184 protein-coding genes, 1 tRNA gene and 1 riboswitch (2 of these 186 cut by a window edge) are annotated in these 230,686 nt (G+C 63.8%); of the genes, 82 read left to right on the forward strand and 103 right to left on the reverse strand.

Translation table 11 applies throughout. The features are described 5' to 3' along the window. The 6 genes from EJV47_RS01790 to EJV47_RS01815 all read right to left on the reverse strand — a co-directional run. Positions 1–525 carry the 5' portion of a WD40/YVTN/BNR-like repeat-containing protein gene (locus EJV47_RS01790; RefSeq protein WP_126691422.1) on the reverse strand. The gene continues 396 nt to the left of window position 1, outside the view, so the window shows 525 of its 921 coding nt (coding positions 1–525); it begins with the start codon at positions 523–525; its stop codon lies off the left edge, out of view. Between the two features lie 141 nt (positions 526–666). Further along, complete coding sequence (locus tag EJV47_RS01795; protein ID WP_126691423.1) at positions 667–2,454, reverse strand: acyl-CoA dehydrogenase family protein; 1,788 nt, start codon at positions 2,452–2,454, stop codon at positions 667–669. Positions 2,455–2,803: 349 nt separating this feature from the next. Then, entirely contained in the window at positions 2,804–3,982 is a 1,179-nt protein-coding gene (locus tag EJV47_RS01800; RefSeq protein ID WP_126691424.1) for an acetyl-CoA C-acyltransferase, read from the reverse strand. Between the two features lie 192 nt (positions 3,983–4,174). Beyond that, positions 4,175–6,580 carry a 3-hydroxyacyl-CoA dehydrogenase/enoyl-CoA hydratase family protein gene (locus tag EJV47_RS01805; RefSeq protein ID WP_126691425.1) on the reverse strand — a complete coding sequence of 802 codons (2,406 nt, stop codon included), beginning with the start codon at positions 6,578–6,580 and terminating at the stop codon, positions 4,175–4,177. Between the two features lie 113 nt (positions 6,581–6,693). Beyond that, positions 6,694–7,170, reverse strand: a complete 477-nt coding sequence (locus EJV47_RS01810) for a MarR family winged helix-turn-helix transcriptional regulator (protein WP_126691426.1) — start codon at positions 7,168–7,170, stop codon at positions 6,694–6,696. Between the two features lie 278 nt (positions 7,171–7,448). Continuing rightward, positions 7,449–9,233 carry an AMP-dependent synthetase/ligase gene (locus EJV47_RS01815; RefSeq protein ID WP_126691427.1) on the reverse strand — a complete coding sequence of 595 codons (1,785 nt, stop codon included), beginning with the start codon at positions 9,231–9,233 and terminating at the stop codon, positions 7,449–7,451. Positions 9,234–9,390: 157 nt separating this feature from the next. Between EJV47_RS01815 and EJV47_RS01820 the strand changes: the two genes are divergently transcribed. The 4 genes from EJV47_RS01820 (at position 9,391) to EJV47_RS01835 (ending at position 12,712) form a co-directional block, all read left to right on the forward strand. Further along, the gene (locus EJV47_RS01820) at positions 9,391–10,533 is read left to right on the forward strand and encodes a formimidoylglutamase (protein ID WP_126691428.1); all 1,143 of its coding nucleotides are present in this window, start codon (positions 9,391–9,393) and stop codon (positions 10,531–10,533) included. 19 nt (positions 10,534–10,552) lie between these two features. Next, positions 10,553–10,852 (forward strand): cytochrome b5 domain-containing protein, encoded by a 300-nt coding sequence (locus tag EJV47_RS01825; RefSeq protein ID WP_126691429.1) that lies wholly within the window; start codon positions 10,553–10,555, stop codon positions 10,850–10,852. A 104-nt stretch (positions 10,853–10,956) separates the two neighbouring features. Beyond that, on the forward strand, positions 10,957–11,760 hold the full coding sequence (gene murQ, locus EJV47_RS01830) for an N-acetylmuramic acid 6-phosphate etherase (RefSeq protein WP_126691430.1): 804 nt from the start codon (positions 10,957–10,959) through the stop codon (positions 11,758–11,760). A gap of 382 nt (positions 11,761–12,142) precedes the next feature. Beyond that, a complete protein-coding gene (locus tag EJV47_RS01835) occupies positions 12,143–12,712 on the forward strand; it encodes a hypothetical protein (protein ID WP_126691431.1) in 570 nt (189 codons plus the stop codon). Positions 12,713–12,847: 135 nt separating this feature from the next. On the opposite strand, the gene EJV47_RS01840 is transcribed toward EJV47_RS01835, so the two are convergent. The 3 genes from EJV47_RS01840 to era form a co-directional block, all read right to left on the reverse strand. Then, positions 12,848–13,102, reverse strand: a complete 255-nt coding sequence (locus tag EJV47_RS01840) for a hypothetical protein (protein WP_126691432.1) — start codon at positions 13,100–13,102, stop codon at positions 12,848–12,850. 169 nt (positions 13,103–13,271) lie between these two features. After that, on the reverse strand, positions 13,272–14,594 hold the full coding sequence (gene der, locus EJV47_RS01845; protein ID WP_126691433.1) for a ribosome biogenesis GTPase Der: 1,323 nt from the start codon (positions 14,592–14,594) through the stop codon (positions 13,272–13,274). Positions 14,595–14,794: 200 nt separating this feature from the next. After that, positions 14,795–15,694, reverse strand: coding sequence for a GTPase Era (era, locus tag EJV47_RS01850; RefSeq protein WP_126691434.1), 900 nt, complete (start codon positions 15,692–15,694; stop codon positions 14,795–14,797). 139 nt (positions 15,695–15,833) lie between these two features. Here era and EJV47_RS01855 point away from each other — a divergent pair, with 139 nt between their 5' ends. Both EJV47_RS01855 and hemH read left to right on the forward strand, forming a co-directional pair. Next, a complete protein-coding gene (locus tag EJV47_RS01855; protein ID WP_165903578.1) occupies positions 15,834–16,541 on the forward strand; it encodes an HAD family hydrolase in 708 nt (235 codons plus the stop codon). Positions 16,542–16,673: 132 nt separating this feature from the next. After that, positions 16,674–17,720 (forward strand): ferrochelatase, encoded by a 1,047-nt coding sequence (hemH, locus tag EJV47_RS01860; RefSeq protein ID WP_126691436.1) that lies wholly within the window; start codon positions 16,674–16,676, stop codon positions 17,718–17,720. A 65-nt stretch (positions 17,721–17,785) separates the two neighbouring features. Here hemH and EJV47_RS01865 read toward each other — a convergent pair whose 3' ends face one another. Next, positions 17,786–18,535: a hypothetical protein gene (locus tag EJV47_RS01865; RefSeq protein WP_126691437.1), complete on the reverse strand. Its 750-nt coding sequence runs from the start codon at positions 18,533–18,535 to the stop codon at positions 17,786–17,788. A gap of 247 nt (positions 18,536–18,782) precedes the next feature. Then, positions 18,783–18,875: riboswitch (SAM riboswitch) on the forward strand. A gap of 336 nt (positions 18,876–19,211) precedes the next feature. Between EJV47_RS01865 and EJV47_RS01870 the strand changes: the two genes are divergently transcribed. The 9 genes from EJV47_RS01870 (at position 19,212) to EJV47_RS29030 (ending at position 32,602) form a co-directional block, all read left to right on the forward strand. Further along, positions 19,212–19,967 (forward strand): phosphoadenylyl-sulfate reductase, encoded by a 756-nt coding sequence (locus tag EJV47_RS01870; RefSeq protein WP_126691438.1) that lies wholly within the window; start codon positions 19,212–19,214, stop codon positions 19,965–19,967. 216 nt (positions 19,968–20,183) lie between these two features. Beyond that, positions 20,184–21,098, forward strand: coding sequence for a sulfate adenylyltransferase subunit CysD (gene cysD / locus EJV47_RS01875; RefSeq protein WP_126691439.1), 915 nt, complete (start codon positions 20,184–20,186; stop codon positions 21,096–21,098). A gap of 131 nt (positions 21,099–21,229) precedes the next feature. Next, complete coding sequence (locus EJV47_RS01880; RefSeq protein WP_126691440.1) at positions 21,230–22,501, forward strand: sulfate adenylyltransferase subunit 1; 1,272 nt, start codon at positions 21,230–21,232, stop codon at positions 22,499–22,501. 183 nt (positions 22,502–22,684) lie between these two features. Next, positions 22,685–23,473, forward strand: coding sequence for a uroporphyrinogen-III C-methyltransferase (gene cobA, locus EJV47_RS01885; protein ID WP_126691441.1), 789 nt, complete (start codon positions 22,685–22,687; stop codon positions 23,471–23,473). A gap of 45 nt (positions 23,474–23,518) precedes the next feature. Further along, complete coding sequence (locus EJV47_RS01890; protein WP_126691442.1) at positions 23,519–25,342, forward strand: assimilatory sulfite reductase (NADPH) flavoprotein subunit; 1,824 nt, start codon at positions 23,519–23,521, stop codon at positions 25,340–25,342. Between the two features lie 51 nt (positions 25,343–25,393). Continuing rightward, the gene (locus EJV47_RS01895; RefSeq protein WP_126691443.1) at positions 25,394–28,303 is read left to right on the forward strand and encodes a TonB-dependent receptor; all 2,910 of its coding nucleotides are present in this window, start codon (positions 25,394–25,396) and stop codon (positions 28,301–28,303) included. Positions 28,304–28,522: 219 nt separating this feature from the next. Next, the gene (locus EJV47_RS01900; RefSeq protein WP_126691444.1) at positions 28,523–29,317 is read left to right on the forward strand and encodes a DUF2490 domain-containing protein; all 795 of its coding nucleotides are present in this window, start codon (positions 28,523–28,525) and stop codon (positions 29,315–29,317) included. Between the two features lie 70 nt (positions 29,318–29,387). Next, a complete protein-coding gene (locus tag EJV47_RS01905) occupies positions 29,388–31,094 on the forward strand; it encodes an NADPH-dependent assimilatory sulfite reductase hemoprotein subunit (RefSeq protein ID WP_126691445.1) in 1,707 nt (568 codons plus the stop codon). Continuing rightward, positions 31,091–32,602 (forward strand): TSUP family transporter, encoded by a 1,512-nt coding sequence (locus tag EJV47_RS29030; protein WP_126691446.1) that lies wholly within the window; start codon positions 31,091–31,093, stop codon positions 32,600–32,602. Before EJV47_RS01905 ends, EJV47_RS29030 begins: the two co-directional genes overlap by 4 nt. A gap of 341 nt (positions 32,603–32,943) precedes the next feature. Here the strand turns inward: EJV47_RS29030 and EJV47_RS01915 are convergent, their stop codons facing one another. Both EJV47_RS01915 and EJV47_RS01920 read right to left on the reverse strand, forming a co-directional pair. Further along, the gene (locus tag EJV47_RS01915) at positions 32,944–33,489 is read right to left on the reverse strand and encodes a PRC-barrel domain-containing protein (RefSeq protein WP_126691447.1); all 546 of its coding nucleotides are present in this window, start codon (positions 33,487–33,489) and stop codon (positions 32,944–32,946) included. A gap of 27 nt (positions 33,490–33,516) precedes the next feature. After that, positions 33,517–34,197, reverse strand: a complete 681-nt coding sequence (locus EJV47_RS01920) for a hypothetical protein (RefSeq protein ID WP_126691448.1) — start codon at positions 34,195–34,197, stop codon at positions 33,517–33,519. Positions 34,198–34,368: 171 nt separating this feature from the next. Here EJV47_RS01920 and EJV47_RS01925 point away from each other — a divergent pair, with 171 nt between their 5' ends. Together EJV47_RS01925 and EJV47_RS01930 are read left to right on the forward strand one after the other, a co-directional pair. After that, entirely contained in the window at positions 34,369–35,367 is a 999-nt protein-coding gene (locus EJV47_RS01925) for a DUF2157 domain-containing protein (RefSeq protein ID WP_126691449.1), read from the forward strand. Then, complete coding sequence (locus EJV47_RS01930) at positions 35,364–36,545, forward strand: hypothetical protein (RefSeq protein WP_126691450.1); 1,182 nt, start codon at positions 35,364–35,366, stop codon at positions 36,543–36,545. The genes EJV47_RS01925 and EJV47_RS01930 overlap by 4 nt, the downstream gene beginning before the upstream one ends. A 161-nt stretch (positions 36,546–36,706) precedes the next feature. On the opposite strand, the gene EJV47_RS01935 is transcribed toward EJV47_RS01930, so the two are convergent. Further along, positions 36,707–37,879 carry a cysteine desulfurase family protein gene (locus EJV47_RS01935; protein WP_126691451.1) on the reverse strand — a complete coding sequence of 391 codons (1,173 nt, stop codon included), beginning with the start codon at positions 37,877–37,879 and terminating at the stop codon, positions 36,707–36,709. Between the two features lie 303 nt (positions 37,880–38,182). Then, positions 38,183–39,571: a phosphoglucosamine mutase gene (gene glmM / locus EJV47_RS01940; protein WP_126691452.1), complete on the reverse strand. Its 1,389-nt coding sequence runs from the start codon at positions 39,569–39,571 to the stop codon at positions 38,183–38,185. 237 nt (positions 39,572–39,808) lie between these two features. Between glmM and mazG the strand changes: the two genes are divergently transcribed. The 9 genes from mazG (at position 39,809) to EJV47_RS01985 (ending at position 47,996) form a co-directional block, all read left to right on the forward strand. Continuing rightward, the gene (gene mazG, locus EJV47_RS01945; protein ID WP_243650973.1) at positions 39,809–40,663 is read left to right on the forward strand and encodes a nucleoside triphosphate pyrophosphohydrolase; all 855 of its coding nucleotides are present in this window, start codon (positions 39,809–39,811) and stop codon (positions 40,661–40,663) included. Positions 40,664–40,932: 269 nt separating this feature from the next. Next, positions 40,933–41,826 (forward strand): MotA/TolQ/ExbB proton channel family protein, encoded by an 894-nt coding sequence (locus EJV47_RS01950; RefSeq protein ID WP_126691453.1) that lies wholly within the window; start codon positions 40,933–40,935, stop codon positions 41,824–41,826. Positions 41,827–41,907: 81 nt separating this feature from the next. Further along, positions 41,908–42,507: an ExbD/TolR family protein gene (locus tag EJV47_RS01955; protein WP_243650974.1), complete on the forward strand. Its 600-nt coding sequence runs from the start codon at positions 41,908–41,910 to the stop codon at positions 42,505–42,507. Positions 42,508–42,513: 6 nt separating this feature from the next. Beyond that, positions 42,514–43,038 (forward strand): ExbD/TolR family protein, encoded by a 525-nt coding sequence (locus EJV47_RS01960; protein WP_126691455.1) that lies wholly within the window; start codon positions 42,514–42,516, stop codon positions 43,036–43,038. Continuing rightward, positions 43,035–43,862 (forward strand): energy transducer TonB, encoded by an 828-nt coding sequence (locus EJV47_RS28860; RefSeq protein ID WP_279389051.1) that lies wholly within the window; start codon positions 43,035–43,037, stop codon positions 43,860–43,862. The genes EJV47_RS01960 and EJV47_RS28860 overlap by 4 nt, the downstream gene beginning before the upstream one ends. 235 nt (positions 43,863–44,097) lie before the next feature. Further along, positions 44,098–44,928, forward strand: a complete 831-nt coding sequence (locus EJV47_RS01970; RefSeq protein WP_165903579.1) for an energy transducer TonB — start codon at positions 44,098–44,100, stop codon at positions 44,926–44,928. 181 nt (positions 44,929–45,109) lie between these two features. Then, positions 45,110–45,361, forward strand: coding sequence for a hypothetical protein (locus EJV47_RS01975; protein ID WP_126691457.1), 252 nt, complete (start codon positions 45,110–45,112; stop codon positions 45,359–45,361). Then, on the forward strand, positions 45,348–46,325 hold the full coding sequence (locus tag EJV47_RS01980) for a PstS family phosphate ABC transporter substrate-binding protein (RefSeq protein WP_126691458.1): 978 nt from the start codon (positions 45,348–45,350) through the stop codon (positions 46,323–46,325). Before EJV47_RS01975 ends, EJV47_RS01980 begins: the two co-directional genes overlap by 14 nt. A 57-nt stretch (positions 46,326–46,382) precedes the next feature. Then, a complete protein-coding gene (locus EJV47_RS01985; RefSeq protein ID WP_126691459.1) occupies positions 46,383–47,996 on the forward strand; it encodes a tetratricopeptide repeat protein in 1,614 nt (537 codons plus the stop codon). 75 nt (positions 47,997–48,071) lie between these two features. Here EJV47_RS01985 and EJV47_RS01990 read toward each other — a convergent pair whose 3' ends face one another. The 14 genes from EJV47_RS01990 to EJV47_RS02055 all read right to left on the reverse strand — a co-directional run bounded on the left by EJV47_RS01990 (position 48,072) and on the right by EJV47_RS02055 (position 61,828). Next, positions 48,072–49,133 carry an RluA family pseudouridine synthase gene (locus EJV47_RS01990; RefSeq protein WP_126691460.1) on the reverse strand — a complete coding sequence of 354 codons (1,062 nt, stop codon included), beginning with the start codon at positions 49,131–49,133 and terminating at the stop codon, positions 48,072–48,074. Positions 49,134–49,215: 82 nt separating this feature from the next. Further along, the gene (locus tag EJV47_RS01995) at positions 49,216–49,884 is read right to left on the reverse strand and encodes an OmpH/Skp family outer membrane protein (RefSeq protein ID WP_126691461.1); all 669 of its coding nucleotides are present in this window, start codon (positions 49,882–49,884) and stop codon (positions 49,216–49,218) included. 34 nt (positions 49,885–49,918) lie between these two features. Beyond that, positions 49,919–50,596, reverse strand: a complete 678-nt coding sequence (locus EJV47_RS02000; protein ID WP_126691462.1) for an OmpH/Skp family outer membrane protein — start codon at positions 50,594–50,596, stop codon at positions 49,919–49,921. A 36-nt stretch (positions 50,597–50,632) separates the two neighbouring features. Continuing rightward, the gene (gene bamA / locus EJV47_RS02005) at positions 50,633–53,245 is read right to left on the reverse strand and encodes an outer membrane protein assembly factor BamA (RefSeq protein ID WP_126691463.1); all 2,613 of its coding nucleotides are present in this window, start codon (positions 53,243–53,245) and stop codon (positions 50,633–50,635) included. A gap of 10 nt (positions 53,246–53,255) precedes the next feature. Next, entirely contained in the window at positions 53,256–54,002 is a 747-nt protein-coding gene (locus EJV47_RS02010; RefSeq protein WP_126691464.1) for an isoprenyl transferase, read from the reverse strand. Between the two features lie 67 nt (positions 54,003–54,069). Further along, positions 54,070–54,813, reverse strand: a complete 744-nt coding sequence (gene porG / locus EJV47_RS02015; protein WP_126691465.1) for a type IX secretion system protein PorG — start codon at positions 54,811–54,813, stop codon at positions 54,070–54,072. A 36-nt stretch (positions 54,814–54,849) separates the two neighbouring features. Next, positions 54,850–55,773: a DUF6089 family protein gene (locus EJV47_RS02020; protein WP_126691466.1), complete on the reverse strand. Its 924-nt coding sequence runs from the start codon at positions 55,771–55,773 to the stop codon at positions 54,850–54,852. Between the two features lie 129 nt (positions 55,774–55,902). After that, complete coding sequence (locus EJV47_RS02025; RefSeq protein ID WP_126691467.1) at positions 55,903–56,793, reverse strand: NAD kinase; 891 nt, start codon at positions 56,791–56,793, stop codon at positions 55,903–55,905. 29 nt (positions 56,794–56,822) lie between these two features. Next, complete coding sequence (locus tag EJV47_RS02030; RefSeq protein WP_126691468.1) at positions 56,823–58,298, reverse strand: POTRA domain-containing protein; 1,476 nt, start codon at positions 58,296–58,298, stop codon at positions 56,823–56,825. 3 nt (positions 58,299–58,301) lie between these two features. Beyond that, entirely contained in the window at positions 58,302–58,982 is a 681-nt protein-coding gene (locus EJV47_RS02035; protein ID WP_126691469.1) for a CBS domain-containing protein, read from the reverse strand. Between the two features lie 146 nt (positions 58,983–59,128). Further along, positions 59,129–59,911 (reverse strand): alpha/beta fold hydrolase, encoded by a 783-nt coding sequence (locus tag EJV47_RS02040; RefSeq protein ID WP_126691470.1) that lies wholly within the window; start codon positions 59,909–59,911, stop codon positions 59,129–59,131. Next, entirely contained in the window at positions 59,895–60,566 is a 672-nt protein-coding gene (locus EJV47_RS02045) for an anthranilate synthase component II (protein ID WP_341539243.1), read from the reverse strand. The genes EJV47_RS02040 and EJV47_RS02045 overlap by 17 nt, the downstream gene beginning before the upstream one ends. A gap of 119 nt (positions 60,567–60,685) precedes the next feature. After that, the gene (locus EJV47_RS02050; protein WP_126691471.1) at positions 60,686–61,204 is read right to left on the reverse strand and encodes a CvpA family protein; all 519 of its coding nucleotides are present in this window, start codon (positions 61,202–61,204) and stop codon (positions 60,686–60,688) included. Positions 61,205–61,366: 162 nt separating this feature from the next. Continuing rightward, positions 61,367–61,828, reverse strand: coding sequence for a GatB/YqeY domain-containing protein (locus EJV47_RS02055; protein ID WP_126691472.1), 462 nt, complete (start codon positions 61,826–61,828; stop codon positions 61,367–61,369). 197 nt (positions 61,829–62,025) lie between these two features. Between EJV47_RS02055 and EJV47_RS02060 the strand changes: the two genes are divergently transcribed. The 10 genes from EJV47_RS02060 (at position 62,026) to EJV47_RS02105 (ending at position 70,828) form a co-directional block, all read left to right on the forward strand. Beyond that, positions 62,026–62,745, forward strand: coding sequence for a pyridoxine 5'-phosphate synthase (locus EJV47_RS02060; protein ID WP_126691473.1), 720 nt, complete (start codon positions 62,026–62,028; stop codon positions 62,743–62,745). An 87-nt stretch (positions 62,746–62,832) separates the two neighbouring features. Next, positions 62,833–63,849, forward strand: a complete 1,017-nt coding sequence (gene mnmH / locus EJV47_RS02065) for a tRNA 2-selenouridine(34) synthase MnmH (RefSeq protein ID WP_126691474.1) — start codon at positions 62,833–62,835, stop codon at positions 63,847–63,849. A 22-nt stretch (positions 63,850–63,871) separates the two neighbouring features. Continuing rightward, positions 63,872–64,309 carry a hypothetical protein gene (locus EJV47_RS02070; protein ID WP_126691475.1) on the forward strand — a complete coding sequence of 146 codons (438 nt, stop codon included), beginning with the start codon at positions 63,872–63,874 and terminating at the stop codon, positions 64,307–64,309. Between the two features lie 24 nt (positions 64,310–64,333). Next, positions 64,334–64,723: a VOC family protein gene (locus EJV47_RS02075; protein ID WP_126691476.1), complete on the forward strand. Its 390-nt coding sequence runs from the start codon at positions 64,334–64,336 to the stop codon at positions 64,721–64,723. Between the two features lie 98 nt (positions 64,724–64,821). Beyond that, positions 64,822–65,496 (forward strand): peptidase associated/transthyretin-like domain-containing protein, encoded by a 675-nt coding sequence (locus EJV47_RS02080; RefSeq protein WP_126691477.1) that lies wholly within the window; start codon positions 64,822–64,824, stop codon positions 65,494–65,496. 53 nt (positions 65,497–65,549) lie between these two features. Then, complete coding sequence (gene selD / locus EJV47_RS02085; protein WP_126691478.1) at positions 65,550–66,623, forward strand: selenide, water dikinase SelD; 1,074 nt, start codon at positions 65,550–65,552, stop codon at positions 66,621–66,623. After that, a complete protein-coding gene (locus EJV47_RS02090) occupies positions 66,624–67,208 on the forward strand; it encodes a PH domain-containing protein (RefSeq protein ID WP_126691479.1) in 585 nt (194 codons plus the stop codon). A 90-nt stretch (positions 67,209–67,298) separates the two neighbouring features. After that, complete coding sequence (locus EJV47_RS02095; RefSeq protein WP_126691480.1) at positions 67,299–69,209, forward strand: ATP-binding protein; 1,911 nt, start codon at positions 67,299–67,301, stop codon at positions 69,207–69,209. A gap of 36 nt (positions 69,210–69,245) precedes the next feature. Beyond that, on the forward strand, positions 69,246–70,025 hold the full coding sequence (locus EJV47_RS02100; RefSeq protein WP_126691481.1) for an alpha/beta fold hydrolase: 780 nt from the start codon (positions 69,246–69,248) through the stop codon (positions 70,023–70,025). A 101-nt stretch (positions 70,026–70,126) separates the two neighbouring features. Next, complete coding sequence (locus tag EJV47_RS02105; protein WP_126691482.1) at positions 70,127–70,828, forward strand: SAM-dependent methyltransferase; 702 nt, start codon at positions 70,127–70,129, stop codon at positions 70,826–70,828. Between the two features lie 184 nt (positions 70,829–71,012). Here the strand turns inward: EJV47_RS02105 and feoB are convergent, their stop codons facing one another. Together feoB and EJV47_RS02115 are read right to left on the reverse strand one after the other, a co-directional pair. Beyond that, positions 71,013–73,184, reverse strand: coding sequence for a ferrous iron transport protein B (gene feoB / locus EJV47_RS02110; protein WP_126691483.1), 2,172 nt, complete (start codon positions 73,182–73,184; stop codon positions 71,013–71,015). 9 nt (positions 73,185–73,193) lie between these two features. Further along, positions 73,194–73,454 carry a FeoA family protein gene (locus EJV47_RS02115; RefSeq protein ID WP_126691484.1) on the reverse strand — a complete coding sequence of 87 codons (261 nt, stop codon included), beginning with the start codon at positions 73,452–73,454 and terminating at the stop codon, positions 73,194–73,196. Between the two features lie 202 nt (positions 73,455–73,656). On the opposite strand from EJV47_RS02115, the gene EJV47_RS02120 reads away from it, so the two are divergent. Beyond that, positions 73,657–74,556, forward strand: coding sequence for a carboxypeptidase-like regulatory domain-containing protein (locus EJV47_RS02120; protein ID WP_126691485.1), 900 nt, complete (start codon positions 73,657–73,659; stop codon positions 74,554–74,556). Between the two features lie 169 nt (positions 74,557–74,725). Here the strand turns inward: EJV47_RS02120 and EJV47_RS02125 are convergent, their stop codons facing one another. The 7 genes from EJV47_RS02125 to EJV47_RS02155 all read right to left on the reverse strand — a co-directional run bounded on the left by EJV47_RS02125 (position 74,726) and on the right by EJV47_RS02155 (position 87,467). Then, positions 74,726–75,367, reverse strand: a complete 642-nt coding sequence (locus EJV47_RS02125) for an OmpA family protein (protein WP_126691486.1) — start codon at positions 75,365–75,367, stop codon at positions 74,726–74,728. A 74-nt stretch (positions 75,368–75,441) separates the two neighbouring features. Continuing rightward, positions 75,442–76,827, reverse strand: coding sequence for an alpha/beta hydrolase family protein (locus tag EJV47_RS02130; RefSeq protein ID WP_126691487.1), 1,386 nt, complete (start codon positions 76,825–76,827; stop codon positions 75,442–75,444). Positions 76,828–76,978: 151 nt separating this feature from the next. After that, positions 76,979–79,798, reverse strand: a complete 2,820-nt coding sequence (locus EJV47_RS02135; protein ID WP_126691488.1) for a TonB-dependent receptor — start codon at positions 79,796–79,798, stop codon at positions 76,979–76,981. Between the two features lie 382 nt (positions 79,799–80,180). Next, positions 80,181–82,688 (reverse strand): bifunctional UDP-N-acetylmuramoyl-tripeptide:D-alanyl-D-alanine ligase/alanine racemase, encoded by a 2,508-nt coding sequence (locus EJV47_RS02140; protein ID WP_126691489.1) that lies wholly within the window; start codon positions 82,686–82,688, stop codon positions 80,181–80,183. 365 nt (positions 82,689–83,053) lie between these two features. Next, complete coding sequence (locus tag EJV47_RS02145) at positions 83,054–85,702, reverse strand: DUF5686 and carboxypeptidase regulatory-like domain-containing protein (RefSeq protein ID WP_165903580.1); 2,649 nt, start codon at positions 85,700–85,702, stop codon at positions 83,054–83,056. A 109-nt stretch (positions 85,703–85,811) separates the two neighbouring features. After that, positions 85,812–86,729: a ferritin-like domain-containing protein gene (locus EJV47_RS02150; RefSeq protein ID WP_126691491.1), complete on the reverse strand. Its 918-nt coding sequence runs from the start codon at positions 86,727–86,729 to the stop codon at positions 85,812–85,814. A 30-nt stretch (positions 86,730–86,759) separates the two neighbouring features. Beyond that, the gene (locus EJV47_RS02155; RefSeq protein ID WP_126691492.1) at positions 86,760–87,467 is read right to left on the reverse strand and encodes a ferritin-like domain-containing protein; all 708 of its coding nucleotides are present in this window, start codon (positions 87,465–87,467) and stop codon (positions 86,760–86,762) included. A gap of 641 nt (positions 87,468–88,108) precedes the next feature. Between EJV47_RS02155 and EJV47_RS02160 the strand changes: the two genes are divergently transcribed. Next, positions 88,109–88,615 carry a regulatory protein RecX gene (locus EJV47_RS02160; protein WP_126691493.1) on the forward strand — a complete coding sequence of 169 codons (507 nt, stop codon included), beginning with the start codon at positions 88,109–88,111 and terminating at the stop codon, positions 88,613–88,615. Positions 88,616–88,655: 40 nt separating this feature from the next. Here the strand turns inward: EJV47_RS02160 and EJV47_RS02165 are convergent, their stop codons facing one another. From EJV47_RS02165 to EJV47_RS02185, 5 genes are all read right to left on the reverse strand, one after another. Then, positions 88,656–89,063 (reverse strand): hypothetical protein, encoded by a 408-nt coding sequence (locus EJV47_RS02165; protein ID WP_126691494.1) that lies wholly within the window; start codon positions 89,061–89,063, stop codon positions 88,656–88,658. Positions 89,064–89,189: 126 nt separating this feature from the next. Next, positions 89,190–89,816 (reverse strand): DUF4230 domain-containing protein, encoded by a 627-nt coding sequence (locus EJV47_RS02170; protein WP_126691495.1) that lies wholly within the window; start codon positions 89,814–89,816, stop codon positions 89,190–89,192. A 198-nt stretch (positions 89,817–90,014) separates the two neighbouring features. Beyond that, positions 90,015–90,935: a 1-aminocyclopropane-1-carboxylate deaminase/D-cysteine desulfhydrase gene (locus tag EJV47_RS02175; RefSeq protein WP_126691496.1), complete on the reverse strand. Its 921-nt coding sequence runs from the start codon at positions 90,933–90,935 to the stop codon at positions 90,015–90,017. A 217-nt stretch (positions 90,936–91,152) separates the two neighbouring features. Continuing rightward, positions 91,153–91,566, reverse strand: coding sequence for a hypothetical protein (locus EJV47_RS02180; RefSeq protein WP_126691497.1), 414 nt, complete (start codon positions 91,564–91,566; stop codon positions 91,153–91,155). A gap of 208 nt (positions 91,567–91,774) precedes the next feature. Further along, positions 91,775–92,398, reverse strand: coding sequence for a helix-turn-helix domain-containing protein (locus EJV47_RS02185; protein WP_126691498.1), 624 nt, complete (start codon positions 92,396–92,398; stop codon positions 91,775–91,777). 1,020 nt (positions 92,399–93,418) lie between these two features. Between EJV47_RS02185 and EJV47_RS02190 the strand changes: the two genes are divergently transcribed. The 3 genes from EJV47_RS02190 to EJV47_RS02200 all read left to right on the forward strand — a co-directional run bounded on the left by EJV47_RS02190 (position 93,419) and on the right by EJV47_RS02200 (position 99,099). Continuing rightward, the gene (locus EJV47_RS02190) at positions 93,419–96,067 is read left to right on the forward strand and encodes a hypothetical protein (RefSeq protein WP_126691499.1); all 2,649 of its coding nucleotides are present in this window, start codon (positions 93,419–93,421) and stop codon (positions 96,065–96,067) included. A 112-nt stretch (positions 96,068–96,179) separates the two neighbouring features. Beyond that, positions 96,180–97,595: a T9SS type A sorting domain-containing protein gene (locus tag EJV47_RS02195; RefSeq protein WP_165903581.1), complete on the forward strand. Its 1,416-nt coding sequence runs from the start codon at positions 96,180–96,182 to the stop codon at positions 97,593–97,595. 10 nt (positions 97,596–97,605) lie between these two features. Continuing rightward, on the forward strand, positions 97,606–99,099 hold the full coding sequence (locus tag EJV47_RS02200) for a T9SS type A sorting domain-containing protein (RefSeq protein ID WP_126691501.1): 1,494 nt from the start codon (positions 97,606–97,608) through the stop codon (positions 99,097–99,099). 123 nt (positions 99,100–99,222) lie between these two features. Here the strand turns inward: EJV47_RS02200 and EJV47_RS02205 are convergent, their stop codons facing one another. The 4 genes from EJV47_RS02205 to EJV47_RS02220 all read right to left on the reverse strand — a co-directional run bounded on the left by EJV47_RS02205 (position 99,223) and on the right by EJV47_RS02220 (position 103,880). Continuing rightward, positions 99,223–102,054 carry a YfhO family protein gene (locus EJV47_RS02205; RefSeq protein WP_126691502.1) on the reverse strand — a complete coding sequence of 944 codons (2,832 nt, stop codon included), beginning with the start codon at positions 102,052–102,054 and terminating at the stop codon, positions 99,223–99,225. A 186-nt stretch (positions 102,055–102,240) separates the two neighbouring features. After that, positions 102,241–102,558: a DUF4834 family protein gene (locus EJV47_RS02210; protein WP_126691503.1), complete on the reverse strand. Its 318-nt coding sequence runs from the start codon at positions 102,556–102,558 to the stop codon at positions 102,241–102,243. Further along, positions 102,555–103,328: an FkbM family methyltransferase gene (locus EJV47_RS02215; RefSeq protein WP_126691504.1), complete on the reverse strand. Its 774-nt coding sequence runs from the start codon at positions 103,326–103,328 to the stop codon at positions 102,555–102,557. Before EJV47_RS02215 ends, EJV47_RS02210 begins: the two co-directional genes overlap by 4 nt. A gap of 90 nt (positions 103,329–103,418) precedes the next feature. After that, on the reverse strand, positions 103,419–103,880 hold the full coding sequence (locus tag EJV47_RS02220; RefSeq protein ID WP_126691505.1) for a hypothetical protein: 462 nt from the start codon (positions 103,878–103,880) through the stop codon (positions 103,419–103,421). 163 nt (positions 103,881–104,043) lie between these two features. Between EJV47_RS02220 and EJV47_RS02225 the strand changes: the two genes are divergently transcribed. Next, positions 104,044–104,116: transfer RNA gene (locus EJV47_RS02225), tRNA-Thr, on the forward strand. 95 nt (positions 104,117–104,211) lie between these two features. Here EJV47_RS02225 and EJV47_RS02230 read toward each other — a convergent pair. Both EJV47_RS02230 and EJV47_RS02235 read right to left on the reverse strand, forming a co-directional pair. Beyond that, the gene (locus EJV47_RS02230) at positions 104,212–104,469 is read right to left on the reverse strand and encodes a hypothetical protein (RefSeq protein WP_126691506.1); all 258 of its coding nucleotides are present in this window, start codon (positions 104,467–104,469) and stop codon (positions 104,212–104,214) included. Positions 104,470–104,582: 113 nt separating this feature from the next. After that, positions 104,583–104,981 (reverse strand): hypothetical protein, encoded by a 399-nt coding sequence (locus EJV47_RS02235; RefSeq protein ID WP_207895809.1) that lies wholly within the window; start codon positions 104,979–104,981, stop codon positions 104,583–104,585. Positions 104,982–105,287: 306 nt separating this feature from the next. On the opposite strand from EJV47_RS02235, the gene EJV47_RS02240 reads away from it, so the two are divergent. Both EJV47_RS02240 and EJV47_RS28345 read left to right on the forward strand, forming a co-directional pair. Next, a complete protein-coding gene (locus EJV47_RS02240; protein ID WP_126691507.1) occupies positions 105,288–105,875 on the forward strand; it encodes a C40 family peptidase in 588 nt (195 codons plus the stop codon). A 185-nt stretch (positions 105,876–106,060) separates the two neighbouring features. Beyond that, the gene (locus tag EJV47_RS28345; protein ID WP_207895810.1) at positions 106,061–106,843 is read left to right on the forward strand and encodes a YkvA family protein; all 783 of its coding nucleotides are present in this window, start codon (positions 106,061–106,063) and stop codon (positions 106,841–106,843) included. 109 nt (positions 106,844–106,952) lie between these two features. Here EJV47_RS28345 and EJV47_RS02250 read toward each other — a convergent pair whose 3' ends face one another. The 6 genes from EJV47_RS02250 to EJV47_RS02275 all read right to left on the reverse strand — a co-directional run bounded on the left by EJV47_RS02250 (position 106,953) and on the right by EJV47_RS02275 (position 116,040). Continuing rightward, the gene (locus EJV47_RS02250) at positions 106,953–107,228 is read right to left on the reverse strand and encodes an acyl carrier protein (protein ID WP_126691508.1); all 276 of its coding nucleotides are present in this window, start codon (positions 107,226–107,228) and stop codon (positions 106,953–106,955) included. A 210-nt stretch (positions 107,229–107,438) separates the two neighbouring features. Then, on the reverse strand, positions 107,439–110,882 hold the full coding sequence (locus EJV47_RS02255) for an efflux RND transporter permease subunit (protein ID WP_126691509.1): 3,444 nt from the start codon (positions 110,880–110,882) through the stop codon (positions 107,439–107,441). Between the two features lie 182 nt (positions 110,883–111,064). Further along, positions 111,065–112,189 (reverse strand): efflux RND transporter periplasmic adaptor subunit, encoded by a 1,125-nt coding sequence (locus tag EJV47_RS02260; protein WP_126691510.1) that lies wholly within the window; start codon positions 112,187–112,189, stop codon positions 111,065–111,067. Between the two features lie 101 nt (positions 112,190–112,290). Then, positions 112,291–113,964 carry a TolC family protein gene (locus tag EJV47_RS02265; protein ID WP_126691511.1) on the reverse strand — a complete coding sequence of 558 codons (1,674 nt, stop codon included), beginning with the start codon at positions 113,962–113,964 and terminating at the stop codon, positions 112,291–112,293. Between the two features lie 33 nt (positions 113,965–113,997). After that, complete coding sequence (locus EJV47_RS02270; RefSeq protein ID WP_126691512.1) at positions 113,998–114,612, reverse strand: TetR/AcrR family transcriptional regulator; 615 nt, start codon at positions 114,610–114,612, stop codon at positions 113,998–114,000. 213 nt (positions 114,613–114,825) lie between these two features. Further along, positions 114,826–116,040 carry an FAD-dependent monooxygenase gene (locus EJV47_RS02275; RefSeq protein WP_126691513.1) on the reverse strand — a complete coding sequence of 405 codons (1,215 nt, stop codon included), beginning with the start codon at positions 116,038–116,040 and terminating at the stop codon, positions 114,826–114,828. A gap of 186 nt (positions 116,041–116,226) precedes the next feature. Between EJV47_RS02275 and EJV47_RS02280 the strand changes: the two genes are divergently transcribed. From EJV47_RS02280 to EJV47_RS02300, 5 genes are all read left to right on the forward strand, one after another. Beyond that, the gene (locus tag EJV47_RS02280; RefSeq protein WP_126691514.1) at positions 116,227–116,856 is read left to right on the forward strand and encodes a MarR family winged helix-turn-helix transcriptional regulator; all 630 of its coding nucleotides are present in this window, start codon (positions 116,227–116,229) and stop codon (positions 116,854–116,856) included. Positions 116,857–116,939: 83 nt separating this feature from the next. Next, a complete protein-coding gene (gene ispF / locus EJV47_RS02285) occupies positions 116,940–117,419 on the forward strand; it encodes a 2-C-methyl-D-erythritol 2,4-cyclodiphosphate synthase (protein ID WP_126691515.1) in 480 nt (159 codons plus the stop codon). A 99-nt stretch (positions 117,420–117,518) separates the two neighbouring features. After that, positions 117,519–119,213 carry a M28 family peptidase gene (locus EJV47_RS02290; RefSeq protein ID WP_243650976.1) on the forward strand — a complete coding sequence of 565 codons (1,695 nt, stop codon included), beginning with the start codon at positions 117,519–117,521 and terminating at the stop codon, positions 119,211–119,213. Between the two features lie 190 nt (positions 119,214–119,403). Then, positions 119,404–121,059 carry a M28 family peptidase gene (locus tag EJV47_RS02295; RefSeq protein ID WP_126691516.1) on the forward strand — a complete coding sequence of 552 codons (1,656 nt, stop codon included), beginning with the start codon at positions 119,404–119,406 and terminating at the stop codon, positions 121,057–121,059. 86 nt (positions 121,060–121,145) lie between these two features. Then, positions 121,146–122,849 (forward strand): M28 family peptidase, encoded by a 1,704-nt coding sequence (locus EJV47_RS02300; protein ID WP_207895811.1) that lies wholly within the window; start codon positions 121,146–121,148, stop codon positions 122,847–122,849. Between the two features lie 90 nt (positions 122,850–122,939). Here the strand turns inward: EJV47_RS02300 and EJV47_RS28350 are convergent, their stop codons facing one another. Then, positions 122,940–123,317 carry a hypothetical protein gene (locus tag EJV47_RS28350; protein WP_126691517.1) on the reverse strand — a complete coding sequence of 126 codons (378 nt, stop codon included), beginning with the start codon at positions 123,315–123,317 and terminating at the stop codon, positions 122,940–122,942. A gap of 44 nt (positions 123,318–123,361) precedes the next feature. Here EJV47_RS28350 and EJV47_RS02310 point away from each other — a divergent pair, with 44 nt between their 5' ends. Continuing rightward, complete coding sequence (locus EJV47_RS02310; RefSeq protein WP_126691518.1) at positions 123,362–124,750, forward strand: LutB/LldF family L-lactate oxidation iron-sulfur protein; 1,389 nt, start codon at positions 123,362–123,364, stop codon at positions 124,748–124,750. Positions 124,751–124,879: 129 nt separating this feature from the next. Here EJV47_RS02310 and EJV47_RS02315 read toward each other — a convergent pair whose 3' ends face one another. Then, positions 124,880–125,653 (reverse strand): hypothetical protein, encoded by a 774-nt coding sequence (locus EJV47_RS02315; protein ID WP_126691519.1) that lies wholly within the window; start codon positions 125,651–125,653, stop codon positions 124,880–124,882. 730 nt (positions 125,654–126,383) lie between these two features. On the opposite strand from EJV47_RS02315, the gene EJV47_RS02320 reads away from it, so the two are divergent. Next, positions 126,384–133,694: a proprotein convertase P-domain-containing protein gene (locus EJV47_RS02320; RefSeq protein WP_165903583.1), complete on the forward strand. Its 7,311-nt coding sequence runs from the start codon at positions 126,384–126,386 to the stop codon at positions 133,692–133,694. Positions 133,695–133,817: 123 nt separating this feature from the next. Here EJV47_RS02320 and sdaAA read toward each other — a convergent pair whose 3' ends face one another. Further along, positions 133,818–134,723 (reverse strand): L-serine ammonia-lyase, iron-sulfur-dependent, subunit alpha, encoded by a 906-nt coding sequence (sdaAA, locus tag EJV47_RS02325; protein WP_126691521.1) that lies wholly within the window; start codon positions 134,721–134,723, stop codon positions 133,818–133,820. 302 nt (positions 134,724–135,025) lie between these two features. Here sdaAA and EJV47_RS02330 point away from each other — a divergent pair, with 302 nt between their 5' ends. After that, on the forward strand, positions 135,026–135,469 hold the full coding sequence (locus tag EJV47_RS02330; RefSeq protein ID WP_126691522.1) for a GNAT family N-acetyltransferase: 444 nt from the start codon (positions 135,026–135,028) through the stop codon (positions 135,467–135,469). Between the two features lie 60 nt (positions 135,470–135,529). Here EJV47_RS02330 and EJV47_RS02335 read toward each other — a convergent pair whose 3' ends face one another. The 3 genes from EJV47_RS02335 to EJV47_RS02345 form a co-directional block, all read right to left on the reverse strand. After that, positions 135,530–137,407 (reverse strand): M48 family metallopeptidase, encoded by a 1,878-nt coding sequence (locus EJV47_RS02335; protein WP_126691523.1) that lies wholly within the window; start codon positions 137,405–137,407, stop codon positions 135,530–135,532. Between the two features lie 88 nt (positions 137,408–137,495). Next, positions 137,496–137,954: a peptide-methionine (R)-S-oxide reductase MsrB gene (gene msrB, locus EJV47_RS02340; protein WP_126691524.1), complete on the reverse strand. Its 459-nt coding sequence runs from the start codon at positions 137,952–137,954 to the stop codon at positions 137,496–137,498. Between the two features lie 354 nt (positions 137,955–138,308). Continuing rightward, on the reverse strand, positions 138,309–139,100 hold the full coding sequence (locus EJV47_RS02345) for a M949_RS01915 family surface polysaccharide biosynthesis protein (protein WP_126691525.1): 792 nt from the start codon (positions 139,098–139,100) through the stop codon (positions 138,309–138,311). A 317-nt stretch (positions 139,101–139,417) separates the two neighbouring features. On the opposite strand from EJV47_RS02345, the gene EJV47_RS02350 reads away from it, so the two are divergent. Further along, positions 139,418–140,932 (forward strand): NAD(P)H-hydrate dehydratase, encoded by a 1,515-nt coding sequence (locus EJV47_RS02350; protein ID WP_126691526.1) that lies wholly within the window; start codon positions 139,418–139,420, stop codon positions 140,930–140,932. 96 nt (positions 140,933–141,028) lie between these two features. Here EJV47_RS02350 and EJV47_RS02355 read toward each other — a convergent pair whose 3' ends face one another. The 4 genes from EJV47_RS02355 to pafA form a co-directional block, all read right to left on the reverse strand. Beyond that, positions 141,029–141,940: a UbiA prenyltransferase family protein gene (locus EJV47_RS02355; protein ID WP_126691527.1), complete on the reverse strand. Its 912-nt coding sequence runs from the start codon at positions 141,938–141,940 to the stop codon at positions 141,029–141,031. A 157-nt stretch (positions 141,941–142,097) separates the two neighbouring features. Further along, complete coding sequence (locus EJV47_RS02360; protein ID WP_243650977.1) at positions 142,098–142,781, reverse strand: DUF6766 family protein; 684 nt, start codon at positions 142,779–142,781, stop codon at positions 142,098–142,100. A gap of 157 nt (positions 142,782–142,938) precedes the next feature. Next, the gene (locus EJV47_RS02365) at positions 142,939–143,511 is read right to left on the reverse strand and encodes an inorganic diphosphatase (RefSeq protein ID WP_126691528.1); all 573 of its coding nucleotides are present in this window, start codon (positions 143,509–143,511) and stop codon (positions 142,939–142,941) included. A gap of 161 nt (positions 143,512–143,672) precedes the next feature. Further along, positions 143,673–145,391, reverse strand: a complete 1,719-nt coding sequence (pafA, locus tag EJV47_RS02370; RefSeq protein ID WP_126691529.1) for an alkaline phosphatase PafA — start codon at positions 145,389–145,391, stop codon at positions 143,673–143,675. A gap of 220 nt (positions 145,392–145,611) precedes the next feature. Here pafA and EJV47_RS02375 point away from each other — a divergent pair, with 220 nt between their 5' ends. Then, positions 145,612–146,337 carry an HAD family hydrolase gene (locus tag EJV47_RS02375; protein WP_165903584.1) on the forward strand — a complete coding sequence of 242 codons (726 nt, stop codon included), beginning with the start codon at positions 145,612–145,614 and terminating at the stop codon, positions 146,335–146,337. A gap of 63 nt (positions 146,338–146,400) precedes the next feature. On the opposite strand, the gene EJV47_RS02380 is transcribed toward EJV47_RS02375, so the two are convergent. The 11 genes from EJV47_RS02380 to EJV47_RS02430 form a co-directional block, all read right to left on the reverse strand. Beyond that, positions 146,401–147,960: a LamG domain-containing protein gene (locus EJV47_RS02380; protein WP_165903585.1), complete on the reverse strand. Its 1,560-nt coding sequence runs from the start codon at positions 147,958–147,960 to the stop codon at positions 146,401–146,403. After that, positions 147,957–149,201, reverse strand: coding sequence for an Ig-like domain-containing protein (locus tag EJV47_RS02385; protein WP_481249172.1), 1,245 nt, complete (start codon positions 149,199–149,201; stop codon positions 147,957–147,959). The genes EJV47_RS02380 and EJV47_RS02385 overlap by 4 nt, the downstream gene beginning before the upstream one ends. Further along, positions 149,195–149,881, reverse strand: a complete 687-nt coding sequence (locus tag EJV47_RS29105) for a SprB repeat-containing protein (protein WP_126691533.1) — start codon at positions 149,879–149,881, stop codon at positions 149,195–149,197. Before EJV47_RS29105 ends, EJV47_RS02385 begins: the two co-directional genes overlap by 7 nt. Before the next feature lie 319 nt (positions 149,882–150,200). Further along, positions 150,201–151,094 (reverse strand): ATP synthase F1 subunit gamma, encoded by an 894-nt coding sequence (atpG, locus tag EJV47_RS02395; RefSeq protein ID WP_126691534.1) that lies wholly within the window; start codon positions 151,092–151,094, stop codon positions 150,201–150,203. A gap of 90 nt (positions 151,095–151,184) precedes the next feature. Then, positions 151,185–152,768, reverse strand: a complete 1,584-nt coding sequence (gene atpA, locus EJV47_RS02400; RefSeq protein WP_126691535.1) for a F0F1 ATP synthase subunit alpha — start codon at positions 152,766–152,768, stop codon at positions 151,185–151,187. Positions 152,769–152,777: 9 nt separating this feature from the next. Then, positions 152,778–153,335: an ATP synthase F1 subunit delta gene (gene atpH / locus EJV47_RS02405; protein ID WP_126691536.1), complete on the reverse strand. Its 558-nt coding sequence runs from the start codon at positions 153,333–153,335 to the stop codon at positions 152,778–152,780. Between the two features lie 103 nt (positions 153,336–153,438). Further along, entirely contained in the window at positions 153,439–153,930 is a 492-nt protein-coding gene (atpF, locus tag EJV47_RS02410; protein WP_126691537.1) for a F0F1 ATP synthase subunit B, read from the reverse strand. Positions 153,931–154,070: 140 nt separating this feature from the next. Further along, the gene (gene atpE, locus EJV47_RS02415; protein WP_111479763.1) at positions 154,071–154,331 is read right to left on the reverse strand and encodes an ATP synthase F0 subunit C; all 261 of its coding nucleotides are present in this window, start codon (positions 154,329–154,331) and stop codon (positions 154,071–154,073) included. A gap of 69 nt (positions 154,332–154,400) precedes the next feature. Continuing rightward, the gene (gene atpB / locus EJV47_RS02420; protein WP_126691538.1) at positions 154,401–155,486 is read right to left on the reverse strand and encodes a F0F1 ATP synthase subunit A; all 1,086 of its coding nucleotides are present in this window, start codon (positions 155,484–155,486) and stop codon (positions 154,401–154,403) included. Between the two features lie 32 nt (positions 155,487–155,518). Beyond that, a complete protein-coding gene (locus EJV47_RS02425; protein WP_126691539.1) occupies positions 155,519–155,926 on the reverse strand; it encodes a hypothetical protein in 408 nt (135 codons plus the stop codon). A 72-nt stretch (positions 155,927–155,998) separates the two neighbouring features. Then, positions 155,999–156,220, reverse strand: coding sequence for an AtpZ/AtpI family protein (locus EJV47_RS02430; RefSeq protein WP_126691540.1), 222 nt, complete (start codon positions 156,218–156,220; stop codon positions 155,999–156,001). A gap of 277 nt (positions 156,221–156,497) precedes the next feature. Between EJV47_RS02430 and porW the strand changes: the two genes are divergently transcribed. The 3 genes from porW to uvrC all read left to right on the forward strand — a co-directional run bounded on the left by porW (position 156,498) and on the right by uvrC (position 163,948). Then, positions 156,498–159,482, forward strand: a complete 2,985-nt coding sequence (porW, locus tag EJV47_RS02435) for a type IX secretion system periplasmic lipoprotein PorW/SprE (RefSeq protein WP_126691541.1) — start codon at positions 156,498–156,500, stop codon at positions 159,480–159,482. Between the two features lie 102 nt (positions 159,483–159,584). Continuing rightward, entirely contained in the window at positions 159,585–161,933 is a 2,349-nt protein-coding gene (locus tag EJV47_RS02440) for a penicillin-binding protein 1A (RefSeq protein ID WP_341539244.1), read from the forward strand. Between the two features lie 194 nt (positions 161,934–162,127). Then, positions 162,128–163,948 carry an excinuclease ABC subunit UvrC gene (gene uvrC, locus EJV47_RS02445; protein ID WP_126691542.1) on the forward strand — a complete coding sequence of 607 codons (1,821 nt, stop codon included), beginning with the start codon at positions 162,128–162,130 and terminating at the stop codon, positions 163,946–163,948. 117 nt (positions 163,949–164,065) lie between these two features. On the opposite strand, the gene porN is transcribed toward uvrC, so the two are convergent. The 10 genes from porN to lipB all read right to left on the reverse strand — a co-directional run bounded on the left by porN (position 164,066) and on the right by lipB (position 174,451). Then, positions 164,066–165,046, reverse strand: coding sequence for a type IX secretion system ring subunit PorN/GldN (porN, locus tag EJV47_RS02450; RefSeq protein WP_126691543.1), 981 nt, complete (start codon positions 165,044–165,046; stop codon positions 164,066–164,068). A gap of 49 nt (positions 165,047–165,095) precedes the next feature. Continuing rightward, a complete protein-coding gene (gene porM / locus EJV47_RS02455) occupies positions 165,096–166,676 on the reverse strand; it encodes a type IX secretion system motor protein PorM/GldM (protein WP_126691544.1) in 1,581 nt (526 codons plus the stop codon). Positions 166,677–166,747: 71 nt separating this feature from the next. Next, positions 166,748–167,551 carry a type IX secretion system motor protein PorL/GldL gene (gene porL / locus EJV47_RS02460; RefSeq protein WP_126691545.1) on the reverse strand — a complete coding sequence of 268 codons (804 nt, stop codon included), beginning with the start codon at positions 167,549–167,551 and terminating at the stop codon, positions 166,748–166,750. A 65-nt stretch (positions 167,552–167,616) separates the two neighbouring features. After that, on the reverse strand, positions 167,617–168,633 hold the full coding sequence (gene porK, locus EJV47_RS02465) for a T9SS ring complex lipoprotein PorK/GldK (RefSeq protein ID WP_126691546.1): 1,017 nt from the start codon (positions 168,631–168,633) through the stop codon (positions 167,617–167,619). A gap of 233 nt (positions 168,634–168,866) precedes the next feature. Continuing rightward, positions 168,867–169,856, reverse strand: a complete 990-nt coding sequence (locus EJV47_RS02470; protein ID WP_126691547.1) for a PorP/SprF family type IX secretion system membrane protein — start codon at positions 169,854–169,856, stop codon at positions 168,867–168,869. 158 nt (positions 169,857–170,014) lie between these two features. Further along, entirely contained in the window at positions 170,015–170,845 is an 831-nt protein-coding gene (locus EJV47_RS02475) for a uroporphyrinogen-III synthase (RefSeq protein WP_126691548.1), read from the reverse strand. 70 nt (positions 170,846–170,915) lie between these two features. After that, positions 170,916–171,848 carry a DUF4271 domain-containing protein gene (locus EJV47_RS02480; RefSeq protein WP_165903587.1) on the reverse strand — a complete coding sequence of 311 codons (933 nt, stop codon included), beginning with the start codon at positions 171,846–171,848 and terminating at the stop codon, positions 170,916–170,918. Positions 171,849–172,068: 220 nt separating this feature from the next. Next, positions 172,069–173,136, reverse strand: coding sequence for an MraY family glycosyltransferase (locus EJV47_RS02485; RefSeq protein ID WP_243650979.1), 1,068 nt, complete (start codon positions 173,134–173,136; stop codon positions 172,069–172,071). 54 nt (positions 173,137–173,190) lie between these two features. Next, positions 173,191–173,607: a hypothetical protein gene (locus EJV47_RS02490; protein WP_126691550.1), complete on the reverse strand. Its 417-nt coding sequence runs from the start codon at positions 173,605–173,607 to the stop codon at positions 173,191–173,193. A 46-nt stretch (positions 173,608–173,653) separates the two neighbouring features. Further along, positions 173,654–174,451 carry a lipoyl(octanoyl) transferase LipB gene (gene lipB, locus EJV47_RS02495; protein WP_126691551.1) on the reverse strand — a complete coding sequence of 266 codons (798 nt, stop codon included), beginning with the start codon at positions 174,449–174,451 and terminating at the stop codon, positions 173,654–173,656. A gap of 64 nt (positions 174,452–174,515) precedes the next feature. Between lipB and EJV47_RS02500 the strand changes: the two genes are divergently transcribed. Beyond that, the gene (locus EJV47_RS02500) at positions 174,516–174,869 is read left to right on the forward strand and encodes a YraN family protein (RefSeq protein ID WP_126691552.1); all 354 of its coding nucleotides are present in this window, start codon (positions 174,516–174,518) and stop codon (positions 174,867–174,869) included. A 90-nt stretch (positions 174,870–174,959) separates the two neighbouring features. On the opposite strand, the gene EJV47_RS02505 is transcribed toward EJV47_RS02500, so the two are convergent. The 3 genes from EJV47_RS02505 to EJV47_RS02515 all read right to left on the reverse strand — a co-directional run bounded on the left by EJV47_RS02505 (position 174,960) and on the right by EJV47_RS02515 (position 178,637). After that, complete coding sequence (locus EJV47_RS02505) at positions 174,960–175,931, reverse strand: toxin-antitoxin system YwqK family antitoxin (protein WP_126691553.1); 972 nt, start codon at positions 175,929–175,931, stop codon at positions 174,960–174,962. Between the two features lie 228 nt (positions 175,932–176,159). Next, complete coding sequence (gene htpG / locus EJV47_RS02510; RefSeq protein ID WP_126691554.1) at positions 176,160–177,992, reverse strand: molecular chaperone HtpG; 1,833 nt, start codon at positions 177,990–177,992, stop codon at positions 176,160–176,162. 204 nt (positions 177,993–178,196) lie between these two features. Continuing rightward, positions 178,197–178,637, reverse strand: coding sequence for a hypothetical protein (locus tag EJV47_RS02515; RefSeq protein WP_126691555.1), 441 nt, complete (start codon positions 178,635–178,637; stop codon positions 178,197–178,199). A gap of 409 nt (positions 178,638–179,046) precedes the next feature. Here EJV47_RS02515 and EJV47_RS02520 point away from each other — a divergent pair, with 409 nt between their 5' ends. The 11 genes from EJV47_RS02520 (at position 179,047) to EJV47_RS02570 (ending at position 191,897) form a co-directional block, all read left to right on the forward strand. Further along, positions 179,047–179,385 (forward strand): hypothetical protein, encoded by a 339-nt coding sequence (locus tag EJV47_RS02520; protein WP_126691556.1) that lies wholly within the window; start codon positions 179,047–179,049, stop codon positions 179,383–179,385. 126 nt (positions 179,386–179,511) lie between these two features. Further along, positions 179,512–181,908: a TonB-dependent receptor gene (locus EJV47_RS02525; protein ID WP_126691557.1), complete on the forward strand. Its 2,397-nt coding sequence runs from the start codon at positions 179,512–179,514 to the stop codon at positions 181,906–181,908. Positions 181,909–182,028: 120 nt separating this feature from the next. Continuing rightward, the gene (locus EJV47_RS02530; RefSeq protein WP_126691558.1) at positions 182,029–182,586 is read left to right on the forward strand and encodes a hypothetical protein; all 558 of its coding nucleotides are present in this window, start codon (positions 182,029–182,031) and stop codon (positions 182,584–182,586) included. A 253-nt stretch (positions 182,587–182,839) separates the two neighbouring features. Beyond that, positions 182,840–185,326 (forward strand): TonB-dependent receptor, encoded by a 2,487-nt coding sequence (locus EJV47_RS02535; protein WP_126691559.1) that lies wholly within the window; start codon positions 182,840–182,842, stop codon positions 185,324–185,326. Positions 185,327–185,644: 318 nt separating this feature from the next. Beyond that, a complete protein-coding gene (locus EJV47_RS02540; protein ID WP_126691560.1) occupies positions 185,645–186,634 on the forward strand; it encodes a hypothetical protein in 990 nt (329 codons plus the stop codon). Between the two features lie 218 nt (positions 186,635–186,852). After that, positions 186,853–187,791: a cation diffusion facilitator family transporter gene (locus EJV47_RS02545; RefSeq protein WP_126691561.1), complete on the forward strand. Its 939-nt coding sequence runs from the start codon at positions 186,853–186,855 to the stop codon at positions 187,789–187,791. A 230-nt stretch (positions 187,792–188,021) separates the two neighbouring features. Beyond that, positions 188,022–189,290 carry an MFS transporter gene (locus EJV47_RS02550; protein WP_126691562.1) on the forward strand — a complete coding sequence of 423 codons (1,269 nt, stop codon included), beginning with the start codon at positions 188,022–188,024 and terminating at the stop codon, positions 189,288–189,290. Between the two features lie 76 nt (positions 189,291–189,366). After that, positions 189,367–189,648 carry a hypothetical protein gene (locus EJV47_RS02555; protein WP_126691563.1) on the forward strand — a complete coding sequence of 94 codons (282 nt, stop codon included), beginning with the start codon at positions 189,367–189,369 and terminating at the stop codon, positions 189,646–189,648. 51 nt (positions 189,649–189,699) lie between these two features. Beyond that, on the forward strand, positions 189,700–190,143 hold the full coding sequence (locus EJV47_RS02560; protein WP_126691564.1) for a DUF6526 family protein: 444 nt from the start codon (positions 189,700–189,702) through the stop codon (positions 190,141–190,143). An 88-nt stretch (positions 190,144–190,231) separates the two neighbouring features. After that, positions 190,232–190,534 carry a DUF4286 family protein gene (locus tag EJV47_RS02565; protein WP_126691565.1) on the forward strand — a complete coding sequence of 101 codons (303 nt, stop codon included), beginning with the start codon at positions 190,232–190,234 and terminating at the stop codon, positions 190,532–190,534. 103 nt (positions 190,535–190,637) lie between these two features. Beyond that, entirely contained in the window at positions 190,638–191,897 is a 1,260-nt protein-coding gene (locus tag EJV47_RS02570) for a sterol desaturase family protein (protein ID WP_207895812.1), read from the forward strand. Positions 191,898–192,074: 177 nt separating this feature from the next. On the opposite strand, the gene EJV47_RS02575 is transcribed toward EJV47_RS02570, so the two are convergent. From EJV47_RS02575 to EJV47_RS02590, 4 genes are all read right to left on the reverse strand, one after another. After that, a complete protein-coding gene (locus EJV47_RS02575; protein ID WP_165903588.1) occupies positions 192,075–192,593 on the reverse strand; it encodes a GNAT family N-acetyltransferase in 519 nt (172 codons plus the stop codon). A 183-nt stretch (positions 192,594–192,776) separates the two neighbouring features. Then, entirely contained in the window at positions 192,777–193,007 is a 231-nt protein-coding gene (locus EJV47_RS02580; protein ID WP_126691566.1) for a hypothetical protein, read from the reverse strand. Positions 193,008–193,160: 153 nt separating this feature from the next. Beyond that, on the reverse strand, positions 193,161–195,377 hold the full coding sequence (locus EJV47_RS02585) for a prolyl oligopeptidase family serine peptidase (RefSeq protein ID WP_126691567.1): 2,217 nt from the start codon (positions 195,375–195,377) through the stop codon (positions 193,161–193,163). Between the two features lie 75 nt (positions 195,378–195,452). Further along, the gene (locus EJV47_RS02590; protein WP_126691568.1) at positions 195,453–197,003 is read right to left on the reverse strand and encodes a hypothetical protein; all 1,551 of its coding nucleotides are present in this window, start codon (positions 197,001–197,003) and stop codon (positions 195,453–195,455) included. 241 nt (positions 197,004–197,244) lie between these two features. Here EJV47_RS02590 and EJV47_RS02595 point away from each other — a divergent pair, with 241 nt between their 5' ends. The 8 genes from EJV47_RS02595 to EJV47_RS02630 all read left to right on the forward strand — a co-directional run bounded on the left by EJV47_RS02595 (position 197,245) and on the right by EJV47_RS02630 (position 208,723). Further along, on the forward strand, positions 197,245–198,636 hold the full coding sequence (locus EJV47_RS02595) for a hypothetical protein (protein WP_126691569.1): 1,392 nt from the start codon (positions 197,245–197,247) through the stop codon (positions 198,634–198,636). Between the two features lie 16 nt (positions 198,637–198,652). Further along, positions 198,653–199,063, forward strand: a complete 411-nt coding sequence (locus tag EJV47_RS02600; RefSeq protein ID WP_126691570.1) for a hypothetical protein — start codon at positions 198,653–198,655, stop codon at positions 199,061–199,063. A gap of 159 nt (positions 199,064–199,222) precedes the next feature. Further along, entirely contained in the window at positions 199,223–200,719 is a 1,497-nt protein-coding gene (locus EJV47_RS02605) for a hypothetical protein (RefSeq protein ID WP_126691571.1), read from the forward strand. A 43-nt stretch (positions 200,720–200,762) separates the two neighbouring features. Next, positions 200,763–204,251, forward strand: a complete 3,489-nt coding sequence (locus EJV47_RS02610; protein WP_126691572.1) for a hypothetical protein — start codon at positions 200,763–200,765, stop codon at positions 204,249–204,251. Further along, positions 204,251–205,576 (forward strand): hypothetical protein, encoded by a 1,326-nt coding sequence (locus EJV47_RS02615; RefSeq protein ID WP_126691573.1) that lies wholly within the window; start codon positions 204,251–204,253, stop codon positions 205,574–205,576. Before EJV47_RS02610 ends, EJV47_RS02615 begins: the two co-directional genes overlap by 1 nt. Positions 205,577–205,597: 21 nt before the next feature. Further along, the gene (locus tag EJV47_RS02620) at positions 205,598–207,334 is read left to right on the forward strand and encodes a hypothetical protein (RefSeq protein WP_126691574.1); all 1,737 of its coding nucleotides are present in this window, start codon (positions 205,598–205,600) and stop codon (positions 207,332–207,334) included. Positions 207,335–207,342: 8 nt separating this feature from the next. Then, positions 207,343–208,011 (forward strand): hypothetical protein, encoded by a 669-nt coding sequence (locus tag EJV47_RS02625; RefSeq protein WP_126691575.1) that lies wholly within the window; start codon positions 207,343–207,345, stop codon positions 208,009–208,011. A gap of 250 nt (positions 208,012–208,261) precedes the next feature. Further along, entirely contained in the window at positions 208,262–208,723 is a 462-nt protein-coding gene (locus EJV47_RS02630) for a hypothetical protein (protein WP_126691576.1), read from the forward strand. Positions 208,724–208,956: 233 nt separating this feature from the next. On the opposite strand, the gene EJV47_RS02635 is transcribed toward EJV47_RS02630, so the two are convergent. Then, entirely contained in the window at positions 208,957–209,970 is a 1,014-nt protein-coding gene (locus EJV47_RS02635; protein ID WP_126691577.1) for a sugar phosphate nucleotidyltransferase, read from the reverse strand. Positions 209,971–210,243: 273 nt separating this feature from the next. Here EJV47_RS02635 and EJV47_RS02640 point away from each other — a divergent pair, with 273 nt between their 5' ends. From EJV47_RS02640 to EJV47_RS02650, 3 genes are all read left to right on the forward strand, one after another. Beyond that, positions 210,244–210,822 (forward strand): LemA family protein, encoded by a 579-nt coding sequence (locus tag EJV47_RS02640; RefSeq protein WP_126691578.1) that lies wholly within the window; start codon positions 210,244–210,246, stop codon positions 210,820–210,822. Between the two features lie 106 nt (positions 210,823–210,928). Then, on the forward strand, positions 210,929–211,384 hold the full coding sequence (locus EJV47_RS02645; RefSeq protein ID WP_207895813.1) for a TPM domain-containing protein: 456 nt from the start codon (positions 210,929–210,931) through the stop codon (positions 211,382–211,384). Then, a complete protein-coding gene (locus EJV47_RS02650; protein WP_126691579.1) occupies positions 211,381–212,199 on the forward strand; it encodes a TPM domain-containing protein in 819 nt (272 codons plus the stop codon). The genes EJV47_RS02645 and EJV47_RS02650 overlap by 4 nt, the downstream gene beginning before the upstream one ends. A gap of 182 nt (positions 212,200–212,381) precedes the next feature. Here EJV47_RS02650 and EJV47_RS02655 read toward each other — a convergent pair whose 3' ends face one another. The 5 genes from EJV47_RS02655 to EJV47_RS02675 all read right to left on the reverse strand — a co-directional run bounded on the left by EJV47_RS02655 (position 212,382) and on the right by EJV47_RS02675 (position 221,860). Continuing rightward, positions 212,382–213,020, reverse strand: coding sequence for a DUF1684 domain-containing protein (locus EJV47_RS02655; protein WP_126691580.1), 639 nt, complete (start codon positions 213,018–213,020; stop codon positions 212,382–212,384). A 76-nt stretch (positions 213,021–213,096) separates the two neighbouring features. Continuing rightward, the gene (locus EJV47_RS02660) at positions 213,097–213,738 is read right to left on the reverse strand and encodes an exonuclease domain-containing protein (protein ID WP_126691581.1); all 642 of its coding nucleotides are present in this window, start codon (positions 213,736–213,738) and stop codon (positions 213,097–213,099) included. Between the two features lie 245 nt (positions 213,739–213,983). Then, positions 213,984–216,494: a T9SS type A sorting domain-containing protein gene (locus EJV47_RS02665; RefSeq protein ID WP_126691582.1), complete on the reverse strand. Its 2,511-nt coding sequence runs from the start codon at positions 216,492–216,494 to the stop codon at positions 213,984–213,986. A gap of 114 nt (positions 216,495–216,608) precedes the next feature. Then, positions 216,609–219,113: a T9SS type A sorting domain-containing protein gene (locus EJV47_RS02670; protein WP_165903589.1), complete on the reverse strand. Its 2,505-nt coding sequence runs from the start codon at positions 219,111–219,113 to the stop codon at positions 216,609–216,611. A 185-nt stretch (positions 219,114–219,298) separates the two neighbouring features. Continuing rightward, on the reverse strand, positions 219,299–221,860 hold the full coding sequence (locus EJV47_RS02675) for a T9SS type A sorting domain-containing protein (RefSeq protein WP_126691584.1): 2,562 nt from the start codon (positions 221,858–221,860) through the stop codon (positions 219,299–219,301). A gap of 252 nt (positions 221,861–222,112) precedes the next feature. On the opposite strand from EJV47_RS02675, the gene polA reads away from it, so the two are divergent. Further along, positions 222,113–225,001: a DNA polymerase I gene (gene polA / locus EJV47_RS02680; protein ID WP_126691585.1), complete on the forward strand. Its 2,889-nt coding sequence runs from the start codon at positions 222,113–222,115 to the stop codon at positions 224,999–225,001. 391 nt (positions 225,002–225,392) lie between these two features. On the opposite strand, the gene EJV47_RS02685 is transcribed toward polA, so the two are convergent. Beyond that, positions 225,393–225,842, reverse strand: coding sequence for a lipocalin family protein (locus tag EJV47_RS02685; RefSeq protein WP_126691586.1), 450 nt, complete (start codon positions 225,840–225,842; stop codon positions 225,393–225,395). Positions 225,843–226,018: 176 nt separating this feature from the next. Beyond that, positions 226,019–226,480, reverse strand: coding sequence for a hypothetical protein (locus EJV47_RS02690; protein ID WP_126691587.1), 462 nt, complete (start codon positions 226,478–226,480; stop codon positions 226,019–226,021). Positions 226,481–226,747: 267 nt separating this feature from the next. Here EJV47_RS02690 and EJV47_RS02695 point away from each other — a divergent pair, with 267 nt between their 5' ends. Continuing rightward, complete coding sequence (locus EJV47_RS02695; RefSeq protein ID WP_126691588.1) at positions 226,748–227,734, forward strand: YpdA family putative bacillithiol disulfide reductase; 987 nt, start codon at positions 226,748–226,750, stop codon at positions 227,732–227,734. Positions 227,735–227,810: 76 nt separating this feature from the next. On the opposite strand, the gene EJV47_RS02700 is transcribed toward EJV47_RS02695, so the two are convergent. The 3 genes from EJV47_RS02700 to EJV47_RS02710 all read right to left on the reverse strand — a co-directional run. Beyond that, positions 227,811–228,293, reverse strand: coding sequence for a hypothetical protein (locus EJV47_RS02700; protein WP_126691589.1), 483 nt, complete (start codon positions 228,291–228,293; stop codon positions 227,811–227,813). Between the two features lie 259 nt (positions 228,294–228,552). Beyond that, entirely contained in the window at positions 228,553–229,863 is a 1,311-nt protein-coding gene (locus tag EJV47_RS02705; RefSeq protein WP_126691590.1) for an SGNH/GDSL hydrolase family protein, read from the reverse strand. A 22-nt stretch (positions 229,864–229,885) separates the two neighbouring features. Further along, positions 229,886–230,686, reverse strand: partial view of an OmpP1/FadL family transporter gene (locus EJV47_RS02710; RefSeq protein ID WP_126691591.1) — the 3' portion only. It continues 477 nt past the right edge of the window; 801 of the gene's 1,278 nt are visible here — the last part of the coding sequence; the start codon falls outside the window, past its right edge; its stop codon occupies positions 229,886–229,888.

The raw sequence follows: 230,686 nt of genomic DNA on the forward strand, positions 1-230,686 counted from the left end.
CTTCCATTTCTGGCCTTCAGCATCACCCATGTGGTGTATTTGTCCATTATAAGTGATTATCTGAACAGGTTGCCGAGCACAAGAATAAAATTTATATGGAAAAAATATTCGTGGGTTAAACTCCCGCCGTATCCACGTCTTACCAAAGTCCGTGGAATATGCCATGCGAGAATAAGGAGGCTCATGAACACCTGGCCAGCTATCTAAACCCCACAACACATAGTTGTGGTCGATAGTAAGGTACTTGATGTATAGAAAATCCGGCTTATCGCGCTGATCATGCAAGTGTTGCCACGTCTGACCAGCATTTGTAGTTATTGCCAGCCCTCCATGCCACTTCACGGCTATTAATGTATCACCACTCACAGGCAACAAGTCATGAACTGCATGATCAGCCTTCCTTGTACGTTGGCGAAGGTCTGTTTTATCAGACAATACTGACGGTGCCTTCTGTTTATCTTGTTCTTGCTGCTGCGAGCAAGCTCCAACTGCTACTCCCAATACCAATATCCAGTATCTCATCATCAGGTTTTTGGTCAGATTCTTTAACCGTAATAACGACAAAAGGGCCGCCCCGATACCGGAACGGCCCTTCTTAGTTTTCCCCCATCGGGAAATAACAACCGGCCGTTTCCCCGCGGCCAGTTGCTGCTGATGCGCTCTGGGTTAGAACGCGTATTCGTTGGCCTGGATGAGCACGTCGGCGATGCGGCGACGGGCGTCCTTGGCGTTGTAGAGGTCGGCTTTGGTGAAGCGTTTCAGGCCCAGGGCCAGCAGGCGCTGCTCGTCGCCTTCGGTCATGGAGGCAATGGCCTCCTTGCCGAACTTGTTCACGTGGTCCACCGTGTCGGAGAGGTACACGCGGGCAATGTCGATTTGCTGAGCCACGGCCTCTTCGCCCTTCACGCCGGCTTCCTTCTGCACGCGCAGAATGGTGCTTTCGGCGGTGTAGACTTTGATGGCCATGTCGGCAATGTTCATCAGCACTTCCTGCTCCTTGGCCAAGGAGTTCATGTACTTCTGCACGGCCGTGCCGGCTACCATCAGGATGGCCTTTTTCAGCTTGGCAATGGTGCGCAGCTCGGCGGCGAACAGGCTGTTGTCCTCGTCGGTGTTGAAGTCCGGAATGGCCATCAGTTCCTGCTGCACGGCCTGGGCCGGGCCCATCAAATCCAGCTCGCCTTTCAGACCCTTCTTCAGGATCATGTCGACGGCCAGCATGCGGTTGATTTCGTTCGTGCCCTCGAAGATGCGGTTGATGCGCGAGTCGCGGTAGGCGCGGTCCATCGGGTAGTCGGCCGAGAAGCCATAGCCACCGTACACCTGCACGCCTTCATCCACCACGTAGTCAAGCACTTCCGAGCCTTCAACTTTCAGGATGGCGCACTCCACGGCAAACTCGCGGGCGGCTCCCAGCAGGGCCTCGTTGTGGCTCTGGCCTTTGCTCAGCAGCTCCTGCTCCATGCGGGCAATGTCCATACTCGCGCGGTAGATGGCCGACTCGACGGCGTAGATGCGGATGGCCTGCTCGGCCAGCTTGTACTTGATGGCGCCGAACTTGCTGATCGGCAGCTTGAACTGCACCCGCTCGTTGGCGTAGCGCACGCTCAGCGTGGCGGCCATTTTGGAGGCGCCCAGACAGGCGGCGGCCAGCTTGATGCGGCCGATGTTCAGGATGTTGAAGGCAATCAGGTGGCCCTTGCCGATTTCGCCCAGGATGGCCGACTTCGGCACCTTCACGTCGGACAGGAACACCTGGCGGGTCGAGGACCCTTTGATGCCCATCTTGTGCTCCTCGTTGCCGAGGCTCAGGCCGGGCGTGTTTTTCTCCACGATGAAGCCCGTGAACTGCTCCCCGTCAATCTTGGCGAAGACCACGAACACGTCGGCAAAACCACCGTTGGTAATCCACATTTTCTGGCCGTTGAGCACGTAATGCTCCCCGTCCTCGGTCAGCACGGCCTTGGTTTTGGCCCCCAGCGCGTCGGAGCCCGAGCCGGGCTCGGTCAGGCAGTAGGCGCCCATCAGCTCCCCGGAGGTCAGGCCGGGCAGGTACTTCTGCTTCTGCTCCTCGGTACCGAAGTACAGAATCGGCAGCATAGCAATGCCGGTATGGGCCGCAAAGGCCACCGGGAACGAGTGGCCGCCACCCACGCCTTCGGTTACCCGCAGGGAGGTGGGGAAGTCCATGTTCAGCCCGCCGTACTCCTCCGGGATGCTCACGCCGAACAAACCTAGCTGCCCGGCTTTTTCCATCAGCTCACGCATCAGGCCTTCCTCGTGGTTGTCGAGGCGCTCCAGCAAGGGCTGCACCTCTTTCTCCACGAAGTCGAGGGCAGTCTGGTGCATCATGTTTTGCTCCTCCGAGAAATCGGCGGGCGTGAATACGTCGTGGGCGTCGGTCGGCTTGATGATGAACTCGCCGCCTTTGACAAGCTTGTTGGTTACTTCCATGGCCGTTTTGGGAATGTTGAGGTGGGGAAACTGTTCGGCTTGCCGACTATTTAGGGCCGGCAAGCGCCGGCTGTTTGTGGATACCGAAAGGTAAGAAAAAATGTTATGCGTGCCGACTACTTTCCGAAAAAGAAACCCCGAAAAGACGGGGCTTCTGCCAGTTGCAATATCAGAACGCGAGAATATGTGGTCTGGTTCGGCGATGAGGCTTGTTTATCAAGCTCGTCATGTCGAGCGAAGTCGAGACATCTCGCCAGATAGTAATACTCTCGTTGAATGATGAGGCTACTATCAGGAGTCAGCACGCGAGATTCCTCGGCTTCGCTCGGAATGACGTTCTGATTAGCGGTTACTTCAGTAGCTCGTAGATGCCCGCTACGCCCTGGCCGCCGCCCACGCAGGCGGTGACCATGCCGTACTTCTTATTGCGGGCCCGCAGCTCGTGGAAGAGCTGAATCGAGAGCTTAGCGCCGGAGCAGCCCAGCGGGTGGCCCAGGGCAATGGCCCCGCCGTTCACGTTGAGCTTGTCCGGGTCGATGCCCAGCTCGCGCACCACGGCAATGGACTGCGAGGCAAAGGCTTCGTTCAGCTCGATGAGGTCGATGTCCTCGAGCTTCATGCCGGCTTGCTTGAGCACTTTCGGCACGGCCTTGATCGGGCCCATGCCCATGATGCGCGGGTCGACGCCCTCGGTGGCGTAGTTCACCATGCGGGCAATGGGCTCCAGGTTCAGCTCCTTCACCAGCCGCTCCGACATGACGATGACGAAAGCCGCGCCGTCGGAAGTCTGCGAGGAGTTGCCGGCCGTGACCGAGCCGTTGGCGGCGAATACCGGGCGCAGCTTGCCCAAGGCTTCCACCGAGGTGTCAGCGCGGGGGCCTTCGTCGGTATCCACTACGTAAGAGCGGGTTTTCTTCTTGCCGGTGGCCGCGTCGAGGTAGGTTTCCTCCACGGTAATCGGCACGATTTGCTCCTTGAACTTGCCCTCGGCCAGGGCCTTGATGGCTTTTTGGTGCGAGTTGTAGCTGAACTCGTCCTGGTCCTGCCGGCTGATTTTGTAGTCCTGGGCCACGGCTTCGGCGGTGAGGCCCATGCCGAGGTAGTAGTCGGGGTGCTGCTGGGCCAGCTTGTAGTTCGGCACGGTCTTCCAGCCGACGGTGGGCACCAGGCTCATGCTTTCGGTGCCGCCGGCGATGATGCAGTCGGCCATGCCAGCCTTGATTTTGCCCACGGCCATGGCAATGGTTTCCACGCCCGAGCCGCAGTAGCGGTTTACGATGAGGCCCGACACGTTCATCGGCAGGGCCAGCAGGGAAATCAGGCGGCCCATCTGCAGGCCCTGCTCGGCCTCCGGCACGGCGTTACCGACGATAACGTCGTCGACGCGGGTGGGGTCGAGCTGCGGCACCTCTTTCATCAGGTGCTTGATTACCTCGGCGGCCAGGTCGTCGGGGCGGGTGAAGCGGAAACCACCGCGGGGCGCCTTGCCCACGGCCGTGCGGTAACCAGCTACGATATATGCTTCCATGTTCGGTTGGTTCTTGAAGAGAGGGTGGGAATCGAAGCTAGAGCTAGTCTAGGATTAGCTCCCCTCCTCAGATGAGGAGGGGTTAGGGGTGGTTGATTCCCGTCCGGGTAACAACTAGAACTACGACTTAATTCTAGCTTGTCAACCACCCCTAGCCCCTCCTCATCTGAGGAGGGGAACTAACCTTTAGCTCTAGTTGCGCAGCGGCTTGCCAGTCGTGAGGATGCTTTGGATACGCTCCAGCGTTTTCCGTTCGCCGGTCAGCGAGAGGAAGGCTTCGCGCTCCAAATCCAGCAGGTACTGCTCCGATACTTCCGTGGGGGCCGACAGGTCGCCGCCGCACATGATGTAGGCTAGCTTGTTGGCAATTTTCAGGTCGTGGTCGGAGATGTAGTTGCCGGCGCGCATGGCGTGCACGCCGGTCATGAACATGCCCAGGGCGCCCTTGCCGTGCACCTTGATGTTGGTTTTCTGCACCGGCATGGTGTAGCCATCCTCGGCCAGCTCGATGGCGGCGGCTTTGGCCTGGGCAATGACGCGGTTGCTGTTGACCACCACTTCGTCGCCGCGGCGCAGGAAGCCCAGGTCGAAGGCTTCGTGGGCCGAGGTCGACACCTTGGCCATGGCAATGGTCATGAAGGCGTTGCGCAGCAGGTTGTATTCCGGCTCCCCTTCCTCGTACTTGAGGGCGGTGCGCAGGGTCATTTCCTTGGAGCCGCCGCCGCCCGGAATCAGGCCCACGCCGAACTCCACCAGGCCGATGTAGCTTTCGGCCGCCGCTACTACTTTGTCGCAGTGCAGGTTCAGCTCGCAGCCGCCGCCCAGGGTAAGGCCGTGCGGGGCGCCCACCACCGGGATGGAGCTGTAGCGCATGCGCATCATGGCCTGCTGGAACTGCGCAATCATCATGTTCAGCTCGTCGTAGTCCTGCTCCAGCGCGAACATGTACACCAGCCCGAGGTTGGCGCCGGCCGAGAAATTCGGCGCGTCGTTGCCCACCACGAGGCCGCGGAAGTCCTTTTCGGCTAGTTCCACGCCCTTCAGCAGGCCCTGGATGACGTCGGAGCCCAGCGCGTTCATCTTGGAGTGGAACTCCACGTTCAGAATCCCGTCACCGAGGTCAATGACGGAAGCGCCCGAGTTCTTCCACACCACCTTGCCCGAAGCACGCAGGTTGTCGAGGATGATGAAGTTCTCCACACCCGGAATCGGCTGGTAAGCCTTGGACTCGGCGTCGTAGAACTTCTTCACGCCGCCTTCCACCTTGTAGAACGAGGCGTTGCCAGCGGCCAGCATTTCCTCCACCCACGGGGCCAGCTGCTTGCCTTCGGCCTGTACCAGCTCCACGCCTTTCTGCACGCCCAGGGCGTCCCAGGTCTCGAACGGGCCCATTTCCCAGCCGAAGCCGGCGCGCAGGGCGTCGTCGATTTTGTAGAGCGCGTCGGTGATTTCCGGAATGCGGTTCGACACGTAGGCGAACAGCCCGGCAAACGACTTGCGGTAGAATTCCCCGGCCTTGTCCTTGCCGGCCACCAGCACCTGGAAGCGGTCGGCCAGCTTCTCGATGGGCTTGGTGGTTTCCAGCGTGGCGAACTTCACCTTGGCGCTGGGCTTGTACTCCAGCGTATTGAGGTCCAGGGCCTGAATTTCCGACTTGCCGCCTTCGCCCTTCACCTTCTTGTAGAAGCCCTGACCGGTTTTGTCGCCCAGCCACTTGCTTTCCACCATCTTCTTGAGGTAGTCCGGCAGCTGGAATACGGCCTTGGCCTCGTCGTTGGGCAGGTTCTGCGCCAGGCCGTTGGCCACGTTCACCAGCGTATCCAGGCCCACCACGTCGGAGGTGCGGAAGGTGGCCGACTTGGCGTGGCCGATAACCGGGCCGGTCAGCTTATCCACTTCCTCCACCGTCAGGCCCACCTGCTGCATTACCTGCAGCACGTCCATGATGGCGAAAACGCCCACGCGGTTGGCAATGAAAGCGGGCGTGTCCTTGGCCAGCACGGTGGTCTTGCCCAGGTACAGGTCGCCGTAGTGCATCAGGAAATCCACCACCGCCTGGTCCGTATCCGGCGTCGGAATGATTTCCAGCAGCTTCAGGTAGCGCGGCGGGTTGAAGAAGTGGGTGCCGCAGAAGTTCCGCTTGAAGTCCTCCGAGCGGCCTTCCGACAGCAGGTGAATCGGGATGCCCGAGGTGTTGGAGGTGATGAGCGTGCCGGGCTTGCGGTACTGCTCCACCCGCTCGTACAGGCTCTTTTTGATATCGAGCCGCTCCACTACGACCTCAATCGTCCAGTCGCAGCCGGCAATGTCCTTGAGGTTGTCGTCGAAGTTGCCGGTCTTGATGCGACTCACGTCCGGCTTGCGGTACAGCGGCGAGGGGTTGGCCTTCACCGCCGCGTCGAGCGAGGCGTTGACGATGCGGTTTTTGACGGCCGGCGAGTCGAGCTTGAGGCCCTTGGCTTCTTCGGCCGGCAGCAGCTCCTTCGGCGCGATGTCGAGCAGCAGCACCTGCACGCCGATGTTGGCGAAATGAGCCGCGATACGCGAACCCATCACGCCCGAGCCCAGCACGGCGACTTTCTTGATGGTACGGTTCATCCTCTTTGTCTGGAAGTAGATGAGTGGGAATGGTTTTAGATATTGGGGATGAAGGATAAAAGGATGAGAGATGAAAGACCATGCGGGTCCCTGATCATTCATCCTTCCATCCTTTATCTTTTTTCCGCCGGTTTCATGGGCTTAATCTTAAAGCCCTCGAAAATGCTCTTGCTGTCAATCAGCCCGTTGATTTGCCCAACCACGCGGAAGAATACCTCCAGCTGCTCGGCCGGGACTTTCTCGCGGATTTTCTGGTTGAACTGCCGCACCGTCTGCCGCGACACCTCCTTTTTCGTCAGGCCTTCTTCGGTCAGGAAGATGCGCACCGAGCGTTTGTCCTGCTGGTCGGCCTGCTTATAAATCAGCCCCTTCTCCTCCATCGACCGCAGAATGCGCGTGAGGGAGCGGGTTTCCAGGCCCAGCAGCGGCGCGATTTTGGTCGCGGGCGTACCGTTTTCCTGGTCGATGTTCAGCAGCACGAAGCCGATGCTCGTGGTGATGTCGTGCTTGGCGGCCTGCACATTGTACATGCGCGAAATAGCGTGCCAGGCTACTTTGATGTTGTAGTCAACGGTTTCTTCGGGCTTCATCTCGGGGTCGATGTCCGGTAAACGTACGCAAATTTGTTATGCTTGCATACTACTTTACGAAAATTTTATCGAACCCGTTCTGGCAGGCGAGTGATGAAGCACTTACCCAGCAGTGAGGCCCCCAAAACCAGAACGTCATTCCGAGCAAAGCGAAGAATCCCGCGTGCATCGTCCAATAGTTGCTTTCTCGTTGAACGAGTATTCTACTATCCGACGTCAGCACGCGAGATTCTTCGCTTTGCTCGGAATGACGTTTCTGGTATGCTCGTCCTGGTCCGTTACCGCTGCGAGTCGGCGTTGTAAAGGCTGTCGATGATGGCCTTGTTGTTTTCGCTGATGGCTTTGCGCTTGACCTTCATGGTGGGCGTCATTTCGCCCGATTCCACGGTCCAGAGCTTGGGCAGGATGGCTTCTTTCTTCACCTGCTCCCACTGGGCAAAGCTCTGGTTGTACTTCGTCACCAGGTCGTGGAACATTTTCTTCACCTGCTCATTCTGCACCAGTTCCTCGTTCGAGCCGCCCGCGGGCACATTGTTGCGCTTGCACCACGATTTCAACTCGTCGAAGGCGGGCACCAGCAGCACGGCGGGGAATTTCTGTCCGTCGCCGACCACCATGGCCTGCTCGATGAGCGGCGACTCCTTGAGCTTGCCCTCGATAACCTGCGGGGCTACGTACTTGCCGCCGGAGGTCTTGAACATCTCCTTTTTGCGGTCGGTGATTTTCAGGAAGCGGCCCTTCACAAACTCGCCAATGTCGCCGGTGTGGAACCAGCCTTCCGCGTCGATGGCCTCTTTGGTGAGGTCGGGCTTGTTGTAGTAGCCCTTCATCACGGAGGCCGAGCGGGTCAGGATTTCACCGTCGGCGGCAATTTTCACCTCCACGTTGTCGATGAGCGGGCCCACGGTACCGATGAGGTTATTTTCCGGCTCGAAGCCGCCCACGGCAATAACCGGGGACGTTTCGGTGAGGCCGTAGCCTTCCATCACGCGGATGCCGGCGGCCCAGAACACCCGGGCCAGGCGCGGCTGCAGGGCCCCACCGCCCGACACGATAACGCGGATGTTGCCGCCCAGCGCCTCCTGCCACTTCGAGAAGATGAGCTTGCGGGCGAGGTTGAGCTGGGTGTTGTAGAAGAAGCCTTTGTCGTCCTGAGTGTCGTAGTCCAAGCCCAAGTTGAGGGCCCAGAAGAACAGGCTTTTCTTCACCCCGCTCAGGTCGTGGCCCTTGGCCACAATCTTGTCGTAGACCTTTTCAAGCAGGCGCGGCACGGTGGTGAAGATGTTGGGCTTCACCTCGCGCAGGTTGTCGGCAATGGTTTCCATGCTCTCGGCGTAGTAGATGCTCACGCCGTTGATCATGTAGAGGTAAGTCACCATCCGCTCGAAGATGTGGCAGAGCGGCAGGAAGCTCAGGGCCGTGTCGTCCTTGGTGACGGGCACGAAGGACTGGGAGCTGCGGCAGTTGCTCAGGATGTTGTCGTGGGTGAGCATTACGCCCTTGGGTGAGCCGGTGGTGCCCGAGGTGTAAATCAGCGTGAGCAAATCGTCGGGCTGCACGGCGGCGCGCAGGGGCTCTAGGTCGGCCACGTTGCCCTTACGGCCCATTTCCAGCAGCTCGTCGAAGTGGCGGCCGCCGTCGATTTTATCGAAGGTGAAGATGTGCTCGTCGTCGATATCCAGCTCGGCAGTGGCCGCTTTCACCTTGTCGTACAGCTCCTGGTTGGCCACAAATACCGCCTTGACGCCCGCATCGGCGAAGATGTACTTGTAATCCTCGGTGGTGATGGTGGGGTACATGGGCACCGTCACGGCCCCGAGCTGGGAGATGCCGAAGTCGGCAAACATCCACTCCGGGCGGTTCATCGAGATGATGGCCACCTTGTCGTCCTTGGCAATGCCGAGCTGGCGCAGGCCCAGGCTGACGAGGTTGGCGGAGTCGAGCACTTGCTGGGTGCTGAATTTCTGCCACTCGCCGTTGCGCTTGGCGGCGAGGCAATCAGCTTTGGGGGCGGTGGCCAGCTGGTGGGGCAGAACATCGAAAGCGCGGCGGGGAGCTTGCATGGGAAGCAGAATTCGGGAGGGAAAAGCAGGTGAAATAAATGGATTTTTCGGCGCAAAGCCTATTAATGCGCTTTAAGCCTCATACGCAAGGTTGGGTTTTTCAGTAGTTTTGACCTGCGCCTCCGCGGGCCCCTGCGCCGCGGCAGCCACCTTTGCTATGAATCTGGCCCTGTTCTTCGACCCGCTCACCGACGACGTAGTCGCCGGCCCCGGCACCACGCTGGGCGCCCACGTCGCGCGCTTCGTGGACACTTTCCCGGATTGGCGCGGCGCCGATTTGGCCATTATTGGCCTGAACGAGTGGCGCGGCAGCGCCGCCGGTACGCCCGCCACTTCTGCCCCCGACGCCATCCGGCCGCGCTTCTACCAGCTGCAGCGCGGTACCGGTCCCTGCCGGTTGGTGGACCTCGGCAACCTGCGCAACGGCCTGACCTTGGAGGACACCTACCTGCGCCTGCGCGAAATCGTGGCGGCCTTGCTGGAGGAAAAAACGGTGCCCATCCTGCTGGGCGGCTCCCACGACCTCGGCATCGGGCAGTTTCTGGCCTACGAAACCCTGGACCGCGCCGTGAGCCTGACCTGCATCGACGCGCGGGTGGACATGGTGGAGGAAGCCGGGGTACCGGCCGAGGACAGCCACCTGCGCCGCATCCTGATGCACGAGCCGAACTTCCTGTTCAACTTCGGGCAGCTGGCGCACCAGCAGTACCTGGTGCCGACGAGCGTGCTGGCCGCCCTGGAAAAGCTGCACTTCGAGACCCTGCGCCTGGGCCAGATCCGCGACGACGTGCGCCAGGCCGAGCCGCTGCTGCGCCAAGCCGACCTCATCAGCTTCGATTTGACGGCCCTGCGCTGGCCGGAGTTTCCGGGCTATTTGCCCGCCTCCCCGTTTGGCCTCACGGCCGAGGAAGCCGCCCAGCTGTGCTGGTACGCCGGCCACAACGACCAGCTGACCAGCATCGGCCTCTACGGCTACCGCCCCGACCACGACCTGCTGGGCCTGGCCGCTTCCACGGCCGCTACCATGCTGTGGTACTTCGTGGAAGGCTACTACCACCGCCGCTACGAGACGGACTTCCAGAGCCGGCGCTTTATCCGCTACGCCGTGGGGCTGCCCGGCAACCCGGCCAAGCTGGTGTTCTACAAGGCCAAGCGCACCGAAAAGTGGTGGATGGAAGTGGAAAGCATGTCGGACCACTCGGTGCGGCGCATCGTGCCCTGCAGCTACCAGGATTACCTGCGCGCCGCCCAGGGCGACCTGCCGAACCGCTGGATCCTGACGCAGGCGCTGCTGGGGTAACTCAATTAAAAATTAAAAGATGGCTGAGGACTCCGGGATTCCGCACGTACCGAGCACTGCCGACGGGCAGCCGGTGGAGGCGCTGCCGGAGTACTCCAAGCATCAGCTGGCCCTGCGCAACGGGCAGGACCGCGACGAAATCTGGTTTGCCTACCGCGGGCTGATTTACGACGTGACGAAGTCCCGCCTCTGGCGCCGCGGCAACCACTACGAACACTGGGCCGGCCAGGACCTGACGGCCGAGCTGGAAAAAGACGCCCCCCACACCGTGAACGTGCTCGACAAGTTCTACGTGGTGGGACGGCTGAAAATTGGGTGACAGGTAACAAGTGACACGTGACAGGTACAAGTTGATGGTTGTGACCTGTCGCGTGTCACTTGTTACCTGTCACCCAAAACCTGTCACTTGTCACCCCAAAAACAATGAGCACCACCGAAACCGCCTCGCTCTTCGATAACCTCGAAACCCTGCCTACCGCCCAGCTGCTGGCCGGCATGAACCAGCTCGACCAGACCGTACCGCTGGCCGTGGAGAAGGCCCTGCCGCAGCTGGAGAAGCTGGTGGAAGCCACCGTGGCCCGCCTGCGCGAAGGTGGTCGGCTGTTCTACATTGGGGCTGGTACGAGCGGGCGGCTGGGCATTCTGGACGCGTCGGAGTGCCCGCCCACGTTTGGGGTGCCGCAGGGGCTGGTCGTCGGGCTGATTGCCGGCGGCGACTCGGCCATCCGCAAAGCCGTGGAAAACGCCGAAGACGACGCCGAGCAGGCCTGGCGCGACCTGCAGGCCCACGATATCAATGCCAAGGACGTGCTGGTGGGTATTGCCGCCTCGGGCCGCACGCCCTACGTTATCGGCGGGCTGGAGCAGGCCCGGCAGCACGGCCTCACTACCGGCTGCATCGTGTGCAACGCGGGCTCCAAAGTGGCCGCGGCGGCGGAGTTTCCGGTGGAAGTGCTGACGGGCCCCGAGTTCGTGACGGGCAGCACCCGCCTGAAAGCCGGCACCGCCCAGAAGCTGGTGCTCAACATGCTCACCACGGCCACCATGATCCGACTGGGCCGGGTGAAGGGCAACAAGATGGTGGACATGCAGCTCACCAACGCCAAGCTGGTGGACCGCGGGGAGCGGATGCTCATGGACGAGCTGGGCATCGGACAGGACAAGGCGGCCGAGCTGCTGCAGCGGCACGGCTCGGTGCGGGCAGCACTGGCAGCGCAGAACGGTTAGCCAACAGCTCACCTGATGTCTGTAATGTCATTGTACCGGCGCTATAGCGGCTGGGCTACACTAGGCTTGCTGCTTGTTCAGATACCGGTTTGGCAGTATATCGTGCAACTGGAGCCAACGGACCTGCCTATGAGCGTAACCGACGCTGGTGTCCTGGTCTTGCCCTTCGCTCTGATGCTGCTGACGGCTTCCGCAGACGCGCTACGCTGCAGGCGCTGGCTGCCAGGCTCACTAACGTTGCTTTTCGGCTTGGCTGAGCTGCTGATTGGTAGCTGGTCCATTTATATGTGGACGCTTTAGCAACTTCTGTTTGCCTGAACACATTATCCGTTCCTGCCGTTTTGGTGGTGAAGCAACCATAGCCTGTCCTTTAGCCAGCCTCATGCACACCATTGAACCCCACTACGCCTGGCTGGAGCAGTACCAGGCTTCCGAGGACGAACGTTCCCCGCTTTACGGGGCCGAAAACAACCTCGACAGCTACGTCAATACCATCTACGGCTACTTCATTCACCCGCAGTGGGACGATATGGAGTCGGATACGCTGTTCCTGAAGATTCTCTTCGTGGACTACGACGAGCGGGTAGCCGTCATCGAGTTCATCGGGGAGTGGAATGACGCCATTGAAAACGACATCATGCAGCTCAAGCGGCAGATTATCGACCCGATGGTGCACGAGGGCATCCGCAAGTTCATCCTCATTGGCGAAAACGTGTTCAATTTCCACGGCTCCGACGACTCGTACTACGAGGAGTGGTTTGAGGATGCGGAGGATGGCTGGATTGCGGGCGTCAACTTCCAGGAGCACGTTTCGCGCGAAATGCGCCAGTACAACATCGACAGCTACGTGAACTTCGGCGGACAGCTGGACGAGCTGCCCTGGCGCACCTACCCACCCAAGAAACTGGTCCACGTCGTCGACGGGCTGCTACAGCGGCGACTGGGCGCCTAAGGGCGTTTTTCGTTGTTTGTTATTCGTTTTTCGGCCAGCCACCGGCGCGTTGATGCTGACAAGAAAAAAGGGCGCCCCGCACAGTGCGGGGCGCCCTTTCTGGCTTCCAGGACCGAAGTCCGGAGCCGGCTATAATTACTGAGCCGGGGTGGTAGCGGGAGCCGGGGTAGCCTGGCTCGGGTTAGCATCAGCAGCGTCCTCCATGGCATCAGCCTTAGCATCGGCCGAGTCACGTACGGCGTCAGCCTGGTCTTCCATAGCGTCAGCTTTGGCTTCGCCGGCAGCTTCTACGTTGTCAGCAGCTTGCTCCTGGTTGTTTTCTTTCTGGCTGTCGCACGAAGCGAAGGTGAACGAAGCAGCGGCCAGGGCGAGGAACAGAACCTTTTTCATGGTAAGTTGGTGTGGAGAAAATGTGAGTTGAGTTTTCTTTTTCAGGTTTCACCGCCCTGCGGCAGCGAAATCTGCAGCTTTATACCTCCCCACTGTCCAGGTAACCCGTTGAGCTAAAAAAATTTCGGGCAGACCTTCGAAAAGGCCCGCCCGAAGCTGGAAACGCCGATTATTTTTTGCGGTACACGATACCGATGGGCACGCCGGTGAAGTCGAAGTTCTCGCGCAGGCGGTTTTCGAGGTAGCGGGTGTACGACTCCTTCACGTACTGCGGCAGGTTGCAGAAGAAGGCAAAAACCGGGTTGTGCGTGGGCAGCTGCGTCACGTACTTGATGCGCACCATCTTGCCCTTGGTGGAGGGCGGCGGGTAGGCCTCGATTTCGCGCAGCATCACCTCGTTCAGCTCCGACGTCGGCACCTTCTTGCGCTTGTTTTCATACACCTGCATCACCGTTTCGATGGCCTTGTGCACGCGCTGCTTGGTGACGGCCGAGGTAAAGATGATGGGCGGGTAGCTGATGGGCTTGATCATGTCGTAGATCTTGTCCTCGAACTCCTTGGCGGTATTCGATTCCTTGTTCTCGATCAAGTCCCACTTGTTGACCAGGATAACGATGCCCTTGCGGTTGCGGTCGGCCAAGCCGATGATGTTCACGTCCTGCGACTCGATGCCGCGGGTAGCGTCGAGCATCACGATGACCACGTCGGACTCCTCCATGGCCCGCAGGGAGCGAAGGTTGGAGTAGAACTCGATGTCCTCATCGACCTTGGCTTTGCGGCGCAGGCCGGCCGTGTCGATGAGGATGAACTCGTTGCCGAAGGCGTTGTAGCGGGTGTGAATGGCGTCGCGGGTGGTGCCGGCAATGTCCGTCACGATGCTGCGCTCCTCGCCCAGCAGCACGTTCACCAGCGAGGATTTGCCCACGTTCGGGCGGCCCATCACGGTGATGCGCGGAATGCCCGCGTCGGGGTCTTCCACGCCCTCTTCCTCGAAGTGGCTGATGACGGCATCGAGCAGCTCGCCGGTGCCGGAGCCCGACTGCGAGCTGATGGGGAAAATGTCGCCGGTGCCGATGCCCAGGGCGTAGAACTCGCCGGCGGCCTGGAACCGGGCCGTGGAGTCAGCCTTGTTGGCCACCAGGTAAATCGGTTTCTTGTCCTCGTAGCGGCGCAACACGTTGGCGAATTCCTCGTCCAGCGGGTGCAGCCCAGCGTCCACGTCGACCATGAAGAGGACCACGTCGGCCTCGTCGATGGCCAGCTTCACCTGCTTGCGGATGCTCTCCTCAAACACGTCGTCGGAGCCCACGACGTAGCCGCCGGTGTCGATGACGGTGAAGTATTTGCCCGTCCACTCGCCGTAGCCGTAGTGCCGGTCGCGCGTGACGCCCGACTGGTTGTCCATGATGGCCTTACGCTCGCCGACGAGGCGGTTGAACAGGGTGGACTTGCCCACGTTCGGGCGGCCCACAATGGCAATGGTATTTTGCATGGTGCTGACCCCAGCCGCCGCTCCGACCATGTGCGGCAGTGCCCGGGGTAGTTAAGTGAGTTTGAGGGTCGGATTTATTCAGCTGTCATCCTGAGCAAAGCGAAGGACCTTATGCCGGTTGAACGGCAGGCGTTGGATAGTCGCTATCTGACGTGGTAAGGTCCTTCGCTTTGCTCAGGATGACAGACGATTTTCGTTCGTTACTCCGGCCGGTAGCCGAAGCGGTTGAGCATCTTGGGGTCGGCGCGCCAGTTCTCGTTGACTTTGACGTGCAGCTCCAGGAACACCTTTTTCAGGAAAAACTTCTCCATTTCCTCCCGGGCCCAGGTGCCGACTTTCTTCAGCGCGGCGCCGCCCTGCCCGATGATGATGCCCTTCTGCGAGGCCCGCTCGGTGTAGATGATGCCGCGGATGCGGATGATCTGCTCGTCTTCCTTGAACTCCTCGATGACCACCTCGGTGCTGTAGGGCACTTCCTTCTTGTAGAGCTTGAAGATTTTCTCGCGCACCATCTCGGCGGCGAAAAAACGCTCCGGCTTGTCGGTCAGCTCGTCCTTGGGGTAGTAGGCCTCGTGCTCGGGCAGGCGGTCCAGAATGTGCTGGAACACCTGCTCGGTGTTGAAGGCGTTCAGGGCCGAAATCGGGATGATTTCGGCGGCGTTGGGCATCTGCTCGCGCCAGTAGGCCATTTTGGCCTCCACCTCCTCCTGAGTGGCCTGGTCGATTTTGTTGATGAGCAGCAAGATGGGCACCTCCGAGCGGCGCAGGCGCTCCACCACGGGCTCCTCGTCGTGCTTCTCGTAAATGTCGGTGACGAACAGGATGACGTCGGCATCTTCCAGGGAGGAGTACACGAACGACATCATGGCCGACTGCAGCTCGTACTTGGGCTGAATGATGCCGGGCGTGTCGGAGTAGACGAGCTGGAAGTCGGGGCCGTTCAGGATGCCCAGGATGCGGTGGCGCGTGGTCTGGGCCTTGCTGGTGATGATGCTGAGCCGCTCGCCGACCAGCACGTTCATCAGCGTGGACTTGCCCACGTTGGGCTTGCCAATGATGCTCACGAAGCCGGCGCGGTGCGGTTTGGGGTCGGTAGTCACAGCAGGTAATCAGTTAAGGGGCACAAAGGTACGGCTTTCGGCCCGCTTGGGCAGCATGGGCTCAGTAATAGCGGCTTACGGGCCGGTACGGCCGATGGCTGCAGGACATGGTGCAAGGCCCAAGTACCTTTGCCGCATCATGCCCCTGACCACCGTTCTGTTCGACCTCGACGATACGCTCTTCGACCACGCCGCCACGGCCCGGGCCGCGCTACAGGCCAGCACGGCGCAGTTCCGCTTCGAGCCGACGGTGACGCTGGATGAGCTGTACCGGCGCTACAGCGAGCAGCTGGAGGCAATGCACCCGCGGGTGCTGGCCGGCGAAATCGACCACCGAACGGCGCGGCGCCTGCGGTTTCAGCAGCTGCTGGCTCCCTACGGCGTGCTGCCCAACGAAGCGGCGGCCGAGGAGTTTGCCGGCTTCCACTACGGGCACTACCGCCGCCTGCGCCGGCCCATTGCCGGCGCCCTGGCCCTGCTGAAGGCGCTGAAACCGCAGTACCGCCTCGGTATCGTGACCAACAACCGCACTGAGGAGCAGCAGGACAAACTGCAGGCCCTGGGCATGACGCCCCTCATCGACGCGCTGATTACTTCCGAGGACGTGGGCGCGACCAAGCCCGACCCGCGCATCTTCCGGGTGGCGCTGGAGCGGCTGGGCGCCCGGCCCGAAGAAGCCGTGCTCGTCGGCGACAACTGGACGGCCGACGTGCTGGGGGCGCGGGCGGCGGGCATCCGGCCGGTGTGGCTGAACCGCTTCGGGGCCGCCTGCCCCGATGCCACGGTGACGATGATTACCAGCCTGGAGCCGCTGGCCGAGGTGCGGCGGCTGATTGTCGGGGCGTAGGCCGCTGGCCGAAAACCTGACGGAAATCAGCCGGGAATGGTGGCCGGGCCCAAACCTTCGCGGGCCTACCTTTGTATCTGCAATCCAACGCGTCGGCCCGACTTTGTGCAATCCGCCGCGCTGCTCCCTTTTATGCCCGCTTCTCCTGTTTCCTCCAAAGGCCGCATCGGCGTGCTGCTCGTCAACCTGGGCACGCCCGATTCCCCGAGCACCTCGGACGTGCGCCGCTACCTCAACGAGTTCCTGACCGACGCCCGCGTCATCGACATGCCCGCGGCCCTGCGCTACCCGCTCTTTCAGGGCCTGGTAGTGCCGCTGCGCGCCCCGAAGTCGGCCAAAATCTACCAGCAGCTCTGGGATGAGCGCGGCTCCCCCCTGCTCTACCACGGCCTCGATTTGCAGAAACTGGTGCAGGAAACGCTCGGCAAGGAGTACCTGGTGGCCTTCGGCATGCGCTACCAGAACCCCAGCATCGAGTCGGCCTTGCAGCAGCTGCGCGACGCGGCGGTGGACCGCATCATCGTGCTGCCGCTGTTTCCGCAGTATGCGGCGGCCAGCACCGGCTCGGTGCAGGAAAAGGTGATGGACATCGTGAAGGACTGGTGGGTGGTGCCCAGCATCAACTTCATCAGCACCTTTGTGGAGGACCCGGGCTTTATCGGCACCTTCGCCACGCTGGGCAAGGAAGAAATGGCCAAGCGCGACTACGACCACGTGGTGTTCAGCTACCACGGCATTCCGGAGCGCCACGTGCTGAAAGGCAGCCACAAGGGCTACTGCAAGCTGGGCAACTGCTGCAACAGCTACAACAAGAACAACCGCTACTGCTACCGGGCGCAGTGCTTCGAAACCTCCCGGCAGCTGGCGGCGGCCCTGGGCCTAAGCCCCGAGCAGTACAGCACCACCTTCCAGAGCCGCCTCCAGAGCCGACTGCGCGACCCGTGGCTGCAGCCCTACACCGACGAGGTGCTCAAGACCCTGCCGGCCAAGGGCATCAAGAACGTGCTGGCCTTCAGCCCCGCCTTCGTAGCCGACTGCCTCGAAACCACCATCGAAGTGGGCGAGGAGTTCAAGGAGATGTTTGAGGAGGCCGGCGGCGGACACTGGCAGCTGGTGCCTTCCCTGAACTCGCACCCGCAGTGGGTGCAGGCCGTAGCCGACATGATCCGGCGCAACTAAGCAGCAGAACACGCACGCCAGCCGCCCGGAACTTCAATTCTGGGCGGCTGGCGCTTTTTTGGGCCCTACTCCGCCTTGGGCCGGCCGCCGAAGTAGCACTGCAGGCCTAGGCCGGTAGCCACGTACATAAGCGGCGGGAGCCGGTCCTCTTCCAGGGGCAAAAAGAAACTTTGGCTGACCAGCAGCTGCAGGTGCGGGGTAAGGCCGATGGCAAGATTGTAGCCGGGCTGCAAGGTGAGCCCCCCGAAACCCGGCCGCTCTACCGTAGTCGTATTCGTCCCGGTAAAGGTGGGGTCGTTGGGGTCATACACCAATCGGTAGGTGGAGGCCCGCCACCGCAACAAGTCAAACGCCGCAACTTTCAGGGCTATGCCCAGGCCAAAATTCCGGCTGGGCGTGAAGCGAAAAGTGGGCTGCAGGTAGCCATACCCGTACCGTACGCGGTGGTGGGTTGCGGGCCCGTCGTCCTCGAGCCCGCCCGTCTCGAATACATAACCCGCCCCGTAGCCCAGGCCGCCGTAGATGGCCCACTGATGACGGACCCGGCTCCAGCCATAGCCCGCGCCCGCCTCGCCGGTGTAGGCCCAGTGGCCGTGCTTTGGGCGGATGCGCTGGTGGCCGCTGGCCGTGAGCGTCAGGCGGTTTGTCAGGGCGTGGGCGGCCTGCACGTCGGTGCCGTGCAGGCCGATGTTGGCGCTCAGCTCGGTTTCGCCGCGTTGCTGCACCAGGGGCGTTTGCAGGGTATGGGGCACCACGGCGGCGCAGCTGCTGAGCAGGGCGGCGGTAGCAAACACAGTAATAATTCGTACGGGCATCGGGCTGAAACGGCAGATAGTTTGGGGTAAGAGCCGCACGTGAGCAGAATGGTTGTCAGGGCATTCTACGCCCGTTTTTTTACCGGTTCGCACTTCCGATTCTACCAGCCCGCCAGGATTTTCAGGCAGACATTTTTTGCCGTTCCGAAAACCCTGGCCCGTTGATTGCGGTTGAAGCCCCGTAAAATATTTGCAATTCTGGAATTGCGGCCGCTACCTTTGCCGCAGCAATTCTGCTGAAGGATTGTTTTTATACAGAGGCGTGGAGAGACAGGCTCCGTGAAGCGCCGGCAACCATCGGGACAGTCCCGAACGGTGCCAATTCCTGACCATATAAAAACGCCGACGTCGTGAACACCGACCTCAACTCCCGCGCACTTCTGGCTGGCACCGCTGCTCCGCAGTCGGGCCTCTTCGGCTTCAACGGCTGCTGTTGCTGTTGTATGCCGATGCGCGGCGCGTGTTGTTGAGGTTCTGCACGACCTCTTTTCCGTTTGCTGGAAACAACTCCTACGCCGCGTCCGCACCAGTTCGGAACGCGGCGTAGTCGTTTGTAGCCGGGCCGCTTGAGCTAGCCTCGCCGCCCCGCTGCCCAGCTTCTCCCCTTTCTTCATTCTACCGTTGATGCCCGCGCCACTTCCGCTGACGCGCATCCGGTTTCAGTTATACACTGCGCATGTCCGACCTCCTCGATGCACAGGTAAGCCACTTACGCCAGCAGCTCCACGGGGCCGACCCCTTGGATGTGCTGCGCGCCGTGGCCGATCAGTTTGCCGGCAAAGCCGCTTTTTCCACCTCGTTCGGGCTCGAAGACCAGGTCATCACCCACCTGATTTTTGCCCACGATTTGCCCATCGAGGTATTCACCCTCGACACCGGCCGCAACTTTCAGGAAACCTATTCCACCTGGAGCAAAACCGTGCTGAAGTACGGTAAGACCATTCGGGCCTACTACCCCAATCAGGACGAAGTAGCCGCCCTAGTGGAGCGGCAGGGGCCCAACGGCTTCTACGAAAGCGTGGACGCCCGCAAGGCCTGCTGCCACGTGCGCAAGGTGGAGCCGCTGAGCCGCGCCCTGGCCGGCCAAGCCGCCTGGGTGACGGGCATTCGGGCCGAGCAGTCGGCCAACCGCACCGGCATGCAGCTGGCCGACTGGGACGAAACCTACCAGCTCTTCAAGGTGAACCCGCTGCTGGACTGGACCTGGGAGCAAACCTGGGCTTTTGTCCGCGAATACTCCATTCCGCACAACCCGCTGCACCTGCAGGGCTTCGTGAGCATCGGCTGCGCACCCTGCACGCGGGCCATCAAGCCGGGCGAGGACTTCCGCGCCGGCCGCTGGTGGTGGGAAGACCAATCGGCCAAGGAGTGCGGTCTGCACCACGCAGCCGCCCCGGCGGAAGCCTCTGCACCTGCGTTGACCACACAATAAAAGTCCATCATGTCGAGCAACGCGAGACATCTCGCGTGCTGACTTCCCCAAGTAATTTCTTCGTCCAACGAGCAAATTACTATCCAGCGAGATTCTTCGCTCCGCTCTGAATGACGTGCTGAATTAGTCGTTCTAACGTCTCCTACCCCGCATTCCCCGCCTTTCCTGACTTCTCAAAATCGGCCTTTTCGGGCCGGACAGGCACCTTTTTGCCGTATGCCAACGCTCCCTAAGTTAGACTACCTCGACCGGCTCGAAGCCGAAGCCATTCATATTCTGCGCGAAGTGGCCGGTCAGTTTCAGCGCCCGGCCCTGCTGTTTTCGGGCGGCAAGGATTCCATTGCGCTGGTGCACCTGGCCCGCAAAGCCTTCCGGCCGGGCAAGTTTCCCTTCCCGCTGGTGCACATCGACACCGGCCATAATTTCCCGGAGGTGCTGCAGTTTCGCGACGAGCTGGCCGCCGAGCTGGGCGAGCAGCTGATTGTGCGCCGGGTGGAGGACACCATCAAGCAGCGCGGCCTGCGGGAGCCCGGCGGCAAGTTTCCGAGCCGCAATGCGCTGCAGACTTACACCTTGCTGGATACCATCGAGGAGTTTGGCTTCGACGCCTGCATCGGCGGGGCGCGGCGCGACGAGGAAAAGGCCCGGGCCAAGGAGCGCATCTTCTCGGTGCGCGACGAGTTTGGGCAGTGGGACCCGCGCCGGCAGCGGCCCGAGCTGTGGAACATCTACAACGGGCAGATTCAGCTGGGCGAAAACGTGCGCGCCTTCCCCATTTCAAACTGGACGGAGTTGGACGTGTGGAATTACATCCAGCGCGAGCATATCCCGCTGCCCAGCATCTACTTCGCCCACGAGCGGCGCTGCGTGGTGCTGCCCTCGGGCCAGCTGCTGGCCGTGACCGAGCACCTCACCCTCGACGCCACCGACGAGCTGACCACCCGGCAGGTACGCTTCCGCACCGTGGGCGACGCCACCTGCACCGCCGCCGTGGAAAGCGACGCCGACACGCTGGAGGCCATCATCGAGGACATCGTGCAGGCCAAAGTGAGTGAGCGGGGCGCTACCCGCCTCGACGACAAGATTTCGGAAACCGGCATGGAAGACCGGAAGCGTAACGGCTATTTCTAGTGGGGTCTTGGGGGCTCGGGGGCTTAGGGTCTTGGCTGCTGTTCAAGACTTCCGATTCCCGCTCGGCTCACCCCAACTATCCTCACTTCAAAAACCAAGACCCCAAGCTCCTAAGACCCCAAGACCCTAACATGGACCTTCTCCGATTCATCACCTGCGGCAGCGTCGACGACGGCAAGAGCACGCTCATCGGGCGGCTGCTGTATGACTCCGACGCCGTTTCGCTGGACGTGCTGGCGGCCCTGGAAGAGCAGAACCGCACTTCGGCGGCCGGCACCGTGGACCTGGCTCTGCTCACCGACGGGCTGCGCGCGGAGCGCGAACAGGGCATCACCATCGACGTGGCGCACAAGTACTTCACCACGGCGCGGCGCAAGTTCATCATCACCGATACGCCCGGCCACGTGCAGTACACCCGCAATATGGTGACGGGCGCCTCGAACGCCGACCTGGCCATCGTGCTGGTGGATGCGCGGCAGGGCGTGGTGGAGCAGACGCGGCGGCACAGCCTGGTGGCGGCACTGCTGGGCATCCGCCACTTCGTGCTGGCCGTCAACAAGATTGACCTGGTAGGCTACTCCGAGCAGGTGTTCCGCGACATCGTGGCCGACTACGCCGCCGTGGCCGACCAGCTGGGCATCCGGCAGGTCACCAACATTCCGCTCAGCGCCCTGAACGGCGACAACGTGGTGAAGGCCTCGGCCAACCTGCCCTGGTATCAGGGCCCGAACCTGCTGGCGCACCTCGAAACCGTGGACGTAGCCCGCGAAGCCAGCACCGACGCCGGCCGCTTCCAGGTGCAGTACGTCATCCGGCCCCAGACCGCCGAGCTGCCCGACTACCGCGGCTACGCCGGCCGCATTCAGAGCGGGGTGTACCGCGCGGGCGACCGGGTAGTGGTGCTGCCCGCCGGCATCGAAACCACCCTCGAGGCCATCGAAATCAATCAGCAGCCGGTGGAGGCAGCCGTGGCCCCGCAGGCCGTGGTGTTGCGCCTCACCGACGACGTGGACGTGAGCCGCGGCGACACCATCGTGCCGCTGACGCAGGCGCCGGAGCCGAGGCGGGAGCTGGAAGCTACGCTGTGCTGGATGGACGAGCGGCCCTTGCGCCCCGGCCGCAAGCTGCTGGTGCAGCACCACGCGGCCAAAACCCGCGCCTTGGTACAGGCCATCGTCTCGAAGACCAACGTGCAAACGCTAGAGCAGCAGGACGCCGACGAAGCCCGCCTGAACGACATCGTGCGGGTGCGGCTGAAAACCGCCGCCCCGCTGGCCGCCGACGCCTACCGCGACAACCGCACGACCGGCGCCTTCATCCTGCTCGATGAGCAAACCGGGGCCACCCTGGCCGCCGGGCTGATTGAGCAGACGGCGCTGGCCGAACCGGAATTCGAGATTTAGAAGCGGCCATTTTCCACGGGGCTTTCGTCGCCGACGAGAAGCCCCGCCCCCGAAGCCTCACTGTTTTTATCTGCTTAAGCCCTTGGCTGACTGTAGAAGCTCACCCGCAACCCCTTAACTGCCTGTGCCGCCGTGGCCGCCAGCTCTTCGGAGCCGGCCCTGGGGGTGGAGGCTCCCCCTGCCATGTCTGCATTTGTTGTTCCCCGCCTGACCGTCGTAGGCGCCGGCCCCGGCGACCCGGAGCTGATAACCGTGAAGGGCGCCCGCGTGCTGGCCGAAGCCGACGTGGTGCTCTACGACGCGCTCAGCAACGCCGAGCTGCTGAGCTACGCCCGCCCCGACGCCAAGAAAGTGTACGTGGGCAAGCGCAAAGGCAACCGCGCCTACCTGCAACAGGAAATCAACGACCTCATCGTGCTCTACGCCCGCGTCCACGGCCACGTGGTGCGGCTCAAGGGCGGCGACCCGTTCGTGTTCGGCCGCGGGCGGGAGGAAATGCTTTTTGCCCAGCGCCACGGGCTGCTGACGGCCTACGTGCCGGGCATCAGCAGCGCGGTGGCCGTGCCGGGCAGTCTGGGCATCCCCGTCACGCACCGGGGCGTGAGCGAAGCCTTCCGGGTAATTACCGCCACCACGGCCAGCGGCGAGTTGTCGGAAGAAGTCATCAAGGCCGCGCAGGCGCCCAAGGCCACGGCCGTCATTCTGATGGGCCTGAGCCAGGTAGCGGCCATTGCCGACGCCTACGTGCACTTCGGGCACGGCGGGCGGCCGGCGGCGGTCATTCAGGACGGCACGCTGCCCACGGCCAAGCTGCTGCAAACCACGGTGGCCGAGCTGCCCCGCCGCGTGGCCGAATCCGACCTGACTTCGCCCGCCATCATCGTCATCGGCGAAGTGGTCGACCTGGCCTCGGCCCCGCTGGCGGCCGACCTGGCCCCGCAGCTGGCGCCCCTGTACGCGGCCGTGGCGTAGCCGCTCGGCCCTCTTTTCCACTACCCTACCGCCTTTCTCAACGCCATGTCTACTTCCGACACCGGCCAGCGCCTGCCCATCGGCTTCGACGATAACACGCTCCGGCAGCTTACCGGGGACTTCACCGAGCAGCAACTGCTGTGGCTGAGCGGCTACTTCTACGGCCGCTACGCCGCCGGCCCCGGCGCGGCGCCCCAGCTGACGCCTACCGCTGCGGCCACCACTGCGGCCGTGGCGGCTACGGCCCCGGCCACCAAGCCGCGCATCACGGTGCTGTACGGCTCGCAGACGGGCAACAGCAAGAAAGCGGCCCTGCAGGCCGTAGAAGCGGCTAAGCATCGCGGCTTCGAAGCCACGGCCCGCGACATGAACGACTACCAAGGCCGGGAGCTGAGCAAGGAACAAGTGCTGCTGGTGGTCGTCAGCACCCAGGGCGAGGGGGAACCGCCAGTAGCCGCCGAGGAACTGCACCAGTTTCTGGCCAGTAGCCGGGCGCCGAAGCTGCCCGAGCTGCGCTACAGCGTGCTGGCCCTGGGCGACCGGAGCTACCTGCACTTCTGCCAGACCGGCCGGGAGTTCGACGAGCGGCTGCTGCGGCTGGGCGCCACGACCCTGGCCCCGCGCGTGGAGTGCGACCTGGAGTTTCAGGCCGACGCCCGGCAGTGGATTGAGGCGGTATTGCAAACCCTCGGCGGCGCGGCGGCGCTGGTCATGGTGAACGGAACGAGTAGTGCGCCGGCGCCGCTGTCCGTCGAGGAATATTCGCGCCAGCACCCGCTGACGGCCGAGGTGCTGGAAAAGATTCAGCTCAACGGCCGCGGCTCAACCAAGGAAACCTACCACCTGGAACTCTCGCTGGCCGGCTCAGGCCTGCGCTACGAGCCGGGGGATGCGTTGTCGGTGGTACCGAACAACTCCGAGGCGCTGGTGGAAGAAGTGCTGCGCGCCACCCAGCTCGACGCCACCGCCCCGGTGCAGCTCAAGGGCGAAACCGTGCCCCTGCTCACGGCCCTGACCGAGCGGCTGGAGCTGAGTACCCTCTCGCGCGACGTGCTGGAGCGCTACGTCCAGCACCACCCCGCACCCAAGCTGCGCGAGCTGGCCGGCGCCACCGAGCAGCTGCAATCCTACCTCTACGGCCGCGACGCCGCCGATTTGCTGGTGGACTACCCCGCCGAGCTGTCGGCCCAGCAGCTGGTGGATACGCTGCGGCCGCTGCCGGCCCGGGCCTACTCCATTGCGAGCAGCCTGCTGGCCCACCCCGACGAGGTGCACCTGACCGTGGGGGCCGTGCGCTACGCCGCCCACGGCCGCCAGAAGCAGGGCGCCTGCTCCTGCTACCTGGCCGACCGCGTGGCCATCGGCGACTCGGTGCGGGTGTTCGTGGAGCGCAACGAGTACTTCAAGCTGCCCCAGAACTCCGACGCCAACATCATCATGGTGGGCGCGGGCACGGGAGTGGCGCCCTTCCGCGGCTTCGTGGAAGAGCGGGCCGAGCTGGGGGCCGGCGGGCTGAACTGGCTGATTTTCGGCAACCCGCACTTTACCACCGATTTCCTGTACCAGACGGAGTGGCAGCAGCACTTCCGGCGCGGTACGCTGTCCAAACTCCACGTCGCGTTTTCGCGCGACCAAAAAGAGAAAATCTACGTGCATAACCGACTCCTGGAATACGCCCGCGACGTGTACGACTGGCTCGAAAACGGCGCCTACCTCTACGTCTGCGGCGACAAGCAGCGCCTGGCCGCCACGGTGCACAAGGCCCTGGTGAGCGTGGTGCAGCTGGAAAGCGGCGCCTCGCTGGAAGAAGCCGAAGCCTACGTGCGCGGCCTGAAAAAGCAGCGCCGCTACCTGGAGGACGTGTACTAGCGTGCGTCCTCCCTACCTGCCCTTCTCTCTCCTTAGCCAAACTCCCTGATTATGAAGAAGCACTACGCTTCATCCTGGCTGGCTATTGCCGCCGTGCTGGCCGCTACCGCCCCGGCTGCGGCCCAGCAGCAGATACTTGCCATCAAAGGCACCGTGCGCGAAGCCGGCACGCAGCAGCCGCTGCCCGGCGTGAGCGTGAGCATCAAGGGCGGCACGACCGGCACCGTCAGCGACGCCAGCGGACAGTTTCAGCTGCGCGACAAGCTGCAGTTTCCCTTCGTGCTGGTGTTTAACATGATTGGCTACGAGCCCAAGGAAATCAGCATTCTGGACGCCAAGACGCCGATTACCGTCGGGCTGGAATCCAAGGCGGTGTTGACCAATGAGGTGGTGGTATCGGCGTCGCGGGTGGAGGAAAGCCGGCTGAAGTCGCCGGTGGCCATCGAGAAGCTGGACATCCGGGCCATCAAGGAAACACCCGCGCCGAGCTTTTACGACGCGCTGGAAAACGTGAAGGGCGTGCAGATGACGACCTCGTCCTTGACCTTCAAGGTGCCCAACACGCGCGGCTTCAACATCCCGAACAACTTCCGCTTTATGCAGCTGGTGGATGGCGTGGATATGCAGGCCGCCACGCTGGGAGTGCCGCTGGGCAACGCCATCGGCCCGACGGAGCTGGACGTGGCCTCGGTGGAAATTACGCCCGGCGCAGCCTCGGCCCTCTACGGCATGAATGCCATCAACGGCATGGCCAACCTCACGACGAAGAGCCCCTTCACCTACCAGGGCCTGAGCGTGTACCAGAAATTGGGCGTCAACCACGTCGATGGCAAGGACCGGGACCCGAGCGTGCTGACCGAAACGGCCGTGCGCTGGGCGCAGACGCTGGGGCCCGCCCAGCGCTGGGCCTACAAGGTAAACCTGAGCTATTTGCGCGGCACCGACTGGCTGGCCAACACCCAGACCGACCAGAACCCGCAGAACCTCTCGTCGGCCAACCCGCGCTTCCCGGAGCTGAGCGGCTCGAACAACCCGGCGGCCGACCTCTGGAACCGCTACGGCGACGACAACGCCGGCAACGTGAGCATCACCATCCCCTACAACGGCCGCAACGAAACCTTCAACGTGCGCCGCACCGGCTACTACGAGCGGGACCTGACCAACCCCATCGTGCGCAACATCAAGGCCGACGCCAGCCTGCACTACAAGCTCACCGACAAAATGGAGCTGAGCTACGGCTACCGCTTCGGGCTGATGGACGGCGTGTTTCAGCGCGGCAACAAGATTCAGCTCGACGGCGTGACGGTGCAGAACCACAAGCTGGAGCTGCGCGGGCAGGATTTTACCCTGCGCGGCTACATGCTCATCGAAAACACCGGCGACTCCTACAACCTCAACCCGCTGGCCCTGAACCTGGACCTGCAGAACGGCTCGAACGCGGTGTGGGGCGGCAAGTTCCGCACGGAGCTGCTGAGCCAGATCAACAACGGCACCAGCCTGGCCGACGCCATGCGCGCCGCCCGCACGGTAGCTGATGCCGGCCGCGCCCAGCCCGGCACGCCGGAGTTCAACGCGCTGAAAAACCAGATTACCCGCACCAACAACTGGGACAGCGGCGTGAACGTGCCGGGCGCGCCCATCCCCGGCGGGGCGGCCCTCACCCAGCGCAGCCACACCTACCACGCCGACGCGCTCTGGAACCTGGGGCCGCGGGTAAAGTTCGTGGACGTGGTGCTCGGCGCCGACGCCCGCCTCTACGCCGTGCGGCCCGACGGCAATAACTTCGTGGACTTCGGCCGGCCGCTGGCGGAGCGCAACCAGCCCGGCGGTGCCAACCAGTACTACAAGAAAATCGGTGGCTTCGCCCAGGCCACCAAGCTGCTCTTCAATGACCGGCTGAAGCTCACCGGCTCGTTGCGCCTCGACTACAACCCCGAGTTCAGCCCCAAGCTCAACCCGCGGGTGGCGGCCGTGTACTCGGCCGGGGCCCAGCAGAACCACAACTTCCGCGCCTCTTACCAGAACGGCTGGCGCTTCCCCTCGCTGTTTGAGGCCCTGTCGTTCGTCAACAACGGCAACGTGCGCCGGGTGGGCGGCCTGGCCCGGGTCAACGAGGGCCTGAACTACCTCGACAACTCCTACACCCTCACCTCGATTTCGCAGTTCAACGCGGCCGTGAATGCCTACGTGGCCGCCAACGCCGGCACCACGGCCAGCCAGGCCGCGCTGCGCCCCGAAATCCGCTCCCTGCTGCAGGTCGGCAACCTGCCCACCGAGCAGCCCGAGCAAATCAATGCCTACGAGGTGGGCTACCGCAGCGTACTGCTCGACAACCGCCTGTCCCTCGACGTGGATGCCTACTACAACATCTACTCCGGCTTCCTGGGCCAGGTGGAAGTGAGCGTGCCCAAGGACGCCAACGGCCAGCAGGTGCAGGTCGGCAGCGACGATGCCGTGCTGGCCGCGCTGAACACGAACCGCGCCGCCCGCCAGGACCGCTACCGCGTGTACACCAACGCCCGCAACGACTACCACAGCTACGGCTCGACGCTAGGCCTGACTTACAACGTCATCCAGAAGTTTACCCTGGGCGGCAACGTGAGCTACAACGCGCTGTCGGCCAACGACGAGGCCGACATCTTCGTGACGGGCTTCAACACCCCGAAGTGGGTAACCAACGTGACCTTCGGCAACCGCGAGGTGGTGCGCAACGTGGGCTTCAACGTGGTGTGGCGCCGGCAGACTTCCTTCTACTGGGAAAGCCCGCTGGCCAACGGCCAAGTGCCCGCTTACCAGACCGTCGACGCGCAGGTGAACGTGCGGGTGCCGGCGCTGAAGTCGACCATCAAAGTCGGTGGGGCCAACCTGCTCAACAACCGCTACATCCAGTACGCCGCCGGCCCGACCATCGGCGGGCTGTACTACGTGGCGCTGACTTTCGACGGCACGGTGCTGCGCTAGAGAAAAGGGTTTACAACGAAAAACGCAGCAAATAAGAACGTCATCCTGACGAAGGAAGGACCTTCCTCGCACCCCGCAGTTACTTCCAAGCGCAACCACCAACGCCCTGACGTCAGAGCGTCGTCACCAAGACTCAACCCAGCAGTGCAGGGCTTGAGGAAGGTCCTTCGCTCCGCTTTGCTGCGCTCAGGATGACAGACGACTTACCGCTCTACCCAGATGAAACGCCTTTTTCTCTCCTTCACGCTTCTTCTGCTGCTCGCGGCCCCGGCCGTACGGGCCCAGAAGCAGTTTGTGCGCGAGCAGCAAACCTGGCTCGGCGTGTTCAACCAGACGCGCTTCTCCCAACGCTGGGGCACCTGGACCGACCTACACCTGCGTCTGCACGACCGGTTCGTGCAGGACATGTACCAGACGGTGGCGCGCGTGGGACTGACCTACTACCTCACCGACGACGTGCGGCTGACCGGCGGCTACGCCTACGTGCACCACTTCCCCGACGGGGCCCGCACCATCGGGCAGGCCGAGCACCGGCCCTGGCAGCAGGTGCAGTGGTTCACGAAGTTTCCGCAGGCCCGGCTGACGCAGTGGGTGCGGCTGGAAGAGCGGTTCCGGCGCCACATCGTCAGCAATGAGCGCACCGACGAGTTCGACTTCAACTGGCGCACCCGCTACAACCTGGCCCTGTTCCTGCCGCTGACCCGGCGCAAGTTCGAGCCCGGCGGCCTGCAGTTCTTGCTAAATGACGAACTGATGGTGAACCTGGGCAAGGAAGTGCGCTACAACTACTTCGACCAGAACCGCGCCTTCGCCGGGGTGGTGTACCAGGTCAGCAAACACGCGCAGCTGCACCTGGGCTACATGCACCTGTTTCAGCAGCTGCCCGCCGGCAGCACCTACCGCAATCAGCACACCATCCGGGTTTTCTACTTCCACAACCTGGATTTCCGCCCCGCACCGGCCGCCGTGCCGCCCGCTCCCCCAATTCCGCCGGCCGGCATCAGCGGCTCCTGATAGCCCCACTGCCCCGGCCCACCTGCCTCCACCATCCAACTTTCCGCGGAACCTGCTTCCGCCCACCGATATGACCGACAAGTCCCAGCTTTCCGAAGTCGAGCACGTCAAGGATGCCAGCAACTACCTGCGTGGCACCTTGCGCGAGAGCGTGCAGAACCCGATTACGGGTGCCCTCTACCCCGACGACACTCACCTGATCAAGTTTCACGGCTCCTACCAGCAAACCGACCGCGACCTGGAAAGTGAGCGGAAGCGCCAGAAGCTGGAGCCGCTCTACTCCTTCATGATCCGGGTGCGCGTGCCCGGCGGCGTGGCCTCGCCCGAGCAGTGGCAGCGCATGGACGACCTCGCCAACGAGTACGCCAACGGCACCCTCAAGCTCACCACGCGCCAGACCTTTCAGCTCCACGGCGTGCTCAAGCGCGACCTGCAGCAGACCATCCAGGGCTTCAACGCGGTACTAATGGACAGCATTGCCGGCTGCGGCGACGTGAACCGCAACGTGATGTGCGGCGCCAATCCGCACGAGTCGCAGCTGCACGCCGAGGTGTATGAGGTGAGCCGGCAGATCAGCGCGCACCTCACGCCCCAGACTACCGCCTACTGGGAGCTGTGGCTCAACGGCGAGCAGCACCTCTCGACCGAGCCGGCCGAGGACGCAGAGCCGATTTACGGCAAGACCTACCTGCCGCGCAAGTTCAAGATTGCCCTGGCCGTGCCGCCCTACAACGACACCGATATCTTCGCCAACGACATCGGCCTGATTGCCATCGAAGAAAACGGCCGGCTGGTGGGCTTCAACGTGGCTATCGGCGGCGGCATGGGCATGACGTTCGGCATGCCGGACACCTACCCGCGGCTGGCGGACCTCATCGGCTTCGTGCCGACGGCGCAGGTAGTCGACGTGTGCGAGAAAATCGTGACGATTCAGCGCGACTGGGGCAACCGGCAGAACCGCAAGTTCTCCCGCCTGAAGTACACCATCGACCGCGTGGGCCTCGACACGTTCGTGGCCGAGCTGCAGCAGCGCCTGGGGTACGCGCTGGAGCCCACCCGCGCCTACCGCTTCGAGACGTCGAGCGACAATTTCGGCTGGATGCAGGGCCCAGATGGCAAGCTGCACCTGGGTTTGTTTGTGGAAGGCGGCCGGGTGAAGGATACCGACGCTGTGCAGCTCAAAACCGCTCTGCGCGAAGTGGCCGGCTTCCACACCGGCGAGTTCCGGCTGACGGGCAACCAGAACCTCATCATTGCCAACATCGAGCCGGCGCACCGCCCGCAAATCGAGCAGGTGCTGGCCCGGTACGGCGTGCTGGGCCCGACCATCGAGCGGACCGCGCTGCGCCTTGGCGCGCTGGCCTGCGTGGCCCTAAATACTTGTTCACTAGCTTTTGCCGAAGCGGAACGTTATCTTCCCCAGCTCCTCGACCGCCTCGATACCGTTATCCGGGCCCATGGCCTGGCCGACGCGGGCATTCAGATTCGCATGACCGGCTGCCCCAACGGCTGCGCCCGCCCCTACCTCGGCGAAATCGGGCTGGTGGGCAAGGCCGTCGGGCGCTACAACCTCTACCTCGGCGCCAGCCACAGCGGCGAGCGGCTGAACAAGCTCTACCGGGAGATGTTAGACGAAGACGGCATCATCCGGGAGCTGACGCCGCTGCTGGCCGCCTACGCCCAAGACCGCCTGCCCGCCGAACGCTTCGGCGACTTTGTCATCCGCCAAGGCTACGTTCAGCCCACTACCCACGGCCAAAACTTCCACGCTGCATGAGTTCATCCGCTTTGCCGCTTCACCTGGCCACCGGCCCACCCGCCGACCGCCCCGCGCCCCAGGCCGGCAACACGCTGTTTCCGGTGTTTCTGAAGCTGGAGCACCTGCGGGTGCTGCTGGTGGGCGGCGGCGCCGTGGGCCTCGAAAAGCTCACGGCTATGCTGCGCAACAGCCCCGCCGCCAGCATTACGGTGGTCAGCGAGGCTATTTCCCCCGAAATCCGCACGCTGGCGGCCCAGCACCCCGCCGTGCAGCTGCACGAGCGGCCCTACCAGCTCACCGACCTGCTCGGCCACGACCTGGTGCTCATCGCCACCAACGACCGGGCGCTGAACAGCCGCATCAAGCAGGAAGCTGCCGGCCACGGCCTGCTGGCCAACGTGGCCGACACGCCCGACGAGTGCGACTTCTATCTCGGCTCCATCGTGCAGAAAGGCGACCTGAAAGTGGCCATCAGCACCAACGGCAAGTCGCCGACGGTGGCCAAGCGCCTGCGCGACGTGCTGGGCGAGGTGCTGCCCGACGAGCTGAACTCGGTGCTGCAGCACATGGGCGTCATCCGCAGCCGCCTGGCCGGCGACTTTTCGCAGAAAGTCCGGGCCCTGAACGAGGTGACGGCCGAGCTGGCCGAGTCGCCCGAAACGACGATGTGGCGGCGCATTGCCACGTTTTCGCTGATGGCTTTTGCCTTGCTGCTGGGCATCAACGTGCTGTCGATTTACTACACCTGGCCCGAGGTCTGGGGCGTGGTCAGCCATGCCCGCACCTTCTACATCTTCATGGCCGTGGGCTTCGCCGCCCAGCTCGTCGACGGGCTGCTGGGCATGGGCTACGGCGTGGTTACGGCCATCAGCCTGATGTCCTTGGGGCTGAACCCGGCGGCTGTCAGCGCCAGCATCCACACGGCCGAAATGTTTGCGGCCGGCGCCTCGGGCTACAACCACTACCGCTTCGGCAACGTGAACCGCCGCCTGTTCCGGGCCCTGCTGATTCCGGGCATCCTGGGCGCGGTGAGCGGGGCTTTCCTGCTCTCGAAGCTCGGGGAGGAATACGCCGGCTACGTCAAGCCGGTGCTGGCCGCGTACCTGCTGCTGCTGGGCGTGCGCATCATCACCAAAGCCTTCCGCAAGCCCGACCTGCGCAAGCGCAAGGTGAAGCACGTGGGCTGGCTGGCCGGCGCCGGCGGCTTCCTCGACTCGTTCGGCGGCGGCGGCTGGGGCCCTTTGGTTACCAGCACGCTCATTTCGCAGGGCCGCACGCCGCAGTACGTTATCGGCTCGGTGAGTTTGACGGAGTTCTTCGTCACCTTCGCCAGCGCCCTCACCTTCTTCGCTACCATCGGCATTTCGCACTGGCAGGTGGTGCTGGGGCTGATTGTGGGCGGGGTGGCCGCCGCGCCTTTCGCCGCCCGCCTAGCCGGCCGCATTTCCACCCGCTTCATGTTCCTGGGCGTGGGCCTGATGGTCATCATCTGGAGCCTGTGGGCCCTGCGGAAGGTGTTTTTCTAGTTATTCCCACCGGGGCGCCTCCCGCCAAAAAGAGGACCAGCCAGCAAACGTAAGATGCTGTTACGAGTAGCCGTAACGGCATCTTACGTTTGTAATCCTGCCTTACGACTACTCGTAACGGCATCTTACGCGTGTAAGATGGCACCACGAGCAGTCGTATCAGCATCCGACGCGTGTCGGATGGCACTACGAGAAGTCGTATCGGCACCTTTCGCGTGTAAGATGGGCTTACGATAGGTCGTAGCGGCATCTTACGTTTGCTGGCCAGGCCTGCATTTTCTTGCATCGGCGGCCGACGCTCAACATCCGGCGTTGCGGCAGCGGGAGGCCGTATGCCGCGGCTAGTTCAGCTCGCCTTTCGGCGGCACGTTCACGTCGGGGCGGGGGCGAAAGGCGCTGGGCAGCTCACTGGGGCGGCGGCGGTGGTAGAAGTGCTGCTCGTCGTAGCCGGGGCCGTCGTAGAAGGGTGACTGGGCTTCGCGGGTGGGTACGGGCAGGCTCAGGGCGCGTAGCATGGCCTCTTCGTAGTCGCGGCTGATGCTGATTTCCTGGTAGGGCGGGTAGTTCAGCACCGATTCGCTGGTCAGGGCGGGCACGAATACGTTGTCGCCGTCGTCATCCAGTGCCGCGGCCCCGATGGGCACCAGGATGTGCCGCTCGTGCTGGTTGATGTTCAGGCCGGCGTCCAGCTCCACGTCGAGGTAGCGCACTTTCATGGCGGCGGGTTCCACAATCAGCTCGTGCACGTCGCCGAACCGCTTGCCGTCGGCGCCGCGCACGGCCCAGCCGCGCACGTCGGGGCTGCCGTCGGCTACTTCAAAATCGTGCAAATCGCGCAGGCGCGTCAGGTGCATGCCTTCGGCGCTGGGGACGGGGGTAGTTTCCATTGACTTCGCGTTAGGAGGTAATCCGGGCTAGGCGGCGGGCTTTTCGAGCACGCGCAGCACGTTGGCGGCCTGCTGAAAAAACTCCTGGGTGGCCTGTTGCTCGGCGGCGGTGGCGGTGCGGCCGCTGAGCTGCGCGGCCTGGTCCACCAGTTTTTTCACGTCGCGCTCCAGGGTGGCGTAGCCGCGGCGCTGCATCTCCTGCATCAGCTCGGCGGCAGCTACCAGCCCGGGGCGCAGGGAGCCGCCATCGGCCACGCGGCTGGTGGCGCTGGTCAGGTCGTTGCGCTTTTCTTCCACGGCGGGGTTGCGCAAATCGGTGCGGTCGGCCAGGCCCACCAGCACGTTGGTGAGCAGCCCCAGCCCACGGCGGGCGTAGGTGCTGCTGGTCGGGTCGTCGGCCACGAAGGCGTAGAAGTCGGCGGGCTCGGCGCCGGTGTCGTCGGCGGCGGCACCTTCGCCGGCCAGCGCACCCACCGACGGGTCACCGGTTGGGGCGTCGGGGTTGGTGGTCGTGGCCGCGTCGCCGCTGGGCACGCTCACGGTATCGGCGGGGGTGGCGGCCGGCGCCCCAGGCTCGGGCGCGGCGGCCGGGCCCCGGTCGCGGCTGACGAGGAACCACGCGCCCAGGGCCAGCACCACCAGCACCGCCACGATGAGCGGCCAGGGGCTGAGCCGTTTTTTCTTTCGTTGAATGTTGATTTCAGCCATAGTGCCAGGTTGCAGACGAGCGGAACGTATGGGCTTGCCATACGCAGCCGGGGCCAAAATAGATAGGCCGGCGCTAATCCTGCCGACCATGAGCCGGAACGCCGCGCAAACGCTACCATATAAGTCCCGCCCCGAACGCGTTACTTACGGCCCCAACCGCCGTTGCCGTCTATGTCCCCCGAATCCATCCTGGCCGAGCTGCAGGCCCAGCACCTGCTGCCGCCCGAACAGGCCGCCCTCATCCGCGCCGACGAGGCCCGCCGCCCCTTTTCCCTGCACCGCGAGCTGCGCCTCGTGCTGTACCTGGGCATCGTCACGCTCAGCGGCGGCCTGGGCGTGCTTATTTATGAGAACATCGACTACATCGGCCACGGCGTGGTGGTGGCCGGCATTGCCGGGCTGATGCTGCTTTGCCTGGGCTACGCCTTCCGGCACCGGCAGCCCTTCACCTGGGCCGAAGCCCCTAAAGCCGGCTTTCTGCCCGACTACGCCCTGCTGCTCGGCTGCCTGCTCTTCGTCAGCCTCGAAACCTACCTGCAGGTGCAGTACGGCGTCTTCGGCACGCGCTACGGGCTGGCCACGCTGCTGCCGGCGCTGGTGTTTCTGCCCCTGGCCTACCGCTTCGACCACCGCGGGGTGCTGGCCATGGGCATCACCGCCCTGGCCGCCTGGGTGGGCGTGAGCATTCAGCCGCTGTCGGCCTTCGTCACCAACGACTTCTGGCACTCCCGGCTGAGCACGGCGGCCATGCTGCTGGGCCTGGGGCTGATGGCGGCGGGCCTGCTGTCGGAACAGCACGGCCGCAAGGCGCACTTTGCCTTCACCTACCTTTCGCTGGGCAGCAACCTGCTGCTCATTGCCGCCACCGCCACCCTGCTCGCCTTCACGCCCGATGACGCGGGTTTGCCGCCCCTGGTGCTGGTGCCGCTGATTTTGCTGGTGTGCGCCGCCCTGGTGTGGTACGCCCGGCGCACCCATTCCTACCTGCTGCTGCTCATGGGCGTGGGCTACGCCTACGTGGCCGTCACCTACACGCTGGTCCGGCTCATCGACGCCGTCGGCGGGTTCAATGAGGCCGGCTTTACGCTCATGCTGCTCTACATCCCGCTGTCGGCCTTCGGCGTGGTGTGGCTGTTTCTGAACATCAAGAAGATTCTGCGCCTGAAATGAGCCTGCACGCCTACAACCCCGACTGGCCCCGGCACGAAGCCCTGCAGGCCCAGGCCCGGCGCTGGCACCGCCGCGGCCTGCTCACGGCCGAGCAGCTGGCCGCCGTCGAAGCCCGCTTCCCGCTGGATTTCTACCGCCCGCACCTGTTTCTGCGCATCGGCCTGTTTCTGTTCACGGTGCTGGGCGCCCTGGCCAGTGTAGGCTTCTGGGGCATGACAACGCAGTTCGACTTCCTCGGCACCTTGATTCCCTGCCTGCTTATCGGCGCGGTGGTGCTGGAGCTGGTTATTCGCCGCAAGCGGCTCTACCACTCCGGCGCCGACAACGCCCTGCTCTACCTGGAGCTGCTGGGCCTGGTCACGCTGATTGGCTACGTGGTTTTCGAGAAGCTCGACCAGGAGCCCGGCCCCGGTACCGCCAGCCTCACGGTGGTTTTGCTGCTCATCCTGGCCTTGCTGGTGCTGGCTACCCTGCGCTACGCCGACGTGCTCGTGGCCGTCGTGGCCTACCTCTGCGCCCTGCTCCTGCTGGGCAACGTGCTGCTGGCCCTGCCCTTCGGCACGCTGCTGCTACCGTTCGTCCTCGGCGCCGCTTCGGCCGGTGCCTACGCCTGGTTTACCCGGCAGCTCCGCCGCCCCGACCGGCTGTACTACCGCCGCTGCCTCGCCTGGCTGCGCGGCCTGGCCCTGGGCACGGCCTACCTGGCCGTCAATTACTGGGCCGTGCGCGAAGGCAACGCCGCCCTGCTATCCGGCTACGCGCCGGAGTCGCCGCAGATTCCGCTGGCCTGGCTGTTTTGCCTGCTCACGGCGGCTATTCCGCTGCTGTACCTGGTGCAGGGCCTGCGCCGTCCCGACCGCACCTGGCTGTGGCTGGGCTTGCTCACGGCGGCGTTTTCCGTTTTCACCCTGCGCTACTACCGCAGCCTGCTGCCCGCCGAAACGGCCGCCACCCTGGCCGGCGCCTTCCTCACCGCCCTGGCGGTGTGGGCTACCCGCTACCTGCACCCCGCGCGCCACGGCCTCACCTCCGCCCCCGACGAAGCCGAAGACCAACAACTCAACCTTGAATCCTTGGTGGTGGCCCAAACGGCCCATTCCGCGCCGGATGCGGCCCCGGCCGGCGTGCAGTTTGGCGGCGGGCACTCGGGCGGCGGCGGGGCCACGGGCAGCTACTAAGGACCACAGATGGCTGACGGATGCAGGGGCGGATAAAACGGATTCGTTCTGGCTGTCCACAATTTGCCGTCGGCACTTAACAGCGAAGCCACGCTTCCCGGTGAAACGTGGCTTCGCTGTTAAGTGCCGGCGGTACGCCAGAACGAATCCGTTTTTATCCGTTAATGCATCCGTGCAATCTGTGGTCGGTACATCTTGGCCAGCTGTTCCACGGCGTAATCCACTTCCTCGGCCGTGTTGTACTTGCTCATGGAGAAGCGCACGGCGCCGCGCTGCGGGTCGCAGCCCAGGGCTGTCAGCACGTGCGAACCGATGTTGGAGCCGCTGGTGCAGGCCGAGCCGCCCGAGGCCGACACGCGGTTGATGTCGAGGTTGAACAGCAGCATCTCGTTGAACTCCGAGGGTGGCAAGCTCACGCTCAGCACCGTGTACAGGCTCTGCTCGGCGTCGGCCGACAGCCCGTTGAACTGCACGTCCTCGATTTCAGCCCGCAGCTTCTCGATAAACCGGTCCTTGAGCCCCTGAATGTAGCGCTGGTGCTCGGCCATGTCGCGGTAGGCAATTTCCAGCGCCTTGGCCAAGCCCACGATGCCGTACACGTTTTCGGTGCCGGCGCGCACGTTGCGCTCCTGCGCCCCGCCGTGAATCAGCGGCTGCACCTGCAGGCCCGAGGCGGTGTACAGGAAGCCCGAACCTTTGGGTCCGTGAAACTTGTGGGCCGAGCCGACGAGGAAGTGGTTCTGCAGCTGGCGCACGTCGTGGCGGTAGTGGCCCATGGTCTGCACCGTGTCGGTGTGGAAGATGGCGCCGTGCTGCCGACACAGCTGCCCGATGGCCTCGATGTCGTTCAGGTTGCCGATTTCGTTGTTGGCGTGCATCAGGCTCACGAAAGAGCGGGTGTGCGTGCCCAGCAGCTCGTCGAGGTGCTCCAGGTCCAGCTTGCCCTGTTCGTCGAAGCGCACGAAGCTCAGCTCAATTTCGCCCAATTTTTCCAGCGCCTCCAGCGTGTGCAGCACCGCGTGGTGCTCCAGCTTGGAGGTAATGGCGTGCTTCAGGCCCAGCGTGCGGATGGAGCCAAACGCGGCGTAATTGTCGGCTTCGGTGCCGCCCGAAGTAAAGCTGATTTCGGCCGGCGCGGCGCCAATCAGGTGGGCAATGGTCTTGCGGGCGTTTTCGATGGCCGCGCGCACCTTGCGGCCGTGGCCGTGGATAGAGCTGGGGTTGCCGAAGTGCTCCTTCAGGAAGGGCAGCATGGCGTCCAGTACTTCCGGATCCAGGGGGGTGGTGGCGGCGTTGTCGAAGTAAACCGAAGGCGTAGCGTGGTGGGGCGTCATGCGCAGGCACGTTCAGGGGTGGACTGCAAAAATAACGGATTGGATATTGTCCCGCGTTACCCGCAGCCGCCCAGCCAGTTTTGCCCGCTTCGCGCCCAACTTTACACAAGCTTAATATTGACCAAAAACAAGACGTCTGCGCGATGCGGCGGCTCGGGGCCGTAGTGCCACTACGAATAAGCTGCCCGTAATTTCAATCGTACCCCTGTTCACACGGCGCGGCTTAAAAACAGTGGTGCCACGACTTTTAGAGTCGTGGCACCACCTGTTAAGTTGCCCAAAAAATCAGCGCAATCAACGAAATCAGCGACTAATGATTTCCTTGATGTCGCCGATGATTTTCTGCGCCAGGTGGTCGGCCGTGGCGTTCGAGTCCGATTCGGCGTAGATGCGGATAATCGGCTCGGTGTTCGACTTGCGCAGGTGCACCCACTCCTTGTCAAACTCGATTTTCACCCCGTCGATGGTATTGACCGGCTGCTTGGCGTAGCGCTTCTCCATCTGCGCCAGCACTTTATCGGTATCAATATCCGGCGTCAGCTCGATTTTGTTTTTCGAGATGAAATAGTTCGGGTAGGAGGCGCGCAGGCGCGTCATCGTCTTGCCCGACTTGGCCAGGTGCGTCAGAAACAGGGCAATGCCCACCAGCGCGTCGCGGCCGTAGTGCAGCTCGGGGTAAATGATACCGCCGTTGCCCTCGCCGCCGATAACGGTGTTGGTTTCCTTCATTTTGGTCACCACGTTCACCTCGCCCACGGCCGCGGCGGCGTAGCTCCCGCCGTGCTTCTCCGTCACGTCGCGCAGGGCGCGGGTGCTGCTCAGGTTGCTCACGGTGTTGCCGCCGCCCAGCTGCCCCAGCACGTAGTCGGCCACGGCCACCAGGGTGTACTCCTCGCCGAACATGGTGCCGTCCTCGTTGATGAGGGCCAGGCGGTCCACGTCGGGGTCCACCACGATGCCGAGGTCAAACGAGCCCTTTTCCAGCACTTTAGCAATGTCGCGCAGGTTCTCGGGCAGCGGCTCGGGGTTGTGGGCAAAGTCGCCGGTTGGCTCGCAGTACAGCTTCTCGATTTTCTCCACGCCCAGCGCCTCCAGCAGCAGCGGCACGGCAATGCCCCCCGAGGAGTTGACGGCGTCGACCACCACCCGGAAGTTCTTGGCCTTGATGGCTTCCACGTCCACGAGCGGCAGCGCCAGAATGGCCTTGATGTGCTTTTTCAGCGCCGAGTTGTCGGTCGTCACCTGCCCCAGCTTGGTCACGGCGGCGAAGTCGAAAGCTTCCTGCTCCGCAATTTCCAGCACCTGCTTGCCGTCGGCGTCCGAAATGAATTCGCCCTTCTCGTTCAGCAGCTTCAGCGCGTTCCACTGCTTGGGGTTGTGCGAAGCCGTCAGGATGATGCCGCCGGCGGCTTTGCGGGCCGGCACGGCCATTTCCACCGTCGGCGTGGTCGAAAGACCCAGGTCAATGACGTCGATACCCAGCCCCTGCAGGGTGCCGATGACCAGTTTATTGACCATGTCGCCCGACAGACGGGCGTCGCGGCCTACTACGATGGTGCGGTTTTGCGACTGGGTCAGGGCCCAGGTGCCGAAGGCTGCCGTGAACTTAACCACGTCGATGGGGGTGAGAGCCTCGCCCGCCCGGCCGCCGATGGTGCCCCGGATGCCCGAGATGGATTTGATCAGTGCCACAAGAAATGTCGGTTTTTCAGGCGGCAAAAGTAGTGAATCCCCCCCGCCCCGCCTACTGCCCAGCTCCGGCCGGGCCGATTCCCAGGTCAGGAACGGCCCGTGTTCTGGTTTTTACCTGCAGCTTGTGGCTTTTGGCTAACCGATGCATCAAAAATCTATCCTGACTCCTGCACAGGTAATCAGCGCACTACCGCATTCTACCTTTGTGGGTGGGCACTCACTCCGCCGGTTTTTAACATGCGCCGTATATTTGAGTCAATGGAGTACAACACGCCCGACCGCCGGCCCGAGCAGCTGGCTGCTTTCGGCCGCTTGCTCGATGTGCTGGACCGTCTGCGGGCCGAATGCCCCTGGGACCGGAAACAGACCATGCAGAGCCTGCGCCACCTCACCATCGAGGAAACTTACGAGTTGGCCGATGCTATCCTGCGCGAGGATTTGCCCGATGTGCAAAAGGAGTTGGGCGACGTGATGCTGCACCTGGTTTTTTACGCCAAAATTGCCAGCGAACAGGGCCGCTTCGACGTGGCCGACGTACTCAATGCCCAGTGCGACAAGCTGATTCACCGTCACCCGCACATCTACGGCGACGTGCAGGTGCAGAACGAGGAGGATGTCAAGCGCAACTGGGAGCAGCTCAAGCTCAAGGAGAAGGGCAACGATTCCGTTCTGGGCGGCGTACCAGTGTCGCTGCCGGCGCTGGTGAAGGCCATGCGCATCCAGGAAAAAGCGCGCGGCGCCGGTTTCGATTGGGAAGAAAAAGCACAGGTATGGGCCAAAGTGCAGGAAGAGCTGGCCGAGTTCGGCGCCGAATTTCGCGACGGCGACGTGGTCGATTCGGCCCGGGCCACCGCCGAGTTTGGTGACCTGTTATTCTCGCTCGTAAACTTTGCCCGCTTCGCCGGCATCAACCCCGAAGAAGCCCTGGAGCAGACCAACCGGAAGTTTATCCGCCGCTTCCGCTACCTCGAAACCGAAGTAGCCCGCTCGGGCCGCCACCTGCCCGACCTCACCCTCGCCGAGATGGATCAGTACTGGAATGCAGCCAAACACCTGCCTCCGGACCCCATTGAACCAATTGCAACGAAATAGCCTTTTTTCGGGGCTGATGCCGGTTTAAACGCTTTAGGACTCCTTTTAATTTGGCGGCGCCAAGCCTTTTGTTTAGGTTTGCCAAGGATAGACCTACTACGGACGAAGGCCCCGCACACGAGCAGACCCACAGTTTTGGCTTCTTTTCCCTGAGCCAGTTTGTGAGGGTGAGCGGGGCTCCGCCGTCTTAGGGCTTTCGGTTGTTTAAACCATTTCCAACCACAGTCAACCTTTTTCACCAACCAACCCTTTTCTTAATCTCCGGAACAATGGAACAAAAGAATGTCCCGAACAAGCCGGCTACGGCTCCCCGGCCTGCCGCTCCTGCAGCGCCGAAGACTGGCGAGGCTAAAGGCGGTTCGGCACTGGCCGCTATCGTTATTCCGCTGGCACTCGTTCTCAGCTACGTAGTTTGGAAGTTCGTCATGGGCGACGGCAGCCACTTCCAGGGCGGCAACAACCACAACAACCCCTTGCCCGGTGATTACCTCGGCATTGTGTACAAAGGCGGTGTTATCGTACCGATCCTGATGTCCATGTTCCTGATTGTGGTGACCTTCTCCATCGAGCGTTTCCTCACCATCAGCCGCGCCAAAGGCTCGAAGAGCATTGAGTCGTTTGTACGCACCGTGCGTCAGAAGCTGAACGTGAACGACATCACCGGCGCCATTGCCACCTGCGACCAGCAGAAAGGCTCGGTAGCCAACGTAGTGAAGTCGGGCCTGCTGAAGTACCAGGAAATGGCTCGTGAGCGTGGTATGGACAAAGACCAGAAGATCCTGGCTATCCAGAAGGAAATCGAAGAATCGACCGCTCTGGAGCTGCCCATGCTGGAGAAAAACCTGGTTATCATCTCGACCCTCGCTTCGGTTGCTACCCTGGTAGGTCTGCTCGGTACCGTATTTGGTATGATCAACGCATTCGCCGCTCTGGCAAACGCCGGTGCTCCGGATGCAGTAGGTCTCGCCAACGGTATCTCGGAAGCACTGATCAACACCGCTCTGGGTATCTTGACCTCGGCCATTGCCATCGTGATGTACAACTTCTTCACGAGCAAAATTGACGAGCTGACCTACAGCATCGACGAAGCTGGTTTCTCCATCATTCAGACCTTCGCCTCGCAGCACGGCGACAACGGCGTAGCAAATCCGACGGTTGCGTAAACTAAACGCGCAACCTCGTACGTTACTGAATCAAAGAAACCTCTGAACTAGCCAGAAATGCCAAAAGTAAAACCTCACCGCGTGTCGCCATCGTTGGACATGACTCCGATGGTAGACCTGGCCTTCTTGCTGGTGACTTTCTTCATGCTCACCGCTACGCCCACGGAGGATACCGCCGTGGTCGTAGATACTCCTTCCTCCGTGTCGGACAAGCAGCTGCCCGATAAAGGCGTGCTGCAAATCAGCATCGACAAGGAAGGCCGCGTGTTCTTCAGCTCCGACTCGCAGCCGGTGAAGATTGCCGCCCTGGAAAAGGTTGGCGCCAAGTACGGGCAGAGCTTCTCCGCCAAGGAGAAGAAGCAGTTTGCGCTGCTGCCCGACTTCGGCCTGCCCGCCCAGCAGCTGAAATCTTACCTGAACCTGCCGGCTGAGCAGCGCAAGGCGGTGAAGCAGCCCGGCATCCCGGTGGACTCGCTGAACAACCAGCTGGCCGAGTGGGTAATGGCTGCACGGGCGGAGAACATCCGCACGTTCAACTCGGCCCCCTATATCGCCATCAAGGGCGACGGTACGGCCGATGTGCCCACGGTGAAGAACGTCATCAAGATTCTGCAGGAGAAGAACCTGAACCGCTTCTATCTCGTCACGGATCTGGAAACCAAACCGGTAGCCAGCAACTAAGCAGCAATGGCAGAAATTCAACAACAGGCCGACTCCGGTAAAGGAGGTAAGAAGCGGGCCAAGAAAATGTCGACCAAAATCGACATGACCCCGATGGTGGACTTGGCCTTCCTGCTCCTTACCTTCTTTATGCTCACCACGACGTTTGCAAAGCCCAAGGTGATGCAGATTTCGATGCCGGTAAAGCCGAAGGACGAAACCGAAGAGCAGAACGAGCTGAAGGCCTCCGACGCCTTCACCATCCTGCTCGGCGAAAACGACAAGATCTACTACTACGAGGGCCTGCTCGACGCTACGACCAAACCGCAGCTTCAACTGAGCAACTACTCGGCAGATGGTATCCGCAAGACGCTGGTGGACCGCCGCGCCCAACGTCCTACTACGGTAGTGATGATTAAAGCCGACGACAAAGCCAACTACAAGAACATGGTGGATATCCTCGACGAAATGACCATCACCGGGCAGAAAAAGTACGCTCTGGTGGACATCACGAAGGAAGATACGGACCTTATTAAATCCTCTGGCTTATGATGGATAACGCCCAATTGGCACGGGCATCTTTCGAAGACATTGTGTTCGAAGGCCGGAACAAAGCCTACGGCGCCTATGTACTGCGCAAGCTGTACAGCAAGCACGTAACGCGGGCGTTCCTGGTAGCCATGATCTTCTTCGCGCTGATGATCGGCGGCCCCCTGCTGGCCCGCATGCTCACGCCGAAGGAGGACACGAGCAAGCCTAAACTGGACACGGAGGTGGTGCTGGAAGCACCTCCCCTGGACAAGACGGAGCCGCCACCCCCTCCCCCGCCCCCCTCGGCACCGCCCCCCCCTCCGCCCAAACTCTCCACGGTGAAATTCACTCCGCCCGTCATCAAGAAGGACGAAGAGGTGAAAAAAATCGAGGAAATTCCCGACCAGGAAGAGCTGGAGGACAAAGTGGTAGCCACCAAGACGGTGGAAGGCAACACCAACAACCTCGCCGTTGACCTGAGCGGCCTCGGCGACGAGGGCAACAAGGTGGTTGAGGAAGTGGTAGAGGCAAAAGTCTACACCTACGTAGAACAGATGCCCCAGCCCCCCGGCGGCATGGAAGGCCTGATGCAATACCTCGGTAAAAACATCAAGTACCCGGCCCTGGCTCTGCGCAACCAGGTAGAAGGCAAGGTGTTCGTAAACTTCGTAGTGGGTCCGAGCGGCCAGATTACGGATGTGAAAGTGACCAAAGGCATTGGTGCCGGCTGCGACGAAGAAGCAGTTCGCGTTATCAGCAAGATGCCGGCTTGGTCGCCGGGCAAGCAGAACGGCCGGGCCGTGAGCGTGTCCTACACCGTACCGGTAACCTTCACCATCAAGTAAGCTTACCCGACTGCCCCGGCAGTCAAGACTAAAACCCCGAATCAGGCTCCGGCCGGGTTCGGGGTTTTGCTTTTTTCGCCTTAGCTGGAAAAATTCCAGCTAAGCGCATACCAACGGTGGAAGCAGCGGCGTTTTGCGGGCGAAGGTCAGGCAGTGTAGTCGATTGGAGCTGAGTAAATAAGGGTCGGGCCTCATGAAATACGCACCATCGTTCACTTCAATCCACACACTCACCATGACTCCGCTACAACTTCGTCCCAGCAGCCTCGACGAAATCATCTTCGAGGGCCGCAACAAAGCCTACGGGGCCTTCGACCTTCGGCAACACTATAATGTGCACCTGCGCCGGGCCCTGGCACTTGCGCTGATGCTGTTTGCCCTGCTGGCCGCCTCGCCCATGATCAGCCGCCTGTTGTGGCCCGCCAAACCGATTGCGCCGCCAGTCATCTACGACCCAACGATTGAACCGCAAATCATCGACGCTAAACCCATCAAACCCGTCAAGCCCGAAGAAATAGCCCAGCCCAAGACCGAAATCAAAAATCCGCCGATGCAGGCATTGCCCACCAAGGTGAAGCCTGATGAGTTGGTGCAGGACAAGCCTGTGACTGTAACCCCGCCGGACGTAATGTTTGGCCCCGTTGATATGCCGGGTGACAGCGGCGCCGTTCCGAACGACGGTAGAGTAACCAAACCCGGCGTAGGCGCTCCGGGCGGCACCGGCACCGAAACGGCTACTCCGGCCAAGCCCGAGGTTTTCGTGTACGCGGAGAAGATGCCGGAATTCGAAGGTGGCGCGGAGGCCATGCTGAAGTTCCTGCGCAAAAACATGCGCTACCCGGCCATGGCCTTGCGCAGCCAAGTCGAAGGCAAGGTTTTCGTGGCTTTCACCGTCAGCTCAACCGGCGACATTGTGGACGTGCAAGTACTGAAGGGCTTAGGCTACGGCACCGACGAAGAAGCTCTGCGCGTGGTGAAGCTGATGCCCCGCTGGCAGCCCGGTGCCCAGAATGGCCGCAACGTGGCCGTGCGCTACACCCTGCCGATTACGTTCACCGTCAAGTAAGGCGGCTTGCTGAGCAATAGTTGCACTCTGCGTACCCAAAAGCCCGTTTGAGCCCGGTTCTCGAACGGGCTTTTGGCTTTTTTTCCTTATCCTGAGCATTAGATTCCCGTAATACAGCGAACAAACGTTCTACTTTTACACGTTAAGCAGTAGCAGCCCGTGTAGCTGCCTTTTCCCAACCATGCTCAATACCAACGCAGATGAGCGCATTAACAGTCGGCGCGGCCAGCGGACGACTCGGCGCTACTTCACCATGCTGATGGCGCTGGTCTACATCGGGCTGGGGGCGTTTCTGATAGCGGCCCCTCCGGGTGTATTCGTCCTGGCGCTGACTACCCGCCGCATCGTCGGTGGCCTGTTCATCCTGTACGGATTACTTAGATTTGTTCGTGAGTTCCGTCAGCATTTCCGCAAACGACATGACACTTTTTAGTGCAACCCGGCAGTTCATCGGGGCGGCGCTGCTGCTGGGCGCGGCCCTGCTGAGCAGCTGTAACGGGGGCGGCTCCAACGCCTCTACGGCCGACGCCGACTCCGATACGCCCACCAGCGGCAACATCAAAGTCAGCATCGACAACACCTTTGAGCCCATCCTGAAGTCGCACGTCGACACCTTCCAGAAGCTCTACCAGTACGCCCACGTGCAGGCCGCCTACAAGCCCGAGCGGGAAGCCATGAAGGACCTGCTGGAGGACAAGGTGCGCGCCATCATCATTGCCCGCGGGCTGAAGCCCAACGAGCAGGCCGTGTTCGACCAGCTCAAGATCATTCCGCGCGTCACGCACGTGGCCACCGACGGCGTGGCCATCATCGTGCATCCCTCGAACCCGGATTCGCTGCTCTCCCTTACGCAACTGCACGACATCTTCACGGGTAAGCTGAAGCAGTGGAAACAGGTCAGCGGCAAGGCTTCGGCCCTGGGCACTATCAGCGCGGTATTCGATCAGAACAACTCCAGCACCACCCGCTACGTGCAGGACTCGGTGACGCGTGGCGCGGCCCTGGCCGGCGACGTCTTCGCCAGCGAGTCGAACCCTAAGCTGATTGATTACGTTGCTACCCATCCGAACGCAATCGGCGTAATCGGTGTTAACTGGATTAGCGACTTGGATGATGATAAAGTAAAAGGCTTCCTGAACCGGATTCGGGTGGCCAGCGTGGGGAAAGTAGCCCAGCCCACCCGCCCCAGCGACTACGTACAACCTTACCAGGCCTATCTGGCCACCAAGGAGTACCCGCTCCGGCGCGACCTTTACGTCATCAGCCGCGAGGCCCGCGCCGGACTTGGCACCGGCTTTGCATCCTTCGTTGCGGGCAACCAGGGTCAGCTGATTTTCCTGAAGTCGGGCCTGATGCCGGCCATCGGCCAGGTTCGTCTGGTACAGGCTAATCAATAGCCCGGTCCGCGCCCGTTAAAATTGTCTCTCACCTTCCTTTTCACTTACCCTTACCTCATGATCAATAAGCCCTGGAAGCTCTCGCTCCTCGCTGCTTTTTCGCTCGCCGGTCCGGCTGTGTTTGCTCAAAACCTGCCGGCCGCTCGCCAATCCATCGAACTGGAACGCTACAGCGAGGCCAAGCGCCAGCTGCTGCCCAACCAGTCGAATGCTGAAGCAGCGTATGAGTTGGGACGTCTGTACACGAAGCAGGAGAAAGCCGACTCGGCTGCCTACTTCTTCAACATGGCTTCGCGCGACACCAAGTTCCCGCTGGCCATGGTAGCCACGGGCCGCGCTCTGCTGGCTCAAGGCAAGAAAGCGGAAGCCGATGCGCAGTTTGACGCCGCCATCAAGGCTTCGAAAAGCAAGGATGCCAAGGTATTCGCCGCCATCGGTCAGGCTTACGCCGAGTCCGACATCAAGGACAACCAGAAAGGCGTGGATGCCATCAATCAGGCCATCAAGCTGAACAAAAAGGATGATCCGACCTGGCTGGTATGGCTGGGCGACATCTACCAGAAGCGCGACAACGGCGGCGGCGACGCCATGAACGCCTACGACCGCGCCCTGGCGGCCGATGCCGGCTACACCCTGGCCTACTACCGCAAGGGCCAGCTGAACGTTCGTTCGCGCAACGGTAACGAGGCGCTGACCAACTTCAACAAGGTCATCAACATGAACGCGAACTACGCTCCGGTGTACCGCGACATGGCTGAAATGTACTACTACGGCAACCAGTACGACCAGGCCTCGCAGACGATGAAGAAGTACACGGATATGTCGGAGAAGACCCCGGCTACCCAGGCTACCTACGCGGCCTTCCTGTACCTCAATAAAAAATACCCCGAAGCTCTGACGCAGATTGACGAGGTGTTGGCCAAAGACCCCAACAACCTCACCATGAACCGTCTGCGCGCCTACACGCTCTACGAAACCAATCAGAACGATCAGGCCGTAGCCGCCATTGACAAGTACATGAAGATGGCCCCGGCGGACAAGATCATCACCGAGGACTATGTGTACCAGGGCAAGATTCTGACCAAAGCCGGCCGCTCGGATGAAGGTATTGCCATCATCGAAAAGGCTATTGCCGCCGATCCGAAAAAGGCCGATGAGCTGACGAACGACCTGGCTCAGGCCTACCTGATCAAGAAGGACTACCCGAAGGCCATTGCCACCATCAAGCGCAAGATGGGTGACAAGCCGCAGCTGGCCGACCAGGTTCGTCTGGCAACCATCTACAGCATGAACAAGCAGTACCCGCAGACCGATAGCCTGGCGAACATCGTAATTACGGCTCGTCCGACCTACATGCCGGCCTACCTGCTGCGCGCCCAGGCCAACTCGCTGCAAGACCCCGAAATCAAGCAGGGCTTGGCCAAGCCGCACTACGAGAAGTACATCGAAGTGGCCAAGGCTGACCCCGCCAAGAACAAGGAAGGTCTGGCCGAAGCCTACCGTTACCTGGGCTCGTATTACTCCATCAAGGGTGACAAGGCCCAAGCCCTGAGCAACTTCCAGCAGGCCGTGGCCGTGAAGCCGGAAGACACCCAGGCTGCCGATGCGGTGAAGCAGCTCAGCGCCCCCACCAAAACGGCCAGCAAAGCCGCTCCTACCAAGAAAAAGTAAGCTGAGCTTACTCCATATTGAAAAAGCCCGCTGCGTGCTGCAGCGGGCTTTTTTATGCCCTTTATTGGCCAATGACTAATGGGGCTGGGCTGCATATTTCTCCCAGCGCGCCAAAGCTTGCTGAAAATCCTCGGGTAACTCGGCCTCAAACTGCATCTGCTGCCCCGTCGACGGGTGCACGAAGCCCAGGGACTTGGCGTGCAGGGCCTGCCGCGGCATCACCTCGAAGGTGTTTTCCACGAAGCTTTTGTAGGAACCGGTGCGCTGCCCGTACAGAATCTTGTCGCCACCGTAGGCCGCATCGGCGAAGAGTGGGTGGCCGATGTGCTTCATATGCGCCCGTATCTGGTGGGTGCGACCGGTTTCGAGGTTGCACTGCACCAACGCCACCGGGCCGAAGCTCTGCAGCACTTTGTAGTGCGTCACGGCGTGCTTGCCATGCTCACTGCCTTCGGGGAATACGGTCATCAGCTTCCGGTCCTTGGGGTGCCGGCCGATGTTGCCGCGGATGGTACCGGTTTCCTCCTTGGGTGTGCCCCACACCAGCGCCAGGTAAGTCCGCTCAATGGTGTGGTAGAAGAACTGATTCGACAGATGCGTCATAGCCCATTCCGTCTTGCCAATGACTAGCAGGCCGGAGGTGTCCTTGTCGATGCGGTGGATGAGGCCGGGGCGAATTTCGCCGTTGCGGCCGGTGGGCAGGTTCTGCAGGTGCCAGGCCAGCCCGTTGACCAGCGTGCCATTCCAGTTGCCGTAGGCGGGGTGCACCACCATGCCAGCGGGCTTGTTCACCATCAGCAGCTGCTCGTCTTCGTAGCGAATGTCGAGGGCCATGGGCTCGGGCACCACCTTGCCTTCGCGCGGCGGCTCGGATAGCACCACCGTCACCACGTCGCCGGCCTTCACTTTGTAGCTGGATTTGGCCGGCTTACCGTTCACCTGCACCGCTTCCGCCTCGATGCCCGCCTGCACCTTGGTGCGCGACACGTTGGGCAGGCGGTTGAGCAGGAATTTGTCGAGCCGCATGGGCTCCTGCCGCCCGTCGGCCTGAATGCGGTGGTGCTCGTACAGCTCGTCTTCTTCGGCGAGGCTGGAGGAGCCGTCGGGCAGCAGATCAGGGTCGAGTTCGTGCGTCATGGCGGCGGGTACTGGGGCTCAAAAATAGGAAAGCCGGAACCTGCGGGCAGGTTCCGGCTTTCGGGTATTGGTTAGAAGAGGCTTACTTCTTCTTCACTTTGGTTTTGCTGGGCGCAGAGGCAGCCGGAGTAGCGGCCGGAGCGGGCGTAGTGGTAGCGGGCTTGGCGGCCGGCGCGTTGTTCTGACCGGGCGTTACGCCCATTTCCTTCAGCACAAGGTCCGAAATGTCACCGTCCTTGGGGCCGTGCAGCAGGATGGGCGTGGTGCCGAACCCAGCGTCGGAGTTGAACACGTAGGTGTAGCCGTTCTTCTCCGATACGGCGTCGATGGTCTTCTGCAGCTTGTCGTACACCGGCTTCAGCAGGGTCTGCTGGCGCTGCTGCACCGACTGCTCGGCGCTCTGCTGAAACTCCTGGATGGAGTTCTGCAGGGTCTGCAGCTCTTTTTCCTTGTCGGCGCGGATAGCGTCGGGCGTGGTAGCCGGCAGGGCTTGGTAGACTTCGCCCTTCTTGCGGTAATCGGCAATTTTAGCATCCAGCTGATTCTTCAGCTGGGTGCTGTAGTCTTTCAGCTGCGACTCAATCTGCTTGCTCTCCGGCATCTGGCTGATAACGTAGTCTACGTTAGTGTAGCCAATTTTCAGGGGGCCAGCGTTGGTGGCCGGAGCAGTTTGGGCCAGGGCGGCGGGTGCGGCGGTCAGCGTCAGGGCCGCGGCGGCCAGCACGAGGCGAAACTTGCGGGTCAGGGTCATTGAGCGAAAAAGTCAGGGGGTTAGATGCACAAAGTTAATTATTCCGCGGAGTCGGCTTGGAGGTAGCCTTGCTCTTGGAGGCCGGAGCGGCTTTCGTCGCGGGGGCGTCGTCGCCAAATTCCGGGTCGGCGGGGGTTTGAGGCGGCGTTACGGTCTTCACAGCACCTTTCGGGCCAGGTTGGTTACGGTCCTCAGAAGCTAAACCCAATTCTTCCAAGACAAATTCCGTGTAATCGTGCGCGGGGTTGGTATAGAGCATGGTCAAGTCGCCAGCTTTGTCGAACACAATAGCCAGCTGCTTTTTCTTGGCCACCTTTTCCACCGCCTCGAACACTTGGTCCTGGATGGGCTTGGTTAGTTCCTGCCGCTTTTTGAACAGTAGCCCCTCGTAGCCGAACACCCGGTTCTGGTAGGCCTTGGCGTCCTGCTCCTTTTTCAGAATCTCGTCCTGCCGCTTCTTCTTCATCGGCTCCGTCAGCAGCACTTCCTCGGCCTGATAGGTGCGGTAGAGCCGGTCAATATCCTTCTTCTGCGCTTCTACTTCCTTCTGCCAGGTCTGCGACGCGGTGTTCAGCTCCTGCTGGGCCTGGGCGTAGGCCGGCATCTTAGTCATGATGAACTCCGTGTCGACGTAGCCGAACTTCTGGGCCCGTGCCAGCACGGGCAGCAACGCCAGCCACAGCACGGGCAGCGCAAACAATAGTCGTTTCATATGCTACTGAACGCCGGCCCCCGGCTGTTTGGTGCCTTAGCGGATCTGCTGACCAATGATGAAGTGGAACTTGCTCTTGTCCTGCCGGTCGGAGGTGCCGAGCGGAATCGGCACGTTGTCGAAGCCGTAGCCGTAGTCGAAGCCGAGCAGACCGAAGGCCGACATAAAGATACGCGCGCCCACGCCCGCCGAACGGTACAGCTTGAAGGGGTTGTACTGGTTGTAGTTGTCGAAGGAGTTACCCGCTTCGGCGAAGCCCAGCACGTACACCGTGGCGGCCGGGTTGAGCGACACCGGGTAGCGCAGCTCCATCACGTACTTGTTGTAGGCAATGCCGCCGCTTTCGTTCTGCCGCGCCGTCGGAATGGCGAAGGCGTCGTTCGGGTCGTCGTAGCCGCGCAGACCCACAAATTCGGTGCCCACCAGGAAGTTGGACGCCCCGCCGAAGCCCAGACCGGCGCCGCCGAGCTTGAAGCGTTCAAACGGCCCGTAGGCGCGGGTCTTGTTGTAGCGGCCGATGAAGCCGAAGTGGGCGCGGGTGTTCAGCACGAACTTCGAGCCCAGCGGCGTAAACCACGAGGCGTCGAACATCCACTTGTGGAACTCCACCCACTCGTTCACGTCCGGGTGCGAGCCTTTGAAGATGGAGTAGGGCGGCGTCAGGTTCAACGACAAGGACAGGGCCGAGCCACGCCGCGTGAACGTGGGGTTGTCGGTGCTGTTGCGCGCCAGCGTGGTGTTGAAGGTAATGTTGTTGGCGTTGCCGGTGCTGAAGCCGCTGAAGTACGGATAGTCCTTCAGCTTGTACTGGCTGATCGACAAGCTGTTGCTCAGCGTGAAGTAGTCGTCCGGCCAGCGCAGGCGGCGGCCCAGGCCCACCGAGGCGCTGTTCACCTTGATGAAGCTGCCGTTGCGGATGGACGCCGCGTCGAAAGCGCCCGAAGTGGAGTAGCGCTGAATGCTCTTGTTCAGGGTCACCGTCAGCGAGTTGGGCTTACGCCCGCCCAGCCAGGGCTCCGTAAACGACAGGGAGTACGACTGGTACTGCAGCCCGTTGGCCTGAATGTTCAGGGCTAGGCGCTGCCCGTCGCCGCCGGGAACGGGGCGCCAGTTGTGGAAGTCCTTGGCCTTGCGCAGCGAGAAGTTGTTGAACACCAGGCCCACCGTGCCGATGAAGCCGGCGTAGCCACCCCAGCCGCCCGACAGCGTAATCTGGTCCGAGGGCTTTTCCGATACGGTGTAGTTGATGTCCACCGTCCCGTCGGCCGGGTTCGGCACCGGGTTCAGGCCCACCTTTTCCGGGTCGAAGTAGCCCAGCGAGGCAATTTCGCGCTGGGAGCGGATCAGCAGTTCGCGGTTGAACTTGTCGCCCGGCAGGGTGCGCAGTTCGCGGCGGATTACGTGGTCCGAAGTCTTGGTATTGCCGGCGATGTTGACCTCCTTAATGCGGGCCTGCACGCCCTCGGAGATGCGCATCTCGATGTCAATCGAGTCGCCCTCCACGCGGGTTTCCACCGGGTCGATGGAGAAGAACAGGTAGCCGTCGTTCATGTAGAGCGACGTCACATCCTGGCCCGTGGGGTTATAGTTCAGGCGCTTGTCCAGCGACTCTTTGCTGTACGTGTCGCCCTTCTTGATGCCCAGGACCGACGACAGCGTGCGGTCGTCGTACAGGTAGTTCCCGTTCCAGGCCACGTTGCGGAAGTAGTACTTCGGTCCTTCGTCCACGTGCAGGCGCAACACAAGCTTGTCGGCTTCGCGCTCCGTTACCTTGTGAATGCCGAATTTGCCGTCCTTCTTCCCGATAAAGCGCCGCGTGTGCTCCGACTGCACCGTTATCAGCGAGTCGCTGGTAATGATGGCGTCGCGGTAGCCCTGGGCGTTGTAGTAGTCGATGACCTTCTGCTTGTCGGCCTCGAACTCGGTTTTGTTGAACTTGCCGGAGTTGAGGAACTTGTAAGCCTTCTTCTCCTTGGTCTTCTTCATCTGCCCCTTCAGCTTGCCATCCTTGATGGCCTCGTTGCCGATAAAGCTGATGTCCGAGATGCGCACCTTGTCGCCCTTGTTCACGTCGATGACCAGCTCCACGCTGTTGGGCAAGGACGAATCCGGCTCCTGCGTGATGTTAACCTTCACGTTCATGAAGCCCTTGTCGACGTAGAACTTCCGCACCGCCTGCTTCGTATTGCTGAGCAGTGCGTCCGTTACCACTTTGCCGCGCACAATCTTGATCTTGTTGCGCAGCTCGTCGGCCTGGGTCTTGTTGATGCTGGTGAAGTAGATTTTCGACAGGCGCGGCCGCTCCTTCAGCTGGAAGTCCAGGAATACGCGGTTGCCCTCGATACGCTCCACCGCCACGCTCACGTCACCCAGAATGCCCTGGTCCCAGAGCCGGCGAATGGCGCGGCCGATTTCCTCACCGGGCAGCGAAATAGGGTCCCCGACCTTCAGGCCGGTCAGGCCAATGATGGTATTGGGGTCGAGGTAGCGGATGCCGCTGATGGTAATACCACCGACTTCGTAACGCTGCGGCTCCTGGCCCTGGGCACCGGCAGCCGGCACGTTCTGGGCGTGGATGGTACCAGCCGTCAGCCCCAGCAGCAGCCCCGTCAGCATAGCGCCGCGGAGCCGGGGGAAAAAAGAACTCATCGAAAAAAACTTACGAAACGGTCAGTTGCTCACTGGTCTTGCCGAAGCGTCTTTCCCGGCTTTGGTAAGCCAGGATAGCCTCGTAGAAATGCTCCCGCCGGAAATCCGGCCACAGCAAATCGGTAATATACAGCTCGGTGTAAGCCAGTTGCCACAGCAGAAAATTGCTGATGCGCTGCTCTCCGCTGGTCCGGATCAACAGCTCCGGATCGGGCATGCCCGCCGTCGACAGGTAACCCGCCAGTACGTCCTCCCCTACGCTGCCGGCCTCCACTTTGCCCGCCGCCACGTCCAGGGCCAGCTGTCGGGCGGCCTGGGCCAGGTCCCAACGGCCGCTGTAGCTCAACGCCAGTACCAAGGTGGTGCGGGTGCCACCGGCCGTCAGCTCCATGGCTTCCGCCAGCTCCCGCTGGCACGAAGCCGGCAGCTGGCTAGTGTCGCCAATGGCCTGCAGCCGAATATTGTTCTTGAGCAACGTAGGCGTTTCCTGCCGGATGGTATGCACCAGCAGCTGCATCAAGGCCATAACCTCGTGCGTGGGCCGGCCCCAGTTTTCCGTCGAGAAGGCGTAGAGCGTCAGGTACTGCACCCCAAGCTCGGCAGCAGCCTCTACCGTGTCGCGAACAGCGGTAATGGCGCTTTGGTGCCCGAAGATGCGCAGGCCCCCACGTTTCTTGGCCCACCGGCCGTTTCCGTCCATAATGACGGCAACGTGAGCGGGGATGCGGGCAGGGTCAATAGCGGTGCGGGCGGACATGCGAACTGTTTGCGTAAAAGAGGCCGCAAGTTACGCAAATGGTTGCACACGCCCGGATGTGAGTGCGTTAGCGCAGCAGTTTTGGGTCCGCCTTGTAAGGGTCCGGGCAGTTGATTTTATAGAACGTATAAGAGACGCTCAAGCCCGTGTAGTAGTACCAGTCCTGGTCAAAGCGGTTGGCAAAGGCCGGGCTCTGATCCTTCACGTGGTCAATCAGATCGGTAAATGCCTTACGGGCGCCGGTTTCCAGGCCCAGGTTCCAGTGCCGCGACAGGGCCAGCTTTAACCCCACGCCCGCCGGGACGGCAATGCCCAGGGTATTCTCGTTTTTGGTGAAGCCGGTTTGGGCCCCGGTGGTTTCGGTAAAGGCCATAAACCCCGCCATCCCTACGAACACGTAGGGCGTCAGGTGAATTTTGTCGCGGCGGTTGTGATAGTCGAAGAAGTTATACTCCAGCGTGCCGGCCAAATCAAGCAAGGAGCCTTTCATGCTGGCCTGCCGGTAAGCGGGCAACGGCAATTGGTTGCCGCTTTCCCCTTTCACATCCGTATCGTTGGCCCGCAGCAAGCCATAAGTCACGGTGCCGCGCAGCGTCACGGGTGCCGAAATATCCTTCCGGTAAAAGGCCGATACGGCCGGGCGGTTGTTTAGCACCCGGTACTCAGGGGCCAGTTCGCCTTTGTAATTAAGCGCGCCCAAGCCGAGGCCGACTTCGCTGGTGTTTTGTGCGGCTGCCTGGTGGGCAAAAAAAACGCTCCCTGCTTGCACGGAGCAAACAAGGAGCGTTTTGAAGAGAAGTTGCTTGGTCATCAGGTGAAGGCTGCGTTGGCGGCAGCCAACGACTGATTAACGGAATTTGGGGCTCTTGATGCGGGGAGCGAGGATGTAGTTCAGCGTAAGACCCGTAACGATGTACCAGTCTTTTTCATTGCTCTTGCCGCGCATGCTGCCAGCATTATCGAAGCCAGCGAATTCGCCGCTACGGCTGCGGGTGATGCCGCGGCCAAAATAATTGGCAGCGTCGCCCTGCAGTTGGGACGGATCGGCGTAGTTGCCGCTCACGTCGTCAAGATAGTCGGTAAAAGTTTTGCGCCAGCCAATTTCCAGGCCCAGGTCAAAGCTTTTGTTGAGTTTGTAGCGTACGCCACCGCCGAAGGGGATAGAAACCTGCCACAGACCGTAGGTGCCTTCGCCGTTCAGGCGTTGACCTTCCGTGCCCAGGGGCTGCAGCGCGATGTAATCACCCGAGTTCAGGCTAGCCGGGGCGGGCGTGCCATCGGGGCCAACCAGCCCTTTGGGGTTGTGGTGGAATACGGCCACACCAGCGAATACGTAAGGAACGAAGTCCGGGCGCTTCAGGTAGTTGTTGCGGTTTTCGATCAGGTCGAACACCCCTACGGCCGACAGCTCGATGATGTCGTTGCGGAAGCTCATGTTCCGGTTGTAGCGGAATTTGGCGTCCACGTCGGTGTCGTCAGCAGCTTTGAAGTCGTCGCCGGTGATGCGGCCGTACGAGAGAGCAGCGCGGGCCGAAATCCGCGGAGCAAAGCGGCGGGTGAAGCTTACGCCGACATTGGGGCGCGTAGCGGCAAAACGCAGGCTGGTGATGCTGGGCTTGGGAACGACGTCGCCAAAATAGTTCATGGCGTTCAGCGTCAGACCAACGGAGTTGTACTGCTTCCGCTTGCTGAACTGCTGCGCACTCGCCTGGTTGGCTACTAGCACCAACGCCAGTACCAGCATCAGGGTGAGGGTCAAGAGTTTCTTCATACTGTGGAGCAAGGTTATGATATCAAAGTTCAGGAAAGCGGTTTTACCGCGCGGACACGGTTGCAGTCGAAAGCAAAAGTAGCAGGCGACAGGAATATTAAAAACATTCCATAAAAAAAATCCGATGTATTACACCGAAAATCCTGCTGGGTTCCGCCGGTCGAGGCCCCAATTGAGTTTGCTGCGTAAGGTGCTCAAAAAATTTACGTGGTTCAACTTAATCAGTTTGGCGTCGAAGGCCTCGCGCCGTACGGCTACCTGAATGCCAGCGTCGACGGTGACGGAGCGGGAGTCGAGGGAGAGCAAGAAGTTATTGCTACGTCCCTCAATCTCAAAGGATATTACGCTCCGGTCCGGCACAATCAGCGGCCGCACGTTCAGATTGTGGGGGCATACGGGGGAAATAACAAAATTGTTGGTGTGAGGCAGCATTACCGGGCCGCCACAGCTGAGCGAGTAACCGGTGGAACCCGTTGGTGTTGAAACGACTAGCCCGTCGGCCCAGTAGGAGTTTAAATATTCGCCGTCGATGTAGGTGTGTACCACAATCATCGCGGAGGTGTCGCGCTTGAGGATGGAAAACTCATTCAGACCGAAATCGAGGCCGCCGAACGCATCGGGGTCGGTGTCGGCGTGGATGAGGCTGCGGTTTTCGAGGGTGAAGTGCCCGCGAAACAGCGCGTCGAGGGCCTGCGGAATCTGCTCGGGCGAGACGGTGGAAAGAAAGCCCAGCCGGCCGGTATTGATGCCTAGAATGGGAATCTGCAGGCGGCCGACGTAGGTGACCGTGTCGAGCAGGGTGCCGTCGCCGCCGATGCTCAGGGCGTAATCGGTGCCGAGCAGGTTGTCGCCGCGGTCGAAGACAGTGAGGTTGTCGGGCAGGCGAAGCTGCTGCAGGCTTTCGTAGAAGGACTTGGCTACGGCGATGCGAACCTGCCGGGCGGCCAGCTCATCAAACAGGCCTTGCAGGTGCGGCGCCATATCGGCGTCGAAGGGCTTACCCAGAATGGCGATGCGCATACGTAAGGGGGCGGCCGCGACGGACCACGTTAGAACGGAAACTGCGTGCGGACAAAGAAACCACCGAATCCGTGAATGGTGCGGGTGTATTCGAGGGTGAAAACCCTGTCGTAGTAAGTAACCAGGTGCAACCCGAGGCCGGCGCTGGCCAGCAGTTCGTTGGGCAGGCGGTTGGTGGCCGGCACGGAGCGTTCGGCCACGAAGCCCGCATCAGCAAAGGTATTCAGGTACAGCACTAAGGGCACTCGGTCGAGTCGCTGGTCTTTCAGCACCGGCAAATCAAGCCAGCCCGCATCGAAGATGCGCAGCGACAGGCCCTGCCGCAGCACCGCGTAGTGCCGGCCGTCGACTACGTAAGCGTCGTAGCCGCGCACCAGGGACTGGCGGTAGCCCAGGGCGTGGCTGTCGGCGTAGGCCAGGCGGCGCGAGAGGCGCAGGCGGCCCTCGACGCCGCCGCCGTAGTAGAAGCCACGGCCGAGGTCGAAATAGCGGGCGTAGGTGAGCTGGGCCGTGGTCAGCGGCGGGCTGGGTGAGGAAAGGTAGAAGCGCTGCGTGAGGCTGGCCTGCAGAAAGGAGCCGGTGAGCGGGTAAGCGAAGGTGTTGCGCTTGTTGAGGGTGCGCGTCAGTACCACATCGAGGTACTCGCGCCGGGTGGCGTTGAGAAAGTACTCGGGGTTCAGCAGCCGTACCGAGTCGCTGATACGCTCCTGCCCATACAGCGCTTCGAGGGTGGTAAGGCGCTGCACGGTACGGCGCCAGCGCAGGCCGCCCGTCACATACCAGCGCTGAATAGGAAAGCCGTGCCGGGGCCGGTGCGTAAACAGACTGTCGCGCCCGGTGCGGTAGTCCAGGGCCCGGCTCTGCTGCAGCGAGGCGCCGACGGACAAGCCCAGGCGGTGGTGCCCCAGCGTAGGCGTGATGTAGAACAGCTCGTACTTGCGGTTGAAGCCCAGCTGCAGGTTGCCGTAAAGCTGCTCGTTGCGGCCGCGGAAGTTGGTGCGCGTCAGGTGCAGGCCGTAGTCGATGCGGCGCCAACGGTCGGGGCGGTGGCGCCAGGTATCGAAGTTGCGGTCGGCCAAAGAGAAGATGGGCACGGGGAAGGTGTACCACCGCTCCTGCAGGCCGAACAGCACAATGATTTCCCCGTCGCGGCAGGTAGCCTGTACGCCCACCTGGTTGAACAGCTGCAGGTTGAACAGGCGGCGGCGGTTCAGTTCCAGGCGGCGGCCCAGTTGGGCCGCGGGCAGGGTGTCGCCCTCCCGGATGTCCAGTTCGGCGCGCAGCACCCGCTCCTTGGTCACGTTGTTGCCTACGAACAGCACCTGCCCGATGCGCACGACGGCGTAGCCGGGGCACTGGGCGCGCAGCAGGCTGTCGAGGTTGGGGCGGCGGGCGGAATCGGGCGGACTGATGCCGGCGGGCCGCGCCAGCGCAGCGGCGGGAGCGGCCCAGGCCAGAGCGGTAGTGACCAGCCACAAAGCGGCGGCCAGCCAGGCGAGGCGCACCGCTTACAGGTTCAGGTAGCGTAGCAGCGCGTCGAGCCGCTCCTGGTCGGCGCCGGTGACTTCGTCGGTGCCGCTGAACTGAGCCGTAATGACGTAGCCGAAGCGCTCCAGCGTGGCCACGATGCGGTTCAGGTTGCTGGTGTTGATTTTGAGCGTCAGCCGGATGCGGCGCGTGTCATCGGCGTCTTCCGAGACGTGGGCGCTGAGCACCTTGGCGTTGTTTTCCTCGATGTAGCGGCTGATCTGGCTCAGGGAATAGTCCCGGTCGTCCATGGCCAGTACGATGATGCCGTTGCCGGCAGCGCTGCCGGGCGTCTGACCGAAGGCGGCCAGGGTATCCCCTACCGTCACCACGCCGAGGTACTCGCGCTGGTCGTCGAGCACGGGCACCAGCTGCACCTTGTTGCGGATGGCCAGTTCCATGACGGTGTAGAAGTGCTGGTCGCGCTGCACGTGCACGTCGGAGAAGCCGAAGGGCACGCCTTCGAGCAGCTGCTCGGGGTCGGCGGCCACGTCGATGAGGTCGGCTTCGGTAATCATGCCGCGGTACTGCCGGTTTTGCACCACCGGCAGCTGGTCCACGTGGAATTCTTCCAACCAGCGGGCAGCCTTGCCGGCGGAGTCGGACACCTTCAGCGGCGGAATCATCTGGTTGAGCAGGTCTTCGGCGAGCATCGAATGCATGGCGACGCGGGTAAGCGGTGAGGAAAGGCGTCGCAACTCAGGTATATAGAAGCGACAAAGGGCCGGCAAGGTTGCAAGGCCGCCCGGCTACGGAAGCCAGCGGCCCGGCGGCCAGCCGGGAATCTACGGGCGGGCGGGCAAAAATGCTACGCGCCGACGGGGGCCGTGGCGGCGGCCGGCTCCAGGAAGCGGCGCAGCAGCCGGTTGAAGGCCTGCGGACGCTCCATCATGGGGGCGTGGCCGCAGTGGTCGAGGAAGTGCAGCTCGGCGTTGGGCAGCAGGCGGTTGAACTCGTGGGCCACCATCGGCGGGGTGATGGTGTCGTTCAGCCCCCAGATGAGCAGCGTCTTGGCCTGAATACGCCCCAGGTCCTTGGTGAGGTTGTGCCGCTGAGCCGAGCGCGCAATGGCGATGATGCGCAGGCACTTGGCGTTGGAATTGGTGACGTTGAAAACCTCGTCGACCAGGTCCTTGGTGGCTACGTGCGGGTCGTAGAAGGTGTAGGCCACCCGCTCCTGCACGTAGGCGTAGTCGCCGCGGCGGGGGAAGGAGCCGCCCATGCTGTCCTCGAACAGGCCGCTGCTGCCCGTCAGCACCAGGCGCTGCACGCGGGCGGGGTTGCGCAGGGTGTACACCAGCGCCACGTGGCCGCCCAGGGAATTACCGAGCACGGTGGCCGGCTCGGTGAGCTGCATGGCCTTGGTGAAGTCCTCCACGAATTCGACCAGGCCCGAAATACCGGCCCGGGTGAGCGGCATATCGTACACCGGCAGCATGGGAATAACCACGCGGTGGGTGCGGGCAAACTCATCGACGACGCCCTGCCAGTTGCTCAGCGCCCCGAACAGGCCGTGCAACAGCAGCAGCAGGGGGCCCTGGCCTTCGTCGACGTACTTAAAATCGTGGTGCTGTTTAATCTGCAATTCCATCGTGGGGTAGTGGCGCCGGGGACGCGGCCGGGGGAACGGCCCTATTCGTGCAATGATACGCAATCCGGACCCAATTGCGCAGGAGGGCCAGGCCGTGCGGGGTAAGCAAAGCCTCGGGGTGAAACTGTACCCCGTAGAGCGGTAAGGTACGGTGGCGGAGCACCATCAGTTCGGCGTGCTCGTCGGCGGTGCGGGCCAGCGGCAGCAGCGCCGGGGGCAACTCCCCGAGCACCAACGAGTGGTAGCGCGTAACTGGTATACGGGCCGGCAGGTCGTCAAACAGCGGCTCGGGCGTTTGGTTTGGTGCCGCGCTCAAGTCGATTTCCGTCACCTTGCCGTGCATGGGGCGGGCGGCGCGGCGCAGCTCGGCCCCGAAAAACTCGCCCAGCGCCTGATGCCCCAGGCACACGCCCAGCACCGGCACGCGCTGGTGTACGGCGTCGAGGAACGGCATCAGCCCGCCCGCGGCCCGCGGCGTGCCCGGCCCCGGCGACAACACCACCGCGTCGAAGTCGAGGGCCAGCAGCTCGGCCAGCGGGGTATCGTTGCGGCGCACCAGCACCTCGGCCCCCAGCTGCCGGAAGTAGTCCAGCAGGTTGTAGGTAAAGGAGTCAAAGTTGTCGAGCAGCAGCAGGCGCATCTTCTGAACGGTCAAATGGTTGAATGGCTAAATGGCTGGTCGTGCTGGTTTGCTAAATGGTTAAATGGCTAAATGGTCAAATGGCTGGTCGTTCAAGAACAATCAACCATTTAGCCATCCAGCCATTTAACCATTTAAAACACGTTCCGCAGGGTGCTGAGCAGCTCGGCGGCGAAGGGCATGACCACGCCGACGATGTTCAGGGCGACGGGGGTGGCTTCGCGCACGATGGGCAGTACCAGGGAATCCTGGGTGAGCTGGGCACCGAGGGGCAGACCGGCCAGGCCGGTGGCGTAAAGCAGTAGGCTCAGGCCCAGCACCCACTTCAGCACCCCGGCCGCGCCGCCGAGCAGGTTGTCGAGCATGCCCAGCGGGGTGAGGTGCAGCATGGTTTTGAGCAGGCCGCCGGCTAGGTGCACCCCCCAGGCAATGAGGGCGAAGACCAGCAGAAACGACACCAGCGGCAGCATCCCGAAGGCCTCGCCCACGTAGTGCCGCACCAGCGGAATGGCCGTGCCCAGCAGCTTCAGCCCGCCGATGACGCCGAGCACGAAAGCCAGCAGGGAAACCACCTCCAGCACGATACCGCGCCGGAAGCCCTTCACCGCCCCCACCGCCAGGGGCATCAGCAAGAGCAAGTCGAAGCCGGACATTTTTGGGGTCTTAGGGTCTTGGGGGCTTGGGGTCTTGGGGTCTTAACCAGGCTATCCATACAATAGCTTGGCCTCTGCGGGGCTTGGAGTTTGAAAGCCTGGGGACGTAACCAGGCCATCCGAACGACAACCAAGCCCCTAAGACCCTAAGCCCCCAAGACCCTAGAAATTCGTATTGTTCAGCAGGCGGTTGACTTCCTGGGAAATAGCGCGGCCATCGGCCTGGCCGGCCAGCTCCTTGGCGGCGACACCCATGACCTTGCCCAGGTCGGAGGGGCCGGCGGCGCCCACGCGCTGGATGATGGCCACGAGGCGCTCGGTGAGGTCGGCCCCGGACAGCTGGGCGGGCAGGTACTCCTCGATGATGGCCAGCTCGGCCAGCTCGATTTCCTCCAGGTCGGAGCGGAACTGCTGCTGGTAGGTTTCGGCGGCTTCGCGGCGCTGCTTGGCGGCTTTGTTCAGCAGCTTCAGCTCCGTGTCGGACGTGATGGCGCCGTGGGCACCTTCGGCGGTTTCGGCCAGCAGGATCTGCGACTTGATGCTGCGCAGCGCGGTCAGGCGCACTTTGTCTTTGGCCAGCATGGCCTTCTTGATATCGGCGTCGATGCGCTCTTTCAGGGACATAGGTGGTGAAATGGTGAATTCGTGAAATGGTGAGTTGACGGCCCGGCGGCGCGGGAATGCAGTGCCGGCTCTTGCCTCAGGCTGGTGAAAAGGGCAGATGATGCGCGGATATGTGTCATCGGAACGACACTCACCATTTCACAATCTCACCATTTCACCACCTTTGGGGCGGCAAAAGTCCGCTAAATCCGGGATTCATGACGAAGCTAAGCGTAAACATCAACAAAATTGCCACGCTGCGGAACGCCCGCGGCCACAACCGCCCCGACGTGCTGCAGGTCGCGCGCGACTGTGAGCGGTTTGGGGCCCAGGGCATCACGGTGCACCCGCGCCCCGACGAGCGGCACATCCGCTACCAGGACGTGCGCGACCTGAAGCCGCTGGTTACCACCGAGTTTAACATCGAGGGCAACCCCACGCCGGACTTCATCGAGCTGGTGCGCGCGGTCCGACCCGAGCAGGTGACCTTGGTGCCCGACGCGCCCGACGCCATTACCTCCAATGCCGGCTGGGACACCATTCGCCACCAAGAGTACCTGCGCGGCATCGTGCAGGAGTTTAAGCAAATGGGCTGCCGCGTGAGCATCTTCCTCGACCCCGTGGAGGAACTGGTGCGCGCCGCCGCCACCACCGGCACCGACCGCATCGAGCTGTACACCGAGGCCTACGCCACCGGCTACCACCAGGACCGCGAAGCCGCCGTGGCCCCCTACCGCGAAGCCGCCGCCCTGGCCCAGCAGCTCGGCCTGGGCGTGAATGCCGGCCACGACCTGGACCTCGACAACCTCGCCTTTCTGCACCAGCAGCTGCCCGGCCTGGCCGAAGTCAGCATCGGCCACGCGCTGGTGTGCGACGCGCTGTACCTGGGCCTGGAAAACACCATTCAGCTGTACTTGCGTCAGTTAATTAATAATTAAGAATTAGTAATGAATAATGACCGACCTCTCCAGGAAGCCGGTCATTATTCATTACTAATTCTTAATTATTAATTATTAATTCCCTCCATGCCCCGCCTTCCCCTTTCCGACTTTCTTTCCGGCCCGGCCGATGCGCCCATTTTTGATGCGCGGGCGCCGCTGGAGTACGCCCAGGGGCACATTCCCGGGGCGGTGAGCTTCCCCATTTTCTCCGACGAGGAGCGGGCCCAGATTGGCACGGCCTACAAGCGCATCAGCCAGGACAAGGCCGTGCTGATGGGGCTGGACTTCTTCGGGCCGAAGATGAGCCGGATGGTGAAGGCCGCGCAGAAGCTGGCCCCGAACAAGGAAGTGCGCCTGCACTGCTGGCGCGGCGGCATGCGCTCCGGGGCCATGCAGTGGCTGCTGGAGCTGGCCGGCTTCCGCGTCCACCTGCTCGACAAGGGCTACAAGGATTACCGCCGCTGGGCGCTGGCGCAGCTGGAGCAGCCCCGGACGCTGCGGGTGCTGGGCGGCCTCACCGGCTCGGGCAAGACCGACGTGCTGCACGCCCTGGCCCGCCGCCGGGAACCGGTCGTCGACCTCGAAGGGCTGGCCCACCACAAGGGCTCCTCGTTCGGGGCCATCGGGCAGGCGGCGCAGCCCAGCAACGAGCAGTTTGAGAACGAGCTGGCCCTGCAGCTGCACCAGCTCAGCAGCGCCGGCCGCGTGTGGGTGGAGGATGAAAGTCGCACCATCGGCGCGGTGGCCTTGCCCGCCGGCTTGTTTGAGCAGATGCGCCGGGCGCCGCTGCTGGTGCTGGAGGTGCCGCGGGCCGTGCGGGTGCGCAAGCTGGCCGAGGAGTACGGCCGCCACAACCCCGCCGAGCTGGCCGCCGCCATCCTGCGCCTGCGCAAGCGCCTGGGCGGGCTGGCCACCAAGGAAGCCCTGGGCGCTATCGGCGAAGACGACATGGAGAAGATGGTGTCCCTGGTGCTCGACTACTACGACCGGACTTACCTGCACGGCCTCGAAGGCCGCCCCGACGTGCTGCGCGTGCCCACCGACACCTGCGACGCGGAAACCAACGCCGACCGGGTGCTGGCGGCGCTGGGGCAGGGCTGAGCCGATTCTTCCGTAGCCGACCATGCTGCCCCGCCGCCTGCTTGCCGTCCTGCTGCTGCCGCTGCTCCCGTTGCAGGGCTGCACGATGGTGTTCCGGCTGTTCGTGCGCAACCTCAGCGCCGAGCCGCTCACGCTGCGGCTGTACCCCAAGAAGCCGGAGCAGTTCACCCCGGGCTACCTGCCGATGGCCCCGCAGGTGCTGAAACCCCGCTACCGCAACCTGCGGCTGCTCACCGATTCGGTGGCGCTGCAGCGGCAGGGCCCGGCGCTGGTCGTGACCATGCCGCCGCACTCCACCGCTACCTTCGACGGGAACTGGATTGCCATTCCGAACCTCGACTCCGTGCGGGTGGAGCGCCCCGGCCACCCCGCGCAGGTCTTCGATGAACAAACACTGGCCGGACCCTACGACAGCCGCCTGGGCCCGGGTGGGGGTACGGTGTGGCTGGATTTTCCTTGAGCTTCCCGCCTCTATCCTCCTCCCATGTACCCCGTTCTGCGCGTTGCCCGCCCCACCAACGACCTGGCCGCCCTGCTCCCCTTCTACCGCGACGGACTGGGCTTTGCCGTCGTTGGGCAGTTCGAAGACCATGCCGGCTTCGACGGGCTGATGCTGGGCCATGCGCAGGCGCCCTACCACTTGGAGTTTACCCGGGAGCGGGGGCAAATAGCCGGCGGAGCGCCCTCGGCCGATCATCTGCTGGTGCTGTACCTGCCCGACGCGGCCGAGTGGACGGCGGCGGTGCAGCGGATGCGGGCTGCCGGTTTCGCGCCGGTGCCGGCCCACAACCCGTACTGGGACCAGCAGGGCCTGACCTTCGAAGACCCCGACGGCTACCGCGTGGTGCTGCAGCGGGCCGCCTGGACGCAGTAGCCGCCCCAGGGGCCAGGGCTTTTCGGCGGGCGGGCATGCAACCGTTGATAGCGGATGCTGCTCGTTTTCAAGCCACCACTGGTTTATTGCCGTCGTTTATGAAGCTATTCTACTCCACCGCTGCGCTGCTTTTCTGGCTGCTGCTGCTGGCCAACTGCACCAAGCATAAAGACCCTACTCCAACTGCCACGGTAGAATATGCCGGGCGCATCGAAGATTACTGGAGCGGCCGGCCGGTCCCGGGGGCTACCGTCTACCTCGGCAAAGGTACCTGGCTGCTGCTGGGCGCTTTCGGCACCGGCGACAGTCAGCCCCTCGACAGTGCTGTGACCGATGCGCAGGGCCGCTTCCGGGTGCAGGCCGTGGTCCCGCGCGGGCTACGCAACCTCCTCGACAGCTACGGCTGCCGGCTGCGGCCGCCGGCGGGCTGGTATTTCCCCGCGGGGCAGGCATTCGGGCAGCAGCAGGGGCAGTCAAATACCGACCTGACCGTCCGCCTGGAGCGGCGCTACGAGCTGCAGATTCAGCCGCGGGTGCTCAACGCGGCCGTCGACTCGTTTACCGTTACTATCCGCCGGCCGGGCGTATCGGCCCCCTATCAGGTGCGTTGCAGCCGCCGTTACCCCCAGTGGCCCTGCCCCATCGACCTAAGCATCGGGCACGACACCACCCGGGTGGTGCGCCTGACGTACCAGACCTTCGCCCGGCGGCAGCTGCTGCGCACCGACAGCACCACGGCCACGGGCACCCGCTACCAACTGCTGCTGCGCTAGCCGGCAACTCCAGGGAAGGCGCCGCGGTTATTCCCCCGTAACTTCGCCTTTCTATGAACGCCGATACTCCCGCCCCCACCGCCGACGAGGCCATCCGCCTGACCCAGTACAGCCACGGCGCCGGCTGCGGCTGCAAAATCGCGCCCGCGGTGCTCGACAAGATTCTGCACACCACCGTGCCCCAGCAGCCCGACGCCAACCTGCTGGTCGGCAACGCCTCCCGCGACGACGCGGCCGTGTACGACCTGGGCACCGGGCAGGCCCTGATCAGCACCACCGACTTCTTCATGCCCATCGTCGACGACGCGTACGACTTCGGGCGCATTGCGGCGGCCAACTCCATTTCGGACGTGTACGCCATGGGCGGGCGGCCGGTGCTGGCCATTGCCGTGCTGGGCTGGCCCGTCGATAAGCTGGCGCCCGAGGTGGCGCGGCGCGTCATCGAGGGCGGGCGCAGCATCTGCCAGGAGGCCGGCATTGCCCTGGCCGGCGGCCACAGCATCGACTCGCCCGAGCCCATTTTCGGCCTGGCCGTGAACGGGCTGGTCGACATCCAGAACCTGAAGCGCAACGACACCGCCACCGAAGGCTGCCTGCTGTACCTGACCAAGCCCCTGGGCGTGGGCATGCTCACCACGGCCCAGAAAAAAGGCCTGCTGCGCGCCGCGGATGCCCAGCTGGCTCCGCGGCAGATGATGCAGCTCAACAAGCTGGGTGAGCCGCTGGGCCGCCTGGCCGAAGTAAAGGCCATGACCGACGTGACCGGCTTCGGCCTGCTGGGCCACCTGGCCGAAGTGGCCGAGGGCTCGGGCCTCACCGCCGAAGTGGACTTCGCCCGCGTGCCCCGCCTGGAAGCGGCCGAAAGCTACCGGCAGCAGGGCGCCATTCCGGGCGGTACCCACCGCAACTGGGCCTCCTACGGCCACAAAGTAGCCCCCATCACCGAGGAGCAGCGCCACTGGCTCTGCGACCCGCAAACCTCCGGCGGCCTGTTGGTGTGCGTGACGCCCGCCGGCCAGGCACAGGTGGAAGCCCTGCTGCGCGAAGCCGGCGTGCCGGCCGAGCCGTTCGGCCATCTGCGCGCCCGGCAGAGCGCCGACGAGCCGGCCATCATCGTGCGGGGGTAGGTGCGGCGCGTCCTCGTTCCGCTGCTGCAGCTGGCCGTGGCCGTGGGCGCGGCCAGCTTCCTGCTGCAATGGGTGCTGCGGCTCTTTGGTCGGCGGCGCACGGTGTTTCAGGTCACGTACTGGCGCGGGGTGCAGCTGCTGCTCTGGCCGCTGGCTAGCCTGTGCGTGGCCCTGCCCCTGCTGCGCCCCTTGCTGGTAGGCCCGCAGCAACCCTGGGAATGGGGGCTGTTTGGGGTGCTGCTGGCCGGCCTGCTGGGCTTCGCCCTGCCCAGCCTGCTGCTGCACTGGCAGTACTACCGCCGCAACCGCCACACCACCCTGCTTTTCGACCCCAAGCAGAACATTCTGGAGGTGTACGAGGGCGCCGAGCCGGTGCCCTTTCAGCGGCCCGATATCCGCCGGGTGGAGTACGGGCAGTGCCGCGCCCGGGGCGTGTTCTGGAGTAATTACGAGTACCTGCGCCTGCACCTGCACGACGGCCGCCGGGTGGAGCTGACTTCGCTGCTGACCAACCTGCAGCCCCTGGCCGGGTTTCTGCGCCACACCAGCCTCGAAACCCGAAGACGCTGGTTTTGTTGGTTGTAGCCCGGCCGGCCCGAAAGCTACCGCCCGGTCCTTATCTTCCCCGCGGCTTCGGCCTTCCGCTCCGCTTACCTCTACTCCCTATTGCACTGCATGCGGTGGTTTCCGCTCTGGTTGCTCCTGCTCGGAAGCGTGCTGCCCGCGCGTGCCCAGGATACGCTTGCCCTGACCCGGCTGCGGCAGCACCTGCGCGCCCTCCCCGCCGATACGGCTCGGGTGCGCGTGCTCAGCCAGCTCTGCTACGCCCTGCACGACCGCGCCCCCACCCGCGCCCTGCCCTACGGTGAGCAGGCCGTGGCCCTGGCCCGCCGCCTGGGCGACGAGCCCGGCCTGGTGCGGGCCCTGCTGAACCTGGCCAGCTGCTACGCCAACCTCTCCGACGGCCCCCACGCCCTGCAGCTGCAGCAAGAGGCCCTCAACCTGGCCCTGCGCCGCCGCGACGCCGACGGTATCGTGCGCGGCTACGCGGCCGTGGGCGGCATCCACCACGAGCGGGGCGACACCACCAGCGCCCTGCGCAACTACCGCCTGGCCCTCGGCCACCTGCGCGCCCGCGGCGTGAGCACCCGCACCCAGCTCATGCTCTACGGCAACCTCGGCGGCCTCTCCTTCTACATGGGCCGCACCGCCGATGGCCTGCTCTACACCCGCCGCGCCATGCAGCTGGCTCACCGCGCCGGCGACCTGGCCGGCGAAGCGGTGCACGTGGGTCACCTGGCTACTCACTACCTGCGCGAGGGCCGCTACGAAGTGGCCGAGGGGCTGATGCGCAAGGCCCTGGCGCTGAGCGAAACCTCGGGCAACCCGCGCGTGCAAACCAGTCAGCTCACCCTGCTGGCCACCACCCTGCTGATGCAGGACAAGCTCGACGAGGCCGAGGAGCTGACGCGCCGCGCCCTGCGGCTGGCCCGGCAGATTGGCTTTCCCGAGCGCGTGCTGGATGCCTACGACCTGATGGCGGGCATCAATCAGAGCCGGGAAGACTACGAGCAGGCCTACGGCTGGCGGCAGCTGTACGTGGGCCTGAACGACACGCTCAACAGCCGCGCCCGCCTCAGCACCCTCTCGGCCCTGCAGACGCGCTACGAAACCCGCGCCAAGGAAAACCAGATTCGGATGCTCACCCAACGCACCGAGCTGCAGCAGCTGCGCAACCGGGTGCTCTGGGTCGTGGTGGGCACGCTGGTGCTGGGCTTGGTAGGTGCCGGTGCCCTCACCTGGAAGCTGCGCCGCAGCCAGCAGGCCCTGGCGGCCAACCACGCCGCCCTGGAGCGGGCCAACGCCACCACCCGCCAGCTGGCCGCCAGCAAGGACCGCCTTTACTCCATCGTCGCCCACGATTTGCGCGGGCCGGTCACCTCCTTCGTGGGCGTGACGGAGCTGATTGACTTCTACCTGCGCACCGGCGACGAGGCGGGCCTGCGCCGGCTGCCCCAGCAGGTGCGCCAGTCGGCCCAGCACCTCAACGGCCTGCTCGACAACCTACTGAGCTGGGCCGTGAGCCAGAACGGGGAGCTGGCCTTCGAGCCGGAGCCGCTGCCGCTGCCCGAGCTGCTGCACGACGCCACCGAGCTGTTTCGCCCGGCCGCCGAAGCCCGGCAGGTCACGCTCACGGTCACCGCCCCCGACGACCTCACGGCCCTGGCCGACGCGCACATGACGCGCACCATCCTGCGCAACCTGCTCAGCAACGCCCTGCGCGCCACGCCCACGGGCGGCAGCATCCGCCTCAGCGCCGCCCGCGCCCCCCACGAGCCCGCCCGGGCCTTGCTGACCGTAGCCGACACCGGCCGCGGCATGACCAGCGAGCAGGTAGCGGCCCTGCTGCATCCTGCCGAAGCGCCGGCGGCCCCGGCCCCGCGCAGCCACACCCGCACGGGTACCGGGCTGGGCTGGCCGCTGTGCCAGGCGTTCGTGCAGCGCCACGGCGGGCAGCTGAGCGTGAGTAGTCAGCCGGGCGCGGGCACCACGGTGGAGTTTACCTTGCCGCTGGCCCGGGGCTGAGCCGCTTATTGCGCCGCGCTTCCGACCTTTGCCCGCATGACGATTCCGCTTCACTACCGCGAACAGGGCCAGGGCCGCCCGCTCGTCGTGCTGCACGGCCTGTTCGGCACCCTCGACAACTGGCAGACGCTGGCCCGGCGCTGGGCCGAGCAGTTCCGCGTAATCCTGGTGGACTTGCGCAACCACGGCCGCTCGCCTCACTCCGAGGAGCACAGCTACACCCTCATGGCCCAGGACGTGCTGGCCCTGTTCGAGCAGCTGCAGCTGCCGGCCGACACCACCTTGCTGGGCCACTCGATGGGCGGCAAAGTAGCCATGCGCTTCGCCCTCGATAACCCCGAGCGGGTGCGGCAGATTGTGGTGGTCGACATTGCCCCGCGCTTCTCCGATATGGAGCATCAGGACGAGGTTATTGAAGGCCTGAACGCGCTGGATTTCAAGTCCATCGAAAACCGCCAGCAGGCCGACGACGCCCTGGCCCAGCACATCCGCCAGGTTGATACCCGGCAGTTTCTGCTCAAAAACCTGTACCGCCGCGAGGACAACTCCTTTGCCTGGCGCATCAATCTGCCCGTGCTGACGGCCGCCGTGGCCGCTCTGGGCGAGGAAATCAAAGCCGACCAGCCCTTCCTCAAGCCGGCCCTGTTTATCCGCGGCGGCAAGTCCGACTACGTTACCGCCGAGGACAAGCTGCACGGCATTCCGGCCCTGTTCCCAAACTCGCAGGTGGAAACCGTCGTCGACGCCGGCCACTGGGTGCACGCCGAAAAGCCGGAGGAAGTATACCAGCTGGTGACGGCGTTTGTGAATAGCTAAATAGCTAAATGGCCAAATGGCTGGATGGCTAAATGGCTGGTCGTTCCGCTTGCGTCGAACAATCAACCATTTAGCCATCCAGCCATTTAACAATCCAACCTTTGCCTACCCTCTACCTCATTCCCACGGTGCTGGCCGACGATACGGCCGCGCAGGTGCTGCCCCCGCAGGTGCCGGCCCAGGTGGCCGCGCTGCGGTATTTTCTCGTGGAAAACGCCCGCACGGCCCGGCGCTTCATCAAGCAGGTGGCGCCGGAGCAGGTGATTGAGGAGCTGCGCCTCACCGTCATCGACAAGGACTCGACCGAGGCCCAGGTGCGGGCGGCCGTGCAGCTGATGGTGCAGCAGAACCTGGATGCGGGCGTGTTGTCGGAGGCGGGCTGCCCTGGCATTGCCGACCCCGGCGCCCTGCTGGCCCGCGAGGCGCACCGCGCGGGCGTGCGGGTGGTGCCGCTGGTCGGGCCCTCTTCCCTGCTGCTGGCGCTGATGGGCTCGGGCCTGAACGGGCAGAGCTTTGCCTTCCACGGCTACCTGCCCATTGAGCGCGGCAAGCGGGTGGCGGCCATTAAGCAGCTGGAGCGACAGGCCCCGCAGCAGACCCAACTTTTCATCGAAACGCCCTACCGCAACGGGCAGCTGCTGCAGGATTTGCTGGCCACGCTGCAGCCCGGCACCCGCCTCTGCATTGCCGCCAGCCTCACCGCTCCCGAGGAATACCTCCGCACCGATACCGTAGCCGGCTGGAAAAAGCACGGCCTGCCCGACATCCACAAGCAGCCGGCGGTGTTCCTGATTGGGGCCTGATGCGGCTGGCGCCGGTTTAGCGAGTGAAGCGAGTGTAACCGGTGCCGAAAATAAAGCAGGCTTTCAGCCTGCCGCCGGCGCCCGGACTACTGTTCTGACCCGCCGGAGCAACGTTCCACGCAGGTTGAAAACCTGCTTTATGATGGGCAGCGGTTACGCCGCTGCGCGACTAAACCGGCACCAGCTACTTTAGAATCTGGTACGTCAGCAGGGCCAGTACGTAGGCCAGGCCGCTCATGTACACCAGCTGCAGCAAGGGCCAGGTCCAGCCTTTGGTTTCGCGGTAGGTGGTGGCCAGGGTGCTCACGCACTGCATGGCAAACACGTAGAACACCAGCAGCGAAGCGGCCCGGGCCGGGGTAAAGAAGGGCTGCCCGTTCTCGTCCTTTTCGGCGCGCAGCTTGTCCTGCACGGTGCTCATGTCGGCGTCCTGCCCCACGCTGTAGATGGTCGACATGGTGCCGACGAATACCTCCCGGGCGGCAAACGAGGTCAGCAGGGCAATGCTCACCTTCCAGTCGAAGCCCAGGGGCCGCACCACCGGCTCGATGCTGCGGCCGAACACGCCGGCGTAGGAGTTTTCGAGCTTGTGCGAGGCCACCAGGTTTTCGGTCTGCTCGGGCGTGAGCTGCTGCCGGGCGGCTTCGGTCTTGGCCTGCTGCTCGGCCTGGTCCAGGGCGTCGCCGGGGCCGTACGAGGCCAGCACCCACAGCAGCACCGAAATGGCTACAATGACCTTACCGGCCTGAAACACGAAGGCTTTCACCTTCTCCACGATGGTCAGGCCCACGTTTTTCCAGCGCGGCCAGCGGTACACCGGGAATTCCATGATGAAGAAGCTGCGCTCCTTGGCCCGCAGCACCGTCTTGAGCGTCCAGGCCGACAGCACCGCCGACACGAAGCCTAGCAGGTACAGGCCCATCAGCACCACGCCCTGCAGGTTGAAGATGCCCAGCACTTTCTCGTCGGGCACCACCAGGGCCACCAGCACCGTGTACACCGGGATGCGCGCCGAGCACGACATCAGCGGCACCACGAAAATGGTGATGATGCGGTCCTTCCAGCTCTCGATGGTGCGCGTACTCATAATGGCCGGCACGGCGCAGGCCATGCCCGAAATCAGCGGCACCACGCTCTTGCCGTTCAGCCCGAACTTGCGCATGATCTTATCCATCAGGAAGGTCACGCGCGCCATGTAGCCCGACTCTTCGAGCACGGCAATGAAGGCGAAGAGCAGGGCAATCTGCGGAATAAACATCAGCACCCCGCCCAGGCCGGCAATGATGCCGTCGGACAGCAAATCAATGAGCGGCCCTTCCCCCAGCAGCTTCACCTGCGCGCCCAGCCAGGCCACGCCCTGGTCGATGAGGTCCATGGGGTACTCGGCCCAGGCGAAAATGGCCTGAAACAGCATGAACAGCACCCACAGGAAAATCAGGTAGCCCCAGATTTTGTGGGTCAGCACGCGGTCCAGCCGGTTGCTGGCCGACTCATTCTCTTCGGCCCGCGTTACGCGCACCACGTCCAGCAGCAGCTCCGAAATGCGGGCGTACCGGTCGATGGTTTCCTGGGCCTGCAGGCCGATGGAGTCGAACTGATACTGCTCGCGCAGCTCGGCCAGGTAAGCCCGGTCGTCGGCGGAGAGGAAGCGCAGCCGGTCGCCCTGGTGGGCGTAGTGCAGCGCCAGGTAGTCGTTGTGCAGGTTGAAGTAGTAGCGGATCTGCCGGATCATCGGCAGCAGCTCGTCGGAGGGCTCGTAGAAAGTCTGCGCCGGCGGCCCCAGCTCCTGGGCCATGACGATTTTCAGCGCCGTCACGCCCACGCCCTTGCGGGCATTCATCGGGATGATGGGCACGCCCAGCTGCCGCTGCAGCTCCTCCACGTCGATGTGAATACCGTGCTGTTCGGCCGTATCCATCATATTGAGGGCCAGCACCATGGGCAGCTGCAAGTCGGCCAGCTGGGTGAACAGCAGCAGGTTGCGCTTCAGGTTCGAGGCGTCGGCCGTCACGACCACAAAGTCGGGGTAGCCGTCGGCGCCCTTGTCGTAGAGCAGGTCGGTAATGACCTTCTCGTCGAGGCTTTTGGGGTAGAGCGAGTAGGTGCCGGGCAGGTCGATGATTTCGGCCCGGTGCTGCGGAGTGAGCTGGGCCGCGCCGGTTTTGCGGTCCACCGTCACCCCCGGGAAGTTGCCGACCTTCTGATTCAGCCCCGTCAGCTGGTTGAACAGCGAGGATTTGCCCGAGTTGGGGTTGCCAATCAGGGCAATGCGCGTGTGCCGCGCCGCCCCGGTTCCCACCGACACTGCTACTGGCCCCGTCTGGGGCACGCTATCTACCACTTCCGCCCGCGCCATTCGCTCTGCTTAGTCTTTCAGCATAATCGTCGCCGCCTCGCTCACGCGCAGCGAGAGGGTATACTCCCCGTCGACATTCAGCGTGATGGGGCAGCCCAGCGGCGCCCGGCCGCTCAGCTTCACCCGCGTGCCGGGGATGCAGCCCATTTCCAGCAGCTTCAGCGCCATTTCGGGGTCCTTGAGGCAGCAGATGGTACCCGTTTCGCCGAGGCGCAGGTCCTTGACGCTGCGCTGCGTCTTGGTGGCGGGGGTAGAAACGAGGGTGGGCACGGGCGGGCGGGTTTATTTAGACATGCTATAAACAAAGGTAGCACCTACAAAGGTTTCGGCCAAAAGGCGGACGTTGCCGGGAGCGGCAGATGGATTAAGGTTAGCACTTAGGGCCGCCCAAATTGTATTCTTATAAATATTCTTAGCGGACTTGCAATTCACGGCCTGATTGCTTGTATTTTTGGGGTATAATCCAACGCTTATGCTCAGACGCTTACTTTTCTTCGTTGCGCTAGGTTGGTTGCTTCCGCAGTTGGCAAGTGCGCAGGATAACCGCATCACGGGTCGCGTAGTCGATTCGAAAACCAAAGAGCCCATTCCTTTCGCCTCCATCGGCCTGAAGGAGGAAGCAACCGGCGCGTTGACCAACGAGTACGGCTTCTTCCAAATGGCCAAGCCGGAAAAGACGGCGCAGGACTCGCTCATTGTGCAGGCCCTGGGCTACCTGCGCAAAGCCGTGCACGTGAACCGCGCCGATAAGCTGGAAGACCTCATCATCGAGGTGGAGAAGCGCAACATCGTGCTGAGAAACGTCGAGGTAGCCGCCAACAAGGTGAAACCCAGCGACATGGGCTCCAACAAGAACACGCCCGGCGAGGGCATGATTCAGGGCATGCCCGGTAGCCAGTACGCCTTCTTCGTGAAAAACGAGAAGGGCAAGAAGCTGGGTATGATTCGCACCGTGTCGTTCTACATCGGGGAGCACGGCTTCCCCAAGGAGCCGTTCCGCGTGCGTATCTACAAGAACGACGGTGACTACAACGCGCCCAACACCGACCTGCTCACCGAAAACGTGGTAGTATCGGCGCCGGGCGGCGGCGCCTGGTTTACGGTCGACATGGCGCCCTACAACATTCCAGCCCCCGACGAAGGATTCTTCGTGGCCATGGAGTGGATTGTGGCCGGTGAGAAGTTCTACACCACCAACTTCATGGACAACTACACGCCCTACGGCCAGATCATGCGCCCGACCTTCGAGTTCAAGGAAAGCCGCACCTGGACCTACACCATGGGCAAGGGCTGGAGCCTGATTACGATGACCAACGGCTCGGGCCTGCGCTACAACGCCATGATCAAAGCCGAGGTCGACGTGTACAAATAGGCTAAACGGTTAAATGGTCAAATGGCTGGTCATTCTGACCGAGCCATTGCCCCAACAAAAAAGCCGGCTCTGGACAGAGCCGGCTTTTTTGTTGGCAGTCGTAGCGGTTGTCGGGGCCGGCAAAATTCATTTGCCCGCTCAACAATCAACCATTTAGCCCTTCAGCCATTTAGCTGTTTTTGACCACGATTTCGACGCGGCGGTTCTGCTGACGGCCAGCAGCCGTAGCGTTGGAAGCAGCGGGAGCTTCTTCGCCCATGGGCTCCAAGCTCACCCGGCTCCCGTCGATTTTACCGTTTTGCACCAGCCAGTTCTTCACGGCCTCGGCCCGCTGGGCGCTAAGCTCTTTGTTGTAGTTTTTGTCGCCGCGCGAGTCGGCAAAGCCCATCACGCGAACCTGCTTATCGGCGAAACGCTTGCCGATAGAACCGGTAATCTGCTCCAGCGTCGTCTTAGCAGTGGGCTTCAACTCGCTCTTATCGGTATCGAAGAATACTGCTTCATCCACCGAATACACGCTGTACCGCTCGTCGCCGCGCACGGTCACGTCCTTGGTGGTAATCTCCTCGAAGCGTGCGTCGGGCAGGTCGACGTCGATGTCCCAGCGGTCAGCCGCGTTGCCGACGGCCGCACCGGTAGCGGCAGCGGCGTCTGCGGCGGCGTCTGCGGCCGATTTGCCGTCCCGGTACACGACGGCGGTATCCTGAGTGGCTTCCTGGGGCTCGTCCTTGGTCTGGGGCTTGTTCAGTCCGTCGCAGGCGCCCAGCGCAATAGTCAGGGCGGCCAGGGGTAATAAAAGGTGCTTTTGCATGGTTGGGAAAAGAGAAGAAGGAGGGAATGCTGCATCATACGCAGCATTCCCTCCCTCCGTTGAGCTTGCCCGCTTTATTGCTTCTTGGACTGGGCGATAATCCAGGCGCGAATCATTTCCTGGGCCTGGGGCGAAAACGTTTCGCGGGGCTGGCCGGCCACAATGGGCCACTCGGCGGGGTCTGCCTGGAACAGGTGGTTGACGCCGGGCAGCTTCTTGGTTTCCACGTTTTTGTTGCCGCGCAGGCCTTTGGCCAGGGGGGTCATGTTGGCATCGGCGGCGGCGTAGGTGTCGGCGGTGCCGTGGAGCAACAGCACGGGGCAGCTCACGCCGGCCAGCTTCTCGGCGGGGTTGAAGCTGAGAAACTGGCGGTAGCGGGCCGAGGTCAGCTCGGCGGCGCTGGCCTGGGCCGTAGCCTGGTCGATGGCCTCGTTGTTCTGGCGCAGCATGTTGGCCACGATGGCCTGAGCCTGGGTGTTGTCGGTGGTCTGCTGGATGATGTCGAGCATGGCCTGCTGGCGCTTGGAGGCGGCTTCAATCTGGGCGGGCTCGGTGCCCAGGGAGCGGAGTGTGTTGGCCTGCTGCTGCACTACGATGTCGCGGCCGGGCAGGCCGTGGGCGGCCAGCGTCACTACGAAGGCCGGCGGCAGGGGCTGGGTAGCCGTCAGCAGGGCCACGTTGCCGCCTTCGCCGTGCCCAATCACGCCGAGGTGCGCCAGGTCCACTTCCGGGCGGGTGCGCAGGAAGTTCAGGGCGGCCTGCACGTCGGTTACCAGCTCGGTGGTGGTAGCACTGGCGGCCGTACCGGTCGACTGGCCCACGCCCCGGTCATCGACGCGGAGCACGGCAATGCCGCGGCGGGTCAGGAAATCGGCCAGGGCACCCATGGGTCGGTAGTCACCCACGGTAGCGTCGCGGTCCTGGGCGCCGGCATCCGATACCAGCACCACGGCCGGGAAGGGACCTTTGCCGGGCGGCACGCTCAGCATACCGGCCATGCGCAGGTTCACCGGAATGTTGCTGAAGGCCACTTCCTCCTCGCGGTAGGGCGGCGTCAGGCGCACTTTGGTGCCGGTGGTAGTGGGCGGCACGGTGTACTGCAGCGTCATGGGCGCTTTCAGGCCGGGTTGCTGCCAGGTGCCCTCCACCTGCTTGCCGTCGGCCGAAATGCGGCCCACGAACTGGCTCGCGGCTTCTTCCGCCGAAAACATGATGGTGTCGCCGTGCAGGGTCACGTCCACGCTCATGCGGCTGACCTTCTGCATGGGCACGTCGAGGGTGGCGAAGTACTTGCCGCCGGTGAGGGTAACGACGCGGAAAATAACTTCCCACTGGCCCCCGGGCACCTTGAGCGGCCCTTTCCAGAGGCCGTCCAGTGCCGGGGCAGCCTGGCTGCTCAGGGCGGAGAGCAGCGCCAGCAGGCAAAGCGTGATTTTAGGGAGTAAATGTAGTTTTCTCATTGCTAGGTGTAGGCAGAAAACCAAAGGTCGGGCAGAACTCGAATAGCCCTAGGCCATCCGGCCTACGAATATAAGTCAAACTTTTTAATGGAAAAAACTCATTATGCCAGATTACCTCAATGGTAGCTTACCCTGTTTGAAGGGACCGAAATCATAGCCCGACGTTATAGGCGGCCTTCAGGTAGAAGAAGCGGCCGTTGAAGGGCATCTGCTGCGACTGGTAGGGCAGGATATCGAAGTCGTAGGGCAGGTTGGAGGGGCGGCCGTACTTGTTTTCGAAGTACTGGTTGAATTCGGCGAAGGAGCGGAAGCCCACCGGCGGCCGGCCGTTCTTGAAGGCAGCCGTGGTGATGTCGTCGGGGTACACGTTCAGCAGGTTGTTCACGCCGGCGGTGAGCATCAGTGCCTTGGTGGGGCGGAACGTGAGCAGCAGGTCGGTGGAGGTTTTGGGGCGGAACGACATGTACACGCTGCCTTCCTCCAGCGGGTCGAAGTTGAAGTCGTAGGTGTGCACGCTGCCGAAGTACACGTTGCGCAGCAGCACGTTGAACTTGCCGATTTCGTAGCCCGTGTTCAGGATGATCTTGCTGGCCGGGTTGCCGGTTTCAATCAGCGAGAGTTGGCGCTGGTCGATATAGTCGTTGCCGGGCAGCGCGTCGGTTTGCAGGGGCTGGAAGGTGGTGGGCACCTGCACCGAGCGGATTTTGGTGTGGTTGAAGTTGGCGGCTAGGCTCACGCTCAGCGTGCCGCGGCCTAGCCCGTTGCGGTAGGTAGCCACCAGGTCGAGGCCGCGGGTGCGGGTATTCACGGCGTTGGTAAAGAACTGCGCGTTGTCGGCGTTGGCCCGCACCAGGGCCTGGTTGAAAGACTGGCGGACGCCGGTGCTGTCGTAACCGAAGATGCCGGAGAGGATGATCCGGTCGTCGATGTCAATCTGGTAGGCGTCGGCCGTGAACGTGAGCTTGGGCGTGGGCGTCAGCACGAGGCCGGCGCTGAGGTTGCGCGACTTTTCGGCCCGCAGGCGGCCGATGCCGGCGGCCCGGGCCACGTCGCTCTGGTTGTTGAAGATGCCCGAATACACGTTGCCGTTCGAGGTCGGCAGCAGGGTGAGCTGGCGGTAAAGCACCTGCTGCAAAGCCGGGGCCCGGAAGCCGGTGTTGTAGGCCCCGCGCAGGGCCAGCATCTTGGCCACCTGCCAGCGCGTCGACACTTTGTAGATGAAGGCCGAGCCGAAGTCGGAGTAGTTTTCGTAGCGCAGGGCGGTGCCCACGGTCCACTGCTTGGTTACGTCGGCTTCCACGTCGAGGAAGGCGCCCACGTTGCGGCGGGTGCCCACGACGGCCGAGGTCGGGTCGAAGCCGATAAAGCCCTGGGAACCAGCCGAAGCGCCCACCTTGCCGCGGCCGTAGTCCTTCCACGACGCCTCTTCGCCGGCCACGATTTCGTACCGGTCGTGGCGCAGCTCGGCGCCGAAAGCCACGTTGGTACCGGCCAAGGCCTTCGGAAACAGGCGGCTGAGCGTAGCGTTGGTCACGTTCTGGGTGAACTGGAAGCCGCCGGCCTCGAACTCCCGCGGCGACGCAGCCCCCAGGGAGCTGTTGAGCGAGTTGCTCAGGTCATAGCGCATCTGGTTGTAGCCCAGTACGTGGCTTACATCGAGGCTCCACTGCCCCAGCCCGAAGGTGAAGCCCGCGGCGGCCGTCGCGTCGTGAATGCGCGAGTTGATGTGGGGTTGGTAGCCGTAGGGGTAGATGCTCTCGACGATGTCAACGTCGGCGGAGGCGGGCAGCACCCAGGGCGCCACGGCCTGCCCGCGGCGGTAGTTGTAGCCGCCAAAGGAGTAGAACTTGTGCTTGTCGGTGGCTTTGGCCAGCGGCACGCTCAGGTTGTAGATGCCGCGCAGGTTGTGAATCTTCGCGTCGCCGTTGATTTGGCGGAAGTCCTCGTAGGTTTTTCCGCTGGCCGCCAGCTGGGCTTTTTCCTCGGCCGGGTCGTAGGAGAAGACCGGCCAGGAAGTAATGTTGCGGCTGGCGCTGCCGCGGGTGGTGCTGCCGCGGTAGTCGCCCTCGGCCGTCACGTTCAGAAAGCCTTTCTGCCCGAGCTTCACGCCGCGGTTCAGGCTCAGCAGCGAGGTAAATCCGTCGCCCTGACTGGTGATGCCGGTGCTGAGCAAGGCGTTGCCGCCCTTGTTGTCGGTGCGCAGGTTCAGGTTGATTACCCCCGCAATGGCGTCGGAGCCGTACTGGGCAGCGGCCCCGTCGCGCAGGATTTCTACCCGGTCCAGGGCATTGGCCCCGAAGGCGTTCAGGTCGTAGTTGACGGAGCCTACGCCGCGGCTGCCGAGCAGGTTGATGAGCCCGGTAGTGTGGTAGCGCTTGCCGTTGATGAGCACCAGGGCCTGGTCGGGCGCGAGGCCGCGCAGGCTGATGGGGTCGATGTGGTCGGCGCCGTCGGCCGAGGTCTGGCGCGTGGCGTTGAACGAAGGCACGACGTAGTGCAGAATCTGCGTCAGGTCGTGCTGGGGCACGGTGGGCGTCAGCTCCCGCATGTCCAGTACGTCTACCGGCACAGCCGACTCCAACAAGCTACGGTCGGCGCGACGGGTACCCACGGCCAGCAGCTCCGAGGCCAGGGTGAAGTCCAGCTGAGTGGGCTTTTCAGCCGTTAGAAACACGTTTGTTAGCACCTGAGTGCGGAACCCTGGCTGCACAATCTGCAGGGTAAATGGCCCGCCCGGTAGCATGTCGGGGATGTTGAAGTTGCCGAAGGCGTCGGTGGTCCCGGTGCGCCGGATGCCGGTGGGCATGTGGATGGCCACCACGCTGGCGCCGACCACCATGTCTTCCTTGTCCGACTTAATGGTGCCGCTCAGCGCCGCGTTGCGGCTTTGGGCCTGGGCGTCGGTGGGGGCCAGCAAGGACAAACACAGGCTCAGGCCGGTTATCCCAAAATGAGTAAAGAGTTGTTTCATAGACGCCGGGGAAGCGCAAAAGCGAGTAAGTAAGCTAATCGCTAAAGCATGGTCCTACATAATTCAGCAAATCAAAATTATGACAAAAAACATATTTGTTAACTATTCATTGAACAAAAACCGGTATAAATCGGACGAACAGAGGATAGGTCTAGGTGAATAGCCGGATTTTCTCTCCGAATGACCTAGCCGCCTGCCTAGTCTCATTTTGGGAAAAATCCTGTCCGTCAGCGGCGAAGTTGCTTTACAGATACCCAACAAGCATAGCCGGGCCGAGCTTCCAGCCCCGTCCGTCTCCCCCGGCTCAGCAGGTCGCACTTCCCGCTTCCGGGTGGCCGCCGCTCGGGTTTGGGAAGGCAGCAAGCTCACGAAAGCCAACCGCCTACTCGGCCACGAATACCCGCTTCACCCGCTCACTCACGTTGGTCAGCAGCTCGTACGGGATGGTGCCGATGCGGGTCGCCAACTCCCGAAGCGGCAGCTCCGCCCCGAAAATGATAGCCGGGTCGCCCTCCTGCACGTCGTCGATGCCCGTCACGTCGACCATGCACATGTCCATGCACACGTTGCCGATGACGGGGGCCCGCCGGCCGCGAATAACCACCTCTCCCCCACCCCGCGAAAAGCGCCGGTCGTAGCCGTCGGCGTAGCCAATGGCCAGGGTGGCAATGCGCCGGTCGTGGTCGGCGGCCTCGCCGCGGCGGCCGTAGCCCACGGTTTCGCCGGCGGGCAGGTGCTTCAGCTGCGAGACGGTAGTGCGCAGGGTACTGACGGGCCGCAGGGCTTCGGGGGCTATGCCGGCCGCCTCCACCCCGTACAGGCCGATGCCCAGGCGCACCATGTCGAGGTGGGCCTCGGGGAAGCGCATGATGCCGGGGGAGTTCAGCGCGTGCTTGATGACGGGGTAGCCCAGAGCCTCCTCCAGGCGGGCGGCCATGCGGCGGAAGGCGGCCAGCTGCCGCTGCGAGAAATCGTTGTGCTGCTCCTCGTCGGCACCGGCCAGGTGGGTGAGGCAGCTGGCTACGCGCAGCTGGCCGGCGTGCTGCCCAAGCAATGGCAGCAGCTCGTCGAGGTCGTTTTCGGCGAAGCCCAGGCGGCGCATACCGGTGTCGAGCTTGAGGTGGATACTGGGCAGCGGGCCGTCGTGGGCGGCCTGCAGGTACTCGCGTAGCCGGGCGAAGGAGTAGATTTCGGGCTCCAGGTGGTACTGCCGCAGCAGGGCAAAAGAATCCGGCGAGGGGTTCATCACCATGATGGGCAGGGAAATGCCGTGCTCCCGCAGCTGCACGCCCTCGTCGGTGTAGGCCACCGCGAGGTAATCGACGCGGTGAAACTCCAGCAGGCTGGCTACTTCGGCCGAGCCGCTGCCGTAGGCAAAGGCCTTCACCATCACCATCAGCCGGGTGCCGGGCTGCAGGCGGGCGCGGTAGTAGTTGAGGTTGTGCACCAGCGCGTCGAGGTCCACTTCCAGCACGGTGCCGTGAATCTGGCGCTGGAAGGCCGCTACCACCCGCTCGAAGCCGAAGCGGCGGGCGCCCTTCACCAGGATGGTTTCGTGGCGGAAATGCTCGGGCGAAAACCAGCGCAGCAGCGCCTCGGTATCGGCGAAAAACTGCGCTTCGGGCACGGCGGCCTGCAGCACCTCGGCGTGCCGGCCAATTTCGGGGCCGACGGCCAGCAGCCGCTGCACCGCGTGGCGTCGGGTCAGCTCGGCCACCTGCTGGTACAGCTCCTCGGCGGGCAGGCCCGATTCGAGTACGTCGGAGAGGATGAGCGTAGGCCGGCCGCGGCGCGACTGGCGGCGCAGGGCGTCGAGGGCCAGGTCGAGGCCGGTCAGGTCGTTGTTATAAGTGTCGTCGAGGACGTAGCAGTCGTGGATGGCCTGCTTCATTTCCAGGCGCATGGCCACCGGCTGCAGGCGCGCGAGGCGGCGCTGAATTTCGGCGGCGGGCAGCCCGCGCCAGAGCAGCACCGCGAGGCAGTGCAGGGCATTTTCCACCGAAGGCTCGTCGGCGCAGGGCAGGGTGAACAGGTGCTCCTGGCCCCGGTAGGCCGCGTGCACCAGCGTCTGGGCGGGGTCGGCGCCGGCTTCCTGGCGCAGCTGCACGGCGGCTTCGGCGGCGCCCTGGCGCGTCCAGGTCAGGCGCTGCACGGTGGGCGGCAAAGCCTGGGCGGCCTGGTGCACCTCGGCGTGGTCGTGGCAGTAGAACAGCGCGTCGACGTGCTGGAACAGCTGCATCTTCTCGGCCGCCTTCTGCGCCCGGGACTCAAAGCCGGCGTCGTGGGCGGGGCCGAGGTTGGTAAACAGGCCGAGCGTGGGCTGGATGATGGCCGCCAGCCGCGCCATTTCGCCCGGTTCGGAAATGCCCGCCTCGAAGATGCCCAGCGTGTGCGCCGGCCGCAGCTCCCACACGCTCAGCGGCACGCCCACCTGCGAGTTGTAGGAGCGCGGCGAGCGGCAGATCAGCTCGTCGGGGCTCAGCAGCTGGGCCAGCCACTCCTTCACGATGGTCTTGCCGTTGGAGCCCGTCACGGCCAGCACCGGCAGGCCCGGAAACTGCGCCCGGTGCCAGGCGGCCAACGTCTGCAGGGCCGCCAGGCTGTCGGCCACCCGCACGATACCCGCCTCCGGGTAATCGGCCGGCTGGCCGGGTACCAGGGCCGCGCCCTCGACCACGAACAGGCGCACGCCGCGCTGGTACAGCTCGGGCAGGTACTGGTGGCCGTCGTGGTGGGGGCCGCGCAGGGCCACGAACAGCGTACCGGCAGCCTGGGCCATGCGGCGGCTGTCGAGCAGCAGGTGCAGCACGGGCGCGGCGGCCTCGGCAGGGGCCTGGAGCAGGGTGCCGCCGAGCAGGGCGGGCAGGTCGGCGAAGGAAAGCGGAGCCATGCGGCAAAGGTAGACCGCAGACAAGAACGGATTCTTTAACCGATGAAACGGCCGGGTGGCAGACGGCCACACCGGCAGTCATTGCGAGGCGCAGCCGAAGCAAGCCTTCCTCTAGTAGCACCGCCGCTACAATACCTACTGCCCGAAGAAAAGTTTAGCGTCGCCGATTCAAGCCCTGCTGACCGACACTAATAACTGCCGTTTCCAGTGGGGCAGTTTTCGGGTGGTAGGTATCGTTTCTTGAGTCCGCCGACCAGGGCTTTTACGGTTGCCAGGCATTGTCTCGGCGGCACATTGGCCAGGACCGATTGCTTCGCTTTGCTCGCAATGACAGCGGGTGCTGCCGTCTGTTAACCGAACCCTTGCTAGAACCCGAAACCTACCCGGAAGCCGTGGTTCAGCTTCTGGCCCTGCTGGAAGGCGGTGTAGTAATCCACGCGCAGCAGCTTGAAGATGTGCTCAATGCCCACGCCCAGCTCCACGTACTGGCCCGCGGTGGGCGTGTAGAGGTAGTTGATCGAGCCGACTTCCTGCCACTTCATCCGGCGCATGAGCGGGATTTTGTTCAGGAAGAAGCCGTTGAAGTGGTGGTCGAAGTGGCCTTCCACGAAATGCTCGCAGGTGGCGTAGCGGTAGTAGTCGAGCAGCTGGAAGCGGGTGAAGTCAGCGGCGGCGAAGAAGCGGTTGCCCGAAAACTGCCGGTAGTCCATGAACTGCAGCTCGGGCTTGCCCAGGAAGCCGCCCGCACTGAGGCGGTAGGAGCTGGTGCCCAGCAGCCCGAACTGCACCGTCTGGCGGATGCCGGCTTCGAGGAAGGTGTAGCGCACGTCGGAGCCGGGGGTGCCCCAGCCCTGCCGCCAGGTCAGCCGAAACGTGGGGTAGCGGGAGCCGAGGTTGATTTTGCCGTCGGGGCGGGTGATGTAGCGCTGCCCGGGCCGCCAGCTCAGCCACACTTCCGAGCCCAGGGCCCGGCTGCGCCCGAAGCCGGTGCCGCCGGGCAGCTCATCGGCCACCGGGTCGTTGGGCGTAAAGGCCCGGCCCGGAATGTCGCGGATCAGGTTGATGGTCGAGTTTTCCAGCTCCCGCCGGTCGAAGTAGCTCACCGCCCCGCGCACCTGCAGGCCGTTAATCAGCTCGGTGAGGTAGCCAATTTCGGCCCCGCGGCGCTGGTAGTACTTGGCGTAGTTGTTATTGCGGAACAGCGTGGCCGAGGTGTTGATAATCGGCGTGAGCTGGGAGTTCGGGTCGAAGTTTTCGATGGTGCGGCCTACCTGTACCTGCCAGCGGGCCAGCTTCTGCGCGTCGTGCTGCCAGTTGATTTCCACCGAAGGGCTGAAGAGCTTGGCCGCCGCGCCGTAGCGCAGCGTCGGCGTCAGCCAGAAACGCCGCTCGTCGTCGGTGTAGCGCGAGTACGTCACCTCCGGGCTGATGATGGTGCCCTCCACCGTGCTGTACTGCAGAATGGTCGTCAGCGGCTTGACGTGGTATGACTCCTTTTTGTGGCTGTTGTTATAGGTGTAGCCGAAGGTGATGAACTTGTTCAGATCAAACTTATTCCGGATGCGGTCCAGGGAATCCTGGTAGGGTTTGGAATTGCGGATGGCCTCGGTGCTGTCCTTGAGGTGGTAGTCCTTGACTTCCTCCTCGGTCAGCGGCACCGGCCGGATGCTGGCCCAGTAGGCGCTGTCCCGCTCGTTGGCGCCCTTTTCCACCCGCATTACCTCGCCGGCGGCCAGCTTTTCCACTTCCAGTAAGTCGCCGCGGCGGCCGGCCGAGTCGGCGGCGGCCAGGGCCGTTTTGCGGCTCTGGCGCTTTACGCGGCGGGTGGCGGCGCGCACCTCGGGGCGCTGCTGCTTGGCCTCGGCCACGGTTTCGGCGTGGGCGGGCTCGTTGGTGGGCGCGGGCGCCGGGGCCGCGGGGGCCGGGCGGCTGGGGTAGGTGGGCGTGACGCGGTACTGCGAAAACACGGCCGTCATAAAGGCGTTGCCCTTGAAGCCGAAGGCCGAAATGTTGGCCGTCAGCGTCTGGCTCTGCAGCACCCACACGTGCGGGGCGCCGGGCGCGGGCACGTACTGCTGGTCGATGCGCACGTTGTCGACGTAGTCGAGCTGGGCGTCCTCGTTCAGGCTAAGCGACACCGAGTGCAACCGCCAGGTCCCGTCGGCGACGAAGATGTGGCCGCTGAACACCGGGTCGGTGCGGCGGCGCGGAATAACGCGGATTTTATGAATCAGCTGCCCGCCCTGTTCGGTGGTGCCCTCCAGCACGTACTGGTAGAACAGAAAGGCATTGGGCGCAATGGGCGACACGAAGCCGCGCTCCGAAAACACCTTCAGCACCGGGTTGTAAAAGCTCAGGCCGCGGCCGGCGCCGGCGCGGTTCAGGCTGAAAGCCTTGGCGTCGCCGCTGACGCGCGAGGATATCATGCGCTCCTTCACCACGTTGGGCTGCTGAAACGACACCTCCGACACCGACTCCGACAGGTAGACAATGCCCGGCTTCAAATCGGGCCCCACCTTGAACATGCCCAGCACCTTGCTCGGCACGTCCTTGAGCCGGGCCAGGGCTTTGATGTAGGCCCGGGCCGTGAAGCGGGCCACCTCGCGCTTGTGGTAGCTGCGCCAGTCCATGGCGTGCTGCACAATGGCAAAGGCCGGGTCGCGGTCCTTGGCCCGCACCACCACCTCGCGCAGCTGGTAGTTTTCGGGCTGCAGCGTCACGTTCAGCACGGTGGCCGTGTCGCCGCCCTGCACTCGTACGGCCTGCAGCAGGGGCTTGTAGCCCACAAACTGAAACACCAGCTCGTGCGGCCCGGCGTCCAGCCGGAGCTGGTAGTTGCCCTGCTCGTTGGAGGCCGTGTTGGTGGTCGTGCCCTTCACCGCCACGTTGGCGAAGCCCAGCGGCTGCCCCTTGGTATCGGTGATGCGCCCGCGCACGATGCCGGCGGCAGCGGCGAAGGAAACCAGGCAGAGCAGCCAGACCAGGAAATAGCGGAGCGGGTAACGAAGAGGCATAGTCATCGGAAATATAGATGAATAAGGCCGGGCAAATGGTTGCCCGGCCTTATTCGCCGATTCCAATAATTCCCCGCTTCGTTACCAGGCGGGGCTAAACGCGGTGCCGCTAGCCGAAGATATTGCTGGTGCGCACCACGAAGTTGCGGGCAATGCTCATTACCGTGGCCGGATCGAGGGGCTCGTCGAAAGCCTCCGTGGCCGCGTTGGCCGAGATGCTGCTGGTGGTCTGAATGTTCACCCCGGCCTGGGTGATGTTGTTTTCGGCCGGGTAAGTGGTGGCGGGGTTGCCGGGGCCGTAGGGGCGCAGGCCCACGCCCAGCGGCGTCACCTGCCCGGCCACGGCCGCGTAGCCCTCGTCGCCCACAATCCAGCTCTTGGGCAGGCTGGTGCTCAGGTTGCCGCCGCGGCGCAGGGCGCGCACGCGCGAGGAGTGCCGGGCCTCCACCGAGTGAATGTTCAGGGCCGTCTGCAGAATGTCCTTGTTGGGCATCAGCACCGGCGCCCCGCCCTTGTAGGCCCGCACCCCGGTATCCACGAACGACTGCGACACGGTAATGAAGGTGGCGAAGTTGGTCAGCACGTCGGGGAAGAGCGGGGCCCGCTCCCCGCCGCGCGAGCCGGTGTAGTCGAAGGTAGTAAGGCCGGGGTCGGCAATGGCCTGGGCGCCGAGGGCCCCGCGCAGGGTGGTGATGTGGCCGTTCTCGTCGTTGAGAATGATTTCGATGGCCCGGCGCGCTTCCGCATTCGGGAAAGCCACCGTGGTGAGGGCCGTCTGGTAGAAGTACTTTTCGAGGTACTCCAGCTTCAGAGCCAGGTTGAGCACGTCGGCAATGGCCGCGGGCAGGGTGCCCGTCTGCCCGTAAGCCTTGCTGAACAGGCCGGCAAAGACGCCCGGCAGCGTGGCCGCCGTGAGCTTGCGCCCGATGCCGGTGAGGTGGCGGAATACCTGGCGGCGCGAGTCGAAGCGGGCGTACACCTCGGGGTCGACTTTCTCGATGTCGGTGATAATCTGGTACAGGTCCATGGCGAATCTGGTTGCGAGTGGATAAGGAAGTTAGCGCAGGCTGTTGGCGCTGATTTTGGAGCCGTTCTGCAGGAATTTGTTGGCTTCCACCACCACTTCCGTCGGGGGCTTGGAGCGCTCCAGCCCGGTGCTGAGGTCCACCACGTCGCTGTCCACAAACTTGTTGGCGCCCAGAATCAGCTCCCGAATCAGGGCCGCATGGCGCGCCTCCACCGACACGATTTTGCCGGCCAGCGTGAGGTTGTTTGCGTCGCTGATAAAGCGGCCGGCGCCGTTGTAGGCGTGCACGCCCAAGTCCTCGAACGTGCGGGCCGCGCCCAGCACGCTGGCCCGGTCGGCGAAGTTGATGGTCGAGAAGTCGGGCTGCAGGTCCTTGATGCGGCCGTTGCCGAGGGCCTGTCGGAACAGGTCGCGGTGGGCCACCTCATGGTCGCGGATGTCCTGCAGGATGGCCTTTTCGGCGGCCGTAGCCGTGCCGGTAAAGAACGCGCCGGCCACCACCTGGGTGTAGAAAGCGGCTTCCAGCTGCTCCAAGGCGTAGGCGTAGTTCAGCACGCCCGGGTCGCCCGAGCCCACGTCAACGGTGTCGTTGTTATTCTCGCTGTCGTCGTCGCACCCGCTGATAAGCAGGCCGGTAAGAGCCAGGCCAGCGCCGGCGTAGCGCACAAAGTCGCGCCGGGGCAGGGCCAGCGTCGTCGTGGCCAGGCCAGCGGCGCCGGGGGTTGATGGTTTAGTCATAAAGTGAGCGGGTGTTTTGGTGATTGGGTGAGGTACTGTGCTGGGATGTACGCCCCGCGTTCATGCTCAGCCTGTAAAATCAGTAGTTACCCACGTCGATTCAGCAGTTATACTTATTTCAATAAATGCTTATAAATAAGCTTATTGACGAGCTTACAATTAGTATTTTTCCGCTAGCTCTCCTAAACCCTGGCCGGGCAAGTTGCCCACCTCGCCCCGGCGAGTAATTGGTTCCGCACTGCCTTGGCCAAGCGCTGCGCCGGCTGGCCAACCGGCTATAAAGCATAGCCCAGAGGATAACAACTGTAGCCCTGTTTACCAAGCAATATCATCTTGGCAGCGCCGCCGAGCCTTGCCTTGCCATTCTCGCAGCAAAGCCCCCGTAGCGTTCCAAATTCGCGGAGTCGGGATATTAATTCCTTAATATTGTGTGAAATGTGCGGGAAGCGTATTACCTTGCCGCAGCTGAACCCAAGAGCCTCTAGCAGATTCTCTGGTTTTGATTTTTGGATTCAACTTGTTTATGTGAGCGAACAGCCGCCGCCTTCTGGGCGGCGGCTGTTTTTTCGGCCAGTGCTACCGAATGCCACCGGGCGCCGACCGCCTGCGTAAGTGCTTACTCCAGCTTCCCTCCTACTCGTATGCCCACGGACGATAACGGCGCGCGCAAACGCAAGACCTATACGCCCGGCGAAGCCCTGCAGAAGATTGCCGCCTACTGCGCCTACCAGGAGCGCAGCTCCAAGGAAGTAGAAGACAAGCTGCGCAGCTACGGCCTCGACGAAGACGAAGCCGGCGAAATCATGATTCGGCTGGTGCGCGAGAAGCTGCTCGACGACGAGCGGTACGCCCGCTCCTTTGCCCGCGGCAAGCACCGGCTCAAAAAATGGGGCCGCCGCCGCATCCGCCTGGAGCTGAAGCAGCGCGGCCTCTCGGACTACTGCATCAAGGCCGGCCTGGGCGAAATCGACGGCGACGAGTACTACCAGAACCTCAAGGAACTGCTGGAAAAGAAAAACGCCCTGGAAAAGGAGCCGCACCCCTACAAGCGCCGGCAGAAGCTGACGGCCTACGCCACCCAAAAGGGCTACGAGGGTGAGTTTATCCAGGACGCCCTGCGCGAAGTACTCGGCCAGGACGACGAATAGCGGTTTCGTTGTTCAAGGCGAAAAACCAACAACGAGTCACTCAATCGACAATCCGCACCTGGTAAGGCGGGCGCTGGTCGGAAAAGGCGCAAGCGCCGTCCATGACGACCATATGCGGATTGCGCAGGTACTCCACCGGGTCGTTGATGAGGTCGATTTGCTGATGGCAGTGGCCACACTTGGGGCCGGCGCCCGGCGTGAAGCGCCCCCCGCAGGGGCAGTAGGGCAGCGTGGCGGCTATCTGGGCCAGCAGCTCGGGCGTGGCGGCTTCCCACACCAGCTCCTTGTCTGCGTCGCGGTGAATGACGTTGGAGCAGCCGGAGCAGAAGAAGTGCGGGAAACACTCGCTCATGCCGCTGCTGCGCCAGGCTTCGTTCAGGCCCTGGCAATGGTTGCAGCGCAGGTGGCCCACCCACTGCAGCTGGCGCGAATACTCAACGATTTTCATAACAAGCGTCAATGAAGCGGTAACATATAGCTGCCAAGTCCAGGGCTGCCCGGTTGGGTAATACCGGGCCGGCGGCGTTGGGGCCGCAGCTGACAAGAGCTGGGCGGGCCGCGCTTACCGGCCGACTCAGCCCTTGGGGCCGCGCACGGGCGGGGCCGTCTGGGGCACCAGCACCACGCGGCGGCCGGTGAGGGTTTCGAGCATGGGGCGCAGAATCTGCTCGGCGTTGCGGGTGGTCTGGGCCAGGATGCCCGACTGCAGGGCAGCGCGCTTCACGTTGGCTTCGGCGTACTTGTAGCCCTGGTCGACCAGCTCGGCGTCCTGGAAGAAGCCGTTCTCGACGCCGTACACCCGGCTACGGTCGTGGTCGACGCGCCAGGTGCAGAGCTGGGGCGGCGGCAGGGCCACGCGCACCACCGAGTCGCCCTCGAACACCACGTCGGTGGGGCGCACCTGACGCAGGTCCAGGCAGCCCACCGCCTCGCCCGCCACGATAAGGGCCACTTTGGCGTCGGGCAGGAAGCGGTAGGTGCTGCGCTTATATTCCACGATGTCCTTGAACTGGTAGCGCACCAGCTCCAGCCGGCCCAGGCCCTCAATCTTTTCCAGCACGGTGTTGTGCGTCACCGTCACCTTGGGCTCGGCGCGCAGGGGGTCTAGCTCACGCAGGGAGCTGCGTACCTGCCGCCACAGAAACCAGCCCAGGGCCAGCAGAAACACCAGCGGCAACAGGCGCCGCAGCAAACGGTTCATCAATTAAAAATTAAGAATTAAAAATTAGGAATTGGTGGTCATGCGCGGAGAGGCAAGAGGCAAGAGGTAAGAGGCAAGAGGCAAGAGGCAAGAGGCAAGAGGCAAGAGGCAAGAGGCAAGAGGCAAGAGGCAAGAGGGCTACGCTAGCCTACCGGCGCGGTTGCCCCCCATTCTTAATTTTTAATTTTTAATTCTTAATTAACCACCCGGCCTGCGGGCCCCGAAGCGTTGCTCGAAGCCGGCCCAGCCCTGCAGCCCGCCGGTATGAATGGCCACCACGGTGCTGCCCGCCGCGAAGTAGCCCTGGTCGATGAGCTGCAAGGTGCCGGCCAGCAGCTTGCCGGTGTACACCGGGTCGAGCACCACGCGGTGACGCTGGTAGAATGCGTCGATGAAGGCCAGCAGCTCGGCGGAGTAGCGGGCGTAGCCGCCGAAGTGGGCCCCGAGGTGCAGGTGGTAGTTGGCGTAGCGGCGGCCGGCGGCTTGGGTCAGCGCATCGATTTCGTCGCGTAGAAAGGCCCCGTCCTTAAGCACGGGCACGCCCACGGCCTGCCGGCGGCCCTCGAGGCCCAGCAACAGGCCGGCCAGGGTACCGCCGGTGCCGCAGGCCACGGTGAAGGCATCGAAGGGCTCGGCGGCGGCGTCCAGCTCTGTTACCAGCTCGGCTACGCCGCGCAGGGCCAGGGCGTTGGTGCCGCCCTCGGGCAGCACGTAGGCCGGACCGAGCTGCCGCGCCAGCGCCTGCACCCAGGCTTCATCGGTGCGGCGGCGGTAGTCTTCGCGGCTCACGAAGTGCAGCGCCATGCCGTCGAGGCGGCACTGCTGCAGGGTGGGGCTGAGTACGGAGGCCGCTTCGCCGCGCACCACGCCGATGGTGCGCAGGCCCTGCAGGCGGCCGGCGGCGGCCACGGCGGCCAGGTGGTTGGAGTAGGCCCCGCCGAAAGTGAGAAGCGTATCATGCCCTTGGGCACGGGCGGCCAGCAGGTTATGCTGCAGCTTGCGCCACTTGTTGCCGGGCAGCTCGGGGTGCCGCACGTCGTCGCGCAGCAGGCGCAGGCGCACGCCGCGGCGCTCGGCCAAGGGCTCGGGTAGGTCTTGCAGGATGGGTGGGCCGGGCATGGGCGCGAAGGTAAGGCGACGGGCTCGGGGCGGGCTCGGGGCAAGGTTAGGTCCACAAGCCAAAGACCAGGGTTAGCTCTCCTCCTCCTCAGCTGAAGAGGAGAGCTAACCTTTAGTCTTACCCTTTAGCTTCTAGCTGGGGCTACAACGCACCACGCCCCGGCTGCGCGGGGCAACCGGGGCGTGGTGGAAAAAGCTACGCTGTGGGTGCCGCGGCCTACAGCTGGGCGCGGCGGGCCAGCACGGCGGCGCGGCTGGCTTCGAGGCTGGCGCGGCGCTCGGCGGTTTCGTCCACGTCGGCCTCGCGCAGCACCAGGTACACGGGGCCGCGGTCGGCCTGCCGGTAGCCGAGCTTGCGCTGCTCGTACTGGGCGTCGGTCAGCTCCTCCTCGGTTTTGCGGTACTCATCGGTGCCGGGCGTGAGGTTGCCCAGCGAGGCATTCAGCTCGGTGATTTTGCTGCTCAGCCGGGCGAGGCGGTTGCTGATGTTGACCGCGTCGCCGCTGGCCCCGTCGCGCTGGTAGTCCGCGTCGAAGGCGCGCTTGCCGATGATGCGCAGCTTCTCGTCGATGGCGGCCACGACCGCGTCGCACTGCGCCGGGGTGGTGAGCAGGTTTAGGGAAAGGGACATAGAGGGTAAGGAAATAAGGAATGAGGGGGTTGGGAACGTACCGGCAGCCGGCACACCTCGAACCGTCGAGGTTTGCAATTGTATCAGCGCGAGGACCACATTTCCGATAGATTCCCAAAATAATCCTTGCTAAACCTCCTGATTCGCAGAAATCGGCTTCGGCGGCAGCAAATGCCCATTTTGGGACAGCCCGCCGCCGGCCCCGCCCCTACTCACCGGCCGGGTTGGGAGGGGCCGGGGCCTCGCCCAGCAGTTGTTCCAGCCCGCGGATTTCGGCCTCCAGCAGCTGCGCTTTCAGGGCCCGCCAAGCCAGGGCCGTGGGCGTGGGCTGCCGGTGCGCCAGCCGCCGGGTGCCCAGCTCCAGCAGCGCCAGCCACTCCTGCTCCCGCTCGGGCGGGCGGCCCGCATCGGCAGGCGGGGCCGCGGCGGGGGGCTGGGCCAGGGCCTCGGCCAGGCGGGCAAGGGTGAGGTGGCGGCGCTCCAGCTGCGCGGCTCGGGCGGCGGGGGCCGCCTCGTCGTAGCGCAGGTGGTAGAGGCGCCGGCGGCAGCCGCGCAGGCGCTTGCGCAGGGCGGCGGCTTCCGCCGGGCTGGGGCCGGCGGGCGGGGCGGGTGGCGCCGCGGCCCCGGCCGGGGCCGCGGCGGCGGGCAGCAGGGCGGCCAGGCGGTACAGGCGCTCCTGGGCCCGGGCCGAGTAGCCCCGGCGGCCATTCTCCACGTGACTGACCTGGGCCGCCGTCACGCCCAGCAGCAGGCCCAGCTCCTCGCGGGTGAGGCCCAGGCGGGTACGCAGCTGGGCGGAAAAGGCCAGGGAGGGGCGGGCAATGCGCGTCATGGCAGGGATGAAGCAGGCAGCAGGAGTATCAAATAATTTAAAAATAAATCATTTGATACTTTGGTCGGGCAGCGCAAGGAGTATCGAATGATTTAAAAATAAAACATTCGATACTCTCTGGACCACGGGGTGCCGGGCCGCGGACCTGGAGCAGCCGGCCGGCCCTGACACCATTCCGGCCCGGGAAGGGCATTGTTTAGCGAGCTATTATTCACGTCCTTACCCTTTAGTATTCACCTTTAACCATTCCGCAGTATGAAGTACGCTTACCGTATGTCTCGATGGCTGTTGGGTTGGGTTGGGTTGATGGGCAGTATTCTACAAGCGCAGGCGCAGTGCCCTGCGTCGCCGGGGCCGGTGCCGGCTTCCGGCAACCTCGTAGCGAATGGGAGTTTCGAGCTGTACAGCCAGTGTCCGTCTCAAATAGCTCAGGCAGGAAACATAGAGGCTTGCTACTGGAATGTGCCTCCGCCTACTAATGGTACAGCCGATTATTTTAACGACTGCGCCGCTGCCAATACGAATGTTAGCGTGCCGTTTAACTATCCCAATTGTGGCCTTAACGGATACGGAACAGACGCGCTTAACAATGGCCCCGGAGCGGGCCACGCTTATGCGGGAATCATCGCCTACACAAATACAGCCTCTACCTACCGGGAATACATCAGCGGTACCTTGCTGGCTCCTATTGTCAGCGGACGAAGCTACTACGCGGAGTTCTACGCCCGAATAGCCCAGCAATCAGCTTACGCGGTGCCGCAACTAGCGCTAGGTACCGCCACCATTACGACTACCTTGTCTACTATTGGTATCTATCCGCTTACCCAAGTGGGCATTACCACACCGGCGCCGATAACGGCGCCCAGCGGCAGCAACACCGCTTGGAGACTCGTGAACGGTGGCTTCACGGCTACTGCCAATGCGACCAACGTTGTGATTGGCAATTTTCAGCCCAACCCTGCGTCGCCATTGCAAGGGCCAGGCGCTGGTCAACCGCAATGCCAGGGGACGGGGCCAGCAATGGCTACGCAAGCCTACTACTACATCGACAACGTTGCGCTCCACGCCATCGACGCTGGCCCGGACCTGAACCTGACGTGTGGCCCCCAACCCAACCCGCCCACCCTCGGCGGGCCGCCGCTGCCGGCCACGGCCAATGCCACGTACCAGTGGAGCCCGCGGTACGGCCTGAGCAACCCAACGTCCCCGAACCCGCAGGTGCTACAGGTGGGCGGCACCATCAACTACACCTTAACCGTGACCATCAACGGGCAATCTTTCACCGACGTGGTAACGGTCAATGGCAGCGGCGTGTGCCCCTGCAACCATCCCTACACCCACCAGGGCGGGCCGGCCAACAGCTACCAGGCCGCCCAGCACAACGCGGGTAATCAGCCCTACGAAATCGGGGTGGCCGGCCAGGTTACGACTATCGACATCAGCCAGTCGCCCTACAACGGGCAAGTGATTTTCGACGGCACCTACCACGTGCTCGGGCCGGTGAAGTTTGAGAACGGGGAAGCCGTGCTCCGCCAGGGCACCACCTTTTACTTCGACGCCGACCAGCCGCCTTCGGCCCTGCTGCAGCCCTCCTGCCACTCCGCTATCGGCATCAACGAGTACGCCTCGCGCCTGTACGCGGGCAAGGAATCGACCCTGCGGCTGGAGGGCGCCACGCTTACCTCCACCTGCGAGCAGCTGTGGGGCGGGGTGACGTTGATCAGCGGCGGCAAGCTGCACCTCATGCCCGTCTCGGCCCAGCAGAGCAAGCGCAACGAGATTAGCCACGCCTACGTGGGCGTGCTGGTGGAAGGGTACTGCAGCGACGCCGCCCAGCCGGAGTACTACGTGCACGACACCGACATCTTCAACTGCCGTTTCGGCCTGTTCGACGTGGTGCGCACGCAGGTGGTGCCGGGCGAGGGGGTGCAGGGCTGCCTCTTCTCCTCCAACCCCGCCACCATGCTGGCGCCCTTCCGCCCGAACGCGAACGGGGGCTACTACACCGAAACCGGCATCATGCTCGACGGACCCGGCACCAGCGGCCTGCAGCTGCAGTACAATACGTTCGACAACCTGGTGAAGGGGGCGCAGGTAAGCGGCAACGGCACCACGCTGCGCAACAACACCTTTACCCGCTGCTACTTCTTCGGCGTTGGCGTGGGCGCCTACCTCAACGGCCTGACCTACTCGCGGCAGGTGACGGTGCGCAATAACACCATCACCGTGCCCAATGATTATTTCAACGCCAACCAGATTAATGATAGCGACGTGGTGGCGGGCATCGTGCTCAACGAGTACTCCCCCACACCCATTACCGTCTTCCGCAACACCATCAGCGGGGCCGGCAGCAGCCCCACCGCCACGGGCAAGCAGCAGGCCGGCGTCATCAGCTACAACGTGGACCAGGTGACCATCCAGGGCAACGCCGTCGGCAACCTGGACCACGGCCTGGAGCTGCAGAACGTGGGCGGCTACGCCTGCATGGCCTGCCCCAGCAGCCCCATCATCGGTACCGTGGTGGCCGACAATACCCTGACCGGCAACAGCTACGGCGTTTATCTCAAGGGCAACCCGCAGTACGCCTACGTCATTCCGCAAATAGCCTGCAATACCTTGAACAATAGCAGCCTGAGCGGTATCAACTACGGTATTTTCCTGGCTTCTCAGACTTACCTGCCGGATTTGGGCTCCAATGGCTACCGCAACGCCAACCTTTTCGTTAACGCTCTTGGCACAAGCCCGGTGTGGAATGAGGGAGGTGGCTCGACCACGTACTGGGGCTATAATGGGGAGAATACTTCTAACTCCGGTGCTGGCCCTGGTAGCTTGTTGTCCTTGAATTTAATTGCGCCCCCAAACCAAGTGTGTAACAACCGGGACTACACGGCCGGTCTGAATCGCAACGGAGTGACGGCCCAAATGGTGGTGGACTGGCAGCAGCAGATTCTGCGCCGGCAGGGCCCGGCGCGGGAGCGGTGGCAGCTGGAGCAGGAGGTGCTGCGCTACTACCACAACGGCGGCCGGCAGGCCGCGCTGGAAACCTTCGTGCGCACGCTGCCGCTGTTCAACGACTCGGCCTTTTACCGGCTCAGCTTCTACCTGCTCGACCACTACCAGCGCACGGGCCAAGCGGCGGCCCGGCAAAGCCTGCGCACTTACGTGCTTCTTTACGGCAGCGCCGACGCGGAGGTAGTCCAGACGCTGGCCTACGCCGAGGCCATGCAGCGCCTGGCCCAAGCCCGGCGCGGGCTGTCCGCCGCCGACAGCCTGCTGCTCACGCAGGTGGCCCAATCGGGCGGCAGCCTGGCCGACGCGGCCTGCATGACCCTGCGCCTGTTCCACCCCGGCCTGCGCTGCGGCGGGGGCACCTTGCCGCCCAGCCTGCGGGCGGGTAGCGTCGCCACCCCGGCCCGGCCGCGCATTAGTGGCCTGTACCCCAACCCGGCTGCCGACCAGGTGCGCGTGCGCTGCACCGGCCTGGCGGGCTTGTGCCAGGTGGTGGTGCGCGACCTGCGCACGGGGAAAGTGGTCGGGCAGGTCGGGGTGCAGAGCGCGGGCGGCGAGGCCCAACTGGATACAAGTCGCATCCCGGCGGGCCTGTACGCCTGCCAGCTGGTGCAAGACGGCCGGGTGGTGGGCGTGGAGCGTTTGCAGATTGCCCGTTAACCCCAACTCAATGCTTTGCTTCTTCTCTCGTTGGGCATGGGCACTACTGAGCGCTGCTGGTCTGCTGGCCGGCGGCGCTCCGCCAGCCTACGCCCAAGCGCCGCGCCTGGTCGTGGACCACTTCTATCCCCACACCGCCCCGCGCTACCCGACGCTGTTCAACGACGCCCTGTTCACCCCGCAGGGCAACGTACTGGTGGCCGGCCCGCAGGCCAACGACCCACTGCAGCCCTTCCACAACCGCTTTTTGCTGCTGTCGCCCCGCACGCTCGACACGCTCTGGACAGCCAAGGGTCTGGACATGAATTTTGGCCCGCAACGGCTGGTACCGGGGCCGGGTAGCCAGGTTACTTTTTGTGGTAGCACCATTGGCAGCTCGACACCCACCGAATGGGCGTTGCAGACCATCAGCCCGGCCGGGCGCATCCGGCGCACGGCGGCGCTGCCCCCCTCCGGGGCCTGGGGGCGTCAGCTTGGTGCGGCCCTGCGCACGCCCGACGGGGGCCTGCTCTGGGCGGGCTCCACGTTCGGTGCCGCCAACCGGCGGCGGGCCGAGCTGGTGCGCACCGACAGCGCGGGCACGGTGCTCTGGCAGCGGGCGCAGGGCTGGGACCTGAACGACTACCAGACCGATGCAGCTTACACCAACACGGGCACGGTGCTGCTGGCCGGTATCTACCTGCAGCCCCACACCCCGCCTATCGCCCTGCCGCCCTGGGGCGTGCGCCTGCTGGAAGTCACGGCCCGGGGCGACTCGGTGCGCGGCGTGCGCCTGGCCCCGCGCGGCCTGCGCCCGGTGGAAACGCGCTACGGCTACCACCGCCTACTGCCTTTGGCCGACGGGGGCTTTGTGCTGCCCGCCGACGGGGACACCACCCTCAACGGGCGGCGCGAGACCCAGCCGCTGCTCTTGAAGGTGGACCGGCAGCTGCGCCTGCAGTGGTGGCGCGCCTACCGCACCTCCGTTGGTATGCGCTACACCAACGCAGTGGCCCTGGCCGACGGCTCCCTCCTGGTGCTGGCCAGCGGCGGGCCGGGCGCCAGCGGGGTGGCCTACTCCTACTACCTGCACCGCTACGACGCGCAGGGGCGCTTGCTGAATGAATACCCCTTCGTCACCACCGCCTGCCCCAACCTGCAAGTCATCAAGCTGCTGGCCGACCCGACCGGGCGCTTCCTGTTCGTGGGCGGGGGCTGCGAGGGCTACAGCGGCGGCGGGGCGTATGCGGCCATCATCGATTTGGCCGGGCTGCCCTCCGTCGTCACAGCGGCGGCCCCGGCCCGGCCGGCGCCGGCCGCCCTGCTGCAGCTCTACCCCAACCCGGCCCACGAGCAGGCCACCGTGCGCGTGGCGCGGGCCGGCACCGTACGCCTGCTCGACGCGGTGGGGCGCGTGGTGCACCAGCAGGCCGTGCGGGCCGGGCAAAACCGGCTGGCCATTGGCACGCTGCCCGCCGGCCTCTACGCCTGCCAGCTGGTGCAAGACGGCCGGGTGGTGGCCGTGGAGCGCTTGCAGATTGCCCGTTAAGTTCGCCGCTATGCTCCGCTTCCTCTTCTGTTGGGTGCTGTTGGGCACCGCCAGCCTGTGGGCTGGCGGCGCTCCACCAGCCTACGCCCAAGCGCCGCGCCTGGTCGTGGACCACTTCTACCCCCACACCGCCCCGCGCTACCCGACACTGTTCAACGACGCCGTGTTCACCCCGCAGGGGAATGTGCTGGTGAGCGGCCCGCAGGCCAATGACCCGCTGCAGCCTTTCCACAACCGCTTTCTGCTGCTCTCACCCACTACCCTCGACACGCTCTGGACCGCCGTGGGCCTGGACATGAGGTACGGCATGCAGCGGCTGGTGCCGGGGCCGGGCAACCAGTTCACCTTCTGCGGCCACATCTTCGGCAGCACCCCCCCCACCGAATGGGCCTTGCAAATCATCAGCCCGGCCGGGCGGGTGCGGCGCACGGCGGCGCTGCCCCCCTCCGGGGCGCAGGGCCGCGCCTTCGGAGCGGCCCTGCGCACGCCCGACGGGGGCCTGCTCTGGGCGGGCTCCACGTTCGGCGCCTCCGACCGGCGGCGGGCCGAGCTGGTGCGCACCGACAGCGCGGGCACGGTGCTCTGGCGCCGCGAACAGGGCTGGGACCTGAACGACTACCAGACCGACGCGGCCTACACCAACACGGGCACGGTGCTGCTGGCCGGGGTGTACGTGCAGCCCTACACCGGGCCCATCACCCTCTCGCCCTGGGGCGTGCGCCTGCTGGAAGTCACGGCCCGGGGCGACTCGGTGCGCGGCGTGCGCCTGGCCCCGCGCGGCCTGCGCCCGGTGGAGACGCGCTACGGCTACCACCGCCTACTGCCCTTGGCCGACGGGGGCTTCGTGCTGCCCGCCGACGGGGACACGACCCTCAACGGGCGGCGCGAGGTGCAGCCGCTGCTCTTGAAAGTGGACCGACAGCTGCGCCTGCAGTGGTGGCGCGCCTACCGCGCCTCCGTGGGCCTGCGCTACTTCGGCACGGTGGCCCTGGCCGACGGCTCCCTGCTGGTGCTGGTCGCCGGCCGCACCTCCACCTACTACCTGCACCGCTACGACGCGCAGGGGCGGCTGCTCAACGAGTACCGCTTCGTGACCACGGCCTGCCCCAACCTGGACCCCATCAAGCTGCTGGCCGACCCGACCGGGCGCTTCCTGTTCGTGGGCGGGGGCTGCGAGGGCTACAGCGGCGGCGGGGCGTATGCGGCCATCATCGATTTGGCCGGGCTGCCCTCCGTCGTCACAGCGGCGGCCCCGGCCCGGCCGGCGCCGGCCGCCCTGCTGCAGCTCTACCCCAACCCGGCCCACGAGCAGGCCACCGTGCGCGTGGCGCGGGCCGGCACCGTACGCCTGCTCGACGCGGTGGGGCGCGTGGTGCACCAGCAGGCCGTGCGGGCCGGGCAAAACCGGCTGGCCATTGGCACGCTGCCCGCCGGCCTCTACGCCTGCCAGCTGGTGCAAGACGGCCGGGTGGTGGCCGTGGAGCGCTTGCAGATTGTGCGTTGAGGCAGCGGCTATTCGCCAAACGGCCCGCGCTACCAGTGGTAGGGCGGGCCGTTTGCTTATTCAGGGTGTGGGGTAAGGCAATGGTGCCACATGACTTCAACAGTCGGGGCCCCGCGGGACACGCTAGGCGGCCAGCAGCTCGTCGTTGTCGTCGGCAGAGGCGGCCGCAGCGGCGGAGGCCGGGCGGCGGCGCAGGGCGTACACCACCCCGCCCACAATTACCAGCAGCAGCAGCCCCGACGAAATCATCGAAATGGTGTTGCCGACGGTGTAGGACTTGGGCTCAAACCGGAACTCTACCGTGTGCTGCCCGGCCGGGATGGGCAGGGCGCGCAGCACGTAGTTGGCGCGCAGGTGGGGCGTGAGCTGCTCGTCGATGTAGGCGTTCCAGCCGTCGGCGTAGTAGATTTCGGAGAAGACGGCCAGGCCGTTCTGGGCGGCATTTACCTGGTACTTCAGCTCGTTGGGCGAGTAGCTGGTGAGCTGAATGGTGGAGCCGGCCGGGTTGTAGATGGTGGTGGTTTGCTGCGGAAACTTGCTCACGTCCACCACGGCCGTGGTGGCCGGGTCGAAGGTGCTGAGGGCGGCCATTTCCTGGTCGGGGTTCTGCACCGGCTGCACCCGGGCCACAAACCAGGCGTTGCCCAGGGCCCCGGCGTTCGGAATGGCCTGCGTCTCGCCGTTCTGCTGGGGCGGGGTGATGAGGTAGCGGGTGTTGAGCATGTTCAGCACCCGGGGCGTGCCCACCTGGCCGGTGGTCGAGAGCTGCTGCATCATCTGCTGCATCTCGGGGCTGATCTGCCGCTCAATCAGCTCCTGGTAGCGGCGCAGCTTGGCCCCGTGGTAGCCCCCGATGCTGCGGTGCAGGTAGGAAGTCTGCGCGTCGTTGAAGGGGTTGGCCAGGTTCAGCACCCGGTAGTGCAGGGTCTTGTCGGCCAGAATCTGCTCGTCGGCCTTGGTGGGCTGAAACTGCTCGGCCACGGTCTGGGTGGTGAAGTTGTTTTCGCCCAGGTAGCGCTTGTCGGCCGTCCACAGGTCGGCCAGGGTGAGCAGGCCCACCAGCGAGGCGGCCACCGTCACACTCAGCTTGCGGCCTAGGTAGAACCACAGCACTGCCGCCGCCGCCACGATAAAGAAGATGGAACGGAACACGTCGGCGCGCATGAGGGCGGCGCGGTCCTGGCGCAGGGCGTCGAGCGGGAAGCCCTGGGGCAGCTGGCTGTCTACTTCTCCCGAGAAGTTCGTGTATCCACCCAGCTGGTAGGCGACGAAGGCCAATCCAAGCACCACTCCCCCAATCAACATTTTGGCAACTGAGGAGCTAAGCGCATGCCGCATCCGGAGCCATAGGCCACCACCAATTAGCAGAATGGCCCCGAGGCTGTATAAAACTTCTTTTGATAGGCCTTGTGGCTGCGCGTTATCAGGCAAAGCAGGGTCAGTACCTAAATTAAATACCATTAGCAGCAAACAGAAACCGCCCACAAAGCCCACGGCCATGAGCAGGTGACGGCGCATGCCGGCCACTTCGGGCGTATCCTTCTGGGCCGCGGGCAGGCCGGCCACCAGCGGCGCGGCCGTAGCGGCCGGACGGGCGCGCAGCACCCGGGCCAGGGCCAGCACCGCCAGCAGCGGCATGGCCAGTTGGGCAATGGTCAGCGCCATCGACACCGCCCGGAACTTGTTGTAGCCCGGGAAGAAGTCGAACATCAGGTCATTGAAGGAGGCGAAGTTCTTGCCCCAGGCCAGCACAATCGAGAGGATAGTAGCGGCCAGCAGCCAGGTGCGGGTGCGGCGGTCGGCCACCATCACGCCGAGCACGAACAGCAGCACCACCACCGCCCCGATGTACACCGGGCCGCTGGTAATGGGCTGGTCGCCCCAGTAGGTGGGCATGCCGGCCAGGTACTGGTCGAGCTGCGCGGGGTCCACCATCGTGCTCAGGGCGCGGCCGGTGTTGGAGTCGGCGTCGAGCTTGCCCGTGGAGGCCCCGCCGTAGTAGTTGGGCACGAGCAGCGTAATCGTCTCGCCGATACCGTAGCTGTAGGAGAAGGCGTAGTCGTGGTCGAGGCCCGAGCCGCCTTCCGGGGCCGGGGCGGCCGGCGCCTGCCCGGGCTGGGCCGGAGCTGCCGTTTTCAGCTCCGAGCGGCCCCGGATGCTGTATTTGCCCCACTCGGCGGTGGTGTACAGGCGGCCGAAGCTCACGCCCACGGCCAGCACTGCCCCCAGGGCCAGCACGGCGGTATTCTTCAGGAAAGGCGCCAGGCGCTTTTCGCGCAGGGCGTAAATCAGCTCCACCACCCCGAACACCAGCACCAGCAGCAGCAGGTAGTAGGTGATTTGCAGGTGGTTGGCCCGGATGTTCATGGTCAGCCCCAGGGCGAAGAGTACCCCGCCGACGAGCCGGTCGCGCCGGAACGTGACCAGCAGGCCCGCCAGCACCAGCGGCGCGAAGGCCAGGGCGTAGGACTTGGAGTTGTGGCCGGCGGCCAGGATGATGAGATTGTAGCTGGTAAAGCCCACGGCCACGGCGCCCACCAGGGCCACCACCGGCCGCATGCCGAGGCTAGCAAACAGCAGGTAGCCGCAGAACAGGGCCGCAAACAGGTTGGCCACTACCGGCGGCAGCCCGAAGGTGAACAGGCTGGTGAGGTACACCGACATGTCGCCCGGGAAGCGGGTGCTGATGAGGTAGGTGGGCATACCCGAGAACATGGAGTTGGTCCACAGGGCTTCCTGGCCGGTCTGCTCCCGGTACAGCAGCGCCTCCCGGGCCCCGCCGTTGAACTGCACGATGTCGTGCTGGCTGAGCGTTTTGCCCCCGAACACGATGGGCGAGAAGTACAGCACGGCCAGCACGAGCAGGAAAGCCACGGCCAGCAGGTGGGGCAGCAGGCGCTGCCACAGGGGCTGCGGCGCGGCAGCGGCCGCGGTCGGCGGAACGACGGAGGGCATGAGAAGGTAGTCGGTAGTGAGTAAGCGGTATCAGCCTCAGGATTAACCAACGACCACGCCTAACGCCTCAATAGCTCAGGGTTTAAACCCTGAGCTATTGATAAGCCGGCTTGGCCAGATTGATTAGTCCACAAAAAAGCCCGGCCGGCAGGCGCCAGCCGGGCTTGAAGCCCGAAGTTAGGCCGATTATTTCACTTCCTCGAACTCCACGTAGTCGCCGCCGCGGAAATCCTTGCGGCGCTGGCGCGGCGCCTTGGGCGGCACGTAGTCGACGCGCACCCGGCCCGAGGCCTCCGAGCTGCGCTCGGGGCGGGGCGGCGCCTGGCCGGCGAAGGGGTTGGCGTTGGACTCAAACGGGTTGCTGGCCGCGCCGAAGGGTATGCCGCCAGTGCGCATCTGCTTGCGCACAAAAGCCGTGAGGGCCCAGCGCAGCAGGGCGGGCAGCACCAGGCGCAGCACCCAGAAAATCAGGAAGGAGACCAGCAGGAAAGAGAGGAAGCTCATCGGCTTGCGGGTTCGTCGTCGGGTTTGAAGTAAAAGTCGCGGTCGGCGGGACCTTCGAGCACCGCCGGCGGACAAGGTACTAACCGCGGCGGGCCCGCTTGGGTTTCCAGCACGTAGGGCCGGTAGCCCAGCCCGCCCAGCAGCGCGGCCACCTTGCGGCGGTTGTCGAGGCCGTTCAGCTCGGTCTGGATAACGGGACGGTGGCGGCGCAGCGTATGTTGCATGTGCCGGAATACTTCGTACTCGAAGCCCTCCACGTCGCACTTCACGAAGTCGAGGCGGCTGAAATCGGCCAGCAGCTCGTCGGGTACGCGCATGGGCACCTCGTAGAACTGGGCGTACTCTTCGCTGGGGCTGCTGTCGGCCACCTTGGTCATGCCGTGGTGCAGCAGGCCATTGCGGGCCGGCGTGCCCATGCGCACGGTGTCGTTCTGGCCGCCCAGGGCGTAGGGCAGCAGCATGAGGTTGTCGTGCCCGCTCAGGCGCACGTTGTCTTCCCAGATGTGCTGAAACAGGGGCACCGGCTCCACGGCCAGCACTTTCCCCGTCGGCCCCACCAGCCGGGACAGAGCTACCGAGTAGTAGCCCAAATTGGCGCCGATGTCGAGGCACACGTCGCCGGGCTGCACCAGCTTTTCCAGGTAAAACAGCTCGGGGTACTTCTTGCGGCCCCAGCCCGCCGCCACCAGGCGCAGGTAGGCGTAGCTCGCCAGCCGGATGTACCGCTCGAAGCCCAGGGTGCTGACCAACAGTTTGCGCAGTGCCTTCATGTGCGGGCAAAGGTACGAGGGGTGACGCAGTGATTCAGCGGCCCGGTGAGAGGCTCGAACGTCGCTGCACCAGGCCGCTGAATCACTACGTCACTTCGCCAGCCGGCTCCACCAGCGCGATACCCCCGCCGCCACCAGCCCGCCCAGGGTGTACCAGGCCACGGTCATCAGCTGGGTTTGCGGGGTGCGGTTGCTGGGCCCGTCGCCGAGGCCAAGGGGGCCGGGCAGCACCACCCCGCCCACGCCGGCGGCCACGCCCAGGGCCGCCCCGCGCCACCACGCATCCGGGCCGCTGCCCACCAGGCTGTAGTAGAGGCCGTTGGTCAGCAGGTCGCCGGCCATGGTTATATCGTAGGCGGTTTGGGCGTCGGGCTGCGGGGCCTTGGCGGCGGCCAGCAGCTTGCGCAGGCCGCGTACGCCCAGCACGTCCATGCGCGGGGCGTCGGGCGTCAGCTCTTTGGCGGCTTGGTGCACCAAGGTCAGCACAATGGCCCCGCTCAGGCCGCTCACCAGCGCCTGAATGGTAGCCTCGGAATTGGTGGAAGTAGCCATGTGTAATTCGGCGTAAGAAGTTGGAAACGGTATTCGGCTAACGCGCCCCGCCGGCGGAGGTTAAAGCCGGCGCAGAATTTTTCGTCTACCGTTTGCTTCTTGTCGAAACGCATTTTTATATTTGCAGCCCCGAACGACGCATCCGCGTAGCCCGGGTAAGCAAGCCTGCTTAGCTCAGTTGGTAGAGCAGCTCATTCGTAATGAGCAGGTCGTTGGTTCGAGTCCAATAGCAGGCTCTCAGCAAACAACAAGGCCCGTTTCCTCTCGGAGACGGGCCTTGTTGCGTTTTTTCAGACCAGCATTTTAAGCCCGCTGGCAGGCTTGGGGCTTGTTAGGCGTTGCGCTTGTTCATGGCGCGGCTCAGCCAGCTCAGGCCGGCAGCCAGCGCCAGACCGCCTACCACTTTCTGGGTGGTGCTCAGCTTGCCGAGCTGGGCCGAAGCCGAGTCGCCGATGTTTTTCAGCTGCCCGTTCAGGCCGCTCAGCGCGCTGCTGGCTTTGTCCTGAAACGAAGACTGCTGCTGCGACTGGTCGCCTTGGGGCGTGCTGCTGGCGGTGCCTTTGAAGTCGGGGGTGTTGGAAGTAGCCATGGTATTGGGGGAATAAGGGTTCAGAGGTAAGCCGGACGGTTGCCGACTGCTTGGGGGAATATTCGTAAAACCAAGCGGCCAGGTTACAGCCTGTTACCCAAAAATCTGCGCGGCTATACCACCACATCGGGGCGGTTGGCCCCGGCCGAAGCCCGCTCCGAGCTGCCCCGGCCCGGCCCGGCGGGCAGCGGCACCTGCAGCAGGGCAGCGTAGGCGGCGGCGTCACGCGCGCCGGCTTCCCGGGCTTCCACCTCGAAGCGGTTGGCGTAGTAGCCCACCCGCGCCGACTCCAGCAGGTACTCCCACAGAAAGCGCAGCAGCCCCCGCTCCTGCACCTGCCGGATGTGGCACATCTCGTGCGCCACCCAGCTCGGCTCCCGCAGAAACTGCTCCCGCGTGACGCCGCTCAGGTGAATGGTGCGGCCCAGTACCATGGCTACGTTGCCCTGGCCCAGCTTCAGGCGGGCCAGGCGCGCCAGGGGCGAATTTTCGACGATGCGGGGAAGCTCCACGGTACGAGCAGATTGAAAAGCAACAGGATACGAAACGCGCTGGCAAAGGTTGGCAAGCCCGGCAATACTATTCGCCTATTGTATTGCACAATAAATAGAATTTTAGGCTTTTTCCAGCCGAAAGCTTGGACTCGCACCCATCGGCGGCTAGCTTTACCCTATCAGCCCGGATAGAATCTGTCTGGATTGATTGCCAAGAACCTCTTTTTCACCTTCTCAATTAGCCTGTCTAGAGAAGAAAAGTACGCCTACAGGTCCTTCGGGGCCGCCGCTCGGGAGCGGAATCCACCACCCACACGACGGACAATGAAGAATACCCTTTTGTGTTGCCTCGCCGCTGTTTCACTGGCTCTTTCCTTTTTCTTTGATTACGCTCCGGCCGAGGGCGCTGCCGGCTCCCCGGCCCTCGCTCAGGCCTCCCTCCTCTCCTTCGACGACGGCAACGGCCCTGAAGGCTTCCGCGACTCGCTCAACATCGGCTACTACTCGCAGGCCCTGGGCATTCAGGCCGATTACACTGAAGATGCTTCGCTGCTGCGCACCATCACCGAGTGGCTCGGCACTCCCTACCGCTTCGGCTCCAACACCAAGAAGGGTACCGACTGCTCCGGCTTCGTGACCCGCGTCTTCAAGGAAGCCTACGGCATCACGCTGGTGCACAGCTCCCGCTCCATGTTCTCGAACGCCAAGCGCGTAGCCAAGGACGAAATGAAGACCGGCGACCTGGTGTTCTTCCGCCGCGGCCCGGGCCAGCCCATCTACCACGTCGGCATCTACCTGAAAGACGGTAAGTTCGCCCACTCGGCCACCAACGGCGGCGTAATGGTCAGCTCGCTGGAGCAGCCCTACTACCACCGCAACTTCTACGCGGCCGGCCGCGTGATTTCCGAGTAAGCTTCTCTCAACAGCTACTCCCTTTGAAGCCCCTGCCTGCCCGGCCGGGGCTTTTTTGTACCCTACCGTTCGGTTCGGCCGAATATAGCCACTGATAACTATTATTGCCGCGAAACAGTATAGCACGGCAGCTGGCTGCCGCCGCCCGGCGCCGTTGTTTCGTTCTCTCTTCACCTCCTATACTCATGGCAACTCCCAAATCCGACGGCGAGCGTATCGCGTCGTCGCCCCTGTTTAAGGGCTTTCTACGCAAGGCCGAAGACTACCTCAAGCAGCCGCTGCGCATCAAGCAGCTGCTGAACGACGCCTACACCAAGGCCAACGCCAAGAAAGACATTGGCCACATTGCCCACGAGGCCTGGGAAAGCCTGCAGACGCTGTTTCGCCTGGTGAAGGCCGCCGCCTCGGGCGAGTACACCGGGGTGCCCACGCCCACCGTGCTCGGGGCCGTGGCCGTGCTCATCTACTTCCTCTCCCCCATCGATTTGGTGCCCGACTTCATCCCGGTGGTTGGTCTGCTCGACGACGTGGCGCTGATGGCCTGGTTTACCAGCACCCTCAAGACCGAGATGGACAAGTTTGAGGAGTGGGAGCGGTCCAAGCCCCAGGTTATCATGGCCAGCAATCAGCGGTTTGAGCCGGCCCCCGAATCGGCCAAGCGGGCCGGCACGGTGCGCCACATGCCGAGCACTGCCGACGCCGCTACCTCGGCCATTGAGCAGGCCGAGCACAGCACCAGCAGCGGCTCCTTTACGGCCACCGCTGAATCGGCCAAGCACGCCGGCACGGCCGACCTGCCCGGCGGCTCCAGCCCCGACCCGGCCAACCCGGCGCCCGCCGACCCGGACCACCACCCGGAAGCCGGCAACGTGCCCAACCCCAACGTGACGGCCGCCAGCACCTCCGGTAGCCGCGACCCGCGCCTGAGCGACGGCCGCGGCGGCGACACCGGCGGCAACGTGCGCTAGGCCTACCCGGCTCCAACAACAACGGCCCGCTTCCCTCCGTGGAGAGAAGCGGGCCGCTGCCGTTTTTCAGACTGGGTACTCGTGTGGGTATTGCTGGCGTTGACGCTGCTTAGCGGGCTTTGGAGCCACCCAGGTGCGAAGCCACGTAGCGCACAAAGTCGCGCACGGTGTGCAGGGGCACCTCGTCAGGAATGGTGATGTGGAAGCGGCGCTCCAGCTCCAGAATGATGTCGACCACGTCGACGGTATCGAAGCCCAGCTCGCGGCTCAGGTTGCTGGAAACACGCAGGCGGGTGGGCTTGATAGCCTTGCGCTTGCTGATAATGCGGAGCACCTGCTGTTCGATGTTGGTGCTGCCAGGGGCGGTAGTCGTTCGGGTTAACATGGCTGTTGAAACGACGTGTGAACGGAAAAGAGGAGAAACAAGACCCGGGGCTGCCGACTCACGGCCGGCGGCCGTAGGTCGGAGTATGCTCGGACGGAAAAGGTTGCATCTGATTTTTGGCGGCCCCGAACGGGGCGCCCCAAAAACCCGGCGGCGGGGCGGTTTGGGCTTAGAACGCGCCCCCACCACCGGGTTGGTATGACTTCAGGCTTAATACTCGGCGAGGACCGGCGGACGGGCGGCGGATACCTCTTCTTCATCGACGACCCTGCTGACGTTGGCGTCGGGGTCCTGGCCGGTGAGGCGGGCCCGCACCAACTCGTTGATGAGGTACATGACCGGCACCACCACCAGGGTGATGAGCGTGGCGAAAGCCAGGCCGAAGATGATGGTCCAGGCTAGCGGGCCCCAGAACACCACCGACTCGCCGCCAATGAAGAAGTGCGGGTTGCCGGACGCAAACAGCTCGTAGAAGTCCACATTCAGGCCGATAGCCAGCGGAATCAGGCCCAGAATGGCCGCCGTCGCCGTGAGGATAACGGGGTTCAGGCGGGTGCGGCCGGCCGTTACCAGGGCCTCACGCAGGGGCATGCCCTGGGCGCGCAGGATGTCGGTGAATTCCACGAGCAGAATGCCGTTCTTCACCACGATACCCGCCAGGGCTACGACCCCAACGCCGGTCATTACAATACTGATTTTCATGCCCGTGGCGGCCAGACCCAGGCACACGCCCGTAACCGAGAAGATGATTTCGGACAGGATGATAAATGTCTTGCTCACGGAGTTGAACTGCGTGACCAGAATCATGAAAATCAGGCCTATGCTCAGCAGGCCAGCCACGCCCAGAAAGTCCTGGGTTTCCTGCTGGTCCTCGGAGGCGCCGCCCATGCGCACGGAGTAGCCGGCAGGCGTAGGGTAGGCCTTCAGGGCGCGGTCGATTTCGGCCACCACGTCGGGCGCGGTGTAGCCCCCGAGCACGTTGGAGGAGATGGTAATGACTTTCTTCAGGTCCTTGCGCTTGATGCCACCGTAGGTGTTGCCGTACTCCACGTCGGCCACGGCCGAGATGGGCACCTGGCGCATCTGGCCGGTGGCGTCGCGGAAGGTCAGGCGGGAGTTCAGGATGGCGTCCACGTCGTCGCGGTAGGGCTTGGCGTAGCGCACCTGGATGGGGTACTCGTCGTCGGGGGTCTTGAACTTGCTGGCCTCCGAGCCGAAGATGGCCGTGCGCACTTCCAGGCCGATTTGAGCGGTGCTCAGCCCCTCGCGGTTGGCCCGCTGCCGGTCGATGTTGACGGCAATTTCGGGGTTGCGGTCCTCCAAGTTAGTGCGCAGGTCCTCAATGCCGGGGATACGCAGCGAGTCCACGTAGCGCTCCACTTTCTTGCTCAGCTTGGCCAGCTGCTGGTAGTCGTCGCCGGCTACCTCGATGGCAATGGCCTTGCCCTGGGGCGGACCGTTCTGCTCCTGGTCCACGGCCACTTCGGCGCCGGGAATGCCCTTCACCACCTCGCGGATTTTGTCCTTGTAGGTGCTGGTAGCCGGGCCGGTCCGCTCGCTGAACTCTTTGAAGGCCACGGCTACCTTGCCCAGGTGCGACTGGGCGGTGCGGGCCGCGTCCTGCGGGTCGTCGGCGCCGATGGCCACGTTGCTAATCACCGATTCTACGTCGGGGTTGTTGCGGCCGATGACGCTGTAGATCCGCTGCTCCAGCACCCGGGTGATGCTGTCGGTAATGGCCACCTTGGTGCCCACCGGCATGCGCAGGTAGGTGTAGATGAATTTCGGGTCGCCCTGGGGGAAAAACTCCACCTGGGGCTTGCGCAGGCCGACGGCCACGAAGCCGAAGATCAGCAGGCCTACCATGCCGACCATGATGCCCACCTGGCGCCACTTGGAGCCGTGCACGGCCCAGCCCACCAGGCGGCCGTAGGCGTTCTGGAAGGCGGGCAACACCCGCGTCTGGAAGCCGGCAATCCAGCGGTAGAACAGGAATTGGTCGAGGGCGGCAAACACGGCCAGGAACACGAACAGGTTGCCCACGAACAAGGAACCGAACAAGTAACCCAGCAGTGCAATGCCCATCAGCACGCCCATCACGGTGAGAAAGCCGCGGCTCAGGCGGGACTTCTTAACCTCCGCTTCGCCGTGGTGGTCTTCGCGCGCCATGAATGATACGGCAAACACCGGGTTGATGATGAAGGCCACCACCAGCGAGGACATCAGCGTGACAATGAGCGTGATGGGCAGGTAGAACATGAACTCGCCGATGATGCCCGGCCAGAACGCCAGCGGCACGAACGGGGCCACGGTGGTGAGCGTACCGGCCAACACCGGCACAAACACTTCGCCGGCCGCGTACTTGGCGGCCTGGGCCGTGCTCAGCTCGGGGTGCTCGTGCAGAATGCGGTGGGTATTTTCGATGACGACGATGGCGTCGTCGACCACGATGCCCAAGGCCAGCAGGAAGGAGAAGAGCACAATCATGTTCAGCGAGAAGCCGAGCATGGGCATCATCAGGAAGGCCAGGAACATGGAAATCGGCACCGACAGGCCCACGAATAGGGCGTTGGTGGTGCCCATGAAGAACATCAGAATCAGCGTCACGAGGATGAAGCCGATAACGATGGTGTTGATCAGGTCGTGGAGCGTGACGCGGGTGTCGTTGGAGGTGTCGCCGGTGATGGTGATGTTCAGCTCCTGCGGCACCGAGGCCCGGGAGTCCTTCACAATCTGCTGAATCTTATCGGAGGCATCGATGAGGTTTTCCCCGCTGCGCTTGATGACGTTGAGCGTCACGGCGGGCTTGCCGTCGAGGCGGGCGTAGGATTCGCGGTCCTTGAACGCGTCTTCCACCGTGGCAATGTCGCCGAGGCGGATGTCGGCCCCGTTCATGTTCTTGACGCGGATGTCGGCAATGTCGGCGGCGCGGGCGTACTGGCCGGCCACGCGCACGGCGCGCTTCTGGGCGCCTACTTCCACCGAGCCGCCCGAGATGGTGAGGTTTTCGGACTGGATGGCGCGGCTCACGTCGTTGAAGCCCAGGCGGGCGGCCTGCATCTTGTACAGGTCCACGTCCACGTTGACCTGCTGCTCCAGCGCCCCCACAATATCAACGCGGCTGATTTCGGGCAGGGCTTCGATTTTATCCTGGAAGTCGTCGGCCTGCTTCTTGAGCTGGCTCAGCGGCAGGTTGCCGCTGAGGTTGATGTTCATGATGGGAAACTCCGAGAAGCTCACTTCCTGCACCGAAGGCGGCGTGGGCAGGTCGTTGGGCAGCTCGTTGCGGGCTTTGTCCACCGCGTCCTTGATGAGCTGCTTGGCATACTGCACGTCCACGTTGGTGTTGAATTCCACGTCGATGACGGAATAGTCCTGGTTGGAGGTGGAGTTGATTTTCTTCACCCCGTTCACCGACTTGATTTCCTTCTCGATCTGGCGCGTGACCAGGTTCTCCATGTCGGAAGGGGAAATGCCCGGGTAGATGGTGGCCACGATGATGCGCGGCACCACGATGTCGGGGAAGTTCTCCTTCTGGAGCTTGACATAGGTGAATATCCCCGCGATGGTAATAATCAGCGTGAGGATGTAGATGCTGGTCTTGTTGTCGATAGACCAGCTGGTAGGCTTGAATTCTTTCTGGACGTCCTGCATGACCGAGTGGCCTCACCTCCTAGTCCCCCGGCAGCGGGGGCACTAGCGCTAAATAGTTAGGACTAGCTGGGCTAGGAGGCGGAGGTTGGTTGAAGTGTGAAAAGCAGTGACAGGCTTTTTTAACTGACTAGAGCTAGAACTAGCCCCCCCCGCTCCGGCGGGAGCGGGGGCTGAGGGTGCGGCTATACCCCGGCCGGCGCCACCGGCTGGCCCTCGTTGAGGTTCTGGTAGCCCGCCGATATAACCTGGTCGTTGACCTGTAAGCCGCTGAGCACCTCTACTTTGCCGTTGTAGGTGTTGCCGGTGCGGACCACGCGCTTGGCCGCCACTTTCTTGCCGCCCTGGTCGCGCACCACCAGCACGTAGCTGTTCTGGTCGTCTTTCTGCACCAGGTCCACGGGCAGCACCGTGGTATTGGCCTTGCGGTAGTTCTGGATGCGCACGGTGGCCACCATGTTGGGGCGCAGCTGCGCGGCGGCCGAGCCCGTCAGGCGCAGCTCTACGGGGAAGGTGCGGCTGGCCGGGTTGATGGTGCGGCTCACGGTACGCACGGTCGAGGGCGCGTCATTCACGCCCAGATCGGCAATGCTCACCAGGGCTTTGTCGCCGGCCTTGATGGTGTTGGCGTAGTTTTCCGACACGTCGGCCACGATTTTGCCGCCGCCGCCGCTGAGCAGGCGCACCACCGGCACGCCGGGGTTGCCCATCTCACCCACCTTGGCCGGCACTTCATCCACCGTGCCGCTGAACGGAGCTACCACATTGTACATGGCGCGCTGCTGCTGCTGGGTGGCCAGGCTGCGCTGCAGGGCCTCGTAGTTGTTTTTGGCCTGCAGGTACTGGATTTCGGTGCCGATCTGCTGTTTCCAGAGGCGGTCCTGCTTTTCGTACACGGTCTTGGCCAGGTCGAGGCGGGTACGCAGCTCGGCAATGCCCGATTCGAGCACGGCCGCGTCCTGGGTGGCAATAACCTGGCCCTTGCTCACCCGGTCGCCGCGCTGCACGCGGATGCTGGTGAGCACGCCCGGCACGCGGGGCGACACGTTGGCGTTTTCGTCAAAGTCGGCGCGGCCCTGCACATCCAGGTAGCTGGTGAAGCTTTCGGGCTGCACGCTGATAACCGACACGGGCGTGGCGGCTACGCCTTCGGCCGGCTTGCCGGTTTTGGCTTCCAGCTCGGCAATCTTGGCGGCGTTGGCGGCCTGTTCCTGCTTGAGCTTGGCCAGCTCGGCTTTGGGGTCTTTCTCACCGCCACACGAAGCCAGGAAAGCCAGGAACAGCAGCGCCGAAGAAGAAACGTATTTCATTGGAGAAGGAGCTAGTAGCAAGGAGTTAGGAGCTAGAATCGGGGGAGTATCAACTGGCTAGGTCAGGAGCTTCTAGCTCGTAGCTCCTGACGGCTAGCTCCTTACTTTTTCGTCTGGTTGTACAGCTCGCCGGTGGCTTTGTCGCGGTCCACTTTGGCTACCAGCACGTCGTAAAGGGCGGCGTAGTAGTTGGTCTGGGCCGAGCGCAAATCGGTTTCGGCGGTAATGACTTCCAGGTTCGAGCCTACGCCCTCCTGAAACTTGATGCGCGACACGCGGGCCACGTCGGTAGCCAAGTCCAGGTTGGCTTTCTGGTTGTCGAGCACGTCCAGGGCGTTGACCAGCGTGGTGCGGCTTTGCGCGTCCTGCAGGTCGATGCTCTGGCGCAGCGTCTCAAAGCCGCGCTCAATCGTCTGCTGCTGAATGCGGGCCTGCTGCACCTGGTACTTGCGGCGGAAGCCGTCGAACACCGGAATCTGCAGGCTCAGGCCCACGTTGCCGAAGCCAAACCAGTTCTGGTTCGGAAAGCCGTTGCCGTCGCGCGAGTTCGGGCCGCGGAAGGCAAACAGGTTGCCGGGGTTAGCGGCCGAGCCATTGAAACCGTAGGCGGCCGTAGCCACAAGGCGCGGGTAGGCGCCGGCGCGGCGGTTGGCCAGGTCGAGGCCGGCCAGGGCCTGCTGGGTTTCCAGGGTGCTGAACTCAATGCGGTTGTTGTAGTTGAAGGCCGCGGCGGCCTGGGGCGGCCGGGCGCCGGTCAGGGCCGTCTGCTGGTCCTGGCGGGCCTGGTCGGCGCCGTTGCCGGTCGGGGCCGGGGTAGTGGGCACGCCGCCGAGGGCCGGGTCGCCGCCGCCGGTGGCGAAGTTGGCCGAGCCCAGGCGCTGGCGCAGGGCCGAGGCATCCACCAGGGCGCCGTCTAGCTGGTCGCTCAGCACCACGGCCTGGTCCTGGGGCAGGCCCATCTGGAACTTCAGCAGGGCCACGCTCAACTCGGTCAGGCGCTGGGCTTTCTGCTGCTCCACCACCAGGTTGTTGCGCTGCACGCGCAGGCGGTCCACGTCGAGCTTTTCCACGAAGCCTTCCTTGAAGGTGGCGTTGGTCTGGTACAAGAGCGTGTCGAGGCGCTGCACGTTGCGGGCCAGCAGCGCCAGGCGGGCGCGGGCCACCAGCGTGCTGTAGTAGGCCTTCTGCACCTGCTCTACCACGTCGATTTCGGCCTGCTGAGTCTGCTTCTTGGCCAGGTCTTCGTACACCTTAGCGGCCTTGAGGCCAATCAGATACGAGCCATCGAACAGCAGCTGCGACACCGAGGCGCTGGTGTTGCCGGCCCACTGCAGGCCGAACGCCAGGGCCTGGGGCGGCACCGGAGCCCGCTCTACCTGCACCTGCTGCAGATTCACGCTCTGCCCGCCCTGGGCGGCGGCTACGTCGGCACCGGTGAGCTGGGTGGCGGTGGAGCCCCCGAAGGCGCCCACGTCCACCAGGGACTTCTGCAGCTTGAAGTTGTCGGCCAGGTTGGCGGCCACGTTCACCTGCGGCAGGCCCGCCGAGCGGATTTCGCCGACGCGGGCGTGGGCCGTCTGCTCACCCAGGCGGGTGGCCAGCAGCGAAGACTTGTTTTTCAGGGCGTAGTCGACGGCCTGCTGCAGGCTGAGCGACATGGGTACACCCGAGGCAACGGGGGCCTGGCCCGGAGCCGGCGTCTGAGCGAGCATTTCGTGCAGGCCCAGGAAGCCCAAGGCTGCCAGTAGCAGCAATAGGCGAACCGCTTTTTTCATAGCGAAACGAATGGTGAGAGCGTAGTGGGGGAGTTAGTCCTGTTCCGTCAGCTGACGGTACTGGTTGATCAGGCGGTGCCCCTGCAGGGTGCAAATGCCGTAGAGAAAGTGCTCGATGGTGACCGTGTGCAGCCGCTGCAAGTCGAAGTGCTTGGGCGAGAAGACGTTCGGATCGAACATCAGCTGAATTTCGGCTAGTCGCAGCCGGGCCAGCACTTCCACGTCGAGGTCGGCCCGGAACACGCCCTCGGCAATGCCGCGGTTCAGGTTCTCGACGATTTTCTGCAGGATGAACGTGTTTTTGTGCTGCTCAAACAGCGCCCAGGCCTCGGGGTAGTACTTCTGCAGCTCGTGGAAGATGCTGGGGTTGATGCCCGCCAGCATGGTCTTGTGCCACTGCATCAGGTTGTAGTTCTCCTCCAGGGCGTTGGCGCCGGTCGTAAACACCACCTCGCAGTTCGATTCTTCCTGCGTCAGGTGCTGTTGCATGGTGGCCAGCACAATCTGGTCTTTGTTATCGAACCATTTGTAAAGGGTCTTTTTCGACATGCCGAGCCGGGCAGCAATGTCATCCATCGAGACGCTGCGGATGCCGTTGCGCATGAATAGCTCGACGGCAGCCTGCATAATCCGGTCCTTGGTTTCCATACTCACGCCACAAAGGTACAACGGAAACTTTCGATGTCTCCAAAGTTTCCATTAGTTTTTTTTGCAGACATAATCATGTTGTTGAGGGTTCCCGCGGCGGCTTCGCCCGGGCAGACGCAGAGCCCGCCCGAATACTTTATCGGAGTAGATTAATTTTTATCACCCGGACGTCGCGGGCCGGGCCGGCATGTGGCCCCGGCTTGCATCAGCGCCCTACGAGTACGCGGCATCGTGTTCGTAATCCGGTAGTTGCAGGTTATTGTCCGGCTCGCGCTCCGGCCGGTTAAACCACGCGCTGATGGCCGCCACGGGCTTGCTGGCCAGCACGGCGGCCACTTTGTTGAGGACGGCCACCCCCAGTCGGCTGCTCGGGTACACCAGCGCCGGCGTACCCGGTGGCAGCTCCTGGGCCGCCTCCACGAAGGGCCGTAGCCGCTGCTCGTAGGCGGTAAAAGCTTGCTGGTGGTCTTCGGGGTGGCGGGCCAGCTCACCGGCCAGCACGTAGGCGCCCACCAGGGCCAGGGTGGTACCCATGCCGGTAATCGGCGAGGGGCAGTAACCGGCGTCGCCCAGCAGGGCGTAGCGGCCGTGCGTCCAGCGCGGCGCCCGCACCTGGCTCACGGCGTCGAAGTACAGGTCGGGGTCGTCGTCGAGGGCGGCGAGGAGGCGCGGGGCTTCCCAGCCGGCGCCGGCCAGCTTCTCGCGCAGCACCTGCCGCTGCTCGTCGGGCGAGAGGTGCTGGTAGGCATCCTCGTCGCCCAAGAAGTTGAAGGAGGCCCGGGTGGTGCCCTTGTTGTCGGGCCGTAGCAGCAGCACCCGCGAATCGGGGGCGTTGTACCAGCGGGCCCAGTCGGTATCGGTGCCGGCCCGCGGGATGGTGAGGTAGCAGGTGTACAGGCCCAGAAACTTGATGTCGGGCTCGTCGCCGAACATGAGCTGCCGGGTGGCCGAGCGCAGGCCGTCGGCGGCCACCACCAGATCGTACGCCTCGGTGCGGCCGTCGGCCAGCGTCACCCGCACCGCCTCGGCCTGCTCCGAGAGGCCCACGATGTGGGTGCCAAACTGGTAGCGCACCGCCTCCTTGGTGGCATTGTAGAGAATCTGCACCAGGTCGCCGCGCAGAATTTCCAGCTCGCTGGTCAGGCCGTTGGGGTTGTCCTTGGGGAAGCTGGCCTCCACCTCATTGTCCTCGTTCACGAACTGCACGCCGACCTCCCCGGTGTTGGCCGCCTTGATGGCTTCTTCGAGGCCCATTTTCACCGCTACCTGCCGCCCGGCGCCCTTCACGTCGATGTTTTGCCCGCCGTAGCGGGGCGCCGGGGCACGCTCCACCACCGTCACCTCGAAGCCGTAGCGCTGCAGCCAGTAGGCCAGCGCGGGGCCGGCAATGCTGGCGCCGGCTATCAGAATTTTCTTGTTCGGGTTCATCGGAGGAGGCGGTTTTTTTGGTCGGCGGTACGGGGCGGCAATAGAGTCTGGCGTTGGAGCCCGCGGTGTGGGGCGCGGCCAACGCGTATTTTTGGGCTGAAGCCGTAGCCGGATCAGCCAGCGCAAATACAACGATATCGTAGTATATTTTGTTTTTAGCTACGGAAATAAAATTCAGCTTTCTGCATGTCTACGCCGTCCGCCGTGCCCCTGCTCACCGAATGGGAGCGTTTTTGCGCCGAGCATCCGCAGGGCGACCTGCGCGAGTTTGCCATCTGGCTGCTCACCCACCTCGACCCGCTCCGGGCTAGCCCGCCGCCCCCCGCAGAGGCGGAGGCGCAGCTGCAGGCCGGGCAGCGGGTGCTGGAGGCCTACACCCTCGACGACGACTTCCTGGCCTGGTTTTTTGCCGGCCGGCTCACCCGCTACGTGCGCTTCTACACCAAGCCCATCATGGCCGAGCACGGCTTTGCCGGCCCCGACGAATTCCTGTTTCTGGCCCTGATCGGGGAAATGGACCGGCCGACCAAAAAGGAGGTCTGCGCCGCCAACGTGACCGACCTCACCACCGGCATGGACATTCTGCGCCGGCTGCAGCGCCGCGGGCTGATCCAGGAAACGCCCGACGAGCGGGACGCCCGCGCCAAGCGCCTCTCCCTCACCGAGCAGGGCGCCCAGGTGGTGCGCCAGGTGTACGAGCAGTTGGAGCAGATGCCCCAGGTGGTGCTGGCCGACCTCGACGCGCCCGACCGCCAGCACCTGCTGCGCACCCTGCGCTACCTCAATAACTACCACTTCCAGTTCTACCGCCCCTGAGGTCAGCGGCCCGCCTGCGTTGTACCTTGCAAGCCCGGTGCCCCACTCACCTTTTCACCAGCTCACCATTTCCCTACTGACTCATGCGCATCCGTACCGGCTTCGGCTACGACGTTCACCAGCTTCAGGAAGGCCTGCCGTTCTGGCTCGGCGGCATCCAGGTACCGCACACCCACGGCGCCCTCGGCCACTCCGACGCCGACGTGCTCATCCACGTCATCTGCGACGCCTTGCTGGGCGCGGCCAACCTGCGCGACATCGGCTTCCACTTCCCCGACACCGACCCGCAGTACAAGGGCATCGACTCCAAGCGCCTGCTGCGCGAGGTGGTGCGCCTGCTGCGCGAGCGGGGCTACGAGATTGGCAACATCGACTCGACCATCTGCCTGGAGAAGCCCAAGGTGAACCCGCACATTCCGGAAATGCAGCGCGTGCTGGCCGAGGTGATGGGAATCGATGCGGACGACGTGAGCATCAAGGCCACTACCACCGAGAAGCTGGGCTTCGTGGGCCGGCGCGAGGGCGTGGCGGCTTACGCCGCGGTGCTCATCACCAAAGCCTGATTCGGACGGCAACCCCGGGCGCTCGGAGGGCGTCCTTCGCTCCTACACTCACTCACCACCACAACCAGCTGCCCCTGGCGGGGCGGCCTCTTCCTGCTTATGTCGTACAAACGAATGCCGGCCCTGCTGCTGGCCGCGGCTCTGCTGGCCGGTTCGGCCACCGCCCAGGACGCGGGCAAGCGCAAAGTAAAGGTCAAGCGCAAAGACAAGGACCAAACCGAAACGCCGGCCACCGTAGCCCCGGCCCCGCAGCCCACCCGCCAGGCCCCGCTGCCCGTCGACAAGGCCCGCATCTACGCCGACGGCATCACGCAGGAAGACCTGCGCCGCCACCTCACGGTGCTGGCCTCCGACGAGTACGAGGGCCGCGAAACCGGCGAAAAGGGCCAGAAAATGGCCGCCGAATACATTGCCAAGCAGTTTGCCGCCCTGGGCCTGACCGGGCCGGTACGCGACTCCGACAACCCCTACCTGCAGCACTTTACCATGGAGCGCAGCACCTGGGCCGGTACCGGCACGCTGAAAGTGGGCGGGCAGAGCTACCAGTGGATGAAGGACTTCTACGGCGCCGGCAACTCGCCCTTCGATAAGGAAACCGCGCTGCAGCCGGTGTTCGTGGGCTACGGCATCGAGCAGGAAGGCTACACCGACTACGCCGACCTCGACGTGAAGGGCAAGGACCTCATCATCCTGCTCGGGGAGCCGATGAAGGGCGGCAAGCCGGTGCTCAGCAAGGACGGCAACGCCACCAAGTGGGGTCGGGACTACCGCGCCAAATCGGCGCTGGCCACCCAGAAGGGCGCCCGTTCGGTGTTCTTCGTGGACTACGCGCCGGGCTACTCCTTCGAGAAGACGGCCAGCACCCAGAAACCCTACCTGACCCGGCCCAGCATCAGCTTCCTGGGCGCGCCGCAGTCGGGCCGGGCGGCCACGTTCTTCGTCTCGCCGGCCCTGGGGCTGAAGCTGCTGGGCACCACCGAAGCAGCCGTGCGCAAGTACGAGGCCGGTGTGCCCTCGATGGGCAAGCCCAACAACGCGGCGTTTAAGCCGGCCAAGTTCACGGTGGTGGCGCCCAAGAAGCGGGAGCAGTTTACCACCGAAAACGTGCTGGGCTTCCTGGAAGGCACCGATAAGAAGGACGAAATCCTGGTAGTGTCGGCTCACTACGACCACATCGGCATCATCGGCGGGGAAGTGCACAACGGGGCCGACGACGACGGCTCGGGCACGGTATCGGTGCTGGAAATGGCCGAGGCGTTTGTGAAGGCCAAGGCCGAGGGCAACGGACCGCGCCGCAGCATCCTGTTCCTGACGGTGACGGGCGAGGAAAAGGGCCTGCTGGGCTCGGAGTACTACACCGACCACCCCGTATTCCCGCTGGCGCAAACCATTGCCGACCTCAACATCGACATGGTGGGCCGCACCGACAAGGAGCACGAGGGCAAGCCCGACTACGTGTACGTCATCGGCTCGGACAAGCTGAGCTCGGAGCTGTACAACATCGTGGAAAACGCCAACAAGGAGTACACGATGATTGACCTGGACTACCGCTTCAACGACCCGGCCGACCCGAACCGCTTCTACTACCGCTCCGACCACTACAACTTCGCCAAGCACAAAATCCCGGTGGCCTTCTTCTTCAACGGGGTGCACGCCGACTACCACGGCGCCAAGGACGAGGTGGACAAGATTGAATTCCCCAAAATGGAGAAGCGCGCCCGGCTGGTGTACTACGCCGCCTGGGAGCTGGCCAACCGCGAAAACCGCATCGTCGTCGACTCGAATAAGCCTTAATTGAATGGCTAAATGGCTGCATGGTTAAATGGCTGGTCGTGCTGGTTTCTTTGCATGGCTAAATGGCTCTATGGTCAAATGGCTGGTCGTTCAAGAACAATCAACCATTTAGCCATGCAGCCATTTAACCATTTAGCAAACCAGCACGACCAGCCATTTAACCATACAGCCATTTGACCATTTACCCCCTATGCCCAGACTTATCCTCCCCGCCCTGTTGCTGGCCGCCGTGGTGGCTGGCAGCCCGGCCGCCCTGGCTCAGAAGAGCAAGGTGAAGCTCAAGCGTAAAACCGAGCAGGCCGCGGAGCCAGCGGCCACCCCGGCCGCGCCCGTCGACTGGTCGGTGCAGTACGCCAATACCATCACGCCCGAGGACCTGCGCCGCCACCTCACGGTGCTGGCCTCCGACGAGTACGAGGGCCGCGAAACCGGCCAGAAAGGCCAGAAAATGGCCGCCGAGTACCTGGCCAAGCAGTTTGCCGCCCTGGGCTTGACCGGGCCGGTGCCGAACTCCGACAACCCCTACATCCAGCACTTTACCATGGAGCGCAGCAGCTGGGCCTACGAGCAGATGCAGCTGCTGGTGGGAAAGCAGAGCTTCCAGGCGCTGACGGACTACTACGTGGGCGGCAACGCCGTTTTTGCGCAGCCCACCGTGGTGGAGCCCGTGTTCGTGGGCTACGGCATCGAGCAGGAAGGCTACAACGACTACGCCGGGCTGGACGTGGCCGGCAAGGACATCATCATCCTGGGCGGGGAGCCGCTGAAGGACGGCAAGCCCGTGCTGGGCCAGGAGGGCAAGCCCAGCAAGTGGGCCGATCCGCGCATGAAGGAGTCGTTGGCCATGCGCAAGAATCCGCGCTCGGTGTTCATCATCAACCCCGACGCCGACAAATTCATCCAGCTGCTGGCCCGCATCAAGCCCTACCTGAGCCAGTCGCGCATGAACTTCCCGGGCAAGCAGGGCCCGGCCCGGGCGGCTTCGTTTTCGGTGTCGCCGGCGGTGGGCGTGGCCCTGCTGGGCACCAATGCCGCCGGGCTGGCCAAGTACCAGGCCGCCGTGGCCGCCGCGGGCCAGCCGGTAAAGTCGCCCTTCAAGCCCGCGAAAGTGACGGTGCGCGCCCCGCGCAAAACCGAAACCTTCGCCACCGAAAACGTGATGGGCCTGCTGGAAGGCTCGGACAAAAAGGACGAGGTGCTGGTGCTGTCGGCGCACTACGACCACCTGGGCATCCAGGACGGGAAGGTGTACAACGGCGCCGATGACGACGGCTCGGGCACGGTGTCGGTGCTGGAGCAGGCCGAGGCCTTCGTGCAGGCCAAAAAGGACGGGCACGGCCCGCGCCGCAGCATCCTGTTTCTGACGGTGACGGGCGAGGAAAAGGGCCTGTTCGGCTCGGAGTACTACACCGATAACCCCGTCATTCCGCTCGCCCAAACCATTGCCGACCTGAACATGGACATGGTGGGCCGCTACGACGACCAGCACAAGGCCGGCGACCAGTACGTGGAGCTGGTGGGCTCCGACAAGCTCTCCTCGGAGCTGCACGCCATCAGCGAGGAAGCCAACAAGAAGTACACCCAACTGGACCTGGGCTACCGCTACAACGACCCCAAGGACCCCGAGCGCGTGTACTACCGCTCCGACCACTACAACTTCGCCAAGCACAAGGTGCCGGTCATTTTCTACACCACCGGCGACCATGCCGATTACCACCAGGCTACCGACGACGTGGACAAAATCGAGTTTCCGCTGATGACCAAGCGCAACCACCTGGTGTTCCACACCGCCTGGGAGCTGGTCAACCGCGACAACCGCATCGTAGTCGACTCGAATAAGCCTTAAATTGCTGAATGGCTGGATGGCTAAATGGCTGGTCGTTCGAGAACAACCAGCCATTTAACCATTCAGCCATTCAGCCATTAGCTATTATGCTCCGCATTCCCCTCCTACCCTTACTGCTGGCCGCGGCTATCGGCCTCGGTACGCCGGCGGCCCAGGCCCAGCGCAAAACCAAGGTCAAAACCAAAACCTCCGCCAGCCAGGCCGCGGCGCCCGCGCCGGCCACCGAGGTGCAGACCTACGCCAGCACCATCACGGCGGCCGATTTGCGCCAGCATTTGTCGGTGCTGGCCTCGGATGCCTACGAGGGGCGCGCCACTGGGGAGAAGGGGCAGAAACTGGCCGCTGAGTACCTGTCGACGCGCTTTCGGGAGCTGGGGCTGACGGGGCCGGTGCCGGGAGCCACCAATCCGTATCTGCAGCCGTTCGGGCTGCTGCGATACGCGCCCACTGGGCCGGGCATGGTGCGGGTGGGCGGCACGGCGGGCGGCGGCGGGCAGGAGTTCGAGGCCGGACGGCATTTCGTGGGCTTCGGGCCTTCGCCGTTTACCTCCGTCACCAAGGTCGAGCCGGTGTTTCTGGGCTTTGGCATCGAAACGGACAAGTACAACGACTACGCCGGGCAGGACGTGCGGGGCAAGGACGTCATCGTGCTGCAGGGCGAGCCGACGGACGGGCGCGGCCACTTCCTGCTCTCGGGCTCCAAGCAGGAATCGGAGTGGAGCACGGCCTTCCGCAAGGCCGCCCTGGCCCGCGACAAGGGCGCCCGCAGCATTCTGATGATAACCTTCGCGCCCAGCAGCAGCTTCAGCCTGATGGCCGACGGCATGGGTGAGGCCCTCACCGAGCCCGGCTACGAGCTGACGGCCCCGGTGCGCCAGCCGCTGAGCGGGCTGATGCTCAACGATGCGCCGCCCAGCGGCCTGGGCACCTACCTGACTTCGCTGGAGCTGGGCGCGGCCCTGCTCGGGGCTACGCCCGAGGCGCTGGGCCAGTACGTATTTGGCAGCTACACCACCCAGCGCCCCCCGCAGGACGCGCTCCGGCCCCAATCCTTCTGGATTGTGGTGCCCCAGACGCGCACCGAGCTGGCTTCCGAAAACGTACTGGGCCTGCTCGAAGGCTCGGACAAGAAGGACGAGGTGCTGGTCATTTCGGCCCACTACGACCACGTGGGCATTCAGCGCGACACCATCTTCAACGGGGCCGACGACGACGGCTCGGGCACCTCGGCGGTGCTGGAGCTGGCCCAGGCCTTCGTGCAGGCCAAAAAGGAGGGCCGCGGGCCGCGCCGCAGCATCCTGTTCCTGCTCAACGCCGGCGAGGAGCGCGGCCTGCTCGGCTCCGACTACTACACCGGCCACCCGGTGCTGCCGCTGGCCCAGACGGTAACGGACCTGAACATCGACATGATCGGGCGCACCGACCCGCGTCACTCCCCCACCGACCGGTATATCTACCTCATCGGCTCGGATAAGCTGTCGTCGCAGCTGCACGCGCTCAGCGAAACCGCCAACGACCGGTACGTGCGGCTGAAGCTGGACTACTTCTACAACGACCCCAACGACCAGGAGCACCTCTACTACCGCTCCGACCACTACAACTTCGCCCGCCACGGCATCCCGGTCATCTTCTACACCAGCGGCCTGCACTCGGATTACCACAAGGCCACCGACGACGTGGAGAAGATTGAGTTCGACAAGCTGGCCGAGCGCGCCCGGCTGGTATTCTACACCGCCTGGGAAGTGGCCAACCGGGAGCAGCGCCCCGTCGTCGACTCGAATAAGCCGTAACTGAATGGCTAAATGGTTGAATGGCTAAATGGCTGGTCGTTCTGTTGACGCTGGAACGGCCAGCCATTTAGCCATCCAACCATTTAGCCATTAAGCCAGGTGCTGCAGCGCTGCGGGCGTGAGCGGGGCGCCGCCGGCCTGCAGAAACTGCAGAAAATCCCGCTCGACGGCCGGGGAGGCCAGCGTCAGGGTATACCGGGCCCCATCCTGGAAGCGCAGCTCGATTTTGGAGCGACTCAGAAACTGTTCGGGCCGGTACCGGACTTCCCGCAAGGCAGTATATTCGTACTGGCTCATCCGGATGGACTTGATGGCCATGTGCCCCGGGAAAAGCACCAACTCCGGGCTTAGGCTGTTGTGGGAATGCACCGGGACAAACCCCAGCAGGAAAGTCCGGTAGTCAATCCGGTCGACCGGAACGGCAAAGCCCGCGTAGGGCAAGGGCGTCGGAATGCGAGGTAGCGCCATGACTGTTCCCGCCGGGGCGGACTCATTTTCAGGTAATTGACCTTATGATTTCTTCGGGTAAAGCTGCGCAATTTCTGACCGATTCCGACTCGAAGGCTTTCGATCTGGAGCACCGGCGCAAGATTCGCTTCAACATCGGCAAGTACAACGCGGCCGTGCAGACCGGCCTGGGCTGGTACCGCGACCATGAGCTGGCCCGCTCCCGCGCCGCTTACCGCAAGTCGCAGATTGTCAACAATCTTGACCAGTACCTGCTGCGGTGGGAGGAAAACTTCACCAAGCGCGGCGGCCGCGTCATCTGGGCCCAGGACGCCAAGGAGGCGCTGACGGAAATCGGCAAGATTGTGGCGCGCAAGCGGGCCCGCACCGTGGTGAAGGCCAAGAGCATGACCACCGAGGAAATTCACCTCAATCACTTCCTGGAGCAGAACGGGGTGGAATCGGTGGAAACGGACCTGGGTGAGTACATCGTGCAGCTCAACGGGGAGCGGCCCTACCACATCGTCACGCCGGCCATGCACCTGTCGAAGAAGGACATTGCCGACATCTTCGTCAAGCACCTGCACATCGAGCCCACCGACGACGCGCAGAAGCTGGTGGCCACGGCCCGCAAGCTGCTGCGCGGCAAGTACACCGCCGCCGAAGTGGGCATTACGGGCGGCAACTTCCTGGTGGCCGACGTGGGCGGCGTGGCCGTGACCGAAAACGAGGGCAACGCCCGCCTCTCGGCCACCTTCCCGCGCACCCACATTGCCGTGGTTGGCATCGAAAAGCTGATTCCCTCGCTGCAGGACCTGGACCTGTTCTGGCCCCTGCTGAGCACCAGCGGCACCGGCCAGCAGCTGACGGTGTACAACACCGTGTACCTGGGCCCGCGCCAGCCGCTGGAAAAGGACGGCCCCGAGGAAATGTACGTGGTGCTGCTCGACAACGGCCGCACCAACCTGCTGGCCCAGCCCGATAAGCGCGAGGCCCTGCAGTGCATCCGCTGCGGCGCCTGCCTGAACGTGTGCCCGGTGTACAAGAACATCGGCGGCCACACCTACGAGGCCACCTACTCCGGGCCCATCGGCTCGGTCATTACCCCGCACCTGGCCGGCTTCGAGGAAAACAAGCACCTGAGCTACGCCTCGTCGCTGTGCGGGGCCTGCTCGTCGGTGTGCCCCGTCCGCATCCCGATTCACAACATCCTGCTGCTCAACCGCCAGCAGTCGGTGCGGGAGCACCTGAACGACAAGGAGGAGGAGCGCGGCATCAAGCTCTGGCTCTACGGCATGAAGCACCGCTGGACCTGGGGCGTGGCCCCCACCGCGGCCAAGAACTGGGTGCTCGACCGGCTGCTCGGCCAGGTAGGCTGGAGCAAGCGCCGCGACGCCATTAAGCTGGCGCCGAAGTCGTTCCGGCAGCAGTGGAAGGAGCGGCCGAAGAAGTAGACGCGCCAACCGCCGCCAGCAACGAAAATGAGCCAGGTCACCCTCCTACGGTGCCTGGCTCATCTGTTCGGTACAGGGGGTGGTGCCTGCCGCGCTACCGAGACGCAACAGCGTGGGTGGGTTCGGGGGTTACATGGCCTGCTGCCGAATGAGCATGGCCGTAACGGCCGTGGCCACCGGGCCTTTCAGCGCGGGCGTGAGCGTGGGCTCCACCCACACCCGGCCGCGGCCCATCAGCTCCACGGCGGCCACCACCGCGCCATCGGCTTCCACGAACTCGTAGCCGACGGGGGCGCCGAAGGGCATGTTCATGGGGCGACCGTCGCGGCGCAGCAGTTGGGAGATGGGGCGCACTTCCAGCCAGTAGTCCCCGTTGGAGAGCGTGCCGCGGGCGAACTGCGGCCGGTCGCCGAGCTGGTTCTTGCTTTCGAGCAGCAGCTGCCACACCGGCTGGTTGGGGGCCTGGATGACGCTGCTGAACATTTCCTCGCTGTAGAGGCTGATACTGGTGCGGCTGTTGGGCCCGGGCATCACCCGCATGTCGTCGCTGTGGCTGAAGTAGGCGCACCGGGCCTGCCAGGTGGTGCCCGCCACCGGCTGCATGGTAAACGAGCTTTTCTGCTTGGCGCGGGTCTGGTCGAGCCACACGGGGGCCAGCCAGCTGCCAAAGCCCCAGGAGGACGTGCTCAGCCAGCCCTGCTTGACCCGGACGGTGGCAAACTCGCCAAACTGGTAGCTGTGCCGGAAGCCCTGCTTGCCGGTGACGGGCAGCGGCGCGGCGGCCGCCAGCGGGGCGGGCACCACCATGGAAACGCGGCTGGCCGAGCAGCTGGCCAGGCCCAGCAGGGCACCGCCCAGCAGCAGGATTTGAAGAGAGGAAGCAGACGTTTGGAAGCGGGTCATCGGGAGCAGAATTTTGTTTTCGTTGGTAGCAGAGGCGGAACAAGGAGCAGGCCAGAAATCAGTAGTACCAACCACATCTTCGGGGGATGTCGGGCGCTGGCCTACCTCCTACTGTGGCGCTGGCACGACGAAACGTTGGCTGCCTTCCATAGCAATTATCAACTACCTTGGCAGACTGTTTCTTACCAATGAAATACTACCTGTCAGGTCTATGCATTTTAACGGTATCGGCCACCAGACATCACCCCAGCCCACCGCGGCTGCGGCCGGAAAGTCAACTGGTCCGGTTGCTTTTCGGCAGCGCGGCGCAGTAGGTATTTACTCGGATATTCGTTGGATTCTTGGGGCAAACCGTGCAAATAATCATAAAGACCGGACTGGTTTTTGTGCTGGCAGATGAATAAATTGCTCGATATGTTGCCGAATGATTGGCCCGGCTTCTCGTTCGGCGGCCGAGTCCCACCCACTCAGCTCTTTCTATCGTCACATTTCCACCTACTTCATAGCCGCTTTTCGCGGCTTGGGTGAGGCCTGCACCCCATCGGGCTCCTAATCACCCCGCTGCTTACTTCCAGCATCCACCCGGCTCCGAACAGGTGCCCGATACTTTTTTGCCCTTTGCTCACCTCACTTTCCTTCAATGCAGACACACTTATTCACTGACAGGCAACCACTTTCCAAACGAGTGCGGGACGCCGGCCACCGCTGGTTCGGCGGCCTGACCTTACTGTTGCTTGCGCTACTGAGCGGCCCGGCCACCTGGGCGCAGAGCGTAACGAATTACGCCTTCTCGCAAGGCAGCGGAACCTATGCGCCCATTAGTGGCACCGTCCTGGGTACTGCTACCTCATCCACTAGTGTTGGTGGCTCGCTCGACAACACCATTTACGCGTCGGGTACCCTGCCGTTTACGTTCTACTTCAACGGCACCGGCTACACCAGCTGCAACGTCTCGACCAACGGCTTTATCACGTTCGGCACCACCGCCCCTAGTTCATCAAGCTACACGCCCATCAGCGCCACTACGGCTTATGCCGGCGCCATTTCGGCCGTGGGCATCGACCTGAACGCGGTAGCAACCGGCGACATTCAGGTCCAGACCGTGGGCACGGCTCCCAACCGGGAGTTTGTAATCCAGTGGAGCAAGTTCCGGCCCTATGCCTTGTCGAGCACCGCTTACGTGCAGCTCAACTTCCAGATCCGGCTGAAGGAGGACAACACCATCAGCATTGTGTACGGTACTGGCCCTACTACCGGCTCCCCCGCCACCAGCGGCTCGGCCCAGGTGGGCCTGCGCGGCGCTACCAACAGCGACTATAAAAACCGCATCATCACCGCCAACGCCTGGGCCAGCTCCACGCCCGGCACGGCCAACACCAGCAGCGCGGTACTATCCACTACCTCCCTGCCGCCATCCGGACTGATTTTTTCTTTCGCGGCCCCGCAGCCGGCGGCCCCCACCACGCTGACGTTTGCCAACGTCACCGGTACGGGCCTGACGCTCGGCTTCACCGATAACTCGACGACGGAAACCAAGTTCCTGGTGCAGCAGTCGACGGACAACATCACGTTTACGACCCCGACGGGCGGCACCATCACCAGCACGACTACGGCGGGTACCGGCACGGCTTACTCGCTGAACCTGACGGGCCTCACGCCGGGTACTACCTATTATTTCCGGGTCTTGGCCGTGGCCGAAGTGCCTTCCAGCGCCCTCACCGGCTCGCAGGCTACCGCCGCCGGCACGCCCCGCTCGGTGAGCAGCCTCACGTACACCCAGAACGGGGCCACTACCTACCGCGGCCAGGTCAACCAGCAGGTGACGGGGCTGAACGTGAATACGGCCGGCAACAGCGGCAGTGCCCTGACGCTCAACAGCATTACCTTTGACTTGGGCAGTACCAGCGCGGCCGACATCACCAACGCCCGCCTGTACAGCACGGGCAGCAGCGCCACATTTGCCACGACCACGCTGGTGGCCACGACGGGCACCATCGCCGGCAGCTACACGCTGACGCTGACCACGCCCGCCGCGCTGCCGACCGGCGACAATTATTTCTGGCTGGCCTACGACATCACGGCCACGGCCACGCCCGGCAATACGGTGGCCTCGGTGCCGACGGCCATCGACGTGGCGGGCACCAGCTACACGGCCGCCAGCACGCCGGCCATTACGCGGAGTGGCCCGGCGGCCGCCCGTACCATCGCCGCGCCGCTCAACGGCACCTACTCCGTGGGCGTGGGCGGCCAGTACCCCACGCTGACGGCCGCCATCAGCGACCTGACCCTGCGCGGTATCGACAACACGACGGCCGGCGCGACGGGCGTTACGTTCTCGCTCATCAACCAGGCGGCCACGACGGTGTACAACACCGCCAACGGTGAAACCTTCCCGCTGACGCTGGGCGTCATTGCGGGCGCCGACGCCACCCACCGCCTCACCATCAAGCCCGCCAGCGGCGTGACGGCCAGCATCAGCGGCAGCGCGGCCAGCTCGGGCGCTATCGTGCTCAACGGGGCCGACTACGTCACCATCGACGGCTCGAACGCGCCGGGCGGCACCACGCGCGACCTGAGCATCACCAACTCCAATACCAGCGCCAGCGCGGTGGCCATCTGGGTGAAAAGCCTGGGCACCGGGGCCGGGGCCACCTACGACCAGCTGCTGAACCTGAACCTGGCCGCCGGCTCCAACTCGGTCAACAGCTTCGGCATTTTCGTCGGCGGCAGCAGCGTCAGCACCTCCGGTACCGGCGCCGACAACGACTACCTGACCCTGCAGAACAACGCCATTACGACCTGCTACATGGGCATCTACGTGTCGGGCACGACGGCTACCTCGGCCGGCGGCCTCGACGGCCTCGTGGTTACGGGCAACGTGGTCGGGCCGGCTACGGCTGCTGCCGCCACTAACATCACCGGCTTCGGGATGCGCCTGGCCTACGCCGTGGGCGCCAGCGTGAGCGGCAATACGGTGCGCAACGTGGCCACGAGCACCGACCGGCCCCTGTACGGCCTACTCGCCGCGTATACCCCGGGCCTGACACTGACCAACAACGTCGTCACGGACATTACCATCTCAAACACGTTCGGGACCTACGACGCGTACGGGCTGGTTCTGAGTACGGGCGTACAGAATGCCACCATCAACGGCAATACCATCAGCGGGCTGTCGACCAATAGCACCGACACCGACTATGTGCCGGCGGGCTACGCCCTGGTTGTGAATACCGGCACGGCCAACGCCAACGTCACGCTCAGCAACAACGCCGTGAGCAACGTCACGGGTCGCTGGGGGCCGATTGGCATTTTCGTGGCGGGCTCGACGGCGCAGAGCGGCCTGAGCTTCTACTACAACTCCGTGAACCTGGCCGGCAGCTACACCAGCAGCAGCGGGGCGCTGTCGGCGGCGTTCTACGTGGCCAGCGGGGCTACCGGCCTGGATGTGCGCAACAACATCTTCGCCAACACCCTGACGGGCAGCAACAGCTCCACCGCCAACTACGCGTTTGTGAGCGACGCGCCCAAGACGGCGTACACCGTCAGCAACTACAACGACTACTACGTCAGCGGGACGCAGAACGTAGTGGCCTACTTCAGCGGCGGCAACCGCACCCTGCCTCAGCTGCAGGACGCCACCACCGGCACGGGCCAGGACGCCAACTCGATCAGCAAGCTGCCGCCCTTCGTCTCGGCCACCAACCTGCACATCGATAACACCCAGCCGACGGCCCCGGACCTGAACGGCAAGGCCACGCCGGTAAGCGTGACAACCGACTTCGACAGCCAGGCCCGCAACGCCTCCACGCCCGACATCGGGGCCGACGAGTTTAACCTGCCCACCCAGGACGTGGGCATTACGGCGCTGGTGCAGCCGGGCGCGGCCAACTGCTACGCCGGCACCCAGCCAGTGCAGGTGACCATCCGGAACTTCGGCAGTACGGCCACCGCGCTGCCCATCCCGGTAGCGGTTACCATCACCTTCCCCGACAACTCGACGCAGACGCTGACGGGCACCTACTCCGGTACCCTGGCCGCCGGCGCTACGGCCGATTTTGCGGTGGGCACCTACACCGTAACGACCAGCGGCAGCTACACCTTCGCGGCCACGACGGCCTATTCGGCCGACCCGACGGCCAGCAACGACGCCTACAGCCAGACCGTCACCGTGACCGTGCCGGAGGCCATTACCATCGTGGCGTCGCCCGTTACGCCGGTGTGCGGCGGCTCGCCGGTAACGCTGACGGCCAGCAGCGGCACCGCTTATACGTATAGCTGGACCAGCACCACCGGCGGCGCCCTGGCTACCACCACCGGCGCGACGGTGACGGCCAACCCGACGCAGACGGCCACCTACACCGTAACCGGCGTCAGCGGCTCGTGCACGATTACCCAGACGGTTACCGTCACCGTCAGCCCGACGCCGGCGGTGAGCGTAACAGCCCCGACCAGCGTGTGCGAAGGCAACTCGTTTACGGTGGCCGCGGCGGCTACCAGCACCAGCTACGATATCAGCGCCACGGCCGCCCCGACCGCCGGCATCCCGGACAACAGCACCACGGGCGTGTCGTCGACGGTGACGCTGAGCGGGGCCCCGGCCGGCGCCGTTGTCAGCAACAACAGCGTTATCAAGGTCACGCTCAACATCAACCACACCTTCGACAGCGACGTGGACGTGTACCTGGTGGGGCCGAACGGGGCCGGCACGCTGGAGCTGACCACCGACAACGGCAGCTCGGGCCTCAACTACACCAACACGGTGCTGAGCACGGCTGCCACCAACGTCATCGGCCCGCCCGGCAATAACACCGCCCCCTTCACCGGCACCTACCGCCCCGAAGGCACCACCGCCACCGCCCCCACGCTTGGCTCCTACACGCTGCCAGCCGCGGCCCTGAACGGGGCCGCTGTCAACGGCACCTGGACGCTGTGGGTGTTCGACGATGTCTCCGGCGACATTGGCACGCTGGCCAACTGGTCGTTGCAGATTTCGGAAACCAACCCGACGACCAGCACCCTGACCGGCCCGGCCGGCGCCACCATCACCGGCCCGGTGGTCAGCGGCAATACCGCCACCTTCACCGTCAACAACGCCCCGACGGGCGCCAACGCCTACACGCTCACGACCACCGACAACGTGAGCAGCTGCGCCACCACGACGGCCGTGAACGTGACCGTCAACCCCGGCCCGACGGCCACCGTGACCAGCACGCCCCCGACCGTCGACCCCGGCCAGGCGGCTACCGTGACCATTGCCCTGACGGGTACCGGTCCGTGGACGTTTACCTACACCACCAACGGCGCCAACCCGCAGACGGTCACCAATACGAGCACCAACCCCTATACCTTCAGCACCGGCGCGCTTTCGAGCCCGACGACCTACGCACTGACGGCCCTGAATGACGCCAGCTGCCCGGCTACGGCCGCCAACCTGGCCAGCGCCACGGTCACCGTGGGCATCAATGCGCCGCAGGTAGACGTGGCCGCCGTGGCCCTGCTCAGCCCGGCCAGCACCCTGAACAGCTGCGTCAGCGGCCCGCAGACGGTGACGGTGCGCGTCCAGAACGCGGGCACCCAGCCCCTGAACCTCAGCACTGACCCAGTGACCGTGACGGTGAACGTGACGGGCGCCGCTACCCAGACGTACACGACCACGCTCAGCACCGGGACGCTGGCCGCCAACGCCACCCAGGACGTGACGCTGACCACCGCGCTGAGCATGAGCACCTCGGGCACCTATACCTTCGCCCTGAGTGCCACTACCCCCGCCGACGGCAATACCGGCAACGACACCCGCACCGAAACGCGGACCGTGCCGCTGGCCCCGGCCGTGGTGGTGACGGCCCCAACGGAAAACTGCGCGGGCACGTCGTTCACGGTATCGGCGGCGGTGAATACTTACTCGGGCACGGCCGCCCCGAACGCCGCCATTCCCGACAACAGCACCACGGGCGCTACCTCGACGGTAACGCTGAGCGGGGCCCCGGCTGGCGCCGTCATCAGCAGCAGCAGCCTTATCCGGGTCCGGCTCAACATCAACCACGCTTACCTCGAAGACGTGGACGTGTACCTGGTGGGACCGAACGGGGCCGGCACGCTGGAGCTGACCACCGACAACGGCGGCTCGGGTGACAACTACACCAACACGGTGCTGAGCACGGCCGCTACCAACGTCATCGGCTCGACGGGCAACACCACCGCCCCCTTCACCGGCACCTACCGCCCCGAAAGCACCACCGCCACCGCCCCGGCCGTGGGCTCCTACGCCCTGCCGGCCGCGGCCCTGAACGGGGCCGCTATCAACGGCACCTGGACGTTGCGCGTGTTCGACGATGCTTCCCTGCTTTCGGGGACGCTGGTGAACTGGACGCTGGAAATTACCGACCCGGTCAGTGGCGCCGTCAGCACCCTGACCGGCCCGGCCGGCGCCACCATCACCGGCCCGGTGGTCAGCGGCGGCACCTCGACGTTTACGGTGAGCAACGCCCCGCTGGGCGCCAACGGCTACACCCTGACGACCACCGACAACACCACCAACTGCGCGGTGACCAACAACTTCTCGGTGACGACGACAGAAACCAGCACCTGGACCGGCGCGGTATCGACGGACTGGAACACGGCCGGCAACTGGTCGGCCTGCGTGCCGGACCAGACCATCAACGCGCTGATTCCGGGCGGCCTGGCCCGCTACCCGGTGCTGCCGACGCTGTCGGGCGGCTACGACGTGAAGTCGCTCACCATTGCCAGCGGGGCCACGCTCACGCACAGCGCCAGCAACCTGCGCGTCTGGGGTGACCTGACCAACAACGGCACGGCCACGTTCTCGGGCGGCACGGTCCTCTTCCGGGGCGGCGCGGCCCAGACGCTGACCGGCACATTGAGCTTCAACAACGTGACGGTGAACAAATCGGCCGATACGCTGCGGGTGGTGGGCAACCAGACCATTGCCGGCAGCCTGACCATGACCAGCGGCATCTTCAAGACCTACTCGCCCGCTACCACCTACCAGCTCACGCTGGCCGGCACGATTTCGGAAACGGCCAGCAGCTTCGTGCTGGGCAACGTGGTGAGCAGCGCCACGCTCGGCACCGACGGGGCCAGCTCCGACTTCGGCGGCCTGGGCCTGACGCTGACCGCCCGCAGCACCGGCGGGGCCAGCCTGCCCGGCCTCACCACCGTGCTGCGCCGCACCGGTAAGCCCATGTACGGCATGTCGAACAGCACCAGCATCCGCCGCCAGTACGACATCCAGCCCGCCGTCGACACCAATCTGAACGTGGATATGGTGTTCGGCTACGCGGATTCGGGCTACGAGCTGCACGGCCTCCCGGAAGCCGAGCTGACCTTGTTCAGCAACGCGGGCGTGCCCGGTGGCTGGCGCCAGGAAGGCTTCACCAGCCGCGACGCGGCGGCCAACACCGTGACGCTGAACGGCCTGAACCACCTCTCCCTGTGGACCCTGGGCAGCAGCGCCACGCCGCTGCCGGTGAGCCTGACCAGCTTCGAGGCCAAGCGCCAAGGAGCTGACGCCCTGCTGACGTGGACGACGGCCCAGGAGAAAAACAACCGGGGCTTCGAGGTGCAGGTATCGACGGACGGGCGCACCTTCCGCCGGCTGGGCTTCGTGGCCAGCGAGGCCCCCAACTCCACTACCGCCCGCCGCTACCAGTTTCTCGACCGCGAAGCCGGCAAGCAAGGCCTGCGCTACTACCGCCTGCGCCAGCTGGACCTGGACGGCACCGAGGCCTTCTTCGGGCCCAAGGCGGTGCAGTTTGAGGGCGGGGTGAAGCTGGCGGTGTCGGTCCTGCCCAACCCCTTCGGTCAGCAGCTGAGCGTGGACGTGACCAGCCCCGCGGCCGGCGCCACCGAGCTGCTGCTCTACGATGCCCTGGGCCGCGTGGTACTGCGGCAGCCGGTGCAGCTGGGCGCGGGAGCCCAGCGCGTGGAGCTGCGCGAAGTGCAGCAGCTGCCCGCCGGCACCTACCTGCTACGCCTGAGCAGCGCCGGCCAAACCGGCACCGTGCGCGTGGTGAAGCAGTAAAAGCCCAGTTGGTGCGTAAAAAAAGCCCTGCCGACAGTGTCGGCAGGGCTTTTTTGTGGTCGAACGTGACCGGACAAAGCTGCTGTCTGCTGGCGGCTCCAGCGGCCCGCCCTACGCCAGGGCCTATGCCTCGGGCTGGTCGGGCAGAATCTGGATGTCCTGCACCAGCACCTTCTGCTCGATCTGGCGGGCGCGCGGGGTATTGGCCAGGCCGCCCAGGGCGGTTTCCTTGTAGCGCGTTTCCATGCTTTCCCCCACTTCGCCCAGAGCCGCCACGCACTGGTCGACGGGAATGACCGGGTCGACGCCGGCAATGGCAATCTGGGCGGAGGAGAAGGCAATGGCCGAGGCCGAGGCGTTGCGCACCACGCAGGGCACTTCCACCAGCCCGGCCACCGGGTCGCACACCAGCCCGAGCATGCACTGAATGGTAATGGCTACGGCGGCGAAGGTCTGCTCCACCGAGCCACCCAGGGCGTACACGATGGCCGCCGAGCCCATGGCCGCCGCCGAGCCGGTTTCGGCCTGGCAGCCGCCCACGGCCCCGGCCAGGGAGGCGTTCTGCTCGATAATGAGGGCCACGCCGGCCGCAATCAGCAGGCCTTCGAGGATGGTTTGGTCATCAAGCTGGTGCAGCTCCTGCACGGTGGTGAGGATGCCGGGCAGGATGCCCGAGGCCCCGGCCGTGGGCGCGGCCACCACCCGGCCCATGCAGGAGTTGACTTCCTTGGCCCCGAGGGCGCGGGTGACGAGCATCTTAAACTCGGGCGACAACACGGTGACGGGCGAGGCGGCAACTTTCTTGGCGCCGTTCTTAATCATGCCCGAGCGCGAGGTCATGTCGGTCGTGAGGCCGGTGTGCACCGCGTCGCGCATCACGTCGTAGGCGCGCTGCAGGCCGTCCCAGATGTCGGCCTCGGAGCGGCCCTTCTGCTCCATCTCGTAGGCCAGCACGGGCTGCCAGAGGGCTTCGCCGGTACTGGCGCAGTGCTGCTGCCAGGAGGCAAAATCGGTGAATAACAAAGACATGGTCGGGTGGGGAAAACGGGGAATGGATTGGAAACCGCGGCGGCTCCCGACTGCTTCAAACGCAGCCGCTGAAAACCGGGTGCCCCGCGGGGCGGCGAATTTCGCTAATTCCCCTCCGATGGCCACCCTAGTACCGCATTGGAGTGCTGCGGCATTCGTCGCGCCGGGCCGGAGTACCGCCCCAGGGTGAAGCTGCTCAAGGACATACACCCGCCGGCCGCGCTTCTGCCCAACCGGTCAGGGGGCTTGCCGGCCTCACGCTCAAACCGGCTTGCTACCTTGGCAGCCTCATGACAGCCCCTATGTCTTCCGAGCAGTTCACCATCAGCACCGACGCGGCCCGCCTCGACGTGGCCCTGATTCACGACTACCTCAGCAATCATTCCTACTGGGCGCCGGGCATCAGCCAGGAGCTGGTGGAGCGCAGCATCCGCAACTCCCTGTGCTTCGGCCTTTACGCCCCCGATGGCCGGCAGGCCGGCTTTGCCCGCATCATCTCCGACCGCGCCACCTTCGCCTACCTCTGCGACGTGTTCGTGCTGGAGGAGTTCCGGGGCCGGGGCCTCAGCAAGCGGCTGATGCAGTACATCAGCCAGCACCCCGAGCTGCAGGGCCTGCGCCGCTGGATGCTCGGCACCCGCGACGCCCACTCGCTCTACGCCCAGTTCGGCTTCACGCCCCTGGCCAGCCCGGGCCGTTTCATGGAAAACGCCAAGCTCGACCCGTACCGGCCGGTGGCGCAGTAGAAGCCACTGGGGTAGGCCAGCTCACTCAGCCTGCATAGCACGCAGCATGACCGTGGCGGGTCAGTGCAGTGTCAACGCGGCGCCGGGCATCTGGCGGGCGGCTTTTTCGATCCAGGCGTTGTCCTTGCCGGTGCCGGTGCTCACCACAAACGTCTCGCCGGGCAGTTCCAACTCCCGGGCCAACTGTTGTACCCAGGCGTGGCTGTCGGCCAGGGGGCGGGGCTGCATGGCGGCGGGTGGCGCTACTACCAGCACGTACAGGGGCTTGTGGGTAAAGTACCTCACCTGCTTGCGCAGCAGCCAGGCTTCAGCCACGGTATACTCGGGCCGCCGCAACTGAGCCACCAGAGCGTCCGCTTGCTCCGCCGTCAGGCCGTGGGCCAACAACAGGTCGCCGGGGCGCACAGCTTCGCGCTCAGCCGCGGCCTCGTCGAACTGGTCGGCGTGGCGCAACTGGGCGTCGCCGAGCTGGCGCACGGTTTCCCGCTCGCCCCGGCGCAGGTAGTAGGCTTCCTGAATGGTCAGCCCGGCGGCCACGTACTGGGGTTCCTGGTCCATCACCTCCTGCAGCCAGGGCAGGCCGGCGGGGTCATCGAGGTTGGTCAGCACCCGGCCCAGCGAGAAGCAGGCGGCTACTCGCCACTTTGGCTCGTCGATCAGCGCCTGAAACAGGGGCAGAGCCTCCCGGCCGCCGACGTGGTCTTCGGTCAGATCGGCCCGCTCCCACTGCTCGTCGGGCGTAAGAGCGTCGCCGGCGGCGTGGCGGGCGTCCAGCTCGCGCAGGCGCTGCAACTGTCGCTGCAGCTCGGCGTGGCGGGCCTCCCATACTTCCCGGCGGTCGGTATGCCACTGGGCGTCGAGCTGGGCGGTGAGCTGGGGCAGCGCCGCGCCCAGCCAAGCTTCGGCGGCCGTGTGAGCGGGCGGCGCGGGTACGGCCGGCGCCTGACCCAGGGCCTGCAGCCGTTCCCCCAGCGTGGGGTGGGTGCTGAACGGGTCGGGGTCGGCTTCGAAAGCTTCGCGTAGCAGGCGCTGCTCTTCCTCGGCCTCCAGGCGGGCAGTTTTGGCCACGGGCAGCAACTGGCTGAAGCAGTCGGCGGGGGGCGCGGCCTGCTCCGCCAGCCGGGCGGCCAGCGGGTCCCAGTACTGCTTATCAAGCGCAGCGTCGCGCACTACCAGGGCGCACAGGGCCGCAGCCATAGCGGCCGGACTCGTCACCCGGGCCGCAGCGGCATCGGCGGCAAATTCCTGGGTGCGCCGCAGCGGGTGCGACCAAGCCTCGAAGCGCGGTACGTACCAGGCCGTGAAGCGCGAGAACATGCTTTGGCGGTCTTGCCGCTCCAGCTGCTGAATCAGCTGCGCCCAGGTCTGCCCAACGCGGTACACCCAGGCCCCGAAGCGCCCGTCGCCCCCACGCAGGTGGCCCAGCTCGTGGGCTACCACGGCGGCGGCCTGCTCCGGCGTGAGGGCCTGCAGCAGCGGCAGCCCCACCACCACGTAGTTGCGCGACCAGCCCAGCGGCCCCAGGCGCGGTACCTGTACGGCCGAGGCATTGAACTCCCCGGAAAGCAGCACCCGGTGCACGCGCGGCGCGCGCAGCTGCCGGGCCTGCTGGTTTAGCAGCGCCAGCAGCGGGGCGGCTTCGGCGCGGCGCAGGCGCAGGCCGGTAGGAGGCTCAAACTTCACCCACATAGACATGAAGACCTTCCCGGCGAAGAAAGCCGGAATGGCCGCCAGCTTGATAATCAGCCCCGAGGCCCCGACGGCAAAGCCCAGCAGCAGTACCAGCACCACCAGCCCGGCCGAGCCGAACAGCAGGCCCAGGACGCCCGCGTAGCCGAGCACCGCCCACCACCACACCCGCCGCCGGTAAGCGGCCGGGTCAGCTTCGGCCAGGGGCTGCAGCCGGCGCAGCTGCCCCACAAATTCTTCACGCGTCATAAAATCAAGCCGCTATAAAGGCACAGAAAAGCCGGTACGTCTGGCACGACGCACCGGCTTCTAAGTTACGCAAGCGGCCCGAACGATACTAGGCCGGCTGCTCTTCGCTCACCAGCTTCAGGGCGGCCGAGTTGATGCAGAAGCGCAGGCCCGAGGGGCGCGGGCCGTCGGGGAAGACGTGGCCCTGGTGGGCGTCGCACACGTTGCAGAGCACTTCCACGCGCACCATGCCGAAGCTGGTGTCCTTCTTGTACTTCACCACGTTGTCTTTCACCGGCTCGGTGAAGCTCGGCCAGCCCGTGCCCGACTCGAACTTGGTGCGCGAGTCGTACGCGGGCGTGCCGCAGCACACGCAGGCGTACAGGCCGGGGTCGTGGGCTTCGCAGTATTCGCCGGTGCCGGCGCGCTCGGTGCCGTGCTGGCGCGTGATGTAGTACTGCTCGGCGGTAAGCTGCTCGCGCCACTCGGCGTCGGTTTTCTCGACGCGGCGGTCGGGGGCAGGAGTGCCGTTGTTGGCTTCGCGGATGACGTCGGCCCAGGTATACATAGGGGTGCGGTTTGGTTCGGAATTGATGACGGAGTTGATAGCAACGGTTTCGGGGGCCCGGCGGTTTAAACGCCGACGGTGCTTCGGCCCCCAAACCAGCCCTGGATACGCAGCAATAGGCCCGCATACCCCCTGCCAGCCTGTTATGACGTCATACCAGGCCATTCTGAATCGAAAATGCCTCGGCACGACGTCATACCAGGACATTTTCAATTGAAAACAGCTCGGTATAACATCAAACCAGGGAATTTTCAGCTTGAAACGGCTTGGTACGACGTCTTACCAGGACATTTTCAATTGAAAACAGCTCGGTTGAATGTCAGCCGCTGCCTTTTCACTCGGAAATGCCTGGGGCTACTCCGCGTCGGCGCCGGTGTCCAGGTCGCGGGCCACGTAGCGGCGCCAGTGGGCGCGGGCAAAGCCCAGAAACGCCCGCGGCGCCCCGCGGAAATCGTTTTCATTCTCGTAGCGGCCGGCGGCCAGCTCGTAGTGCTCCTCCAGCTCAGCCTGGCCGATGGTATCGAGGCAGCAGGCGTTGGCGGGCACGCGCTGGGTGAGCGGCACCGAGTCGTACTGCACCACGGTGTAGCCGCGCAGGGCGTATTTGGCCTTGCCCTCGCGCAGGATGAGCTTGAGGTCGGCGGGGCTCACGTCGCTGCGGCAGCTGAGCTTGTAGACGAGCGTGGTTTCGGTCTGCCCGTCGTGGTCGAGGTCGGTGACGCGGGTGGCGCCGGGCAGCGGGCCCAGGTCGAGGTCGAAGGGACAGTTGCGCACGGCGTCCTGCAGGCGCCACAGCTCCTGGTACTGCCCACCGGCCGCGCGCACGTACTGGCGGGCAAACAGCTCCACGGTGCGGCCCTCCATGTCGGTGTCGGCCAGGTCCTTGACAACCGGCTTGGTCCGGTACACCACCAGCACGTTCTCCCCGTTGGCGTCGCGCCAGCGCCGGGCCTGCAGCAGCTGCCCCGGCGGCTTATCCAGCGGCGGCAGCTGTGCGGCCGCCAGCGAATCGACCTTTCCCGCCCAGCCGCCGGCGGCGTCGTTATCGGCTGAAGCGGCGGCGGGCGGCGGGGCAGTCTGGGGGTCCGACTGGCAGGCGGCAGCAAAGCCCAGCAAAGCGGGCAGAAGGCGGATTGCGCGTTGCATATAGGCAAACCTACGTATTTGCGCCGCGCCGGATTCAACAGCGGCTGGCGCCGGTTTAATGAGCGAAGCGAGTGTAACCGGTGCCCGGCATAACGCAGGTTTTCAACCTGCGTGAGGCGTTGCTACGGCAGCCTGGGCGGGGCCTTTCAGGCGGCGGACGCAGGCTGAAAGCCTGCCTGATTTTAGGCACCGGTTACACTCGCTTCGCTCGTTAAACCGGCGCCAGCCATACCCGCCCAGTCTCCATTCGTCTACAAAATCCGCGAACCGAAGGAAGACGTAGTCAAATCCGTAAAATCCGTCTCAATCCGTGATTTATGAAGCTTCTCACCGCTGCCCAGACCCGCCAGGCCGACGCCGCCACCATCGAGCAGGAAGGCATTAGCTCCGCCGATTTGATGGAGCGCGCCGCCGCGGCCTTCACCGACTGGTTTTGCCAGCGCCTCTCCCCCGCCGAAGCCGGCGAAGTGCTGGTCGTGTGCGGCCCCGGCAACAACGGCGGCGACGGGCTGGTGGCCGCCCGGCTGCTGCACCACGGCGGCTACCGCGTGCAAGTGGCCCTGCTGCCCGCCGATAAGCACTCGGCCGACTTCGAGCTGAACCGCCAGCGCCTGCCCGCCGCGGTGCCCGTGGCCGAGTGGGCGCCGGCGCAGCTGCCCGCCGTTGCGCCCGGCACGGTGGTCGTCGACGCGCTGTTTGGCACCGGGCTGAACCGGCCGCTGACCGGCGCCGCCGCGGCCCTGGTAGCGCACCTGAATACCAGCAAGGCCCGCATTGTGAGCATCGATTTGCCCTCCGGTCTGCTGGCCGACGCCCCACAGCCCGCCGACAGCCCGGTGGTGCAGGCCCGGCACACCATCACCTTCGAGCTGCCCAAGCTGGCCCTGCTGCTGCCCCAGAATGCCCGCTACGTGGGCCGCTGGCAGGCGCTGCCCATTGGCCTGAGCCCGCAGTTTCTGGCCGAAGCCGACACCGACACCTACCTCATTGACGTGACGCTGCTGGCCGGTCGACTGCCCGCCCGGCCTACGTTCTCGCACAAGGGCACCTTCGGGCACGCCCTGCTGCTGGCCGGCAGCCGCGGCAAGCTGGGTGCGGCCGTGCTGGCCGCCCGCAGCTGCCTGCACGGCGGCGTAGGCCTGCTCACGGTGCAGGTACCTGCCGTGGGCTACGCCGTGCTCCAGACCGCCGTGCCCGAGGCCATGTGCTTGGCCGACGCCCACAAGCACGAACTCAGTGAGCTGCCGGACTTGAAGCCCTACAATGCCGTGGGCCTGGGCCCGGGCATCGGGCAGGACGACGCTACCCGCGCCGTGCTGGAAGAGCTGCTCTGCACCGCCCCGGTGCCGCTGGTACTCGATGCCGACGCCCTGAACCTGCTCGGCGCCAACCGCTCCCTGCTCGACCTCTTGCCGCCCGATACCCTGCTGACGCCGCATCCCAAGGAGTTTGAGCGCCTGACCGAACCCGCCCGCGACGATTACCACCGCCTGGAGCTGCTGCGCGACTTTGCCCGCCGCCACCGCTGCTACGTGCTGCTGAAAGGGGCCTACTCCTGCCTCGCCACCCCCGACGGGCAACGCTACTTCAACACCACCGGCAACCCCGGCCTGGCCACCGGCGGCACCGGCGACGTGCTCACCGGCCTGGCATTGGCCCTGCGCGCCGACAAGCGCCTCTCCCCGCTCGACGCCGCCCTGCTGGCTACCTACGCCCACGGCCGCGCCGCCGACCTGGCCGCCGTCCATACCGGGCAGGCCGGCCTCACCGCCGGCGCCCTTCCCCACTATATCGGCCGGGCCCTGCAGGAGCTGACGACGGAGGAGTTTTGAGGTGAGCAGATGAGTGGATGAGTGGATGAGTGAATAAAAAAGGCTGTCTTCCTTCATCTACTCATCCACTCATCTGCTCACCTGCGCATCCCCCTTCTACCCCAGCGCGGCGGCCAGCATTAGGGTGGCGGCTTGCACCAGCAGCACCCCGTCGGCGAGCAGGGCGTAGTAATAATCGGAGCGGGCTTCGTGGGCAAACCACACCACCAGGGCGGTGAGCAGCCCGGGCAGCAGCAGCAGCAGCTGGGCGGGCAGGGCCAGGCCGGGCAGCAGCAGCGCCACTGAGGCCAGGGTGCACGCCAGGGCCAGCCAGCGGCCGGCCTGGTAGCCGAGCAGGCCGGGCAGGGTGAGCGGGCCGTTGCGCTGGTCGCGGGCGTAGTCGCGCAGGTCGAAGACCAGGGCCACGGCCAGGATAAAGCAGAAGCGGCGGGCAAAGAGCAGCCACACGGCCGGCGTGGTCAGCGGCAGCGACAGGCACAGGGCGGGCAGCCACACCGTCACGGCCGACCACACGTAGGCAATCAGGAAGGTTTTGAGGCCGGGCCAGTCGCGCAGGCCGCGGCGGCGCCCTCCGGGCTGCTTGGGCGGCAGCACCGGCCAGGAATAGGCCAACGACAGCAGGGCCAGGTGCCCCAGAAACACGGTCAGCGCGGTGGTGAAGGGGCTCAGTAGGTACAAGGCCACCAGCGCTACGGCTGAGGCCACCACGATGCCCATCAGCAGCGGGCGGTGCTGCACGATCCAGCGGCGGCGCGGCGGCACGGTAGGCGGCAGCCGCAGGCTGTGCCGCCGCGCCCCGTTCAGGTTGTACACCAGCAGCGTGGCCGCCAGCACCAGCGCGGGCACCGTCCAGGGCAGGGGCCGCCGCCAGTAGCTGGCCGACGATACCGCCAGCGCCGCCGCCGAGGCCGCCACCAGGCCGTTGCTGAACAGCAGCGCGTCGAGCACGGCCCAGGCCCAGCGGCCCAGGCGCGAGGGGGCAGGACGGGAAACGGCGGGCTCGGCCATAGGGAGTCGGGCTGCCCGCAGCAGCGGGCCTAGATTCGGGGCCGCAAAATAAGCAGGCCTTACCCGCTCAATGAGCAATGAAGCTCCGCCCGCCTACTGTCGCCGTCTCGTCGCTGGCTCATTATTCATTCGTCATTGCTAATTATTAATTGCCAGCCTACTTGCCCGTTTCGCTGTGCGCGGCGTCCACCGGCTTCGACTCCGGGGAGCCGTGCTGCCGCAGCCAGATGCTCAGCACCACGATGCTCACGATGCTCAGAAACTCGCTCTGCCAGTTCTGCAGCGACTCAAACCAGAAGCGCGAGGTAGCCATGTATTCCCACAGGCTCACCGTCGGCTCGCCGTGGGCCTGCTGCTCAATGTTGTACACCTCGGTGCCGCCGAGTCCGTGCAGGAAAAAGGCCCCCAGAAACAGCGCGAAGAAGGCCAGGCTCAGGGAGCGTTTGTAGAGCCAGAGCACCGCCCCGCCCTGCTTCACCGGCCAGGGCGCGTCGGGCTTGTTGGGGTCGGGCTGCCGGTCCACTTCCTCTTCCTCGTCCAGCTTCTTCGATTCGGCCGAGCCTTTCTGCCGTAGGCTTACCGTCAGCACCACGTACAGGGCCATCTGCAGAAACTCGCTTTCCCAGTTTTCGAAGGTGGCCTCCGTCCAGTGGCCGGAAGTCACGTATTCGCCCAGGCTTAGCTCGGGCCGGCCCAGTTGCTTTAGCTCGTCGTTGTAGTCGTGGTGGCCGGTGAGCGTCTGGCCCAGCAGCGTGACGAGCACCATGACGGTGATGACCAGCGAGAGGCCGTTTTGGTAGAGAAACCGCCGCAGCGGCGACGTCGGAGTGTGTTGGGTCATGGGGGTAGGACGCCGGAAAGCTTACCCGCCGTTCTACGCCCCCAGCGGGCAAAATGTGTTGGACTTTGGCCAGCAAACCCAACAAGAAAGCCCCAGCTGCGGGGCAGTCGGGGCTTTTTCCGTGTAAATGCGGAGGCCGGGCTCCGTACTTACCGGCCTACAGCATGGACAGCTGGGCCTGGTGGTTGTTGGTGTGGCGGAACGTCTCGTCGTAGAGGTCGATGCTGTTCTGCACGATGCGGTAGGCATCCTCGCGGCCCATGAACTTCTCCACCACTACCTGCTTGTTTTCGAGGGCTTTGTAGTCCTCGAAGAACTTGCGCATCTCGCGCAGGGTGTGCGGGGGCAGCTCCGAAATGTCGTTGTAGTGGTTCATCGACACGTCGTTGGCGGCTACGGCAATGATTTTGTCGTCCTCCTCGTTGTTGTCAATCATCTGCATCACGCCGATGACCTTGGCTTCGATCAGGCACATGGGCACCACGTCGACCGAGCAGAGCACCAGCACGTCGAGCGGGTCTTTGTCGTCGCAGTAGGTCTGCGGAATGAAGCCGTAGGCGGCCGGGTAGTGCACGGCCGAGAACAGCACGCGGTCCAGCTTCAGCAGGCCGCTGTCCTTGTCCAGCTCGTACTTGCCCTTGGAGCCTTTCGGAATTTCGATGATGGCATTGACAATGCCGGGAGCCTTGGAACCGTGGTTAACGTCGTGCCAGGGGTTGAAGTGAGCCATTGTGGTAACTGCGGGCTGCCGGGTTCGGAGAGAGGCAGCGCGGGAAGGATGAAAAATTCGGTTGATGATTGATTGTTAAATGGCTGGATGGCTAAATGGCTGGTCGTTCTAGCGTAGCAGAACAATCAACCATTTAGCAATTCAGCCATTTAACAATCAACTTATTTTTTCTTGGTCAGCACGTCCTGCAAGGGTTGGCCGGTGCAGCCGTCGGGTTCTTGGATATGGAGAAAACGGGCTACCGTCGGTGCAATATCGGTAATCCGCGCCGGATATACCGACTCGCCCTGCGGCACGCGCCAGCCCCAGAACAGGAGCGGAATGTGGGTATCATACGCACCGGACGAGCCGTGGGTGGTGCCTTTGTTTACCGGGTAGGCGTACGACTCCAGCCAGCCGGGCTCCATCACCACCATCACGTCGCCCGAGCGTTTGGGCAGGTAGCCGTTTTCCAGGTACATCAGCAGGCCGCTTTCCCAGTGCGAGCGTTGCACGTCGGTGGCCGCCACGGCCCGCGTGACGCCCGTAAACTGCACCACGAGTTCGGCCGTCTGCTGCTGCACCTGGTAGAGGTCCAGCTTTTTCTGCTGAATCAGCGGGCGGTTGAGGTACACCTGCTGGTTTTCGTAGCTGAGCACCCACTGCCCGGGGCCGTAGCGGCGCTGCAGCTGGGCCTGCAGGGTGTCGCGCCAGAGCCGGGGGCCCACCGAGCCGGCCGGAATGCGCTGGCTCTTGAGAAACTCCGGCGAGTGGGCCGCGCCGTGGTCGGCCGAGAGGAACACCAAGGCTTGGCCCTTGCCCACGGTCTGGTCGAGGGTTTTGAGCAGGCGGGCAATGTCGCGGTCGAGGCGCAGGTAGGTATCCTCCGTCTCGATGGCATTGACGCCGAAATGGTGGCCCACGTAATCGGTGGAGCTGAAGCTCAGGGCCAGAAAGTCGGTTTGCCCGCGCTGGCCCAGCTGCTCCTGCCGGATGGCTTCGAGGGCGAAGTCCAGGGTGAGCGTGTTACCAAAGGGCGTGGTGCGAATCAGGTCCAGGTTGGTCGTGGGCGGCTTTTCGCCGGCGGCCAGCATGGTGCCCTGCACCTGGGCCGGGGCCAGGCCGCTGAGCACCGGCAGGTTGTGCGGAAACACCGGCTTCTGCTCCCCCTTGAAGGTATTCTCCCAGGGCACGTCGTCGGCCGTGCTTTCGGTGTATTCGCTGAGGGGCAGCAGCGTCTCCCAGGGCTTGCTCAGGTACTGCTGGGGCAGCTTGCGGGCGTTGAACTGCTGCACCCAGTCGGGCAGCTGCTGGGCGTAGAAGGTGCTGGTGATAAACGAGCCGTTGGAATTATCAAACCAGTAGGCGGCCGAGGCGGCGTGGCCCGCCGGCAGGATGGAGCCGCGGTCCTTGATGCACACGCCGATGGTCTTGGCCTGGAAGTTGGTGGCCAGGCGCAGCTCGTCGGTGATGGTGGTGGTGAGCATGTGCCGCGGCGACATCTGCCCGGCCCAGGCGTCGCCGCCCACCGATTTGACGCTCTTGTCCTCGGTCACGTAGGTGCCCTTGCCCGTCTCGCGCTCCAGCCAGTTGTTGCCGATGATGCCGTGCACCGAGGGCGTGGTGCCGGTGTAGATGCTGGCGTGGCCCGGCCCGGTGTAGGTGGGCACGTAGTTGTAGTGGCAGTTTTCGAAGCTAAACCCCTCGCCCAGCAGGCGCCGGAAGCCGTCGGCGCCGTACTTGTTCCAGTAGCGGTACAGGTAGTCGTAGCGCATCTGGTCCACCACGATGCCCACCACTAGCTTGGGGCGGGGTACGGGCTTGGTTTTCTGGGCCTCGGCCGGGGCGCCGCCCCACAGGGCCGCGGCCGTCAGCAGGCCCGTCAGAAAAGAGTTTCGCATAATCAGAACGGGGTAAGCAGGCCCGCAAGGCTCGGCGGCCTGGCGGGGCCGCCAAAGTTACGGCTCAAACCGGCAACGCCCGCCCAACAATAGCCCCAGCGGCCCCCGCCCCGTACATGCAAACGGTTATCAAATAATGAAGAAGGAAAGGCAGATGGTGCCCCGGGCTCGTTCCCCGCCTTCTGCCCTGTTCCTCCTGCTTCCTCAATCCTGCTGCCCCATGCTCCAAGCTTCCGATTACGCCCTCATCTTCGACATGGACGGCGTGCTCATCGACAATACCCGCACCCAGGCCCGGGCCTTTCAGCTGCTGTTCCGTGAGCTGGGCCTCGAAACGAAAGCCCTGCCCCTGCTGCACCGCCTGAACGGCATGCCGGCCACCAACATTCTCAAGACCATCTTTCAAAACCCCGTGCCCGAAAAGGAGCTGAAGCAGTACGCCGACCGCCGCGAGTTCCTCTACCGGGTGCTCTACTGGGAGAAGCGCCGGGAAGTAGCCGGCCTCACCCGCTTCCTCGAAGCCGCCCGCGCCGCCGGCTTCCGCATCGGCCTGGGCACCGGCTCGGCTTCGGAAACGATTGACTACATCGTCGACCACCTCGACCTGCGCCGCCACTTCGACGTCATCATCGGCAAGGACGACGTGGACCGCGGCAAGCCCTACGCCGATACCTACTCGGTGGTGTCACGGCGGCTGGGCATTCCGCCGGAGCGCTGCCTGGTCTTCGAGGATGCCATTCTGGGCGAGCAGGCCGCCTACAAGGCCGGTATGCGCTGCCTGGCCGTCAGCACCACGCTGCCGGCCCGGCAGTTTCAGGCGCCGCTGGCCGTTATCAAGGACTTCACCGACCTCACGCCCGAGCGGGTGCTGGCGCTGCTGGAAGAGCATCCGAAGGTGCCCAAGCCGAGCAAGGAGCTGGCCGGGCGGCAGTATATGCGGCTGTAAAACGCACCGGCCCGCCTCCTGGGCAGGAAGCGGGCCAGTCGGGTGATGACCGGGCGGCCGGGCCTATTGCCTCACCAGACGCATGGCCTGTCCGCCGCAGCGCACCACGTACACGCCCGCCGGCGCGTGAACCGGCAGCTGCAGCCGCGCCGTGCCCGCCGCGTCGGCCGTGGCCGCCAGCAGCCGGCGGCCGCGCAGGTCCAGCACCAGCACCGCGGCGCCGGGTGCGGCCCCGGTCAGCGTGGCCTGGCCGCCCGGCGTGGGGTTGGGTAGCAGCGTCAGCTGCGCGGCTGCCCCGGCGCCGGACGCGGCCACCGCCCGCACCTCGGAGTAGCTGCTGGTGCCGTCCAGGTCTACCTGGCGCAGGCGGTAGTAAAGCAGCCCGGCCCTGCCCGGCAGCTGCGCGTCGGTCAGCGCGTAGGCGCGGGCGCTGCTGCTGGTGCCAGCCGCCGGCACCCGTCCGATGGCGGCGAAGAGTTGCCCGTCCGGGCTGCGCTCTACCTGGAAGTAGGCGCTGTGCTGCTCCTGGGCAGTGGCCCAGGCCAGGCGCACGCCCCCGGCGACGGGGGCGGCCGTAAAGCTCAGCAGCTCCACCGGCAGCGGCGAAGAGCCGAAGGTGCCGATGACGGCCTGGCTGAACGAGGTAACCGGGAAGGCCACTGTGCCCGCCGCCGCGTCGGCGCTGCTGGCCGCAATGGGCGCCTCGAAGGTGCCGTCGCCGTTGCTGTCGCGCTTAAACAGGCGCAGGTTGGCGGGGGTGGCCGCATCGGCCGGACTGAGGTCGGCCGGGCTGAGGGAGAAGGTCGTGGTGGCGGCAAAGCTGCTAGTGCTGTACCGGTCGATAATCCAGTACGCCCCGGCAAAGGTACCCTTCAGGCTGGCGTCGGCGGGCTGGGTGCCCAGGGGCTGCCCATCGAGGCGGCTGACCACCACGTCGTAGGGCGGACTGCCCGCGGCGGCGAAGTCGATGGCCAGGTCGGTGCCGGCGAAGCTGTAGTTGCCGGCGCCCGTCACCGCCATGCGGGTGCTGCGGCCGTAGCCCACCGGGGCCGTACTGCCCACAACGGTAGTGCCCACGGGCGTTCCAATCTTGCCCCGTACTGCGTCGACCACCACGTTGGGCCCCGCGTTGAGCTGCAGGTAGGCCAGCAGGCCGGATTCGGTGCCGTCCAGGGTCAGGTGGCGCAGCTGGCGGGTTTCCGCCTGGCTCAGCGCCCGGCTCCAGAGGCTGATTTCGTCGAGGCTGCCGGGAAAACAGCTGGGCGTGGCGCTGGCACCCAGGTTGCCGAAGTACGCCACCGGGGTGCTGACGGGCACGTTGGTAGTGGTGAGGGTGCCCAGGGCGGTGCCGTTGTGGTAGATGAGCAGCTGGCTGCCGTTGAAGGTCACCACCACATGGTTCCACTGGTTGGGTACCAGGGTGCCGGTCGGCGTGGCGGCCCCGCGCACCGTGCTGCCGGTGCTGAAGCCGGCCTCGATGCGGCCGTCGGCCCACACGCCGAGGTAGGGCGCGGCGTTGTTGCCCGAGCCGTTGCCCATTACCCCGTAGAACACCGTGCCGCTGGCCGCGTTGATGTTGGGCCGGAGCCATACCGATTGCGTGTACTGCCCGCCCAGCGTCACGGGGTGGCGCTGAAATTCACATAGCCGGCTGTGGTCCCGCCGGTGCCGTGCAGAGCCAGCCCGGCGACGGGGTCGGTATTGACGATGGCGCGGCTGCCGCCTGGGCTCGTGACGGAGGGCACGTAGGCCGTGCCGCTCACCGTCAGGCTCGTCAGCTCCGCGTCGATGAGCTGTCCGGCGGTGGCACCAGCGTCCACGTCGTACACCAGCCAGAAGTAGTTTGTCCCCGCGCTCAGCGGCTGGCTGCCCGTGACGGTGAAGGCGCCGTTGGGCCGGCTTACGGCCGTGCCGAAGGGCACCGCGGCGCCGAAGCTGCTGCTGGAGCCGGTGTAGTACACGCGGGCCGCGGCCAGGCTGCCGGAGGCGTTGGTGCTGCCGGTGGTAGCCAAGGTGAGGGCCTGCAGGCTCAGCGGCAGGTCGGGCCCTCCCCCAATGGTCACGGCCACGCGCAGGATTTCCTGACTGGCGCGGCCGGCCACCACGCGGTCGGTATTGGGCTGCTCGGCGGTGCTGCTGGTGTAGGTGGCGGGGTTCAGCACCGTGAAGGTGTTGGTGGCGCTGGGGGCGCTGAGGGCGTTGCCGCTGAGCTGGGCCCGGGCGGAAGCCGTGTGCGCGCCGAAGGCCAGGGCCGTAGGCTGCGTGAGGCTCCAGTTGCCGCCCGCGTCGGCTGTGGTACTACCCGTGCTGCTGCCATCCACATAGAGCGTAACGGTGCTGCCCGCCGGGGCCGTGCCCGCGTAGGTGGGCGCGGGCGTGGTCAGGCCTGCCCCGTTGGCTGGCGTCAGGAGCACCGGCGCGGCCGTGGGGTCAAGGATGGTGAAGCTGCGGCTCACGGGGCAGCCGTTGTTGTCAGTGGCCTGCACGGTGTAGCTGCCCGCTACCAGCCCCGTCACGGACGAGGTAGTAGACGTGGAATTGGCCGACAGGGTACCAGTCGGGGCGGAGGTGCGCGTCCACTGGTAGGGGTAGTAGGGGGGCGTGCCGCCGGACAGGCTGACGGAGGCCGTGCCGTCGGCCCCGCCCGGAGTGCTGGGGTTGTTCGTCGTCAGGTTGACGTTGATGGCCGAGGGCGTAACCAGGGTAAAGTTATAGGTCGCCGTGCAGTTCTTCGCGTCCCTAACCAGCACGCTGTAGTTGGAGAAACTGCCGCCCAGGTTGCGGATGCTGTTCGTACCGTCCCCGGTCGGGTTGCCCGGCGACCAGTCGTAGGTGTAGGGCGGGGTGCCCCCGCTCATTACCACCGTAGCCGAGCCGTTGGCCGAGCCGTCGCAGGTCGGGTTAATCTGCGACCGGGTGGCCGATAGCGGCGCTGAGGGCTGGTAGATGGTGAAGTTTGACGGGAGGTGCAGCCTTTGGCGTCGGTCACGGTTACCTCGTAGTTGCCTGCAGGCCGGTTGCTGGACGAAGCGTTAGTACCACCGCTGGGAAGCCAGCTGTACTGGTAAGGTGGGGTACCGCCGTTGACCGTTATGGTAGCCGTACCGTTGGAGCCCCCGAAGCAGCTCACATCGGTTTTGGTGTAGGAAGTAGTCAGCGGCGCGGTGGGCTGGGTGATGGTGGCTGTAGCCGTAACCCAGGCTCCGGTCGCATCCGTGACGGTCACAGTGTAGCCCCCCGTGGCCAGGTTGTTGGCCGTAGCGCCCGTACCGCCGCTGGGGCTCCAGCTGTATTGGTAGGGCGCGGTGCCGCCGCTGGCTGTAACCGTGGCCGAGCCGTTTGCACCGCCGTTGCAGCTCACGTTGGTCTGGGCCGAAATGACAGCGGCTAGCGCAGCAAAGCGCCGCGCCGGACTCGGACTGCCAGTAGGGCGAGGCGTAGCAGGCCGCAAGGCCCCAGCCCGGCCGGCCGCAGCCAGCAGTAGTAGCGTCCAGAGCAAAACGAAGCCGCGCCGAGCGGCGCCGAGCAGAACCCCATGTGGCATAAGAACCGGGCAGTGATGGTTGAAGCAGCTCCGCCCGAACGGCGGACCAAAGCAGCAGCTAGCCGGCCGCCCAAGCAGGCAGAGCAAAGCCAAAGTTATACTCCAGCCATATATTAATTTATATTAATACATAAACGGGCTAGCCTATATTCTCAAGACCTTGCTTCTGTAAGCAGCCCCCGGACAACCTGGAGCACAAGCAGGAACTAGGCATTTGAACGGTTGCCGCATCCTGCGTAGAATAAGAGAGCCATGAATGCAAAACCGGCCCGCCTCCCTTGCGGGAAGCGGGCCGGTTTGAGGTATTGAGCCGTTGGTCCTAGCGGCTGGCAGCCAAAGCCTCGGCCCCACCCACGATTTCGAGAATCTCGTTCGTAATGGCGGCCTGGCGGCCCCGGTTGTAGGTCAGCTTGAGCGACTTGAGCAGTTCACCGGCGTTTTCGGTGGCTTTGTCCATGGCCGTCATGCGGGCGCCGTGCTCCGAGGCGTTGCTTTCCAGCACCGCTTTGTAGAGCTGAATCTTGAGCGAGGTCGGAATCAGGCTTTCCACGATTTCCTCCTTGCTCGGCTCGAAGATGTAGTCCACGTTCGAGGCCGGGGTAGCGGCGCCTACGGGCTCGGCGGGGGGCAGAATGGGCAGCAGCTGCTCCGTGCGGATGATCTGCGTAGCCACGTTCTTGAACTCGTTGTACACGATAACCACCTCGTCGAACAGCCCGTCGCGGAAACCGGCCATGGCCTCCTCAGCGGCGGCGCGCACCGTATCGAACGACAACTGCTGGAACACGTGGGTGTAGTTGCCCACCAACGCCCCGCGGCGGCCGAAGTAGTCGTGCGCCTTGCGGCCGATGGCCATAACGCTCACGTTACCGGCGGCGGCCTGCGCAGCGTAACGCTCCTGCACCACCTGGCTCACACCCTTAAACACGTTGCTGTTGAAAGCACCCGCCAGGCCGCGGTCCGAGGTAATGGCAATGATGAGCACGCGGCGCACCTCACGCACCACGCCGTACGCCCCCGTCACCTCAGCTCCGCCGCCCTGCGAGAGGTTCGACAGGATGCCGTTGAGGCGCTGGGCGTAGGGCCGCATGCGCATGATGTTGTCCTGCGCACGGCGCAGCTTGGCCGCCGCCACCATTTTCATGGCTTTGGTAATCTGCTGCGTCGAGCTGACCGACTGAATCCGGCCGCGGATTTCTTTAAGGTTAGCCATTGAATGGTTGAATTGTTAAATGGCTAAATGGTTGATTGTTCTCGCGTTGCCAGAACGACCAACCATTTAGCCATTCAACCATTTAACAATCTATTTTGCAGCGTACGAGGCCGACAGGTCGTTGATTACCTGGCGGATGGTGCCCGTGATGGTGTCGTCGAGCTTACCGGCTTTCAGGCCAGCCAGCACGTCGGCGTGACGGGTGTTCATCACCTGCGTAAACTCCTTCTCGAACTCGCGCACGCGGTTTACCGGAATACGGTCGAGCAGGCCGTTCGTGGCGGCGTAGATGATGGCCACCTGGTCTTCCACCTTCACCGGCGAGAACTGGGGCTGCTTCAGGATTTCCAGGTTACGACGGCCCCGCTCGATGGTGAGCTTGGTCGAGGCGTCGAGGTCGGAACCGAACTTGGCGAAGGCTTCCAGTTCGCGGAACTGGGCCTGGTCCAACTTCAGCGTGCCGGCCACCTTCTTCATCGACTTGATCTGAGCCGAACCACCCACGCGCGATACCGAGATACCCACGTTGATGGCCGGACGGATACCGGAGTTGAACAGGTTCGTCTCCAGGAAGATCTGCCCGTCGGTAATCGAAATTACGTTCGTCGGGATGTAAGCCGATACGTCACCAGCCTGCGTCTCGATGATGGGCAGCGCCGTCAGCGAACCACCACCTTTCACGATGCCTTTCAGGCTCTCGGGCAGGTCGTTCATGTTGCTGGCAATGGCGTCCGAAGAGTTCAGCTTAGCAGCGCGCTCCAGCAGGCGGCTGTGCAGGTAGAACACGTCGCCGGGGTAAGCTTCGCGGCCCGGGGGGCGGCGCAGCAGCAGCGACACTTCGCGGTAAGCTACAGCCTGCTTGGAGAGGTCATCGTACACCACCAGGGCCGGACGGCCGGTGTCGCGGAAGAACTCGCCGATGGCAGCGCCCGTGAACGGGGCGAAGAACTGCATCGGCGCGGGGTCGGAAGCCGAAGCGGATACGACCACCGTGTAGTCCATGGCACCGCCGCGCTGCAGCGAGTTTACGATCTGGGCTACCGTCGAGGCCTTCTGGCCGATGGCCACGTAGATGCAGAATACGGGCTCCCCACGTTCGAAGAACTCGCGCTGGTTCAGGATGGCGTCGAGGGCAACAGTCGATTTGCCGGTCTGACGGTCACCGATGATCAGCTCGCGCTGGCCGCGGCCGATCGGAATCATGGCGTCGATAGCCTTGATACCGGTCTGCAGGGGCTCGTTAACGGGCTGACGGAAGATTACGCCCGGGGCTTTGCGCTCCAGCGGCATGTCGTACAGCTCGCCCTGGATGGGGCCGCGGCCGTCGATGGGCTGGCCCAGCGTGTTGACCACGCGGCCCACGATGCCCTCACCTACCTTGATCGAGGCAATCTTGTTGGTGCGGCGTACGGTTGCGCCCTCGCGGATTTCCGAGTAGTCGCCGAGCATTACGGCACCTACGTTGTCTTCTTCGAGGTTCAGAACCAGTGCCTGCAGGCCGTTCTCGAACTCAATCAGTTCGCCCGACTGGGCTTTCGAGAGGCCGTAGATGCGGGCTACCCCGTCGCCAACCTGCAGCACCGTACCGACTTCTTCGAGTTCGGCTTCGGTCTTGAAATTGGACAACTGCTCCCGCAGAATGGCGGATACTTCATCCGGACGTACTTCTGCCATGATGCTGACTTATAGTTGGGCTTGGAAGGGGTTCTCTTTGAAGGTGGACCGCAGGCGGTTCAGGCGCGTGCGGACCGAGTCGTCGATCTGCCGGTCGCCGAGGCGCAGCACGAACCCGCCGATGAGCGAGGGGTCGACGTGCTCCTTGAGCAGCACCTGGCCGCCGGTCTGATCCTGTACCAGACGCTCCACGTGGGCGCGGAGTTCCGGGGTGAGCGGGGTGGCCGTGGTCACGTCCGCCGATTGAATACCGCGCAGCTTGTTGAACTGGGCCAGGAATTCCGGGGCCACAAATTCCAGCGCGTTTTCGCGGTTTTTCTGGGTAATGATGGTGAAGAACCGCATGGTCAGGTCCGACACCTTGCCGTCAAACAGCCGCCGCAGGATGGCCAGCTTCTTGTCGTGCTGCACGATGGGGTTGCGCAGCAGCAGGCGCAAATCGCGGCTGCCTTCCAAGGTGTTGCCGAACAGGTCCATATCCTGTTTCACCGCATCCAGCGTACCCTGCTCATTCGCCAGATCCAGCAGGGACTTGGCGTAGCGGGCGGCGACTCGTAGTTCAGACATTGATTGGGGACTTGGGGTCTTAGGGGCTTGGGGTCTTGATTTTTGGGGCACGGAGCCGGACTGAAACAGCCCAAGACCCCAAGCCCCCAAGATCCTAAGACCCTTAGTTCAGTTTTACCTCTTGCAGGTAGTCGGTCACCAGCTGCTTTTGGGCAGCGGAGTCCGTGAGTTCACGGCGCAGGATGCGCTCGGCAATGTCGATAGACAGTTGCGCGGCCGTGTTTTTCACTTCGGCCAGGGCAGCTTGTTTCTCGTTCTGGATGGCTTCGCGGGCCTGCATGATCAGGCGGGCCCCTTCGTCGGTGGCCTTCTGCTTGGCCGTCTCGATGAGCTGGTTGCTCATGGCCGAGGCTTCCTTCAGAATACGGTCACGCTCCTGACGGGCTTCGGCCAGCAGCTTTTCGTTGCCGGCTTTGAGAGCCTGCATTTCCAGCTTGGCCTGGTCGGCCTGGCGCAGGGCGCCTTCGATGCTTTCTTCCCGCTCGCGCAGGCCAGCCAGAATGGGCTTCCAGGCGAGGGCACGGAGAAGGAGCAGCAGGATAACGAAGATGGCCAGCTGCCAGAACAGCAAGCCGAAACTAGGGTTGGTAAGCATGGTCGCTTAGCAGATTGCTAGGTGAGAAATGGGCCCCGCGCGGCGGCGCTACGGAGCCGCCCGAAACAACCCAATAACAGCATCTAGCCCGGCCCACCTGTCTTCTTGACGAAAAGCAGGCGGCCGGGCCAGTTATGCTACTACTGCAGTTTCAGAGCAATCAGCAGGCAGACTACGACGGCGAACAGAGCTGCACCTTCAACGAGGGCCGCTACGATCAGCATAGCCGTCTGGATTTTGCCCGAAGCCTCGGGCTGGCGGCCGATAGCCTCCATGGCGCTGCCGCCAATGCGACCGATGCCGAGGCCGGCACCCAGGATAGCCAGGCCAGCACCGATACCAGCGCCCATTACGGCCAGACCAACAGCATTAACGACCTGCAGCAACAGAGTGAGAAGCATAAAACAGGGGTTTGGGGAGTGTGAAAAGGAAAAATTTCAAATGAAAAGGAAAGCGAAGTCAGGCGCGGCTTAGTGAGCGTGCACGTGGGCCGGCGCGTCGGCGTCGTCGCCGCCGATACCGTAGTCGTGGTCGTCGTGCTCTTCCACGGCCCCGCCGATGTACATGGCGGTGAGCAGGGTGAAGATGTAAGCCTGCAGGATGGCTACCAGCAGCTCCAAGCAGCTGATGAACAAGCCGAAGGCCAGCGACAGCGGCGACACGGCCACCGAGTTGAAGATGAAGATCAGCGAGATGAAGCTCAGTATGATGATGTGACCGGCCGTGATGTTGGCGAACAGTCGGACCATCAAGGAGAAGGGCTTGGTGAAGATGCCGATTACTTCCACCGGCAGCATGATGATGCGCAGGGGCAGCGGCACGCCGGGCGTCCAGAAGATGTGCTTCCAGTAGTGCTTATTGCCGCTGAAGGTGGTGATAAGCAGCGTGATAAACGCGAAGAGGAAGGTCACGGCAATGTTGCCGGTGAGGTTGGCGGCCCCCGGCAGCAAGCCCAGCAGGTTGTTGAACCAGATGAAGAAGAAGATGGTCAGCAGGTAAGGCAGGTACTTGTGGTACTTGGGCCCGATGGCCTTCTTGGCTACTTCGTCGCGCACAAACAGGATGATGGGCTCGAAGAAGGACTGCAGGCCCTTAGGAGCCTTGCCGTGGTTTTTCTTGTAACCGCTAGCAACCGAGGTAAATACCACCAGCAGCAGTACTACGCTGATGAGCAGCGAAGCTACGTTCTTGGTGATGCTGAAGTCGTACACGGTCGAGCCGTCTTCGGTCACGAGATGCTCGTGCTCCAGCTTCAGGCCGTCGTAGCTTTCTTTAAAGTCGTGACCGAAGCGGCTGGAGGAGAAAACCGACAGGCCTTTGCCGGGGCGGTAGGCAATGATGGGCAGCGGCAGGGTCCAGTGCGTCTCGCCCAGCGTAGCAAAGTGCCATTCGTGCGAGTCGCCGATGTGGTGCAGAATCATCTCACCGGCGTTGAACTTGCCCTCTTCGGTGGCTTCAACCTGCGTATCGGCGGTGGTGGATACCTCCGTGGGGTGCTCCTGCGCGAAAACGGGCAGGGTCAGAATCCAGAAGACAAGGGCGAGAAACCGCTTCATTCAGAATGATTTAGGGTCAGTCGAGTCCAAAACTACGCCTCCTGGGAGGGCTGTTTTGAAAACGGGCGCAAGTTAGTCACGACGTTCCAGACTTCAAACCCGGTGTAGAGAAAATACAGGAGGAAGAACAGGCCCAAAAAAGTCCAAGTGCTGTGCCCAGCCTTGGCGCCACCCCGCACTAAATAGGTTACAACAACCACTAAAGCCAGTACCAAGCGCAACGCGGTGGTGCTGAACCAGGCCGTCATCAACGATTCCGGGTCGCGCTGAAAGGCCCGCCAGGTCAGCCAGAAGGTGAGGGCGGTGAGCAGCACGAAGAACAGCAGCAGCCAATCCGCGGCCGGGTGCACTACCGCCGCGCCGTACTGCAGCCGCAGGGCGTAGATGCCGGCGCCGAGCAGAACGGAAAAGATGAGCAGGTTGCGGAGGAAGCGGGTCATGAAGGCGGAACGCGGGTGGGCAGCGGGCGCGGAAGGCGGGGGGTTGGGCGGCAGTAAGAGCAACTGCCAGGTTTATTTGTCGCTGGAAACGGCGCGGATAATCTGGTACATGGCGCCGAACACTCCTAATAAGGACAGGACCACGGTGGCCCAGGGGCTCCAGCCGTACTTGCCGTCGAGCCAGGTGCCCAGCCAAGTGAACAGCCCGATGGTGACAATCATTTGCACGCCGATGCCCGAATAGCGGGCCAACTGGCTCTGGCGCTTGTCGGGGCGGGGCGTGGTTTCGGGCATGAATTTCAAATGAAGGCTGCAAAGGTACGCCAGGAAGTTCAAACCAGCAGCCAACCCGCACTAAATGAGGCGGAATCGGTGAAGCTAACCGGCCAGCTGCTGAAATTCGCGTACTTTTAGCTGATTTGCGGCGTTGTAGGCCGTTGCGCCCCGACCCAACCCAGCGGCTGCACGAAGGCTCGGCCCCCGGGCCTGAACCTCGTGTCGGTCTGAACAAAAGGGCGGCCCCGCAACGTTTTCCCCGCAACTCCTCCGTTCATCCCCCGCCCTGCTGCCCGTGCTGAATCCCGCGCGCTTTGCTTTTACCTCCGCCTGTGGCCTGTTTGTAGCCGGCACGGCCCTGCTGCTGAGCGGCTGCTCGGCCGAGCGGCACAACGTGGTGGCCCGCACCTACCAGAACATTACGGCCCGCGACAATGGCTACTTCCTGGCCCGCGAGAAGATGCGCGCCGAGGAGGCCAAGCTCTACCAGGAGCGCCCCAACGACTACAACCGCGTGCTGCCGCTGTTTCCGGTGGTCGACTCCATCAAGGCTATTCAGCTGATACCGGCCATGGACGAGGTGACCAAGAAAGCCTCGCTGCCCATTCAGCGCCGCGGCACCAGCGACTGGACCGACGACGCGTACATCCTCGTGGGCAAGGCCCGCTTCTATAAGCACGAGTACGAAGACGCGGCCAAGACCTTTAAGTACGTCAACACCACTAGCAACGACGCCAACGCCCGGCACGAGGCGCTGATCTGGCTGATGCGTACCTACATGGCTACCAAGCAGTGGGACAACGCCTCGGCCGTGTCGGACTTGCTGGACAAGGAAACGGGCAAGCCGGCCAACGCCCGGGAGCTGTTTCTGACCCGCGCCCAGTACTACCTGCACGAGGGCAACGACCAGAAGGCCATCGAAAACCTGCAGAAGGCCCTGCCGCACATCCCGAAAAAGGATGAGCGCAGCCGTACCCGCTACATCCTGGCCCAGCTGTACCAGAACAACGGCAAGGACAAGGAAGCCTACGCCGAGCTGAACAAGATTCTGAAGCGCAACCCGCCCTACGAGCTGGACTTTTTCTCCAAGCTCATGCTCGGGCAGGTATCGGACCTGAACCTGGCCGACCGGGCCCGCCTGGAAAAGTACTTCGCCAAGCTGCTGAAGGACCCCAAGAACAAGGAGTACCGCGACAAGATTTACTACGAAATGGCGCGGCTGGACTACCGCCAGCAGCGCTACGACCCGGCCCTGAAGCTGCTGAACCAGTCGCTGCGCGCCAACACTACCAATAAGGCCCAGCGCGGTTACTCCTACCTGTTGAGCGGGCGCATCTACTACGAGAACCTGCAGAAGTACCGCCTCGCGGCGGCTTATTACGACAGCACCACCAAGAGCCTGCCGCGCGAGACGCCGGAGTACGCCTCCATCAAGGAGCGCAGCGACATTCTGCAGGACTTCGCCAAGCAGATTACCATCATCGAAACGCAGGACAGCCTGCTGAACCTGGTGCGGCTGGACACGGCCGCATTGCGCACCAAGCTGCTGGCCTACGCCGACGCGGAAATGCTGCGGCGCAAACAGGAAGAAGAGCGGCAAGCTGCCCTGGCCGCCCGCGAAGCCAATCAAATGGCCCTGGGCATCGACCCGAAACGCACGGCCGAGGGCGACCCGCTGGCCTTTGGCACCGGCAGCACCGGGCAGGCTTGGTACTTCGATAATCCCACGGCGCTGAGCCGGGCCCGCGGCGACTTTGAGCGCCGCTGGGGCAGCCGCCCGCTGACCGACAACTGGCGCCTGAGCAGCCTGGCCACCACCGGTGCCCCTACCCCGGGCGCCGGCGCCCCGGTGACGGTGAGGGGCAACGAAAACTCGGCCGTAAACCCGGCCAGCCAGGCCTCGGCCAAGGTGGCGACGCCCGAAGACGAGCGGAAAGCCTTGGCAGCGCAATATCGGCAGGCCCTGCCCTTCTCGGCCGAAGCCCAGGCCCAGGCCGAGTCGCAGGTGCAGGAGGCCTTGTTTGCTCTTGGCGGCATTTACAACCAGCAGCTAAAGGAGCCGCCCCGCGCCATCGAGACGTACGAGCAGCTGCTGAAGCGCTTCCCGAAGGGCCCGCACACGGTGGAAACGTACTACACGCTCTACCTGCTGTACCGGGAGCAGAACGACCCGAAAGCAGAGCAGTACGCCCAGCGGCTGCGGACGGAGTTTCCGAACTCATCCTACGCCCGCCTGGTGGCCGACCCCGAATATCTGCGCCGCGCCTCGGTGGCCAATGAGGCCATGTCAGTACGCCTGGACTCGGCGTTTGCCATGTACAAAAAGCAGGAGTTCCGCAAAGCCACGGCCGTCATGGCCCGGGCCCGGCGGCAGTACCCCGAAACCGACCTGAACGACCGGGCCGAGTACCTGCAGGCCCTGCTGGTGCTGCGCACCCAGCCGCCCACCACGCACAAGGCCGTGCTGACAAGCTTCGTGCAGAAGTATCCGGAAAGCCCGCTCACGCCCCGGGTGCAGGAAATGCTGACGACCTACGGCAAGTACGAAGCGGGCAGCTTGGCCGGGGCCCTGGCCTCGACGGAGAAGCCGGTGGTGTCGTTCTTCCGCCCCGGCGAAGTCGATAACCGCATGCGCATCGACTACGAAAACGACGTGCCGCCCGCGCCCAAGCCGGTGACGCCCACTCCCGCGCCGGCTACGCCGCAGCCCAAGAATGATAAAGCCACCCCGGCGGCCGGGCAGCCCACGGCCGTGAGTGCCGGTCCGCAGCCCGCCGGCAAGCCCGACAAGGCAGCCAAACCGACGGAACAGCCGGCTGCGGCCACTAGCCAGCCCACCGCTCCGACTACTGCCCCCACGCAGCCCGTTCCCGCCGCCCCGACTACCCCGGCGCCGGAACCCTCGCCCTACATGGCCAACCTGGCGGCGGCGCACGCAGTAGCCATTGTGTACCCCAAGGATGCGGCGGCCTTCAACGACTTGCAGAACCAGCTGACGGCCTACAACAACCGTTACTTCAAGGCCAGCAACCTGCAAATTCAGGCTCAGCCGTTGGGCGCCACGCAGCAGGTACTCATCATTCAGCCCTGGCCCAACAGCAAGGTGGCCCAGAACTACGCCCTGAAGCTGCGCGGGCCGCAGGGGCCGCTGATGAAGCTGCGCAACGCGGGTTACCAATCCTTCCTGATTGGTATTGATAACCTCCCCGTATTCCTTTCGCGGGGCAACGTGGAGGAGTATCTACGCTTCGCCCAACCCGTTTACTCAATTAAAAATTGAGAATTAAAAATTAAGAATTGATTGGCCGGAAGTCCGGATGACGTCCACAACCAGCTGACAATCAATTTTTAATTCTCAATTTTTAATTTTTAATTCTCCTAAATGCCTACCGTTTCGCGGTCCAAATCTGCTTTCCGGCCCAAGCCCAACCGTCCCGAGCGTTTCAGTGCCATCGTCCGCACCATGTGGATATTATTTGGCGCGGGCATTCTGGGCTCGGTGCTCTACATTCTGGCCGTCAGCGTCAACTTCCTGAACCTGTTCGGCCGCATGCCGAACTTCAAGACGCTGGAAAACCCCAAGAGTGAAATAGCCTCCGAGGTGTACTCCGCCGACGGGGTACTGATGGGCAAGTACTTCCGCGAAAACCGCACGCCCGTCGACTACGAAGACCTGCCGCAGAACCTCATCGACGCGCTGGTCGCCACCGAGGACTCCCGCTTCGAGGAGCACTCCGGCATCGATGCCCGGGCTACGGCGCGCGTGGTGGCCGGCGTGGCTTCGGGCGGTATGCTGGGCAAGAGCGGCGGCGGCTCTACCCTCACGCAGCAGCTGGCCAAGCTGCTGTTCCGCACCCGCGAAGACCTGAACGACGGGGCGCTGAACGACGTGAAGGGCCTGGGCATGCTCATCACCAAGACCAAGGAGTGGATTCTGTCGGTGCGGCTGGAGCGCAACTACACCAAGCGCGAAATCCTGCGCATGTACCTCAACCAGGCCGAGTACGGCTCCAACGCCTACGGCATCTTCACGGCGGCCAAGACCTTCTTCAACAAGAAGCCGCGGAACCTGAACCTGGAGGAATCGGCCCTGCTGGTGGGGCTGGTGAACGGCCCGTCGGTGTTCAACCCGGTGCGCCACCCCGAGCGGGCCAAGCGCCGCCGCGACTGGGTGCTGAGCCAGATGCGCAAGTACCAGTACCTCGACGACGCGGCCTACAGCGCCGCCTTGGCCAAGCCCATCAAGCTCGACTACAAGGTGGAAAACCAGAACGAGGGCATTGCGCCTTATTTCCGCGTGGAGGTCAGTAAGATGCTGCGGCAGTGGGCCAAGGAAACCGAGCACGACCTGTACGCCGACGGGCTGAAAATCTACACCACCATCGACTCGCGCATGCAGAAGTACGCCGAGACGGCCGTGGCCGACCACATGAAGCTGCAGCAGAAGTGGTTTGATGCCCACTGGAAAGGGCAGCAGCCCTGGCGCGACGAAAACGGCCGCCTCATCCCGAACTTCCTGAGCACCTCCATCAAGCGCACGGAGCGGTACCGTGCCCTGCAGCTCCGCTTCCCCGACCACCCCGACTCGGTGAAGTACTACCTGAACAAGAAGTACCGCATGAAGGTGTTTACCTGGAACGGGGGCGAGAAAGAGGTGCTGATGTCGCCGATGGACTCCCTGGCCTACTACAAGCGCCTGCTGCACGCTGGCTTTATGGCCATGAACCCGCTCAACGGGCAGGTGAAGGCCTGGGTGGGGGGTATCAACTTTAAGTACATCAAATACGACCACGTGAAGCAGGGCAAACGCCAGCCCGGCTCCACGTTCAAGCCCTTCGTGTACGTAGCTGCCATCGACCAGGAATACTCGCCCTGCTTCCAGCGCCCCGACGTGGCTACCACCTTCCCGGCCGTAGCGGGCCGCCCGGCTTACACGCCCAAGAACTTCGAGGGCAGCTTCTCGGGCCGCACCTTCACCCTGCGACAGGCCCTGGCCCGCTCCATGAACTCTATCACGGCTTGGCTGGTGCAGAAGCTGGGCCCGCAGATGGTAGTTGATTACGCCCACCGTCTTGGCATCAGCTCCCCCATCGAAGCCGTGCCCGCCGTGGGCTTTGGCTCCTCCGACGTGAGCATCTACGAGCTGGCCGGCGCCTACAGCACTTTCGTGAACAAGGGCGTGTGGACGGCCCCCATGATGGTCACGCGCATCGACGACAAGAACGGCAACGTGCTGCGCGAGTTCGTGCCCCAGACCAAGGAGGCCCTGCGCGAGGAAACGGCCTACCTGATGACCTACATGATGCGCGGCGCCGTGGAGGAAAAGGGCGGCACCTCCATCATCCTGCGCACGGGCTTCAAATTCCCCTACCAGATTGCGGCCAAAACCGGTACTACCTCCAACTACTCCGATGCCTGGTTCATGGGCATGACGCCCGACCTGGTGTGCGGCATGTGGGTGGGCGGCGAAGACCGTAGCATCCACTTCCGCACCGGCGCCTACGGCCAGGGCTCCAAGCTGGCCCTGCCCATCTACGGCATCTTCATGAAGCAGGTGTACAAGAACAACAAGGATATCGGCATCAGCACCGGCGAGTTTCCCAAGCCCGCCGAGCCGCTCAGTATCGAAATCGACTGCTCGAAGTACTACGGCGGTCTGCGCGACACGATTCCCTACGAGCAGAAGCAGAATCCCGTCGACCTGAAGGACATCGATCAGGAAGACATTTAGCCCGCTCCGTCATCAGCCAAGCCCGGTTCCGGCCTCGTCGGAACCGGGCTTTTTCGTGCCCGTGGCGCCACGCGGCGCTCCGGATGCTATTCCCGGGTAAGCGGGCCGACATTACTGCGCTGAGCGTGAATTCTGCCAACCCTGCCGTTGTTTTGGTAGTTTAATCCCAGGCCGATTTCCCTTACCCTTTCCGTATGGCTGCCCAAGCCCACCTGCAAGACCAGATTCGTCAGCTGCCGCACCGTCCTGGCATCTACAAGTATTTCGACGTGGAGGACCGGATTATCTACGTGGGCAAGGCTGTGGACATCCGCAAGCGCGTCAGCAGCTACTTCACCAAGCAGGACCACAATAAGAAGACCCAGCAGCTGGTCAAGAACATCCACCGCATCGAATTCACCATTGTGGATTCGGAGTCGGATGCCTTTCTGCTCGAAAACAACCTCATCAAGCAGCACCAGCCCAAATACAACATCCTGCTCAAGGACGGCAAGACCTACCCGTACATCTGCGTGACCAACGAGCGGTTTCCGCGGGTGCTGCCTACGCGCAACAAAATCAACGACGGCTCCCGCTACTATGGCCCCTATGCCACTGGCACGGGCCTGAACGTGATTCTGGAGCTAATCCGGGCGCTGTATCCGCTCCGCACCTGTACGTACAACCTGAGCCCGGAAAACGTGGCTGCTGGCAAATACAAGGTTTGCCTGGAGTATCACCTCGGCAACTGCAAGGGCCCTTGCCAGGATTTGATTGACGAGGAAAGCTACAACTACCACATCCAGCAAATCCGCAACATCCTCTCCGGTAACCTGAGCGTGGCCAAGGCCTACTTCAAGGACCGCATGATGCAGGCCGCCGGTGAACAGCAGTACGAGCTGGCCCACCAGTTCAAGGTCAAGCTTGACAAGCTCGACGACTTCCAGGCCAAAAGCACCATCGTCAACGCCTCGTTGTCGAACATCGACGTGTTCAGCATTGCCTCCAACGAGAAGTCAGCCTTCATCAACTACCTCAAGGTGATGAACGGCTCCATCATCCAGACGCAGTCCCTGGAAGTGCAGAAGAAGCTCGACGAAACCGACGCGGAAATTCTGGCGCCGATGGTGATGCAGCTGCGGCAGGAGTTTGAGAGCGAGTCCAAGGAAATCCTGGTCAACGTGGAGTTGCCCGCTTTGCCCCTGCCGGGCGTGAAAGTGGCCGTACCCGAAATCGGGGACAAACGCAAGCTGCTCAACCTCTCCATCAAGAACGTCCTCTACCTGCGCAAGGAAAAGGAAGCCATGAACGAGAAGGGCAAGGAAGTAAACGAAGTACGCATCCTCGAAACGGCCAAGAAGGACTTGCACCTCAAGGAGCTGCCGCGCCACATCGAGTGCTTCGACAATTCCAACTTCCAGGGCGACAACCCCGTGGCCGCTATGGTGTGCTTCCGCAATGCCAAGCCCAGCAAGAAGGACTACCGCCACTTCCACATCAAAACCGTCGTCGGCCCCAACGACTTCGACTCCATGTACGAAATCGTCACGCGCCGCTACCGCCGCCTGCTCGACGAAGGCGCCAGCCTGCCCCAGCTCATTATTGTCGACGGCGGCAAAGGACAGTTAGGCATGGGCGTCAAGGCGCTGAAAGACCTCGGCCTCTGGGGGCAGATTCCTATCATCGGCATTGCCAAGCGCCTGGAGGAAATCTACGTACCCAACGACCCACTCCCCCTCTACATCGACAAGAAGAGCGAGACGCTGCGCCTCATCCAGCGCATGCGCGACGAAGCCCACCGCTTCGGCATCACCTTCCACCGCTCCCGCCGCGACGCCGCCACCCTCAAGACCGAGCTGACCGACGTGAAAGGCCTCGGTCCCGTCACCGCCGATAAGCTGCTCAATAAGTTTAAGTCGGTGAAGAAGATCAAGGAGTTGAGCGAATCGGAGTTGGTAGCCGAAATCGGCAAAGCTAAAACCAAAGTCCTGCTCGACTATTTCGCCAGTCAGGAATCATCTGCCGAAGCCAGCTAGCATCTGGCCGACCTTACAAAGCAAAAGCCCCCGCCAATCTTGGCGGGGGCTTTTGCTTGCTAGATCAATCGTTCACGAAATCCGTGAAATCCGACCAATCCGTCTAAATCCGTGATTCTAGAAGCTCCACAGGCTGTACTCGTAGTCGATCAGGTCCGAGGCAGCTTGCGAAGCAGCCAGGATGCCTTGCTTCGGGTCACCGTAGATTTCGTCGAGGCGCTGGTCGCCGGGGTTCGAAACCTTGGTGATGTAGGAGTTGAACAGCCACAGCTCAAATGCGTCAGCCAGATTCTTGTGCTGGGCGTCGTTCTGGGGGTTAAACCAGATGGCTTTGTCCGGGTTCGAGCGGAACACCTTCACCAAGTCGCTGTACTTGAACGTGCCAATCGGCTTGTCGATACCAGCGGCGTTGCCGGGAGCCGTTGCCGGCACTACCAGCGTGATGGTCTTGATGTCGTGATACATTCTCGACCGTTTCTTGTCGAAAATCATATCCTCTTTCAATTCCAACTGGTACAGGTCCTTCGGACGGTACTCGTAGCTCGGGGGAGCTGCCGGCTTCGGGGGCTCAACCGCCACGGTTTCGTAGATGATTTTGCCCTTCTTGTCCTTCAGCGGCTTGCCGTTGGCACCCAGCTTCGGCTGACGCTTGATCTTAGCAGCCGACGAAGTGGGGGTAGAGCCCCAGCCACCGCCGCCACCGCCCCAGTCACCACCACCAGTGTCCTCGGTCAAACCAGCTTTCTTTTCCTCCTCAGACAGGCCTTGGTTAGCCTCCTGGAAAGAAGAGTTGTTCTTGATTTCTTCCGAAGTGAAGGTAGTCGTGAGCGAGTCACTGCGGTAAGCCTGCAGTTCGCCGCGCTTCACGGCATCGAGAATCACGCGGGTGATTTCCTTGCCTTCCGAAAACATCGGCTTGTTCTGCTTCTCGCGCAGGTCAATCTGGCGCCACACCGTTTTGCGGAACATAATGTCCGTGCTCGGGATGGGACGGTAGGAGCCGTTGCTGCTGGCCGTCGTAGCCGTTTCCTGAGCCGACGCCGATACCGACAACGTCAGACCAACCGCCAGCGCGGCAAAGGAAGTGTACTTGTTCATGTGAGGGAAAGGATAAAAGGCAGCTGGTTAGTTCAACAACCAACCTGAATTACAGCAGCGGAACGTTGAAAGCTTTCGTCATGCGCACTTCCTCCTGCTCACCGCGGAAGTTCATGCGACGCACTTCTTTCACTTCAACGAACAGACGGTCACCTTCGCGTGCAGCGTTAACTACGTTGGTCAGGTTAGCATCCGGGCCTTCGAAGGTCATCGTCTGCATTGCGGGGCGACGGCCACGCACCAGCGTTACTTCGTAGCGGGTCACGCGGTAGCGGGCGTCTTCCGGCAGGAAGTTGGCAAAGCCCTGATCCGGCACGGCGCGCAGGCTCATGTTGCGAACGGCCGTGATGGGGGTACCTTGCTTTTCGTTCACTTCGCGGCCACCCACCAGGCACTTGATGTCCGGCTTGGGAATCGGACGAACCTTGAAGGTCTGCGAGCCGATAGCGTTGCCGCTGCTGCTCACGTTCAGGGTTACTTCGCCCGAGTTCGGCACCAGCGTTACCTCACCGGTTTTGGAACCGGTGATAACCTGGGCGCCCGAGGCCGAGAAGCCCGGCTTGTAGTTGGCACCCAGCGCCGGTACAGTCACCGTCAGCTTGTTGCCGCACTTGAAGTACAGAGCCTGTACCGAAGCCGATTGAATCTGCATTACGGGTTTGGTCACCATGTAAGGAACCTTCACCGTAAACGTCGTATCACGCCCGGCATTGCGGATGCGAACCGTACCGGTCCACTCTTTTTTTGCAACACCTTCTGCGTTGAACGCACCCGGGGTAGCGGTGAACTCAATCTTGCCCTTGCCATCCGTGACCTTCAACGGCGAACCGTTCAAGGTCATGGTCGGGGTAAGGCTCGAAGCCGATGCCGTCAGGAATAGGTCGGCCTTGTACTTGGTACCAGCCGCTACCGTGTTAGATTCCGCAGAGGCGAAAGCGCTGATCTTGTCGAATACAATGGTCTTGGCGCCCACTTTCTCGGCCAATCTGCCCAGCGCGTCAGCTTCGTACTCCAGTACCTCGGCTTCTTTCTGCGACAGCACGGCCAAAGCGGCTACCAGCGGCGTGTTTTCAAAGTTCAGTTCCGCAAAGTTCTTGCTCTTCTGCTCCTTCTCCGTCACGGCCGGGTCTTCACTTGCATCCAGTGCCAGGGTCTTGGCATCCGGCACGTAGGCCTTGATGTAGTCCGAGTATTTGTTCAACTCAGTCTTCAAGGGGTAGGCAAGACCGTTCTTGTTACCGCCCAGCATGAGTTCGGCGACTTTGTCTTCCGAGCTCATGTTCTTGTATTCGTTTTTGCCTTTGACGTTTTCCGTCTTCGCAATTAGCTTGTCCCGCACGTCGCGCAGGTAGGCTACCATGGCCTTGGTCCGCTCGCGTACTTGCTTGCTTTGCTCCAGAACCGCTAAGTCCTGCTTCTGACTCTGATTCTTTTTTACCTGAGCCTGAATACTCTCGATCTGCTTGTCGTTCGCATTATCGACCTTCTCATTGACGCCTAACAAGCTGTCATCAAGAAATTTGAACTTGAGCAGAATCGCGGAGTTTACTTGCAGCGCGAGAAGGGCAGTCAGTACCAAGTACATCATGCCAATCATCTTCTGCCGCGGTGTTTCTTTACCTCCCGCCATTGTTATTGTTTCCTATGAAAGAGACTTGGGTGGATGAAAACCAACGTCAATTCTTAGCGTGTCCCAGCTAATTAGCTGGTAGCACGCATAGCGTTCAGCATGTTGCCGTACACGCGGTTCAGCGAGTTCAGGTTGACCGTCAGCTTGGCCACTTCATCCTTGAACTGCTCGGTGTCTTTGCCAGCACTTACCAGGTTTTCCATAGCCTGGCTCAGCGTGCCGTAGAACTTGTTCATGGACTTCAGGTGCGTGTTGGCATCCTGCAGCTCCATCTCGTACACCGCGTTCAGCGCGCCCAGGTTCTTGGTCACGTTCTGCACCTGCAGGTGGTACTCCTTGGCATCGGAGGTAGCAGCCGACATGGCCGACATGGCATCGGCGGTCTGTTTGTAAGCGGTATTGATATTGTCCAGCGACTGAGCAGCCGTGCGTACGCGCTGCGTGTACTCGTCGGTAGCGTTGGTGGCGTCACCCAGCTTGGTCAGTTGCGAGGTGGTGGTCGTCAGGCGGTTCAGGCCCTCGCCCAGCGACTTGATGGCGTCGGGCGTTACGTTGGCGTCCTTCAGCATATCGTCGAGCTTGCGGGTAAGGCCCTTGCCCGAGTTATCAGCGGCAAACGAAGCGCTGTCGGTCGAGGGGTCGTAGCCCTCGGAGAGCTGCGGGTATACCAGAGCCCAGTCCGGGTCTTTGTGAACGGGTTGGAAAGCACTGAGTGCGAAGATCAGAGCTTCCGTGAGCAGACCCACCGTCAGCATCGCGTCAGCGCCCGGCAAGTGCCGGATCTTAAACAAGGCCCCTACAATTACAACCGCAGCACCGAGGCCATACACCATCGGCATCACCTTGTCAAAGAAGAAATTTCCCTTTTTGGCCATTTTGGGTAAGAAAGAAAGAAGTGGGTGTGAGGTTGACTTAAAAAAAGAGGGAAAACTGAGGGTGGTTACAAGCTATTGTTGGTACCCATACCGATTTGGATCAGCGCGCAGCGGAAACCGATGTAGGAGCGAGCCGAGTCCTGGTATTCAAAGTTACGGGTACCGGTTTCGAGGAAGTAGGCAATGTCCTTCCACGAGCCACCGCGCACAACTTTGCGCGGTTCGTTGTCATCGGGGTTGGTAGGGTTCATGTCCCACACCACCGGCATCGACGACTCCATGTAAGCGTCGTCGCACCATTCGGCCACGTTACCCGACATGTCGTACAGGCCGAAGTCGTTCGGGAAGTAAGCTCCCACCGGCGAGGTGTAAGCGTAGCCATCCGAAGCGTAGTCGCCACGGCCGGGCTTGAAGTTAGCCAGCATGCAGCCTTTGGAGTTGCGCAGGTACGGACCGCCCCAGGGGAAGCTAGCCAGTTCGCGGCCGCCGCGGGCAGCGTACTCCCACTCAGCCTCCGAGGGCAGGCGGAAGCCCGGTACGCCAGCTACGCCCGTTTCGGCAGCAGCAGCGTTCTTGTTCTTGGTGCGCCAGTTGCAGAAATACTTAGCAGCAAACCAGTCGACACCAACTACGGGGTACTCGTCGAAGGCGGGGTGGCTGTAGTAGTATTCCATCAGCGGGTCACCCATGTGGTAGGTGAAGTCGCGTACCCACACTGTGGTGTCGGGGTACAGCTCCGTCATGATGTATTCCTGGCCCAGTACATCAATCGAGTCCTGCATCACGGCGTTCATGAACTGCCGGTACTCGTTGTTGGTGATTTCCGTCTCGTCCATGTAGAAGCCGGCGATGGTCACCTGCTTGTTCATGTTGACCATCGAAGCGGCAATGTCTTCGTCGGTCTGGCCCATGTGGAAGGTTCCACCAGGGCAAGGAACCATCCCGAAAGGAACCTCCTGCGGGTTGAATTCCGGTCGGTCCTGAGCTCCTACCAGGTCACCCTGAGGGGCGTTGCCGAAGCTGCAAGCCCCCAACATCAAGGCCACGGAGGCGATGAGGGGCAAACCAAGAAACTTGTTCATGTGAGGGTGAAAGTGACTGTTCAGGCGGCGATACCCAAAGATTACAATTTTGCGCTTGGCAAATTTAGCGACAATGCTGTTCGCAAACAAGCGTTTGACCAAACCCCATCCGTTTGTCTACGAATTGGTTAGCCAATCCACCAAACGGAATGAGGTGCCGAGTTATTACACAGTGGCCAAAAACCGGTTTGCTTAGCCTGCCAGTCTTGGGTAGTTAAACCGCAGGTTGCTTACTAGAAGCTGTAGCGGGGGGTGCGAATGGCAGGGCGCGTAGCCGGCCCAGGCTTGGGCAGACGGTAGGAGAGCATGATTTCGTGCGAACCAGTTGCACGGGCATCTTGGTTAAATGCAACCCAGTCAAAGGCATAACCAATACGCAGCACGTTATCCTTCAACAAGGAGCCGCCAACCATACCGGTCAGAGATTCGTCGTAGCGGTAGCCAACGCCACCCCAGAAACGGTCGCTGAAAGTAGCCCGCACGCCGGCCTCAAACGAATTATTATCAGACGTAAATTTCTTGCTGTCGCCAAACTTACCCGGCAGCACCACTTTGCCGATGGCCGTGGGAGTCAGCACGATTTCGTCGGTCAGGTCAAAGTTATATCCGACGGTTAGGTAAGCGTGATTCTCAGCCGTGCTCTTAGCCGTCTTAGTGCCTTCCTGGGTTTGGAATTGAAATTCCGAGCGCAGCAGATTATTCACGCTCAGACCAGCATACCACTTGGGCGATTCGTACCACACACCAACCCCGGCTTCAAACTTCCGGTCGCTGCTGTTGTAAGGTACGCTCGGATCTTCCGGGTCGACAGCACGATACTGGCCTTTGTTCAGGTTGTGGAAAATACCCTGTACGCCCAGACCCAGCTTGCCGGCATCACCGATTTTGAGGTGCTTCGAATAGGAAACCGAAGCGGTAGTGACTTTCGACTCCGCAATAAGGTTGCGGTAGATGTTAACGCCAACGCCCCCACCGATGGCCCGCACCGGCACGGCAATGCTCAGCAGGCCCACTTTGTCGTCACCGTTCGGATCAAACCCTTTGTAATTGAAGTACTGGCTACGTACCAAGGAGGTAATCTCACCCTGCTCCTTAATGCCGGCATAGGCAGGATTCAGGTACATGCCGTTGAAGCCGTAGTGGCTAAACTGGGGTTGCTGTTGGGCAACAGCGGACCCTGCCACTGCGGAGAGCAGGAGGGTGGCAAGTAAATTTCCCTTCATAGGAAGCAATTGAGAGGTGGGTGGTTACGGTTGATGGGTGGGTCAGCGTAAGTTTTTCAAATGTATAGAAAAATCACCCCCCAACAAATCATGGCAAAAAAACAAGCAGCGGACATAATTATATGTCCGCTGCTTGTTTTGGCCCGTTGTAGGCTCTTTTAAGCTTTCTGTTTATTGTTGCGCGCCTGCTCTTTGGCTATTTCCGCGCCGTGGTGCAAGCGGATGTAGGCTTCAATGGCTCCGGTCATCGACGGGGCATTGGGCATGGGAGCCTCAATGTCCAGTTCCAGGCCTGCGTCGCGGACGGCTTTGGCCGTAGTGGGGCCGAAAGCGGCGATACGCGTGCCCTCCTGCACAAAATCCGGGAAGTTGATGAACAAAGAGCTGATGCCGGACGGGCTAAAGAAGGCCAAGCAGTCATACTTCACGTCGGACAAGTCCGATAGGTCGCTGGCGACGGTGCGGTAGATGACGGCCTCGGTAAATTTGAAGCCGTTGGCACGCATGAATTCCGGAATGTCGTCTTTGCGGATATCAGAGCAAGGGTACAAGAATTTCTCCCCTTTGTGCTTCTTGATAACGTCGAACAAGTCGGCAGCGGTGCGTTGGCCGATGAACAGCTTGCGCTTGCGCAGGACGATGTACTTCTGCAGGTAATTAGCCGTTTGCTCGGAAATGCAGAAATACTTCATTTCGGCGGGCATTTCCAACTTGGCTTCCTGGCAGATGCGGAAGAAGTGGTCGACGGCGTTACGGCTGGTGAAAATAATGGCCGTATGCTCGAGGATGTTTACTTTTTCCTTGCGGAAGTCCTTGTAGGAAACAGGCTCAACCTGGATGAATTCGCGAAAATCTACCTTGATGCCGTATTTCTCGGCAATGGCAAAATAGGGCGACACGTCGTTGGCCGGCTTGGGCTGCGTCACCAAGATGCTACGAATGCGCTTGGCGTGCCGACCGGAGCCCGGCTTGTCTGTGCTTTCGGCCATATGGGAAAAGAAAGTAAAACTTAGGCGATATGATGGAGGGGTTGCGGCGGACCTCCCAAAAAGGGCTTGCTCAGTAAGTGATTACCAACAATTTGAGCAATACCGTCAGAGGTATGATTTCTGTGGCGCAAAGGTACGAAAACAAATGCAGATTGATTATGGACACGCGGCGGTGCAAGGTGCGGGCCACTCGGAACACCGTTGCTAATAACATCAACGATACCACGCCATTGGACACCCATAGCACCCCATCGGGCCAAGTCTGATTGAGTACCAAGTACAATAGCATTACGATGGGCAGAAACAAGCCCATGAACAGCAAGCTGCGCACAAATTCCCGGTACTGTACCAGGATTAGGGAGGACACGTTGAAGATATAGCCCATCAGGCTCAGGTACACCAGCTTTAAGAACACGAAGGCGGCAACCAGCAGGGCGTACGTCAGTACGCGGAGTACCAGGCCCGACTCGGGAACGGCAAAGAGCTGGCGCAGCACTACCAAGCTTTGCACGTTGGTGTGAATGGCCACAATCAACAGTCCCAGCGAGAGGGAAAAGATGAGCACCAGCAGCAGGTTCAGCCAGGTGATAGTGGGCCGGGACAGGAAATTCTGTTCCCCAGGCGTGTTGCTCCACAACTCATAGATGCGGGCAAAACCGGGGCGGTAAATCGTGCGCACGGCCCCATACAGCAGGCCGATCAGCAGCAGAAAGCAGAGGAATATATTTTCGCCCTGCTGCCCGGCCAGTCGCAGCTGGGGCTTCCACCACCGCTGAGCTGGCGCCCCGCTTTTGGCTTGGCTGGCCGTGGCGTTGGTGAAGGAAGTGTAGTTGGGAGACTGCTCCGGATGCCAGACGCAGAGCAGGTGCCGGGTGGTTTTGTTGTTGGACGCCACCAGGGCTGCCAGATCCAAAGAATAATTACCGGTGCGGGGAGCCCGGAATATCAGTTGGTTATCCAAGAACAGCGTCAGGTGTTGCCGGGCCGCAAAGGTGATGGGCAAAGGCCGCCCGGGCCGGATATCCACCCATTGGTAGTACGCATGGGCGGGCGCGTGGTAGCCGGGCAGGTATAGTACGAGCTTGTTGCTGCCTGGAGCGTAAATCAGCCATTCGCTGCCCAGGCCCGACGGGGCCGTGGGGGGCAGCGGACGGTACTCTGCGGCTTGGGCGCGGCCCAGGCCGAGCAACAGGCCGAGCAGGCAGCAGCCAAGCGCCAGGGCTCTACGAAGCCACGCGCTGCTGGGCACTCCGGCTGCGGTAGGTACCGAGGAATACACTGAGGACCAATGAGAAGGCGAGCAGGGCAGCAATCAGGATGGTATTGCCGCGCTCGGCGAAGTTGATGACGAACAGAATCACCACCAGGTTAAGCAGCGCCAGCAGCAGTACCGTGCTGATTTGCTGAAAGCCCATGGCCAGAATGCGGTGGTGAATGTGGTTTTTGTCGGGGCTGAAGGGCGAGGTGCCGTTCAGGATGCGGACGGTGAAAACCCGGATGGTATCGAACAGGGGCACGAACAGGATGCCAACGGCCACCGAGGGATTAGTGGACTCGAACGGCATCTGCGAACGGACGCCCATTTCGATAAACTGAATGGTGAGCACCGACACAATGAACCCGCAGAGCAGGGAGCCAGTGTCGCCCATGAAGATGGTGGCTTTGTGGAAGTTGTAGCGCAAAAAGCCCAGCATCCCGCCAATGACGCACACCGATACGAAGACGTAGTTGCCGTACTCGCTGCCGCCGTAGCGGTAAAAGTAGTAGCCGAAGGTGCTGACGATAATGATGACGATGGAGCCGGCCAGGCCATCAAGCCCGTCGATAAGGTTGATGGCGTTGGTAATGCCGGCAATGACCAGGAAGGTAAAGGCGTAACTGATGCCCTCGGGCAGCTCGTGAATGCCGAAAATGCCCTGGAAGCTGGTAATGCGGATATTGGCCATGAACATCACGATGCCCGTAGCCAGCAGCTGACCTACCAGTTTTTTGGCCGGCGAAATGCTTACCAAGTCATCTTTCAGGCCGACGAAGAACAGCACGATGCAACCGGCCAGCAGCTGCTGCACGCCGTTGCCGAGGTCGGCGAAGATGGTAAGGGCCGACATGAAGCCGGCGAAAATGGCTACCCCGCCCAGACGCGGCGTCAATACGGCGTGCACGGTCCGCTTATTGGGCAGATCGAGCATGTTCTTGAGGTGCGCGATATAGATGACGGAGGGCACTGCGAACAGGGCCACCAGAAAAGCCCAGAGAAAGGCCAGCCCCAGCGTCACGCCGTTTGGATTCATAGGTCGGTAGTGAGACGGGCAAAGGTACGGAACTGGCGGCGAAGCCTAAGGCCCTCAGCTGTGCAACACCCCTTCGCGCCCGAGCAGCCCGATGGAAATCAGGTTGTCGGCCACGATGGAGTCGGGCACGAAGATGAACTTCTTATCGAAGATCTGCCCGTCGACGTAGTAGCTGACCCAGTACTGGTTGTTCAGGTGAAACAGGGCGGGGTCGATGGGCTCGATGGGCAGGGCCGACTGGGCCGCCAGCTCGGGGAAGTGGTGCCGCAGGGTGGAAGTGCGTACAATCTGGCCCTCGGCGTCGAGGCCGTAGCCGTTGGAGCTGACGATGACGTTGTCGAGGGCGAAGCGGTTGTGATTGAGCAAGTACACCAGCCAGCCGGCTTTGCCGACCTCTACGGCGGCGCTGTCTTCGGGAACGATGGCGACGGAAACCCCTTCAACGGGGTCGAATTTGATATCTGCTTTCATGGACTACAAGCGGCGGACTTACTGGGTGGGATAAGCCCGTCGGCACTTATTCAACGAGGTGGGCGTCGAGGAGTTCGGCCAGGTGGCGGAGCAGGCCGTCTTCTACCTCGCGCAGCGGCACGGGGCGCCCCAACTCCTGCTGCAGCGAGGTCACGGCCTTGTCGGTGATGCCGCAGGGCACAATGTGGCCGAAATAGCTCAGGTCGGTATTGACGTTGAGGGCGAAGCCGTGCATGGTCACCCAGCGGCTGCATTTCACCCCCATGGCGCAGATTTTACGCGGGTTCGGGTCACCTTCCTCAAAATCCAGCCACACGCCCGTCAGGCCCGCAATGCGGCCCGCGGCCAGGCCGTAATCGGCCAGCAGGCGGATAACGGCTTCTTCCAGGGTGCGCAGGTAGTAGTGGATATCGGGCCGAAAGTTCTCCAAATCGAGAATGGGGTAGCCGACGAGCTGCCCGGGGCCGTGGTAGGTGATGTCGCCGCCGCGGTTGATGCGGTGGAAGGTGGCGCCGTGGGCCTGCAGCCCAGCCTCGTCGAGCAGCAGGTGCTCGGGCTTGCCGCTCTTGCCGAGGGTGTACACGGGCGGATGCTCGCAGAGCAGCAGGTAGTTGGGCGTGGCTTCGGGCGCCGCGCCGCTGGCTTCGGCCTGGCGGTTGCGGGTTTTCACGGCCACCGTAGCGGCCAGCAAGGCTTCCTGCTGGTCCCAGGTCGGTACGTACTCGACGCGGCCCAGGCGCTGCACCTGCACCGTGCGGTTGGTGCCGACGGCAGCGGGAACGGGAGCGGCGGGAACGGGCTGGGGGGCCGGCTGCACGCAGGCGGAGAGGAAATCGGTTTCCATACGGGCAAAATTACTAATCCTCAACCACCGGCGCCGGTTCGGGGTTCAGCCGTATCTTGGCCTCATGCCCTCCCCTACCCTCGGTGCGGCCGGCGAACAGGCCGCCGCCGACTACTACACGGCCCAAGGCTACGCAGTGGTAGCCCGCAACTTCCGGCATGGCCGGGCCGAAATCGACTTGATTGTGCAGCAGGCCCGACCGCCGCGGCTGGTATTCGTGGAGGTGAAGGCCCGCACCGATTTGCGCTACGGCTACCCCGAGCAGTTCGTGACGCCGGCCCAGCAGCAGCGCATCCGCCGGGCGGCCGAGGAGTACGTTTTCCGCCACAACTGGCCCCACGACGTGCGCTTCGATATCCTGGCCCTCACGCCCAACTCCCAGGGCTTCCGGGCGGAGGCGTTTGAGGACGCGTTTTAAATGGCTAAATGGCTCGATGGTTAAATGGCTGGTCGTTCCGCTTGCGTCGAACAATCAACCATTTAGCCATACAGCCATTTAGCCATTTACCTAGTTTCGCCGGCCGCGGGCGGGGTTGGTGGGGCTCTTGGCGTCGGCTTCGCGCTTGTCGAGCTTATCCTTCTCGTAGATGAGCACGCCGTTGCGGTTGTATTCTTTCAGCAGCACGGCCTCAGTTTCGGGCTCGTAGCCCGACTCGCCGTACTCGTACTCGTAGTGGCGGCGGTTGCGGAAGCCCCAGTATTTGGTCCAGGTACCCACCTTCTTACCGTTCTCGAACTGCCCGTGCCACTCGGGCTGCCCGTCGTTCTTGAAGCTCATGTACTCGCCTTCCAGCTTGCCATTGATGTAGGGCACCACCTCGCGGACCATGGTATTGCCCCCGTCGTAGTAGCTGATGTTGGCGTCGCGCGGGAAGCCTTGCTCGTAGTGGACTTTGCTGAGCAAGATGTTGTCCCGGTTGAACCGCTCCCAGCGCAGGTGCCGGGCGCCGATGTAGTAGAAGCCGGTTTCAATGACTTTGCCGCCCTGCATCTTCTTGTAGGGCCCGTGCAGGATCTTGTACTTCGTCAAATCCAGCTCGGCCATGCTGAGCGTCTTTTCCAGGCGCTTCTTGACGGGGTTGTAGAGCCACTTGGTGGGGGCGTACGGGTTGGGCTGCTTCGGCGTCTTCATCACGTAGAAGACCTCGATAATCTGGTTGCGCCCCTTGGGCCCCGACTTGGTGTAGGCCTTCTTGATTCGCTCCCCCATGAAGATGCGTTTCTTCTTCTTGGCGGTGGCTTTGCGCTGCTCGGCTTTCTCCTTTTCCAGGGCCTTGCGCTGCTCCTCCTTGGTGAGCTTCTTGCCCGTGGTCAGCGAGGGCGAATTAACGGTGTCGCGGGTGCTGGCCAGCGTGTCGCGGCTCAGGGCCAGGGCCGTGGGCTCGGGCTTGCTGTTGAAGGACACCGTTTTCTTGGCGCAGGCACTGAGCAGCACGAAAGGCAGCAGGAGCAGCGCGGACGACAGACGGAACAAACGCATCGACAAAGACAGACAGGTGGTTCTGGGGAGCGAAACGTAAATATAGGGCCGGATAGTGCCCGGCGGTGAGATGGTGAAATAGTGAAATGGTGAGTTTGACGTCCTACTGGCCCTGAATGCGCAACCGGCCCCGGTAACCGCAGTTGCCGGGGCCGGTTGATTCACGTTGGCGCTGGCAGGTGCCGCCAGAACGGCACTCACCATTTCACCAACTCACTATTTCACCACTTACTCCGCCGCCAGCAGCTCGGCGCTGCGCTTCACGAACTGCGTCAGGGCTTCGCCTTTTAGCATCCCTTGGGCCAGCAGCGCCAGGTCGAAGGCCTGCTTGGCTAGTTTCGCAGCGGCGTCGCCTTCCAGCTTGAGCACGCGCTGGGCCACGGCGCTGTTGGCGTTGACGCTGACGGTGTAGCTATCCGGCAACGAGCCGAACATGGCCATACCGCCGCCCCCGCCCACGCGCTGCATGTCCTTCATGCGGCGCATAAACTCGGGCAGGGTGATGATAACCGGCGCGTCCTGCGGCGACAGGGCTTCCACCTGCACCTGCATGGCGGGGTTGCTGATGGCCTGCGCAAACAGCTCCTGCAGCTTGGTTTTCTCCTCGTCCGACAGCACGCTCTCGGTCGTTTCGTCCTTCTCGATGAGCTTGCTGATGGTTTCGGAGTCTACGCGCTTGAAGGTGGTTTTCTCCAGCTTCTGCTCCAGCTGCCCGATGAAGTGCGCGTCGAGCGGGCCGTCGAGCTTGAGCACGTCGTAGCCGCGGTCCTGGGCGGCCACCACGTAGGCGTGCTGGGCTTCCGGGTCGGTGGTGTAGAGCAGCACGGTCTGGCCGTTCTTGTCCTGCTGGTTGGCCTGTACCAGCTCCCGGTACTCGTTGATGGTCGAGAACTTCCCGTCCACGTTCTGCAGCAGGGCAAAGTCCTTGGCGCGGTCGTAGAACTTCTCGTCCGACAGCATACCGTACTTCACGAACAGGCCGATGTCGGACCACTTCTGCTCGTAGCCGGCGCGGTCCTTGCGGAAAATTTCGGCCAGCTTGTCGGCCACCTTCTTGGTCACGTACTGGTTGATTTTCCGCACGTTGGCGTCGGCCTGCAGGAAGCTACGCGACACGTTCAGCGGAATATCGGGCGAGTCGAGCACGCCGTGGAGCAGCATCAGGAACTCGGGCACCACGTCCTTCACCTCGTCGGTGATGAATACCTGGCGCGAGTAAAGCTGAATCTTGTTGCGCTGCAGCTGCAGCTCGTCCTTCACCTTCGGGAAGTACAGGATGCCCGTCAGGTTGAAGGGGTAATCCACGTTGAGGTGAATCCAGAACAGCGGCGGCTCGGAGAAGGGATACAGCGTCTGGTAGAACTGCACGTAGTCCTCGTCCTTGAGGTCGGCGGGCTGCTTGGTCCACAGCGGCTGCGTCTGGTTGATGACCTCGCCATCGAACTCAATCGGAATCGGCAGGAACTTGCAGTATTTGTCCAGAATGCCGCGCAGGCGCGGGGTTTCCAGGAACTCGTCGGAGTCCTCGGCTACGTGCAGCACCACGTCGGTGCCGCGCTCCGGCTTGTCGGTGGTTTCGAGGGTAAATTCCGTGCTGCCGTCGCAAATCCAGCGGGCGGCTTCCGAGCCAGCCTTGTAGCTCTTGGAGAAGATTTCAACCTCCTTGGCTACCATGAACGCCGAGTAGAAGCCCAGGCCGAACTGCCCGATAATCTGGTCCTTGGCCGAGGCATCCTTGTCCTTGTACTTCTCCACAAACTCGGTGGCCCCGGAGAAGGCAATCTGGTTGATGTACTTCTTGATTTCCTCCGCCGTCATGCCGATGCCGCGGTCGGAAATGGTGATGGTGCGCTTCTCCTTGTCCACGCTCACCGTCACCTTCAGCTCCCCGGCTTCGCCCTGGTACTCGCCCAGCTGCGCGAGGCTCTTGAGCTTCTGCGTGGCGTCGACGGCGTTGCTGACCAGCTCCCGGAGGAAGATTTCGTGGTCGGAGTACAGGAATTTCTTGATGATGGGGAAGATATTCTCGGTGTGAATCGAGATGCTGCCGGTTTCCTGCATGGCGGGTAGAAATGGAATGGTGAGAAAGTCAGGGAAAACAACGCGGCCCGGCCGCCCTTGGGGGAGCAGCCGGGCCGCGGGGCCGGTGTCAAATCGTATTCCAGTTGGCTCCGACGGGGCCGGAAGCTGTCAGCCTGGCAGTTGAGCCGGGCCGCAGCCTCGGTCAACGCGTCAGAACAGCCGGGGGCGCTTCCCGTCGGACCTTCAGGCCACCATGCGCGTCGGGGCGGGCATGGCCGGGAAAGTAGTCGGGTTGATGAGCCACTCCAGCGCCGCCGACGAGTCGGTAAAGAACTGCACGTCGAAGTTCAGGTGGCGCTGGCCGTGGTCGAGGATGCTTTCGGCGGCCAGCTGGTTGTACATATTCGGGCTGAACACCAGGGCCAGCTGGCGCAGGCTGGTCAGGGGCGCCACGGCGGGCAGCACTTCGTCGCTCAGCCAGATCTGGTCTTCCAGCCCCAGGTTGGGCAGCCCGTTCAGGTCGACAACCCACGACTCGATGGCCTGCTCCCGCAGCAGCTTCTGCACGTGCTCGATGGCCGGGCGGAAGCGGTGCATGTTGTGCTGCCCCTGCCAGCGGTGGTAGAGCAGGCGCAGGGCGGGGTCGTGGAATAAAACGAGCGAATCGAAGTGGAGCGGGTTCATCAGCACGGGAGCTAGTCGGTTAATGACCCGAAGTAAGATTCGTGCCATATCCCGATCTGGGAACCTCGGCTGAGTACCGCTTTTCCTCGCTGAACGCACTATCGGCCTGTGCGAAAGTGTCGAATTGCCGAGCTTAGACGAACAGGGTTTCGGCGGCTCGGTCGGGGCTGGCCGGCGCGGCTTTCTTGGGCCGGATTTGCTGGGCGAGCTGGCGCAGGGTGCGGAGTAGGATTCGTTTCATGGGTGGGGTGCAGAAAGGGTGGTACAGTTGGGTCTATAAGTTACGTAGAATCCAGGCCCGTTCGTTGTTAATTCTTTGTGCAACTTTGCCGGCCGGCCGGTGTTTTTGCACGCCGGTTTGGCTGCCCGCCGTCTTTCTCCGTACTTGGGCCCAACTCTTCTCTGCTCGATGCGCGAAATCCGCTCCCATATAGCCACCCTGCTGCTGCTCTGCTTCGTGCGGGTGCTGCTGCCGGAGTCGGCTATTCTGGCGCTGCACCGCCACGAGCACACGGAGAAGGAAGTGGCCCACCAGCCCGGGCAGCGCGACAAAGCCGTGCTGTCGACCAAGCACCAGCACTGCCCCGTCGACCACCTGTTCGACGTGCCGTTTCAGCCCACCGCGGAGCTGACGGTGCCGGTGCACTTTTACTCCTACGCCCGACCCGAGGGCGCGGCGCAGGAGTCGGTGTGGCAGAACACCACGCCCGCCGCGGCGTGGCTGCGCGGGCCGCCCGCCCAAGCCTAGAATGAGTGTGCGCCCGGCTGCTTTGGCAGCGCGGGTGCGGCGCGTCGTAGTGGTGCCCTGGCGTTTGAGTAGCCGGGCGGCACGGACGGCGGCCGGTCTATTCTCAGGCTGTTTCCCTTCATTTTCATGCTTTTCCGCCTTGCGGCGGCTCTGCTGTGGGCGGGGCTGTGCCTGGGCGTAGTCTACCCGACTGCGGCCCAGAGCACCTGCACCCTCCCGCTGGCGGGCCGCGTCACGGACCATGAATCGGGCGAAGGGTTGGCGGGGGCCACGGTAGTACTGCTGCCGGGCCAGGAAGCCACCCAGACCGATTCCGAAGGCCACTTCCATTTTCACGTCTGCGCCGGCACTTACCGCGTGCAGGTTCACTTCATTGGCTATCAGCCGGAAGAAGCGGAGCTGCGCGTGACGGGCGCCGCCGTGCGCAACTTCGCCTTGCACCCCGAGGCCATCCGGCTGCAGGGGGCGGTGGTGCGCGGCAGCCGCGTGGAGGCGCCCACGCCCCAGGCCAGCGGCACGTTGTCGGGCCAAGCCCTGCAGAGCACCCGCGGCCAGGTGCTGGGCGAGGCGCTGCAGAAGATTGCCGGCGTGACGGCCATTCAGACCGGCCCGAGCGTGTTCAAGCCGATGATTCACGGGCTGCACTCCAACCGCGTGGCCATCATGAACAACGGCGTGCGGCAGGAAGGCCAGCAGTGGGGCCAGGAGCACGGCCCGGAAATCGACCCGTTTGTGGCCTCGGAGCTGACCGTGGTGAAGGGCGCCGCCGGCGTGCGCTACGGCTCCGACGCGGTGGGCGGCGTGGTGCTGGTGCAGCCCCGCCCCCTGCGCGACTCGGCCGGCACGGGCGCCGAGCTGAACCTGGTGGGCATGTCGAATAACGGCCTGGGCGCGGCATCGGCCAGCGTGGAGGGCAACCTGCGCCGCCTGCCGGCCCTGAGCTGGTGGGTGCAGGGCTCCATCAAGCAGGCCGGCAACACCCGCACGCCCGATTACTGGCTGGCCAACACGGCTTTTCAGGAGCGCAACTTCTCGGCGGCTCTGGGCTGGCGTAAGGAGCGGTACGGCCTGGAGGCCTTCTACAGCCAGTTCAACTCCCGCCTGGGCATTCTGAGCGCGGCCGTGGTGGGCAACCAGACCGATTTGCAGGCCGCCATCAGCCGGGGCCGACCGGCTACGGACGGGCAGTTCAGTTACGCCATCGACCGGCCCTACCAGCAGCTGCGCCACGATCTGGCGAAGCTGACGGGCTTCTGGAAAACCGGCAACGGCGGGCGGCTGACCGCCACGGTGGCCAATCAGCAGGACTTCCGCGACGAGTTTGACGTGGTGCGCGGCGGCAGCACGGCCGGCCGCCGCAACCTGCCCCAGCTCAGCTACCTAAACTACACCACCACCGCCGACCTGGTGTGGGAACACCCGCACTGGGGCCCGTTCAGCGGCTCGGTGGGGCTGAGCGGCACTTACCAGCGCAACCGCTACGCCCCGGGCAGCCGGCAGTTCATTCCGTTCTACACCAACCAGGTGGGCGGGGCCTTCCTCATCGAGCGGTGGCAGCAGCGGCGGCTGCTGCTGGAGGCCGGCCTGCGCCTAGACCGCCGCGACCTGCAGACCCGCCGCCTGACGCGCACCGTCGTCGACGATACCCTGCGCTACGGGGTGGAGCAGCAGCAGTTCCGGTACTGGACGCCCGCCGCCTCGCTGGGGGCCGTGTACGACGCCAGCACCCACCTTAGCCTGCGCGCCGACGCCGGGCTGGTGCGCCGGGCCCCGGCCGCCAACGAGCGGCTGGCCCAGGGCGTGCACAACGCCATCTACGAGGAGGGCTACGACGTGAGCCGCCCGGACGGGGCAGCCCCCCTGAGCCCCGAAACCTCCTACAACCTGGGCCTGACGGCCACGCTGCACGACAATCCGCGCCTGAACGGGGAGCTGACCGTGTACCAGAACCACATCGACGGCTACATCTACCAGGTGGTGGCGGGCTCCTTCCAGACCATTCAGGGCCTGTTTCCGCTCTGGCGCACCCAGCAGACCGACGCCGTATTCCGCGGGGCCGATTTGCTGCTGACCTACGCCCCGGCCCCGCGCTGGCTGCTCAGCGGCCGGGCGGCCGTGGTGCGCGCCCGCAACCTGACCCTGAACGATTACCTGGTGTTCGTGCCCGCCGACCGGTTTGAGGCCAGCCTGCGGCGCGAGTGGACCCGCCAGCCCACCGCCCGGCTGCAGCGGCCCTTCGCCCAGCTGAGCCTGACCGCCGTGCGCCGCCAGGACCGTACGCCCGGTGCCGAGTACGATTTGCAGGCGGCCCCGGCTGGCTACCAGCTCTTCGGGGCCGAAGTGGGCGCTACGGTGCGCCTGGGCAATGTGCCGCTGGAGCTGAGCCTGGCTGGCACCAACCTGCTCAATGCGCGCTACCGGGAGTACCTGAACCGCTTCCGCTATTACGCCCAGGACCAGGGCCGCAACCTGACGCTGCGCCTGCGCGCCCCGCTGGAGTTCGGCCGCCGGTCGGCCCGCTAGGGCGTAGCAGCTTCTCTCCTAGTCTTTTCCATCATCCAGGCCGGTTTGCCGCGCCCGTTTTCTAACAACGGCGCCGCCGTGGCGCCCCCGCTTTCAACCATCATTCATCATCCCCAACCCATGAAAAAGCCCCTGTTCCGCCCCTTCCTTGCCGCCCTGCTGCTGGCCGCCCCGCTGCTGACCACGTCCTGCAAAAACGACGACGACAACCCCACGCCCGACGACGAGAACGAGCTGATTACCACCGTGCGCTACACCCTCACGCCCGCCGGTGGCGGCACGCCCGTGACGGTAGAATACAAGGACCTGGACGGCGCCGGCGGTACCGCGCCCACCATCGGCACACTCACGCTGGCTGCCAACACCACCTACACCGGCGCCGTCACCTTCCTCGACGAATCGAAAAGCCCGGCCGACAACATCACGGCGGAGGTCAACGAGGAAAGCGACGAGCACCTGGTGGTGTACGTGCCGACGCCGGCCAACCTGCTCAGCATCACGCGCACCGACCGGGACCGGAACAACCTGGAAGTAGGCCTGAGCACGCGCCTGGTGACGACCACCGCGGCCACGGGTACGCTGAAAATCAACCTGCAGCACCAGCCCGGTATCAAGAACGGCCAGCCCAACCTCGGCTCGGCCGATGCCGAGGTGACCTTCCCGGTGACGGTGCGCTAACCCCGCGGGCCGGCGGGGCCTGATCTAAGCCCCGCCGGCCGCCTCTTTCTCTGCTTTTGCCCGCTGGCTCTGACGTCGGCGGCTCCTGTCATAACTAGCCGCTTGCGGCTGGTTTGTTTCTCTCCATTTGGTTTGGTTATGGAGAAAAAGAGACGGAAAACACCGGTCCCTGGCCGGTGTTTTCCTGCTTCTGGTGCATCTTCCTCGCGCCTGCCCCGTTCATTGCCTTCCCCGCTTCCCCAGCCTTAATTGTATGTCCCGTTTCCTGCTGGCTTCGGCCCTGCTGCTGACCGGCGCCACTGCCGCGGCCCAGACGACGCCCGCTCCTGCTTCTGCTGCCACGGCCCGCGCCACCGGCCGCGTCAGCGTCACGGGCCGCGTCGTCGACCAGGCGACCCAGCAGCCGCTGCCCGGCGCCACCCTACTCTTTCCCGACCTCAAGCAGAGCACCGCCACCGACGCCGACGGGCGCTTCCGCTTCGACCAGCTGCCGCGGGGCCGCTTCCTGGTGCAGGTCCGCTCCTTGGGCTACGGCACGGCGGTGCGCACCGTGGATACCGGCAGCCCCACGGCCCTGGACTTCGCCCTCACGCCGGCCGTGACGGAGCTGGGCCAGGTGGTGGTGACGGGCGTATCGGCCTCCACCGAGCTGCGCCGCTCCCCGGTGCCCACCACGGTTATCGACCAGACGGAGCTGCGCCAGCACGCCAGCACCAACGTTATCGACGCGGTGGCCCACACGCCGGGCGTCAGCCAGATTACCACCGGGGCGGCCATCAGTAAGCCGGTGGTGCGCGGGCTCAGCGCCAACCGCGTCATCACCCTCAACAACGGCGCCAAGCAGGAAGGCCAGCAGTGGGGCGACGAGCACGGCATCGAAATCGACGAGTACAGCATCGACCGGGCTGAGGTCATCAAAGGGCCCGGCTCCTTGTTGTATGGCTCCGACGGGCTGGCCGGAGTTATCAACTTTGTGGCGCCCGACCCGGTGGACAACGGCCGCGTGCTGGGCTCGTTGACGGCCAACTACCAGACCAACAACCGCCTGCAGGGCTACTCGCTGATGAACGCCGGCAACCTGAACGGGCTGAACTGGATGGTGCGCGGCTCGGGCAAGGTGGCCGGCAACTACCGCAACCGCTACGACGGCCGGGTGTACAACTCGGGCTTCCGGGAGCTGAACGGCAGCGGCTACGTGGGCCTGAACAAAAGCTGGGGCTACTCCCACCTCACGGTCAGCTCCTTTAATCAACGCCTGGGCCTCATCGAAGGCGCCCGGGACTCGGCCTCGGGCCGCTTCGCCAAGGACGTCCTTGCCCTCAATGACTTCATCATCACCCGGCCCGTTACGCGGGAGGAGTTGCGCGGCTACGGCCTCGACGTGCCCTACCAGCAGATCAACCACCTGCGCATCGGCACCGACAACAACTTCATCCTCGGGGCCTCGCGCCTGACGCTGAACGTGGGCTGGCAGCAGAACCTGCGCCGGGAGTTTGGGGAGCTGCTGGCCGGCCCCGACGAGCCCAGCCTGTACTTCCAGCTGCGCACCCTCGACTACGCCGCCCGCTACTTCCTGCCCGAGCTGAAGGGCTGGAACACCACGGTGGGCGTGAGCGGCATGGCGCAGGAAAACCAGAACCTGGGCGCGGAATTTCTGATTCCGGCCTACCACCTGTTCGACGCGGGCGTATTCGGGGTGACCAAGCGCACCTTCGGCCGGCTCGACGTGAGCGGCGGCCTGCGCTACGACCAGCGCCGCCTCCGGGCCGACGCGCTGTGGCTGGGCGCCGACGAGCAGCCCGTGCCGGTGGGCACGCCGGGCGCCGAGGCCAAGTTTGCGGCCTTCCAGAACACCTTCCGCAACTGGTCGGGCAGCCTGGGCGGGGCCTTCAGCCTCACCGAGCAGCTGATTCTGAAAGCCAACGTGGCCCGCGGCTTCCGGGCACCCAACATTGCCGAGCTGGGCTCCAACGGCGTGCACGAGGGCACCACCCGCTTCGAAATCGGCGACCCAAGCCTCAAGGCCGAAACCAGCTTTCAGTCGGATCTGGGCCTGAGCCTGAATACCGAGCACGTCACCTTCAGCGTCGACGCCTTCGACAACCGCATTCAGAACTTCATCTTCCCGCGCCGCATCAGCAACGCGGCCGGCCAGGACTCGGTGCAAATCAACCCCGAGGACGGCGAGGAGTACCGCGTGTTCGTGTACGGGCAGAGCCGGGCCAACCTGTACGGCGGCGAAGTAACGGTGGACCTGCACCCGCACCCGCTCGACTGGCTGCACTTCGAAAACTCGTTTTCGATGGTGCGGGCGCGCCGCCTGGGCCAGGCCGAGGGCGAGAAGTGGCTGCCCTTCACGCCCGCCGACCGGCTGCAGTCGGAGCTGCGGGTGAATTTCCGCCGGGTGCCGGGCCTGAGCCGCGTCGGCAACGTGTACGCCCGCGTGGGCCTGGAGCACAACTTCGCCCAGCGCCGCATCTTCGGCGCCTTCGATACCGAGACGCCCACCGCCGCCTACACCCTCGTCAACCTCGGCGCCGGCACCGATTTGACTACCAGCCAGGGCCGCACCGTGGCTTCGCTGCTGCTGTCGGTCAACAACGTGTTCGACGTGGCCTACCAGAACCACCTCAGCCGCCTCAAGTACACCGACGTGAACTACCTGACCGGCCGCATCGGCGTATTCAACATGGGCCGCAACCTGAGCCTGAAGCTGCTGGTACCGCTGAGCTTCAAGTAGCCGGCAGTCCGGTTCCCGCTTTCGTCACACCAAGCCCGTTCCAGCCCCTGTCGGCCGGGGCGGGCTTGGGGCTTTATGGGCCGCCTCGGTGCCACGCCCGGGCGCCGCTGGCCTTTGCCAGGATTCTATGGCTCAGGGAATGTGCGGCATCCGCGCCGGGCTTGGGCTGCGCTCAAAACCCACTGGCGCCGGATGATTACCGATAGAGTGCGCGGCGGGTCCGAATTCGGGCGTCACAGCGCGGCCGGATTCTTCCTTGAGCCCGCCGGGCCGTGCCTCTAAGTTTGAACCGTACCAATCATCCTTTCAACCCATTTTATGAAGTACTTCACTAAGACGCGTATTGTAGGAGTGTTGCTGGCGGCCAGCCTGGCCGGTGGCCTGGCGGGCTGCGCCAAGCAGGACGAGGACGTAGCGCCGACGGCCAAACTGTCCGTGGCCACGTCCGATATCCGGGTGGTCGACGGCCGGCTGGTATTCAAAGATTACCAATCCTTTACCAAGGCCCTCGATGAACTCAAAAACCGCCCGGAAGCCGAGCTGACGGCCTGGGAAAAGGCCCGGGGCTTCAGCTCCTTGCGCCGCAGCGACGAAGCGGCGGCCAGCAGCCTGCGCGAGGAGTTCGGGTTTCCGCAGCAGTGGGCCACGCTGATTAACGCCCGGGGCGAATACCAGATTGGCAACCAGTACTTCTGGTACCACGCCGGCGAGAAACACGAATTCAACTTCCTGGCCGACATGCAGGCCGTGCAGCGGGGGCAGTCAGTGGCGCACTTCGCCTCCGCGGCGGGCCGCACCCCCGTGTCGTCGTCGTCCACGGCTTCGCGCACGACGATGGAAACCAACAGCGGCCGCGACGGGAAGTACCAGTACGACTTCTGCATGTGGGGCAACTGCGGCTCCCGGCGCAAGATTGTGTATGAAACCTACGCTTACGCGGATTACAACTCCTCCGCGCAGGGCTACTTCACCACCCTGCTGCTCGACGTCAAGCTGGAGTTCCGCAACAGCAAAGGCCAGTGGCGCGTGGCGGGCGAAACGCGCGACGTGAACGTGGCCATCAGTGGCGACGCCTTTGCCTATACCGATTACGGCTACTGCCAAACCAGCTACTCGGCGCCCATCTACGTCAACTACAGCAGCCAGTCGAACAGCAACTCCTCGCTGACCCTGAGCCAGGGTTTTGTGAGCAGCTGCGGCGCGCCGGCCCGGGTGTACTGGAATTTCTCCGTCAACGGCAGCATCAACTCCTGGATAACCTCGGACCCAGGCAACGCCTTCCCCATCAGCGGCACCGACCTGTGGTAAGCGGCCCCGAGCCCGTTTGCTAGACCGAAGAGGCTCCCCGGCGGGGAGCCTCTTTTGTTAGGGGAGGCTGCCCGGCCCGTCCGTGCATCCGGCGCACCGGCAACTAGCCGGTTCCTTTTGCTGTTTGCCTACCAGGGCCGCCAGCCCATGCTTACTGTCCAGCTCTTCCCGGGCCGAGGACGGCAGCCTTGCCTACCTTAACTGCGTAAATTCGGCTGATGACACAGCACCACTCCCACGCCGGCCACGACCACAGCCACGGCGGCCACCACCACGGCCCCGCCGACCTCGAACACGTGGGCCGCTCCTTTGGCTGGGGCATTGCGCTGAACTTGGCTTTTGTGGCCGCCGAAGCCGCCGGGGGCTGGTGGGCCAATTCCTCGGCCCTGCTGTCCGACGCCGGCCACAACCTTTCCGACGTGCTGAGCCTGGCTTTGGCCTGGGGCGCCATGCTGCTGGGCAAGCGCCCGACTTCGGCGCGCTATACCTACGGCTTCAAGGGCATCAGCATTCAGGCGGCCCTGCTCAACGCGGCGCTGCTGTACCTGGCGCTGGGCATCATTCTCTGGGAAACCATCAGCCACCTGCGCCACCCCGAGCCGGTGAACGGCCAGTTGGTAATGCTGCTGGCCGGGGCGGGCATCGTGGTCAACGGCTTCACGGCCTGGCTGTTCAGCCGCGGGCAACAGGGCGACGTGAACGTGCGCGGGGCCTACCTGCACATGCTCACCGACGCGCTGGTGTCGGTGGGCGTGGTGGTGGGAGGGGCGCTGGTGTATTTCACCGGCTGGCTCTGGCTCGATCCGGCCATCAGCTTCGTCATCCTGGGCATTGTGGCGTACAGCTCCTGGGGCCTGCTACGCGAGACGGTGCAGCTCAGCCTGCAGGCCGTACCCACCGGCATCGACCCCACGGCCGTGCGCCGCTTTCTGCTGGCCCAGCCCGGCGTAACGGGCGTGCACGACCTGCACATCTGGCCCCTGAGCACCCGCGACACAGCCCTCACCGCCCACCTCGTGCGCCCCAGCGGCACCGACAGCGGCTTCCTGCACGATTTGCAGCACCGCATCCAGGACGAGTTCAACATCGGCCACATCACCGTGCAGATTGAGCCCGGCGCCTGCGCGCACGGCAATTGCGACGCGGAGCACCCGTGAATCACGGATTTCTGCGGATTTGACGGATTGCACGGATTTCGTGGATGCGTAGGGGCGCGCCGCGACGCGCCCGTCGTCCGCGCCGCCTGGATGCTCATGTGGCCAGGCACTTCGGCTGCGTTGTCCTCGCCATATGGCCGAACCGCTCCCAAGCGGAAAGGTCCGTAACAGCGGCTCGATAGCACTGGTGCATAAATCTTCGTAACCTGCGGCCCTGATTCCGCTTCTGCATGGCCCTGACCTCTCCCCCACCCACTCCTCCCAAAACCACCGGCCTGTTCAGCGCCGTCGTCATCGTGGCGGCCCTGGGCTACTTCGTCGATATCTACGACCTGATCTTGTTCAGCATCGTGCGGGTGCCCAGCCTGACCGATCTGGGCATCAGCGGCAAGGCCCTGACCAGTGAGGGGCTGTACCTCATCAACATGCAGATGGGCGGCATGCTGCTCGGCGGCATCCTCTGGGGCGTGCTCGGCGACAAGCGCGGGCGGCTGTCGGTCCTGTTCGGCTCCATTCTGCTGTATTCGCTGGCCAACATTGCCAACGGTTTCGTGCAAACCATCGGGCAGTACGCCTGGCTGCGGCTGATTGCCGGCATCGGGCTGGCCGGGGAGCTGGGCGCGGGCATCACGCTGGTGGCCGAGACGCTGCCCAAGGAAAAGCGCGGCTACGGCACCATGATTGTAGCCACGGTGGGCGTGTCGGGGGCCATGCTGGCCTACTGGGTGGGCGAGGCCCTGGGCTGGCGCAACGCCTACTTCGTGGGCGGCGGGCTGGGCCTGGCTTTGCTGCTGCTGCGGGTGGGCGTGTTCGAGTCGGGCATGTTCGAGCAAGCCAAGCAGCACGGCGTGGACCGCGGCAACTTCTTCGCCCTGTTTACCAACGGTCCGCGGCTGCTCAAGTACCTCAAGTGCCTGCTCATCGGCGTGCCGCTGTGGTTCGTGGTGGGCATCCTGATTACGCTGGCGCCCGAGTTTGGCCGCGCCCTGGGTGTGCAGGGCGAAGTATCGGCCGGGCTGGCCGTGTTCTGGTGCTACTTCGGCCTGGTGTTCGGCGACTTTGCCAGCGGGGCTCTGAGCCAGCTGCTGCGCAGCCGCCGGCGCGCCCTGCAGCTGTTTCTGCTCATGTGCGGCATCGTGGTGGCGGCTTACCTGTTTCTGCAGCGCGGCGCCTCGCCCGATGGGTTCTACCGCATGTGTTTCGTGCTGGGCATTTCGGTGGGCTTCTGGGCCTTGTTCGTGACGGTAGCGGCCGAGCAGTTTGGCACCAACCTGCGGGCCACGGTGGCCACCACGGCGCCCAACTTCGCCCGCGGCTCGGTGGTGGCGCTGGTGCCCATCTTCCAGGCCACGGCCGCCGCCCTGGGCTCCGCCGAGGCCCCCGACCTCATTGCCAGCGGCGCCGTGGTGGGCGGCGTATCCCTGCTGATTGCCTTCTGGGCCGTGAGCACCCTGCCCGAAACCCACGGCAAAGACCTCGACTACGTGGAGGTATCCTGAGTTGCCGCCGGCACCCCAACGGGAACTGCCAGCGGGCCGCCGTCGTATCCTAAGCTGACCTTTCTCCACCGTTGCCATGAAAATGACCCTCCGCCTTTTCCTGCTGCTGGCGGCCCTCACGCTGGGCGCTACCGCCGCGCAGGCCCAGATAACCCCGCCGCCCTCGGGCGCCGCCTCGCCTTCCCGGCCCCAGTCGCCCCCGCCTAATCAGCCCGCGGCGGCTCCGCAGGTCAGCGCCCCGCCGCAGAGCAGCGGGCAGATGAGCAAGGAGCGGGAAAAAGCCCAAGAAAACCTGGCCAAAGAGCGGGAAAAAGCCGCCCGCGACGAAGAGAAAGCCCGGCAGCGCGGCCAGAACTAAACGCCTGCTGCCTCTGCCCTACTGCTACTTGCTCCCCTGACTGCCTTTCACATGGCCGAAGCCCGCTTCACCCGCCAGTACTACTGGCCCCATCATTTCGTGGCCCTGCCAGCGGCCTTTGTCATGGCCCTTTACACCGGCCGGCGCTACTGGGCCGTGGCCGGCGCCGATTCCGACGAGTCGCGCATCTGGTTCAGCCTCGCGGCCCTGGCCGTGCTACTGCTCGGGGCGCTGCTACTGCTGCGCCAGCACTACGCCCTCACCCTGCAGGACCGCGTAGCGCGCCTGGAGGTGCGCCAGCGCTACTTCGAGCTGACTGGCCAACGGTTTCAACCCTTGGAGCAACAGCTGAGCCTGGGGCAGATCTTGTCCCTGCGCTTCGCCGGCGACGCCGAGTTGCCCGCCCTGGCCACCGCCGCTGCCGCCGAAAAGCTCAAACCCGCCGACATTCGCGCCCGAATTCAGGATTTCCAACCCGACCCGATGCGGGTCTGATAAATGGTTAAATGGCTGGATGGTCAAATGGCTGGTCGTTCGAGAACAATCAACCATTTAGCCATTCAACAATTTAACAATCAACCACATGATTCTCTACAACGTAACCAGCAGCGTCGACCCGGAGGTGGCCGAGCAGTGGGTGGCCTTCATGCGCGACGAGCACATGCCCGACGTCATGGCCACGGGCTTCTTCGTCAAAAGCCAGCTGCTGCGCCTGCTTAACGAAGAAGAAGACGGCTGCACCTACGCGGCGCAATTCTACTGCGTGAGCACCGAACAGCTCGATGAGTACCAGCGCGTCGCCGCTCCCGGCCTGCGCGCCGACCTTGAAACCCGCTTTCCCGGCCAGTATGTGTCGTTCCGCACGGTGCTGGAGGTGATTGAGTAGCGGCGAATTGCTAAATTGTCAAATTGCTAAATGGCTGGTCGTTCTGGTGCGAATCAGAACAGTCAGCCATTTAGCACTTTGACAATCCAGCCATTCCCACTCTATGAACCTGAACCCCATTCTCCTTTCCATTCCGCTGTACTTCGCGCTGATTGGGGCGGAGTTGCTCGTGGAGCGGCTGCAGCACCGGGAGAAGTACCGCTTCCACGACGCCATCACCAACATCAGCTGCGGCGTGACCTCGCAGATTGCGGGTGTGTTTCTGAAGGTGGCGGTGATTGGGGTGTACGAGCTGCTGTACGCGCACGCCCGGCTGTGGGACGTGCCGCGCACCTGGGCCACCAGCCTGCTGCTGTTCGTACTGGCCGATTTGTGCTACTATTTCGCTCACCGCTACTCCCACGAAATCAACGTGCTGTGGGGCGGGCACGTGGTGCACCACCAGAGCGAGGACTACAACCTGTCGGTGGCCCTCCGTCAAAGCTCGTTTCAGGGTATATTCACCTTCGCCTTCTACCTGCCGCTGGCCGTGCTGGGCTTCGAGACGACCTGGTTCGTGTACATTTCGGCCCTGGTCACGCTTTACCAGTTCTGGATTCACACCGAGCTTATTGGCAAGCTCGGGCCACTGGAATGGGTGCTCAATACGCCTTCGCACCACCGCGTGCACCACGGCCGCAACCCCAAGTACATCGACAAGAACTACGCGGGCACTTTTATCATCTGGGACCGGCTGTTCGGCACTTTTCAGGTGGAGGAGGAGCGGCCGGTGTACGGCATTACCACGCCGCTGAACTCCTGGAACCCGGTGTGGGCCAACTTCGGCCACTACGCCCAGCTGCGGGCGCAGCTCAGCCAGACGCCCGGCTTCTGGAACCGGCTGCGGGTTGTGTTCGGACGGCCCGGCTGGCGCCCAGCGGCCCTGGGCGGCCCCTATCAGATTCCCGAAGTCGACGCGGCGGCACATCAGAAGTACACCACCACGGCCCCGCGCACGGTCAACTGGTACGTTTTCGGGCAGTACGTGGTGCTCATCGGCGGGGCGGCGGTGTTCCTCTTCACTCAAAAAGACATGACTCCGGCCTTGCGCTGGGGCGTGGCGGCTTGGTGCGTGTGGGCGGCCCTGGCCTGCGGGGCGCTGTTTGAGGCAAAGCCCTGGGGCTACCGGCTGGAACCGCTGCGGCTGGCGGCTTCGCTGGCGCTACTGCTGCTGGCGGCGCGTGGGCAGGGTTGGTTCGGGCCGGCCGCGGCGGGCGGCACGGCGTACCTGGCCGGCTCCCTGCTGTGGCTGTACTCATTCCGGCGGGCCTACGCGGCGGCCCAGTCGGCGCAGCAGAAAGCAGGGCAACTGGCGCCGGTTTAGCAACTGCAAGTTGCGTAACCGGTGCCCATAATCAGGCAGGCTTTCAGCCTGCGTCCGGCGCCCGCACAAACCCACCGGGCTGGCACCGCAACGCTACACGCAGGCTGAAAGCCTGCTTTATGGTGGGCACCGGTTACGCCGGCTTCGCCGGCTAAACCGGCGCCAGCCACGCAGCGGCTATTCGCCTACGGCGGCCAGCACGGCCGGGTCGCAGGCGTAGCTGCGCAGCTGCTCGGCGGTGAGGTTGCCGTTGTGCCACTCGGGGTCGAGGTTGGCGCCGATGCGCTTATAGAAGCCAATGGCCGGCTCGTTCCACTCCAGCACCTGCCACTTCAGGCGGTGGGCGCCGGTGCGCCGGGCCTCGGCCACCACCGCGTCGAACAGCCGGCGGCCGATGCCGGTGCCGCGGGCGGCTTCGGTCACCACCAGGTCTTCGAGGTAGAGCATGCGGCCCTTCCAGGTGGAGTAAGCCGTGTAGTACAGCGCAATGCCCAGAATACCCTGCTCCGCGGTTTCGGCCACGAAAAAGCTGAAAATAGGCGCCGGCCCGAACCCGTCGCGGCGCATGTCGTCCAGGGTGTTGGTGACTTCCTCGGGGGCGCGCTCGTAGATGGCCAGCTCCACAATCAGCTCGTGGACGCGGGGCAAATCGGCTTCGGTGCCGCGGCGGATGCGCAGGGTGGCGGGAGCAGGCATGGCAAAGAGGGGAAATCGGGTACGGCCGCAAAGCTACGCGCCGGCCGCGGCTATTCCAGATTGAGGTGGCTGAGGCGCGGCGGCATCTACTGCTTGGCTCAGGCAACTAATGACCACCGAATCAATGCGAAACGCCCGGCTTCCTTGCGGAAGCCGGGCGTTTCAGGGTTTAAAGGCGGCGCCTTACATCACCGGCTGCATCTTTTTGATGGTCGTGGTGGCGTTGACGGCGTTGATTTCCTGAGCGGCCTGCTCGGCGGCTACGGTAGCCGAATCCTTGCCTGTAGCGGCGGCCGGGACGGGGGGCAGGGCCGCCGGTTTCATGTCACCCTTGGACTCGTAATCGGGGTTGCTGCAGGCCGATACCGACAGCATAGCGCCGGCCACGAGGCCGAGCATGAGCATTTTTTTCATATCAGGAACGGAAAAAGTCAAGGCAAAGCGGGTTTCGCGGCTGCGAAGATACATTAGAATGGTTAAATGGTCAGATTGTTAAATGGCTGGTCGTTCTGGTGTCGCAAGAACAATCAACCATTTAACAATTTGACCATGTAGCCATTCAGCCATCTATTTCCCGTACGGGTTCAGCCCCATGTTGTAGTAGGCGAAGCTCCACACGTCGGTCCACTCGTCGATGAGCAGCTTGGTGCTCTTGCCCGCGCCGTGCCCGGCATTCACGTCGATGCGGATGAGCTGGGGGTTGGGGCCGCTGTTGGCCTGCTGCAGGGCGGCGGCAAACTTAAACGAGTGGGCGGGCACCACCCGGTCGTCGTGGTCGGCGGTGGTAATCATGGTGGCCGGGTAGCTGGTGCCGGCTTTCAGGTTGTGCAGCGGGGAAAACTTCACCAGGTTCTGGAATTGCTGGTAGTTGTCGGAGGTGCCGTACTCCGGCGCCCAGTTCCAGCCGATGGTAAACTTCTGGTAGCGCAGCATGTCCATCACGCCCACGGCCGGGAAGGCCACTTTGCAGATGTCGGGGCGCTGCGTCATGGTGGCGCCCACGAGCAGGCCGCCGTTGGAGCCACCGGCCACGGCCAGCCGCTCGGTGCTGGTGTAGCCCTGCACTTTCAGGTACTCGGCGGCGGCGTAGAAGTCGTCGAACACGTTTTGCTTGTTGGGCGTCATGCCGGCTTTGTGCCAGGCCTCGCCGTACTCCCCGCCCCCGCGCAGGTTCGGAATGGCCAGCACCCCACCGTTTTCCAGCCACAGCATGCGCGCCACCGAGAAGCTGGGCGTCAGGCTCACGTTGAAGCCGCCGTAGGCGTAGAGGTAGGTGGGGTTCTGCCCGTTGAGCTTCAGGCCTTTCTTGTGGGTGATGAACATCGGGATTTTGGTCCCGTCCTTGGAGGCGTAGAACACCTGCGTGGTCGTGTACTCGTCGGGCTTCACGTCCACCTTGGGCGCCCGAAACACCGTGCTCTGCCCGCTGCCGAGGTCGTAGCGGTAGATGGTCGTGGGGTAGGTAAAGGAGGTAAAGGCGTAGTACACGGCCTTGGAATCCTTGCGCCCGCCGAAGCCCGAGGCCGTGCCGATGGCGGGCAGCTCCACGTCGCGCAGGGGCTTGCCGGCCTCGTCGTACACCTTGATGAGCGAGGCAGCGTCTTTCAGGTACGAGGCCACCAGCTTGCCGCCCACCTGGTCGATGCCTTCGAGCTTCTGCTCGGTTTCGGGCAGCAGGTCTTTCCAGGCCGCGGGCTGGGGCTGCTTCGGGTCGATGGCCAGCACGCGGTAGCGCGGGGCCTTGTAGTTGGTGTACACCAGCAGGCGGCCGCCCAGGTTGCCCACCACGTTCATATCCGACTCGTAGTTCTCGCCCAGCACCGTCCACTTGCCGGCCTGCTTGCTGTCGGTCAGGTCGCGCACGGCCAGCTTATTGCCGTCCGATTTGCCGTCGGTGAGGTAGATGCTCAGCCACCGCTCGTCCTCCGTGACGGAGGCAATGCGGAAGCCCAGGGCCATCTGCTTGTTTTCGTACACCAGCTTATCGGCCGACTGCGGGGTGCCGAGCTGGTGGAAGTACACCTTGTGGTACTCGTTTTTGCCGGCCAGCTTGTTTTCGCCGGCCTTGGGCGCGTCGTAACCGCTGTAGTAGAAGCCGTTCTTCACCCAGGCCACGCCCGACACTTTCACCCAGTTGATTTCGTCCTTGAGCGGCTGGCGCGTCTTCAAATCGAGCAGATGGATGGTCTGCCAGTCGGAGCCGCCGCCGGAGGTGGTGTAGGCTAGGTAGCGGTGGTCGTTGGAGAAGTAGGTGCCGCTCAGGGCGGTGGTGCCGTCGGCCGAAAACTTGTTCGGGTCGAGCAGCACCTGCCCGTCGCCCTGCTCCTCGGCGCGCTTCACGTAGAGCACGGCCTGGTTTTGCAGGCCGTCGTTTTTCTGGTAGTACAGGTATTCACCCTCCTGCTGGGGCACGCCGTACCGCTCGTAGTTCCAGATTTTGGTCAGCCGCTCCCGAATCCGGTCCCGGAACGGAATCTGGCCCAGGTAGCCGAAGGTGACCTTGTTTTCGGCCGTCACCCAGGCCTTGGTTTCGGGCGAGTCGGGGTCTTCGAGCCAGCGGTACGGGTCGGCCACCCGGGTGCCGTGGTAGTCGTCGTGCTGGTCGGTTTTGCGGGCCTGGGGGTAGTCCAGCGCGGCCGATTTGGAGGAGCCGGCCGCCGGCGTTGCGTTTTCGGTCACGGGTTTCTCGGTTATCGTCTGCTGCGAGGGGTTCAGCTGCTTGCTCGGGCCGCAGGCGGCCAGCAGGGCCAGCGTGGCGCCCAGCAGGGGTCGGGAGTTGGTCATGGGGTGTTGAAGAGAGGGAATACGGTAGGTAGCCAGCCGTGTTGGCCGGAAAGTCATGGGCGGAAGTCCCGGCAGCTACTCGAAGCGGATGCGGGCCAGCTGCTCGATCTGCCAGACGTTTCCATCCTTGCGCAGCCGCCCCGGCGCCTCCGTGATGATGCGCGTAGCCGGCCCGCCGGGCACCTGATAGCGGCAGGCTTCCGACAGCACGTCCGTGGTGCTCTGCAGGATGTACTCCTGCACCTGCGGGTCGTCGTTGAGCCGGAACGAGGCCACGTCGGGCTGCAAGGGGTCGGGCGTGATTTCGTAGATGCTGTCGGGCCGGGCCAGGGTCGTCAGCGCCTCCGCGGCAAAGCCTCCATCCACGGGCATCTCGGCGTAGAAATGCCCCAGCGGCTGCGGCTCGAGGTGCGGCGCCACCGGCGCCTCGTCCTGCGGCAGCGTCACCGATGGCACCAGGCGGTCCGACTCCCGCGCCGGCGCGGCCGGCATAACGGCGGGCAGGGCGGATACCTCGGCGACGGGCGGAGTGGTCCTACGACTCGAAGTCGTAGGACCACTATCGTGGAACGACGACGGCAGGGGCGGAGTCACCGGCGCTACGGGCGGCGCGGCCGAGGCAGTACCGGATGGCACAGCCGGCGCCCCACTATCGTGGAATGACGCAGGCGGCGCTACCGCTGCGGGCGACGGGGTTATGAGCGGCGCAACTGGCGTTACGGGCGCCACCGTGGGCATAGCCGGTGCGGCTTCGGCGGCGGCCCGGCCGTGGGGCTGCAGCTCGGCCAGGCGCTGCTGCACCAGCCGCTCCACCAGGTCCTCCACCTGCTTGCGCTGGCTGAACGTCAGCTCGGCGGGCGCTTCCTGGGCGGGGGGGCCGGTGCCCTTCATCGAGTCCAGCTCGGTGCGGTGCCGGCTGCTGCTGCTGCGCAATTCGCTGATGTGGCTGCGCAGCACCCGCCGCTCCAGCCACCAGAGCACCAGGCTCAAGAGCGACAAAATCAGCGCGATGGGGCCGAAAAGCCTGGTCATCGGGCTTTCGGCGGCCCCGGCCACTACCGGGGTGGCGTTGTCGGCTTCTTCGGCCTCGGGCGTCGGCACCACCTCCGGGGTTTCCGTAGCGGTGGAGTCGAAGGCCACTTCACTTTCGGCGTTTACCTGCCCGATGTCGCCGGGGATGGGCGTACCCTGGCCCACGTAGGCCGACAGGGCGTCTTCCAGGCGCTTGAGCTGGGCCATGCGGGCCGGACTCTTACGCCGGGCCGCCGAGCCACCAAGCTTCTTCACGATTTCGGCGCTGAGCCGCTGCAGCCGGGACTGATCGGTGCCCAGTCCCTGGTACATCACGCCCCGGCCTTCCAGCGGCTGATATACCAAGGAGTACACGCGCTGGCTGTCGGCGCGGATGCTGTTTTCGAAGGCTTTGAGCGTGCCGTCGCAGCGCAGCTTGTTGTTCAGGTTGGCGCGGCCGTTGTCGTTGTACACGAAGCGCACGGTGGCGCACCAGATCTGGACTTTTTTTTCTTCCAGCGTGGCCTGGCCGGGCACCGTCTGGGCCCAGGTCGCGGCGGTAGTAGTCAGCAGCAGGCCCGTCAGCAGGGCGGCGAGGCGGGGGACAATCCTCATGCAATCAGGAGTGAGAGAGGGCGTGGGGTGGGCGGTGGCCAGAGCGGTCCGGCAGGGTGCTTTGGCCGACAAACCGGGCTAAGCTACCCGTTTTTGCCCAACCACCCGCACGCGGCGGCCCGACAACAACTGCCCCGGCGCCTACGTAGCCGAACGAAAAATTCGCCATTCGCCGCCCCGGCCCCGTAGCCCGAACCGGTCTTTCTTTGTAACTAGGCCGCATTAAGGTCTAGCTGATCCAATGCCCCTGACTACCGACCCGCGCCGCCGCGCCGCCATCCTGTCCGCTCCCTCCTCTGGCTGGCCGCTGCGCCTGCGCCACCTGCTGTACGGTGCCGTGCTGCTGACCGCGGCCAGCTGCGGCGGCGAAACCACCGCTACCGAAAAAGCCGCCGCCACGGAAGAGGCTACCGCCCCGGCCGCCGCTCCAGCCGCCAAATCCACCGCACCAGCCGCCGCGACGCCGCTGAACGTAAGTATGTTCCTGGAGCTGTCGGGCGGCATGAAGGGCTTTATGCCCGTCAACACACCCGCCACTAGGCCCACCGAGTTTCAGGAGCGCGTCAGCCAGCTGGCCTCGCGCACGCGCAGCAGCCCGGCCGTCAACGACGCGCAGTTTCTGCTGGCCCTGAAGGAAACGCCCACCGCCACCGATTACAACCACTTCCGTAGCGTGGTGCAGGGCGACACCCACGAGGCAGCGCTGGGCACCGAGCTACCTAGTATGCTGGAAAACATTCTGGCCCAGCCCAATGCCGCCGGTAGAGTCAACGTTATCGTGTCGGACTTCGTCTATGGCCCCGAGAACAAGGCCATGTCGGGCCAGATGCCCGTGCTGATAACCGACGCGCTGGCCACGAGCGTTTCCAAGAAACAGCTGGCGGTGGCCGTTCTGGGCGAAACTTCCGCCTTCCGGGGCTCTTTTCACCCGGCCGTAAAAAAGAAGGGCCGCGAAAAAGTGACGCTCACCAATGGCAAGCTGCCCTATTACATCTGGGTTGTCGGGCCAGCGGCGGCCGTGGGGCGCTACGTGAACGAGGTAATGCCCGCGCCCGGTCCGCAGACGCAGCAGGCGTATTTCGGCCTGCGCTTTCCGAAGGTGCCCTACGCGGCCGTGCTCACGCAGGTACCGCCCGGCAGCCCGCTGGGACCACGCCAAGGCGGCTCCGTATCGTTTTCTCAAGGCAGCGTAAGTACCAGTCTGGACATGGCGGACGTTAAGGACACCGTGAACTTTGCCGTGGCGCTGGACCTGCGCCAGCTGCCGGCCGCCTGGCGCGACCCGAAGTTCCTGAGCCAGAACCTGCAAGTAGCCCTACCAGGGGGCGAGGTTCGTCTCGTGAAAAACTCGGTGCAGGCGCTGAGCGGCGTAGCGGCCCTGCCCAATTACAGCCACGTGCTGCGTCTGCGCCTCACGGCCCTGCCCAAAGCCGGTGGCCGGCTCTCCATTAGCCTGCCGGCTCCCGGCGTGCCAGCCTGGGTGGCCCAGTGGAGCACCGACGACGACAACCAGCCCGGCCCGACGCCCCGCACCTATCGCCTCACCGAAATCATGACTGGCCTGCGCGACGCCTTTCCGCCGCAGCTGCCGCCGGTGTTTACCGCCGCTTTCACTCTCTCCAACGACGATTAACCCTTCTCCGCACTTTATGCAGCAGTTCTTCAACAGCCTATACACGTTCTTCGTCGGGCTGCTCTATGACCGCAAAACGCCCTTCTTTGGCCAGTACAAGGCCGGCATCTTCAACGACACGGGCTTTTACACGCTGCTCACGGCGCTGGGCCTGGTGCTGGTTTTTTATTACCTGTTCAATCACCTGGCGCCCCGGCTGACGCACCTGGGCCTGTACCGCCCGCTGCACTGGCTGCTGGTGCTGCTGCTGGTGGCGGGCCTGGGTGCCCTCATTGCCTGGCGCGTGAGCACCGGCCAGCAGGCCGGGGCCGATGCGTACATGCGCTACTTTATCGTGGCCAATACGCTGGTGGCTGTGCTGTGGTACGTGCTGTTCTCGCTGGCCCTGAAATGGGGTTCCCACCACGCCCGCCGCACCCCGTTTTAGCCTGCTGACAGTCCGCCGGGCTGCGACGCTGCCGAAGCATTCCGCTTGGCCGACGCGGCCGGGTACTCATCGACCACCGTGCCCGAGCCCGCGACACTTGACGCACGGCCCAGGTGCGGTGGCCGTCCATTTTTTTCTGCTTTTCCCCGAATCCGATTCATGGCTCGTCTTTTCATCTTCGCCGTAGGCGGCACCGGCGCCCGTGTGCTCCGCTCCCTTACCATGCTGCTGGCGGCCGGCCTGCGTTTGCCCGACTGCGAGCAGGTGGTGCCCGTGCTGGTGGACCCCGATACTCAGAACGGCGACGTGACGCGCACCGTGGACCTGCTCAAGCGCTACGCCCGCATCCACCAAGCCTTGCACCAGGACGGCCAGCACCCGCGCGGACCGGGCTTCTTCGGGCAGTCCCTCTCCACGCTGGCCCAGCTCAACGAGGGCGGCGGCGTACAGCTGGCCGATTCGTTCGTGTATGACTTCGGCGGTATCAACCAGTCGTTCCGCGACTACATCCGCTACGGCGACGCGTCGGTGGAAACACGCGGCCTGCTCGACCTGCTGTTTACGCCCGATAGCCTCGACGCCAACCTGGACCTGGGTTTCCGCGGCTCGCCCAACGTGGGCAGCGTGGTGCTGAACTCACTGGTGCAGGCGCCCGAAATGACCTACCTGGCCCAGACGCTCAACGCCAATGACCGGGTGTTTTTCATCAGCAGCATCTTCGGCGGCACCGGGGCGGCAGGCTTCCCGCTGCTGGTGAAGAACCTGCGCAACCCCGATGGCCCGCTGCCCCAGCACAACGTGCGCGGGCAGGTAAAAGCCGGCGCGCTGGTGATGCTGCCTTACTTCAAGCTCCAGCAGCCCACGCCGCAGGAGCGGGCTGAAGGCCGGGACTTCATTGACTCCAATACCTTCATCACCAAAACCAAAACCGCGCTCAGCTACTACGCCAACCACCTTGACGGGCTGGAGGCGCTATACTACCTGGGCGACCAGGCCGGCCAGCCCCTGCCCAACAACCCCGGCCGCTCGGAGCAGCGCAACCAGGCTCACCTGCTGGAACTGCTGGGTGCCCTGGCTATTCCGCATTTCCTCGAACAGCCCGCCGCCCAGCTCGACCGCCGCAACCCAGCCTACCACGAGTTCGGGCTCGGCAGCGCGGCCGCCAGCAGTACCCTCTTCGATTTCAGCCAGCTCCCGCCGGAGCTGCGCCAGTCGGTGGCCCGCCCCATGATTCGCTTCCACTACTTCGCCCGCTACTTCCAGCAGCACCTGCTGGCCAAGAAGGATACGCCCCTGTTCCGCGTAGGGCAGCTGGGCCGCCACCTGCCCGCCAACGCCGGCCCCCTGGCCGACCTAACTAGCTTCTTCGGCGAGTACGACCAGTGGCTGCGCGAGCTGGGCGTGAACGAGCGGAAATTCGGCGCGCTACTGGCCGACGAAACTGACTTCAACCACATGGTAAAAGATAAGCCCATCAAGACCGGCTTCCTCAACAGCGGCCTGACCGACCAAGTGTTGCGCACTGAGCTGGACAAGGCCGTGAGCGGAACCAAGAGCCTGGAAAACCCCGACGCGGCCCGCGCCCTGCGCTGGCTGGTGGAAGCATTCGACGTGGCCACCGAGAAAGTGGTGGCGGATAAGCTGCAGTACAGCTAAACAACGCCCGTGGCTTTTTTAACTTCTCCGACCATTCCTATTCATGGCTAAGATACTGCGCCTGCACGGCATCGGCCCGGCTACTCACGAAGGCTGGTACCCGACCGGCAAACTCGGACCCAACGAAATCGAAGGCCCCAACGGCATCCAAGACCCCGACGGGGCGAAGGCCGAACGCGTGGCCGTGGCCATTCCCTCGCCCTTTGCCCGGATGCACTTGGTGGAAACGGCCTTGGACTACGTGCGCACGGCCAGCCCCGCCGATGGCACCGACACGGTGCACCACCGGCTGGTGAGTCAGTTCTGGGACCTGTGGGAACTGGTGTTCAACTACCACCAGCAGAAGCTGCGCCAGCTCGTCGTGCGCCCCTGGAACCGCACCACCGAGCTGAACGCCCTGAAAGCCCGCCCCAGTACCCAGGCGCTGGCCCAGGCGCTGGAGCTGTACCTGAGCGACCCACGCTTTGCCCGGGCCGATGAGCTGCACCTGCTGTACTTTCCCGGCGCCACCGCCACCGAGCCGCCCCAGCTGCTGGGCGGCACCTCGCCGCTGACGGTGTTTTTCCCGCACCCGGCCCTGCGCCCGCTGCCCGTGCAGCGCCCCGAAGGCGGTGGCCATTACTTCGATGGCCGCTACGTGGCACTGGCCCAGCGCGAGCAGGCGTTCCAGAATTATGTGTACCAGCAGTTTGTAGCCGAAGAGCAGTTGCGAAACCTGGCCCCGGCCGTGTACCGCGCCCTCGACCGGGACCGATTAAACCTCTGGGCCTTCGAGGGGGCCGCACAGCTGGCCCAGTACCTGCCCCTGCTCGATCAAAGCCGCAACCCCGTGAGCGTGGCCGGCGTGGCCGTGCGCGTGCGCCCTGACCAAAACACCGTCCGCAGCTCCGACTTCACGATTCAGCCCACGCGCCTGCCCGGCGCCGGCTGGCCAATGCCCACGCCGTTGCCATTGGTGCTGCGCCCTGGCCTGCAGATGCCCGGCAAGCTGTACTATAACAACTCGCAGCTGGCCGACAGCGGCAGCAAAGTGCCCGCCGCCGATGCCCGCGCCCTTTCCGACCGCACCCTGCCGGGCCCGGAGCTGACCTACCCCTACCTCACGCTCAACGACCTGCTGGAAGAAACCCTGCTGACGGTGCCCTACGAGGTGGACGATTCGCGCTTCGTAACCGGCGAGCTGAAAGTGGCGCCCGGGTACAAGCCCACCTGCTGGCCCCTGCTGCCCGTCACGCCCCAGTATTTCGATTACTTCACTCCGCAAGACCTAGCCACCCAACTCACGCTGGAGCTGGACCCGGCCTGCGTGCGGGTGCGCCTGCGCATCCCCGTCAGTGGCGGCTTCACCGTGGACTACGAGCGGGCTTACTACCCCAATCCGCGCACCGAGGGCCTGGGCCGTCTGCTGGTGACCAACATCGGGGTGTCGGTGTTCCCGTTCATGAAGATCGAGGACGCGCCGCAGTTCAACGATTTTTACCGGGTAATGCTGGTGGATGCCAACACCGGCGCAACCCAAGTAAACAGGCCGGTAGAGTTGCGTTTTGGTGTGAATGGCCAGCCGGTACCGGAAACCGGCGTGGAACGCAGCGCCAAGCCCTATCGGCGCACGCTCAAAACCGCGTCCGACGAAGGCAGCACCTACTACGAAATCAACGGCACGGCTTTCGACTATGCCCAAGTCATCAGCCCTGGCCCGGTCGATGGCCGCGCCTTGCTGGTGCCTAAGTGGCGCGAGGTCCGGCAGGGGACCAAAGAGTTTCGCTTTGCCATCGACTTCGGTACCACCAATACCCACGTAGCCTACAACGACGGCCCGAACCAACCGCCGCAGCCGCTGCATTTCGGCCCGGACGACACCCCGGTAGCCCTGCTGAAAAAGCCTGCCAGCGGCCTCGACTTCGCGCCCTACGACCAGCTTTACCGCGGCATCGAGGACGACCCCGGTAGCGGCGTGGGCATCAAGCGCTGGCAGCTGTACCAGCAACGCGAGTTTATCCCGGCGTTTATCGGGGCGGCTGGCTCGCCCTACCAGTTCCCGATTCGGACCGCCACGAGTGAGTCGGCCCGCTTTTCGGTGGAAACGCCCCAGCTGCTGGCCAACCTCAACGTGGGCTTCGGGCTCAACACCGAAGAACAACCCATCGACACCTACCACACCAACCTGAAATGGGCCGGCGTGGATGAAGCAGCGCGCCACCGGGTGCAATTGTTTTTCCGCGAGATGCTGCTGCTGTTCAAATATAAGGCGGCGGTACATGGCGGCAATTTGGCCACCACCACGGTGGTGTGGTTTGCCCCCATCAGCTTCCCGGTCCGGGCCCTCAGCCTGTACGAGAACCTGTGGAACAAGCTGTTCGCCGAAATTTTTCGCTCCACCAAGCGCACGGTGTACATGCCGGAGTCGTCGGCGCCGTATTTCTACCTCACCCGCAACGGCACCATGCAGCAGGGCGTGCGCCGGCAGGTGCTGCTGGAGCACAACGAAAGCGCCGCGTTTATCGACATCGGTGGCGGTACCAGCGACGTGCTGCTGTACGCCAACGTGCCCGGCAGCTTCCCTAATCAGAAGCCTCACCCGGTGTTTAGCACGTCGTTCCGCTTTGCCGGCAACGACCTGTGGGGTGACGGGGCCACCGATGTGCGCGGCGGTAAAGACAACGGCCTGGTACGCTTCGGGCTCGAAAGCCTCGCGGCCAGTCCCGCCCCCACGACGCGCGCCGCCGAGCAGGCCCGCAAATACCTGAAGGCCGTGGTCGATAACTCCGCGTTTGGTTCGGCGGAAGTGGCCAGCCTGCTCTTCAACTACGAAGCCGAGCTACAGTTCGGCGAACGGCTGCTGCACGCCAACCACCTGCTGGTACTGTTCTACCTGCATTTTGGCGCCATCGTGTACCACCTGGGCCAGCTAACCAAGCTGCGCGGCCTAGCCCCGCCCCGCTACCTGTGCTTCACCGGTCGGGGCTCGATGTACCTGCGCCTGCTGTGCCCGGGCTCGTTGCGGCCCCTGGAGCAGGTGGCCCGCGTGGTGCTGGCCCGCACTACCGGCGCCGAGGTACCTGCCAGCTTCAGCATTCTGCTGGCCGACGACCCCAAGCAGACCACGGCCAACGGGGGCGTACTGGCCACCGGCCTCGGCACCGACGATACGGCCGAAGCCCCTCCGGTGCTCTGCCCCGTGGGTACCGGCGGCACCGAGCCGGCCGAACTGCGCCCTCTGCACCCCTCGGAGGTTACGGAGGCCGTAAAGCAGGCGGTACTCCAGAACGTGCACGACTGCCTGACGCTGCTGCTGACTGACCCGGAACTGCAAGCCGCCCAACAGAATCTGGGCCTGAAAAACCCGCCGAACTTTGTGCTGCAGGAAGCATTGGCCGCCACAGCCGACTCGTTTACCCTGAGCCGGCAGTACTACACCTATACTCTGCCCGACGGGGAAACCATCCCCGAAACGCTGTTTTTCATGCCGCTCAAGCACACGCTCTACGTGCTGTCGCAGAAGCTGCACCAATCCGTTCAGAAGTCCGCGTGATGCCAGTACGACACTACCCCGGCCGCCTGCTGGGCCTGGCCGTCCTGCTGAGCCTGAGCAGTTACGCCGCCGGACAGGGCAGCCCACCTGTCGGGCCGACAGATGAGCGCGCCGCAAAAGGCAGGATATGGGCTGCTACCGCGAAACATCTGTGGCGGGTAGCCCCCCGTCTGCCGCAGAACCAGCTTCCTCAACTGCGCACCGCCGACGATTTTGACGAATGGCTGTCAACCAAATCCGGCAAGGAATTGGCCGAAAAATCTGGCTTGAGCATGCTGAAAGGCATTGTGGTGGACAGCATGCGGATTCGCAACGGTGCCTCTACAGGAACCCCGGCCCAGGTGGCTCAAGCCATTCTGCATACCGTAGAAAAAGAGCAGAGCAAACCGGGTAATATCAAGCGCCTAGCGCAGATTAAGGGCGCTAAGCTGGATTCGCTGCGACAGGATTTGCGGTCATATTTGCCGGCCGCAGCTACCCAAACTGCTACTGGCCATCCTTCCAAAATCGATTCGGACGCGGCGGATGCAGTAAATGGCACAGGTCCGGGCGCAGCTGAACCGCCGCCGCCTGCCGAGCCACAATATATTACCACGTACATCACTCCGCTTGGGCTTCCTCTCCCGGTTTTCAGCACCTTGCTGCTGGCAGCAGGTGGCATATTGGGGGTAGTGGGCTACCGGGTACTACTTGGCAAACCCAGAGGTTCATCCAAATCTTCTAAAAATGCGCCTACAGTCTCTGAAACATCTGATGAAATGCATCCATCCGACCTCAAGAAATTAAAGCGAGAAATCCAGCAGTTGAAGGGGGATAAAAATTTACTCAGCAGAGAAGTACAACAGCTGACTAAAGACAAGCGCAACCTTGAACAACAACTGGCCGAGCTACAGGCGCCGTTAGCTTTCCCGGCTATGCCGGACATTACAGCATCAGTCAACACGTCACAAAACCTGATAACAGACGCTGCCCCGCCGGAGCCGGTACCCGCCCCCGCTGCCCCGCAACCAACCACGACGCTGTACGGCCCCGTGCAGGAAATGCCGTTCGTGGAGGAGCGTAAGTTTGTAGAAACGCCGCTGCCCCAGCTGGCTCTGATGATGACGGTAAATCCCCGCACGCCCGACCAGGCCAGCTTTACCCTGAATCCGCAGGTAGACCAGTCTATGCTCATCGGCGACGGACTGAGTCGGCTACAGCAGTTCTTCGACTACGATATGCCCGCGGGCCGCATCAACGCGGTGGCCGCCGCCGCCCCGGGACAACTGCGGCGCCAAGCCGGGGGCTGGCAGGTACTTACGCGAGCCCGCCTGCACGTCCGCTAATCATTCCGCTGCCTTTCCTCTATGGCTGTACAATACATCGAAATATTCCTGATTCTGGCGCTTATTGGCTGGCAGGCGTTTATTTTTTTCAAAAATTATGGGCTCATCCAGCGGGTGCGAGCCATGTATCCCGATAAGCAGCAACTAGGCCTAGTAGGGCGCATTGCGGCGGAAGACTCTATCGGCCGGTACGACGCGGTAACCGTCGAAAAACCGACCAGGGAGTTTGATAAAGTCGTGGCCGCCACCAATGACTACCTGCGGGCCAACAAAGGCGCGGCAGCCGACTTTAATGCCCTGCGCGATATTTCGGAACGCGAAGCGGAGCTGCTGGACGCCGAAATCGAGGCGCAGATTTCCACGCCGCTGTACCTGGGCCTGCTGGGCACGTTTCTGGGCGCTATTTTCGGGCTGTTCAGCCTGCTGTTCGCGCCCGCTGCCCCGGATACCCAACTACTGGCCGACGTGCAGAAGACCCTGACCGGCAACCTGCGGGTATCGGTACCGGCCACTATTCCCGTGACGGCCGCACCCGCTGAGTTCAACGCCTTCGTTACCAGCAGCCCGGCCAACGAACAAGCCGTGTACACGGCCCTGGCCGACCGGAAAAGCCGATTTGCGGCCAGCCCCGAAGAATTTCACCAGAAGCTCTACGCCGGCTCCAGCAGCTTCGGCAACGACGGCATTCAGCGCTTTTTGATCGGGGTGCTCATTGCCATGATCGGCAGCCTGTTCGGCCTGGGGTTCACCCTGGCTGGCAACCAGCTGCTGAAGTCGGCCCGCACCACCCGCGACCGGCTCAAGAACGACTACTACAACTTCCTGCAGAGGGCGCTGCTGCCTAAGCTCAACTCGGACATGCAGCAGGGCCTGAACCAGCTGCGGGCCGTGCTGGATGCCTTCAACCAGGATTTCTTCGCCAAGATTCAGGGCGACTTTTTCGCCAAGATTGCCGAGTTCACTCCACTTATCGGCCGCATCACCGAGAATATCAGCATTCAGAAAGATTTTCTGGAGAAGCTGCAGACCATCGGCTACACCCAACTGGCCAATGCCACCATCAAGGTGTTCGACCGCGTGGACCAGAGTGCGGCTACCTTCGAGAAATTTCTGGGCTACCAGCAGGCGCTAAACGTGGCGGTGGAGAAGGGCGCCCAGACGGCTTATTCCGTCTCAGCGCTGCTGGATCGGCTTAGCAGCTTAGAAAAAGCTCTTAACCAAGTGCCCGGCTATCTGGAGCAGCATAACAGCAGCATCCGACAGCAGGCCGATTTCTTCAACGAACACCACCAACTGCTACAACAAATCGGTAAGGAAACCCGGCAGGCGCTGGACAAGGTAAACCAAGGCGTAGACCAGGCCCTGAATGAGGAAGCTGCCCTGATGCGGCAGGTGCTGGAAAAGCGTCGGGACGAGTTTGTAGCGCAGGCCCAGGCCGCCCACGCTGAATGGGACGCCCACTTCCGACAGCTTAACAGCAATAACATCTACGAGAAAATCACCGAGTACCTGAACCCTTTCCAGCAGCTGCCGGCCCAGCAGAAAGAGCTGAACCGCCTGCAGGAAGAACAGGCCCGACGCAGCACCCAGGCCCTGCAGGCGTTGCAGGAGCCCCTAGAGCAGAACCGCCGCATTCAGGAGCAACTGCTGCTGCAGACGGAGCGCACCAACGCCATCTTGGCCCGCCTGACCGAACCCAACTGGTTTCAGCGCACCATCCTGGGCAAGAAGACGCCCCCGCTGCCCCCGACTAAATAGCCCGGCCGGTGAAACAGAGCAAAGATTTTTTCTGGCCCAGCTACGTGGACCTGATGACGGCCCTGTTCCTGACCATGCTGGTCCTCTTCGTGCTGAGCTACAAGCTGTTTCAGGACAAGCAGGCCAGCCTGATTGCGGCCAACGCCAAGCTGGAAGTGCAGCTGCAGGAGAAAAAGAAGCTGGACCAGATCAAAGCGGCGCTGAAGCGGCTGGAAGACCCGCGCTATTTCGTGTACAACGAGAAGTACAAGCGCTACGAGCTGAACTCCGAGGTGGAGTTTGCCGCCGGCAAGTACGAGCTGGCCGCCCGTTACCAGCAGCCCCTGATTGCGGCCGGCCGGTTTCTGGCCCGGCAGATGCAGAGCCTGCAATCCAACGACGGTATTCAGTACCTGGTGCTGATTGAGGGCCGGGCGGCCATGGACCCGCGCTACCCCGCTTCGCACCCCGTCAACGCCGACCTGCAGAGCATCCGGCAGCTCAGCTACAACCGGGCCCTGGCGGTTATTTCGCTGTGGAAGGAGGCGGGCATTCAGTTTCCGGCCAACGTGGAAGTAGTGCCCGGTGGCAGCGGCTACCGGGGCGCCGGCCGCTATACGGGCTACCAGAACGAGCAGCGCAACAAGCGCTTTATCGTGCAGATCCAGCCCAAAATCGGCTCCCTGGGCGACATGTAGTAGTCCGGCCTAAGATTTCCGACGAGTCAAAGCAGGCCCGATGCGTCGGCGGAAGAGTATAATTATCGTTTTTATTACTACATGATCGAAATAATATATAAGAACTATTGTCCAATACCGAAACCACGCTGGAGGTAGCACCGCCAATTTATTACCTAGCAGAGTCCTAAAACACCCTTCTATCGGCCAATCCGATACCGGATTGGCTTCGTACAATTCATTCTGACCCGAGCGGCAACCATCACCCCCTATGATTTATACCGTCAGTGATTTTGTGTGCGTGCAGCACGACTGGGACCGGGGCCTGTTGCGCCACCGCTGGAACGGCGTCGAGCGGTTCGCGGGATTGAGTTTGTTTCAGAGCGTGCACGAGTCGCTGCTGGAGCTGGCGCAGCAGTACCGCGCCACCAACTGGCTGATCGAGCTGAGCGCGGCCCCGCTGGCGGTGGAAGACCAGCTTTGGCTGGAAGAAACGTTCATCCCGACCCTGGCCCAAACCGACGTGCGCCGCATTGCCGTGGTGGCCGACGACCCCTACAACCTGATGGTGCTCGAAGGCCTGCTGCCCGTAGGCCACGCGCTGCAGCGCATGCTGCAGTTCTTCGCCGACCCCGTGCCGGCCCTCGAATGGCTCACCGGCTCCGACGCCGTGGCCGCCGTGCTGCAGCACGAGTGGGAAACCGACGTGGAGCCCGGCCTGCTGGCTTCCTGATACAGTCAACAGCTCAGGTAGCAGTCATTGCGAGGAGGAACGACGAAGCAATCGGTCCTGACCAACGTGCCGCCGACACAATACCTACGGCCCAAAGCAGCCGCGCCCAAAACCTGAGCTACCTGGTTTCGGGCGCGGCTGCTTTGGTTTTGTGCCAGTTGGCCCGTCGTGCCTCGGGAGGAAGGATTGCTTCGTCGTGCCTCCTCGCAATGACAGCGGGCGGAACCGTCGCCCTAACTCCCCGTCACAGTGTAGTCGATTTCGGTGTTGTCGCCGATGTTGAGGCTGTGGTTGAGGCCGCGGAACGACGCGTCGGAGCCGACGATGCAGTCGTGCATAACGGCCGAGCGCAGCTCGGAATAGGCGCCAATAATGCTGTTGCTCAGAATGGTATTCTGAATAATGGTCCGCTCGCCGATGGCCACGTTCGGGCCAATGATGCTGTTGCTGATGGCGCAGTCGCGGGCAATGCTGACGGGCGGGATGATGACCGTGTTCGGAAACGAGTACTCTTCGGCGGGCTGCAGGTGCTCGGGGCGGTTGAGCAGGCGGGCATTGGCTTCGAGCAGGGTATCCTTACGGCCACAGTCAAACCAGCTGTCCACCGTCCAGGTGGTCATCACGGCGCCCTGCTCAATCATGAGCATGAGCGCGTCGGTGAGGTAGAACTCGTGGTAGGTGCGCCGGTCTTCCTCGATGATGCGCTCCAGGGCCGCGGCCAACCAGGCCGGGTTGTCGATGCGGTACAGGCCGACGAGGGCGTAGTTCGACTTAGGGATGCGCGGCTTTTCGACGGCCTTGGTGACGCGCCCACCGGGGCCGGTTTCCACCACCCCAAAGGCCGAGGGCGTCTTCACTTCCTTCACGGCCAGCACAGAGCCCTCGCGCCGGATAATCTCGCGCAGGTCCACGTCGACGATGGTGTCGCCGAGCTGGATGAGGACGGGCTCCTGCTCGTGCTGAAAGGTGTGGCGGGCCAGCCACAGGGCGTGGCCGATGCCTTCGCGCGGCTCCTGCACCACGAAATCCGTGCGCAGGTGCGGGTAGCAGCGGCGCACGTACCGCTCAATTTTCTCGCCCAGGTAGCCGACGATGAACACGAAGTCCTGAATGCCCGCGGCCACCAGCCGGTCGATGATATGGCCCAGAATGGGCGTGCCCGCCACCGGCACCAGCGACTTGGGCTGGGTGTGGGTGTGCGGCCGCAGGCGCGACCCAATGCCCGCAACGGGGATGATGGCTTTCATGGAGGGAGGATGAGTGGATAAGTCGATGAGCGCATGAGTGGATGAATAGCTGCCGAATTACCTTATCCAGTCATCTACTCGTGTGCTCATCTACGCATCACAGAACCTGCGCTGCAAAATACGGATTCGCGGCTGGAGCGCGTAGTATATAACCGCGCTGCCATGAATCCGTACTTTGCAGCGCCGGTCCGGGCGTATAAACCGCCGGCCGGGCATTTGTTCCCCAACCGCCTGCCTTCTCTCATCCACATCCCTCATTACTCCAAACAACCCATGAAACGCCTCCTCCTTTACTTTTTCGGCCTGGTGGTACTGATTTCGCAGTCCTCGTGCGGCTACAACACCATGGTCGAGCTGGACCAGAACGTGAAGTCGCAGTGGTCGAAGGTGCAAAGCTCCTACCAGCGCCGCACCGACCTGTTCAACAACGTGGTCAACACCATCAAGGGCAGCGCCAAGTTTGAGCAGGGCACGCTCAAGGAAGTGGTGCAAGCCCGCGCCGCCGCCACCAGCGTCCAACTCTCGCCCGACCAGCTGACGCCCGAAAACCTGAAGAAATTCCAGGACGCGCAGAGCCAGATTTCGCAGGGCATTGGCCGCTTGCTGGCCGTGCAGGAAAACTACCCCGAGCTGAAAACCACCAGCGCCTTCCAGGATTTCCAGGCCCAGATTGAGGGTACCGAGAACCGCATCAACGTGGAGCGCAACAAGTTCAACGACGCCACCAACGCCTACAACACCTACATCCGCTCCTTCCCCAACAACCTGTTTGCGGGCATGTTCGGCTTCCAGCAGAAACCCTACTTCGAGGCCGACCCGGCCTCGCAGAAAGCCCCGCAGGTTCAGTTTTAGATAAAGGGTCTTGTGGTCTTGGGGGCTTAGGGTCTGGGTTGACGTTCGAAAACAACCCAGACCCTAAGCCCCCAAGACCCCAAGCGCCTAAGCCCCCAAGACCCTTATGATTTCCCCCCTTACGCCCCAGCAGGAAGCCGACCTCGTGGCCGCCATCCGGCAGGCCGAGCTGGCTACCTCGGGCGAAATCCGGGTGCATCTGGAAGACGACTGCCCCACGCCCGAGCCCATGGACCGGGCGGCGCAGGTGTTCAGTCAGCTCGGGATGCACCGCACGGCCCAGCGCAACGGCGTGCTTTTCTACGTAGCCTGGCAGACGCGGCAGTTCGCCGTCATCGGCGACGCGGGCATCAACGCCGCCGTGCCCGACGACTTCTGGGAGCGGACCAAGGAGCTGGTGCTCGACTCCTTCCGCCGCCAGCAGTACGTGCAGGGCCTGCAGCAGGGCATTCAGCTGGCCGGTGAGCAGCTGCGCCGCTATTTCCCCTACGACGCGGCCACCGACCAGAACGAACTGGACGACTCCATTTCCTACGGCGCCCCGAAACCGCCGCGCCCATGAGCCTCTCCCCCACTTTCCGGCCGTTGCGCCTGCCCCTGGCCTGGCTGCTGACGCTGTGCCTGCTACTGGCCGGCGCGGCGCGGGGTCAGGGCATTCCGCCCCGTCCCTCGCCCCCGCGCCTGGTCAACGACCTGGCCGGCCTGCTGACGCCCGAGCAGGAGCAGGCCCTGGAGCAGAAGCTGGTGGCCTACAACGACAGCACATCCTCGCAGCTGGCCATCGTGACGGTGCCCACCATCGGCGACGACGAAATAGCCAACTACGCCCAGCGGCTGTTTGAAAGCTGGGGCATCGGGCAGAAGGGCAAGGACAACGGCCTGCTCATTCTGGTGGCCCAGCAGGAGCGCAAGGTGAACATCCACACCGGCTACGGCCTGGAAGGCGCCGTGCCCGACGTGCTGGCCAAGCGCATCATCGAAAACGTCGTCGTGCCGGCCTTCAAGGCCAACCAGTACTACGACGGCCTCGACGGGGCCGTGGACCGCCTCATTGCCCTGGCCGCCGGCGAGTACAAAGCCGAACCCAGCCGGCGTACCTCGGCCGACTACTCCGAGGACGGCGGCAGCGGCTGGCTGTTCTGGGTGGTTATCGGGGTGCTGGTGCTCTTCCTGATTCTGCGCAGCCGCGGGGGCGGCCGGGGCGGCGGCGGACGCCGCAGCGGTGGCTTCGGCGGCGGCTTCTTCCCGCCCATCATCCTCGGTGGCGGGGGTGGCTTCGGCGGCGGAGGCGGCTGGGGCGGTGGAGGTGGCGGCGGAGGCTTTGGCGGCTTCGGCGGCGGCTCCTCCGGCGGCGGCGGCGCCTCGGGCAGTTGGTAAGCGGTGAAATAGTGAGGTGGTGAAATGGTGAGTTTGACGTTCACGCGGCTCTATTCGCACCAATAGCTGCCTTGCCAAATCAAGAATGCCAAACGGCCCCGGTAACCAGTGTTACCGGGGCCGTTTGCGCATTCAGGGCCGCTTGAACGTCAACTCACCATTTCACCACCTCACCATTTCACCTAATGGTCACTCTGCACGCCGGCGCGGATGGGGACGGGCAGGTGGTTTTCGGCGGGCGGAATGGGGCAGGAATACTGGCTGCTGTAGGCGCAGTAGGGATTGTAGGCGCGGTTGAAGTCCAGCCAGATGGTGTGGCCCTTGGGCACGCGCAAATCGAGGTAGCGGCCGCCGCCGTAGGAGTCGTGGCCGTTGGTAGGGTCGGTGAAGGGTAAAAAGAGGTAGTCCTCGTAGCCGGGCTTCTGCTTGAGGTTCAGGCTTTCGTACACGTTGAGTTTCAGCACCTGACCCAGCAGGGTGAAGTGCAGCTCCCCGTACTTGCGGTACACGGCCTGGCGCGGCGTGGTGGTTTTCATCACGAAGGGCGCCGAGGTGGAGTCGCGCAGCAGCCGGGCTTCCACGTAGTAGCGGTAATCGGCGGGGAAGAAGGGTAAGGCTTTGAACGTGGCCTGCGCGTCGGCGGGCAGCGGGGTGCGGGCCGGGTCGCGGTACTCGGCGTTCAGCTCCTGCTGGAAGGCCTGCACCGTCTGCGCGTGCTCGGCGGCGCTCAGGTGGGCGGGCAGCACCTGGGCCGGGGCCGCCAGCACCGATGCAGCCACCAGAGCCCCGGCGGTCAGGGCCCGACAAATTAGTGAGTTCATGCCGCAAGTTACGGCCGGTCAAGGTCTAAGAACCGCCGCCCCAAGGGCCCGGCCACAGCCACGAAACGGAACTGCGCTACTGCTCGCCTGCTTGGCCCCGCGCGGCAGCGGCGTCCGGCGGCGTCACCTGCTGGTACACGGGCAGCGCGTAGAAGGGCCGCAGCAGCCGCACGACGTCCAGCGCGTCGGCCACGGCCTGGTGAGCCACGGTAGTGTCCTCGAACCGGGCGCGGGCCTTGCAGATGCTCATGGTGGGCAGCCGGGAGTCCTTGTGCCAGTTCAGATAGAAGGCGGCGGGGTCCAGCAGGGCGGGCTCGGCGCGCACCAGAGTGCCCCAGCCGGGCAGCTGGCGCAGAAACAGCAAGTCGAAGGAACCGATGTTTTTGCCGGCCAACGTCACGGCCACGCGGTCCTTCTTGTCGGGCCGGAAGCCCTGCTGCAGCAGCCACGCGCGCAGCTGGGGCAGCAGCTCGGCGGCCGTGCACACGTCGGGCTGGTCCGGTTCGGCCTCGGCCAGCTCCTGCAGCAGGCCCGCGTTCAGGGCCAGGGCGCCGGCCGTGCCCACGTACTCGGCATGGCGCACGGCCCGGCGGAAGGTAGGCAGCTCCGCCAGCGGCCGCAGGCGCTTGGTATCCTCCACCACGGCCGCCAGCTCGATAATCTGGTGCCGCTCGGGCTGGTTGCCGGTCATTTCGAGGTCGAGGGAAACGTAGCGCATAGGCTGATTCCTACGGCCCGCGCCATTCAGGTGTTGGCCGCACGGCTGTTGAACCCCTACAGCTTTTTGGTAAATCTGCTTACCAATGCGGCCTTTTCCACAAGTGGTAAAGTTGTTTACTACCCTCAAAAACGCCCTCCACCAGTCCAGTAAACATACTGCAGGGGGCCGCAGCCACCGCTAATACCCCACAAAAAAGCCCCGGCCTTACAGCCAGGGCTTTTCTAGGTGTTGCGGATGGTTTCTTACTCGATAACCACGCGGCGCGTGACCGGCCCGGCGGCATAATCGACGCGCAGCAGGTACACCCCGGCAGGCAGGCCTTGCAGGTCCAGGGCAAGGGCGGCCGCGGGGCGGGCCAGGGTGCGCACGGGCCGGCCCAGCGCGTCGAGCAGGGCCAGCTGCCGGGGCTGGGCCTGGGCGTCGAGGCGCAGGTGCAGCTGGCCGTGGGCCGGCACCGGCCAAGCCTGCAGCATGGCCGCGGCCTGCGCGGACGTCACGGCCAGCACGTTGGCGGCGAGCAGGCGGGCAATGCCGATGCGCGGGGAGTTGGCAATGCGCTCAAACGAGCCCGCCACGAGCAGGGCCCCGTCGGGCTGTACCAGGATGCGGCTCACTTCGTAGACGTTGGGGGTGCTGGCATCAAAGGAAGGGTCCAGGCCGCCGTCGGGCAGCACCCGCTTGAGGCTGCGGTAGTCGCTGTCGAACACCACGCGCTGGTTGGGCTGCAGGGCCGCCACCTGAATAAGATCCAGCGTCGCGCTCAGACCCGACACAAAGGTGGGGTCGGGCTGGCCGTTGGGCAGCAGCCGGCCAATGGCGGCCGCGGGCACGCCGTTGAGGTCGGGGAAGTAGCCGTACACCAGCACCCGCCCGTCGGGGTAACGCTCCATGCCGTACACGGCCGAATACAGGTCGCTCGACGTGATGGTGGTAAACGACGCGTCGGGGGCGCCGTTGGGCAGCAGGCGCCGCACCAGTTCGGTGCCGTAGTCGGAGCTGATGAGGATTTTGCCGTCGGGCAGGGGCAGCAGATTGGTGAGGTACGAGCCCGACAGCGGCTGGAAGGTTGGCTCCAGCTGCCCGGTCGCGCCCGACAGGCGCACCAGGTTATGATAGTTGCTGTTGCCGGGGTAGTAGAAGATGCCGCTGGCCAGGATATCTCCGTTGGGCAGCAGCGCCGTCTTCTGCACCTGCCCGCCCGTAAACGTCGCTGTGTTGGGGCGGAACGGCGGATCAAAGCTGGTATCGAGGCTGCCATCGGCGAGGAGGCGGGCCAGGCCGGCCCGCGGCGCCGGCCCAACGAAGGCGAAGTCGCCGCCCACCAGAATCTTGCCGTCGGGCTGCACCAGCACGTTGCGCCCGTTGGCGGCGTTCTGCGTGCCCAGCAGCGGGGAGTTGACGGCGAAACCGGCGTCCACGGTGCCGTCGGGGTTGAGGCGCGCCAGGTTGCGCACGGCCGCGCCGTTGACGTCGGTGAAGTTGCCGATGATAACCATCTTGCCGTCGGGCTGCAGGGCCACGTCGTGCACGTTGCCGGCCGCCCGCAGCTGCGGCGCGAAGCTGGGGTCGTAGGTGCCGTCGGCATTAAGCAGGGCCACCCCTACCGGCATGCTGGTAAACGAAGCCATCCGCGTGGGCGTGCCGGCCGCCAGGATCTGCCCGTTGGGCAGCGGCGCGAAGGAGTTGAAGCGGCCGATGTCGCCGAAGGAGGACACGTGCCAGCCGCTGACCACCGCCCCGCTGCTCGACAGCCGCGCCACCCGGCTCTGCGTGCTCACCCCGCCGTTGGACGACACCAGCAGGCTACCGTCGGGCAGCACCACCAGGCTGCGGCCGTTGTTCATGGTATTGCCCGTGGCCAGCGTTGCGGGCGGGTTGAAGGACGTATCCAGGGCACCGGTGCTGGTCAGGCGCACGACGGGCGTACTGCCGCCCATCAGACGCGTGCCGTTGAAGGTGCCCACCAGAATCTTGCCGTCGGGCTGCACGGCCAAGGCCCCCACCAGCGCCGAGCTGAGCACGGCGGGCGCAAAGGAGGCATCGAGCGAGCCGTCGGCGTTCAGGCGGGCCAGGGCGCGGCGGGGCTGCCCGGCCACGGTGCTGAACGAGCCGCCCACCAGCAGCTTGCCGTCGGGCTGCCGGGCCAGCTTGGGCGCAAACGTCTGCCCGCCCAGCCCGGCGCCCAGCGCCGTCAGGAAAGCCTGATCGGGCGTGCCGTCGGCGTTGAGGCGGACCAGGCCGCTGGCCGGCACGCCGGCAAAGCTGCCAAAGGTACCGGCCACCAGAATCTTGCCGTCGGGCTGCACCAGCAGGCTGGAGATGGTGCCGTTAACGGGCTGCTGCTGGGCAAAGCTGGCGTCGGGCGCACCGCTGGGCAGCAGCCGCACCAAGGCCCCGTAGTCCTGCCCACCCAGCTCGATGCCGGCCGGCGCGGCCACCAGCAGACGCCCGGCGGCGTCCTCAGCCACGGCCAGCGGCATCCACTTGAACCCGGACACGGCGCCGTTGAAGGCCACGTCGGGCTGGCCGCTGGCGGTGTAGCGCACCAAGCCCGTGCTGGTGCTGCCTTCGGCCACGCGGCTGGTGTTGCTCAGGATCAGGCGGCCGCCGCCGCTGAGCAGCAGCACGTCCTGCGCCGCCGCCGGCTGGTAGATTTCGGCAGGATAGAATGCGGGGTCGGCCGTCTGGGCCTGTGCCGGCTGCCGCAGCAGCCACAGCGCCAGCATCAGAAAGAGTAAACGGGTACGCTTCATATAAAGAATGAGAAGGAATTCAACTGGGACATGCGCCAGGGCTAAGTGGCCACGGGCAAGAGGTTGTACAAACTGTTAAGAAGACCCGCCCGGCAGCCAGTAGCCGGCCGGCGGTTATTCTATGACCACGCGGCGCGTCACCGGCCCATCGGCGTAGTCGACGCGCAGCAGGTACACCCCGGCGGGCAGCTGGGTTGTATCCAGGGTAGACGTTTCGGTCGGCATGCTCTGCTGCTGCACTATCTGTCCCAGGGCATTGAGTAAGGTCAGGGAGCGGGGGCGCAGGCCCGGGGCCTGCACATGCAGGAGCCCGCGGCTGGGGTTGGGGTACACGCGCAGGGCGGCAGCGCGTCGGCTGCCGGCCGCCAGCACTCCGGCACTCTGCAGGCGCACCAGCCCCGTCACGGCTTGCTGCCCGGCGCGTTCCAGCAGCCCGGCTACCAGGATTTTCCCGTTGCTGTCCACGGCCACGTCCTGGACGTAGGTGGAGGTGCCGCTGGAGGTACTGGAGCCGAAAAAAGCCGGGTCGAATGTGGTATCCAGCCGGCCGTCGGGCTGCAGGCGCACCAGCGGGTAGTACAGATTAGGAGCGACGCTGGGCAGATGCATTATACCGCCCACCAGCAAGTAATCATCGGGCTGCACGGCCATGGCCCGCACTCCATTTTCGTAAACGGCCACCAGGTATTGCTCAATGGGCGTGCTGAATGTCGGGTCGAGGGCGCCGGTCGGGCTGAGTCGCACTAGCGCGCTGTTGGAAGTATAGCTGTTGGTAGCCAGCACGTAGGCGCCGGAGCGCTGCCGGGTGATGCCGGTAATGTCGTACACCGAGCGGACCGCATTGGCGGCCAGCGTGCTGAAGGGCGCGTCGTCGGCCCCAGTGGGCAGTACCCGCCGAACGACGCAAAAGGTTCTGGCCGCGTCGATACCGTAGTAGAGCACGTTGCCGTCGGCCTGCAACCAGCCGCCGTCCAGGCCGTCCAGCTGCCCGGCCAGCAGGGGCGAAAAGCCCGTATCCGGGCTGCCGTCGGCGTTCATGCGGGTGAGAAAGCGCCGCCCGCCCGCGTCGGGCAAGTCGCCGCCCACGACGATTTTACCATCGGGCTGAACGGCCAGCAGGTTGATTTCGCCGCCGTTGGTGGGCGGCAGGCCCGGCCCGGGGCTAAACGCGGCATCCTCGGCGCCGGCGGTGGTCAGACGGGCGAAGGTGAGCAGGCCGCGGCCGTTCGTGACGCCCACGCCCGCCAGCAGCACCTTGCCATCGGGCTGCACCGCCAGTTGCTCCACGCCCCAGCCCCCGCTCCGCGGCATACGCACCGCAAAAGTCGGATCGACGCGGCCGTCGGGCAGCAGGCGCGCCACGCGGTCGGTCACGTGCCCGCCGACGGTGTTGAAGGCACCGGCCACCAGCAGCTTGCCGTCGGCCTGTACGGCCACTTTAGCTACGGCCCCGGGCAGCTGCAGGCGGGGAGCAAAGCCGGCGTCCACGCTGCCATCGGGCTGCAGCAGCGTCAGCGTGCGGCGCCGCCCGTTGAAATTGCTGAAGATGCCGCCCACGAGCAGCCGCCCGTCGGTCTGCAGGTGCAAGGCTTGCACCTCACCGTCGGCCCCGGCACCTACCTGAAAAGTCGGGTCCAGCGTGCCGTCGGCCAACAGGCGCAACAGGCGCGGCCCAGGAGTGGGCGTCGGCGCGAAGCCTCGGAAGCTCACAATCAGCTTGCCGTCGGGCTGCCGGGCCAGCCGCTCGCCCTCTAGGGCCGGGGCAATACCCGCATCCAGCCCAAACGAGGCGTCCGGGGTTCCATCGGCCAGCAGCCGCAGCACGGCCGGGCGGCCAGCGGCGCCCGGGCCAGTCAGCAGCACACGGCCGTCGGGCTGCAAGACCACGTCGGCTACCCCGGGAGCATTGGCCACCAACTGAAAGCCGGTGTCGCGGGTGCCGTCGGCGTTCAGGCGTACCAGTGAGGTTTCCGAGGTGCCGCCAAAATACAGGTAGTCGCCGGCCACCAGCACTTTACCGTCGGGCTGTAGCACCAGCCGCGACACGCTCATGCCCCGGCCCAGCGCGGCCCCGAAGCTGGTATCGGGGGCGCCATCGGCCAGCAGCCGCACCAAGCCGATGCCCCCGCCGTTGCTGCTGCCAACCAGAAGTTTACCATCGGGCTGCACGACCGCCGCCGAGGGCTGCGCATCCGGAATCAGGCCGCTCGGGCTGAAGCTGGCATCGAGCGTGCCATCGGCATTCAGGCGCACGAGGCTGGTGCGCACGGTGGTGCCCTGCTCGTAGCGGGCATTCAGCAGCAACAGCTTGCCGCCGGGGAGCAGCAGCAGCTTGTCGGCCCACCGGACCCCGCCCACGTTAGCGTTGAAGGCCTGGTCTAGGGTACCGTCGGCATTGAAGCGCACCAACCGGGCCTGCGCCACCCCATCGACGCGGGTAAAGTCGCCCAGCACCACGCGCTTGCCGTCGGGCTGCTGGGCCACGTCGCTGATGCGGGCCTCGCGGTAATAGTCGCTGAGCTGAAATGTGGGGTCCAGGCTCTGCGCGCGGGCGGCAGGCAATTGGGCAGCCAGGGCCAGCAGCAGGCAGGCCCCCAGCAGGGGTAGGCGGTTATTCATAGGCATAATCGGAAGAGTGAAAAAACACTGCCCCCTCATCCTGGCTGGACGGGGTTTCATAATTGCTCGGCTAAAGTGCACAAACAATGTCGCTTTACCCGGCCATTGGTTTAGGGGCAGTCCGAAAAAGTCCCGGCCGGCGCAGCGGTAGCTGCGCCGGCCGGGGCCACCAAATCAGTTTTTTGCTACTCGACCACCACCCGGCGCGTCACCGGCCCATCGGCGTAGTCGACGCGCAGCAGGTACACCCCGGCGGGCAGCTGGCGCACGTCGAGGTCCATGACCGGGCCGGTTACAGACTGCGTCAGCACCCGCTGGCCCGTCAGATTCAGCAGGTGTACCAGCTGCGGCTGAGCGGTAGCGGCCAGGGAAAGGTGCAGCGTGCCGTGGGCAGGGTTTGGGTATACCTGCAGGCGGGCCGTGGCTTTGGGGCCGGCGGTGGCCAGCACCCCCGGCGCCAGCAGCCGCACCAGGCTTAGGTGCGGCTCGCCACCGGCCTGCACAAAATTACCGCCCACCAGTACCTTGCCGTCGGGCTGGGTGAGCAGGGCCTGCACCGTCACGCGCTGGTTCTGAGCCGGGTCGCTGATGGGGCCGCGTAGCAGGCTAAAACCAGGGTCGACCGAGCCGCTGGGCGTTAGCAGCCCCAGGCCTCCCCATACGACTTCACGGGGCGTATGCGACGCTACGTACGACCCTCCCACCAGAATACCGCCGTTGGCTTGCAGGGCCATAGCCTCGGCACCGTACACCGGCGTATTGGCCACGAAGCCCGCATCGGCGCTGCCGTTCAGCTCCAGGCGCCGCACCTTGTCGGCAAAGCTCAGCCAACCGCCCACCAGCAGCTTGCCATCGGGCTGCTGCAACAACGACTTTACTTCAAAAAACGGGTCGTTGAAGCCCGTCATCACGAACCCGGCCTCGGGCACCCCTGCCGCCGACAGCCGCCCTAGGTTCAGCGTATTGACGCTGCCCAGGCGCCCGAACTGCCCGCCCACCAGGATGCGCCCGTCGGCCTGCAGCAGCAGCGCGTTGACGATACCACTTACCGTCGGCACGGTCGCGCGGGTATCGGCGCTACCATCGGCCCCCACTTTGGCAAGGCTGTACTGGCCATTTACCGTCTGGAAATGGCCGCCGACCCAGGCGCTACCGTCAGCCAGCAGCAACACGCTGCGCACGATTACCTGCCCCGCAAACTGGGCATTGGCGTCGAAGCTTGCATCGGGTCCGCCAGCCGCCAGCACACGAGCCAGGCCGGTCCGCGGGCTAGTGCCTACGGTCGTGAAGTAGCCCCCGACCAGCACCTTGCCGTCGGGCTGCAGGCCCAGGCTATACACGGCGCCATCGGTGCGGCTCTGGGCCGTAAACGACGCGTCGACGGAGCCATCAGCATTGAGGCGGGCGAGGTTATCAGCCACGGTCGTCCCGATTTCGTGGAACGTGCCCCCGACCAGCAGCTTGCCATCGGGCTGCTGGGCCAGGGCCGATACCAGCCCCGGTACCTGCACCGAGGGCCGGAAGCTCGGGTCAATCGTTCCGGTGGCCGACAGCAGAAACAGGGCGCCGGCCTCGTCGCCGCAACGGGTGAGGTGGCCACCGATCAGGATGCGCCCGTCCGGCATAACGCGCACGGCGGCGGGCCCCCAGTTGGGCCCCCGACCGGGTTGCCAGGTGTTGTCGGCGCTGCCGTCGGCATTCACCCGCACCAGCTGAAAGCTGCCGCCAATGGACATGCCCGCCAGGATTTTGCCGTCGGGCTGTAGGGCCACGTCGGTCAGGTAGCCGTTGATCAGGGGGCGCGGGTTGGCCAGCAAGGCGGCCAGGGCAAACGAGGCATCGGGTTGCCCGTTGGGCAGCAGCCGCTCGATGCTGTTGCTGTACGGCCCCGTGCTACCCGCGGCGGCCCCACCGGTGCCGGCCACCAGCACGCGCCCATCGGGCTGCACCAGCAGCTTGCTCACCCGCGTAGTGGTGGTGTAGGCCTGGAAGCTGGTGTCGACCGTGCCGTTGGGCAGCAGGCGCACCACCCGGCTATCGGTCTGGCTGGAATTGTAGCGGTAGAAGTCGGCGCTGATGACCACCTTGCCGTCGGGCTGCAGGGCCACGGCGGTTATTTCGCGCATGGGGTCCAGCGCCGCATCAAAGGCCGGGTCTACCGCCCCATTGGCCAGCAGCCGCACAATGCGCCGGAAGCGGGGCGAGGTATTAAATGAAGCAATGGGGCCGGCCACCAGGATTTTACCATCAGGCTGCACCAGCAGGTTGGTCAGGTAGTTGTCATTGTGGCTACCGGCGCCGGCGTTGAAACCAGGGTCCGGCGTGCCATCGGGATTCAGCATCAGCAGCTCCACCCGCTTCAGCCCGCTTACCACCAGCGTATCCTGGGAGTTGCCGAAGGTGGCCAGCAGAATTTTGCCGTTGGGCATCACGCGCACTTGCGCGGGCCGCCTCAGTATCGAAGAAGAGGATTTGGTGACGCGGGCGTTGGCCTGAAACGCTTGGTCCAACGACCCATCCACGTTCAGCCGGGCTATTCCCCGGGCCAGATGCCCGTTCACGTAATCGAAGCCGCCCACGATGATGCGCTTGCCGTCGGACTGCTGGGCCACGTCGCCGATGTCACTGACCTGAAAAATGCTGGGCACCCGGAAGCTGGAGTCAGCAGTTTGGGCCGTGGCTGCTTTGGGACTCATTGCCAGCACGGTAACGCCCACGAGGCAGCCAATAAGTAAGGGTAATTTCATGCGAAACCAGTGAAAAAAGGATTAAAAACACTGAACAGGGGTATGACCACCGCCATCCATTAAAGGTTGCCCGGCGCGCCGACTAAAGCCGCAATTGCTGCGCCAATAGCCCCCTAGGTAGCCGCGTATCCGCTAGGCCCGTACTACCCAATGGCGCCGGTTCCCCACCAAACGCTCCTGACCATCCGGTGCTAATCCCCGGCCGCTACTAAATTCGTTAGCGAAACCATTTCCGGCCCGTACTTTCGCCCCATGTCCGACGCCCCCGCCCCGAAAAAACTCTTCCTGCTCGACGCCTTCGCGCTGATTTACCGCTCGCACTTCGCGTTCAGCAAAAACCCGCGCATCAACTCCAAGGGCCTCAATACCGGGGCCATCCTGGGCTTTACCAACACCCTGGTGGAAGTGCTGCAGAAGGAAAAGCCCACCCACATTGGCGTGGCCTTCGACGCGGCCAAGAAAACCTTCCGCCACGAGCAGTACGCCGACTACAAAGCCCACCGCCAGGCCATGCCCGAAGACATCGGCCTAGCCATTCCCTACATCAAGCAGATTATCAAGGCCTTTCGCATTCCCATTCTGAAGGTGGATGGCTACGAGGCCGACGACGTAATCGGCACGCTGGCCTGCAAGGCGGAGAAAGAAGGCTTTGAGGTGTTTATGATGACGCCCGACAAAGACTACTGCCAGCTGGTGACCGAGCACATCAAGCAGTACCGCCCGGCCTTTATGGGCAACGCCGCCGAGGTGGTCGACGTGGAGCGGGTGAAGGAAAAGTTCGGCGTGCAGCGCGTGGAGCAGGTTATCGACATCCTCGGGCTGATGGGCGACGCCTCCGACAACATTCCGGGCATTCCGGGCATCGGCGAGAAGACGGCCAAGGCCCTGATCGAGCGGTTCGACACGGTGGAAAACCTGATTGCCAACGCCGACCAGCTCAAGGGCAAGCAGCGCGAAAACGTGGAGCAGTACGCCCAGCAAGGCCTCATGTCCAAGGAGCTGGCTACCATTCATACCTCCGTGCCCATCGACTTTAAAGCCGAAGAGCTGGAGCTGGAAAAGCCCGACGGCCAGGCGCTGAAGGATTTGTTTGAGGAGCTGGAGTTCCGGCAGCTGGCCGCCCGCATCCTCGACGACGCCGGCGCCACCCGCCCCGGCCCCGCGGGCGGCGCCGGCGGCTCGCGCGGCGCCCGGCGGCCCAAAACGGCTGCCGGCGGCCCCGGCCTGTTCGACTCGGCCGACGGCTCGGTGCAGCGCGCCGCCGAAGGGGCCGATGCGGACGAAATCGAGCTGACCGAGCCGGAGTTTGTGGGCTCGCGCCGCACCCTCGGCGACGTGCCCCACCAGTACCACCTCGTCGACACGCCCGGAGCCCGCAAAAGCCTGGTGCAGTTCCTGGTGAAGCAGGCGGAAGTCTCCTTCGACACCGAAACGACCGGGCTGGACACCATGACCTCGCGGCTGGTGGGCCTTTCGTTCTGCTGGCACGCGGGCGAGGCCTACTACGTGCCCGTACCCTGGGGCCCCGACGATATGGAAGCCGCCCAGGCCATTGTCGACGAGTTCCGGCCCTTCTTCGAGGCCGAAAACGTGCGCAAAATCGGGCAGAACATCAAGTACGACCTGAGCATCCTCAAGCACTACGGCGTGACGGTGCGCGGCCCCCTGTTCGACACCATGCTGGCCCACTACCTGCTGGAGCCCGACATGCGCCACAACATGGACGTGCTGGCCGAAACCTACCTGCACTACACCCCCATCAGCATTCTGGAGCTGATCGGGCCCAAGGGCAAAAACCAAAAAACCATGGGCGACATTCCGCCCGCCGAGGTGAAGGACTACGCCTGCGAAGACGCCGACGTGACCCTGCAGCTCAAAAACGTGTTCGAGCCGCGCCTCGACGCCCAGGGCCTGCTGCCGCTGCTCAACGAGGTGGAAAACCCCTTGGTGCCGGTGCTGGCCGACGTGGAGTACGAGGGCGTGCGCATCGACGCCTCGGCCCTCTCCGACTACTCGGGCACCCTGCAGGGCTACATCACGGAGGTCGAGGAGCAGATTTTCAAGATTTCGGGGGAGCCGTTCAACATCGGTTCGCCCAAGCAGCTGGGCGAGGTGCTGTTCGATAAGCTGCAGATCGGGGGCAAGCCCAAGAAGACCAAAACCGGGCAGTACGCCACCGGCGAGGAAATCCTGAGCGTGCTGGCCGCTGAGCACCCCATTGCGGCGCTCATCCTGGAGCACCGCCAGCTCACCAAGCTCAAGAGCACCTACGTCGACGCCCTGCCCCAGCTGGTGTGCGAGGTCGACGGGCGCATTCACACCTCCTTCAACCAGGCCGTGGCCGCCACCGGGCGCCTGTCGAGCACCAACCCCAACCTGCAGAACATCCCGATTCGCACGGAGAAGGGCCGCGAAATCCGCCGGGCCTTCGTGCCGCGCGACGCCGACCACCTGCTCGTGGCGGCCGACTACTCGCAGATCGAGCTGCGCATCATGGCCTCGTTCTCCCAGGACCCCACGATGATTGAGTCGTTCCGCAAGGGGCTGGATATTCACCAGAGCACGGCCAGCAAAATCTTCGGCGTGCCGCTCGACCAGGTGGACTCCGACATGCGTCGCAAGGCCAAAACGGCCAACTTCGGCATCATCTACGGCATTTCGGCCTTCGGGCTGGCTCAGCGCCTGAGCATCGGGCGCAAGGAAGCCACCGACCTTATCGACGCCTACTTCCAGGAATTCCCGGCCGTGAAGCAGTACATGGACGAGAGCATCCGCAAGGCCCGCGACCTGGAGTACGCCGAGACCCTGCTGGGCCGCCGCCGCTACCTGCGCGACATCAACTCGCGCAACGCCACCCTGCGCGGCTACACCGAGCGCAACGCCATTAACGCCCCCATCCAGGGCACGGCGGCCGACATCATCAAGGTGGCCATGATTCACATCCACGACTGGCTGCAGCAGGAAAAGCTGGCTACCCGCATGATTCTGCAGGTGCACGACGAATTGGTGTTCGACGCGCCCAAGGACGAGGTGGCGCACATCACGCCCCACATCAAGCGCCTGATGGCCAACGCCCTGCCCATGCAGGTGCCACTGGAAGTGGAAGTGGGCACCGGCTCGAACTGGCTGGAAGCCCACTAAGGCCTCGTCGGCCCGGTGCCAATGCAGCAAGAGTGGACCGTGGAGTACGGTCCGCTCTTGCTGCATTGGTACTAGCTCAGTCTACAGGGCCGTGTAGGTACGACGGACGACCAGCTTTACATTATTCGTCGTGGACACGGCCGATGCGACATACTTGGTTGCAGTCAGTTCTCCCAGGCACCGCCGTCGTAGTCCAGTATCATGTAGGTCAGGTAATGACCACTTACCGACCACACCCCTGACTGGCCCTGTGCATTGGTCGGGGTGCAGGGCACGGCGCCCTCATCCATGGTCATGAGTCTACTGGCCTGGAACTTCAGGCTGTTATCCTCTTTGCAGTCGGCGTAAGCGTTAGCATTGCTGCCGGGCGGACTCATTACTTGGCGTGGACCTACAGCTTGCTGTAAGTCGCCGTGATGTTGTACGTCACGTTGCCGCCCGGAATCTGAAACTTGAGTTTCATGGTGTTTTCCGACAGCTCCAAAATATCTGCCGTTTGCGAACCGGAGGCGTCCGTGATGGTGATTTTGCTTTCGTCGGAGCTGAACACCCAGGAACCTACCGTGGTCTGCGGGGAGTTGGCGCAGCGGTTCGAGCCCTCGTCGAACTTGTACACGTTAGGCTTCTCGAACCGCTCGATGTCGTCTTTGGCACAGGCCGGCAGCTGCCCGTAGTAGTCCGTCACCGTAGTGCCATTGACGGGCAGGCCGGGGTCGGAGGTGGCCGCTTTTAGTTGCCAATTCTTGTCGGTCAGCAGTTCGGTCTTGGTCTTGGGGTCGTCTTTCTTGCAGGCGACAAACAGCGGCAGCGCCGCCAGTGAGAAGAGTAGGGCTCGGTTCATGGGGCAGTGGATTGGATTGACTCCAATGTAGCACAAACCCAACAATTAATATAACTATTATTTTAATTAATTACACAAAGGTTATATAACACCCTGCGAAATCCCATTCTCCCCTCCTGATGATACTCCCCGCTTCCGAACCGGGAAGCGGGGCGTTTTCTGAGCTTGCCGCCCGCTTATTGGGCCGTAAAGGTAGTGCGGGTGACGATGATGGGGCTGCTAAGCCCATCCGTCTCCACCAGCACGAACTTCGAGGCGCTGATTTCTTCCAGCGTGCCGTGGAACGACACAAAAAAGCCCGAAGGCTGGTCGAGGGCCAGCACCGTTAGCTCTTTGTCGTTTTTGTTCAGGCTCCAGCTGCCGCTGAACGTCTGTACCGGCAAACATTTGATGGCGCCTTCGTCGGCGACGAACGTATTGCCGACCTCGAACTTGTAGGTATTGTCGCGCAGGCAGGCGCCGGTGGCAGCGTACTCATCGGTAGGCGCCGCCGCGTCCACCTGCTTGGTCTTGGCCGTAATCTTCCAGGTCTTCGCCGTTAGCAGCTCCGTCGTCGTCTTGGGTTGTTCCTTGTCCTTTTTGCAGGCAGTAAAAACGCAGGTCAGGGCCAGGGTAGTGATTAATGCAACGCGCTTCATCAGAAGAAATCAGGGTTTTGAGAATAGACACGCGCCGAACTGCGCCCGCTGCTAATCAGGTCCTGCTTGAGCTGCATTACTCACCCGAACCAGTTCGACGCCGCAAATCTATTCCCAGCCGGCATTTTGGCCACTACCTGGCTCACCCGTCCGCCTCTCCTCACGGCCTTTGGCTACGGTCACACTGCTCCCGGGCCGGGCGCAGGTCCCTGACCCAAAGCGCGCGGGGCGCAACATAAAACGGGCATTTGCGCTTATTGCACTCGTATGCTCACCCCAGATTCTTCCCTTACTACCGCTTTCGACGCCGTCGTTATCGGGGCTGGCCCGGTGGGGCTGGCCTGCGCCATCGAGATTCAGCGCCGCGGCCTCTCCGTGGTGGTCGTCGATAAAGGGGCGCTGGTCAACTCCCTGATTGGCTACCCCACCAACATGGAGTTTTTCTCCACGCCCGAACTGCTCGAAATCGGCGGCCACCCCTTCGTGACGGCCAACTACAAACCCCACCGCGAAGAAGGCCTCGACTACTACCAGCGCGTCGCCCGCGCCGAACAGCTGCCGCTGCGCCTCTACGAGCGGGTGCTGCGCCTCGACGGGGAGCCGGCCCAGTACCGCGTCGTGACGGACAAGGGCGAAATCCGGGCCCGCTACGTGGTGGTAGCCACCGGCTTCTACGACGTGCCCGTGAAGCTGAATGTGCCCGGCGAAGAGCTGCCCCACGTCAGCCACTACTACAAGGAGCCCTACCAGCACGCCGGGCAGCGGGTGCTGGTGGTGGGCGCCAAAAACTCGGCCGCCAAGGCCGCTTTGGCCCTCACCCGCGCCGGGGCCCAGGCCACGCTGGTGGTGCGCGGCGCCGAGGTCAGCGCCTCGGTGAAATACTGGATTCGGCCCGACTTGCTCAACCGCATTGCCGAGGGCCGCATCACGGCGCACTTCCAGACGACGGTACAAGCCATTCGCGCCACCGAAGTGGATTTGCTCACGCCCGCCGGCCCGCTCACCGTGCCCGCCGATTACGTGTACGCTCTCACCGGCTACCGTCCCGATTACGCCCTGCTCGCGGCCCTGGGCATCGGCACCCAGCCCGACGCGGCCTGCACGCCCACGTACAATCCTGACACTTTCGAAACGAACCGGCCCGGGGTGTACCTGGCCGGCACTGTGTGCGGGGGGCTGAACACCAGCCGCTGGTTTATCGAAAACGGCCGCCACCACGCCCGCGTCATTGCCGGGCACCTGGCCGGCCAGTAGCCCGCAAAGCACGCGCCGCGGCCCCGCAGCTAGCGGAGCCGCGGCGGGCCGACGGCAACGGGCAAGGGCGCGGCGCCTACTGCTTGGTGTAGGTGAAGGAATAGGTGTGCTCCACGCCCGCGTCGTCGGTGCTCACGCCCGAGAGGCGCATGGTGTTGTCCCCGATTTCCTGCACGTCGTAGCTGTTGTCGTAGGCCAGGCCGGGTACCTTCACGCGCAGCAGCCGGTCGTTCTGCTCCAGGCTCCAAGTGCCGTCGTAGCTCTGCGGGTCGTTGGCGTTGCGCTTGGTGGCGCCTTCGTCGTGGCGCATGGTATTGGGCTTTTCGAAGTGCCACAAATCGTCCCGGTCGAAGGAGTTGCGCTCGGCGTACACGTTGGTTATCAGGCGCCCGTCGGCGGTGCGCACGGCCGGGCTGACGGTACAGGCCGTCTGTACCCAGTTTTTGCCCACCAGCAGCTCGGTAGGGGTTTTCGGGGTTACTTTTTCCTTGTCCTTTTCGCAGGCGGTGAGCAGCGGCAGGGCGGCCAGGGCCAGTAGGGCGAAACGCGTGGTTTTCATAGCGGTAGGTTGGGTTGAGGGGCGTTGTTTGGTGATGCAATGTTAGGCCCCAACCCAGCCAGATACATAATTTTACACAGACACAAATGGGTTATACCAATTCTGAATAAACGAGCCCGGTAACAATAATTCGGTGCGCCGCATCCCATTTACGTGTTATACCCGCGCCGCATTTCAGCCCCCCCCAGCTACTTACGCCCAGCAAAAAGCCCCGGCCTGCCTTGCAGACCGGGGCTTTGCAGCTCCGCACGAATGCCGATTACGGAATCAGCACGCCGCGGTAGTCGTTCGGGTTGGTCAGCGGCAGCGTCGAACCGTACTTGGCGTTGATGGCGCGAATCATTTCGTTGGCCACCACGGCGTAGCCGCGCGGCGTGGGGTGCACCCCGTCGAGCGAGAACAGGTTGCCCGACACGAAGCCGGCCGTGTTGTTGACGCCGTTCGTGACGAAGCCCGACTGGGCTACGCTCCGGAAGAAGGTGTTGGAATCGAAGATGGCCAGGCCCTTCTCGTTGGCTTTGGCTACGATGGCGCTGTTGAAAGCCGTCGTGGCCGCCTGCACATTGGCCTGCTCCGTGGCATCCAGCACGAACTGGTTCGGGATGGGGTTGGACTGCGCCGCCGACAAGCCGGCACCTACCGGGAACGGGTTGCCGGTCGTGGTGGTGCCGATAACGGCCGAGCCCTGCAGCGTTATCAGGTCCGCATCGGTTGCCAGGCGGGTGGTGTTGCCGCTCGAGCCCGTCACCTGGATGTACACGTCCAGGTTGGCGTTGGCGGCCTTGAAGCGCGCCCGGACGTCGGCCACGCGCACGGTGGTAAAGAACGGCACGTTCGTCACGTCCGGAATGGTGGCCACGATGCCCTTGGCCCCGTTGGCCGTCAGCGCGTTGATGATGCGGCTGTTTTTCAGGGCAAACGTGTCGGTGCGGGTGATGACGCCGCCCAGGCCGCCGGTGGTGGCGTAGCCCAGCACGTCGTTGTTGCCCAGCCAGTTGGAGAAGAACGTCGCCGTGGCGGCTTCGGCCTTCACCCGCTGAAAGTAGCTCTGCAGCGGGGTGGTGGTGGGCGTAATCCGCTCGAAGTAAGGGTTGCCCGCCTGGCTGCCGTAGCCCGCCGTGTGGATGTCGCTCAAGCGGATGCCCGGCACGCCCAGGTTATCAACGCGCGTATCAAAGCGCGTGTAGAGCGTGGTGGGCGTGGTAGCCCGGATAGCCAGGTTGTTGGTCACGTTGGCCGTCACGGGCGTGCCCGTGGCCGAGAAGCCCGTCAGGCGCAGGTAGCCCGAGCCGTTGAACTGGGTTTCGGAAAACAAGGGCTGCTCGAAGGCCCCGCCGCCGACCAGGCGGAACTGCCGGGCCAGGATGTTGGGGTAAGAGTTGACCTGCCCTTCGCGGTACAGGCCCCCGTCGGAGAAGCCCGCCGTCAGGGAGTTACCCACGGCGATGTAGCGCGTAAAGTCGGCCGAGCCGGCCTCGAACTTGGGCGAGTGAAACTCGGGCTGGCAGCTGCCCAACCCGAGGCTCAGCAGGGCCAGGGCCGGAAGGGTGTATTTAGCAAGCGTGTTCATACGAGGAACGTCGAGGACGGAATTAGAAGGTGTAGTTCAGCCCGATGCCCGGAATGACGATTTGAGTTTTGTAAGTACCGGCCACGCGGTCGGTGTTGCCATTGGCTACCAGCTCGGCCTGCGTCTGGGTGCGCTTCTGCAGGCTTACAAACTGGGTGGAGAGGTCCACGCCGAAATGCTCCCCGAACTTGTAGCTCAGGCCCACGGTGCCGCCGATGCGGTTGGCGTCGGGCGTTTCGGGGGTTACGTAGCCGTCTTTCACCGGCGAGAGGTCGTAGCTGCCACCGGCGCGCACCGTCAGCCCGTCCGTCACCTGGTACTGGCCGCCAACGCGGAAGGTAAACGAGTCCTTGTAGTCGCGCACCGAGGAGCTGGTGTTCGAGCCGTTGACGGGCTGGTCGAAGGTGAATTCCAGCTGCTTGTAGGCGCTCCACTGGGTGTAGTTCACGTCTAGGCCCAGGGTCAGCTTCTCGGAGGGCATGAAGCCGATGCCCAGGTTGGTGGTGGCCGGCAGCGGGATGGTCACGTCGAACTTGCTGGCGGCGAAGCGGCTGGCAATGACCTCGCTGTTGGGCAGGTTCGAGAAGGTCACGTCGCCACCTTTCACCGTCGCGTCGATTTTCGAGCGGTAGCTCACGCCCACGCTCAGCTTGTCGGTGGGCTTGAAGTACACCCCGGCGTTGAAGCCCAGCTTCTGGTCAGCCTTGCCGTCCAGCTCGATGTGGCCGTACTGCCCATTGGTATTGTTCTGCACCGGAATGTCGCGCTGCAGGTTTACCGAGCCCAGGGCGAAGACCACCAGGCCGGCGCCCACGCTCAGCTT

The sequence above is a fragment of the Hymenobacter gummosus genome (genome assembly GCF_003970915.1).
GTDB classification, from domain to species: domain Bacteria; phylum Bacteroidota; class Bacteroidia; order Cytophagales; family Hymenobacteraceae; genus Solirubrum; species Solirubrum gummosum.

Coding starts and splice junctions, on each gene's coding strand:
- EJV47_RS01795 (WP_126691423.1), bottom strand. CDS start 2,454: ATGGAAGTAACCAACAAGCTTGTCAAAGGCGGCGAGTTCATCATCAAG.
- EJV47_RS01800 (WP_126691424.1), bottom strand. CDS start 3,982: ATGGAAGCATATATCGTAGCTGGTTACCGCACGGCCGTGGGCAAGGCG.
- EJV47_RS01805 (WP_126691425.1), bottom strand. CDS start 6,580: ATGAACCGTACCATCAAGAAAGTCGCCGTGCTGGGCTCGGGCGTGATG.
- EJV47_RS01810 (WP_126691426.1), bottom strand. CDS start 7,170: ATGAAGCCCGAAGAAACCGTTGACTACAACATCAAAGTAGCCTGGCAC.
- EJV47_RS01815 (WP_126691427.1), bottom strand. CDS start 9,233: ATGCAAGCTCCCCGCCGCGCTTTCGATGTTCTGCCCCACCAGCTGGCC.
- EJV47_RS01820 (WP_126691428.1), top strand. CDS start 9,391: ATGAATCTGGCCCTGTTCTTCGACCCGCTCACCGACGACGTAGTCGCC.
- EJV47_RS01825 (WP_126691429.1), top strand. CDS start 10,553: ATGGCTGAGGACTCCGGGATTCCGCACGTACCGAGCACTGCCGACGGG.
- murQ (WP_126691430.1), top strand. CDS start 10,957: ATGAGCACCACCGAAACCGCCTCGCTCTTCGATAACCTCGAAACCCTG.
- EJV47_RS01835 (WP_126691431.1), top strand. CDS start 12,143: ATGCACACCATTGAACCCCACTACGCCTGGCTGGAGCAGTACCAGGCT.
- EJV47_RS01840 (WP_126691432.1), bottom strand. CDS start 13,102: ATGAAAAAGGTTCTGTTCCTCGCCCTGGCCGCTGCTTCGTTCACCTTC.
- der (WP_126691433.1), bottom strand. CDS start 14,594: ATGCAAAATACCATTGCCATTGTGGGCCGCCCGAACGTGGGCAAGTCC.
- EJV47_RS01855 (WP_165903578.1), top strand. CDS start 15,834: ATGCCCCTGACCACCGTTCTGTTCGACCTCGACGATACGCTCTTCGAC.
- hemH (WP_126691436.1), top strand. CDS start 16,674: ATGCCCGCTTCTCCTGTTTCCTCCAAAGGCCGCATCGGCGTGCTGCTC.
- EJV47_RS01865 (WP_126691437.1), bottom strand. CDS start 18,535: ATGCCCGTACGAATTATTACTGTGTTTGCTACCGCCGCCCTGCTCAGC.
- EJV47_RS01870 (WP_126691438.1), top strand. CDS start 19,212: ATGTCCGACCTCCTCGATGCACAGGTAAGCCACTTACGCCAGCAGCTC.
- cysD (WP_126691439.1), top strand. CDS start 20,184: ATGCCAACGCTCCCTAAGTTAGACTACCTCGACCGGCTCGAAGCCGAA.
- EJV47_RS01880 (WP_126691440.1), top strand. CDS start 21,230: ATGGACCTTCTCCGATTCATCACCTGCGGCAGCGTCGACGACGGCAAG.
- cobA (WP_126691441.1), top strand. CDS start 22,685: ATGTCTGCATTTGTTGTTCCCCGCCTGACCGTCGTAGGCGCCGGCCCC.
- EJV47_RS01890 (WP_126691442.1), top strand. CDS start 23,519: ATGTCTACTTCCGACACCGGCCAGCGCCTGCCCATCGGCTTCGACGAT.
- EJV47_RS01895 (WP_126691443.1), top strand. CDS start 25,394: ATGAAGAAGCACTACGCTTCATCCTGGCTGGCTATTGCCGCCGTGCTG.
- EJV47_RS01900 (WP_126691444.1), top strand. CDS start 28,523: ATGAAACGCCTTTTTCTCTCCTTCACGCTTCTTCTGCTGCTCGCGGCC.
- EJV47_RS01905 (WP_126691445.1), top strand. CDS start 29,388: ATGACCGACAAGTCCCAGCTTTCCGAAGTCGAGCACGTCAAGGATGCC.
- EJV47_RS29030 (WP_126691446.1), top strand. CDS start 31,091: ATGAGTTCATCCGCTTTGCCGCTTCACCTGGCCACCGGCCCACCCGCC.
- EJV47_RS01915 (WP_126691447.1), bottom strand. CDS start 33,489: ATGGAAACTACCCCCGTCCCCAGCGCCGAAGGCATGCACCTGACGCGC.
- EJV47_RS01920 (WP_126691448.1), bottom strand. CDS start 34,197: ATGGCTGAAATCAACATTCAACGAAAGAAAAAACGGCTCAGCCCCTGG.
- EJV47_RS01925 (WP_126691449.1), top strand. CDS start 34,369: ATGTCCCCCGAATCCATCCTGGCCGAGCTGCAGGCCCAGCACCTGCTG.
- EJV47_RS01930 (WP_126691450.1), top strand. CDS start 35,364: ATGAGCCTGCACGCCTACAACCCCGACTGGCCCCGGCACGAAGCCCTG.
- EJV47_RS01935 (WP_126691451.1), bottom strand. CDS start 37,879: ATGACGCCCCACCACGCTACGCCTTCGGTTTACTTCGACAACGCCGCC.
- mazG (WP_243650973.1), top strand. CDS start 39,809: ATGCGCCGTATATTTGAGTCAATGGAGTACAACACGCCCGACCGCCGG.
- EJV47_RS01950 (WP_126691453.1), top strand. CDS start 40,933: ATGGAACAAAAGAATGTCCCGAACAAGCCGGCTACGGCTCCCCGGCCT.
- EJV47_RS01960 (WP_126691455.1), top strand. CDS start 42,514: ATGGCAGAAATTCAACAACAGGCCGACTCCGGTAAAGGAGGTAAGAAG.
- EJV47_RS28860 (WP_279389051.1), top strand. CDS start 43,035: ATGATGGATAACGCCCAATTGGCACGGGCATCTTTCGAAGACATTGTG.
- EJV47_RS01970 (WP_165903579.1), top strand. CDS start 44,098: ATGACTCCGCTACAACTTCGTCCCAGCAGCCTCGACGAAATCATCTTC.
- EJV47_RS01975 (WP_126691457.1), top strand. CDS start 45,110: ATGCTCAATACCAACGCAGATGAGCGCATTAACAGTCGGCGCGGCCAG.
- EJV47_RS01980 (WP_126691458.1), top strand. CDS start 45,348: ATGACACTTTTTAGTGCAACCCGGCAGTTCATCGGGGCGGCGCTGCTG.
- EJV47_RS01985 (WP_126691459.1), top strand. CDS start 46,383: ATGATCAATAAGCCCTGGAAGCTCTCGCTCCTCGCTGCTTTTTCGCTC.
- EJV47_RS01990 (WP_126691460.1), bottom strand. CDS start 49,133: ATGACGCACGAACTCGACCCTGATCTGCTGCCCGACGGCTCCTCCAGC.
- EJV47_RS01995 (WP_126691461.1), bottom strand. CDS start 49,884: ATGACCCTGACCCGCAAGTTTCGCCTCGTGCTGGCCGCCGCGGCCCTG.
- EJV47_RS02000 (WP_126691462.1), bottom strand. CDS start 50,596: ATGAAACGACTATTGTTTGCGCTGCCCGTGCTGTGGCTGGCGTTGCTG.
- bamA (WP_126691463.1), bottom strand. CDS start 53,245: ATGAGTTCTTTTTTCCCCCGGCTCCGCGGCGCTATGCTGACGGGGCTG.
- EJV47_RS02010 (WP_126691464.1), bottom strand. CDS start 54,002: ATGTCCGCCCGCACCGCTATTGACCCTGCCCGCATCCCCGCTCACGTT.
- porG (WP_126691465.1), bottom strand. CDS start 54,813: ATGACCAAGCAACTTCTCTTCAAAACGCTCCTTGTTTGCTCCGTGCAA.
- EJV47_RS02020 (WP_126691466.1), bottom strand. CDS start 55,773: ATGAAGAAACTCTTGACCCTCACCCTGATGCTGGTACTGGCGTTGGTG.
- EJV47_RS02025 (WP_126691467.1), bottom strand. CDS start 56,793: ATGCGCATCGCCATTCTGGGTAAGCCCTTCGACGCCGATATGGCGCCG.
- EJV47_RS02035 (WP_126691469.1), bottom strand. CDS start 58,982: ATGCATTCGATGCTCGCCGAAGACCTGCTCAACCAGATGATTCCGCCG.
- EJV47_RS02040 (WP_126691470.1), bottom strand. CDS start 59,911: ATGGAATTGCAGATTAAACAGCACCACGATTTTAAGTACGTCGACGAA.
- EJV47_RS02050 (WP_126691471.1), bottom strand. CDS start 61,204: ATGTCCGGCTTCGACTTGCTCTTGCTGATGCCCCTGGCGGTGGGGGCG.
- EJV47_RS02055 (WP_126691472.1), bottom strand. CDS start 61,828: ATGTCCCTGAAAGAGCGCATCGACGCCGATATCAAGAAGGCCATGCTG.
- EJV47_RS02060 (WP_126691473.1), top strand. CDS start 62,026: ATGACGAAGCTAAGCGTAAACATCAACAAAATTGCCACGCTGCGGAAC.
- mnmH (WP_126691474.1), top strand. CDS start 62,833: ATGCCCCGCCTTCCCCTTTCCGACTTTCTTTCCGGCCCGGCCGATGCG.
- EJV47_RS02070 (WP_126691475.1), top strand. CDS start 63,872: ATGCTGCCCCGCCGCCTGCTTGCCGTCCTGCTGCTGCCGCTGCTCCCG.
- EJV47_RS02075 (WP_126691476.1), top strand. CDS start 64,334: ATGTACCCCGTTCTGCGCGTTGCCCGCCCCACCAACGACCTGGCCGCC.
- EJV47_RS02080 (WP_126691477.1), top strand. CDS start 64,822: ATGAAGCTATTCTACTCCACCGCTGCGCTGCTTTTCTGGCTGCTGCTG.
- selD (WP_126691478.1), top strand. CDS start 65,550: ATGAACGCCGATACTCCCGCCCCCACCGCCGACGAGGCCATCCGCCTG.
- EJV47_RS02095 (WP_126691480.1), top strand. CDS start 67,299: ATGCGGTGGTTTCCGCTCTGGTTGCTCCTGCTCGGAAGCGTGCTGCCC.
- EJV47_RS02100 (WP_126691481.1), top strand. CDS start 69,246: ATGACGATTCCGCTTCACTACCGCGAACAGGGCCAGGGCCGCCCGCTC.
- feoB (WP_126691483.1), bottom strand. CDS start 73,184: ATGGCGCGGGCGGAAGTGGTAGATAGCGTGCCCCAGACGGGGCCAGTA.
- EJV47_RS02120 (WP_126691485.1), top strand. CDS start 73,657: ATGCTCAGACGCTTACTTTTCTTCGTTGCGCTAGGTTGGTTGCTTCCG.
- EJV47_RS02125 (WP_126691486.1), bottom strand. CDS start 75,367: ATGCAAAAGCACCTTTTATTACCCCTGGCCGCCCTGACTATTGCGCTG.
- EJV47_RS02130 (WP_126691487.1), bottom strand. CDS start 76,827: ATGAGAAAACTACATTTACTCCCTAAAATCACGCTTTGCCTGCTGGCG.
- EJV47_RS02135 (WP_126691488.1), bottom strand. CDS start 79,798: ATGAAACAACTCTTTACTCATTTTGGGATAACCGGCCTGAGCCTGTGT.
- EJV47_RS02140 (WP_126691489.1), bottom strand. CDS start 82,688: ATGGCTCCGCTTTCCTTCGCCGACCTGCCCGCCCTGCTCGGCGGCACC.
- EJV47_RS02145 (WP_165903580.1), bottom strand. CDS start 85,702: ATGCCTCTTCGTTACCCGCTCCGCTATTTCCTGGTCTGGCTGCTCTGC.
- EJV47_RS02150 (WP_126691491.1), bottom strand. CDS start 86,729: ATGGACCTGTACCAGATTATCACCGACATCGAGAAAGTCGACCCCGAG.
- EJV47_RS02155 (WP_126691492.1), bottom strand. CDS start 87,467: ATGACTAAACCATCAACCCCCGGCGCCGCTGGCCTGGCCACGACGACG.
- EJV47_RS02160 (WP_126691493.1), top strand. CDS start 88,109: ATGCCCACGGACGATAACGGCGCGCGCAAACGCAAGACCTATACGCCC.
- EJV47_RS02165 (WP_126691494.1), bottom strand. CDS start 89,063: ATGAAAATCGTTGAGTATTCGCGCCAGCTGCAGTGGGTGGGCCACCTG.
- EJV47_RS02170 (WP_126691495.1), bottom strand. CDS start 89,816: ATGAACCGTTTGCTGCGGCGCCTGTTGCCGCTGGTGTTTCTGCTGGCC.
- EJV47_RS02175 (WP_126691496.1), bottom strand. CDS start 90,935: ATGCCCGGCCCACCCATCCTGCAAGACCTACCCGAGCCCTTGGCCGAG.
- EJV47_RS02180 (WP_126691497.1), bottom strand. CDS start 91,566: ATGTCCCTTTCCCTAAACCTGCTCACCACCCCGGCGCAGTGCGACGCG.
- EJV47_RS02185 (WP_126691498.1), bottom strand. CDS start 92,398: ATGACGCGCATTGCCCGCCCCTCCCTGGCCTTTTCCGCCCAGCTGCGT.
- EJV47_RS02190 (WP_126691499.1), top strand. CDS start 93,419: ATGGCTACGCAAGCCTACTACTACATCGACAACGTTGCGCTCCACGCC.
- EJV47_RS02200 (WP_126691501.1), top strand. CDS start 97,606: ATGCTCCGCTTCCTCTTCTGTTGGGTGCTGTTGGGCACCGCCAGCCTG.
- EJV47_RS02205 (WP_126691502.1), bottom strand. CDS start 102,054: ATGCCCTCCGTCGTTCCGCCGACCGCGGCCGCTGCCGCGCCGCAGCCC.
- EJV47_RS02210 (WP_126691503.1), bottom strand. CDS start 102,558: ATGAGCTTCCTCTCTTTCCTGCTGGTCTCCTTCCTGATTTTCTGGGTG.
- EJV47_RS02215 (WP_126691504.1), bottom strand. CDS start 103,328: ATGAAGGCACTGCGCAAACTGTTGGTCAGCACCCTGGGCTTCGAGCGG.
- EJV47_RS02220 (WP_126691505.1), bottom strand. CDS start 103,880: ATGGCTACTTCCACCAATTCCGAGGCTACCATTCAGGCGCTGGTGAGC.
- EJV47_RS02230 (WP_126691506.1), bottom strand. CDS start 104,469: ATGGCTACTTCCAACACCCCCGACTTCAAAGGCACCGCCAGCAGCACG.
- EJV47_RS02240 (WP_126691507.1), top strand. CDS start 105,288: ATGAAGAATACCCTTTTGTGTTGCCTCGCCGCTGTTTCACTGGCTCTT.
- EJV47_RS28345 (WP_207895810.1), top strand. CDS start 106,061: ATGGCAACTCCCAAATCCGACGGCGAGCGTATCGCGTCGTCGCCCCTG.
- EJV47_RS02250 (WP_126691508.1), bottom strand. CDS start 107,228: ATGTTAACCCGAACGACTACCGCCCCTGGCAGCACCAACATCGAACAG.
- EJV47_RS02255 (WP_126691509.1), bottom strand. CDS start 110,882: ATGCAGGACGTCCAGAAAGAATTCAAGCCTACCAGCTGGTCTATCGAC.
- EJV47_RS02260 (WP_126691510.1), bottom strand. CDS start 112,189: ATGAAATACGTTTCTTCTTCGGCGCTGCTGTTCCTGGCTTTCCTGGCT.
- EJV47_RS02265 (WP_126691511.1), bottom strand. CDS start 113,964: ATGAAAAAAGCGGTTCGCCTATTGCTGCTACTGGCAGCCTTGGGCTTC.
- EJV47_RS02270 (WP_126691512.1), bottom strand. CDS start 114,612: ATGGAAACCAAGGACCGGATTATGCAGGCTGCCGTCGAGCTATTCATG.
- EJV47_RS02275 (WP_126691513.1), bottom strand. CDS start 116,040: ATGAACCCGAACAAGAAAATTCTGATAGCCGGCGCCAGCATTGCCGGC.
- EJV47_RS02280 (WP_126691514.1), top strand. CDS start 116,227: ATGTCTACGCCGTCCGCCGTGCCCCTGCTCACCGAATGGGAGCGTTTT.
- ispF (WP_126691515.1), top strand. CDS start 116,940: ATGCGCATCCGTACCGGCTTCGGCTACGACGTTCACCAGCTTCAGGAA.
- EJV47_RS02290 (WP_243650976.1), top strand. CDS start 117,519: ATGTCGTACAAACGAATGCCGGCCCTGCTGCTGGCCGCGGCTCTGCTG.
- EJV47_RS02295 (WP_126691516.1), top strand. CDS start 119,404: ATGCCCAGACTTATCCTCCCCGCCCTGTTGCTGGCCGCCGTGGTGGCT.
- EJV47_RS02300 (WP_207895811.1), top strand. CDS start 121,146: ATGCTCCGCATTCCCCTCCTACCCTTACTGCTGGCCGCGGCTATCGGC.
- EJV47_RS28350 (WP_126691517.1), bottom strand. CDS start 123,317: ATGGCGCTACCTCGCATTCCGACGCCCTTGCCCTACGCGGGCTTTGCC.
- EJV47_RS02310 (WP_126691518.1), top strand. CDS start 123,362: ATGATTTCTTCGGGTAAAGCTGCGCAATTTCTGACCGATTCCGACTCG.
- EJV47_RS02315 (WP_126691519.1), bottom strand. CDS start 125,653: ATGACCCGCTTCCAAACGTCTGCTTCCTCTCTTCAAATCCTGCTGCTG.
- sdaAA (WP_126691521.1), bottom strand. CDS start 134,723: ATGTCTTTGTTATTCACCGATTTTGCCTCCTGGCAGCAGCACTGCGCC.
- EJV47_RS02330 (WP_126691522.1), top strand. CDS start 135,026: ATGTCTTCCGAGCAGTTCACCATCAGCACCGACGCGGCCCGCCTCGAC.
- EJV47_RS02335 (WP_126691523.1), bottom strand. CDS start 137,407: ATGACGCGTGAAGAATTTGTGGGGCAGCTGCGCCGGCTGCAGCCCCTG.
- msrB (WP_126691524.1), bottom strand. CDS start 137,954: ATGTATACCTGGGCCGACGTCATCCGCGAAGCCAACAACGGCACTCCT.
- EJV47_RS02345 (WP_126691525.1), bottom strand. CDS start 139,100: ATGCAACGCGCAATCCGCCTTCTGCCCGCTTTGCTGGGCTTTGCTGCC.
- EJV47_RS02350 (WP_126691526.1), top strand. CDS start 139,418: ATGAAGCTTCTCACCGCTGCCCAGACCCGCCAGGCCGACGCCGCCACC.
- EJV47_RS02355 (WP_126691527.1), bottom strand. CDS start 141,940: ATGGCCGAGCCCGCCGTTTCCCGTCCTGCCCCCTCGCGCCTGGGCCGC.
- EJV47_RS02360 (WP_243650977.1), bottom strand. CDS start 142,781: ATGACCCAACACACTCCGACGTCGCCGCTGCGGCGGTTTCTCTACCAA.
- EJV47_RS02365 (WP_126691528.1), bottom strand. CDS start 143,511: ATGGCTCACTTCAACCCCTGGCACGACGTTAACCACGGTTCCAAGGCT.
- pafA (WP_126691529.1), bottom strand. CDS start 145,391: ATGCGAAACTCTTTTCTGACGGGCCTGCTGACGGCCGCGGCCCTGTGG.
- EJV47_RS02375 (WP_165903584.1), top strand. CDS start 145,612: ATGCTCCAAGCTTCCGATTACGCCCTCATCTTCGACATGGACGGCGTG.
- EJV47_RS29105 (WP_126691533.1), bottom strand. CDS start 149,881: ATGCCACATGGGGTTCTGCTCGGCGCCGCTCGGCGCGGCTTCGTTTTG.
- atpG (WP_126691534.1), bottom strand. CDS start 151,094: ATGGCTAACCTTAAAGAAATCCGCGGCCGGATTCAGTCGGTCAGCTCG.
- atpA (WP_126691535.1), bottom strand. CDS start 152,768: ATGGCAGAAGTACGTCCGGATGAAGTATCCGCCATTCTGCGGGAGCAG.
- atpH (WP_126691536.1), bottom strand. CDS start 153,335: ATGTCTGAACTACGAGTCGCCGCCCGCTACGCCAAGTCCCTGCTGGAT.
- atpF (WP_126691537.1), bottom strand. CDS start 153,930: ATGCTTACCAACCCTAGTTTCGGCTTGCTGTTCTGGCAGCTGGCCATC.
- atpE (WP_111479763.1), bottom strand. CDS start 154,331: ATGCTTCTCACTCTGTTGCTGCAGGTCGTTAATGCTGTTGGTCTGGCC.
- atpB (WP_126691538.1), bottom strand. CDS start 155,486: ATGAAGCGGTTTCTCGCCCTTGTCTTCTGGATTCTGACCCTGCCCGTT.
- EJV47_RS02425 (WP_126691539.1), bottom strand. CDS start 155,926: ATGACCCGCTTCCTCCGCAACCTGCTCATCTTTTCCGTTCTGCTCGGC.
- EJV47_RS02430 (WP_126691540.1), bottom strand. CDS start 156,220: ATGCCCGAAACCACGCCCCGCCCCGACAAGCGCCAGAGCCAGTTGGCC.
- EJV47_RS02440 (WP_341539244.1), top strand. CDS start 159,585: ATGCCTACCGTTTCGCGGTCCAAATCTGCTTTCCGGCCCAAGCCCAAC.
- uvrC (WP_126691542.1), top strand. CDS start 162,128: ATGGCTGCCCAAGCCCACCTGCAAGACCAGATTCGTCAGCTGCCGCAC.
- porN (WP_126691543.1), bottom strand. CDS start 165,046: ATGAACAAGTACACTTCCTTTGCCGCGCTGGCGGTTGGTCTGACGTTG.
- porM (WP_126691544.1), bottom strand. CDS start 166,676: ATGGCGGGAGGTAAAGAAACACCGCGGCAGAAGATGATTGGCATGATG.
- porL (WP_126691545.1), bottom strand. CDS start 167,551: ATGGCCAAAAAGGGAAATTTCTTCTTTGACAAGGTGATGCCGATGGTG.
- porK (WP_126691546.1), bottom strand. CDS start 168,633: ATGAACAAGTTTCTTGGTTTGCCCCTCATCGCCTCCGTGGCCTTGATG.
- EJV47_RS02470 (WP_126691547.1), bottom strand. CDS start 169,856: ATGAAGGGAAATTTACTTGCCACCCTCCTGCTCTCCGCAGTGGCAGGG.
- EJV47_RS02475 (WP_126691548.1), bottom strand. CDS start 170,845: ATGGCCGAAAGCACAGACAAGCCGGGCTCCGGTCGGCACGCCAAGCGC.
- EJV47_RS02485 (WP_243650979.1), bottom strand. CDS start 173,136: ATGAATCCAAACGGCGTGACGCTGGGGCTGGCCTTTCTCTGGGCTTTT.
- EJV47_RS02490 (WP_126691550.1), bottom strand. CDS start 173,607: ATGAAAGCAGATATCAAATTCGACCCCGTTGAAGGGGTTTCCGTCGCC.
- lipB (WP_126691551.1), bottom strand. CDS start 174,451: ATGGAAACCGATTTCCTCTCCGCCTGCGTGCAGCCGGCCCCCCAGCCC.
- EJV47_RS02500 (WP_126691552.1), top strand. CDS start 174,516: ATGCCCTCCCCTACCCTCGGTGCGGCCGGCGAACAGGCCGCCGCCGAC.
- EJV47_RS02505 (WP_126691553.1), bottom strand. CDS start 175,931: ATGCGTTTGTTCCGTCTGTCGTCCGCGCTGCTCCTGCTGCCTTTCGTG.
- htpG (WP_126691554.1), bottom strand. CDS start 177,992: ATGCAGGAAACCGGCAGCATCTCGATTCACACCGAGAATATCTTCCCC.
- EJV47_RS02515 (WP_126691555.1), bottom strand. CDS start 178,637: ATGAACCCGCTCCACTTCGATTCGCTCGTTTTATTCCACGACCCCGCC.
- EJV47_RS02520 (WP_126691556.1), top strand. CDS start 179,047: ATGCGCGAAATCCGCTCCCATATAGCCACCCTGCTGCTGCTCTGCTTC.
- EJV47_RS02525 (WP_126691557.1), top strand. CDS start 179,512: ATGCTTTTCCGCCTTGCGGCGGCTCTGCTGTGGGCGGGGCTGTGCCTG.
- EJV47_RS02530 (WP_126691558.1), top strand. CDS start 182,029: ATGAAAAAGCCCCTGTTCCGCCCCTTCCTTGCCGCCCTGCTGCTGGCC.
- EJV47_RS02535 (WP_126691559.1), top strand. CDS start 182,840: ATGTCCCGTTTCCTGCTGGCTTCGGCCCTGCTGCTGACCGGCGCCACT.
- EJV47_RS02540 (WP_126691560.1), top strand. CDS start 185,645: ATGAAGTACTTCACTAAGACGCGTATTGTAGGAGTGTTGCTGGCGGCC.
- EJV47_RS02545 (WP_126691561.1), top strand. CDS start 186,853: ATGACACAGCACCACTCCCACGCCGGCCACGACCACAGCCACGGCGGC.
- EJV47_RS02550 (WP_126691562.1), top strand. CDS start 188,022: ATGGCCCTGACCTCTCCCCCACCCACTCCTCCCAAAACCACCGGCCTG.
- EJV47_RS02555 (WP_126691563.1), top strand. CDS start 189,367: ATGAAAATGACCCTCCGCCTTTTCCTGCTGCTGGCGGCCCTCACGCTG.
- EJV47_RS02560 (WP_126691564.1), top strand. CDS start 189,700: ATGGCCGAAGCCCGCTTCACCCGCCAGTACTACTGGCCCCATCATTTC.
- EJV47_RS02565 (WP_126691565.1), top strand. CDS start 190,232: ATGATTCTCTACAACGTAACCAGCAGCGTCGACCCGGAGGTGGCCGAG.
- EJV47_RS02570 (WP_207895812.1), top strand. CDS start 190,638: ATGAACCTGAACCCCATTCTCCTTTCCATTCCGCTGTACTTCGCGCTG.
- EJV47_RS02575 (WP_165903588.1), bottom strand. CDS start 192,593: ATGCCTGCTCCCGCCACCCTGCGCATCCGCCGCGGCACCGAAGCCGAT.
- EJV47_RS02580 (WP_126691566.1), bottom strand. CDS start 193,007: ATGAAAAAAATGCTCATGCTCGGCCTCGTGGCCGGCGCTATGCTGTCG.
- EJV47_RS02585 (WP_126691567.1), bottom strand. CDS start 195,377: ATGACCAACTCCCGACCCCTGCTGGGCGCCACGCTGGCCCTGCTGGCC.
- EJV47_RS02590 (WP_126691568.1), bottom strand. CDS start 197,003: ATGAGGATTGTCCCCCGCCTCGCCGCCCTGCTGACGGGCCTGCTGCTG.
- EJV47_RS02595 (WP_126691569.1), top strand. CDS start 197,245: ATGCCCCTGACTACCGACCCGCGCCGCCGCGCCGCCATCCTGTCCGCT.
- EJV47_RS02600 (WP_126691570.1), top strand. CDS start 198,653: ATGCAGCAGTTCTTCAACAGCCTATACACGTTCTTCGTCGGGCTGCTC.
- EJV47_RS02605 (WP_126691571.1), top strand. CDS start 199,223: ATGGCTCGTCTTTTCATCTTCGCCGTAGGCGGCACCGGCGCCCGTGTG.
- EJV47_RS02610 (WP_126691572.1), top strand. CDS start 200,763: ATGGCTAAGATACTGCGCCTGCACGGCATCGGCCCGGCTACTCACGAA.
- EJV47_RS02615 (WP_126691573.1), top strand. CDS start 204,251: ATGCCAGTACGACACTACCCCGGCCGCCTGCTGGGCCTGGCCGTCCTG.
- EJV47_RS02620 (WP_126691574.1), top strand. CDS start 205,598: ATGGCTGTACAATACATCGAAATATTCCTGATTCTGGCGCTTATTGGC.
- EJV47_RS02630 (WP_126691576.1), top strand. CDS start 208,262: ATGATTTATACCGTCAGTGATTTTGTGTGCGTGCAGCACGACTGGGAC.
- EJV47_RS02635 (WP_126691577.1), bottom strand. CDS start 209,970: ATGAAAGCCATCATCCCCGTTGCGGGCATTGGGTCGCGCCTGCGGCCG.
- EJV47_RS02640 (WP_126691578.1), top strand. CDS start 210,244: ATGAAACGCCTCCTCCTTTACTTTTTCGGCCTGGTGGTACTGATTTCG.
- EJV47_RS02645 (WP_207895813.1), top strand. CDS start 210,929: ATGATTTCCCCCCTTACGCCCCAGCAGGAAGCCGACCTCGTGGCCGCC.
- EJV47_RS02650 (WP_126691579.1), top strand. CDS start 211,381: ATGAGCCTCTCCCCCACTTTCCGGCCGTTGCGCCTGCCCCTGGCCTGG.
- EJV47_RS02655 (WP_126691580.1), bottom strand. CDS start 213,020: ATGAACTCACTAATTTGTCGGGCCCTGACCGCCGGGGCTCTGGTGGCT.
- EJV47_RS02660 (WP_126691581.1), bottom strand. CDS start 213,738: ATGCGCTACGTTTCCCTCGACCTCGAAATGACCGGCAACCAGCCCGAG.
- EJV47_RS02665 (WP_126691582.1), bottom strand. CDS start 216,494: ATGAAGCGTACCCGTTTACTCTTTCTGATGCTGGCGCTGTGGCTGCTG.
- EJV47_RS02670 (WP_165903589.1), bottom strand. CDS start 219,113: ATGAATAACCGCCTACCCCTGCTGGGGGCCTGCCTGCTGCTGGCCCTG.
- EJV47_RS02675 (WP_126691584.1), bottom strand. CDS start 221,860: ATGAAATTACCCTTACTTATTGGCTGCCTCGTGGGCGTTACCGTGCTG.
- polA (WP_126691585.1), top strand. CDS start 222,113: ATGTCCGACGCCCCCGCCCCGAAAAAACTCTTCCTGCTCGACGCCTTC.
- EJV47_RS02685 (WP_126691586.1), bottom strand. CDS start 225,842: ATGAACCGAGCCCTACTCTTCTCACTGGCGGCGCTGCCGCTGTTTGTC.
- EJV47_RS02690 (WP_126691587.1), bottom strand. CDS start 226,480: ATGAAGCGCGTTGCATTAATCACTACCCTGGCCCTGACCTGCGTTTTT.
- EJV47_RS02695 (WP_126691588.1), top strand. CDS start 226,748: ATGCTCACCCCAGATTCTTCCCTTACTACCGCTTTCGACGCCGTCGTT.
- EJV47_RS02700 (WP_126691589.1), bottom strand. CDS start 228,293: ATGAAAACCACGCGTTTCGCCCTACTGGCCCTGGCCGCCCTGCCGCTG.
- EJV47_RS02705 (WP_126691590.1), bottom strand. CDS start 229,863: ATGAACACGCTTGCTAAATACACCCTTCCGGCCCTGGCCCTGCTGAGC.